Origin of the sequence: Aureimonas pseudogalii (genome assembly GCF_014196835.1) — a bacterium.
GTDB lineage: Bacteria > Pseudomonadota > Alphaproteobacteria > Rhizobiales > Rhizobiaceae > Aureimonas > Aureimonas pseudogalii.
Genome location: NZ_JACIEK010000004.1, coordinates 57331 through 261563 on the forward strand (window position 1 = coordinate 57331; position 204233 = coordinate 261563).

The following is a 204233-nucleotide window of genomic DNA, read 5'->3' on the forward strand; positions in this document are numbered from 1 at the left end:
CCTTCGGCGATCTCGCCGCGCTCACCGCCGTGGTGCGCTCCGATCCCGATGTCGGCGTCGTCGTGCTCGAGACGATCCAGGGCGGCGGCGGCATCATCGAGGCCTCCACCGAATACTGGCAGGGCGTGCGCGCGCTGTGCGACCAGCACAAGGTGATCTGGGTCGCCGACGAGGTGCAGTGCGGCTACGGGCGGTCGGGCAAGTTCTATGCCTTCGAGCACCACGGCGTGGTGCCCGACGTGACGGCGCTCGCCAAGAGCTTCGGCGGCGGCAAGGCGGCGATGGCCGCGATGGTGGCGCGCCGCGACGTCTACATGAAGGCCTACGGCACGCCGAAGACGGCGATGATCCACGCCCACGCGACGTTCGGTGGCATCGGCGAGGGCTGCGCCACCTCGATCGAGGCGCTGAACACGCTCTACGACGAGGATCTGATCGGCAACGCGGCGGTCGTCGGCGACTATCTGCTGGAGCGCCTGCGCGCCCTTCAGGAGAAGTACCCCTCGCTCATCAAGGAGGTGCGCGGTCGCGGCTTGATGGTGGGCCTCGAGTTCCACGACTTCTCGAAGACGCTGCCCTTCGCGCTGCGGCCGATGGTGGCGCTGCTCGACGAGAAGCTCAAGGGCTCGCTCTCGGGCTTCATCGGCGCGCTGATGCTGAAGGACTACGACTGCCTCGTCGCCTTCACCGAATACAACCGCAACGTCATCCGCCTCGAGCCGCCGCTGATCTGCTCCCACGACAATGTCGATCAGTTCTGCGACGCGCTGGACGACCTCCTCGGCCGCGGCATCGTCTCGATCGTCACGAGCTTCGTGAAGTCGCAAGTCGGCTGATCGCGTCCGCAAGGGGTTGGCGAAGGCCGGGCGGCGACGCCCGGCCTTCGCGCGTTTCAGTTCGCAGCGATCAGGCCCGGCCGCACGAGGCCGGTCCAGCAGGGCGAGAGTTCGACGCTCACGTGGTCGGCCAATGCGGGCGCGTAGATCTCGCGCAGGCGCATGTTGGCGGTGGTGATCGGGCAGCGCGGGTAGAGCACGAGATCGGTCGCCTCGACGGCCGCGAGCGTCGCCGCATTCGGCGGCGGCACGGCGCGGTAGGGATCGGCGCCGATCGCCACGCGCCGCGGCGCCTCACGCCGGAGGATCGTGGGGAACGGATTGACGAAGTTCAGGCTGAGGATCGTCCCGAAGTGCGTGCCGGTCCTCGCCTCGTAGGCCCGGATCGCCTCGACGCCATCCTGCGTCGCCAGAAGCCAGGCGACCTGGAACTCGATGTCCGCATAGAGGAAGTAACCCGGCAGCCGATGGCCGTCGGCAAAGGACTGGTACATTTCGGGAAACTGACGATACGACGCCATGAGCGCCTGCGCGCCGTCGATGATCTCCGGCTTTTGGTTCGCCGATCCCAGCCGCCCGAGCGATGCGACGGGAACCGGAACGGTCTTCAGTTCGCCGACGGCGGCGCGCATCGTCCGGTGCAGCACGTTGACGAGCGGAGGAAGCGCGGTGGCGGCCGCGAGCCCGACGACCACGATCATCGGCAGGGCGGGCAGGCGCGGCGCGCGGGCGACGATCACGAACAGCACCGGCCAGAGGAAGATGAACGCCTGACCGCCGGTGTTCTGGCTCTCGAAGAACAGGCCGATCGCGAGAAACGCCGCCAGCCAGACGACGTCGCGGTCGATCAGCGCGGCGATCGCCGGCAGCCCGGGCCGGTCGAGCACCCGCGCGGCGTCCTCGCGCAGCAGGCGGGCGTCGACGGTCGCGAGCGCCGCGACGAGCAGCAGACCGGACCCGAGAATGCCGAAATGCATCGAGGCGGCCTGCAGGAAGCGCGGCAGGAGCAGCCCTTCGTTCATCCCGAGAAGCGAGAGAATGTCGGTGACGTACGCCCGCACGAAGCCGGTGGTGAGTTCGAGCCCTGCGAGGACGCCTGCGAGCACGGCGAGGGCGGCGAGGGCCACACCGAGGCGCACGCGGCCGGCAGCGAAGGCAAAGGCGCAGAGGAGGCCGGCCGCCGCGAAGCCGGTGATCTTGAGAAGGAAGAGCGCCGTGCAGGACCACGCGATCACGAAGAGCAGCACCGACTGGCGGCGCTCGAAGACCAGCGCGGCCGCGAGCACGTAGAGGAGTTCGGTGACCTGACGGTTGTAGATGCCGTAGCCGTCGACGCCGGGAAAGTTGGCGTATTGCTCGACGTTGATCGGCACGAGCTGGAACACGAGGAAGGGCAGGAGCAGCCCGACCGCCCGTGCCCGCGACTGCCGCTCGATCGCCGCGATGACCGGCAGGAGCGGGGGCAACGTGACGAGCAGGAACATCCACTGGACGAGGAGCAGCGGCTGCCCACGCGGAAAGATCAGCTCGCCCAAGGCCATCAGCCAGTAGCCGATGGGTCCGACCGGCGCGAAGAAGTCCACCGACGGGATCTGCCCGGCCAGCACGCGCTGCGCTCCGTCGAGATAGACCACGACGTCCCAGTACATCGGCCCGACCGGCAGATGCAGCGGCAGCGACAGGAGGATCGCGACGATGGCACAGGCGAGCGCGATCAGCCCCCATGTCACCGGAAGGCGCGCGACGATCGCGGGGGTGGAGTGGGGCGAAGCTCGCCCTTGTACGTCGATACTCATGCGCGTCCCGGTCTTCCGATGGCTCCGCCCGTTTTAGCGCTCGAAAGTTGTACCGGGCTGACACGCACTCAGTGAGACGATCGTTACGATTTCGTGAATTGCCACCGCACCGATCGCGGCGGACGATACGCGATGCGAACCGTTCCAGCCCTGCTCGCTGCCTGTCTCGCCTTCTGGCTCCCGCCTTCGGTCGGCAAGGCCCAAGCGGCAGAGATGCCGGTCGATGTCGAACTGGTGCTGGCGGTCGACGTGTCCTGGTCGATGGACCGGGCCGAGCAGGAGATCCAGCGCGACGGCTACATCGCGGCGCTGCGCAGCCCCGAGGTGCAGAAGGCCATCGCCGACGGCATCCACGGCAAGGTCGCGCTGACCTATGTCGAATGGGCCGGCGAACTCTCGCAGGCCGTGGTCATTCCCTGGACGCTCGTGGACGGCAAGGAGGCCGCGGAATCCTTCGCCTATCGCCTCTCGAACGCCGAGCCGGACCGGCTGCGGCGCACGTCGATCGCAGCGGCGATCGATTTCGTCGCGCCGATGTTCGAGAACAACGGCTTCGAAGGTATTCGCCGCGTCATCGACATTTCCGGCGATGGCCCGAACAACCAGGGCCGGCCGGTGACGCAGGCCCGCGACGCGGCTGTGGCGCGCGGCATCGTCATCAACGGTTTGCCGCTGATGACACGCGGCGGCTACGACGCGGGATGGGGCTCGATCGAGCATCTCGACCGCTACTACACCGACTGCGTGATCGGCGGTCCCGGCGCCTTCATGATCCCCGTCAACGAGTGGGGGCAGTTTCCCGATGCCGTGCGTCGCAAGTTGGTGATCGAACTCGCCGGTCTCTGGCCGGAGCCGCCGCGGCGCGAGGCGATGCGCCCGCCCGCCGTCCCCGCCGCCGCCGGGCCGCAGACCAATTGCCGCGTCGGCGAAGAGATGTGGCAGCGGCGCCAGGACCGGTGAGGTCAGGGTCTGGCGGGGCGGGGCGTCGTCCGCCTGCCGACGAGTCGGTCAACCGGGCTTTCGCGCCGCTGCCTGTTCGCCCTTTCGCCGCCACATCGCGTTCTGCTCGAACACCAGCACGAAGACGATCGCCACCGCGAACGGCACGAGCAGGTAGAGGATGCGGAAGACCAGGAGGGCAGCGAGCACGTCGGTCTCGGGAACGTCGGAGAGGCCGGCGAGGAAGGTGACCTCGAGCACGCCGAGGCCCCCCGGCGCGTGCGAGACGAGCGCCAGCGAAAACGACACCACGAAGATCGCGAGCACCACCACGAAGCCGGGGTTCGACGCTTCGGGCAGGGCGAAGTAGATGATGCCGGCGGCGGCGACGATCTCCAGCGGCGCTGCGAGAAGCTGCCGGACCACCACGTCGCGACGGGGATAGCGCAGCACGAACTTGCCGATCTGCAGCGGCTTGAACCCCTTCAGGCTGCCGAGCACGTAGAGCGCGATGCCGATGAGGATCGCGACGGCGAGAAGGGTCGGAATGACCGGCGAGACATCGAAGTAGCGCTGGACGATGGTGGGATGAATGACCAGCGTGACCGAGGTGACGAGCAGCACGCCCAGCCCGAAGGTGAACGAACAGAACGCGATGAGGAGCGCGATCTCCGAGGGCGTCAGCCCGCGCGAACTGTAGGCGCGATAGCGCACCACGGCGCCGGAAAAGACGGACGCGCCGATGTTGTGCGACAGCGCATAGGTGGTGAAGGACGTCGCCGCCACGAAGGGAAACGGCACGCTGCGTCCGACATGGCGAAGCGCCAGCCGATCGTAATAGGCGAGCATCACGTAGGCCAGCGCCGCGGCGGCAATCGACCCGGCCCAGGCCATGGGGTGGATGGCGACGAAGCTCGCCCAGATGTCGTCGAGAGAGAGACCGCGCACTTCGCGGTAGAGCAGCCAGCACGAGAAGACCACTGCCAGGATGCCGATGGCCGGCCAGACGGCGTCTTTCCACTTCATTCACAGTCCTTCCTGGCATCGGACCGGGCAGCCGCGTTCCCGAACGAGCGCATGGCCGATGCCCATGGGTACCGAGACATAGGTGCTGATCGCGACAGATGAAAGAAAACTCGGGCGGGAACGTGCCCGCGTCGATCGAAATTCGGTGATGGTCCCGGAAGGAGCGGCGACGATGCCGCAGGCGGGGGCGTCCGGCCGCCCTTGCGTTCACCCCGTTTGCGACATTCGACGAGCGGACTCGCTCACCGATCCACCTCGTCCCCCAGGATTCTTTCACATACGAGGGAACGGCCGCACGCCGATGCCGTTTTGCTGCCGTATTCAGGACCCCGAGGAGCCAGGTTCATGTCGCGTAAGCTTTCTGCCGTCACCGCCGTCCTTGCCACGGTCATGATCCTCTCCGGTTGCGCGAACACGGTGCGCGGCGTGGGTCGCGACGTGGGCGGCACGGTCGATGCGACGGGCGCAGCCGTGCGAGACGTCACGCGCTGACGTCGCCACCCGAACGATCGAGGGCCGCTCTCGAGCGGCCCTTTTTTTGTGGGGAGCGCCGACTGGCTGGCGTCTTCGGCCGTTAGGCGATTGATAACCAAGTTGAGCTAGCGTCTGTCCATCGGCTGATGACGTCGATGCAGTGCGCCGGATCAAGGTATTGCGTACCGGCTGCGCTGTCTCCCGGTCGATCCCGTGGGGCAGGAACGGCTCAGTCCGGCGGCCGATGCCCGGCAGTCGGGGTCGGAGCGGCCGACGCCGATGTCGGAGCCAGCACCTTCCGAAACGCGCGATCACAGCGCCGCCAGATCACCCTTCGCCGTCCGGTTGCTCGCCGCTCCTATGAGCGGCCGAAGGCGTTTTGCTGCAGCATTGACCACACAATCGCTAGGCCGCGGCCAACATCCGGCGCACCGCTTCGGCGGTGAAGGGCTTCGAAAGACGCGGGACCGAGCGAAACTGTGCGGGAAGCTCGCCCACGCTCGCCGAGACGAAGCAGAACGGAACGTCGCGAGACAGAAGCAGGCGCGCCACCGGTGTCGATGTGCCGCCCGCGATGTTGTAGTCGAGCAGTGCGAAATCGAGATCGGACAAAGCTTTCTCGAGGCCATCACTGACCGTTCTCGCCCAGACGCAGGTTGCGTCCGAGGTCTCGGCGACGATGTCCTCGAGGTCCATGGCGATCAACGGTTCATCTTCGACGATCAATACACGCATCGGCCGATCCCCTTCGTAGGAGGTAACGTCGGCGGTTCGAACTCGTTCGGCGGTATTTGAATCGATTTGGCCGAACTTAGAGCCTTTCGGCGAATACGGTTTACGAAGCGTTACCGCGGCACGGCGACCAACTGCGACTGCGGGTCGGCGTCTTTCCGTCGCGACGCCGGGGCGTCAGAGAGCGGCGCGCAGTGGCTCTGGCGATACGGGATCGACCGCGTCGACCAGAACCCGTCGCGACGTCTGCTGCAACATCTCGGAGGCGATGCGATCGATCGGCATCGGTCGTCCGAAATAGTAGCCCTGCAACTGGTCACATCCCATGAGGGAGAGGGCGCTGACCTGCTCGAACGTCTCGACGCCCTCGACCGTGACCTTCATGTTCATGTGGTGGCCGAGCGAGATGATCGTCTCGATGATCTGCGAGACGTTCGCCTCGCCCTCGCCGAAGGCGAGCATGAAGGACTGGTCGATCTTCAGCTTGTCGAACGGGAACCGCCAGAGGTAGCCGAGCGACGAATAGCCCGTGCCGAAATCGTCCATCGCGATGGAGACGCCGAGACCCTTCAGCTGCGAGAGCTGGTCGAGAATGGCGTCCGAGCGCTCGAGCAGCAGCGACTCGACGACCTCGATCTCCAGCCGCCGGCCGTCGATTCCCGCCTGCTCGATGGCGCCGCGCACGATGTCGACGAGATCGCCGTCGCGGAACTGCACGGCCGAGAGATTGACCGAGATGAAGAGGTCTTCCGGCAGGTCGGCCAGTTGGCGCGCGGCCTGCCGGATCACCCAGCTGCCGATCGCCTTGATGTAGCCTCGTGCTTCGGCGAAAGGAATGAAGTCGCCGGGCGAGATGTAGTTGCCCTTGCCGTCGGGAAGCCGGATCAGGGCCTCGAAGCCGATGGGGCGCCGGGACTTGCCGCAGACGATCGGCTGATAGAAAAGCTCGAAACCATCGCAGTCGATCGCCGTGCGAATCAGGCCTTCGATCATCCGGCGACGATGCGCCTCCTCGTCCATCGACGGATCGTAGGCCGTGTAGGCGCCCTGGCGCGAACTCTTGTGGACCATTAGCGCCAGTTCGGCGTGGCGCGCGATGTCGTTGAAGACCCGGCCATGCTCGGGCATGTTCACGACGCCCATGCATAGATGCGGCGTGACCACCCGCCCGTCGAACTCGACGGGAAGTTCCACCGACTGGCGGATCCGTTGCGCCAGCGCCTCGATGTCGTCGGAGTCGGCGACCCGTCGTTGCAGGATCAGGAAATCGTCGGCGCCGAGGCGCGCCACGAGATCGCTTGGATCGGCGACCGTCAGCAGACGTTTCGCCACCACCCGCAGCAGTTCGTCGCCGAAGGGCTGACCCTGCGCACTGTTGATGTCGGCGAGACCGGCGATGTCGAGGCTCCAGAACGCCATCTGCTCGCGCGTCGCGCGCGACGTCGCCAGAACCTTCTCGCACTCCTCCTGCATCCGGTGGCGGTTGAGCAGATGGGTCAGCGAGTCATAGTTGGCGAGAAACTGGATCTGTTCGTCGGCCTGCTCGATCCGCCAGCGGCGCTGGAGATAGATCAGTCCAGGGAGCCCGGTGCTGACGAAGACGACGAGGAAGAGAACGCCGACCGAAGTGGCGATGACCGAGGTGTAGACGGCGCGGATGGAAGCGGTGCTGGTCTGCACGGAGAGGAAGCCGAACCGCTGACCGTCGCGATCGAGCGGCACGATCACCACCGGCATATCGGTTTCGAGATCCTTGACCTCCGTCCAGTCCCCCGCGCGCTCGACGAGGGCCGCGCCCAGCTTGTCCTGCGAGATCGTGCCGCCGGGACGCTCGCGCATCAGCCAGGTGTAGCGGTCAGAGCGCGAGGCGAAGACCTGCTCGCCCTCGAGATCGAAGATGGCAAAGCTCGATATGCCCGAAGCGTCCGCGACGTTGCGCACCCGGGCCTCCTCGTCGGGGCTGCGGGAGATCTGCGTCAGCAAGGTACCAAGGGCATCAGGATCGGCGACGACGAAGGATGCGAAATGCCGGCCGATCTCCTGGACGTTGCCGTCGATGAGCTCGTCGATGGCCACCCGTCCGAGATAGACGCCCGAACCCGCGATCGTTGCCAGCACAGCGCCGGCACCGAGCATCGTCAGACCGTATCTGCGTAGAAGCTTCAGAAGCATCGTCAGGCCACCCTTCGGCGTCACGATGCCGGGAAGGTCTGAAAAAAAAGAAAATTGGGCGTCGCGATGTCGTTGTGCTGGAACCAAGCGGCGGGCGGCGTCAGCTGAACTGCCACCGACGGTGGAACCACATCCACTGCTCCGGCGTGTCGCGGACCCAGCGCTCCACCACGTCGTTGAGCGCCTGGCAGGAGGCGCGGATGTCGATTTCCCCGTTGGCGCCGCGCGGCAGGTCGAGCTTCGGCTCGAGAATCAGCCGGTAGCGGCCGCCCGGCAGGCGCACGGCCCGGGCCGGATAGACGTCGCAGTCGAACTGCCGAGCGAGCTTGGGCAGAAGCGGGTTGGTGCGGCAGGGCCGGCCGAAGAAGGTCGTCGGTTCGCCCTTGGCGAACTTCTGGTCCACCAGCATGCCGACATTGCCGCCGGCCTGCAGCTTGCCGGCCAGAGCCCAGGCCGCACCCGCCTTCGAGGGCACGAGGTGGCCGCCGCGCGTGCGTCGGGCGGCCAGCACCTCGCGGGCGATGACGCGGTTGTTGGGCGGGCGGAAGAGGGCGGTCACATCGAGACCAAAAGTCGCAGCACAGATCGGCAGAAGCTCGAAGCAGCCGAGATGCCCGGTGAAGAAGATGATCGGGCGCGGATCGTCGCGAAGGGCGACGAAGCGCTCCATGCCTTCGACTTCGACAAGACCCTCACCCGGGGGACGTTCGGGATCGTAGTCGAAGATCGCGTCCAGGAAGACGTACTCGGCGGCGATGCGCCCCATCTGCCCCCAGTTGGCGCGCGCCGTCGCCTCGATCCAGGCCGCGTCCTTCTCGGGGTAGGCGAGACGCAGGTTTTCGAGCGCCAGCCGGTGGCGCGGCGTGAAGGGGCCGATCAGTCGGGCCATGCGGTCGGCGACCCGCAGCCCCGTCTGCGGCGGCAGACGGCGCAGCACCCGGAGGATCGCGAACAGCGCCTGCGCGGCGACGACGTCGCGCGCCTTTTTCTGGATCTTCCAAGCCTTGGCGAGTCTGGGGTTCATGCCGCGGCGGACCGGCTTTCCCCGTCCATGCGCAGCACGATCTTGCCGAAGACCTTGCGGCCCTCCATCCGCTCCAGTGCCACGGCGATGTCGTCCAGGCCGATCTCGGTGTCGATCACCGGCGAGACGAGGCCCCGCGCCATCTTCTGCATGGCGTCGGCCATGTTCTCCATGCGGCAGCCGAAGGAGCCGATCAGGCGTAGCTGCTGCTGGAACAGCATCATCAGGTTGATCTCGGCCGAGACGCCCGAGGTCGAGCCGCAGGTGACGAGCCGCCCGCCGCGCTTCAGGCAGAACATCGAGGCCGCCATCGTGTCCTTGCCGACATGCTCGAAGACGACGTCGACGCCCTTCTTCTTCGTCAGCTTGCGCACCACGCCCTCGAACCGGTCGGTGCGGTAGTTGATGACGTGATCGGCGCCGAGCCGCTTGGCGCCCTCGATCTTGTCGTCGGACCCGACGGTCGTGATCACGGTCGCGCCCTGACGCTTGGCGAGCTGGATGGCGGCGGTGCCGATGCCGGAGCCGCCGGCATGAATGAGGATGGTCTCGCCGGGCTCAAGCTTGGCGTTGTCGAAGAGCATGTGCTCGACCGTGCCGAAAGTGACGGGCGCGAGCGCCGCGCCCACCGCGTCACAGCCGGGCGGCGCGGGCACGAGAAGGCGGGCGGGCAGGTTGATGCGCTCCTGCGCGAAACCGTCGAGATGGAAGCCGTGGACGCCCTCGACATGCTCGCAGAGATTGTCGCGCTTGGCGCAGCAGTGCCGGCAGAGACCGCAGGTGCGCGCGCCGTAGATCGAGACGAGCTGGCCGGGAACCAGCCCCGACGTGCCCGGACCCAGCGCCTCGACGACGCCCGACGCCTCCGCGCCGATCGTCAGCGGCATCTTGCGCTTGGCGAAGGCCATGCCGCGCCAGCCCCAGACGTCGATATGGTTGAGCGCCACCACCTGGATGCGAAGGGTCACCTCGCCCGGACCGGGAGCGCCGGGCTCGGCGATGTCGACACGGCGCAGATCGCGGTCGCCGACGAGTTGAAGGGCACGCATGGATGATCGTCCTCGAAGAAGGGTCGCGCCGTCAGCGCGGTTCGCGCCCGATGACGAGCGAGACGTTCTGGCCGCCGAAGCCGAAGGAATTGGACAGGACCGCCGAGACGTCGGCCCGGCGGGCGACATTCGGCACGAGGTCGAGCGCGATAGCGGGGTCGGGCTGATCGTGGTTGATCGTCGGGGGCAGGGTGCCCTCGCGCATCGAGAGGATCGAGAACACCGCCTCGATCGCGCCCGCCGCCGTCAGCGTGTGGCCGATCATCGACTTGTTCGACGAGACCGGCGTCGAGCCGATGGCCTCGCCGAACACGGCGGTGAGGCCCGTGGCCTCCATTCGGTCGTTCTCGGGCGTCGAGGTGCCGTGCGCGTTGACGTAGCCGATGTCGGCGGGCGTCAGGCCGGCATCGTCGAGCCCTGCGCGGATCGTCGCGATGATCGGCGAGCCGTCGGGCTTCGAGCGGGTGCGGTGGAAATCGTCCGCCTTCTCGCCGACGCCGAGGAGGACGCCGAGCACCTCGGCGCCGCGCGCCCGCGCCGAGGCCAGCGATTCGAGCACGAGCGCACCGGCGCCTTCGGCCATCACGAACCCGTCGCGGTCTTTCGAGAAAGGCTTCGACGCCCGCTCCGGCACCTCGTTCTGGGTGGAGAGGGCGGAGAGGAGCGAGAAGCGAATGAGGGCTTCGGCGCCCACCGAGCCGTCGGTGCCGATGGCGATGCAGCGCTCGGCATCGCCGCGCCGGATGGCTTCGACGCCGAGCTGGATGGCGCTCGCGCCCGAAGCGCAGGCGGTGGAGAGTGTCACCGGCAGGCCGCGCGTTCCCAGGCGGTCGGCGAGCCGCTCGGAGATGCCGCCGAAGAGCGTCAGGTCGTAGATGCGCTTCGAGCGGTTGGAGCGGGCGAGCTCCATCAGCCTGTCGTAGCCCGCCTCTTCGCGCGCTTCGCCCGTCAGCTTGTCGAGCGCGAGGCGCTGCGACCATTCCAGCTCGATGGGGGGTGCCGCGAGAAATAGCGGCGCGTCGAAGGCGCGAGGATCGAGCCCGGCGCGCTCGATCGCCTCCAGCCCCGCGGCCTCGGCCAAGGCGTAGGAGAGGTCGATGCCGCTCCAGGGCTCGACGTCCATGAAATCGACGGTGCCGGCGATCGTGGTGCGAAGGTTGTCGGTGGCGAAGCGCGTGATGCGGTGGATGCCCGACCGCCCGGCCGTCAACGCGGCCCAATTGTCGTCGACGCCGCGCCCGAGCGACGAGACGACGCCGATGCCGGTGACCGCGACGACGGGCCGGCCGAGGAAATCGAGGTCGCTCTGCGTCATGGTGTCTTCGATCCGCCGTTGCGCGCGGGCGCCGCGCCCGCCTTGTCCATCGATATGTCGGTCGTCGAGCGCCCCGGCATCAGGACGCCCCCACCGGCTCCAGAAGGCAGACGCCTTCGCCGCGAACGTGACCGACGCCGGTCACGAGCACCTGCTTCGGCGCGAAACCGGCGGCGCGTTCCTCGCCGCCCGCGGCCGGTGCGGGGATCGCGGACGCCGAGAGGAGAGCGGCGCCGAGCGCCACGCCGGCCGGGAACTGCGCCTCGAACCCGTGGCCGGTCATCGTGCCGTAGGCGCGCTGCGCGGCGCGGGGGAAGCGCCGCAAAACGGTCTCGCGCTCGACCGCGGTTTCCGCGCCGAGGCCCGTTGCGCCCGACAGCACGAGAAGGTCGTCGTCCGCCGCGCCGCTCTCGCCGAGCAGTCGGTCGAGGCGTCCGGCGAAGCGTTCGGGCTCGCGCGATCCGCGATCGCCGGCCACGAAGCGAAGGCGCGCATAGCCGGTGGCGCCGCGCTCGCTCGCGTGCTCTGCGTCCTCCAGCACGAGAAAGGCGCCGATGCTGCCCGGCACCAGCCCGGCCCGTTCGTCCGTTCGCGCCGAGACCGGCCGCCATTCGTCGCGCAGCAGGAAGCCGCCGAGCTCGTAGTTGAGCAGCAGATCCTTGCGCTCCGACGAGAAGGCGCCGCCGACGAGGCAGATGCGGCTCTGGCCGGACCGGATGCGCGCCGAGGCGATCTGGACGGCCGACATACCCGCGCTCTCCTCGCCCATGAAGGTACGCGACGATCCCGTCACCTTATGGACGATCGAGATGTTGCCGGCCATCAGGTTGGAGAGCTGCGCGAGGAAGAGCGTCGGGCGCAGCTCGCTGGACAGAAGCTCGTTCATCAGCGGCTGCGGATCGTCCGCTCCGCGCGCACGCGCCATCACGAGCGCATCGACGTCCGGGTCGCGCTCCCCGCCACCCGCCGAGACGATCATGTCGATCTGCGACCGCGTGGCCTCGTCCGGCGCGATCTCGGCATCCTCGAGCGCCAGGCCGGCGGCATAGACACCGAGCTTCTGCCAGGTCTCCATCTGCCGCTGGTCGCCCTTCTTCGGGATCTGGCGGGACCAGTCGATCGCGGGCAGGGGATGCACGAAATGCGGCGCGAAGCGCTCGGCCTCGATCGTCGGCTGCGAGCCTGCGCCGGTGAGACGGGCGAGATGCGCATCCACGCCCTCGCCGAGCGAGGAGACGAGTCCGAGGCCGGTTATCAGCACGTCGCGCGGCGCTTGGGTCATCGTCCGTTCCATCGTCTCGGCCGAAACGCCGATGCGAGGGGGCGGCTCCGGCGGTCGGTCTCGTCTCGTGTCCCGGCGCGCGGGGCGCTGGGCGTCCTCATCGCTGCGGCTCAGGCGCCCTTGGCAGCCCGTAGCTCGTCGATGCGCGCGCAGAGGTTCTTCATGACGAAGTATTCCTCGGTGTTGGCATCGCCCTCGTTGACGCGCTGCGTCCACTTCTCGAGCGGGATCTTGATGCCGAACTCCTTGTCGATCGCAAAGACGATGTCGAGGAAGTCGAGGGAGTCGATGCCGAGATCGTCGATCGTGTGGCTTTCGGGGGTGATCTGAGACCGATCGATCTCGCTCGTCTCGGCGATGATGTCGGCGACTCGGTCGAACGTGGAAGACAAGGCAATTTCCTCGCGGAGGCGCTGGGCGCGTTCAAGCGGCGAACCTATAGGCAATCCCTCCGAATTTGCAAAGCGGGTGCCGGTCCCTCCCCAAACCCTTCGCGCGGGCACGACAGGCTCGGCGGTTGCGGATGGTCGAGCGAACGGGCAGAGAAAGATCCATGACCTCCGAAGCTCTCGAAACCCCGGCGGCAAGGCGCCTCTACGGCCAAGGCCCGATCTTCGCCGTGGCGCCGATGATCGATTGGACCGATCGTCACTGCCGGTTCTTCCACCGCCTGCTGAGCGCCGACGCCCTTCTTTATACCGAGATGGTGGTGGCCGACGCGATCCTCCACGGCGACCGCGAACGCCTGCTCGGCTTCGACGCCGCCGAGCAGCCCGTCGCCCTCCAGATCGGCGGGTCGGACCCGGGGAAGCTCGCAGAGGCTGCCCGCATCGGTGCCGGCTTCGGCTACCGCGAGATCAACCTCAATGTCGGCTGCCCGTCCGATCGCGTCCAGTCCGGGGCCTTCGGCGCCTGCCTGATGCGTGAGCCCGAGCTCGTCGGCCGGTGTCTCGCCGCGATGCGAGAGGCCGTCGACGTGCCCGTCACCGTCAAATGCCGGATCGGCGTCGACGAGCAGGACCCGGAACCCGCGCTGGACGCCTTGGCCGATTGCTCGGTCGATGCCGGCGTCTCCGCCATCTGGGTGCACGCGCGCAAGGCCTGGCTGCAGGGGCTGAGCCCGAAGGAGAATCGAGACATCCCGCCGCTCGACTACGAGCGCGTCTTCCGCCTGAAGCAACGCCTGCCCTCGATGTTCGTCGGGCTCAACGGCGGCCTCGCGACCGTCGCCGACGCTGCGTCGCATCTCGGCCGCGTCGACGGCGTGATGATGGGCCGCGGCATCTATGCCGATCCCGCCGGTCTCGCCGAGGTCGGTCCGTTCGTGCACGGACGGGCGAGAGAGGCGATCGACTATCCCGCCGTGCTCGGATCGATGGTGGACTATTCCGGGCGTCACGTGGCGCGAGGCGGGCGGCTGGGTCAGGTGACCCGTCACATGCTCGGCCTGTTCACGGGGCTGCCGGGAGCGCGGCGCTGGCGGCAGGTCCTTTCGGAGGGCGCGCCGCGCGCGGATGCCCGGCCGGAGCTGATCCTTGAGGCCTTCGCCGAGGTCGAGTTGCCGACGGGGCAGAGCGCGGCCGCCTGAGGTGTCGGGTCGTCAATCCGTCAGGATCAGCCGGTCGCCGCGAAAGTCGAAGGACGAGAGCGTGCCGAGGAAGCTCATGCCGAGCAGGCCGAGCCCGAGGCCCGGCCCGTCCGTCACCACGGCCCGCACGTTGCGCCGCTCGATCGCGCCGACACGAAGGCTGTCGATGACGATCGGCGCAGCGGCGGCGATGCCGTTGGCGGTCTGGATGCGCGCATCGTAGCGAAGCGACGCCGTGTCGATGCCGATGGTCTCGGCGACGTCGCGCCCGAGTGCCACGACGCTGGCGCCGGTGTCGACGAGGAACGAGACGGGGCGCCCGTTCGCGGTGGCATCGACATGGAAATGTGCGTCGCCGGCGCGCGCCACGAGAACCCGGCTGCCATCCGCACCGGTGGTCGAGACGGCGCGTCCGGGCAGGAGCACGGCCAGCATCCGGTCACCGACGCCGCGGACCTCGTCGGCGAAGGCATAGGCGCCGATAAGGGCCGCGAAGGCGACGATCCAGATCGCCGCGCTGCGCAGAGCTTCGCGGGCCCGGCCGCGGAACGCCGTCACGAGACCGGCGCCGAGAACGCAGCACCAGATGCCGGTATAGACGAGCGAGGCGAAGCGGTCTTCGCCGAGCCCCGTCGCGGTGCCGACGTCGCCGAGCATCAGCCAGACGACGGCCGCCGCGATGACGACCAGGATCGCAAGGAGAGCCCAGCGCCGCCCCATCGTCAGAGCGCCGATCCGCCGAGCGGTCTCGGCGCCGCGAGGCGAGCGGGCAAGTCGGCCAGAATTTCGGCCTTCCGTATGTCGGACGCGCCGCCCCAGGCCATGATCTCCTCGATCGTGCGCCCGCAGCCACGGCACCAACCGGTGGCCGTATCGAGAACGCAGAGGGCGATGCAGGGCGACGGGACGGCGGCGGCAGAGAGGGCGGTCATCACGGCGACATAGGCGGGTGCTCTGCCGGGCGCAACGACGCGGCGATCACCTTCAGGCGAATTCCGGCATGGCCGGCATCACTTCGAGCACGCGGGCGTGCGGGAAGATGGCGATGGCCTCGGTGCCCTGCCGCAGCTTGGAGTGCAGCTCGAACTCGCCGTCGTGCAGCTTCACCAGCGCCTGCACGATGGGCAGTCCGAGGCCCGTTCCCTGCTCGGCGCTCTTGATGGCGCTCGATCCCTGCCCGAACGATGACAGGACGATCGGAATCTCGTCGGCGGGAATGCCGGGGCCGTTGTCGCGCACCGAGACATACTGTCCGCCGCCGGCCGTCCAGCCGACCCGGAGCACGATCTGTCCGCGTTCCGGCGTGAACTTCACGGCGTTCGACAGGAGGTTCAGCACCACCTGCCGGAGCGAGCGCGGATCGCCCCACAGCTGGGGCAGGCCGGGCTCGTATTTCTCGACGATGGTGATCGCCTTCGCATCCGCCTTCATCTGCACGAAATGGCGCGAGTCGCGGGCGATCGAGACGAGATCGACCGCCTCCTCGTTCAGCGTGTAGCGGCCGGCCTCCACGCGCGAGAGGTCGAGGATCTCGTTGATGAGATCGAGCAGGTGCTGGCCCGACGTGTGGATGTCGTCGACATATTCCTTGTAGGTCGCGTTGCCGACGGGCCCGAGGATCTCGTTGGAGATCACTTCCGAGAAGCCGAGGATCGCGTTGAGGGGCGTGCGCAGCTCGTGGCTCATCGTGGCCAGGAACTGCGACTTGGCGAGATTGGCCTCTTCGGCCCGCCGCCGCGCGTCGTCCGAATAGAGACGGGCGGTCTCGATCTCCGCGACGAACTGGTCGCGCTCCGCCCGGTGCCGAAACCGCTCGACGAGGCCGGCCCGGAGCCGGATCGACACCACGGCGAAAAACGGGATGGCGACGAAGAGCAGCGCGTCGAGAACCGACGCCAGCGTTCCCGGCGTCGCGGCCAGCCGGTAGGCGAGGGCGACCGCCAACGGCGAGAAGGTCAGGAGCACGACGCCGCCGAGCGCGAAGGTGCAGAGCGACGTCGCGGCGATGGCGGCCATCGGCAGGGCGAAGCGCGCGACGTCGGAGGCGATCGGGCCGCAGGCCTCGTCGCAGCCGGGAAGAAGCACGTAGAGGGCCCAGGGCAGCCCCACCGCCACGGCGCCGGCCTGAACCTTCGTCTGCCAGCGGCGAACTTCGAAGACGCGGCGCGGCGCGCGCTCGAAACGCATCGCGAGGATCGCGGCCACGGCCGAGCCGGCAAGTGCGAGCAGGAACCAGCCTGCCCCCAGAAGCGGCGCGCCCGGCGCCAGAAGACCGGCGCCGATCGCCGCCAGCGCTGCGAGCGCCGGAAGGAAACGTCGTCCCTGAGCGGCGTGGTGATCGAGAAGTTCGAACTCGATGCGCGGCGGCAAGCCGCTCGCCGACGTCAGCTGGTCGCGCGCGGCCTTCAGCGTGCGCGCCAGCTCCACGTCGCGAGCGGGCCGCTTCGAGCGAGCCGGCGTCGTATCGTAGGAGGGCGGGGCGACGATCGACATGAAGGATTCGGGGACTCTACGCGGACGTCATCGGGCACCCTCAGCATGTTGCGGAAAGCTTAAGAAATTGGCTTAAGGAACCGCGAAAAGGCAAGGGATCGCCGCTCGCCCGCACCCCGCCGCCGCACCCCGCCGCCGCACCCCGCCGGCCGCGGATCGCCGCCCGGCGGAGTGGGGTTTGCGCGGCATCGCGCCGAGATGTGAAGGACGGGCCGCGGCACTTCCGGTAGAGAAGGGGGCTCGGACGCTGGACGGAGAATCGCGAATGGATCGGCTCGACAAGAAAATCCTGAGACTGCTTCAGGAAGATTCGACGCTGGCGGTCGCGGACGTCGCCAAGCGGGTGGGACTGTCGACGACGCCCTGCTGGCGCCGGATCCAGAAGCTCGAGGAGGAGGGGGTGATCGTGCGGCGCGTGGCGGTGCTCGATCCCGTCAAGGTGAACACGAGGGTCACCGTCTTCGTCTCGGTCCGCACGAGTTCGCACACCACGGAATGGCTGAAGCGCTTCTCGGAGGTGGTGAACGAATTCCCGGAAGTCGTTGAATTCTATCGCATGAGTGGCGACGTCGACTATCTCCTGCGGGTCGTCGTGCCCGACATCGCGGCCTACGACGCCTTCTACAAGCGGCTGATCGCCCGCATCGAGATCCGCGACGTCTCCTCCGCCTTCGCCATGGAGCGCATCAAATACACGACCGAGTTGCCGCTCGACTACATGATCCTGGAGAAGGACCAGCGCGAGAGCTGACCCTTCCCATAGCCGGGCTCTCGCGGGGGCGATCCCGCGAGCCGAGCGTCAGCGATCGAGCCGCGCCAGCAGCGACGACGTATCCCAGCGCTTGCCGCCCATCGCCTCGATCTCGGCGTAGAACTGGTCGACGAGTGCCGTGACCGGCAGCGAGGCGCCGTTGCGGCGGGCCTCGGCGAGGCAGATGCCGAGATCTTTGCGCATCCACTCCACCGCGAAGCCGAAATCGTACCGACCGGCCTCCATCGTCTTGTGCCGGTTCTCCATCTGCCACGACCCGGCGGCGCCTTTGGAAATGACCTCGACCACCTTGGAAATGTCGAGCCCGGCCTTCTGACCGAAATGGATGGCTTCCGACAGACCCTCGACCAGCCCCGCGATGCAGATCTGGTTCATCATCTTGGTCAGCTGCCCGGCGCCGACCGGGCCCATCAGACCCACCATGCGCGAGTAGCTGTCGAGGACCGGACGCGCGGTCTCGAAATCGGCGGGATCGCCGCCCACCATCACGGTCAGCACCCCGTTCTCGGCGCCGGCCTGTCCGCCGGAGACGGGCGCATCGAGAAAGCGAGCGCCGGCCTTCGACGCGGCGAGGCCGAGCTCACGCGCGAGTTCGGCGGAAGCGGTCGTGTGATCGACGAGGAGGGCACCGTGGGCCAAGCCGGCGAGAACACCATCGTCGCCATAGAAGACCGAGCGGACGTCGTCGTCGTTGCCGACGCACATGAAAACGATCTCGGCGCCGTCCGCAGCCGTACGCGGTGTCGGCGCCGCGCGCCCGCCGAACTCCGCGGCCCAGAGATCGGCGCGACTCTGCGTCCGGTTGTAGACGGCGACCTCGTGTTGGCCCTTGCGTACGAGGTGGCCCGCCATGGGAAACCCCATCGTTCCCAAGCCGATGAACGCTACTTTCATTTGTTTGACGTCTTCTATTGGAGGATCTGGAGTCCAATCGGCATCGAAAGAGTCTGCACGCGTGAAACGAAATTGACGCGACGGCATTTCGAGCGGAGTGGAATGTTCAATTGCACAAGACAGACTATCTGGAATTTGCAAAGTCAGTATTACGATTTTTCGATACTGACAGCAGGCTTTTCGTCGGGGGATCGTGGACATGCAGGGTAAGGACAGGTCGGAACACGGTAGACCGTCCGCGTTGTGCGTGGAACCCGACGAAAAACTCGTCGACGTGCCGGCGCGTCGGCGTGGCCGGCCCCTGAAGGGCCAGTCGGAGACCTTGACGCAATCGATCATCGACGTGGCGACCGATCTGTTCCTGACCGACGGTTTCCGCGCCACCAGCATGGACGCGATCGCCGCGCGAACCGGAAGTTCGAAACGCACGCTCTATGCCCGCTTCCCTTCGAAGCTTCATCTCTTCGACGAAGTGGCGGCACGCTTCGCGCATCGGCGTCAGGCGGTGTTCGAGCGGGCCGAGGGGTCCGGGGAACCGCTCGTTCATTTGCTTCAGAAGGTCGCGCGCGATTTGCTGGAGGATGCGGTCAGTATCGACAGCATCGCGATGTTCCGGCTGCTCGTGGCCGAGGGCTACCGTCTGCCCGAACTCAAGCTCATCGGCCATGAGCGCCTGTTCGAGCCGATGATCCGCACCGTCTCGACGATCCTCGCCGAAGCGGTGCAGCGAGGCGAAGTGGTGGATCTCGATCCCGTGCTCATCGCCGAGCAGTTCATCGAAGCGGTGAGCGGACGGGAGGTCCGGCGGATCGCCTTCGGATATGAACCCGCGGGAATGACTCCTGAGCGACTGGCCCGTCTGTCCACGGTGGTCAGTCTCTTCCTCGACGGCATTTCTGCGCCCCGACGGGGATCACTGGAACAGTCGGGCGTCTCTGCCGGCCTGCATCGCGAGGCGGGTGGCCGGATCGAAAGCTAGTCACCCCGCATCGTTGATGCCGGCCCACCCGCGTTGCGTTCAGCGGATGAGATGGCGGGCGAGGCGCTTCTCGGCGAGGGCGGTAAGGTTGCGGACGACTTCGACGATGACGAGGTAGAAGATGGCTGCCCAGACATAGGTCTGGAAGTCGAACGTCTTGGAGAAGGCGCGCCGCGTTTCGCCGAAGAGGTCGAACACGGTGATAATCGCGACGATCGCCGAGGCCTTCACCATCAGGATGAATTCGTTGGCGTAGGGTCGCAGCGCCACCATCAGCGCCTGCGGCGTGATGATGCGCCAGAGTGTCACGAAGCGGGGAAGCGCGAGGGAGCGGGCGCCTTCCCACTGCCCGCGCCCGACACTCTCGACGGCACCACGCAGGATCTCGGTCTGGTAGGCCGCCGTGTTGAGCGCCAGCGCGAAGATCGCGCAGTACCAGGCCTCGCGGAAGAACCACCAGAGACCGACGCTTTCGAAGGCGCCGCGAAAGCTGCCGAAGCCGTAATAGACGAGGAAGATCTGCGCAATTGCCGGCGTGCCGCGGAAGAAGGAGACGTAGCCGAAGCTCGCACCCCGCGCCCATCGGTTCGACGACATCCGCCCCATGACGAGGGGAACGGACAGAAGCGCGCCGATCCCATACGACCACGCCACGAGCGACAACGTCGTGCCGAGGCCCCGGAGGTAGACGGGGCCGTAGGTCTCGACCAGCTGCGGATCCCACACCCGCACGAGGTAGAGAACCAGCAGCACGATGCCGACCGCCCAGAGGGCAAGGGTCACCATGCCGAGCGGACCGATCTGGCGGCGGGCAAGCGCGGTCGGCATCATCGGATCACCTCTCCGCGGCGCGTCCAGATCTCAACCCGGCGCAGGACGATCGATGACAGCAGCGTCAGAACGAGGAAGAGGACGCAGGCGAGCCCGTAGAAGAAGAACTGCTCACGCGTCACGCGGGCCGCCACACCCGTCTGGCGCAGGATGTCGGCCAGCCCGATCACCGAAACGAGGGCGGTGTCCTTCAAGAGATTGAGCCAGACGTTCGAGAGCCCGGGCAGGCTGATCCGCAGCAGCTGCGGAAAGATCACCAGCCGCAGAATGCGCCCCCCCGACAAGCCGAGCGCGCGTCCGGCCTCCCACTGGCCGGTGGGGATCGCCTTGAACGCCGAGAGGAACACCTCGCTCGAATAGGCCGAGAAGACGAAGCCGAGCGCGATCATGCCGGCGAGGAAGCTGGAGACTTCCACGGGGCCGCCGCCGAGCGAGGCGCTCAGCGCGTTGATGGCGTTCTGTCCGCCGTAATAGACGAGGAAGAGGGTCAGCAGCTCCGGAAGGCCCCGGAAGATCGTCGTGTAGATGTTGGCCGACAGCCGCAGGGCGGGATCGCTGCCACGCTTGGCCATGGCGAGCGCCAGCCCGGCGATGAGGCCGAACGGCAATGTCGATAGCGCGAGGGAGACCGTCACGAGAACGCCGAACGCGATCTCGTCGCCCCAGCCGGTCTCGCCGAACTGCAGGAGCGAGAAAAGCGCGCTCACGTCGCAGCCGCCGTTTCGCCGCCGCGGTCCCGGCGAGGGAAGGCGGCATGGGACCGCGGGACGGCAAGAGCCGAGAGAAGGGGTTCGTGCATCCGGATGGGGTGCCTGCGCTCGGGGCCCGACCCCGGAGGGTCATGGGCCGGGCGGGACGAAGGACCGGACGCGGCGCTCGCCACATCCGGCCGGGCGGCTCACTTTCCGTAGACGTCGAACTTGAAGTACTTGTCCTGCACGCTCTTGTAGACGCCGTTCGCCCGGATCGCGACGATCGCGTCGTCGAACATTTTCTTCAGCTTCTCGCTGCCGGGACGAAGCGCGACGCCCGCACCCTTGCCGTAGATGGATTCGTCGTCCGGCATCGTTCCGAGGATCTTGCAGCAGGCGCCCGCTGGGCTGTCGATCCACTGCGAGAGGACGACGATGTCATCCATGACCGCGTCGACGCGGCCGTTCTCCACGTCGAGCTTGTATTCCTCGGCCGAGGGATAGATCCGCACGTCCGCGTCGGGGAAGAACTTCTCGGCGGCCTGTGCATGGGTCGTCGAACCCTGGGCGCCGATGCTCTTGCCCTTCAGCGAGGCCGGGCTCGCGTCGGCGAGCGGGCTGTCCTTCGGCACCGCGATGGCGCCCGGCGTGTTGTAGTACTTGTTGGTGAAGAGCACCTGCTTCTCACGCTCCGGCGTGATCGACATGGAGGCGATGATCGCGTCGAAGCGCTGGTTCTGCAGGGCGGGAATGATGCCGTCCCAATCCTGCGCGACGAAGGTGCAGGTGACCTTCATCTGGTCGCAGAGGGCCTGCGCGATGTCGATGTCGAACCCGACGAGCTTGCCCGACGTATCCAGATAGTTGAACGGGGGATAGGCGCCCTCGGTGCCGATGCGCACCTCCGTCCACGTCTTGTCGGCATCGCTCTCCTGGGCGCTGGCGAGCGAGGAGGCCGCGACGAGCGACGCTGTGGCGAGCAGGAGAGTCTTGAATGCGGTCATCGAGAACCTTCAGCCGGTGTTTTCAAGCGTTCATCGGTCGATCGCTTGAAGTGTGAGCATGCCTATTATCCAAGCGATACGTCCGACGGGCCGACCTGACAAGGGCGGTCGCGAGCCCCGAACCGACTATCCTGTGATTTCTACCCAGCGGCGTGCCAGCGCCAGATCGACCGGTGTGTTGACGTTGAAGAAAGGATCCCCGCCGGGCGCGCGAGCGTCGGCGGCGAAATCGACGATGCGGCAGGCATGCGCCTCCTGGATCGCGCGAAGCGATCGGTCGCGGCGCGGGGCGGCAGGGTCGATGGAAAGGTCGCAGACGATGTCGGACGACCAGAGCGCAACGATCGGATGGACGTGTCCGGCCTGCGCGGCGACGGCGACGGCGTCGTCCTCTGCGCCGTCCGCAAGCCGGGCGACCAGATCGGCGGGAAGAAACGGCGTGTCGCCGGCCACCGACAGAAGGTGGAAGGGACGCTCCTCGCGTGCTGCGAACCAACGCGCGGCCGCCACAAGTCCAGCGAGCGGACCGGCGAAGTCCGGCTCCTCGTCGGCGATCGCGGGAAGGCCGAGATGGGCGAAGCTTTCGGGCGCGTTGGTCGAGATCACCGTTCCGTCTGCCCGCAGGCGAACGACGTCGAGGACGCGCTCGATCAGCGGACGGCCGCCGATCTCGATCAAGGGCTTCGGAATCGCCGAGCCCATGCGCGAGCCGCGTCCGCCCGCGAGCACCACGGCGAAGAGGGGTCGGCGGTCAGCCATGCGCCATCGTCCTCATCGCGCGCTGGGCGGCACGGTCAGCGGCCGCCGGCGCCTGGCCTCGCGGTGGATCATGTAGGCGCCGCTCGCCACCACGATGCACGACCCGACGATCTCCTGCCAGTCCGGCCGCTCGCCGAGAACGAGGACGCCGAGCGCGAAGGCGAACAGAAGAACCGTGTAGCGGAACGGCGCGACGAAACCCATGTCGCCGGTTCGCATCGAGGCGACGATCATCACGTAGCCCGCGCCGATGGCAACCGACGCCACGGCGAGCCACATCCAGAGATCCGCCGTCATCGGGCTCCATCCGACCACCGGCAACATGACGAAACCGGTGAGGCTGACGGCGACCGACGTGATGCCCGCGACCAGCAGCGACGGCAGGGCCGTGGGCAGGCGCCTCGTCGCGAGATCGCGCAGGGCCGCGAAGGCGACCGAGACGAGAACCCAGATCGCATAGACGCCGAACCCGTCGCCCGTCGGCCGCAGGATCACGAGCACGCCGAAGAAGCCGACGACGATCGCGAGCCAGCGTCGCCAACCCACGGGCTCGCCGAGAAACACAGCCGCCGCGAGCGTGATCGTCAGCGGAAGCGCCTGAAAGATCGCCGAGGCGTTGGCGAGCGGAAGATGGCGAAGCGCCGAGATGTAGGAGATCGTGGTTCCGACGTCGGCGACGGTTCGCAGGAGAAGAACCGGCGTGAACGCCGTTCTCCAGGGTCGCAGGGCTCCCCGCCCATAGGCGAGCGCGAACAGCAGAGCGGAGGTCATCACCCCGCGCAGGGCCATGATCTGCATCGGCTCGATCGAGGCGGAGGAGAGTTTCACGAGGAGATCGTTGACGGCAAAGCACGCCATCGCCCCCGTCATCAGCAGGCTGGCCCGCAGGTTGTCGCCAGGGGCGGGGCCGGCGGAAGGGGGAAGAGGCGGTGGCACGACGGGGGAACCATGCGGGGAGGGGCGACCGCACGCCGCGATCCGGCGCCGTCATGATCTCGACGGGAAAGCACGATCTGCATCGATCTCGCAAGTCGCTCAAATGCGATCGATCATCTCAACGTTTCCAGACGAAGCGAGGGTCTATGACGGTCGAAGAGCCAGCCAAGAAAGGCGAACGGCATGTCCCTGTTGCAGCAGAGTGGAAGTTCCGGCGTCGAGCGACAGGCCAAGCTCGAAGAGTGGCGCCGAATCTGGGCGCCGACTCCATCGGCGGTGGCGACGACTGCCGCGGTGGACAGATCGCCTGCCACCGTCGGGGTCGCGGCTTCGGCAGCGCTGGTCGAACGCTCGGCCTGGACGGTTGTCCAGATGCCGTTCCTCGCCCCTCCCAATTCTGCCGATGATGCGGATGGGTCGATCAACCGTGTCTCGGCGATGAAGGCCTACGAGGAAACGAACGGATAAAGAAAAGGCTCTCGCTGCCGTTTGCCGCGAGAGCCCTCTTCATTCGACCACAGAGCGGGTACCTGCGGGATCAGTAATATCCACGGCGGCCCGAATTGCGACCGATGACGGCACCGGCCGTGCCTCCGGCTAGGCCGCCGATCACCGCGCCCCCCGATCCGCCGATGGCATCGCCGACCACCGCGCCACCAACGCCGCCGATCGCCGCGCCGCCCACCGTTCGCTCCGTCGTGGTGCAGCCCGTCGAGGCCATGAGCACGGCACCGAGTGCCAGAGCGGGTTTCCAGAGAGCGATCATCGGAGTCCTCACGCGAGACGTTTTCGTTGTCTCGGGAATGATCTGAGCGCCTTACGGTTCCGCAGCCGACCCGTCGCTATCCTCCGGTCACGCTCATGTGACGTGCCACCGCGGGCCGGCTCGTGGTCCGGTCGATGATGAAATCATGCCCCTTCGGCTTGCGCGCGATGGCCTCGTCGATGGCGCGGTGAAGCGCCGCGTCGCTATCGGACGAGCGCATGACGCCGCGCAGATCCGCCGCATCCTCCTGGCCCAGGCACATATAGAGGGTGCCGGTGCAGGTGACGCGGACGCGGTTGCAGCTCTCGCAGAAATTGTGGCTCATCGGCGTGATGAAGCCGAGCCGCCCGCCCGTCTCCGCGACCTCGACATAGCGCGCCGGCCCGCCGGTCTTGTAGGGAATGTCGCGCAGGGTGAACTCGCGCTCCAGCCGCGAGCGGACCAATTTGAGCGAGAGATAACGATCGGTCCGGTCCTCGTCGATCTCGCCGAGCGGCATGGTCTCGATGAAGGTCAGGTCCATCCCCTCGCCATGGGCCCAGCGGAGCATGAAGGGGAGCTCGCCCTCGTTGAAATCCTTCAGTGCGACGGCGTTGAGCTTGACCTTGATGCCGGCGGCCTGCGCGGCGTGGATGCCCTCGAGCACCCGGCCGAGATCGCCCCACCGGGTGATGTGGCGGAACTTGTCGGGATCGAGCGTGTCCAGCGACACGTTCAGCCGCTTGACGCCGCAATCGGCCAGTTCCGCGGCATGGCGCGCGAGCTGCGAGCCATTGGTGGTCAGCGTGAGTTCGTCCAGCGCGCCGCTGACGAGATGGCGCGACAACGAGCGGACGAGATGCATGATGTTCTTGCGCACCAGCGGCTCGCCACCGGTGAGGCGCAGGCGCCGCACGCCGCGATCGACGAAGGCGCTCGACAGCCTGTCCAATTCCTCCAGCGTCAGCAGGTCGCGCTTGGGCAGGAACGTCATGTCCTCGGCCATGCAGTAGACGCAGCGAAAATCGCAGCGGTCGGTCACCGAAACCCGGAGGTAGGTGACGGATCGTCCGAAGGGATCGATCAGTTCCGGCGTGGCGGACAGGCGGATGGGCTCATGAAGGTTCATCGTCAGGCGACCGCGACGCCGCCGTCCTTTCTTTCGCACTTGAGACGAATGTGGAAGCGGTGCACCACAGGGTCAAGCGTCCCGCCGCCCGAACCGCAGGAAAGACCCGTCATGGAGCCGATCGCCGAGCGCCCGCCGACCGAGATCCGCGTCTCGCCCGACCGACGTCTGCTCAAGCTCAGCTGGACGGAAGGGGGGCAGGCCGAACTGACGGCGGAATTGTTGCGCGTTCGCTCGCCCTCGGCCGAGGTGCAGGGGCACTCGCACGATCAGCGCCGCACCGTCGGCGGCAAGCGGGACGTCGCGATCTCCGACATCCGCCCGGTCGGGCACTACGCGATCCGCATCGTGTTCGACGACGGCCACGATTCCGGTCTCTTCACGTGGCGCTTCCTCGCCCAGCTCTCGCGCGAACGCGAGGCGTCGTGGAGCGCCTATCTGCAGGAACTCTCGGAGAAGGGTCTGTCGCGCGATCCGGGCTGACGGCGAGGCGGTCGCCTCGCCAGACCAGCCTCGTCAGGCGGCATCCGGCACGAAGGGGGGCAGGCGGTCGAACGCCGTCTTCAGGCTGTCGGACCAGCCCTCCGAAATCTGCCGGTAATAGGGATGGCGTTCGTCGAAGCGCTGCCGATAGCCGGCGACGAGCGAATCCGTCTCGTAGACCTGGAGATCGATCGGCAGGCCGACCGAAAGGTTGGACTTGATCGTCGAGTCGAAGGAGACGAGGAGCAGCTTCGCGGCATCCTCGAGGCTCATGTTCGGCCCGTAGGTCCGCACCAGGATCGGGCGCCCGTACTTGTGCTCGCCGATCTGGAAGAACGGATTGTCGGGCCCGGCCTCGATGAAGTTGCCCTCCGGGTAGATCATGAACAGGCGCGGCCGCCCGCCCTTGATCTGGCCCCCGAGAATGAAGGACCCGGAAAACCGGCTTGAGGCTTCCTGCCCGGCTTCGGCCGTGTAGGAGATGACCTCCTTCAGCGTCTCGCCGATGAGCTTGGCGGTCTGGAACATCGAGGGCTGCGAGAGGAGGCTGGGCTTTCGCTCCGCCGGCGCCAGACCCCGCTCCTCGAGAAGCGAGACGGTGGATTGGGTGGTGGCGAGATTTCCCGCCGACATCAGGCAGAGGAAGCGGTCGCCGGGCACGCTCCACGTGCGCAGCTTGGTGACCACCGAGATGTTGTCGATGCCCGCGTTCGTCCGCGTGTCCGACATGAACACGAGGCCTCGATCGAGCAGCAGACCCACGCAGTAGGTCATCGTCGCATTCCTTCCCCCGCGCACCCCGGCGCTTTCCCCAAGCGCGAACCTATCGCGTCAAGCCGGCCGCGGCGCAAGCGCAAACGGGTGCCGGGTGTGGCCACGGTCAGGAGTAAAAGCTGTAGTTGCGCGCGATCTCGTTCGACAGGCGGTTGTTGTCGGTGATGAAGGCTTCGAGGAATTCGTGCAGCCCGCCGTCGATGATCTCCGTCACCGACTTCTCCTCCAGCCGCGCCACGATCGCGCGGGCCGTGCCGAGACACGGATGGTCGGTGCCGTAGGCCTTCGCCAGATAGTCGAGGCTGTCGCCGATGCAGCGGTAGGAATAGGCGAGCGAGCGCGGCATCCGCCGGTTCAGCATCAGGAAGTGGATGATGTCGGTGGCGCGAAGGTCGGCGTCGTATTCCCAGGCGTAGGAGCGAAGCGCCGAGACCGAGCGCAGGATCGAGCCCCACTGGTAGTTGTCGAGCGAGGAGCCCACCGACGAATGGGTGGGCAGCAGCACCCAGTATTTCACGTCGAGGATGCGGGCCGTGTTGTCGGCGCGCTCGACGAAGGTGCCGAGGTTGCAGAAGTCGAAGATCTCGTTGCGCAGCATCGTGCCGTAGAACGAGCCGCGGATGAGCGCCGTGCGCGACTTGACGAGATCGAGCACGGCGGGGAGGTCGTCAACCGGGCGCGACAGGCGCTGCTTGAGCACCATCCAGCTCTCGTTCAGCGCCTCCCAGGTCTCGCGGGTCAGCGCGGTGCGCACCATGCGCCCGTTGGTGCGCGCCGTGCCCATCGAGGAAAGGACGCTCGACCCGTTGTCGAGGTCGCGCAGCATGTAGTCGATGATGTGGGCGGGCTCGAAGGCGGCGTATTTTTCGAGATAGCCGATCTCGACGCCGGCCGAGACGAGGATCGACTGCCATTCGTCCGGCTCGGCCGAGAGGTTGGTCAGGGAAAGGCGCAGGCCGGCATCGAGCAGCCGGGCCATGTTCTCGGCCCGTTCGATGTAGCGTTGCATCCAGAAGAGCCCGTTGGCGGTGCGTCCGAGAAGCGGCATGGGTGTTTACGTTCGTCCTGTCCGAATGAAGGGTGGGGTCGGGTTCGCTTGGCCGGGGGGCCGGCCTGCGATCGCGCCGGGCACGCAGCCCTGCGGCGCGTCAGTCTTCGAGAACCCAGGTGTCCTTCGTTCCCCCTCCCTGGCTGGAATTGACCACGAGCGAGCCCTCCTTCAGCGCGACGCGCGTCAGCCCGCCGGGAATGATCTTCACCTGGTCCGACACGAGCACGAAGGGGCGCAGATCGACATGCCGGGGCGCCAGCCCGCTTTCTGTCAGGATCGGCACGGTGGAGAGCGCCAGCGTCGGCTGCGCGATGTAGTTGCCCGGACGCTCGCGCAGCTTGGCCGCGAAGGCCTCGCACTCGCTTTTCGACGACGCGGGGCCGACCAGCATGCCGTAGCCGCCGGACCCGTGCACCTCCTTCACCACGAGTTCGTGGAGGTGCTCCAGCACGTAGGCGAGGCTGTCGGCTTCCGCGCACCGCCAGGTCGGCACGTTTTCGAGGAGCGCCGGCTTGCCGGTGTAGAACTCGACGATGGCCGGCATGTAGGAATAGATCGCCTTGTCGTCGGCGATGCCGGTTCCCGGTGCGTTGGCGATGGTGATGCCGCCGTTGCGGTAGACGTCCATGATGCCGGGCACGCCGAGCACCGAATCCGGGCGGAAGCTCAACGGATCGAGATAGGCGTCGTCGACGCGTCGGTAGAGCACGTCGATCGGCAGATAGCCCTCGGTCGTGCGCATGGCGATGCGGTCGTCGATCAGCTTGAGGTCGGACCCCTCCACGAGCTCGACGCCCATCTGGTCGGCGAGGAAGGCGTGCTCGTAATAGGCGGAATTGTGGATTCCGGGCGTCAGGACCGCGACGCGCGGCGTGCCCTTGCAGGCGGGCGGCGCCACGGCCTGCAGCGAGCGGCGCAGGTGCCGCGGGTAGGTCTCGACTGGGCGCACGCGGTTCTGCGCGAAGAGCTCGGGAAACATCTGCATCATCGTCTCGCGGTTCTCGATCATGTACGAGACGCCGGAGGGGGTGCGGGCATTGTCTTCGAGAACGAAGAACTGGTTCTCGGCGGTGCGTACGATGTCGACGCCGATGATGTGCGTGTAGACGCCGCCGGGCGGGCGGAAGCCCACCATCTGCGGGATGAAGGCCTCGTTGCCCTCGATCAGGCGCTTGGGCACGATGCCGGCCTTCACGATCTCCTGGTCGTGGTAGATGTCGTCGAGGAAGGCGTTGAGCCCGCGCACGCGCTGCTCGATGCCTTCGGCCAGATGCGCCCACTCGCGGCCCGAGATGATCCGCGGCACGAGATCGAAGGGGATCAGCCGCTCGGCGGCCTCGTCCTGCCCGTAGACGTTGAAGGTGATGCCCGTGCGGCGGAAGAAACCCTCCGCCTCGCCGGCCTTCGCCGCCAGCGTCTGGGGAACCTGCTGCTCGTACCAGGCGTGAAACCGCCGATAGGGGTGACGGACGTCGCCGCCCTCCGCCTGCATCTCGTCAAAAACGGCCAAACGCTGCCCCTGTGATTTTCCCGCTGCGATACAATGCGCGAAACCCCGCGGATTCCAAGTCTTCACTGCTCGCTCATGCAATAATCCGCGTCGGACCGAGGTCTGGTCCGGGCACCCCGGGCGCGGTAGCGATGGCGCGGGGGATTCGATCGCTCCGTCGGCGAGGGTATCGGCGGCGACGTTCGGGACACGAAGTCCCGGCGAATGGACGAGCATGGGCCGCGCCGGCCGGGAGGATGGACATGGGCAAGACGAGGGAAGAGCCGGTCAGCCGACTCGACGACGCGGCGCGAGCCGGGTGGCTCTACTATGTCGCCGGCAACACGCAGGAGGAGATCGCCGCCAAGCTCGGCATCTCGCGGCAGGGCGCCCAGCGGCTGGTGTCGCTCTCGGTGAGTTCGGGTCTCGTCAAGGTGCGCATCGATCACCCGATCGGCGCCTGCCTCGATCTCGCCCGGCGGCTGGAGGAGCGGTTCGAACTGATCGACGCCGAGGTCGTCCCCTCCGATCCCGCCTCGTCGTCGACGACGCAAGGGGTGGCCGACGCCTGCGCACGCCGGCTCGAGCGTGAACTCTCCCGTCTGCAGCCCCGCATCGTCGGCATCGGCACGGGGCGCACGCTGCGCGCCGCGGTGGAGCGGCTTCCGCTCTTGTCCTGCCCGCAGCACCGCATCGTCTCGTTGACCGGCAACATCGCGCCCGACGGATCGGCCTCGGTCTTCAACGTGATCTTCTCGCTCGCCGACAAGGTGGAGGCGCCGCACTATCCCATGCCGCTTCCCGTGGTGGCCTCCTCGGCCGAGGAGCGCGCGATGCTGCACCAGCAGCGGGTGGTGCAGATCTCGCTGCGGCTGGCCGAACAGGCCGATCTCGCCTTCGTCGGCATCGGCGAGATCGGTCCGGCAGCGCCGCTCGTGCAGGACCGCTTCATCTCGTCGGTGGAGCGCGAGGAGATCGTCTCCGCCGGCGCGGTGGGCGAGATCATCGGCTGGATCTTCGACGAGACCGGCACGATCATCGACTGCGACTTCAACCGTAGGGTCGTCAGCCCGCCGATCCCGAAGACACCCCGCAGCCACGTCATCGGTGTGGCGATGGGACGCGCCAAACGCGGCGGCATCCTCGCCGCGATGCGCGGCCGGCTGATCGATGGGCTGATCACGGACGAGGAGACGGCGAAGGCGCTTCTGGATGCGGCGACGAGCGCGACCAACGCGAACCAGACCGCGAGCCAGTCGCGTTGAGGGTGACACTCGGAAGGACGAGTTTGCCGCGTGCGCTGCGGCATGGGAATCGTTTGACAGCCTTTCGGTTCGATGGGATTTTGCCCACGCATTGAATTTTTGCTCATGTGTGGGCAACGGGAGGTTACGTCATGACTTATCGCGCTTGGATGGCGGGAGCGATGTCGCTCGCCGCCTTGTCGTCGGGAACCGCGTTGGCGCAGACGACGCTGACGATCGGCACGGTCAACAACAGCGACATGATCCGCATGCAGGGTCTGACGGGCGAATTCACGAAGGCTCATCCCGACATCGCGCTGAACTGGGTGACGCTGGAAGAGAACATTCTGCGTCAACGCGTCACCACCGACATCGCCACGAAGGGCGGCCAGTTCGACGTGATGACCATCGGCACCTACGAGGTTCCGATCTGGTCGAAGAACCAGTGGCTGGTGCCGCTCGAGAATCTCGGCGCCGACTACGACGCCGACGACCTGCTGCCGCCGATCCGGCAGGCGCTGTCGACCGACGGCAAGATGTTCGCGGCGCCTTTCTACGCCGAGAGCACGATGACGCTCTACCGCAAGGATCTGTTCGAGAAGGCCGGCATCACCATGCCGGAGAAGCCGACCTGGGAGTTCATCGCCGACGCCGCCGCCAAGATCACCGACAAGGAGGCCGGCGTCTACGGCATCTGCCTGCGTGGCAAGCCGGGCTGGGGCGAGAACATGGCCTTCCTCGGCAACATGGCCCGCGATTTCGGCGCCAACTATTTCGACGCCAACTGGAAGCCGCAGTTCGAGAGCGAAGGCTGGAAGAAGGCCGTCACGCTCTACGTCGACATGATGACGAAGTCCGGACCTCCGGGCGCTGCCTCCAACGGCTTCAACGAGACGCTGTCGCTCTTCGGCCAGGGCAAGTGCGGCATGTGGATGGACGCCACCGTCGCCGCCTCCTTCGTGACCGACACCAAGCAGAGCCAGGTCGCCGACAAGGTCGGCTTCGCACCGGCGCCCTGCGGTATCGCTAGCTGCCCGAACGACGGCGCGAACTGGCTCTGGGCCTGGTCGCTCGCCATCCCCGCGGGCTCGCAGAAGACCGAGGCGGCCGAGACCTTCATCGGCTGGGCGACGTCGAAGGCCTATGCCGAGCTCGTGGCCTCCAAGGAAGGCTGGGCGAACGTTCCTCCGGGCACGCGCACCTCGCTCTACAAGAACGAGAACTACGTGAAGGCCGCGCCCTTCGCCGAGCAGACGCTCGCCGCGATCAACAAGGCGGACCCGTCGATCGGCGCCGACAAGCCCTATGTCGGTCTGCAGTTCGCGGCGATCCCCGAGTTCCAGGGTCTCGGCACGGCGGTCGGCCAGCAGATGGCTGCGGCGCTCTCGGGCTCCTCGACGGTCGAGCAGGCCTTGGCCGCCGCGCAGGCCCAGGCGACTCGCGAGCTGACCCGCGCCGGCTACATCAAGTAGCCTGAACGGACGATCCCGGTCGGCGATGTGCCGGCCGGGATTTTACGTCGCCTCAGCCCGGCCGATCGACCGGGATAGACGAGTGGCGTTCCCTTCGATGCCAAACCCCGTGCCGGCGCCCAATCGGGGCGATGCGGCCCTTTCGGATCGAGCCATGGCGACGACGAACACGAAATCCACCGCTCGACTGATGATGGCACCATCGGTGATCGTCCTGTTCATCTGGATGCTCGTGCCGCTGGCATTGACGCTCTGGTTCTCGACGCTCCGCTACACGTTCTACGATCCGGCGACGCCGTTCGTCGGCATCGAGAACTACACCTACTTCCTCACCGATCCACGCTTCATCAGCGCCTTCCAGAACACGCTGATCCTCGTCGCCGGCGTCCTCGCCATCACCGTGATCGGCGGCACGTTCGTCGCGTTGCTGCTCGACCAGGAGTTCTTCGGCCAGTCGCAGGTCCGCCTTCTCGTGCTGGCGCCGTTCTTCGTCATGCCCACGGTGGCCGCGCTGGTCTGGAAGAACATGATGATGAACCCGGTCTACGGCGTGATCGGGTGGCTGCTGCAATCGGTCGGGCTGCAGCCGATCAACTGGCTGACCGACTATCCGCTGTTCTCGATCATCGTCATCGTCGCCTGGATGTGGCTGCCCTTCGCAACCCTCATCTTCCTCACCTCGTTGCAGTCGCTGGCCGAGGATCAGAAGGAGGCGGCCGAGATGGACGGGGCGGGGATCCTGTCGATCTTCTTCTACATCACGCTCCCGCACATGAAGCGGGCGATCACCGTGGTGATCCTGATCCAGACGATCTTCCTCCTTTCCGTCTATGCCGAGATCTTCGTCACCACCGGCGGAGGCGTCGCGTCCTCCAACCTGCCGTTCCTGATCGCCTCGATCATCTCGCTGGAGGGCGACGTCGGCACCGCGTCGGCCGGCGGCATCGTGGCCGTGGTGGTCGCCAACATCGTGTCGATCTTCCTGGTCCGCCTCGTCGGCAAGAATCTGGAGGCCTGATCCATGGCTCGACGCATTTCCACCCGCCGGAAGGCCCTGATGACGGTGCTGGCCTGGTTCGTGGGCTTCCTGATCTTCTTTCCGATCCTCTGGACGATCCTGACCTCGTTCAAGAGCGAACTCGACGCCATCGCCATTCCGCCGAAATTCCTGTTCTTCGACTGGACGACAGAGAATTACGTCGCGATCCAGGAGCAGCGGAACTATTTCGCGTTCCTGCTGAACTCCGTCTATCTCTCGCTCGGCTCGACGCTGCTCGGCCTCGTCTTCGCCATTCCCGCGGCCTGGGCCATGGCATTTTCGCCGACGCCGCGCACCAAGAGCGTCCTTCTCTGGATGCTCTCCACCAAGATGATGCCGGCGGTCGGCGCGCTCGTGCCGGTCACGATCGTCTTCCGCAGCCTCGGCCTGCTCGACAGCCGCTTCGGATTGATCATCATCCTGTTCCTGATCAACCTGCCGATCATGGTCTGGATGCTCTACACCTACTTCAAGGAGATCCCCGGCGAGATCCTGGAGGCGTCGCGAATGGACGGCGCGAGTCTGCGCCAGGAGCTGTTCCAGGTGCTCGCGCCGATGGCGGTGCCGGGCATCGCCTCGACGATCCTCCTCACGGTGATTCTCGCCTGGAACGAGGCGTTTTGGACGCTGCTGCTGACCACCACCAACGCGGCGCCGCTGACGGCCTTCATCGCATCCTTCTCCAGCCCGCAGGGCAACTTCTACGCCAAGCTCTCGGCCGCCTCGACGCTCGCCATCGCTCCCATCCTGATCATCGGCTGGTTCTCGCAGAAGCAGCTCGTTCGCGGCCTCACCTTCGGCGCCGTGAAGTGACCGCTCCCATCCAGAGGAATTGCGCATGAGTGCGATCACGCTCCAGAACGTCAGCAAGCGCTTCGGCGACGCCGTCATCATTCCCGGCCTCGACCTGCAGATCGAGGATGGCGAGTTCGTCGTCTTCGTCGGCCCCTCGGGCTGCGGCAAGTCGACCCTTCTGCGCCTCATCGCCGGCCTGGAGGACACGTCCGGCGGCAAGGTGGTGATCGACGGACGCGACGTCACCGACGCGCCTCCGGCAAAGCGCGAGCTGGCGATGGTGTTCCAGTCCTACGCGCTCTATCCGCACATGAGCGTCGCCTCCAACATCGGCTTCCCGCTGAAGATGGCGGGCATGTCGAAGGACCAGATCGACGCCAAGGTGAAGGGCGCGGCTGCGACGCTCAACCTCACCGACTATCTCCACCGCAAGCCGCGCGAACTCTCGGGCGGCCAGCGCCAGCGCGTCGCCATCGGCCGCGCCATCGTGCGCGAGCCCAAGGGCTTCCTCTTCGACGAGCCGCTGTCCAATCTCGACGCGGCGCTGCGCGTCAACATGCGGCTGGAGCTCTCGGAGCTGCATCAGCAGCTGAAGACCACGATGATCTACGTCACGCACGACCAGGTCGAGGCGATGACCATGGCCGACAAGATCGTGGTGCTGAACAAGGGCAACATCGAGCAGGTGGGCTCGCCGCTCGACCTCTACGCCCACCCGCACAACCTCTTCGTCGCCGGCTTCATCGGTTCGCCGAAGATGAACGTCCTCAAGGGCGCGTTCGCGGCCAAGCACGGCGCAGCCACGGTCGGCTTCCGGCCCGAGCATACCAGCCTCTCGACCACGAGCGGCGAGCTGCGCGGCATCGCCGGCGTCTCCGAGCATCTGGGCTCCGACACGTTCGTCCACGTCAAGCTCGACAATGGCGAGCAGGTGACGGCGCGTTCGCCCGGCGACTTCCGCGTCGGCCATGGCGACGCGGTCTGGCTGACGCCCGAGGCGGGCCGGCTGCATCGCTTCGACGAGGGTGGCTTGGCGGTCTGACCCGGCGGGACGAGGGGCGGGGGCGTTTCTGCCGGCGAGGGAACCGTCGCCGGTCGGCCCTCTGCCGGACGCCGGATCAGAGGTGTCCGGTTCGTCGGCTGCGCGGTTTCAGGTTTTCTCGGGCAACCGCCAGGGTTTCGAGGTCGAATGCTCGAAATCCAGCCGGAAATCGATGTGTCCGCGCTCGAAATTGATGTTGTAGAACGGATCGGCGCGAAGAGCCTCGCCCCATCGTTCCTGCATGACACGGCTTTCCGCCTCGAACCGCGCGCGGTTGGGGCCCTGCATGTCGCTACCGCGCGACTGTGATTCCAGGTGGTAGAGTTCGGCGAAGGGCGTCCAGACGATCCGCCAGCCCTTCTGCCGGATGCGCAGACACAGATCGACGTCGTTGAAGGCGACCTTGAGCGAGGTCTCGTCGAACCCGCCGACCGCTTCGAAGACCTCGCGTCGAAGGGCGAGGCAGGCGGCCGTCACGGCCGAAAGCTCTCGTGCCAACGCCAGCTGGCCGCCATAGCCGACATCGTCGCGCGGCGCGAGATGGCCGAAATGGCCGGCGACGCCGGTGCTGCCGTCGAACGCTTCGCCGGCGCCGAGCGCGACGCCCGCATGCTGAACCCGCTCGTCGGCATAGAGGAGCTTGGCGCCGACCGCGCCGACATCCGGCCGGATCGCGTGCGACACCATCTCCTCGAGCCAGTCCGGCGCGATCACGTCGATGTCGTTGTTGAGGAGGACGACGACGTCGGATCGGATCGGGGCGATGGCTTCGTTGTTGAGGCGTGCGTAGTTGAAGTCGCCGGGGCTCTCGACCACGCGGACGCGGGGGTCGCCGGCCAGACGGACCAGTAGGTCCAGGGTCTCCGGTTCGACGCTGCCATTGTCGACGATGACGATCTCGAACGTCTCGTAGCGCGTGCGCTCCAGCAGGCCAGCGACGCAGCGTTCCAGAAGATCGGCGCGATCACGCGTCGGGATGACGATCGAGACGCTGGGCTGGGGATCGGGAAGCGGCCAGTGCACCTGCGTCCACTGATCGCGGCCGGGTAGCGACGAGATGCGTGCGCCGTCGGCGCCTGGATGGGTCGCCAGAAAGTCGCCGATGGCGCGTCGCGCGGCATCGATGCAACGATCGAGTTGCGACTGCGAGAACGAGCCCTCGTCGAGCCGCCGCCAATGGTAGAGCACTGCCGGGATGTGGCGGATCGTACCCGGTGCGGAAGCTGCGACCGAGCGCAGCGCGAGATCGTAGTCCTGGCTGCCCTCGTAGCCGACGCGAAAGCCGCCGATCTCGCGCAGCAACGACGTCCGGTAGACGCCGAGATGGCTGACCACGTTGTGTCCGAGCAGCAGGTCGAGGTTCCAGGCCGGCTTGAAGTAGGGACCGTGGCGCCGCCCCGCGGCGTCGATCTGGTCCTCGTCGCTGTAGAGGACGTTGAGATCCGGCGACGACTGAAGCTCGCGCGCGACGCGGTAGAGTGCGTGCTCCGGCACGAGGTCGTCATGGTCCATCAGCGCCGTGAACTCGCCGGCCGCCAGCGACAGGGCCGTGTTCGAGGCCTGCGAAATGTTGCCGTTGGTCTCGCGCACCACCCACTTGATGCGCGGCTCGGCGCTTGCGAGCTCGCGGATCGTCTCGGCGACGCGCGGATCGGGCGAGCAGTCGTCGGCGATGCAGAGTTCCCAGTGCGGGTAGAGCTGCGCCTGCACCGAGGCGATTGCATCGCGCAGCAGCCGATCGTCCGTGTCGTAGGTCGGCATGATCACCGAGATCAGCGGACGGTAAGCGAAACCCTCGATCTCGGCTCGGATCAGCGCCCGGTCGCGCGCGTCGATCGTGTCGCAGCGCGCGACCCAGCGATCATAGGCCGCCGCCAGTTCCACGCGGTTCTGCCAAGCCTTCCACAGGCGATAGCGGTGCAGCAGCTGACCGGTCGCCGTCCAGTGGACCAGCTTGAAGGCTTGAACGGCGCGGGCTCTGATCTGCGCGATCACGCGGAGCGCTCGAACGCCGGACGGCACGAAGCCTGCGCCATCACCGGTCTCAGGCCGCCGTCAGGGAGTCGTGATAGGCGTCGAGCACCTCGTCGATGCCGGCATGCATGCGCATGCGCCCGTGCTCCATCCAGATCGCCGTGGTGCACCACTGGCGTAGCAGGTCGTCGGCATGCGAGGCGAGGACGAGGAGGCCGGCCTCGCTGACGAAGGCGCGCATCCGCTCCTTGGCCTGCTGCAGGAAGGCCGCGTCGCCGGCGCCGATGCCCTCGTCGATCAAGAGGATCTCCGGCCGGATCGAGGTCGACACCGCGAAGGCGAGGCGCGTCGCCATGCCGGTGGAGTAGGTGCGCAGCGGCATGTCGAGGAACTCGCCGAGATCGCTGATCGCGCCGATCTCGTCGGCCCGCCGCTGGATCTCCTGCTTGGAATAGCCGAGCAGCATGCCGCGTAGGATGATGTTGTCCCAACCCGTGGCGTCCGGATCCATGCCGAAGGCAAGATCGAACATCGAGGCGACGTCGCCGCTGACGCTGACGCGCCCGGCGGTCGGCGCGTAGATCCCGGCCATGATGCGCAGGATCGTCGACTTGCCTGCACCATTGTGGCCGACGAGGCCGACGCGCGTGCCATGCTCGAGCGAAAGCGACAGCTGGTCCACCGCGCGCACCGAAAGCCGCCCGCTGTCGCGCGGCTGGATCTGCCCACCGGTGGCGGCCGAGATGACGTTGTTCTTCAGCGAGCGGTTGCTGGCGTTGAAGATGGGAATGTCGACCGAGACGGCGTCGAAACGAATGGATGCCATGTCGCGATCAGGCCCAATAGGCGATGCGGCTGCGGTAGCGCGCGAAGAAGAAGAAGGCGACGGTGCCGGTGACGATCGTGATGCCGATGCAGGCCAGCCAGTTCTGCAGGAGGCCGGTGCCGCCGAGCAGCGGATCGCGGGTGATCTCGATGAAATGGTAGAACGGGTTCGCCGCGAGGAAGAAGGCGCGGTTAGGCACCATCGACGCGTTCCAGAGGATCGGCGTCATGAAGAAGATCACCTGGATGACGCTCGCCACGATCATCGGAATGTCGCGGAAGCGCGCGCAGAGCGGCCCGAGGATCATCGCCACGAACAGGCCGTTCAGCGTCACCAGCGCCAGCGCGGGAATGAAGAGCAGGCCATTGAGGCCGGGCCAGATGCCGAAGACCATCGCGACCACGATGTAGATGATGAAGTTGTGGCCGAAGGTGATGAGCTGCTTCCACATGAACTGGAACAGGTAGACGCTCATGGGCATGCGGATCTGGCGCACCGCGGTCGCCGCTCCCGAAAAGATGTCGCAGCTGCCGGTGATCGTGGTGCCGATGAGACCCCACATGATGAAGCCGATGGCGAGGAAGGGCAGGTAGTCGTGGATGTCCTGCCCGAAGATCTCGGAATAGAGCACGCCGAGGCCGCCGACCATCACGCCCATCGACAGGGTGAGCCAGAAGGGCCCGAGGATCGAGCGGCTGTAGTGCTTGCGCACGTCACGCCAGCCGAGGAACAGCCAGAGCTCGCGCTTGGCGAGGCCTTCGGAGAAGTCGGCGATGCAGTCGCGGACCCGGCTGGCGCGATCCTGCTCGCCCGTCGCGATCCAGGCCCGCATGGGTTTGTCGAGGGTCGCGCTCATGGGTTCTCCCGGCTCCGGTCCGCAACGCGCACCGGCCTGATCGTCTGTCCGGCGCGGGGCGGCGACGCGAAGGTTGCGTCGCGCCGACCCCGCCCCGGAGGTGCCTGATACCGCAGCCTCACGCAGCGCACAAGCAAAGGCCAGATCCCGCTTCGGCCCTCAGAGGGTGCCGCGGGCGAGGCGCTGGAGATAGAGCCCATACTGGCTCTTGCCGAGTTCGCGCCCGAGCGTCATCAGCTGGTCGGCGTCGATGAAGCCAAGGTTGAAGGCGATCTCCTCGGGGCACGAGATCTTGAAGCCCTGGCGGTGCTCCAGCGTGCGCACGAACTCGGCGGCCTCCAGCAGCGAGTCGGGCGTGCCGGTGTCGAGCCAGGCGAAGCCGCGCCCCATGCTCTCGACGGACAGCGTGCCTTCTTCGAGGTAGATCCGGTTGAGGTCGGTGATCTCCAGCTCGCCGCGCGGCGAGGGCTTCAGCGTGCGCGCCAGTTCCGAGGCGCGTCCGTCGTAGAAGTAGAGGCCCGTCACCGCCCAGTTCGAGGTCGGGTTCGCGGGCTTTTCTTCAATCGTCGTCGCGCGGCCGTCCGCCCCGAAGGAGACGACGCCGTAACGCTCGGGATCGTTGACATGGTAGGCGAAGACGCTGGCGCCGCGGTCGCGCGTCACGGCCCGGCCGAGAAGCTCCGGCAGGCCGTGGCCGTAGAACAGGTTGTCGCCGAGCACGAGCGCCGAGGTCTCGCCGCCGATGAACTCCTCGCCGATGAGATAGGCCTGCGCCAGCCCGTCCGGGCTCGGCTGCTCGGCATAGGTGAACTTGACGCCCCAGCGCTCGCCGGTGCCCAGCAGCGCGCGGAAGCGCGGCAGGTCGTGCGGGGTGGAGATGATCAGGATGTCGCGGATGCCCGTGAGCATCAGCGTCGACAACGGATAGTAGATCATCGGCTTGTCGTAGACGGGCAGCAGCTGCTTCGAAGCCGTCAACGTCATCGGGTGCAGCCGCGTGCCGCTTCCCCCTGCCAGAATGATGCCCTTCATGGTCGGATGCCTCGCCTCGTCCTGTCGCAAATCCGTCGTCTCAGAAGTCGGTCTTTAGCCGGATGCACAGGGACTGACCAGCGGCAGGGCACGATCCGCTCGTCTGACGTGCGCTTTTCCTTGCGAGCGGCCGACCTTTGTCGCAAAACCCGCCGCGACAGAGTTCACGGAAAGCGACCCCATGCTCGACATTCGCGCCCTGGAAATCCCGGACGTGCTGGAGATCACGCCGCGGAAGTTCGGCGACGACCGCGGCTTCTTCTCCGAGACGTTCCAGCGCGACCGGCTGAAGGCGGGCGGCGTCGCGGCGGACTGGATGCAGGACAACCAGTCCTATTCCGCAGAGGCCTTCACGCTGCGCGGCCTGCACTACCAGGAGCCGCCCTTCGCGCAGGACAAGCTGGTGCGCGTGCTGCGTGGCGCGATCCTCGACGTCGCGGTCGACATCCGCCGGGGTTCGCCGACCTATGGCCAATGGGTCTCGCTCGAAGTCACGGCCGACAAGTTCAACCAGATCCTCGTGCCCGCCGGCTTCGCGCACGGCTTCCTGACGCTCGTGCCGGACACGGAAGTCTTCTACAAGGTGTCGGCGCCCTATAGCGGTGCGCACGACCGCTCGATCCGCTTCGACGATCCCGCGCTCGGCATCGACTGGCCGCTCGGCGGGCGCACGCCCGTTCTCTCGGCGAAGGACGAAGCCGCGCCTCTGCTAGCCGACGTCGCCAACCCGTTCGTGTTCGAAGGAGCCGCCCGATGAAGATCCTCGTCACCGGCGGCGCCGGTTTCATCGGTTCGGCGGTCTGCCGCCATCTCATCGGCGACACCGAGCATTCGGTGGTCAATCTCGACAAGCTCACCTATGCTGCGAGCCTCGGCTCCGTCGCCTCGATCGAGGCCGACCCGCGCTATCGCTTCGTGCGCGGCGACATTCTCGACCGCGCCTTCGTGACCGCGCTTCTGCGCGAGGAGCAGCCGGACGCCATCATGCATCTGGCCGCCGAGAGCCATGTCGACCGCTCGATCGACGGACCCGGCGACTTCATCCAGACCAACATCGTCGGGACCTACGAGCTGCTGGAGGCGGCGCGGGCCTACTGGTCTGGTCTCGACGGCGAAAAGAAGGCGGGCTTCCGCTTCCACCATATCTCGACCGACGAGGTCTATGGCGACCTGCCGCTCGACGACAGCCTGTTCACCGAGGAGACGCCCTACGCGCCGTCCTCGCCCTATTCGGCCTCGAAGGCGGCGTCCGACCATCTGGTGATGGCGTGGCACCACACCTATCACATGCCGGTGGTGCTCTCGAACTGCTCGAACAACTACGGCCCCTACCATTTCCCCGAGAAGCTCATTCCGCTGATGATCCTCAACGGGCTGGAGGGCAAGAAACTGCCGGTCTACGGCCGCGGCGAGAACGTGCGCGACTGGCTCTATGTCGACGACCACGCGCGGGCGCTTGCGCTGGTGGCGACGAAGGGCGAGGCCGGGCGCTCCTACAATATCGGTGGACGCAACGAGCGCTCGAACCTCGCGGTGGTCGAGACGATCTGCGACACGCTTGACCGGCTGTCGCCGCTGGCGGACGGCTCTTCGCGCCGCGACCTGATCTCGTTCGTCACCGACCGGCCGGGCCACGACCTGCGCTATGCGATCGACGCCTCGCGCATCGAGAGCGAACTCGGCTGGCAGGCACGGGAGACCTTCGAGACCGGCCTGGAAAAGACCATTCGCTGGTATCTCGACAACCGCGACTGGTGGCAGCCGATCCGCGAGGGTCGCTACTCCGGCGAGCGCCTCGGCGCCGCGGCCTCGAAGGGCTGAGCGGATGCGGTTGCTCGTCACCGGCCGCGAGGGCCAGGTCGCGCAGGCCTTGCTGGCGCTGGCATCGGACGAACTCGACGTGGTGGCGCTCGGACGTCCCGAGCTCGACCTCACCGACCGCGCGACGATCGAGCGCGCGATCGCGGCGCACCGGCCCGACGTCGTCGTGAACGCCGCGGCCTACACGGCGGTGGACAAGGCCGAAAGCGATGAGGCGGCGGCCTTCGCGGTCAACCGCGACGGTGCCGGCCATGCTGCGGCGGCCGCGGCGGCAGCCGGGCTGCCGATCGTCCACCTTTCCACCGACTACGTGTTTCCCGGCGACAAGGACGGCCGGTACCGCGAGGACGACGCCACCGGTCCGCAAGGCGTCTACGGCCGCTCCAAGCTCGCGGGCGAGGCGGCAGTGGCGAGCGCCAACCCGCGCCATGCGATCCTGCGGACGGCTTGGGTCTACGGCGCCTACGGCAACAACTTTCTGAAGACGATGCTGCGGCTTGCCGAGACGCGCGACGTGCTGCGCGTCGTCGCCGACCAATTGGGCACGCCGACCTACGCCCCCGACATCGCCGAGGGCGTGGTGCGCGTCGCCCGCCGACTGCGCGAGCCCGGCGCGAGCGATGCCACGGGCGTCTTCCACATGGTCTGCGAGGGCGAGACCAACTGGGCAGGCTTCGCGGGAGAGATCTTCGCTGTGTCGGCCCTCGACGGCGGCCCCAGCGCGCTGGTGGAGCCGATCACCACTGCGGAATACCCGACGCCGGCGAAGCGGCCCGCCAACTCGCGGCTGGATACGACGCTGTTCGGCGACCGGTTCGGCGCGTTGCCGGACTGGCGCAGCGGCGTCGTGCGCTGCCTCGCCGCGCTGAAGGCGAACGCGCCGGCATGAGACCCGATGTTCCCGTCGTCTTCGTCCACGTCCACTATCCCGACGTCTGGGCCGAGATGGCGTTGGAGCTCGCAGCGGCCTTCGACCGGCCCTTCGGGCTGGTGCTCACCTGCCGCGACGCCGCCATGTCACTCGCGGCCGTCGAGAGCCCGCATCTGGCCTTCCAGCGACGGCTGACGGTGGAGAACCGTGGGCGCGACGTGCTGCCCTTCACCGCGGCCCTCCGCGATCTCGGGCCGTCCTTCACGATCGGCCTGAAGCTCCACACCAAGCGCTCGGTTCACCGCGAGGACGGCGAGGGCTGGCGTCGCTACCTGACCGGCTCTCTGCTGGAGCGCGGCGACGGGACGGGGCCGAAGGCGCTGGACCTGATGGAGCGCGAGCCCGCGATCGGACTGATCGCCCCGCGCGCCCATCTCCTGCCGCTGCAAGGGCGGATCGTCCTCAACGCCTGGATCATCCGGCGCATGATCCGGCTGATGGGCATGCCCCTGACGATGCCCGACCTCGAAACCCGGCGCTTCGCGGCCGGCTCGATGTTCTGGTTTCGGCGCGAGGCGCTGACGCATTTCGAGAACCCGGATCTGCCCGGCCTCTTCGCGCCCGAGAAGGGCCAACTCGACGGCACGGCCGCGCACGGCGCCGAACGCCTCTTCGCGGCGGTTGTGGAGCTCGAAGGCTTCGCGGCGACGGCGGCCGAAGCGGTGGATTCCATCGCGAAGGCCGCAGGCGAGGGCTCGCTCTCCAAGGCCGAGATCGACGCCGTGTCGGATGCCACGATCGACGACGCGGCGAACCCGTTCATCCTGCCGATGGCGCGCTTCTGGCGGCGCCACCCCTATGCGCTCATCGCCGCGCATCAGCTCTATACGCGCTCGCCCAAGCCCGTCTGGCGGCTGGCGCGCCGCCTGCTCAAGCACTTCACGGTGGACCGCGAGCCCGCCGGCCGCGGCTGACGCCCGATCACGCCGTGTGGCTGATCGCGTCCAGCGACTCGGCCACCGCCGCGACGATGCGATCCTGCGTCGGCTCGTCGAGATAGGCGTGCATCGGCAGGCTGACGACCTCGGTGCAGAGCTGCTCGGTTACTGGCAGTCCGTTGCCGCCGACGGGCCAGTGGCGATAGGCGGTCTGCTGGTGGAGGCCCTTTCCGTAATAGATCACGGTGGGTACGCCGCGTTCCTTCATCTGCGCCATGAAGGCGTCTCGCCGCCCGCCGGGCACGCGGATCGTGTATTGCGCCCAGGTCGACACGATGTCGTCGGAGATCGCCTGCGGCGTCACGGCTGCCGGCAGCAACTCGCCGTAGCGCCGGGCGACGCGCATGCGGGCCTCGATCTCCTCGGGGAAGAGCGCCAGCTTCTCCGCGAGCACCGCCGCCTGGAACGTGTCGAGCCGGGCGGTGAGGCCGAGGCGCACGTTGTCGTACTTGTCCGATCCCATGCCGTGGATGCGGATCGACTTCAGCACCGCCGCCAGTTCTTCGTCGTCGGTCTGGATCGCGCCGCCGTCGCCGTAGCAGCCCAAGGGCTTCGCCGGATAGAAGCTGGTGGCGACGACGTCGGACCAGCGGCCGGACATCTCGCCCGACAGCGTCGAGCCGTAGCCCTGCGCGGCGTCGGAGATGATTTTGATTCCGAACTCGTCGGCGACGGCGCGGATGGCGGGATAGTCGGCGATCTGCCCGAAGAGATCGACCGCGATGATGGCGCGGGGGGTGAGGTCGCCGCGCGACGCGATCTCGGCGACGGTGCGTCGCAGATGGGCGGGATCGAGGTTGAACGTGTCGGGCAGCACCTCGACGAAGACCGGCGAGGCGCCGACGAGGCCGACGACCTCGGCCGTGGCGGCGAAGGTGAAGCTCGGGCAGAACACCGCGTCGCCGGGGCCGATGCCCCAGGCCATCAGCGGCATCAGCAGCGCGTCGGTGCCCGAGCCGCAGGTGACGGTGTGCTGCATCCCCCCGAAGGCCGAGAGCCCGGCTTCGAGCTCCGTGACGTCCGGCCCCATGATGAAGGACCCCTCGTCCATGATGCGCGCCAGCCGGGCCTCGATCCGCGGCCGGATCCGGTCGCGCTGGGTGGCGAGATCGATGAACGGGATCGGCTGGCTCATGGCGGGTCCTTTTCGCGGTGCGAGCGGCGACGGCAGACGACAGGCCGTCGCCGCGGTCGAGGGCTAGCCTGTTCGCCCGTTCGTTTCAAACCCTTGGTGTGTCGTCCCGCCATCACGTTTGGCGTGCGGCGCGCCATCGCCGTGAGGGCACGCCGCGATGCTCAGGCGTCCAGCAGCCGTCGATAGAGCCGGCTCACCGCCGCCGCGACGTCGGCCTCGGTATAGCCGTCGCGCACCCGCGCCGCCGCCGCCGCGCCCATCCGGTCGACGAGCCCGCGATCCCCCGCCAGTTGCACGAGACGCCCGGCCAGCGCCGCCGCGTCGTCCACCGGCACCACGAAGCCGTCGAGGCCGTCGCGCACGAAGGAGCGGCATCCCGGCACGTCCGTCGTCAGCGAGAGACGACCGCAGGCGGCCGATTCGAGAAGCGTGCGCGGCAGGCCTTCGCCGCCACGCGAGGCGAGCGCTGCGACGTGATGCTCGCGCCAGACGCCGGCGACGTCGCGCGTCGGGCCATGCCAGACGATGCCGGGACGGTGCGACCAGTCCTCCAGCGTGGCGCGCGGAATGGCGCGTGGATTGGACGGATCGGGCTTGCCATAGAGCGAAAGCTCCACCGCGGCGCCGTCGCGGCGCGCCTGCTCCACCGCCTCGACCATCGTGTCGATGCCCTTCGACCAGAGCATGCGGGCCACCACGGCGACACGCAGCGTCGGGCCGGCCGGCGGCGGGGTCTCCGGATAGGCGGCCGGGTCGATGCCGGCGCCGCCGAGGATCGCCACGTCCGGGGCGTCGGCGTCGAGCCCGAGGAGGGCGGGATCGTCGCGGTTCTCGAAGACGAAGCGCGTTGCCGTCGAGCGCAGCGGGCCGGTCGTGACGGCCCGCACGAAGCCGCGGGCGAGACTCGCGCGACGGTCGGAGCGCGCGCCGAGGAAGCCGAGGCCGGTCAAGGCATAGACGCGCCGCCGCACGCCGGCGAGCACGCTGGCCGCGCCGCCCACGAGGATCGGCTTCAGCGAGATGCAATGGACGATGTCCGGCCGCTCCGCACGCAGGATCGCGGCGAGACGCCCCACCGTGCCGGCGGCCTGCAGCGGATTGACGCTCCGTCGCTCCGCCTCGAGCGGAACGACGCGCGCGCCCGTCGTGCGAATCGCTTCCGCATGGTCGCGGACCCGCGCGATCACCACGACATCGAGTCCCATCGCCACCGCCGCCCGCGCCATCGGCAGGAAATGCGAGGCGAAGAACCAGTCCTCGGTGACGACGAAGGCGAGCTTGGGCAAGACGATCCTGGGTGCTGACGAAGACGCGCCAGCGCTTAGCCCGGTCACGCGGGAAGGGGAAGGGCAGGCCGCCGCACGCCTGCCCACCCGCTCGATCAGCCGACGAAATTCTCCTTCAGCAGCGTCAGCACGTCCTTGCCCCGGCCGCCGATCATCGCCTTGGCCGAATAGAGAGCGGTGCCGAAGACCTGCGCGGCCTGGACGGTGGGCGGCATCACCAGTTCCATCCGGTCGGTGAGCACGTCGAGCAGCGCCGGCCCGGGCTCGGCCAGCCAGGCGCGCACGGCCTCGTCGAGATCCTCGGCCCGCTCGACGCGCCGACCCGACCAGCCCATCGCCGTCGCGACGGCCGCGAAGTCGGGGTTCTTGAGGTCGGTATAGGTGTCGAGCAGCCCGTCGACCTTCTGCTCCAGTTCCACGAAGCCGAGCGAGCCGTTGTTGAACACCGCGACCTTGATCGGGATGTGCTCCTGCACGGCGGTGATCATGTCGCCCATCAGCATGGTCAGCCCGCCGTCGCCCGACAGCGAGATCACCTGCCGCTCGGGCGCGGCCTTCTTGGCACCGAGCGCCTGCGGCATGGCGTTGGCCATCGTGCCATGCGTCAGGCTCACGATCGTGCGGCGCCGCGCGGTGGCGCTGAGATGGCGCAGCGCCCAGACCATCGGCGAGCCGCAATCGGCCGTGAAGACGGCATCGTCGTCGGCGTGCCGGTCGATCAGCCGGGTGAGATATTGCGGGTGGATCGCGCCGCCCCGGCCGATCTCGGCGCGTTCGTCGAGCTTCGCTGTGGCGCTCTCGTGCCGTTCGAGGCAGGCATCGAGAAAGCGGCGGTCGTCGCGTGGGGTAAGCCCCGGCAGAAGCGCGTCGAGCGTCGTGCGAATGTCGCCGACGGCGCCGATCTCGATGGGATGGCGCCGGCCGAGATGGGTCGGGTCGATGTCGATCTGGATGATCCGCGCCTTGTCCGGGTAAAACTGGCGCCAGGCGAAGTCGCAGCCGAGCAGCAACAGCGTGTCGCAGTCGGTCAGCGCCCGATAGCCCGATTCGACGCCGAACACCCCGGTCATCCCGACGTTGAACGGGTTGTCGAATTCGAGGAAGTCCTTGGCGCGCGAGGTGTGCGCCACCGGCGCCTTCAGCCGGTCGGCGAGATCGACGATCTGGCGATGCGCGCCCTCGCAGCCCGAACCGCCGTAGATCGCGATCCGCTCGCCGAGATTGAGCAGCGCGGCGATCCGGTCGAGTTCGCCGTCGCTCGGCCGCGTTTGGGGTTGCGAGAGGTGCACGGCGAAGGGGGCGTCGTCCGTCAGCGCCTCCTTCGAGACGTCCACGGGGACGATGAGAACGGCGACGCCGCGCTTCGAGAGGGCGGCCTGTGCCGCCATCGCGGTGAGGCGCCTTGCCTGCGCGGCCGTGCGGATCTCCTCGCAGAACACCGAGCAGGCACCGAAGATCGGCCGGTAGTCGACCTCCTGGGGAAAGTCGAAACCGAGTTCGTCGCGGGCGATCTGGCTGGCGATCAGCACCACGGGTGCGCGGTTGCGATGGCTCTCGAAGAGACCGTTGACGAAGTGCAGGCTGCCGGGACCGCAGGAGCCCGCGCAGGCCGTGAGGTTGCCCGTCAGCATCGCCTCAGCGCCCGCCGCGAAGCCGCCGACCTCTTCGTGCCGCACATGAACCCATTCGATGTCGCTGCGCCGGATCGAATCGGTGACGTAGTTCAACGAGTCGCCGGGGACGCCCCAGCAATGCTTCACGCCGGCGGCCTGAAGGGTTTCGACGATCGCGTCGGCAACGGTCTTGGCCATGAGAGAAAGGTTCCTTCGAGGATGAGCTCCCGACCCCTCAACGCGTTCGGCCGAACCGGGTTCGCCGTCACCGGCCGACATGAACGCGTTTTCACGAAACGCGGTCACGGGGTGCGGCGGCGCGTCCGAGGTCCGGCTCTGGCGGGGCTGCGGGAGCGGGGCTAGATTGGCGGCGGCGGCCTCGGCATCAACTGTCCGCCCGCCCATCCGATTTCCCCCGCGAGTGGTTTGCCCATGACCGTCCCGTCGCTCCTCGCCCTCGGCGGCTTCCTGCTTCTCTCCGCGCTGGTCGCCACCAGCGGCATCCTGTTCAAGCCGGGCGCGTGGTATCGGGGCCTCAGAAAGCCGGCCTGGACGCCGCCGAACCTCGCCTTTCCGATCGTCTGGGGCATCCTCTACGTGCTCATCGCGGTGAGCGGCTGGCGGGTCTGGCGCGAGGTCGGGCTGGCGACCATTCCGTTCGGGCTCTTCGCCGTGCAGATGGTGCTGAACTTCCTGTGGTCCTGGCTGTTCTTCGGTCGGCGCCGGCCGGATCTCGCCTTTCTCGACGTCGTGGTGCTGGCGCTCACCGTGGCGGCCACCCTCCTCGCCTTCTGGCCGATCGACCGGACCGCGGGCCTCCTGCTCGTGCCCTACCTCGCGTGGCTCGGCCTCGCGGCCGCGCTCAATCTCTCGGTCTGGCGACGCAACCGGGATCGCGGCGTCTTCGCCTGATCCTCGCCAGCCAGCTCTCGGCGCGAATTGTCGGAGGAATGAACGCATCGGCTTGACCCTGTCCGGCCGGCGCGCCAATGCGAGGCCTCGCGCGGGCTGCCCGCGACCAGACCCAGGAGACCTCCATGACCTTCGCCACCTATCCCAGCCTTCGCGACAAGCCCGTGTTCGTCACCGGCGGCGCCTCCGGCATCGGCGCCGACTGCGTTCGCGCCTTTGCGGCGCAGGGCTCGAAGGTCGGCTTCGTCGACATCGACGAGGGGCGAGGCGTGGCGCTTGCCGAAGAGCTGAAGGGCAGCGAGGGGCAGGTGGCCTTCGAGCCCTGCGACCTGCGCGACATCGACGCGCTGAAGGCCGCGTTCCAGCGCCTGGAATCGCAGGTCGGTGCTGCCGAGGTGCTGGTCAACAACGCCGCGCGCGACGACCGGCACGGCTGGCAGGACGTGACGCCCGACTATTACGACGAGCGCATCGCCACGAACCTGCGGCACATGTTCTTCGCCACGCAGGCCGTGGCGCCCGGCATGATCGCGGCCGGCGGCGGCTCGATCATCAATTTCGGCTCCAATTCCTGGTGGCAGGCCTCCGGCAACATGCCCGTCTACACCAGCGCCAAGGCCGCGGTGCATGGCATGACGCGCTCCTTCGCGAGGGATCTCGGACCCCACCGCATCCGCGTCAACACCGTGGTGCCCGGCTGGGTGATGACGGATCGCCAGAAGGAGCTTTGGGTGACCGAGGAATCGCTGAAGGCCAACCTCGAGCGCCAGTGCATCCCGGTCCCTCTGGAGCCGGTGTATCTGGCGCGCATGGTGCTGTTCCTCGCCTCCGACGATGCTGCCATGTGCACGGCGAACAACTACATGGTCGAGGCCGGCTCCATCTGATCCGCGCACTTGAAAGGGAGGGGCGGAGCGCTTGTCGCGTTCCACCCCGCGCGGCGTCGGCTGCGTCGCTATCGAAGGCGTCGCGTATGGGTTATTCGCTCGATCAGAATTGAGCGACGGAGAATCCCATCGTGCCCGCCGAAGACTTCATCCTCTCCCTGTCCTGCCCCAACCGTCCCGGCATCGTGGCGGCCGTCTCGCGTCACCTCTTCGACAACGGCGCCGACATTCGCGAGGCGCACCAGTTCGACGATCCCGAGACCGGCACGTTCTTCATGCGCGTGCGCTTCTCGATCGTCGAGCCGGTGGTGACGATCGGCAGCCTGTCCGCGGGGTTCGGCGTCATCGCCGAACGCTTCGCGATGGACTGGCGCATCGTCGACACCGCGGCGCGCCAGAAGGTGCTCATCCTCGTCTCGCGATTCGACCATTGCCTCGCCGACCTTCTCTACCGCTGGCGGATCGGCGAGCTGCGTATGGACATCGTCGGCATCGTCGCCAACTACCCGCGCGAAACCTACGCCCATCACGATTTCGACGGGGTGCCGTTCCACCATCTGCCGGTGACGCGCGACACCAAGCGGGAGCAGGAATCACGCATCCTCGAGATCGTCGAGGAGACGGGGTGCGAGCTCGTGGTGCTCGCTCGCTACATGCAGATCCTGTCGGACGAGATGTCGGCGGCGCTGTCGGGGCGCTGCATCAACATCCACCATTCCTTCCTGCCGGGCTTCAAGGGCGCCAAGCCCTATCATCAGGCGCACAAGCGCGGCGTCAAGCTGATCGGCGCCACCGCGCACTACGTGACGGCCGATCTCGACGAGGGGCCGATCATCGAGCAGGACGTCGAGCGCATCTCGCATCAGGATTCGCCGGACGATCTCGTGCGCAAGGGCCGCGACATCGAGCGGCGCGTCCTGTCGCGCGCCATCGCCTGGCATCTCGACAACCGCGTCCTTCTTAACGCCGACAAGACGGTCACCTTCCGGGACTGAGGAGACGGCCGCACGGGCGCGACAGATTGTCTGAGTATTCAGCCAAGCGTCATCCGATCGTTGAAACCTGTAAAGATCGCGCAGGAAATAGTCGCAATCCTGCCACACGCGGCGCTCGGCGAGAGCCGACGCTGCAAGCGATGGTAGACTTCGGCTGCCCGCAGGGTGAGACTGTCGAACGAGTGTTCAACGGGTCGGTGGCCGAAGGGGAGACATGGAGCGGCTGCGCCACCGGACGATGGAGCAATTCGCCAAGGCGAGTGGCATTTCGCGTCCCACCCTGTCGAAATACTTCGAGGATCCCGGGAGCGTGCGGCCGAGCATGCGGGAGCGGATCGAGGCGGCCCTGCTCCAATCGGACTATCAGCCGAACATCTACGCGCGAAATCTCAACCGCAAGCGCACGAAGAACATCGGCATCGTCGTGCCGCACACGACGGATCCGTTCTATTCCGAACTCGTCAACCGCCTCGACCAGCACTGCCGTGCCGCGAACTACTGGCCCATCATCGTGTCGGCGCACGGCACCAGCAACGGCGAGGTGGAGGCCTACGACCTGATGTTCGCGGTGAAGGCCGCGGGCGTCATCGTCACGCCGCTGGAAAACCGAGCGAGCGAGAAGCTCGGCGCGTTGATCGAGACCGACGTGCCGCTGGTCTATTGCGATCTCGCCCCCGACGATCGGGCTCCGGCCGTCCGCAACGACAACGTCCAGAGCATCGAGACGATGGTCTCCTATCTCTGCCGAACGGGATCCGCTCCCGCCTATCTCGACGGGCCGGTCGTCTCCTCGAACACGATCGAGCGACGGGAAACCTACGCCCGAGCCATGGAGGCGCTGGGCCATGAGCCCGTCTTCCTCGGGCGCTCGCGTGCAGGCTCGACCACGCACGAAGCCTTCGCCTACGACACGATGCTCGATATCTTGGATTCCGGCCCGCTGCCGGCGACGACGATCCTGTTCAGCAGCGACCGCGCCGCCCTCGGCGCGCTGGCGGCAAGCTTCGCGCGGCGCGTCAGTGTCGGCAAGCGCAAGTCGGCGACCCTTCGGATCGCCGGGCACGACGACATTCCCATCAGCCGCTACGCGACGCCGCCGCTGACCACGATGGCGCAGGACATCGACGGCATCGCCGCCTCCAGCGTCTCGCTGCTTCTCGACCTCATCGCCGGCAACGCGTCGCCGAACGCCACAGGCGGCATCGACCTGCCGGCCAAGCTGATGATCCGCCAGTCGGCTTGATCCCGGCGGCCTTCTCTTCCCTCCGTCGATGAATTAACCCTCGGTTAAGCCTGAGGGCGTTAGATCGCCGTGAAACGAAGCGTTAACGAAGATGACCGAAGCCTTACCCAGCTGCAAAGCGGTCCGCCTGCGCGGACGATCCTTCCTGGCCCTGGTGCTGTCGCCCGAACTGCCGTTCGGCGAGTGGCTGAGTCAGCTCGATGACCTCGCCAAGCGCTCCACCGGCTTCTTTCTCGGCCGTCCGATCGTGCTCGACGTGGCCGGGCTGCCGATCACCCGCGAGCAGCTGGCCGATCTCCTGGCCGAACTCGGCAAGCGCAACGTCCGCGTGATGGGCATCGAGGGGGCGCTACCCTCGATCATGTCGCCCGGCATGCCGCCCGAGATGCGCGGCGGTCGCAACGCCGCCGATATCGAGGCGCCCGATGCGCAGCCGGCGAGCGAAGCCGCAGCCGGGCAGCCGAACGCCCAGCCTGCAGCGCCGGTGCCGACGCGGTTCACGCCGCCGCCGGCGACGCCCTCGCTCCTCATCGACCAGCCGGTGCGCTCCGGCCAGTCGATCATCTTTCCCGAGGGCGACGTCACCGTCCTCGGGTCTGTGGCCTCCGGCGCCGAAGTCATCGCCGGCGGATCGATCCACGTCTACGGCGCTCTGCGGGGGCGAGCGCTGGCCGGCTCGGCGGGAAATGCGAACGCGCGCATCTTCTGCCGCAAGCTGGAAGCCGAGCTGATCGCGATCGACGGCCTCTACAAGACGGCCGAGGATCTCGATCCCAAGATGCTGGGCCAGCCGGTCCATGTCTGGCTCGACGACACCGTACTGAAGACCGTGGTCCTCGCTGGTTGATCTCGTCATGACGACGAGGATGCGGGCACCGACGGGTTGAAACGAGAGAGGAAGGCCGGACATGGCTGAGGTGATGGTCGTAACATCGGGCAAGGGAGGCGTCGGCAAGACGACGTCGACGGCAGCGCTCGGAGCCGCCCTGGCCCAGAACGGCCAGAAGGTCGTGGTCATCGACTTCGACGTCGGCCTGCGCAACCTCGATCTCGTGATGGGCGCCGAGCGCCGCGTCGTCTACGACCTGATCAACGTCGTGCAGGGCGATGCGAACCTCAACCAGGCGCTCATCCGCGACAAGCGCGTGGACACGCTTTGCCTGCTGCCGGCCTCGCAGACCCGCGACAAGGACAACCTCACCGAGGCCGGCGTCGACCGGGTGATGGACCAGCTTCGCGGTATGTTCGACTGGATCATCTGCGACAGCCCGGCGGGCATCGAGCGCGGCGCGACGCTGGCGATGCGCCATGCCAACGTGGCCGTCGTCGTCACCAACCCGGAAGTTTCATCGGTTCGCGACAGCGACCGAATCATCGGCCTGCTCGACTCCAAGACGCTGCGGGCCGAGGCCGGCGGGCGCATCGACAAGCACCTCCTGCTCACCCGCTACGACGTGGCGCGGGCCGAGCGCGGCGACATGCTGAAGGTCGAGGACGTGCTCGAGATCCTGTCGATCCCGCTGCTCGGCATCGTTCCCGAGAGCCCCGAGGTTCTCAAGGCCTCGAACCTCGGCACGCCTGTGACGCTGTGCGACGCCCAGAGCGCGCCGGCCCGCGCCTATATGGATGCCGCGCGTCGCCTTCTCGGCCAGACCATCCCGATGACCGTTCCCGTCGACAAGAAGGGTCTCCTCGGAAAGTTCTTCGGTCGGAGGGCGGCATGAGCCTCTTCAACTTCTTCAACAAGCGAGTCGTCGGCAACACCGCGCCGGCCGCCCGCGAGCGCCTGCAGGTGCTGCTGGCGCACGAACGCGCGGAGATCGGCCAGTCCGATCTCGTCGCCGTGCTCCGCGAGGAGATCCTCGCGGTCATCGCCCGTCACGTTCCCATCAACCGCGACAAGGTCAAGGTGAAGATGGGACGCGGCGAGCAGATCTCGACGCTCGAGGTGGATATCGAGCTGCCGCAGCCGGCCGGGCTGGCGACGGCCCACTGACGAGTGCATCGGCCGTCCCGCCGCGACATGGCGTCGGGCCGGCCGACATCCTGGACAGGAGACAAGCCATGAGCCGAGCCGAACTTCTCGTGCGCCTTCAGCGCGTGCAGGGCCTGCCCCAGATGCAGGGGCGCAACATCCGCAGCATCGCCTCCATCCTCTCGACCGAGGCATTGGCCAAGCATGTCGAAGTCTGCGAAGCGCAGGCGGAGAAGGCTGCGCCGAAGCAGTAGCGCCGGCGCAGCCGGCAAGACTAGGCGCCATCGCCGACATCATCAGCCGAGGCCGGCCCACACGGGTCGGCCTTCGTCGTTTCTGGATGACACGTCAGGCCGCCAGATGTGCCGCCGTGTCTGTGAGCGCGCGCTCGAACCGTGCCACCATCTCGACCACCTCGTCCGGGCGGATGATCATCGGGGGACAGAAGGCGATCTGGTCGCCGATCGCGCGCACGATGACGCCGTGCTCGTGCCCGAAGCCGAACAGCGGCGCGCCTGCCTTGCCGACGGGATCGAACCGGGCCTTCGTCGCCTTGTCGGCCACGAGTTCCACCGCCGCGATGAGGCCGACGCCGCGGACCTCGCCCACCAGCGGATGGCTCCGGAACCGGGCGAGCTCGCGCTGCAACACCTCGCCGGACGCCTTCGCGTTGGCGACGAGACCGTTCTCCTCGATGATCGCGAGGTTCTCGAGCCCGACCGCGCAGGCGACGGGATGGGCCGAGGCTGTGAACCCGTGCCCAAAGGTGCCGATCTTCGCCGTGTTGTCGGCGATGCCCTGATAGATCTCGTCGGAAAACAGGATCGCCGCGAGCGGCTGATAGGAGGAGGTGATCTGCTTCGACACCACCATGACGTCGGGATCGATGCCGTAATAATCGGACGCGAACATCGTACCGAGGCGGCCGAAGCCGTTGATGACCTCGTCGGCGACGATGAGGATGTCGTGGCGGCGACAGATCTCCTGCACCCGGACCCAGTAGCCTTCCGGTGGCGGCATGACCCCGCCCGCGCCCATCAGCGGCTCGCCGATGAAAGCGGCGATCGTGTCGGCTCCGGCCTCGGCGATCACGTCTTCCAGTTCCTGCGCCAGCCGGTCCACGAAGTCCGCCTCGCTTTCGCCCTCGCGGCCCTGGCGCCAGTAGTGCGGACAGGTGAGATGTTTCACCGGGATGGCGGGCAGATCGAAGTCGCGATGGTTGGTCGGCAGGCCCGTGAGCGAACCGGAGGCGATCGTGATCCCGTGATAGGCGCCGAGCCGCGACAGGAACGTCTTCTTCTGCGGCTTGCCGCGGGCGTTGTTCAGATACCAGATCATCTTGACCACGGTATCGTTGGCCTCGGAACCGGAATTGGTGAAGAAGACCCGCTGCAGGCGCTCGTGGCTGATCTCGACGAGCTTCTCCGCCAGAAGGATGGCGGGCTCGTTCGATTTGGACGAGAAAGAATGGTAGAAGGGCAGCTTCAGCATCTGCCGATGCGCGGCATCCGCCAGCCGCTTTTCGCCGAACCCGACTCCGACGCTCCAGAGGCCCGCCATGGCCTCGATATATTGGCGACCGTCCGAGTCGGTGACGTAGATCCCGTCGCCGCTCTCGATGACGATCGGTCCCGTCTCTTCGTGCCGACGGGCGTTCGTGACGGGATGCAGCAGGTAGCGCACGTCGCGCGCCTGGATGGAATTCGGGAGAGCGGACATCGGGAGACCTTTCCGTTCGGCTAGCTGCACGCGCCCGCCGAGGCGAGTCGCAGTGCCCTCAGAAGGCTAACAGACTTCCCGGTGTCCGGTGAGCGATACGCCTGCAACGATTGCGGGTCGGGCGCCTCAACCCGCACCCGACCCGTCGTTCTGGATAGCGAAACGCTCTCGCTCAGCGCACGAAGCCGTTGGTCTTGAGGAAGTCCTCGGCGACGGTCTTGGCAGGTTCACCGCCGACCTGCACGCGCCCGTTGAGATCCTGCAGCGTGGCAAGGTCCAACTTTTCGAAGATCGGCTTGAGGATCTCGGCGATCTTCGGGTTCGCCGCGAGCACGGCTTCTCGTACGATCGGGGCCGGCTGATAGACGGGCTGCACGCCCTTGTCGTCGTCCATGACCACGAGACCCGAGGGGGCAATGCCGCCGTCCGTGCCGTAGACCATGGCGGCATTCACGCCGTTGGTCTGCTGGGCCGCCGCCGCGATGGTCGCGGCCGTGTCGCCGCCCGAAAGCGTCAGCAACTGGTCGGGCTTCAGGGTGAAGCCGTAGGTCGTCTGGAACTGGGGCAGGGCGGACGCGGAGTTCACGAATTCCGACGAGGCCGCCAGCTTGACGGCGCCACCACCCGCTACCCATTGTCCGAACTCGGACAGGTTCGTGAGCTTGGCGCCGTCTGCGACGTCCTTGCGAACGGCGATGCCCCAAGTGTTGTTGGCCGGCGAGGGCGTCAGCCAGACGATCTTGTTGGCGGCCACGTCGAGGGTCTTGGCCGTCTCGTAGGCCTTCGTCGCCTCCTTCCAGGCAGGATCCTCGGCCTTCTCGAAGAAGAACGCGGCGTTGCCCGTATATTCGGGATAGATGTCGATCTCGCCGGCCGTGATCGCCTTGCGCACCACCGGCGTTCCGCCGAGCTGGATGCGGTCGGTCACCTCGATGCCCTCGTTCTGCAAGGCGAGGAGGATGACGTTTCCGAGGACGCCGCCTTCGGTGTCGATCTTGGAGGAGACGACCACCGGCGCCGCCTGGGCGAGCGATCCAAGAACCACGGACACCGTGGCCGCCAGAAGAGTTGTGCGCACGCGGAAAACTCCAACGATAGATTCGCCGGGACGGCGACGGGTTGTCAGAGCAATGTGGACAGGTCCGCATGGAAGGCAACGTCCCGCCGGGCGATGTTCAGTTCCATCCGGCGTCGTCCTTTTCATAAAATCTTTACCATCGCGGAACCGACCGCGCTCGGCAGTGCTTTCGAGCTTGGAGTCGAGAAAGAAAGGGGGACTCATGAGCGCGTCAGAGATCGTCAGGGCCTACGAGGCCGGCTTGATCACCGAACAGGAAGCAGCGGAGCAGGGTATGGTGGAACGCCTGTCCGATCTCTATGCAGACCTTTCGCCTTACACCCGTCGGCACGCGTCGTCCGCACATCGCATGCCCGCGCGCGCCCATCGTTAACGGTCTTCCCGGCTGCCGGTGCTAACGGTGGCTTATCGCCCCGCTTCCGGCTAGAAATGCGGCAAGGCATGACGAACGGTCGTGTCGGTTCGTTCCATGGGCTCACGTCGATGGGCCTGGACCGGGTTCCAGCGTGCGGTCCATCTTTGTCGAATCTCAATTCCGTCGATGCGATATCGGTCCAGTCCCGTATACAGGCATTAAGACGTGCCGGGCTTTTGAACCAATCCGGTCGCGAGCAATTCCAGCGGCTGGTCGAACTGGTGCGCTCGACGCTCGGTGTGCCCGTGGCGGTGATCAGCCTCATCGAGGAAGACCATCAGTTCTTCGCGGGACACGAGGGACTGCCGGAGCCTTGGTCGACCTTCGGCCGCACGCCGCTCTCTCATTCGTTCTGCCAGCATGTGGTCGCCCGCACGACACCGGTCACCGTGATCGATGCTCGCACCGACATGTTCTTCTGCGGCAACCCTGCGATCGAGGAGATCGGCGTCGTCGCCTATGCCGGTGTTCCGCTTGCGCTCGACGGCGGCGAGGTGATCGGCGCTCTGGCCGCAATCGACACCGCGCCGAAGCTGTGGACCGAAACGGACATGGCACAGTTGCAGCGCATCGCCGAGATCGTGATGCACGAGTTCGCGGTGCGGAAGTCCGAGATCAAGTGGCGAACCGCTTTCGAGGAGATGCAGGAGGCGTTCGGCATCGGCTCCGCAATGCGCGACGGCGAACACCGACTGCTTGACGTTGTGTTCGAGGACGTCAATCCCGCCTTCGCCACGCTGTCGAGGGATCGTCCGGCTTCTGCCGGTCAAGGCGAGATGACCCATCTGTTCGGCGACGCCGGCCCGGCGATCCTCGCGAGGCTTGACGACGTGTTGCGCGAAGGAACCGCAAAGACCTTCGACGTCGAGCTTCCGCATCACCCCGGCGAATGGTTCGAACTGCGCGTCCGTCGTCTGGAAGGCGACCGCGTCGCTCTGCTCCTCATGCGGGTGACCGAGCGTCACCGAGCGGCGATCGACCTCGCCCATGCCGAAGAGCGTCGGAGGTTGGCGATCGAAACCGGCGATGTCGGGCTTTGGGAAATCGATCTCGAAGCCAAGCGCCTACGCGGCGACCAGCGGGCGCTCTCGGTGCTGGGCCTGCCCGATGACGAGGAGGTTCCCCTCGACCGGGCCTTCGCCTCTCTTCACGACGACGACCGCGCCGCCTTCGGACGCGACCTCGCCGAGATCGCCCGCAGCAGCGAAGATCGGTTGGAACTGCAATATCGCGTCGCCGCCGACGGCCGCGAGCGCTGGCTTCTGGCGAAGGGCCGGATCCTGCGCGATGCGATGGGAACGCCGGTGAGCGTCGTGGGCGCGGTTCGCGACGTGACGGATCGGATCGAGGCGGACCTCAGTCGTCAGATGGTGGCCTCGGAACTCTCGCACCGCCTGAAGAACAATCTCGCCGTGGTTCAGTCGATCGTCACGCAGACGCTTCGCACCTCGCCCGATCTCGAAACCGCGCGCAAATCCCTGTCGGGCCGCATCCAGGCGCTGTCGAAGGCCCACGACATCCTCCTGACCGGAACCGTCGAGACGGCGTCGATCCGTCAGATCGTCGAGAGCGCTCTGCTGCTGCACGACGAACGGCTGGTGCGCTGCCGGATCGTCGGCGAGGATTTCCACATCGACGACAAGACGACGCTGAGTCTGGCGCTGATTCTCAACGAGTTGGCGACGAATGCCGGCAAGTACGGGGCGTTCCGGGCCGAGGACGGCCTGGTGCATCTCGAATGGGAGCGTATCGGCGCGGGCGATGCGCAGGAACTGCGGATGGAATGGCGCGAGGAGGGCGGACCGCCGGTCGTCCCGCCGAGCCGCACCGGTTTCGGCTCGCGCCTGATCCGAATGGGACTGTCCAGCGCCGTCGGCAGCCTCGCCACGCTCGACTACGAACCGACGGGCCTGCGCTGCGTTCTGGTGACGCCGCTGTCTCGCGAGGCGGCGATCGGCGAGGACGGCTGAACGGGGTCGACGCCGCGCTCCCCACTCCTTATGAGGGCCGGATCGAGCCAGCGCCAACAGGAGCCTGTCATGAGCATTCGCCGAATCGAACCGGGCCGCCGCATGAGCGCCGCCGTGGTGCATGGAAACACCGTCTATCTCGCCGGCCAGGTCGGCGAGCCTGGCCAGGACGTCGCGGCCCAGACGAAGACGGTGCTGTCGGAGATCGATCGTCTGCTGGCCGAGGCCGGAACGGACAAGTCGAAGATCCTGCAGGCCACCATCTGGCTGGCGGACATGGCCGATTTCGGCGCCATGAACGCGGTGTGGGACGCCTGGGTCGATCCCGCGAACCCGCCTGCGCGCGCCACCGGCGAGTCGAAGCTGGCGACGCCCGACTATCGCGTCGAGATCATCGTGATCGCCGCCCTCTGAGGGCGATCGGGTTTTCGGCCGGCGCTTCATGCGCCGGCCGCATCGCCTTCGAGCGGTCACTCCGCGACCGCCCGGCCTGTCGATCAGATCAAGCCGTATTGCCTGGCCTTGTTGCGCAGGAACGGCAGGCCCTGGCCGAGCACCTCCTCGCGCGCCGGCGCTACCGGGCGCCAGACCGAGAGCGCCGAGGCGATCTGCGGCGGCACGGTGATGAAGCTTTCCATCGCCATGCCGCCCTTGAAGCCGATCGCGGCGAGCGCGCCGAACACCTCGTCCCAGGCCACCGTGTCGGCGCCGGGCGTGCCCCGGTCGCTGGCGGAGAGGTGGATGTATTTGAGGTGCTCGCGCGCGGTGAGGATGCCGTTCGCGATGCCCTTCTCCTCGATGTTCATGTGATACGTGTCGAGATGGACGAAGACGTTGGGCGCGCCGACGCGCTCGACCATGTCCACCGCCTGGCGCGCCGTGTTGAGAATGTGGTTCTCGTAGCGGTTCACCGCTTCCAGCCCGTAGTCCATGCCGAGGGATTGGGCGTAGGCCGCGGCCTTCTGCACCACGCGCGCGGTGGACGAGATCTCCGCCTCGGTCGGCGCCACGCCGGTGCGCTGGCCGATCGCGCCGTAGATCACGCCGCTCATCGCCTTGGCGCCGATCGCATGCGAGGTGTCGAGCGCCATCTTCAGGAAGTCGAGCGCCCCGTCCGGGTTGTCGGTCGGCAGCTTGTCGAGCGGCAGGCCGAGCGAGCAGACGCAGTCGATCTCGTGCTTTTCGAGGAGGGCGCGGGTGTGCGCGGCATCGACGCCGGCTGGGTCGAGCATGGTGATCTCGAGGAAGTCGATGTCGTGCTTCACCGCCTCGGGGATCGCGAACTCGGCCGCCTCGCGGTTCCACTCCATCGCCCACATAGCCGTGTGCACGCCGAACCCGCTCACATTCGTCATCGATCGTCCTCCCGTTCATTTCGCTGACTGCGAATTGACGAAACCATAGCGTGCGGGTCTCGTCCCGCCACACGGTTTCGACGCCTTTCAGTTTGAAACAAATCGGCGACTTCGCGGTTTGCTGGATTGAATGTTCCATTGAGCGGCGCTACGGAAAGCCGAAACGAGGCGAGGGGGATTGCGATGATCAGGTTTGGTTTGCTCGGCGCGGGACGCATCGGCCAGATTCACGGGCGCAACATCGCGGCTTCGCCCGCGGCCAAGCTCGTCCTCATCGCCGATCCGATCGCCGACGCGGCGGGGCGTCTGGCCTCCGCCACGCATGCGCGCATCGGCGAGATCGACGAGATCGTCGGCTCGGACGAGATCGACGCCGTGGTGATCTGCACGCCCACCGACACCCATGCCGAACTGATCGAGCGGGCGGCCGCCGCAGGCAAGGCGATCTTCTGCGAGAAGCCGGTCGATCTGTCGTCGGACCGGATCCGCGCGACGCTCGCGAGGATCGGCGACGCACCCCTGATGATCGGTTTCAACCGCCGCTTCGACCCGAACTTCGCCTCGCTCAAACATCGCATCGAGGGCGGCGACGTCGGCGACGTGGAACTCGTCACCATCCTGTCGCGCGATCCCGCGCCGCCGCCGGTCTCCTACATCGAACGGTCCGGCGGCCTGTTCCGCGACATGATGATCCATGATTTCGACATGGCGCGCTTCCTCGTCGGTGAGGATTTCGTCGAGGTTCAGGCCGTGGGATCGGCGCTCGTCGATCCCGCCATCGGTGCGGCCGGCGACGTCGACACGGCGGCAGTGCTCATGAAGACCGCGAGCGGCAAGATCTGCCAGATCTCCTGCTCGCGCCGCGCCACCTACGGCTACGACCAGCGCATCGAGGTGCATGGCTCTAAGGGTCTGCTGAAGGCCGAGAACGTGCCACAGACGACAGTGGTGCTGGCCGACGCCCGCGGCGTCTCGGCCGACCCCGTGCAGAACTTCTTCCTCGAGCGCTACGCCCGCGCCTACGAGCACGAGCTGAACTACTTCATCGACCGCCTATCGAAGGGCGAGCCGATGCGCCCGAGCGGGACCGACGGCCTGCAGGCCGGCATTCTCGCCGACGCAGCCACCACGAGCGCCACCGAGGGACGGCTCGTCCGGGTTTAATAGGCGCCCTCGCTCTTCAGCAGGCTGCGGGGCGTCCTGATCAAAATCAGGATGTCGAGCAGCAGCGACCAGTTCTCGATATAGTAGAGGTCGTGCTCGAAGCGCTTCTGCAGTTTCATGTCGTGGTCGATCTCGCCGCGCCATCCCTTGATCTGCGCCCAGCCGGTAATGCCCGGCTTCACCTTGTGCCGCCCGAAATAGCCTTCCACGATGTCGGTGAAGGTCTCGTCGGCGCTCGAGCGTGCGTGGACGGCATGGGGGCGGGGGCCGACGAGAGAGAGCTCGCCGGTCATGACGTTGAAGAGCTGCGGCAACTCGTCGATCGAGGTGCGGCGAATGAACCTGCCGATCCGCGTCACGCGTGGATCGTCCTTCGTCACCAGCTTTCGCGCGGTGGGGTCGGCCATCTCGTGGCGCAGCGATCGGAACTTCCAGACGTTGATGATCTGGTTGTTGTAGCCGTGGCGCTTCTGGCGGAAGAAGACGGGGCCGGGCGAGTCCAGCTTGATGGCGAGGGCGGTCGCCAGCATCATCGGCGAGAGCAGGATCAGCGCCAGACTCCCGACCGCGAGGTCGAGCATGCGCTTGGCCACGAGATCCCAGTCGGCCAGCGGACGGTGGAGCACGTCGAGGAGCGGCACCTCGCCTTCGTAGGACACCGTGCGCGGACGAAAGCGCATGTCGGCGGACAGCGCGGAGACGCGGATGTCGAGCGGCAGTACCCAGAGATCCTTGAGAATCGTCAGGATGCGCTTCTCGGCGGAGAGCGGCAGCGTCACGATCAGCATCTCGATGCGGGCGAGACGCGCGAACTCCGTGAGTTCGGCGATGCTGCCGAGCTTGGGGTAGCCGGCGACGATCGGGGGGGAGCGGCGATCGTCGCGGTCGTCGAAGATGCCGCAGATGCGGATGTCGCTGTCGCGCTGGCTTTCGAGGCGCCGGATGAAGGTTTCGGCCGCCGTACCGCCGCCGACCAGCACCGCGCGGCGCTCCATCGTGCCGTTGCGCGCCCACAGGCGGATGCGCGAGCCGAGCACCATTCGGGCCGACCCCAGCACCGGCGCAGCAATCGCGAACCAGAGCGCCAAGCGCAACGCAAAGGCGGCGTTCGGACCGAGGATCCACAGGCTCGCCAGCCCGGTCGCGAGTGCTGCGAATGCCACGCAGGCGACGAGGCGCCCGAGCTGGCGAGCGCGCGAGTGCAGCATCGCGATATCGTAGCCGTGGACGAGTTGGAGGCCGGCGATCGTCGTGGCGGACAGAAGGAGCACGCCGGCGAGGGCCGCACCGGTTCCGGCTTCGACCAGAAGTGGCCGATACAGGACCGCCGACGCGATCGTCGCGAGAGCCGCGAACTCCCAGAGGCGGCACAGTCCGGCGAGGAGATGCGGCGAAAGGGCGCTCGCCCGCAGCTGCTCGGCGGCGCGGCGCGCATGCGCGTTGAGTTCGACGGGCTCGCTTCGACGCACCTCGTCGGTCACGAAGGTGCGGATCGTTTCCCGACCAAGGGCAGGGAGGTCCTGATGCAGCGTCGCCATGTCCCCATCCTGTCGGCGCCATCCCCACGGCCGCCCGGAGCGGGGCCGTCGAAGGGCTTCGACGTCGAGACATACGACGGAAGAGCTAAGGACTGTTGAGGACGATCGACATCATTTGAAGGACGGCGTTCACTTGGGCTTCTAGAAGAGGCGCTCGTGGATGGTGACGGTGTCGCCCGGCAGTACGGGATCGGAGATCAGCACGCGGCCGGTGATGACCTGCCCGTTCACCTGCCGGGTGATGTCCACGGTGCGGTGATCGGCCCGCGAGGTGAAGCCACCGGCAATGGCGACGGCGTTCTGCGCGGTCATGCCGGGCACGTAGGAATATTGGCCGCCGGTGGTGACCTCGCCCATCACGAAGAACGGCCGGTACTGCTCGACCTGCACCGACACATCGGGATCGCGCAGGTAGCCATCGCGCAGCGAGGCGGCGATGGCCGTCTGGATCGCTTCGGTGGTCTTGCCGCGCGCCGGCACCGAGCCGATGAGCGGCAGCGCGAGATAGCCGGCTTTGTCCACCGAATAGGTGTTGGTGAGGCTTTCCTGCTCGAACACCGTGACGCGGACTCGGTCGCCGGCGTCCAGGCGGTAGGGCTGGTTGAGCGCGGCGTGGAAGGCGGGCGAGGGCGGCGGCGCGCTGACGCAGGCCGACAGACACGCGGTGCAAAGGCCTGCAATGATGAGCATGCTCGCACGCATGGGTGTTCTCCCCGAACGACTGGGCTTCCCCTGGGGAGCACCAAGCCCGAATGATCAAGCTTATCGCGAGTTAGGGTTAACCGCTGGTAAATGGTCTGCCGTCTTGTGGCCGCACGCGTGGCATCTATCCTGCAGCGAGGAGGCGGGCTCGCCGCGACTCCGCTCGTGGCCTTGAGGAGTCGATCGCGAATGAGGGGACCGGCCCACGGCTCTGCAGCGCCGAGCGCAACGAGTGGGCGTGGAAGCACGAGCCGCGCGCTTTGGCTCGTCCCTCCCGTCTGCCTCGCCGGTCTCGCCTTCGTCGCCGTCTCGTGGCTCCCCTCGACCTACCGGGCCTCGCTGCTGCTGACCGGGCCGACCGACTTCGCGCGATCTGCCTGCGTCGACGGCCTAGCTGCGTCCAGGGGCCGCGACGCCGGTCTCGGCTTCCGCCGGCTCGTCGGTTGGTTCGAAGGCGGCCATTCCCTGGCGATGCTGGGAATGCGCGAGACGGGCGTTCGCACGGTCGGAGACCGGTCTGTCGAGTTGTGGGTGCAGGACGGCGAAGCGGCAGTTTCTCAGCGGTTGGTGGGCGAACTTGCCGGCTCGATCGTGCAATGCGTCGCGACGTCGTCGCCCTCCACCATGGTCAGATCCGAGGCGGCGGAGCCGGTGGCGCAGAGCCCAGCCCCGATCGCATCGGATCGGGCTGGGGGAGCCGCGACGCTTCTGCGTACGCAACTCGAGGAGGCGAAAGCGCAGCGCGATGCCGCGCGTTCGCGGCTGGCCGCGCTCGAACCGGCCGAGGCGGCGGCCGATGCCGAGGGCGACGACCCGGCGGCCGTCGCGGCTGAGGCCCGCGCTCTCGAAAATCGGGCGCGCTCGCTGCAACGTGCCATCGCCGACCTGGAGGCGGGCCGGCCCCCGCGCGAAGGCGAGACCGACATCGCCGCCGGCGACGGATGGGGTCGTTACGCAGCCGCGTTGTCGCGGCGCGACGATCTGCAGGCCGGCATTCGGACGATGGCGGAAACGCTTCTCGACGGTCATCCGCGCATGACGATCGCACGTCTGCGCCTCGCGGAGCTTCAGGCCGACGTCCAGACCGCATCCCGCGACCTCCTGCGCGATCTCGGCACCGAACTGAACCGGCAACGCGCGGCGGTGGGCGCCGTGCGGAAGCGGGAAGCGGCGCTGGCTGCGGATCGCGAACGAGCGGCGACGCAAGATGCCGAGCGCGCGGCGATGCAGCGCGACGAGGACGTCGCCGCGGCTCTCGTGTCGCGTCTCGAGGCCGCCGTCATCGATGCCGAGCGGCAGGCTTCGAGCGATGTCGCCTCCAAGGATGCGCCTGCCGATCGAGCCGCCGCCCCGGGGCCGTCCGCGCAACTCGAAACGATGCCCACGCCTGTTCTGCCACAAGCGGGCGCCGTGTCCCTCGAAACGCTGCGGCCGCCGATCTGGCCGGCGGTGATCGGCGCGGGGTCGGTGGGGTTGGCGCTTTCGCTCTTCGGGCTGGCGACCGTCGGCCGGCGGCGCGAGGGCGGCGGGCTGGCGTCCCGCCTCGCCGAACGTCGCGCACGCGGTGCCGGCGAAACGGCTGCACCGAACGACGGCGACGCCGGCGGCGATGCGCTGGAGGTCGCCACGATCGACGAGGTGATCGAGGCCCTGATGACCAGCGGGATCTCGCGGGCGTTGCTCGTGCAGGGCGCTCCGGCTTCGCGCCCTCTTGGCGTCGACATCATCCGGCGGCTGGCGTTGCGCGGTCAGTCGGCCGCGATCGTCGATCTGTCGGACGATCAGGCGACCGCGCGCGCCATGGGCGCGGGCTCGGATGCGCCGGGCATGAGCGATCTCATCGAGGGCGACGCGACTTTCGCGACGATCGCCCGACGCGACTTCGCGACCCGGGCCGACATCATTCCCGGCGGCCGCCGCGCAGCGTCCGTGCGCCTCGACACCCTGGCGGAACGACGCAACGTGCTCGACTTCATCGAGCGGAGCTACGAGACCCTGCTCGTCGACTGCGGCGCGATGGAGCCGACCGGCGTCCGCGATCTCGTCGACAACGACGCGGCGCTGCTCCTCGCCGTGCAGGGCGCAACGCGCGCGGCAATCCGGGCGACCGTCGAGGCATTGCGCGAGGCCGGTCTCGACGAGGTGATTCTCGTCGGCGACGCCGGCTGATCGTTCAGCGGCGGTCGGGCTCGCGCTCCATCCAGCGGATCACGAACATAGCCGGCACGATCCAGAACAGCCCCGTCACGAGGAAGTACAGGAGATGCACGTAGCCCGGCGCGTCGCCGAGATAGAGCGAGGCGTAGGCGGTGGCGAACACGGCATAGACGACGACCAGCGCCAGAAGGATGACGACGCCGAGGAGCTTCTTCAGTCGGACGGGCATAGGGTCGTTTCCGCAGGTCGCTCGTGGGCTTGTCGCCTTGGTATGGTCGCTCGGGTCGGCGAGATCAACCTGCGACCCGATCGCCCGTCCGCAGATCGGCCTTGCCAATCGCCGGCGTCGCATCCAAACCACGGTCGAACCAGCCTGCCGGCGCCGCGCCGGCCCGCCGAAATCCGCGCCGTCCGTTCCGAAGGCGGTGCCACAGCAGGAGGATGGACGGGGATCTTCGTCGAGGGTCTTCGTCTCGCGCCGCCATGAGTTCGATGTCTCTCTCCCGCCCGTCCGAGGTCTCGCGGCTTCCCGCCAGGATCGCCCGCGACCGGACCGCCATCCGCTTGTGGCTCTACGCGATCGCCGCGCTCATCCTGGCGCTGGTTGTGGTCGGCGGCGCGACCCGCCTGACCGAATCGGGCCTGTCGATCACCGAGTGGAAGCCGATCCACGGCATCGTCCCGCCGCTCTCGGAGGCGGAATGGCTGGAGGAGTTCCAGCTCTACCAGCGCATTCCCCAATATCAGGAGCTCAATCAGGGCATGAGCCTCTCGGGGTTCAAGACCATCTTCTGGTGGGAATGGGCGCATCGCTTCCTCGCCCGCAGCGTCGGCTTCGCCTTCGCTCTGCCGCTCGCCTTCTTTTGGGCGACCGGCCGGGTCGAAGGCTGGCTGAAGCCGCGGCTTCTGGCGCTTCTGGCGCTCGGCGGGCTGCAGGGCGGCATCGGCTGGTGGATGGTCGCGTCGGGCCTCGTGGAGCGCACGGACGTCAGCCAGTACCGGCTGGCAGTGCATCTGACGATGGCCTGCATCATCTTCGCCGCGATCCTTTGGATCGCGCGCGGCCTCGTGACGCGGCCGAGCGAACCGCCGCCAACCGGCCATTCGCGCCATGTCGGCCTGCTGATCGTGGCGCTGGCGCTCGTCCAGATCTATCTCGGCGGCCTCGTCGCCGGCCTCAACGCGGGGCTTGCCTTCAACACCTGGCCGCTGATGGACGGCCGCCTCGTGCCCGGCAATCTCTTTGCGATGACACCGGTTTGGCGCAATTTCTTCGAGAGCGTGATGACCGTGCAGTTCGTGCACCGCTGCGGTGCCTACCTGCTGTTCGCCGTGGTGGTGATCCATGCGGTGGCGGCGCTGCGCATCGCCGGCCGGTCGCGCCATGCGCAGGGCGCCGTGTGGCTGGCGCTGGCCGTGACGATGCAGGCGGCGCTCGGCATCACCACGCTGCTGCTGCAGGTGCCGATCGGCTGGGCGTTGATGCACCAAGCCGGCGCGCTCGTCGTGCTGGCGGGATCGGTGATCCATGCGCGGGGGTTGACGGGCCGCTACCCCGCGCCCGTTCATGCATAACGGACGCGCCGCCGGCGGGCGCCGCGCCCGTCGGTGGCCGAGCGCGATCTAGCCGCGCAGCATCAGGTCCATGTTCTGGACCGCCGCGCCGGATGCGCCCTTGCCGAGATTGTCGAGCAGGGCGACGAGATTGGCGCGGCGTCCATCCTTCGAGCCGAACACGAAGAGCTTCATCGTGTCCTGCCCGGCGAGTTCCGTCGGATCGATGCGCTTCAGCGCCTGCGCCTCGGCGCCGGGAACAACGGTCACGATGTCCTGGCCCGCATAATGGTCGGCCAACGCCGTTTCGAGCTGCTCCGGCGTCACGCCGTCGCGAAGGTGCAGTGGCACCTGCACGATCATCCCCTGCGCGAACCGGCCGACCGAAGGCGCGAAGATCGGCTCGCGGTCGAGAAGGCCGAAGGTCCGCATTTCCGGCAGGTGTTTGTGGGCGAGGTCGAGCCCGTAGAGGAAATGCGGCGCGACGATATGGTCCTCTCGTGTGGCGTCCTCCATCTGCGCGATCATCTGCTTGCCGCCGCCGGAGTAGCCCGACACCGCGTTGACCGTGACCGGATGATCCGCCGCGACGAGCCCCCCCTGACGAAGCGGCCGCAGGAGGGCGATCGCCCCGGTCGGATAGCATCCGGGGTTCGCCACGAGGCGCGCGCCGGCGATCCTGGCGCGCTGCGCGCCGTCCATCTCGGCGAAGCCGTAGGCCCAGGCGGGATCGACGCGATGCGCCGTCGAGGTGTCGATGATGCGGGTCGAGGCGTTGCCGGCGAGAAAGGCCACCGCCTCGCGCGAGGCGTCGTCGGGCAGGCAGAGAATGGCGATGTCGGCTTCGTTCAGCCGGTCCTCGCGCATCGCGGCATTGCGACGTTCGGCCTCGGGGATCGACAGAAGCTCGACGTCGGTGCGCTCCGCCATGCGCGCGCGGATCTGCAGCCCGGTCGTGCCGTGTTCGCCGTCGATGAAGATCCGCGGTTTCATGATCGTCCGTTCCTGTCCGGGACGGAAGATTCGCTCGTCCGCCCGTCTCCTTTGCCGCAAGGCCGCGTCGCATTCAACCGCCGCGCTGGGCGGCCCTGGCCTTCTTGTCGGCGAGGATGCCGAGGACGTAGAGCGCCACGGTGGCCCCCGCGATGGCCGTGATGTCGGCGTGATCGTAGGGCGGCGACACCTCGACCACGTCGGCGCCGACGATCTGCAGGTTCTTCAGATGGTGGAGCACGGCCAGCATCTTGGCGCTGGAGGGGCCGCCGGAAACCGGCGTGCCCGTGCCCGGCGCGAAGGCGACGTCGAGGCAGTCGATGTCGAAGGAGAGGTAGCAGTGCGTGCCGCCCGTGCGCTCGTAGATCCGCTCGGCGATCTCGACCGAGGTGAGATCTTCGACCTCGTTGCCATGCAGGATCTCGATCCCGCCGGTCTCGGGCGCGTGGGTGCGGATGCCGATCTGGATGGAGGTTGCAGGGTCGATCAACCCTTCGTGCAAGGCGGCGGTGACGAAGGAGCCGTGATCGGCCCGCGGGGTGCCGTCGGCGGCCTCGGCCAGCGGCCACGTGTCCTGATGGGCGTCGAAATGCACGAGGCTGAGCTTGCCGTGGCGCGCGGCATGCGCCTGGAGCAGCGGGAAGGTGATCGAATGGTCGCCGCCGAGCGTCAGCAGAAAGCCCGTGCGCTCGAGAAGCGCGGCGGCCTCGGCCCGCATGCGCTCGTGCGCCGTCTCCGGCAGCCGATAGTCGAGGAGGCAATCGCCGTAGTCCACCACCGAAAGCGCTTCGAAGAGGTCGGCGTGGAAGGGATATTGCGGATCGTTGTCGAAGATCATCGAGGCGCGCCGCAGCGCCTGCGGCCCGAAGCGCGTGCCCGGCCGGTTGGAGACGGAGGCGTCGAACGGAATGCCCCAGACCGTGACGTCGGCGCCGGCCGGGTCCTTGGCGAAGCGCCGCCGCATGAAGGAGGGCACGCCCGCATAGGTCGGGTCGGACGCGGCGCCGAGCGTCTGCGTCGCCGTGAAGGCGTGGTCGATCGACTGGCCGGCCATGGTGTCTCCTGGTCTGGCGCACCCGCCTCGGGATCGGGCGGCGAGGACGCCGTGCGACGTATGGCACGGCGATGTGACGAACGAAAAAGGCCGCGGCATGTGCCGCGGCCTTCCCATCGAACCGATGTTTCGAAGCGCTTAGCGCTTCGAGAACTGGAACGAGCGGCGGGCCTTGGCCTTGCCGTACTTCTTGCGCTCCACGGTGCGCGAGTCGCGCGTCAGGAAGCCGCCCTTCTTGAGCACGCCGCGAAGGCCCGGCTCGTAGTAGGTGAGGGCGCGCGAGATGCCGTGACGAACCGCACCGGCCTGGCCGGAGAGACCGCCGCCGGCGACCGTCACGTGGATGTCGAACTGGTCGGCGCGCGACGCCGCGAGGATCGGCTGACGCAGCACCATCTGCAGCACGGGACGCGCGAAATACTCAGCGAAGTCCTTGTTGTTGACGGTGATCTTGCCGGTGCCGGGCTTCATCCAGACGCGGGCGACCGCGTCCTTGCGCTTGCCCGTGGCGTAGGCGCGGCCGAGCGAGTCGAGCTTCTGGACGTGGACGGGCGCTGCAACGGTCTCGGACGCGGCGACCGAGCCGAGGCTCTGCAGGGAGTTCATGTCGGCCATTATGCAGCCCTCGCATTCTTGGAGTTCAGCGCCTTGACGTCGAACGTCTCGGGGGACTGCGCCTCGTGCGGATGCGCCGCGCCGGCGTAGACGCGCAGGTTCTTCAGCTGGCGACGACCGAGCGGGCCCTCGGGCAGCATACGCTCCACGGCCTTCTCGACCACGCGCTCGGGGAAGCGGCCCTCAAGGATCTCGCGCGCCTTGCGCTGCTTGATGCCGCCGGCATAGCCGGTGTGCCAGTAGTAGGTCTTGTCCTGGAACTTCTTGCCCGTGAACACGACCTTGTCGGCGTTCACGATGATGACGTTGTCGCCATCGTCGACATGCGGGGTGAAGGTCGGCTTATGCTTGCCGCGAAGGCGAAGCGCGACGAGGGAGGCGAGGCGACCGACAACGAGCCCTTCGGCGTCGATGACGATCCATTTCTTCACCACCGTCTCGGTCTTCTGCGAGAAGGTCTTCATACGGGTATCCTTGGGGTCTGTCGTGCGTCGACCGCGGACGAAAACCCCGGCCATACGAAAAAGGCGGCAGTTGCCGCGCTTGATGACGGTTCCATAACGGTATGTGCCCATCGGCGCAAGGGCCGACGGTCGGTATGTTGGATGACGCTTCGAGGCAATGACCAGCAAAAACAGTTGCTTGACGATTGTGGTACCTACATACCCGCTTATTCTGTCGTCTCGGGTGGGATCGCGTAGGTCCCGACGGCATGGGCGGAGGGGAGATCGTCCCCCGCGCCGCGGATCGAAACCTCCACCACCGCGAGGCGGCGACCGAGCTTGAGAAGGCTCGCCTCCGCCCGCAGCAGGCCCGGCGGCGGCTTCTGAAGGAAGTTGATCGACATGTTGGTGGTGACGACATGCAGCAGCGGCCCGAGATGGGCGAGGATGCAGAGATAGGCCGCGACGTCGGCGAGGGCGAAGAGGCTCGGGCCCGAAACGGTGCCGCCGGGGCGCAGGTGTCGCTCCTCGGCCGCCAGCGACAGGGTCAGGCGACCGGCCTCCAGGGTGTCGAGCCGGAAGCCCAGGCCCGCCGCGCCCGCCTGCGGAAACTCGCGGTCGAGAAACTCGGCCACCTCGTCGATGCTCATGGCCAGGTTCATCGATCTTTCTCCCATCTGACCGGTCGCGACACGGCATGCCCGTCCGCCGAGTTCTGCTAGAGGGACGCGACGCAACCGACAACGCCGGAGACCCGCATGCTGCTTCTGCCCATCGAAACCGCGTCCCTCGAACCCGAGACCAGCCGCCCGTCGCCGGAGAAGGTTCTGGCCGGCGATCCCGTCCATCGCACCTGGAACTGCGAGGACGACGGGGCCGGCCTCTATGCGGGGATCTGGGAATCGACCCCCGGCGAGTGGCGGATCGCCTACGATGAATGGGAGTATTGCGAGATTCTGTCCGGCATCGGCGTGCTCGCCGACGAAAGCGGCGAGGCGCGGCGCTACGCGGCGGGCGACGCGTTCGTCATCCGGCGCGGCTTTCGCGGGACGTGGCGCGTCGAGGAGACGACGCGCAAGCGCTACGTGATCAAGCTCTGACGGGATCGAAGCGGAGATCCAGCCTCTCCACGCCTCGGAAATGATATCTGTCGCCGTAGCGTGGCGGCTGCGCGAGACGCAGGTTCGGCAGGCGCGCCAGCGCTTCGAAGGCGAGCCGCAGCTCCAGCCGCGCGAGCGGCGCGCCGATGCAGAAATGCACGCCGCCGCCGAAGGCGACATGCGCGCGAGCCTCGCGCTCGGGATCGAACCGCTCGGGCGCGGCGAAGATCGCGGGATCGCGGTTCGCCGCCGCCAGCAGCAGCGCCACCTCGTCGCCGGGCCGGAGCCGACGCCCGGCGATCTCGGTCTCCGTGAGCGCGAAGCGGCGGAAGAGGTGCAGCGGCGTGTCGAAGCGCAGCGCTTCCTCCACCAGTCGGTCCGCTGTCTCCGGCGTGCTCGTCGCGGCCGCGAGATCGATGCCGGCGGTGAAGGCGGCCGCCAATCCGTTGCCGATCTGGTGCACGGTCGCCTCGTGGCCGGCATTGAGCAGCAGCGCGACCAGCGACACGAGTTCGTCGTCGCGCAACCGACCGTCCGGCGTCTCGGCCGCCGCCAGAGCCGAGACGAGGTCGTCCGCCGGGCGGGCGCGCTTCTGCGTGACGAGCCGGTGGAGATAGTCGGAGAACTCCGCCGACTCGGCATCGGCTCGCTGCTCCACCGCCTCGTCGCGGCCGAACTGATACATGGCGACCATCGCGTGCGACCAGCGCAGGAGATCGCCCGCGTCGCTCGCGGGAACGCCGATGAGCTCCGCGATGACGACGACCGGCAGCGGTTCGGCGAAGTGGGACACGAGCTCCACCTCGCCCGCCCCGGCGAAACCGGCGATGAGGTCTTCGGCGACGGCCACGATGCGCGGCGCCAGCGCCTCGATCCGCCGCGCCACGAAGGCGCGGGTGAGGAGACTGCGCAGCCGCGTGTGCGCGGGGGCCTCGAGGTCCAGCAGCGAATGGTCTTCCAGCGCCTGGAAGTTGCGGAGATGCGCCGGCACTTCGCCGCGATCCGGCCGTCCGCTGCCGTCCGGCGACAGGACCCGGCCGAACGTCCGGCTGCGCAGGATCCGCGAGACGTCCTCGTGCCGCGACAGCGCCAGACAGCCCGCCTCGATCCAGGTCGCCGCCGGCGCTTCTGTCCGCAAGGCAGCGTAGGTCGGGTAGGGATCGGCGAAGAAGACGGGGTCGCGCGGATCGAGCCGAAACGACAGGCCGTCCTCGGCAATGGCGAGGCTCGGCGGAAGGGCGGAAGCGGGAGCGAGGGTCATGTGGTCGTTCTGCCGGGCGGTCTTGCGGCGAGCAAGCCTCTCCAAACGAAAGCGCCCGCTCTTTCGAGCGGGCGCTGCAACTCGGTTCCGCGTCGGTGGCCTATCAGCGCTCGACTTCGATCAGGATCTCGTTGCGGCGCATGAAGCCGGGGGTCCAGGGCGCGTCGTAGAAGGCGTAGATCGGGTCGCCCTTCTGCTTCAGGTTCTCGTCGGCGACGTAGTTGTAGAGCGCCATCAGCTTCTTCGAGGCGAGCGAGGCCGAGAAGTTGCCGCTGAAGCGGATGGCGACCAGCCGCTTGGCCGGCACTTCTTGGATCGTCACCTCGTTCGAGTTCGGCGTCGGCAGGCTCGCCTTGGTGAACTTCTTCGGCATCACGAAGCGAACCGCCCAGCCCTTGGTGCGGCCTTCGCTCTCGGAGAGCTGCTGCAGCACCGGCACCGTCATCGCGATCTTCTTGCCGGACCGGTTGTTCGCAGCGATGAAGTCGTAGAGCGTCTCGAAGCCGCGGCGGCGGGCCTTCTCGTGGTAGCCGGTCTTCACGGTCTCCGCGACGATCATCGCGTCGTAGTCGCGGATCTCGATCTCGCCGCCACGGCGCACGACGTCGTATTCGGGCTCCTCGGCATGTTCGGCGATCTTTTTGGTGACGTAGAAGGCCGCGCCGACCGCGAGAATGGCGCCGCCGGCGATGAGCGCCGTGGAGACGTTCGGGCGATCGCGCAGATAATCGACGCTGCGCTGGTAGCCGCGCCCGCCCTTGAAGCTCGTGCGATGGCCGAGCGAGCCCAGCGAGAAGGAAGAGAGCGACGGCAGGTTGCCGCGCAGGTCATGGGCGCTGTCGGCGAGAGAAGAGCGCGCCTTCTCCAACGTCGATTTCGCCTCGTAGAGCGAGGACTTGGCATCGTCGGCGGACGGCACCGAAAGGCCGGTGAGGAAGCTCGGGAGATAGCGCGCGTAGCCGCGATCGGTCGCGCCATACAGGCGTCCCACCTCCTGCTCGACGGTGCGGCGCAGGCGCTCGGCTCGGGACGGACGCCGATTGAACCGCTCCACGACGCGCGACTCCAGGTCCGAAATCCGTTCGCCGATATCGCTGATGGTGTCCGTCAAACGGTCGTAGGCCGAAGGCTTGTCGCGAAACATCTCGTTCTCCTCAATTGGGGTCTCAGACGAAACGCGCGGAGACGATCGCCATACACAACAGATGCGACCGGGAGGTTCGGGTCGCGGGCCCTAAACGGGCCGCGCCAATCTTGGTTGCGCGCACACGGCAATTCCCGGCGCGCAGATCGTGAAGATTTCGTAAGGCTCGTGGCAACCTTTCGCGAGGCTGACCAATTAGAGGGCATCGGGTTTCATGGCCTGATACTCCAGCCAAACTTGGGCGGCCTCAGTGCCGCCCTTTTTTGTCCGGCAACGCGAAGGCGTTCGCGTCGGTGCCTGCGTGCCGGTCCGCCACGGTGCCGAGACCCCGATCGACGTGTACCGGAAGCGTCGGCTCGACCTTGCCTCGCGGCCCGGTCGCCCAGAACCGCATGGTGGCATCGAGCACGTCGAGCTCGACCATCGTGAGCACCGATCGAAACACCGCGCCGGTATCGAGCGAGATGCGGTTCTCGGTGACGTGCGGTCGCGCCGGCTTCTGGATCGTATGGCCGTGGACGACGATGGCACCGAGGGGCCCGACATGGTCGAGGAACGGCCGGCGGATCGAGAGGGCGTCCTCCATGCGCTGGTGATCGAGGGGCACGCCCGGCTCGATGCCGGCATGGGCGAAGACGAAATCCCGCCAGGTCACGAGGAGCGACGCGCCATCGAGAAGGGCGCGGTGGCCGGGTCGATCGCGCAGGATCGCCGTGCGGATCTCGCCCAGGCGTTCGTGGCCCGTCGCGTAGGATTCCAGCGTTTCGGCGCCGCGCTGCTCCAGCCACGACTCGGCATCGTCGATCATCGGCGGGGCGCCCGAGAGGAAGTGCCGCATCCAGTCGTCGTGGTTGCCGAGGCAAAGACGCGAGTCCGGCCACCTGGCCAACGCGTCGATCGCGAGATCGAGCACGCCGGCGCTGGACGGCCCGCGATCGACGAGATCGCCGAGAAGCACGACCGCGATACGGCGTGGCCCCGCGCGCGTTCGCGCCTCGATGAAGTCGAGCAGCAAGGCCAGGAGATCGGCCCGTCCATGCACGTCGCCGATCGCGTAGACCCGCTCCACCGCGTCGGGAAGATGGCTGATCCGCGTCACGACCGCAGGCATCGCCATGCAAGACGGCATGCGATCGTCACGATGCGCCGTCCACGCGGTTCAGGAGGGTCACCGCGGCGTTCAGCCGCTCGGCCGTGCCCTTCGTCTCTATGGGATAGACCAGCTTGCGGTCGCACCAGCGCCAGTCCGTCGGCACCGGCCGGCGCGTGGCCGCCTTCGCGCCTTCGTTGGTTCGGAACGTCGCGGCGATGCCCTTCGGACCGGCCGCCAGTTTCTGAATGCCGAGTTCGAAGCAGCGGATGCGCAGTTCCGCGAGCTTCAGCAGCACCTTGGCGGCGCGCGGTAGGGCGCCGAAGCGATCGACGATGTCGAGCTTCAGCATGTCGAGCGAGGCGCGATCCCGGACGTGGTCGATCTCGGCGTAGAGATTGATCCGCGTTTCGTCGTCGGGAACGTAGGCCTGCGGAATGCGGCCGGCGACGCCGAGCGCGATCTCCGGCACCCAGTCGTCGGGCACCGGCTTGCCTTCGGCGACGAGGAGCGCGCGCGTCAAGAAATGGCGGTAGAGCGTGAGCCCGACGAGTTGCAGATGGCCCGCCTGTTCCTCGCCGAGCAGATCGCCGGCCCCGCGCAGATCGAGATCCCGGGCACTGATCTGGAAGCCGGCGCCCAGTCGGTTCATCGCCTCCAGCGTGCGAAGCCGACGCTCCGTCTCTGGGGGAAGCCGCACGTCCTTTTCGGTCATCAGATAAGCGACGCCCCGCCGCGAGCCGCGACCGACGCGTCCGCGCAGCTGGTGCAACTGCGCGAGACCGAACCGGTCCGGCCGCCAGACGATCATCGTGTTGGCAGCGGGCACGTCGAGCCCGCTCTCGATGATGTTCGTCGCGAGAAGGATGTCGCCATCGCCCTCGGTGAAGCGCAGCATGGTCTCGTCCACCTCGTCGGCAGCCAGCTGGCCGTGGACGATGGCGACGTCGAGTTCGGGAACGAGCGCGCGCAGGCGATCGGCCATCGGCTGGATGTCCTCGACGCGCGGGCAGACCACGAAGCTCTGGCCGCCGCGGCGACGCTCGCGCTCCAGTGCTTCCTTGACGAGATCCCCGTCGAACTCGCTTAGCACGGTCTGGATGGGCTGGCGCAGCACCGGGGGCGTCGCGATGACCGAGAGCTCGTTCAGCCCGACGAAGCTCGCCTGCAGGGTCTGGGGGATCGGCGTCGCCGTCAGCGTCAGGCTGTGCGCGCCCTCCACGAGGTTGCGCAGCGCCGTCTTCTGCGCCGCGCCGAAGCGCTGCTCCTCGTCGATGGCCACCAGCCCGAGATCGTCGAAGGCGATGCCCTTGCCGCAAAGCGAATGCGTGCCGACCACGATCTGGATCTCGCCGGACCGCAGCCGCTCGCGGATCTGCTGGGCCTCCTTGGCCCCGCTTTGGCGCGAGAGATAGGCGACCTCCAGCCCGAACCCGGCGAAGCGCTTGGCGAAGGAGCGCGCATGCTGCTGGGCTAGGACGGTGGTGGGCGCCACGATCGCCACCTGACGCCCGGAAAAGGCGACGGCGGCGGCGGCGCGCAGCGCCACTTCGGTCTTGCCGAAGCCGACGTCGCCGCAGACCAGACGGTTCATCGGCCGGCCCGAGGTGAGGTCGCTCAGCACGTCGTCCACGGCCTTGGCTTGATCGGGCGAGAGCTCGTAGGGAAAGCGGGCGCAGAAGCGCTCGTAGCGGCGCCTGTCGAGCTTCACGGGCTTGCAGCGCGCCGCGTGGCGCTGCGTCATGCGCTCGGTGATCCGCTCGGCGGTGCCGCGCACGCGCTGGAGGATCGCGTTGCGGCGCTCCACCCAGTTGCCGCCCTTCAGCTTGTCGAGCGTCACGCCGCCGTCGCCGCCGGAATAGCGCCAGAGCGCGCCGATCTCCTCGACCGGCACCATCAGACGGCCGTCGTCGGCATAGCGCATGCGGATAACGTCGCGATGCGCCTTGCCATGTTCGAGCCGATCGAGGCCTTCGAGAATGCCGACGCCATGGTCGATATGAACCACGGCATCGCCGATCGAGAACGTCGCGTCGGCCACCGCGAAGGGTGTCGCCTCGGTGGTCGCGCGCACCGCGCCGGCCGTCTGGCCCGCGAGATCCTGCACCGCGACGACGACGACGCCGGCGTCGGGCACGCGGAAGCCTTCCGCGATCGGCAGCACGAGCCCGAAGCCGCCGCCCTCCGCAGCGAGGATCGCGTCCCAGCCGGTTCCGAGTTCGATCTTTCGGCCAAGCTGACGGCGGGCCCGGCGAACCCAGTCGTCGAGGAGAGCCTTCGTCGGCGCCGCCAGCACGAAGCTCTGGCCTGCTGGCTCGCCGTCGAGGAAGGCTGCAAGCGAGCCCCAGGGCGCGCGGTCTTCGGCGAAGCGAGGCACGAAGAAGTCGGCCGAGGCATGCGGGTCGTCGTCCACCACGGCGCCAAGATGCGCGGCCACGGCGGTTTCCCACTCGCGCGGCTCAAGGAACATGCGATGCGGTGCGACGGCACGGCGCCCGCCCGAGCGGGGTGCCTCTCGATGCGCCTCGTCGATGCCTTCGAGGAAGGCCTGCGCCCGGCGCGCGACGCCGTCCTCGATCAGGATGGCGGCATCGCCGAGATAGTCGAAGACGGTGTCGAGCGCGTCGTAGTGCGTGGAGAGCGCATGCTCGCGGCCGACCGCCGCGCCGAGATCGGTCGGCGCCGAACCTGGAATCTCGCTCGCTGGGTCGACGATCAGCATCTCGCATTCCGAGATCGTGCGTTGGCTCGCTGCATCGTAGGAGCGGATGGCGACGACGATGCCATCATGGTGCTCGACGCGGCAAGGCGAGCTGGCCGCGGCAGGAAAGAAGTCGATGACCCGGCCGCGGATCGCGGCTTCGCCCGGCTCGTCCACCCGGTCGTCGAACACGTAGCCGATGCGGCGAAGATGCGCCTCGACCTCGGTGACGTCGATCGCGTCGCCGACGCGGAACTCGCGGTGAAGGTCGGTCCAGATCGCGCGGGGCGGAACGCGCCGTAGAAGCGCCTCGGCCGTGGTCACCACGATCGCCGGGCGGTTCTCGGCGTTGGTCAGCCAGCGTAGCACGCCCATGCGCTGCCCCATCACGGAGCGGGACGGCGAGCAACCGTCGTAGGGCAGACAATCCCACGGCGGCAGATAGGCCAGCGGGCGCTCTGGATCGAAGGCCGAGAGCACCGCCATGATGTCGCGCGCCCGGCGCGCCGTCTGCGCCACGTAGACGAGCGTTCGTCCCCTCTCGCGAGCCGCCTGCCGATGGATGACCGCCGCGCTCGCACCGATCGGATGGAGCGGCGCGAGTTTTTCGGCCGACAGGGACTGGCTCTCGAGAGTGACGGACTGAAGCATGAACGCGTGAACCTTCGGCAGACGATCGGGTCTTCCTTACGAAACGTCGGCCCGTCGGCAACGATCCGGAGCGGACGCGTCGTCCACCGGAATCTTCCGGTCGCGGAACCCGTCTTTCCGGGGGATGGACGCGCCTGCCGGGTGCGGCATTTAAGCATCGACGAAACCGAAGGACACAATTCATGACCGGCGAGACCAAGCATTCCAAGGCGCGGGACCATCGCCCTCTGTCGCGACTCGACATGGGCGCGACGATCGACAAGCACGAATACGAGACGCGGCTCGAGACCATCCAGACGACGTTCCAGAAGATCCAGCAGGCCTATCTGCACACCGGCGACAGCGCGGTGGTAGTTTTCGAGGGCTGGGACGCGGCGGGCAAGGGCGGCACCATCCGGCGCATGTCGTCGGTCATGGATCCGCGCGGCTTCAAGGTCTGGCCGATCGCCGCGCCGACGGAGCAGGACCTGAAGCATCACTATCTCTCGCGCTTCTGGCAGCGCCTGCCGGGCCAGGGAGAGATCTGCGTCTTCGACCGATCCTGGTACGGCCGCGTGCTGGTGGAACGGGTCGAGGGCTTCGCCACCCCCGCGCAGTGGGGCCGAGCCTACGAGGAGATCAACGATTTCGAGCGCCTGTTGACGGATGCCGGCACCCGCATCGTCAAGCTGTTCCTCTACATCACCCCGGACGAGCAGCTGCAGCGCTTCGAGGACCGGATGAAGGATCCGCTGAAGCGCTGGAAGCTTTCCTACGAGGATTTCCGCAACCGCGAGCGCTGGGACGACTATCTCGATGCCGCCAACGAGATGATCGAGCGCACCTCCAGCCGGTCCGCACCCTGGATCGCGCTGCCGGCCAACGACAAGAAATATGCGCGCATCGAGGCGCTCGGTGCGATCGCGGACCGGCTGTCGGAGGGTGTCGACCTGAACCCGCTGCCGATCGACGACAAGCTCGAACGCCAGTACGAGCGCATGCTGGAGGCCGACCGAAAGGCGTCGAAAAAAGACTGATCGCGAAGCTTGCGTCAGCCCTCGGCGAAGCGCGTTTCGAGCAGGTCCACCTCGCGGATGAGACGCGCCAGAAGCGCGTCGGGGATGGTGTGGCGGCGGCGCAGGTCGAACAGGGCGTCCCGCTCCGCCCGCAGGCCCGCCAGTCGCAGCCGGCGCTCCGCCTGAACCATCTCCCGGCCCCGAGATGTGCCGCTGGCCTCGGCGCCGTCGTCGTATCGTTGGTATCGCTGGAGGGCACGCACCGCAGCTTCGTCGTAGAGCCCGGGATCGCTGGCCGTGCGCGAGAGCGAGGCGCGCAACGTCTGGATTGCGTCGCGCGCGGCCTCGCCGGCCTTTGCGCGCACCATGCGTTCGTGATCGACCGCTTCCGGCGCCGGCGGCAGCTGAATGCGACGCAACACGATCGGCAGCACCAGCGTCGCGGCGAGGAGCGAGACGAGAATCACCGTCATCGCCAGGAAGATCGCGAGATCGCGCGCTGGAAAGGGCGAGCCGTCGGCGAGGGCGAAGGGCAGTGTCAGGATGCCGGCCAGCGTGACTGCGCCCTTCACGCCCGCCAGCGAGGTGGCGAGCGCCAGGCCGAAGGGGAAGGGTCCCCTAGGCAGGCCGCTGCGGCGCCCCCTGCGCAGGGTCAGCGCGATCGACACGCAGACCCAGACGAAGCGCAGGAACGCGAGCGCTGCGGTGATCGTGACCGCGAGCAGCACCAGACGGAGCGGCCCGCCTTCGAGCAACGCGCCGCCCGACGCGCGTTCGAGGATCACCGGAAGCTGCTCGCCGAGGAGCACGAAGATCGCGCCGTTGGCGGCAAGTTGCACCGTATCCCACACCGCGCTGCGCCGCATGCGCGTCAGCGCCAGCGCGCGGCCCTGGTTCTCGACATAGCTCATGGTGATGCCGGCGGAGACCGCCGCCAGGATCCCGGATGCGTGGACCTTCTCGGCGACGAGATAGACGGCGAAGGGAATGAGAAGGCTGAGCAGAGTCTGCGTGCCCGGATCTTCGCCGACGCGCGACAGGATGCGCTCCTGCAGGCGGGTGACCGCGAGCGTCACGAGAACGCCGAGCGCCACGCCGACGAGCGACAGCCAGACGAAGGTCGCGAAGGCGTCGGTCGGGGAGAAACTCCCGGTGAGCGCGGCCGCAACGGCGAAACGCAGGCAGACGAGGCCCGAGGCGTCGTTCAAGAGCGATTCACCTTCGAGAATGTGCATCAGGCGCTGGGGCACCGGCGCCTGCTTGGCGATGGCCGAGACGGCGATCGGATCGGTCGGCGCGAGCACCGCCGCCAGCGCGAAGGCGACAGCGACCGGCATGGACGGGATCAGCGCGTGGATCAGCAGACCGATGCCGACCACCGTGAACACCACGAGGCCGAGGGCGAGCGCCAGGATGAGCCGACCGTCCTGCCGCAGGGCCGCCTTCGGAATGCGCCAGCCGTCGAGGAAGAGCAGCGGCGGCAGAAGCAGCAGAAAGAAGATCTCGGGGTTCAGCACCGCGCTCGGCAGCGGCGACAGTGCGAGCCCCACGCCGAATGCGATCTGAATCAGCGGCAGCGGGATCGGGAGAATGCGCTCCGCCGTGCCGCTCACGGTGACGGCGACGAGGAGCGCCAGGATGACGAAGACGATTTCCATGCGAGATCCCGCGGCCGGCGTTGCGCCGGGTTAAGCGCGAATGCCGGATTCGGACAACGGGAAAGTCGTCGGAGGCCCGAGGCGGGCCTTATCGCATCTCGCTTCGGCGCATCGGCATCGCGTCGATCGTGTCGAAGACGGCACCGATGGGGAACGGTGCCGCCGCGCGCCATTTGATGCCGCCGTCCTTCCCGATGAGAACGGCGGAGACTTCGGCTTTGTCCTTCGGCCGAAGCCGTGCCGCGAGCGAGGCGGACGTCTCGCCGGAGGGCGGGCTGCCTTGCACCGCGAGGATGCGTGAGCCCGCAGCGGCGAAGACGACGAGGTCGCGCTCGCCGAGGCCAGCCGCTGCGCCGCGCAACGCCTCGATCTGACGAACGAGAACGGGATCGTCTGCCGCCGGCGCGAAAAGCACGAGCACGCGGCTGTTCCAGCGCAGATCCTCGAGCGTCGCGGAGGCTGCCGGGAGAACCGACACCCCGGCGAGAAGGGTCGCCGCTGCGATGAAGAACTTCGACATGGCGCCATCCATTTCGACAACCGGTCCAGCTCGGTCAACAACGAAGCGGCAGCCGCGTTCCGCCTCAGGTTTCCCGTGGCGCTGCGGCGAGGCCGATCGTAGCGTGCGCATATCCGAAGCCGGGAGCCGCGAGTCGCCATGTCCTTCGAACCAAGTCCAAGCGACGCGCTGATCGTCGTCGATGTCCAGAACGATTTCTGCCCCGGCGGGGCGCTTGCGGTTGCGGGCGGCGATGCCGTGGTGCCGGTCGTCAACGCGCTGGCCGCGCGCTTCGCCAACGTGGTGCTGACGCAGGACTGGCATCCCGCCGGCCATGTCTCCTTCGCCGAGACGCACGGACGCGCGCCCTTCGAGACCGTCGAACTCGCCTACGGGACACAGGTGCTCTGGCCGACCCATTGCGTGCAGGGCTCGTCCGGCGCCGAATTCCATCCCGGCCTGTGCGTGCCCCATGCGCAGGCGATCGTGCGCAAGGGGTTCAACGCGGCCGTGGACAGCTATTCCGGCTTCCGAGAGGCCGACCGCACGACGCCGACGGGGCTTCGCGGCTACCTCGGGGATCGCGGGATCCGGCGGGTCTTCGTCTGCGGTCTGGCGATGGATTTCTGTGTCGCGTGGACGGCCTTCGACGCGCGCGACGCCGGGCTCGAAGTCGTGGTCGTCGAGGACGCCTGTCGCGGCATCGACCTCGACGGATCGATGGCGCGCTCCTTCGGCGAGATGGCGGAGCGCGGCATCGCGCGGCAGACGGCCGCCACGCTAGGGTAGAGTGGCGGCCGGTGTATCGTTAGCCGGCGTCGGCCTGCGCGGTGGTCTTGGGCTCGGAGGTGCGCTCGATCCACTTCGCGAAGCGGTCGAGATAACCGCCGAGGAAGCGCGCGGTCGCCGCGTCGCTGACCGTGCCGTCCTCCGCGAAGAGCTCCGGCTTGTACTGGAAATAGACCTCCGGCTGGCCCATCAGCACGACATCGACGACGGTGAGCACGCTCTTCAGATGGTTCTGGCCGGCTGCCGTGCCGGTCGCGCCCGGCGTGGTGCCGACGATGCCGCCGGGCTTGGCCGCGAAGGAGTTGCGCCCGTAGGGGCGGGTGCCCCAGTCGATCGCGTTCTTGAGGACGGCGGGGAACGAGCGGTTGTACTCGGGCACCACGAAGAGCACGGCGTCCGCGCCCTCGATCTCGCGCTTCATCCGGGCCACCGGCTCGGGCGGCTGGCCTTCGACGAAGAGATCCTCGTTGTACATCGGTACGTCGCCGAGTTCGACGAAGTTGAATTCGAGGCGCTCCGCCGCCAGATGGCCGAGCGCCTCGGCGAACTTGCGGTTGATGGAATCGCGACGCAGCGACCCGACGAGGACGGCAACCTGTTTCATGAGACAGAAACCTTGTATGGAAAAGTGACCAAGGGCATTTGAGCGACTGTCGGCCGCGCCGCAAGACGGCACCTTTTTCTCCGTAGGTCACCGCCATGGAACCGACCCATCTTCATCCGCCCGTCCGCTGCCGGATGATCGACGAGGTGCTCTCGTTGATCGGCGACAAGTGGACGATCTACGTCGTGGTGATGCTCGGGCAGGGCAAGCGTCGCTTCTCGGAGCTCAAGCGCGAGGTCGACGGCATCTCGCAGAAGATGCTGACGGTGACGCTGCGCGGACTGGAACGCGACGGCTATGTGACGCGCACCGTCCATCCGACGATCCCGCCTCGTGTCGACTACGAACTGACCGAGCTCGGACGCGACCTCCTGGTGCCGGTGCGCGCGCTCGGCGATTGGGCCAGCCGCCATGAGGCGCGCGTTGTGGACGCGCGCATCCGCTATGACACGCGGCTGGCACAGGCCGCCGAATAGCGCTTCAGCGGTGCGATTGGAGGAAGCGTTCGGTGAAGAGCGGCGCGGCTTCGGCCACCGCCGCCAGCGAATAGCCTCCCTCCTGCACGATCACCGTCGGCAGATCGAGCGCGGCGATGCGCTCGCCGATTTTGCCATAGGCCGCCGTGGTGACGGCGAGGCGCGAAAGCGGATCGGCGCCGTGGGCGTCCCAGCCGGCGGAGACGACGAGCGCCTCGGCGCCGAAGGCGGCGATGGCCTCGCAGAGCGCGCCGACGGCACCGGTAAATTCCGCATCGCCCGCACCGAAGGCGAGCGGAAGGTTGAGATTGAAGCCCTCGCCCTCGCCTTCGCCGCGCTCGTCGGCATAGCCGAAGAAATGCGGATAGTAGGCGCTGGGGTCGGTGTGGACCGAACAGACGAAGACGTCCGGCCGCGCGGAGAAGATCGCCTGCGTCCCGTCGCCGTGATGGGTGTCGAAGTCGAGAATGGCGACCTTGGCGAAGCGCGCCCGCAGCGCTTGCGCCGCGATCGCGGCATTGTTCAGGAAGCAGAAGCCGGAGGCCCGGTCATGATAGGCGTGGTGTCCGGGCGGGCGGCAGAGCGCGAAGCTTCGCCGTGCGCCACCGGCCACGTCACGGGCCGCCGAGGTGGCGGTCTGCGCCGAGGCATAGGCGGCGTCGTAGGTGCCTTCGGTCATCGCGCAGGACAGGTCGCCGACGTACCAGCCCGTGCGGCCGAGAATGCCGGTTGTGCGCGGGCGCCCTCGCGCGCCGAGGCCCGCCGTACCGGCCGAGTAGGGGTGAACGTTCGGAAACACTTCCGGTCCCGCGTTCGGCAGGGCTGCGAATTCGGCATAAGCCGTCCGCAGGTAGTCGACGTAGTGATCGGCATGGACGGCGAGGATCGGCGCCAGCCCATGGTCGTCCGGCTCGAAAGCCTCGACTCCGAGCGTCTGCAGCGCCGCCTTCAGCGTCTCGGCGCGATCGGGGTTTTCGAGCGGCCGGACGATCCGGCCGTGCACCAGATACTGCGTCGGCCGATGGCGAAGCTGGGTGGGCGAAAAGTAGAGCTTCACCGGCAGGGCTCCCGTAAGGGTTAGACAGAGACGAGTTCGCGCGTTTCCTCGAAGCGGATGTCGGGATTGCGCTCCCGTGCGTAGCGCAGCTCCCAGTCGCTCTTCGGCAGGTAGACCGGCCGCTCGTCGCGGTCCTGCGCCACCTGCATGACGTTGTCCTTCATGAAGTCGCGAAGCTTCTTCTCGTCGTCCGAGGTGATCCAGCGCGCCGTGGAATAGGGCACCGGCTCGAATCCGATCTCGGTCTTGTATTCGCCGCGGATGCGCGAGGCGAGAACGTCAAGCTGCAGAGGGCCGACGACGCCCACGATCCAGTTGGAGCCGATCATCGGCTTGAACACCTGCACGAGGCCCTCTTCCGCGAGGTCTTCCAGCGCCCGGCGCAACTGCTTCATGCGCATCGTGTCTTCCAGACGCACGCGGCGCATCACTTCGGGCGCGAAGGAGGGCAGGCCGGTAAAACGGAAGGGCTCGGCCTCGGTCAGCGTGTCGCCGACGCGCAGCGTGCCGTGGTTGGGAATGCCGATCACGTCGCCCGCGAAGGCTTCCTCGGTCAGCGCGCGCTCCTGCGCGAAGAAGTAGATGGGGTTGTTGATCGCCAGCGGCTTGCCGGAGCGCACGTGGTTGAGCTTCATGCCGCGCTTGAAATGGCCCGAGCAGAAGCGCACGAAGGCCACGCGGTCGCGGTGGTTCGGGTCCATGTTGGCCTGGACCTTGAAGACGAAGGCCGAGACGTCCTTCGTCTCGGGCGAGACGGCACCCTTGTCGGAGGGCTGGGGGCGCGGCGGCGGCGCATAGCGCGCCACGAGCTTCAGAAGCTGGTCCACCGAGAAGTCGCGCAACGCCGAGCCGAAGATCACCGGCGTCAGGTGGCCCTGGCGGTAGGCGTCGGTGTCGAACTCAGCATAGCCGTCCCGCGCCAGCTCGGCCTCCTCGTGGAAGCGCTCGGCGACATGGGCCGGCAGCATCTTCGTCAACTCGGGATCGTCGATCCCCGACATCGGCTTGACGCTGTCGAAAGTGCCATTGGCACGCGTCTTCGAATAGAGGAACTCGTTCGAAGCGAAATCGTAGCAGCCCTGGAAATCGGTGCCCATGCCCACCGGCCAGACCTGCGGCGAGACCGAGAGGGCGAGCGCCTCCTCGAGTTCGTCCAGCACCTCGAACGGGCTGCGGCCCTCGCGGTCCACCTTGTTGACGAAGGTGATGATGGGAATGTCGCGGAGGCGACAGATCTCGAACAGCTTGCGCGTCTGCGCCTCGATGCCCTTGGCCGCGTCCACCACCATGATGGCGCTGTCGACGGCGGTGAGCGTGCGGTAGGTGTCTTCCGAGAAGTCGCTGTGGCCGGGCGTGTCGAGAAGGTTGAAGGTGATGCCCTCGCGCTCGAACGTCATCACCGAGGAGGTGACGGAGATGCCGCGCGACTGCTCGATCTCCATCCAGTCGGAGCGGGCCCGCCGGTTCTCGCCGCGTGCCTTCACGGCGCCCGCCATGTTGATGGCGCCGCCGGCGAGCAGCAGCTTCTCGGTGAGCGTCGTCTTGCCGGCGTCCGGGTGCGAGATGATGGCGAACGTCCGGCGGGTGGCAAAGCCGTTCGCGGCGGCCTTGCCGGACGCGGGCGTCGGCGTCATGTCCGTCGCGGCGCTCATGGGTCTTACCTTCGTCGATGGTCGAAACGGGAGGCGCGCCGGTCGTGGGCTCGACGGCGCGGGGTTGCGCCTACATGACGCCTCGCTCGCGCGACCGCAAGTCGGGCTCGCCGGGCTGCCGGCATCGGCGGCCGAAGAGGCAGGGCCCGGCAGCCCCACAAAAACCGTGTTGCAGGCCACACCTTCAACCGGGGACGCTGGGAGCATGAACATGATCCACTTGCATCGGTCGGAAGGCGAAGTGGCCTTTACCCAAGGCATTCCACGCAGCCGCAACCCACACGCCGTCGAGACGCCCGAATGGAACGAATGGATGGACGGGTTCGACGCCGCCGCGAGCCAGGCCGAGAACCCCCACGGGGTCTCGCCGCCCGGCGACCACGTCCGGGTTCTCTAGGCGCTCGCGCTGTCGCCGACCGCGAAGAAGAAGCGCACCATCTCCGCACTCGCATCCGGCCCCGCCGGATCGGTGTAGGTGCCGGCGGCGCTGCCGCCGGACCAGGCGTGGCCGGCACCGTGCAGGATCCACTGCTCGCAGAAGCTCCGGCCCGCGTCGTCGCGATAGACGCTGCGCTCGAAGCCGACGCCGCCGTCGGAGCGGCCGTTACGAACCTCGACCGACGACGCCTTCGTGCCGCCGGCCTGGGTGACGATCCGGTCGCCGTTGGTGGAATGCACGGTGGCGTCGCGGTCGCCATGGAAGACGATCGTGGGCACGCGGATGCGATCCGCCGTCACGGGCGCGCCCCCCTGGCGCATCGCTGAGAAGGCGGAGGGCATGTCCGAGGCCGCACCGGCGGGAAGGCCGGAATGCACGCCGGCGGCGGCGAAGACCTCGGGATATTCGGCGGCGAGGAGGGCGGCGGTCGCCCCGCCCGCCGAGAGGCCGGCCACGAAGATGCGCGCGCGGTCCACCGACTGCGCCTCGCAGATTTCGGCGACGATGCCGGCGAGGATCGCCAGTTCGCCGCTGCCGCGGCGCTGGTCGGCCGGCTGGAACCAGTTCCAGCAGCCATTGGTGTTGGCGCCGCGATCCTGGGCGGGATACGCGACGATGAGCCCATGACGCTCTGCCAGCGCGTTCATGCCGGTGCCCACCGCGAAATCGTCGGGCGACTGGGTGCAGCCGTGCAGCATCACGAGGAGCGGCCGCGGTCCGTCCTTGCTCCTGCCGGGGACGTAGAGCCTGTAGGATCGGCTTCCGGCAGCGTCCGCATGGCGGAACTCGGCGAAGCTCGCACCCGGCGCGATCTCGGGCACGGGCGTCTGCGTCCCACCGAGGCTGCCGAGGTTCAGCCCCTTCAGGCCGGTCTTGAGGGTCGAGGCGAGATCGTTCAGCCGGTCTTTGCTCATCATGCCGTCGCCCTTGCGGGCCGGAGGGGCGCTCGCCGTCAGGTCGATCGTCGGCCCGTGGTGTGACGGCGCGGCTTGCCCGTCCGGCGTCGGCCCCGCACCTTGCAGCAGCGCCATCGCCTCCGACAGGCGGCCTTCGCGGGTGAGGCGCGTCGCCTCTCGCATCGCGTCGAGATTCATGGGCTTCATCGGAAAGGTCCTTGGGGTTCGGGGAGCCGAAGAATTCGGGCGGGATGCCGTTAGCGAATGCGCCCGGCGAGCGCCGCCTTCACTGCGGGGCTCGCTTGGAGCGCGCCCAGCACGTGGATCGAGGCAATGGTCTCGCGCGCCAGTTCCGGCGTTACGTCGCCCTCGATTACCGCGAGGCCCAGCACCTGGATCGTCAGGCGCTCTCCTGCCGCCTGTGCGGCTTCGAGGGTGCGGCGGTCGTAGCGGCGAAGGCCGAGGTCGAGATCGTGACGCTCCACCGACCGGCGCAGCACGTCGTCGTGGCGCCCGATCTGGTTGCGGATCGCCGTGCGGATGAAGTCGGAGCGGTTGGAGTAGAAGCCGTCGGCGACGAGCAGGTCGATCTGGCCGAGATCGACATGGCCGAGGTTGATCGTGATCTTCTCGCTGTCGGGGATCTTCGCCAATCGCTCGTCTTTCGCCATCCGTGTGGATGGTATTTGGATGGCCTCGGATGTTTCTGCAAGGGGCGTCGATCCCGGCATTTGACTCCCGGCGATTTGCCGGCCCCATGGGTGCCGAGGTGAGACGGGAACGCGAGGACGCCCCATGAGTATCGGATTGATCGCGCTGCTCGACGACGTGGCGGCGCTCGCCAAGGTCGCGGCCGCCTCGCTCGACGACGTCGCGGGGCAGGCGGCGCGCGCCGGGGTGAAGGCGGCCGGCGTCGTGATCGACGATGCCGCCGTAACGCCGCGCTACGTGGTGGGCTTCTCGCCGGCGCGAGAGATCCCGATCGTCTGGCGCATCGCGCGCGGGTCGCTGCGCAACAAGCTTATCTTCCTGCTGCCGGCCGCCCTGGCGCTCGGCGCCTTCGCGCCCTGGGCGATCACGCCGCTGCTGATGCTCGGCGGCGCCTATCTGAGCTACGAGGGCACCGAGAAGGTGGCCGAATGGCTGTTTCCGCATGCCGCGCATGCGGCCTCGGAGGTGGCAACGGACACGTCCGTCGTCGATGCGAAGGCGCTGGAAGACCAGCGCGTCGCCAGCGCGATCAAGACCGACTTCATCCTGTCCGCCGAGATCATGGCGATCACGCTCGCGGCGGTGCCGGACGGCGGCTTCTGGACCGAGGCCTTCGTGCTGGCGGTGGTCGCGATCGGCATCACGGCGGTGGTCTATGGCGGCGTCGCGCTCATCGTGAAGGCTGACGACATCGGCCTGTCGATGGCGTCCGGCCGCTGGTCCGCGACGGTCGGGTCGCTCGGCCGGGCCTTCGGGCGCGGGCTGGTGGTGGGCATGCCGGTTTTCCTCAAGGTCCTGGCGGTGATCGGCACGGCCGCGATGATCTGGGTCGGCGGCGGCATCCTGCTGCATGGCCTGGAGGGCTACGGCATCGCGGCGCCCGCCCATCTCCTGCACGACGCTTCGCTCGCCGTGGCCGGTGCCGTCCCGTTCGGCGGGGGATTGTTCGGCTGGCTCGTCACCGCCGCGGGGTCGGGGATCGTCGGTCTCGCGGTCGGTGCGATCCTCATTCCGCTCGTCGGCCGGGTGTTCGCTCCGCTCTGGGCGCGCCTGCGGGGCAGGGAGGCCGTCGCGCACTGACGAGCGGTCGGCGGGGCGGGGGAGGCAACCGCGGCCTTCGGCGCGGCCGGCGGCCTTGACAGGCTCCGGCGTATCGGCAGAATGAACTGGTCTGCCGGGCAAACCAGGTGGGCCCCTGGCTTCTGGTCTTCTATGTCGCTCACCCATTTCGTTCTCGAACACGCGTCCGAACTGCAGGGCGGCATCGTCCGTCGCAACATTCGCGACGTCGTGGCCGGCAAGATTGCGATCCTCATCGCCTCCGGCATCTTCAAGATCGGCGACGACCTGCCGAGCGAGCGCGATCTCGCCTCCGCGCTCCAGGTCAGCCGCGAATCGGTGCGCGGCGGGATCCAGATCCTGGCGGCGCGCGGTCTTCTCTCGGTGGTGCACGGATCGCGCACGCGCGTCGTGTCCGACGAGGTCGGCGCCGAGTTCACGCGAATGCGCGAGCCTCGTCTCATCAACGGCTACGGGTTGGACGACATTCACGCCGCGCGCCTTCTGGTGGAGCGCCCGGTGGTCGGCGACGCCGCCGAGCGCATCGATGACGAGACGATCCGGTTCCTGCGCGAAGCCGTCAAGACCCAGCGCGCGGCGACCGAGGACCCCGTCCGCTTCCTCATCAGCGACCGCGAGTTTCACCTTGCCGTCTACCGGGCCTGCGCAAACCCGGCGCTCGCCGATTTCGTCGGCGATCTCTACGCCTACATGATGGAGCATCGCTGCCGCGCCGTGGCCGAGCCCGGCGCCATCGCGCGCAGCGTCGGCGACCACGAGGCGATCCTTGCGGCTTTGGAGGCAAGGGACCGCGCGCGCACCGTCGCCGCCTTCGACACCCATCTCGAACGCATCTACCGCACCACGCAGGACGTGCTCGGGCCCGGCGATCCGTCCGCCGCCTGACCGACAAGGATCGACGCGCCGGAACCGCAACAGCGGCCGGCGCAAGAGGGAGGAACGACATGAAGATTCTCATCATCGGCGCCGCCGGCATGATCGGGCGCAAGCTCGCCGAGCGCATCGCCGCGGAGGGTGGCATCGGCGAGCGGCCGGTGGACGAACTCGTGCTGGTCGACGTCGTGGAGCCCGCGAAGCCGACGGGCCGCGTCGGCGCGATCCGCACGGCGGCGGTCGATATTTCCGTTCCCGGCGCCTCCGCGCCGCTCGCGGCCGAGCGACCCGACGTGATCTTCCACCTCGCCGCCATCGTCTCGGGCGAGGCCGAGGCCGACTTCGAGAAGGGCTACCGCATCAATCTCGACGGGACGCGCGATCTCTTCGAGGCGATCCGGCGCGAGCACGAGGCGAGCGGTCACACGCCGCGTCTCGTCTTCGCCTCCTCGATCGCCGTGTTCGGCGCGCCCTTCCCCGATCGCATTCCCGACGATTTCGCACTGACGCCGCTGACGAGCTACGGCACGCAGAAGGCGATCTGCGAGCTGCTTCTCGCCGACTATTCGCGGCGTGGCTTCTTCGACGGGCTCGGGCTGCGGTTGCCGACGATCTGCGTGCGCCCCGGCCTGCCCAACAAGGCGGCCTCCGGCTTTTTCTCCAACATCCTGCGCGAGCCGATGGTGGGGCAGGAGGCGGTGCTGCCGGTGGGCGACGAGGTCCGGCATTATTTCGCCAGCCCTCGCGCCGCGATCGGCTTCTTTCTGCATGCCGCGATGCTCGACACGGCGGCGGTCGGCCCGCGGCGCAACCTCAGTCTGCCCGGCCTGTCGGCGACGGTGGGGGACGAGATCGAGGCGCTCGGGCGCATCGTCGGCGAGCGGGCGGTGAAGCTCATCCGCCGCGAGCCGGACGCGGCGATCATCCGCATCGTCTGCGGCTGGGCGCCCGACATCGAGGCGCGGCGCGCCCGAGATCTCGGTTTCCAGGCGGAAGCCTCGTTCGACGAGATCGTCCGCGCCCATCTCGAAGACGAACTCGGCGGCACCGCCCGCGTCTGAGCGCGACAGGAGAGACCCATGCTGCTCGGCTGCATCGGAGACGACTTCACGGGATCGTCGGATCTCGGCAACACGCTCCGCAAGGCCGGCATGCGCGTGACGCAATATGTCGGCGTGCCCAAAGAGCCCGCCGCGCCCGAGGTCGAAGTCGGGATCGTGGCGTTGAAATCGCGCACCGTTCCCGTGGCGAAGGCCGTGCGCCTGTCGCTCGATGCCGCCGACTGGCTGCTGGCGCAGGGCTGCCGGCAGTTTTTCTTCAAATATTGCTCGACCTTCGATTCGACGCCGGAGGGCAATATCGGGCCGGTGATCGACGCGCTGACGGAGCGGCTCGGCGCCGACCGCGCGATCGTCTGCCCGGCCTTTCCCGCGGCCGGGCGCACCGTCTATGCCGGGCATCTCTTCGTCGGCGACCGGCTGCTCAGCGAAAGCGGCATGGAGAACCATCCGCTCACCCCCATGCGCGACCCCGACCTGCGCCGTTGGCTCGCGCCGCAGACGCGTCACCCTGTCGGCCACGTCGCGGCGCGCGAGGTCTTCGCAGGCGCCGAGGCGATCGCGGCGGGCGTCTCTCGCGAGGTCGCGGCCGGGCGCCCTCTGGTGGTGGTGGATGCGATCCGCGACGAGGACCTCCTTGCCATCGGGCGCGCCGCCCGCGACCATCGGCTGCTCACCGGCGGATCGGGCATCGCCCTCGGGCTGCCCGCAAACTTTCGCGACGAAGGGCTGCTGGCCGGCGTCGCCGACGACTGGTCGGCGGCCGGCGCGGGGCCGGCGGTCGTGCTGTCGGGATCCTGCTCGACGATGACGCGCAGCCAGGTGGCTCGCTACGTCGCCGGTCATCCCGCGCTCGAGATCGATCCCGACGACCTCGCGGACGGGCGCATGACCGCAGCTCTCGCCGCCGGCTGGGTGCGCGCGCACCTCGCCGATGCCCCGCTCGTCTACACCTCGGCCGATCCCGACGCCGTTCGCGCCGCGCAGGAGCGCCATGGGCGCGACGCCATCGCCGCGCGGATCGAGGGCTTCTTCGCCGAGCTGGCGCGCGAAATGGTGGCGGCGGGCGTCACCGGGCTGGTCACGGCGGGCGGCGAGACCTCGGGAGCCGTGGTGGAGGGGCTGGCGTTGCAGGCGCTGGAGATCGGCCCGGAGATCGCGCCCGGCGTTCCGGCTGTGCGCGCCAGCGGGCGTCCGCTCTGGCTGGCGCTGAAGTCGGGCAATTTCGGCGATGCAGACTTCTTCGAGACCGCCCTCGTCGCTCTCCAGGGTGCCGGGCGATGACGGCCGAAACGCGTCAGCGCGAAGAGATCTGCCGGCTCGCGGCCTCGCTCTTCGATCGCGGGCTGACGCATGGCTCGACCGGCAACATTTCGGTGCGGCTGGAGGACGGCGGTCTGCTGGTGACGCCGACGGGCTCCTCCTTCGGACGGCTCGATCCGGCGCGGCTCAGCCGCTTCGATGCCGAGGGGCGGCTCGTCTCCGGCGACCGTCCGACGAAGGAGATGCCGCTGCATCAGGCCTTCTACGAGACGCGCTCCACGGCCGGCGCGGTGGTGCATCTCCATTCCTGCCACTCCGTCGCCTGGTCTATCCTGCCGGAGGTCGATCCCGACGACCTGCTGCCACCGCTCACCGCCTATTCGCTCATGCAGCTTGGCCGGGTGAAGCTGCTGCCATTCTTCGTGCCGGGCGACCCCGCCACCGCCGACGCCATCCGCGGGTTGGCCGGCCGCCGCTCGGCGGTCATGCTCGCCCATCACGGGCCGGTGGTGGCGGGCCGCGACCTGGAAGCCGCCGTCAACGCCATGGAGGAGCTGGAGGCGACGGCCCGGCTGGCGCTGCTGACGCGAGGGGCTCATCCCCGGCTCATGGACGAGAACGAGGTCGCCGCCGTGGTGCGCGCCTTCGACCTGGAGGGATTCGCATGATCCGCCTGTCCGCCAATCTCGGTTTCCTCTGGGCCGATCGGCCCTTGCCCGACGCCATCCACGCCGCGAAGGCCGCCGGTTTCGAGGCGGTGGAATGCCACTGGCCCTACGGCGAAGATGCCGCCGCCGTGGCGCGCGCGCTTCGCGACACCGGCCTGCCGATGCTCGGCCTCAACACCGCCAAGGGGCGACCCGGCGAATTCGGCCTCTCTGCGCTGCCGGGCCGCAAGAGCGAGGCGAGGGACGCCATCGAGCAGGCTTTCGACTACGGCGCCGCGATCGGCGCCGGGGCCGTCCACGTCATGGCGGGTGTGCCCGGCAAGGCGCCCGGCGCGATGGCGATCTTTCACGACAATCTGATCGCCGCGTGCGATCTCGCGGCCCGCCATGCAATGACGGTGCTGATCGAGCCGCTGAACGCGCGCGACGTGCCCGGCTACCTCCACGTGACGGTCGAGGCGGCGGCGGCGATCGTGCGCGCCGTCGCGCGGCCCGAACTGAAGATCATGTTCGACTGCTACCACCAGCAGATCATGGGCGGCGATCTGCTGCGCCGGTTCGAGGCGCATCTCGGCGCGATCGGCCACGTCCAGTTCGCGTCCGTGCCGTGGCGCCGCGAGCCCGACGAGGGGGAGGTGGCCTACGACCGGCTTCTGCCCCTCCTGCGCGAGGCCGGCTGGACCGGCTTCTTCGGCGCCGAATACAAGCCGCGCGGCGAAACCGACTTGGGGTTGGGCTGGATCGAGGACTTCCGCCGCCGTTGATCTCGACGTGCGACGCGAGCGTTGGCAAGCTGGTCTGCGTGCTGTACCAATTTTCCGATATGTCCCGAACGGGGCGATTCTTCGATCGAAGCCGCGCAGACGGCACGAAGAGGCGGGCGCAAACCCGCGAGCGTTCGACGAGATGTCCGCAAGGGGAGGAACGATGGCAGCCAGCGCCGTCGCCGATCGATCGGGAGGGGTGGCCGTGCTCGGGCTCGGCTCGATGGGCCATGGCATGGCGACGTCGATGATGCGCGCCGGGCTTTCCGTGGTCGGCTTCGATCCGTATCCGGCGTCCCTGCAGCGTTTCGTGAGCGATGGTGGCCGAGCGGCGCTCGATGCCGAGACCGCGGCGCGGGACGCGAACGCGGTGGTCAGCGTGGTGGTGAACGCTTCGCAGACGGAAGCGCTGCTGTTCGGTGCGGGCGGGGTGGCCGAGGCCATGCCGGAAGGCGCCGTCTTCGTCTCCTGCGCCACGATGGATCCCGAGATCGTGCGGCACCTCTCGGCCCGGCTCGAAGCCGCCGGCCGGCATTATCTCGACGCGCCGATGAGCGGGGGTCCCGTGAAGGCCGCCTCCGGCGAACTGACGGTGATGGCCTCCGGCTCGAAGGCCGCCTTCGCCGCCGCACGGCCGGTTCTCGATGCGATCGCGGCGAAGGTCTACGAGCTCGGTGACGCGCCCGGCGCGGGCGCGGCCTTCAAGATGATCAACCAGCTGCTCGCCGGCGTCCACATCGCCGCGGCCTGCGAGGCCATCGCCTTCGCCGCCAGGCAGGGTCTCGATCTTCGACAGGTCTACGACGTGATCACCGCATCCGCCGGAAACAGCTGGATGTTCGAGAACCGCATTCCCCACGTACTCGACGGCGATTATGCGCCGAAGAGCGCGGTCGAGATCTTCGTCAAGGACCTCGGCATCGTGCAGGACATGGCGCGGGCGCAGCGCTTTCCCGTGCCCGTCTCGGCCGCCGCGCTGCAGATGTTCCTCGCCGCGTCCGGCGCCGGCATGGGGCATGACGACGACGCCTCGCTCGCGCGCCTTTACGCCCAGCTTTCCGGCGCCGTTCTTCCCGAGCCCGTGTCCCCGTCCGCTTGAAGGATTTTCCGTTTCCGATGTCGAATTCCGCCGCTTCCCCATCTCCGCGATACGCGCTCGTCACCGGCGGTGGCACGGGTATCGGCAAGGCGATCGCCTGCTCGCTGCTCGGTGCCGGCTGGACGGTGGCGATCACCGGTCGGCGGGCGGCCGTGCTGGCGGACGCTGCCGCTGAGCTCGGCGCGCTCGGGCGCATCGAGGTGGTGGAGGCCGACATCGGCGATCCCGCGTCGGTCGGTCGCCTGTTCGCCGAGGTCGAGCGTCGGTTCGGGCGGCTCGATCTTCTCGTCAACAATGCCGGCTCGAACGTCCCGCCGATCCCGCTGGAGGACGTCTCGTTCGAACAATGGTCCGGTGTCGTCGCCGCCAATCTCACCGGCGCCTTCCTCTGCACGCAAGGCGCCTTCCGGTTGATGAAGCGGCAGTCGCCGCGAGGCGGGCGCATCGTCAACAACGGCTCGATCTCGGCGACGACGCCGCGGCCGAACTCGGCGCCCTACACGGCGACGAAGCACGCCATTGCCGGGCTCACCAAGTCCACCGCCCTCGACGGTCGTCCGTTCGACATCGCCTGCGGCCAGATCGACATCGGCAACGCCGCCAGCGACATGACCGCCGCCATGTCCTCGGGCGTGCTGCAGGCCAATGGCGAGCTGCACCCCGAGCCGACGATGGACGTCGCGCTGGTGGGCGAGGCGGTCGTGCACATGGCGGGGCTGCCGCCCGAAGCCAACGTTCTGACCATGACGATCATGGCGACCAAGATGCCCTTCGTCGGACGCGGCTAGCCGCCGCGACCGTCGACCCGGCCGAGACGAGGCGCAAAGCCCACCGGTCTATTCCAGTTCAACGGGAGGAATCCTCAGCATGGCTTCTGTCGATATCGTCGACGTTCAAAAGTCCTTCGGCTCGCACCCGGTGATCAAGGGGGTGAACGTCCATATCGAGGACGGCGAGTTCGTCATCCTCGTCGGGCCGTCCGGCTGCGGGAAGTCCACGCTGCTGCGCATGCTGGCGGGCCTCGAGCATATTTCGGGCGGCGAGATCCGCATCGGCGACCGCGTCGTCAACGACCTGCCGCCGAAAGATCGCGACATCGCGATGGTGTTCCAGAACTACGCGCTCTATCCGCACATGAGCGTTGCCGACAACATGGCCTTCTCGCTCAAGTTGAAGGGCGCCGCCAAGTCGGAGATCGACGCCCGCGTGAAGCCGGCGGCCGAGATCCTCGGCCTCACCAACCTTCTCGACCGCTATCCGCGCCAGCTTTCCGGCGGCCAGCGCCAGCGCGTGGCGATGGGGCGCGCCATCGTGCGCGACCCGCAGGTCTTCCTGTTCGACGAGCCCCTGTCGAACCTCGACGCCAAGCTGCGCGTCTCCATGCGCACCGAGATCAAGAACCTGCACCAGCGGCTCACCACGACCACGGTCTACGTGACGCACGACCAGATCGAGGCCATGACCATGGCCGACAAGATCGTGGTGATGCAGGACGGGCGCATCGAGCAGGTCGGCGCCCCGCTCGACCTCTACGACAATCCGGTCAACCTCTTCGTCGCCGGCTTCATCGGCTCGCCCGCGATGAACATGCTGCACGGGCGGCTCGATCCGCAGGATTCCAGCCGCTTCGTCACGAATGACGGTCTCTCGCTGCCGCTGGGGCAGGCGCATCGGGGCGCGATCGGGCGCGATCTCGTCTATGGCGCGCGGCCGGAGGCGATCCATCTCGGCGGCGACATCGGGATCGAGGTCGTGGTGGTCGAGCCGACCGGTTTCGAGAGTCAGGTGCTCGGCAAGCTCGGCCAGACCGAGGTGACCTGCGTCTTCCGTGAGCGGGTGGACATCCGGCCGGGCCAGCGCCTCAACGTGTCGATCGACCCGAACGCAGTTCATCTCTTCGACGCCAAGAGCGGCGAGCGGCTCTAGCCGCCTCCTGCCGGCGGCAGCGCCGGCGGGCACCACGAGGCGGGCCCCGAATGCCCGCCCGAGACGGACGCAGTCTATCGGCCTTCGGGTCAAGCGGTCTTCTGGGAGGAAACCATCATGATCAACCGTCGCAATCTTCTAGCCGGTTCGGCCGGTCTCATCGCCGCCGGCGCGCTCGGCGGGCCGTTCGCGCCCGGCCGCGCCTTCGCGCAAAGCGCCGCCGCGCCCACCTTCACGCCCGAGGCCGGCGCCTCGCTGCGCCTGCTGCGCTGGGTGCCTTTCGTGCCGGCCGAGGAGGAGGCTTTCCTCGCCAACACCAAGAAGTTCACCGACGCCACCGGCGTCGCGGTGCGCATCGACAAGGAAAGCTGGGAGGACGTGCGCCCGAAGGCCGCCGTCGCCGCGAATGTCGGCTCCGGCCCCGACATGGTGATGAGCTGGTTCGACGATCCGCAGCAGTACCCGGACAAGCTGGTCGACGTCACCGACCTCGGCACCTCGATCGGCGCGGCCAACGGCGGCTGGTATCCCGGCCTCGAAGCCTACGCCAAACGCGACGACAAGTTCATCGCCCTGCCGCTCTGCGCCATCGGCAATGCCGTGGTCTATCGCGACAGCCACGTGAAGGCCGCCGGCTTCTCGGAGTTCCCGAAGGACACTGCAGGCTTCCTCGATCTCTGCAAGGCGATGCAGGCCAAGGGCACGCCGGCCGGCTTCCCGCACGGCAAGGCGGTGGGCGACGGCAACAACTACGCGCATTGGCTGCTCTGGAGCCATGGCGGCCAGATGGTCGACGAGAGCGGCAGGGTGGTGCTGAACAGCTCTGAGACGCTGGCGGCCGTGAAATACGCGCAGGAACTCTACAAGACCTTCATCCCCGGCACCGAGAGCTGGCAGGACGTCAACAACAACCGCGCCTTCATCGCCGGCCAGGTGTCGCTGACGGCCAACGGCGTGTCGGTCTACTACGCCGCCAAGAAGGACCCGGCGCTCGCCGAGATGGCGGCCGACATGCGCTCGACCAACTTCCCCGTCGGCCCGGTCGGCCAGCCCATCGAACTGCACCAGACCTCGACCATCTCGATCTTCCGGCACACGAAATTCCCCGAGGCTGCCAAGGCTTACCTGCAGTTCCTCTACCAACCCGACAACATGAACGCCTGGATCCAGGGCGCCAGCGCCTATTGCTGCCAGCCTCTGCGGGCCTTCGAGAACAACCCGGTCTGGACCTCGAACCCGATCCATGCGGCCTACGCCAAGGCCTCCTCGACGCTGCGGCCCAACGGCTATGCCGGTCCTCTCGGCGCGGCGTCCGCCGGCACGATGGCCGACTACGTGCTCGTCGACATGTTCGCTGAGGCTGTGACAGGACAGTCGACCCCGGAAGACGCCATCGCCAACGCCGAGCGTCGCGCCAACCGGTACTACCGGGTCTAGCAGCACCGCCGAAGATCAGCCGCCGTCTCGCGCATGCGGGATGGTGGCCGAGGGCCGGATGAAGCCGGGAGACCGGCCATCCTCGACCGCGTCGCTGCCCTTCATGATGGGCGGCGGCGCGGCCTTGCAGCACCATGCACACCCGAGGCGGAGGATCTTATTCCATGTCCAGCACCACGATACGCAGGGGGAGCGCGCCGCCTCGCGCGTCCTTCTTCGAGCGCCTGTCACAGAGCCGAAACGGGCTCGGCTTCCTGTTCATGCTGCCGGCGGCGATCTTCCTTCTCTGCTTCCTCACCTACCCGCTGGGGCTCGGCGTCTGGCTCGGCTTCACCGACGCCAAGATCGGCCGCTCCGGCATCTTCATCGGGCTGGAGAACTACGAGTACCTGATGCGCGACCGAGTGTTCTGGATGTCGGTCTTCAACACCGTCTTCTACACCGCCATCGCCTCGATCCTGAAGTTCGGGCTGGGGCTCTGGCTCGCGGTGATCCTCAACGAGAACCTGCCGTGCAAGTCGCTGTTCCGGGCCATTATTCTCTTGCCGTGGGTCGTGCCGACCGTGCTCTCGGCGCTCGCCTTCTGGTGGATCTACGACGCGCAGTTCTCGGTGATCTCCTACGTGCTGATGAAGTGGGGCTGGATCTCGGCGCCGATCAACTTCCTCGGCGACCCCTGGAACGCGCGCCTCTCGGTGATCGCCGCCAATGTCTGGCGCGGCATCCCCTTCGTCGCGATCTCGCTGCTGGCGGGCTTGCAGACCGTGCCGGCCTCGCTGCACGAGGCGGCGGCGCTCGACGGCGCCACCTCGTGGCAGCGCTTCCGGCGCATCACCCTGCCGCTGCTGACGCCGATCATCGCCGTCGTCATGACCTTCTCGGTGCTGTTCACCTTCACCGACTTTCAGCTGATCTACGTGCTGACGAAGGGTGGGCCGGTGAACGCGACGCACCTGATGGCGACGCTCTCCTTCCAGCGCGGCATTCCCGGCGGCGCGCTCGGCGAGGGCGCGGCCATCGCGGTTGCGATGGTGCCCTTCCTGCTCGCCGCCATCCTATTCAGCTTCTTCGGTCTGCAGCGCCGCAAATGGCAGCAGGGCGGCTCGGATTGAGGAAACAGCCATGACCGTTCAGACCGCCGAACCCGCCATCATGTCCGACGACATCGTCGGCATGTCCCAGCACGACACGATGGCGCGCAAGATCCTGGTGATCTACCTGCCGCTCGCCGTGTTCCTCTTCGTGCTGCTGTTCCCGTTCTACTGGATGGCGATCACCGCCATCAAACCGAACGACCAGTTGACCAACTACGCCGCGCACAGTCCGTTCTGGGTGGTGGGGCCGACTCTCGACCACATCAAGTATCTCTTGTTCGAGACCTCCTATCCCGGCTGGCTGTGGAACACGATCGTCGTCTCCACCTGCTCGACCGTGATCGCGCTGGCGGCGTCCGTCTTCGCCGCCTACGCGATCGAGCGCATCCGCTTCACGGGGGCGCGGGTGACGGGCCTCCTCGTCTTCCTCGCCTACCTGATCCCGCCCTCGATCCTCTTCATCCCGCTCGCCTTCATCGTCTTCCAGGTCGGCATGTTCGATTCGAAGCTGGCGCTGATCCTGACCTATCCGACCTTCCTCATCCCGTTCTGCACCTGGCTGCTGATGGGCTATTTCCGCTCGATCCCGTTCGAACTCGAGGAGTCGGCGCTGGTGGACGGCGCGACGCGCTGGCAGATTCTGACGAAGATCGTGCTGCCTCTGGCGGTGCCCGGCCTGATTTCGGCCGGTATCTTCGCCTTCACGCTGGCCTGGAACGAGTTCATCTACGCGCTCACCTTCATCCAGTCGTCGGAGAACAAGACGGTGCCGGTGGGTGTCCTCACCGAACTGGTGCGCGGCGACGTCTACGAGTGGGGATCGCTGATGGCCGGCGCGCTGCTCGGCTCGCTGCCGGTGGTGATCCTCTATTCCTTCTTCGTCGACTACTACGTCTCGTCGATGACGGGTGCGGTGAAGGAATAGCGCCGGAAGCGCCGAACGGAAAAAGGCCGGCCCCGCTGGGGACCGGCCTTTGTCGTCTTCGCAGGGCGCCCCGTCAGTTGACGGGCTTGGCCTTCGGCTCGAAGGTGATCCGCCAGAGCTCGGTCGGCAGGGCCGCCGGCGCGCCGGGCTTGAAGTAGGCGGAGTCCTGAATGTGCGAGGTCGTGACGTAGATCGCGCCGTCCGGCCCTTCGCCGAACGTGTCGGGCCAGCGCAGGCGCGCGTCCTTCACGAGGATGGTCGGCTCGCCGGTGGGCCCGGCTTCGAGGTCGCGGATCTTCACCGCATCCTCCTCCACCGCGCTCACATACATGTGCCCGCTCTCGCGCCCGATGAGGAGCCCGTCGGAGACACCGTTCTCGCTGAAGCGCTCGACCTTCGACGACACGTCCTCACCGTTCAGCCCAGCCGTCACCAACGTCTCGGTCGGAATGCGATAGAGCGTGCGACCCTTGATGGCCTGCCAGTAGAGCTGCGTCGCGTCCTTCGACAGCGCGATGCCGTCCGCCGAGAACTCGACGCCGCGCCCGTCCGGGCGACGCACCGGCTGACCGTCGGCGGTGACGACGACGCCCTTTTCGACCTGCGTCGAGGGGTGCCCGTCGAGCACGCGGCGTGCCTTGCCGCTTTCGAGATCCACCACGAGCAGCGCGCCCTTCGCGCCGGAATCGGTGATGAAGGCATGACGCCCGTCGGCCGAGAAGCGCACGTCGTTGAGATAGGAGCCCTGCGGCGCGGCGGTCTCGTCGAAGGCGATGGTCTGCGCCACCGCGTTGGTCTTCAGATCGATGCGCACGAGCTTGGGGCCTTGGGGCACGATGAAGGCCTGGGCCGGCGCAGCGGGATCGAGCACCCACAGATTGCCGCGCCCGTCCGCCACGACGCTCTGGACGCAGACGAAATGGTCGCCTGGGCTCATCTCGTCCTTGCGGGCGTTGCGCCACGCGTTCCACTCGGCATTCGGATAGGGCGTGATCGAGCCGTCCTTCGCGACCTCCGCGACCGACACGGGAGCATCCTCGGTCCAGCGCGGAAAGTTGACGAAGACGCGCCCGTCCTCGGCGACGGTGACGCCGGTCACCTGATGCGGGAAGGTGGCGACCTGTTCGAGCTTGGCACCGGGCGCGGCGGAGGATTGGGCGAGAGCGGCTTGCGGAAGCGCGAGGGCGGCGGCGCCGGCCAGAAGCAGGGCGGCGAGGGGAACTGTGACGGTCATGAACTTTAGTCCTGAAAGGTGTCCGGTGGGGATGGCGAGTGTGACGGGCTCAGGGGCCGACGGCCGGTGAACCTGGTTCGGCGCCATGCTCGTCGAGCGAGGCGTCCTCGCCGCCGCCGACCGCCTCGACGCCCCATTCGTCACGCGCCTGCGACGACGTGCGGGTGAGGCGAACCACGTCGTCTTCCACCGCTGCGATCATGTCGCGATGCAGGAAATGGTGCTCGCCGCCGGCCGCGGGATCGGAGCGCGAGAGCTTGATGCGATCGCCTTCGACGGCGTGTACGGTGCCGACATGCCCATCGTCGGATCCGCGGACGTCCATGCCGTCGCGGACGGAATTCAAATCGGCCATGATGGCGCTCCCAGTGTGCGGACGCCGGAAGAGGGCCAAGCGTCGCGACCTCCGGCATGGAGGCTTCCCGCGACCAACTGCCGATGTCGAAGCCGCGTTCCCCGGCAGGGTCAGGCCATTGCGAAGGCGGGAAACGACATCGGAAGCGCGGAACGATAGGGTCGCCGAATCGATGAAGGGAAGGCGCCCGGCCGGCCGCCCTCCCTTCGCTACGCCGATTGCGTCGCCGGCCCGAGGGCGGGCAGGCTTTCCCGTCAGTCGATGAGTTCGTAGGAGACGACGTCGAACTGGACGAGATGGGCGGTGCCGAAATTGGTCGAGAGCGCGACGTCCGTCGCGTCGCGGCCCGTCGCCATCAGCACGCGGCCGACGCGGGGGAAGTTGTGCCGGGCGTCGCAGGTGTACCAGTTGCCGCCGAGATAGACTTGGAACCAGGCGCTGAAATCCATCGGGCCCGGCACCGGTGGAATGCGGATGTCGCCGAGATAGCCGGTGCAGTAGCGCGCGGGCACGTTCATGCAGCGGCAGAGCGTTACGGCCAGATGCGCGAAGTCTCGGCAGACGCCGGTGCGATCGTTGTAGCCGCCGAAGGCGGAGCGGGTGGAGTCGGCGTTTTGGTAGTTGAAGGTGATGTGGTTGTGCACGAAGTCGCAGATCGCCTGCACGCGGCCCCAGCCCGGCGCCGTATGGCCGAACATCGACCAGGCGAAGCTCGCCAGCTTGTCGGTGTCGCAGTAGCGGCTGCCGAGGAGGTAGACGAGCACCTCGTCGGGCAGGTCCTGCACTTCGTGCTGCACCGCGTCCCAGGCGACGACATCCGGTTGGCCGCTGTCGTAGATGTCGAACGAGGTGGAGACGTGGGTGACGCCGGGAGGCGCCACGATACGCGTGCAGACGTTGCCGAACCCGTCGACATACTCGCGCGCGTTCACCGGCTGGTCGAACGAGATCACCTGCTCGGTCAACAGATCGCCCCGCCGGGAGGGATGGATGTTGAGGGCGAGGAGCATCGGCGTCGGCTGATAGCACTCGTAGCCCAGGGTGAAGCCCGCGCGAATTTTCATCGAATCTCCTAGTCCGTTCGAGGCGTCGAACACGCAGGTGCCGATGGGCACGAGAGGGGGGTCATGCGCCGGCCGTGCGGCGATGCGGTGTCGGGGTGTCGGCGCCCGGCGCGGTGTCGCCCGGCTGCGAGGACGTCTCCGTCGTGACGTTCACCTGGACGGTCATGCCCTTGGCGTCGCCAGCCTTGCCGGCATAGGTGCCCGACAGCGGCACCGCCTGGCGGGGATCGCGCACCACGGCGACGCGGATGAGGTCGCGGTTGCCGACGATGCCGTTGGTGGGGTCGAACTCGATCCAGCCGGCGCCGGGCAGGTAGACCTGGCACCAGGCGTGGGTCGAGCCGCCGCCGAGCACCTCCGATCCGTCGCGATCGGGCACGTAGATGTAGCCGGTGACGAAGCGGGCGGCGAAGCCGAGCGAGCGCACCGCCTCCATCATGAAGAGCGCGAAGTCGCGGCAGGTGCCGCGGGCCGACTGCAGCGTCACCAGCGGCTCCTGCGTGCCCTCTTCGTGGCGGCGCGAATAGTTGAAGCTCTCCTTGATCGCGAAGCACAGCGTCATCAGAAGCTTGCCGGTGTCGGTGCCGGCCGGACCCGCGGAGACGAAGCGGCGCGCCCATTTGCCGATCTCGTTCTGCGGGTCGGGATAATGCCGCTCCACGAGGCGTCCGAGATCGGCGGCATCGTCGCCGTCATAGGCGAAGGGATAGGTCTCGGCCCGCTTGTGGATCCGGAAATCGGGCGTCGACTGCGGCGAGTGATCGATGCGGATGCGCGATTCGAAGACCAGCTGGCGCGCGCGCTTGCCGAAGCTCACGACGGCGACGCAATTGCCGAACACGTCATGGAACCAGCGGACCTCGCGCGGGGTCGGCTCCACCGTCAGCGTGCTCTCGAGCAGGCGCTGGTCGTAGCTGTCGCGCGGGCGAAACAGGATGCGATGTTCGCCGAACCCCACGGGTCTGGCGTAGTCGAACACCGTCCTGTGCTTCACCGCGAAGACGGTCATTTTCGGTCCGCCCATCCTGTCCACGAGGCCGAAGCGCCATCGCTCACCTCAATAGAGGGCGGACGGCGCTGCACTGCAAGAATGCAAACCATCGGCTTGCCTCTTTTTCGACAGGTATGACGCGAGCAACACATCGGGAAACGATCCGGTTCGATTTCCTCCCGTGACGTGGATCCGGTCGGCTCGGCAAGCGCACCCGTGCTAGCCGGCCAGATCGAAGCGATGACCGGTGCGGCCGGCGAAATCCTGTACGAACTGGAAGGCGACGCGGCCGGATCGGCTGCCCCGCGTCGTCGCCCATTCCAGCGCGTCGTGGCGCATTGCCGCGTCGTCGAAGGGAATGGCGGCGGCCCGCAGGTAGCCCTCCACCATCGCGAGATACTCGTCCTGCGAACATTTGTGGAAACCGAGCCAGAGCCCGAACCGGTCGGACAGCGAGACCTTTTCCTCCACCGCCTCGCTCGGATTGATGGCGGTCGACTGCTCGTTCTCCATCATGGTGCGGGGCAGGAGATGGCGCCGGTTCGAGGTCGCGTAGAAGAGCACGTTCTCCGGCCGCCCCTCGACGCCGCCGTCGAGCGCTGCCTTCAGCGACTTGTAGGACGTGTCGTCGTGGTCGAACGACAGGTCGTCGCAGAAGAGGAGCACCGGACTCTGTGTCCTTCGGACGATCGCGAGCAGCGCGGGAAGGGCGTCGATGTCCTCGCGGTGGATCTCGATCAATTTCAGGGCAGGGCGGTCGGGATCGCGATCGGCGTTGACGCTTGCGTGAACGGATTTCACGAGCGACGACTTGCCCATGCCCCGCGCGCCCCAGAGGAGCGCGTTGTTGGCGGGAAGGCCGGCCGCGAAACGCCGCGTGTTGTCGAGCAGCGTGTCGCGCGAGCGGTCGATGCCCTGCAGCAGCGCGACCGGCACCCGGTTGACCCGGGCCACGGGCTGCAGGCCCCGCGGCGGCGCGAAGACGAAGCAATCGGCCGCCGCGAGATTCGGTTCGGTCTCGGCGGCGGGCGCCAGCCGCTCCAGCGCTTCGGCGATGCGGCGCAGGGTCGATGCGAGGTCGGCGTCGGGGGAGGGCGGCACGTGGGGGGGGACCCTTCGCATCCGTCCCGAGCGGGGCCCCGGAGGGCGGGGACGGATCATGTTGCATTCGCATCGACCGTTCGTATATTGCGCGCATCTTGCCAAGGCCGGTTGCGGCCGTTTGCGTCCCGTCAGGAGAATTTCATGTTCGTCACCCCGGCCTTCGCCCAGACCGCCGCTGCCGCCGGGGGGCCGGAAAGCATCCTCATTTCGATCCTGCCCTTCGTGGCGGTGTTCGCGATCATGTATTTCCTCATCATCCGCCCGCAGCGCACGGCGGCCAAGAAGCGTGGCGAGATGCTGACCAACATCCGGCGCGGTGACACGATCGTCACCGGCGGCGGCATCATCGCCAAGGTGACCAAGGTTCTCGAGAACGGCGAACTCGAGGTGCAGATCTCCGAGCAGACCAAGGTGCGCGTGCTGCAGGCGATGGTGACCGACGTGCGCGTGAAGGGCGAGCCCACCGCCGCCAACACGAAATAGCCGCGATCCGCGAGTCCTTCAGCAGGCCCGGTCGCGCGAGCGCACGGGTCTGATCGTTCTTTTCTGCCGCAAGGCATCGCGAAGCGCCTGATCCCGGCTCCGGGATCGGGGGCTTCGATCCACGTTCGGAACCGCCATGCTTCACTTCTCGCGCTGGAAGACCACCCTCATCTGGCTGGCGGTTCTGGCCGGCGTCCTCTTCGCGCTTCCGAACTTCCTGACCGAAAGCCAGCGCGCGTCGCTGCCCGGCTTCGTGCCCGCACGCCCGATGACGCTGGGTCTCGACCTGCAGGGCGGCTCCTACGTGCTGCTCGAGGTCGACCGCGCCTCTCTCGTCAACGACCGGCTTCTGGGCCTTCGCGAGGACGTGCAGCTGAGCCTGCGCAACGCCAATATCGGCTTCGCCAACCTCGCCGAGGTGAACGGCGGCATCCAGTTCAATCTTCGCGACCCCAGCCAGACCGCAGCGGCGCGCACCGCGCTGGAGCAGCTGACCTCGCCGATCTCGAGCGGGCTTCTCGCCGGGGGGTCGGTGGTCGAGGCCGAGTTGACCGAGACGCAGCCGGGCAGCTTCCGGCTGGCGCTGACCGAGGCCGGCGTGAACTATCGCCTCTCGACAGCCGTCGCCCAGTCGATCGAGGTGGTGCGCCGCCGCGTCGACGAGCTCGGCACCACCGAGCCGGTGATCCAGCGCCAGGGCCTCGACCGGATCATGGTGCAGGTGCCCGGCCTGCAGGATCCCGCCCGCCTCAAGAACCTCCTCAACCAGACGGCGCGACTGACCTTCCGTCTCGTCGACGTGTCGAACGTGGCGCAGGCCGTGGCCGCCAAGCAGCAGCCGCTTCCCGCCGGCGACGAACTGCTGATGACCACCGACGAGCCGGCGCAGCCGATCCTTGTGCAGCGGCAGGTGATGATCTCGGGCGAGAGCCTCACCGACGCGCAGGCCGGCTTCGACCAGCAGAACAGCCAGCCGGTGGTCAACATTCGGTTCGATTCGCGCGGTGCCCAGCGCTTCGGCGCGGTGACGCAGGAAAACGTCGGCCGGCCCTTCGCGATCGTCCTCGACGACAAGGTGCTCTCGGCGCCTAGCATCCGCGAACCGATCCTCGGCGGTCAGGCGCAGATCTCCGGCAACTTCACCGTGCAGACGGCCAACGATCTCGCCGTGCTGCTGCGCGCCGGCGCCTTGCCCGCGACTCTCGACATCATCGAGGAGCGCACGGTCGGCCCGGGCCTCGGCGCCGATTCGGTGGCCGCGGGCCAGAACGCCGGCATCATCGGCGGCGTCTTCGTCATCGTCTTCATGCTCGTCGCCTACGGGTTCCTCGGGCTCATCGCCAACGTCGCGCTGCTCGTGAACGTCATCCTCCTGGTGGCGCTTCTCTCGGTGCTCGGCTCCACGCTGACGCTGCCGGGCATCGCCGGCATCGTGCTGACGATGGGCATGGCGGTGGATTCCAACGTCCTCATCTACGAGCGCATTCTCGAAGAACGGCGAAACGGGCGATCGGTCGTCCAGTCGATCGACGCGGGCTTCCACAAGGCGCTCGGCACGATCATGGACGCCAACGTCACGACACTGATCGCCGCCGTGATCCTGTTCTTCCTCGGATCGGGTCCGGTGCGTGGCTTCGCCGTAACGCTGGCGCTCGGCATCTTCACGACGATCTTCACCGCGCTGACGCTGACGCGCTGGCTCGTGTCCTACTGGGTTCGTCGCCAGCGCCCGAAGGAAGTGCCGAAGGGCTGGATCTCCTTCGTGCCGCACGGCACGCGCATCCCCTTCATGGCGGTACGCCGCGCCGCCTTCACGATCACCATCGCGCTGTCGCTCGCATCCGTCGCCAGCCTCTTCGTCGGCGGCCTGAACTTCGGCATCGACTTCACCGGCGGCACCGTGATGGAGCTGCGCTCGAAGGCCGAGAGCGCCGATGTCGCGCAGATCCGCGACGATCTCGCCACGATCGTCGAGGGCGACCTGCAGGTGCAGGAGTTCGGCTCGCCGCGCGACGTGCTGATCCGCTTCGGCACGCAGCCGCAGGATGCCGAGACGCCGCAGGCGAGTGTCAACGCCGTGCGCGGCGCGCTACAGGCGGACTACGACTTCCAGCGCGTGGAGGTGGTCGGGCCGACGGTCTCGGGCGAACTCGCCTGGGCGGCCGTCTTCGGCGTCGGCGCTTCGCTGCTCGCGATCGCCTTCTACGTCTGGGTGCGGTTCGAGTGGCAGTTCGCGATCGGCGCGCTGCTGGCCACGGCGCACGACGTCGCAATGACCATCGGCTTCCTCGTGGTGTCGCAACTCGAGTTCAACCTGTCGTCGATCGCCGCATTGCTGACGATCGTCGGCTACTCGCTGAACGACACTGTCGTGGTGTTCGACCGCATCCGTGAGAATCTTAGAAAATACAAGAAGATGCCGATCGGCGAGATCATCGATCTCTCGCTGAACGAGACGCTGTCGCGCACCATGCTGACGGCGGTGACGCTGGTGCTGGCGCTCGTGGCGCTCTACGGCTTCGGCGGTGACGTCATCCGCGTCTTCGTGGCGCCGATGCTGGCCGGCGTTCTCGTGGGCGTCTACTCGTCCATCTTCATCGCGGCGCCGGTTCTTATCTACTTCAAGCTGCGGCCGGAAACGATTCGCGGCGGCGACAAGGAAGCGGACGAGGCCAAGCCCGTCGTCGGAACGTCGCCGAGCCGCCCGACGCCATCCGGCACGGTCTGAGCGGGATGGCGTCCGACACCTCGCCTGGCGTGCTGCGGGACGCGCACTACCCGCGCCGCGCTCCGGTGGATGCCTATGGCAATGGCGGCTTCCGCTTTGCCGACATGTCGCATCGCGGCTCCATCCTCTGCCTGCCCTCGGGCATCTATGGCTGGACGGGAACCGCTGAGGCGCCCTTCTCGGGCGAACGGCTGCTGAAGGTCTTCGAGGAGATGGAGGGCATCCGCTTCCTGCTGTTCGGCACGGGGCCGGACATTCGCCGCATCCCGCCGGCTCTCGCGGACCGGCTGAAGAAGGCCGGCATCTCCTGCGATCCCATGTCCACCGGCGCGGCGGTGCGGACCTATAACATCATGCTCTCCGAAGGCCGGCCGGTCGCCGCCGCGCTCGTCGCCGTCGATTGATCGCGATGGCCGAACCCGGCGCCGCGCGGCTCGATGCGGCCTATGCCGAATGCGAGCGCATCGTTCGCGACGGCGATCCCGACCGGGCGGTGTCGGTGGGCTTCGCGCCCGCGGATCTGCAGCGACACCTCAACGCGCTCTATGCCTTCAACGTCGAGACCGCTCGCATCCGCGACCTCGTCTCGCAGCCGTTGCCGGGCGAGATCCGGCTGCAATGGTGGCGGGACAGGATCGAGGCGGGGGTGGCCAGTGACGCCCGCGAAGGCGACGGCTCGCCCGTGGCCGAAGCGCTGCTCGATACGATCCGCCGCTTCGATCTGCCCGCCGCCGCCTTCGAGGGCTGGCTGGAGGCGCGGATCTTCGATCTCTACGACGATCCCATGCCGTCGCGCGCGGATTTCGAAGCCTATGCCGGTGAGACCGCCTCGGCGCTGATCGTGCTGGCGGCGATGGTGCTGGATCGCGCCGCCGCGTCCGGGATCACCGAGCGCGCCGGACATGCCGGCGTCGCGCAGGCGGCGACAGGTGCTCTTCGATCCGCTGCGCTGCACCGCTCCCGCAACCAGGTCTTCCTGCCGACCGATCTACTCGCCGCCACCGGTCTCGACGCCGGGGCCTGGCTGCGCGGAGGACCGGAGACCGCACCGGCGGAGGCGGCCATGCGTGCCTTTGCGGCGGAGCATCTCGCCCGTGCCGAAGCGGAGTGGCACCTCGTGCCCCGTGCGTTGCGTCCCGCGCTTCTGCCAGCGCGCCTGACGCGCCGCTATCTCACGGCGCTGGAGGCCGGGAAGGGGGCGTCGACCCTTTCGCCCTTGATCCGGCTCTGGGCGTATTGGCGCTGGATGCGGGGCTGAGGGTTCGCCCGCAGTCGCATTCGTGGGTGTTCAAGAATTGGGGCAGCGATCGCGGCCGCGTGAGGGTATCGGGCGGGAAGGAGATCGGCATGGGCTTTCGAGCGCGGATCGAACGAGGGGCGGGGGCACTGCGTCGCGGCTTGCTGCAAGCGACTTCCCGCTTTCCCGTCACCGCGCTCCTCGTACTGGCGTTCGGCATCGTCTCCACCCTGACGCTTCATGGCCGGTTTGCCGACGAGATGGACCCGGTCCGTCTTCTCGCCGTGCTCGCAGGTGCCGCTGCCGTGTCGCTGGCGGTCAGCCTCGCCTTCGAAGGCCGACTGCGGACGCGCCTCGCTCCCGTGGCCATGGAAGTTCTTGCTGCCGCCGCGGTCGGCGCGGCGATCTGGTTCGGGCGACCGTTCGCCATTCACGCACCAGCCCTCGTTATCTCGGCGCTCTGTGCCGTGCCGCTGGCCGCGACGCTCGGGCGCGGCAGTCCCCTGCGGTTCTGGAGCTTCACGCTCTGGGCCTGCGTCGGCGTCGCGCTCGCGTTCCTCTCGGTGCTGCTCTTCGTGTTCGGGCTTTACCTCCTTCTCGAAATGATCCGCTACCTGTTCCGGACAGATCTTTTCGCGGACGCAGACGGCTACATCCTCACCGTCGGCGTCACGTTGGTGGGTCCGCTCTTCGCGCTCGGACGCCTGCCGGCCACGGGCGAGGACGCGCCGAGCTTCGACGTGGACGACCGGCTGGTGCGCACGGTGCGACCACTGTTCGACTGGGTGCTGGCGCCGCTGGTGCTGGCGACGGCGCTCGTGCTGCACGTCTATGTAGGCCGGATCGCGCTGACCGGCGAAGTCCCGCGCGGCCAGATCGGCTGGATCGTCGCCAGCTTCTCGATGCTCGTGCTGCTCCTTCGGATCGCCGCCGATCCGTTCCGCGACGGCCCGAGCTCGCCGCTGCGATGGACCTTTCGCGGGTGGCCGTTTCTCCTCGCTCTGCCGCTGGCGCTTCTCGCCTATGCGCTGACGCAGAGGATCAGCGCGGAAGGTTTCACGGCGGAGCGCTACTACCTCGCGCTCTGGAGCCTTGCGGTGTTCTGCATCCTGCTGGCGCAACTCGCCAAACGCCTGCGCGGCGACATCCGCGTCGTGGCGGCGGTACCTGTCGTGTTGCTGGCGCTTTCCACCGTCGGCCCCTGGGGCGTCGCGGACACGGTAGGCCGCAGCCAGTCGGCGCGAATCGAGACGGCGTTTGGCGAGGTGCTCGCTCGAAAGCCTGCCGATCGTGTGCCGATGGCACCTAACGCCGCGCAAGTCCTACGCTCGCGTCTTGTCGCGCTCGACGAGGTGGCCGAACTCTGGCGCGTGCGATCGCTGCTTTCGGCAGAGGAGGCCAGCGATCCGCTCTGGGCAGACCGCGACGCCGGCCTTGATGAGGTCGTGGCGCTTCTCGAGATTCGCGAGGGCCCGGACCCGAACGTGATGACGCAGATCTTCGAGGGCTGGTCGGACGATGCGCTCGACACCAGCGGGTTCGACCGAGCTTATCTCTCGCGTCCCGTCAACCGGAGTTACGAGCCCGACCCGCGCGGCCTGTCGCTCTGGTTCGATGGCGCTCGCCTCGTGATCGATCTGCACGGTACCCGCGATCCGCTCGATCTCGGCCCCTTCGTCTCGGGGCTGCCGCCCGTGGGCGGCGAACGGCCAGCCGCCGCGTCGGATTTCGACGGCGTCACCGTGGGCGGGCGGACGGTCCGCGTGCGTGTGGAGCGGCTCTGGAAGGACGGCCGGAACCGGCTCGACGCCGGCGCCGTCACTCTGCTTCTGCGATCGGCGGAATGGCCGGCCGCCGCTACTCTGCCGCGATAGCGCGGGGGGCCTCGAGGCCGAGCCAGGCGCCAAAATCGGCCAGCGCCCGTGCCGCCATCGCCTGTTTCTTGGCGGTCGTCTTCTCCTTGCCCCGCAGGCGCTTGCCTTCCATCTTCGGAGCCTCGATCGGCGGAAAGAGGCCGAAATTGACGTTCATCGGCTGAAAGGAGCGCTTGCCCGGCTCGTCGTCGGCCGTGAGGTGGCCGCCCGTGATGTGGCCGAGCAGAGCCCCCATCGCGGTGGTGGGCGGCAACGGGGCCAGCGTCTCGCCGCGCGCTTCGGCTGCGGCGAAGCGCCCGGCAAGAAGGCCGATCGAGGCCGATTCGACATAGCCCTCGCAGCCGGTGATCTGCCCGGCGAAGCGCAGTTGCGGCCGGGAACGCAGCCGCAACGTGTCGTCGAGCAGCGTCGGCGAGTTCAAGTAGGTGTTGCGGTGCAGTCCGCCGAGCCGCGCGAACTCGGCCGTCTCGAGCCCAGGAATGGTGCGGAAGAGGCGGACCTGCTCGGCGTATTTCAGCTTCGTCTGGAAGCCGACCATGTTGTAGAGCGTGCCCAGCGCGTTGTCCTGGCGCAGCTGGACGACGGCATAGGCCTTGATGTCGGGCTGGTGCGAGTTGGTCAGGCCCATCGGCTTCATCGGGCCGTGGCGCAGGGTTTCCGGTCCGCGCTCGGCCATGACTTCGATCGGCAGGCAGCCGTCGAAATAGGGCGTGCCCTCCCACTCGTGGAACTCGGTCTTGCTCCCGGCCACGAGCCCCGCCACGAAGGCCTCGTACTGCGCCTTGTCCAGCGGACAGTTGACGTAGTCCTTGCCGGTGCCCCCCGGCCCGACCTTGTCGTAGCGCGACTGGAACCAGGCCTTGCCGAGATCGATCGTCTCGAAATGGACGATCGGCGCGATGGCGTCGAAGAAAGCGAGGGCGTCGGCGCCGGTCTCCGCGCGGATGGCCTCGGCCAGAGCCGGCGCGGTCAGTGGGCCGGTGGCGATGATCGTCTGGCCCCATTCGCGCGGCGGCAGGCCCACGATCTCCTCGCGGCGCAACTCGATCAGCGGATGGGCTTCGATCCGGGCGGTGACGGCCGCGGCGAATCCGTTGCGGTCGACGGCCAGCGCACCGCCGGCGGGCACCTGATGGGCGTCGGCGCAGCGCATGATGAGCGAGCCCGCCAGCCGCATTTCCGCATGGATCACGCCCACCGCGTTGGCGGTGGCGTCGTCGGAGCGGAAGGAGTTGGAGCAGACGAGTTCGGCGAGCGAATCCGTGTGGTGGGCGTCGGTCGGGCGCACGCCGCGCATCTCGTGCAGCACCACGGGAAGACCGGCTTCGGCGATCTGCCAGGCGGCTTCCGATCCGGCGAGGCCGCCGCCGACGATATGGATGGGGGACTGGGTCATCCGCGGTTTCTAACACCGCGCCGGGGCGGGATAAAGCCGATCCCGGAAACGACAACACCCGCCGGGGGAGGACCGGCGGGTGTCGTGTGGTCGCCTGCGGTGGGAGGAACCGCCGGCGCTGATCCGCTCGGGTCCGTTGGGAGGAGGATGGGCCCTCGCGAAATTCTAGGGTGTCAGCGCGTCGCCTGGCGGGCGATCGTCGTGATGTCGGTGCGCGAGATGCCGAGGTCGGCGAGCTCGCGGTGCGACAGGCGGTTCAACTCGTTGCGGGTCTCGCGAAACCGGCGCCAGTTGTTGTAGGAGCGAACGATGTTCATGGGAGGATCCGATCGTCTCGAAGGTCTAGGAGGAAACGGCCGGTGTTTCTCCGTCGTTCCGATGTTTGAGATCTAATCGGTTCGCAGGACTGCCACTAGACCGGATGTTGCATGGCAGCCTTGCGACTTGTGCAATGCAACATGAAGAATTCCTTACCCTCCGAGCTCGGCGTCCCGTTCTCCGTCCCGTCACACGACGGTGGCCGCAGTCCGATGCACAGCGCATTAAATCTTTGACGGCGTTGGCGCGGGTGATATAGAGGCGCGCGCCGGCTGACGGGCTAGTCGACGGGCTGCGAGCGGGTGTGGCGGAATTGGTAGACGCACTAGATTTAGGTTCTAGCGCCTAAAAGCGTGGGGGTTCGAGTCCCTCCACCCGCACCAGGAACCGTCCTAAAACGAGATTGACAGCGACGACGGGCACTCCGCCCGCCGTCGCAGACCATAAAGGGTTGACGATGCAGGTTAAGGAAACCAAGGCCGAGGGCCTCCAGCGCGAGATCGAGGTCGTCGTGCCGGCTTCGGATCTTGAGGCACGGCTGCAGACCCGCCTGTTCGAGGTGAAGGATCAGGTCAAGCTGAAGGGTTTCCGGCCTGGCAAGATCCCGATGGCGCACATGCGCAAGACCTATGGTCGCTCGATCATGGCCGAGATCGTCAACCAGATCGTCAACGAGACGCCCCGCTCGGTGATCGCGGAGCGCAACGAGCGCTCGGCCATGCAGCCCGAGATCCAGATGACCGAGGACGAGGCGGAGGCCGAGAAGGTCCTGCGCGGCGAGAGCGACTTCCGCTTCACCGTCTCCTACGAGACGCTGCCGACCTTCGAATTGAAGGGCACGGACGCGATCAAGATCGAGCGTCCCGTGGTCGAGATCGCCGACGAGGAGGTCGAGGATCAGGTCAAGCGCATCGCCGAGAACGCGCGTACCTTCGAGCCCAAGGACGGCGCGGCCGAGACCGGCGACCGGGTGACGATGGACTTCGTCGGCAAGATCGACGGCGAGGCGTTCCAGGGCGGCTCGTCCGAAGATTCCAACCTCGTGATCGGCTCGGGCCAGTTCATTCCCGGCTTCGAGGACCAGCTCGTCGGCGTGAAGGCCGGCGAGGAGAAGAAGGTCGAGGTCTCCTTCCCCGAGGATTACGGCGCGGCGCATCTGGCCGGCAAGCAGGCCGTGTTCGACGTGACGGTGAAGGCGGTCGCCAAGCCGGACGCGCTCGAGCTGAACGACGAGATGGCCAAGAAGATGGGCCTCGAGTCCATTGATCGCCTGCGCGAGATCGTGCGCGGCCAGATCGAGAGCCAGTTCGGGCAGGCGACGCGCCAGAAGGTGAAGCGCCAGCTCCTCGACCAGCTCGACGGCGACTACGATTTCGCGCTGCCGCAGAAGCTCGTCGAGGCCGAGTACAACAACATCTGGACGCAGGTCACCCGCGAGCTGCAGCAGAGCGGCAAGTCCTTCGAGGACGAGGACACGACCGAGGAGAAGGCGCAGGCCGAGTACCGCAAGCTCGCCGAGCGCCGCGTGCGCCTCGGGCTCGTGCTCTCCGAGATCGGTGAGAAGGCCGGCGTCATTGTCACCGACGACGAGCTGCAGAAGGCCGTGATCGAGCAGGTCCGCCAGTATCCCGGCCAGGAGCAGCAGGTCTACGACTACTTCCGCAACACGCCGGAAGCCGTGCAGAGCCTGCGCGCCCCGATCTATGAGGAGAAGGTCGTCGACCACCTTCTCGCCACCGTCGACGTCACCGACAAGACGGTGACGAAGGAAGAATTGATGAAGGAAGACGAGGACGAGATCGCCGCCGCCTGAGCGGCTCCGACCTCCGAGACGAGAAAGGGCCGGTCCTCGACCGGCCCTTTTTGCGTTCGAGGCGGGGAAAACGGCCGACATCACAGGATCGCCCCAACCAGCGGCTAGGACGCCCTGGCCCGGCCCCCGCGCCGCCGACCTCGCCCCACCGCCTTCCGGTGCGTCCCATTCCAGACCTTCGTTGACGGACCCGTCCTTCATGCTCCGACACGCCGGCGTTCGCACGATCTTCCTCCTGGTCGCGGCGATCTTCTTCGCGCTTCCCGCCGCTCGGGCCCAGATCCCCGGCCTTCCCTCGCTGACCGGCACGTCCGCGTCTTCGCCGGCGAAGACGGAGACGCAGACCACCGCGGAAGGGGCCTCGCTCGACGATCTCATTCGCATTCTCGAAACCGAGGCGACGCGCAACCGGTTGATCGAGTCCCTCAAGGCCGCGGCCTACCAGCCAGGCGCCCAAGCGACCGCCGCCGCGCAGACGGCGGCACCGGGCGTCGACGATCTCGTGGAGTCCGTTCCCGAGCATCTCGCGGCCTACACGCGCTCCGGCGTCGAGGTTCTGCAGATGACGGCGCAGGAAGCTCTGGACCTCGCGCGCCAGGGCCTGAACTTTCTCTCCGGCGCGCGGGCCATCGATCTGCCGCGCGTGTGGCAGGCGGTGCAGCCGGTGACGATCGTCGCGCTCGCCGTCTTCGTGGCCTTGGCCGCGCTGGGCTTCCTCGACCGGCGGATCGGGCGTTGGCTGAACGCCCGCGCCAACCCCCGCGCGCCGCTGAAGCGCCTCCTTCTCGTCTGCCTCGCGACGCTTGCCGACGTCGCCAGCATCATCGTCTCGACAGGGGCCGGACACCTCACGGCGCTCGCGGTCTATGGCGGGCCGCCCAATCTCAATCAGGCGCTCTTCCTCAACGCCTTCGTGCTGACGGAGCTGGTGAAGATCGGCCTGTCGGCCTTCGCAATGCCCCACGACCCCGCGCTGCGCATGACGCCCTTCAGCGACGGGCAGGCGCGTTACTGGTATCGCCGGCTGGCGCTGGTCATCACGCTGCTCGGCTACACGTTCCTGTTCGTGGCGCCGGTGGTGCAGACGAACTCCTCGATCGCGGCGGGCAACGCCGTGCGGTTCATCACCGTGGCCATCGCCTTCGCGGCGATGGAAGGACTGATCCTCGCGAACCGAGTGCGCGTCGGGCGCCGCCTGCAGAAGTCCTACCGCGGGGGCTCGCGCACCATCCAGGCGCGCTTCTACCTGTTCCTCGGGACGATCTGGTGGGTTCTCGCGGGCGCCTTCGTCTTCGCGCTCTTCGCACTCTGGCTGAGCAGTCCGCGTAACGGCTTTCAGTTCATGCTCACGGCGTCGTTCAAGTCCGTCGCGGCGATGGCGATCGGCGGGCTCGTCGCCTCGGTCTTGAAGAAGGTCGTCACGCGAGGCGTGCGGGTTTCGTCGGGTACGAAGGACCGCTTCCCGCTGATCGAGCGCCGGCTCAACTCGTTCATTCCGAAGGTGCTCTTCGTGATCCGCACGCTCGTCGTGCTGATCGTTGTCGGCGTCATTCTCGACGCGTGGGGCCTGCTCGAGTTCGACGGCTGGCTGCAGACGGAGGTCGGCCAGCGCTTCACGCGCTCGCTGGTCGGCGCGCTGTTCATCCTCGTCGTGGCGTTCGGCATCTACCTCACGGTGTCGTCTTGGGTGGAGTACCGGCTCAACCCGAACTACGGCTCGGTGCCGACGGCGCGCGAGCGCACGCTCCTCTCTCTCTTCCGCAACGCCTTCACCATCGCGCTCGGCGTCATCGTGCTCATGCTCGTTCTCTCGCAGCTCGGCATCGACATCGCGCCGCTTCTGGCCGGTGCCGGCGTCGTCGGCCTCGCCGTCGGCTTCGGCGCGCAGAAGCTGGTGCAGGACATCATCACCGGCGCCTTCATCCAGATCGAGAACGCGCTGAACGAGGGCGACGTGGTGCAGCTCGGCGCCGTGTCCGGCGTGGTGGAGAAACTCACCATCCGCTCGGTGAGCCTCAGGGCGCTCGACGGCACCTACTATCTCATCCCGTTCTCTTCGGTGGATCAGGTCGCCAACATGACGAAGGACTTCTCCAACTTCGTCGCCGACGTGGCAGTGGCCTATCGAGAGGACGTGGAGGAGGTGAAGGCGGCCATGCAGGAGGCCTTCGACGAGGTGAGGGCGAGCGAGCAGGGGATCAACATCATCGCCGACTTCGAGATGCTCGGCGTCGAGCTTCTCGGCGACTATGCCGTGACGGTGCGGGCCCGCATCCGCACGCTGCCGGGCAAGCAATGGCCGATCGGCCGCCTCTACAAGCAGTCGATCAAGTCGATCCTCGACCGGCGCGGCATCGAGATCCCATTCCCGCAGACCACCGTCTGGTTCGGCGAGGGCAAGAACCACAACGCGCCGCCGCTGCATCTGGCCGGACTCGTCTCCGCCAACGCAGCCATACAGGGCGGGTCGGACGGTTCGCCCGCAGCAGCCAAGCCGCCGTTGCGCACGCCAGAGCGCAACCCCGACGGAACGCTGATCCCGCCTGCGGGCCGCGACCAGTTGCGGCATGACGGCGAAGGCGATGCCGACGAGGACGGAGAAGGGCGCTCGTAACCGTGCCGCAGGAGCGCGCCTTGCGCTGGTGCCGCCGCAAGCCCTATCTACGGTGCTCAGACAGACCGCCCCGATTCGGCACGTCGGGTTTCCATTCGACCTTCCACCCTTCCGCAGGATACACCGATGAAACACCCTCTCGAGACCGCGATGAATCTCGTGCCGATGGTCGTTGAGCAGACCAATCGCGGCGAGCGCGCCTACGACATCTTCTCGCGCCTTCTCAAGGAGCGCGTGATCTTCATCACGGGGCCGATCGAGGACGGCATGTCGACCCTCGTTTGCGCGCAGCTCCTCTTCCTCGAGGCCGAGAACCCGAAGAAGGAAATCTCGCTCTACATCAATTCGCCGGGCGGCGTGGTGACGTCGGGCATGGCGATCTACGACACGATGCAGTTCATCAAGCCGGCGGTATCGACGCTCTGCATGGGGCAGGCCGCGTCGATGGGCTCGCTGCTGCTCTGCGCCGGCCACAAGGACATGCGCTTCGCGACGCCCAACGCGCGCATCATGGTGCACCAGCCGTCCGGCGGCTTCTCCGGCCAGGCCTCGGACATCGAGCGCCACGCGCAGGACATCATCAAGCTGAAGCGCCGTCTCAACGAGGTCTATGTCGAGCACACTGGCCAGGACTACGAGACCATTGAACGCACGCTCGATCGTGACCACTTCATGACGTCGGACGAGGCCAAGGATTTCGGCCTCATCGACAAGGTCTATTCGTCGCGAGACGCACTCGAAGCGGTCGTCGCCAGCTGAGGCGAACTCCATCTTATCGCCACGAGCGGCCCGTATTCGAAGGGATCGCTCGTGGTGTTAAGCGTCGATCAAGGATGATTCGACTAGGTTGGTGGGTGCCGATCCCTGGTGATTCCCGGATTTGCGCAGTCGGATCCGGCGGTTGCTTTGTGCGCGTTGCAGCATAGGATCATGAAAGGGTCTCGCGACCTATCTCCGGACCTCTGAAGTCCGAGGTGCGGAACGGAAGGAAGAACGATGAGCAAAGTGAGCGGCGGCGATTCCAAGAACACGCTCTACTGCTCTTTCTGCGGGAAGAGCCAACACGAAGTCCGCAAGCTGATCGCCGGCCCGACGGTCTTCATCTGCGACGAGTGCGTCGAACTCTGCATGGACATCATTCGCGAGGAAAACAAATCCTCGATGGTGAAGTCGCGCGAGGGCGTGCCCACCCCGCAGGAGATCATCGCGGTTCTCGACGATTACGTCATCGGTCAGTCCTTCGCCAAGAAGGTCCTGTCGGTCGCGGTCCACAACCACTACAAGCGGCTCGCGCACGCGTCGAAGAACAACGATGTCGAGCTAGCGAAGTCGAACATCCTGCTGATGGGCCCGACGGGGTGCGGCAAGACGCTGCTCGCGCAAACGCTGGCCCGCATCCTCGACGTGCCGTTCACCATGTCGGACGCCACGACGCTGACCGAGGCCGGCTATGTCGGCGAGGACGTCGAGAACATCATCCTCAAGCTGCTCCAGTCGGCCGACTACAATGTCGAGCGGGCGCAGCGCGGCATCGTCTACATCGACGAGATCGACAAGATCAGCCGCAAGTCGGACAACCCCTCGATCACCCGCGACGTGTCGGGAGAGGGCGTGCAGCAGGCGCTTCTGAAGATCATGGAAGGCACGGTCGCGTCCGTTCCGCCGCAGGGCGGGCGCAAGCATCCCCAGCAGGAGTTCCTGCAGGTCGACACCGCCAACATCCTGTTCATCTGCGGCGGCGCCTTCGCCGGCCTCGACAAGATCATCTCGGATCGTGGCCGCAAGACCTCGATCGGCTTCGCGGCGACTGTCGAAAGCCCTGAAGATCGCCGCACCGGCGAGCTCTTCCGCAAGGTCGAGCCCGAGGATCTTCTGAAGTTCGGCCTGATCCCCGAGTTCGTGGGTCGTCTACCCGTCCTCGCGACGCTTGAGGACCTCGACGAGCCGGCCCTGGTGCAGATTCTGGTCGAGCCGAAGAACGCGCTGGTGAAGCAGTATCAGCGGCTGTTCGAGATGGAGAATGTCGAGCTGTCCTTCCACGAGGATGCGTTGAAGGCAATCGCCCGCAAGGCGATCGACCGGAAGACGGGTGCCCGCGGCCTGCGTTCGATCATGGAATCGATGCTGCTCGATACGATGTTCGATCTGCCGACGCTGGAAGGCGTTCAGGAGGTCGTGATCTCGGAAGAGGTGATCGACGGCAACGCACGCCCGCTCTACATTTATGCCGAGCGCAAGGACGAGAAGGAAACCGCCAGTGCCTGACGCACGTGCCGGCAACCGGACATGATCTGACGAAAGCCCGCTCCGGACCACCGGGGCGGGCTTTCGTCTTTCGATTGGGTGGGTTTTCCGCTCGGGTCCTTGCGACGGGATCGACGGTTCGGCCAGTTTCGAACGGCTTGAACCACGGGGTGCGAGAAACCACATTGCAGTAGCGAAGAAGGTCTTCGCGGCGGTGCCTTCGGGGCCGCCGCGCAAGGGCCTCCGGCGGCCCGAGGCCGCAGAAAGGACTCCCATGTCGAACCCGACACATTCCGGCGGCTCCGATGCCCGTCCGACCCTCTATCCCGTGCTGCCGCTACGCGACATCGTGGTCTTCCCACACATGATCGTGCCGCTGTTCGTCGGGCGCGAGAAGTCGATCAAGGCGCTCGAGGAGGTCATGGGCGCCGACAAGCAGATTCTGCTGGCGACGCAGAAGAACGCCAGCGACGAGGATCCGGCGCCGGACGCGATCTACGATCTCGGGACGCTTGCCAACGTCCTGCAGCTGCTGAAGCTTCCGGACGGCACCGTGAAGGTGCTGGTCGAGGGCGTCTCCCGTGCCCGCATCTCGCAGTTCACGGATCGCACCGAGTGGCACGAGGCGTCGGCTTCGGCGGTCGATGATGCCGAGGACGATCCCGTCGAGGTCGAGGCCCTGGCGCGGTCGGTGATTTCCGAGTTCGAGAACTACGTCAAGCTCAACAAGAAGATCTCGCCGGAAGTCGTTGGCGCTGCTGGGCAGATCGACGACTATTCCAAGCTCGCCGACACGGTGGCGTCGCATCTCGCGATCAAGATCACCGAGAAGCAGGAGATGCTCGGCATCGTCAGCGTTCGCGAGCGTCTCGAGCGCGCGCTCGGCTTCATGGAAGCCGAGATCTCGGTGCTGCAGGTGGAGAAGCGCATCCGCTCGCGCGTCAAGCGCCAGATGGAGAAGACGCAGCGGGAGTACTACCTCAACGAGCAGATGAAGGCGATCCAGAAGGAACTCGGCGACGGCGAGGAAGGCCGCGACGAGGTGGCCGAGATCGAGGACCGGATCAAGAAGACCAAGCTTTCCAAGGAGGCCAAGGAGAAGGTCGCCGGCGAGCTGAAGAAGCTTAAGCAGATGAGCCCGATGTCGGCCGAGGCCACCGTCGTGCGCAACTATCTGGATTGGCTGCTCGGCCTGCCCTGGGGCAAGCCGTCGAAGATCAAGATCGACCTGAAGCGGGCCGAGGCGATCCTCGACGAGGAGCACTACGGCCTCGATAAGGTGAAGGAGCGCATCGTCGAGTATCTCGCGGTGCAGAGCCGACAGTCCAAGTTGAAGGGCCCGATCCTCTGCCTCGTTGGACCTCCTGGCGTCGGCAAGACCTCGCTCGCCAAGTCGATCGCTCGGGCCACGGGTCGCGAATACGTTCGCATGGCGCTGGGCGGCGTGCGCGACGAGGCGGAGATCCGGGGTCACCGGCGGACCTATATCGGCTCGATGCCCGGCAAGGTCATCCAGTCTCTGAAGAAGGCGAAGCGGTCGAACCCGCTTTTCCTCCTCGACGAGATCGACAAGATGGGCCAGGATTTCCGCGGCGATCCGTCGTCGGCGCTGCTGGAGGTGCTCGATCCCGAGCAGAACGCGACGTTCATGGATCACTATCTCGAGGTCGAATACGATCTGTCCTCGACGATGTTCGTGACCACCGCCAACACGTTGAACATCCCCGGTCCGCTCATGGACCGGATGGAGATCATCCGGATCGCGGGTTATACCGAGGACGAGAAGATCGAGATCGCCAAGCGGCACCTGCTGCCGAAGACGATCCGCGACCATGCGCTGCGGCCCGAGGAGTTCTCGGTGTCCGAGGATGCTTTGCGAGAGATCGCTCGGCGCTACACCCGTGAAGCCGGCGTTCGCTCCTACGAGCGCGAGCTTATGAAGCTCGGGCGCAAGGCCGTGACGCAGATCCTCAAGGGCGAGGTGACGTCGGTCGCGGTGACGGCGGCGAACCTCGCCGACTATCTCGGCGTGTTCCGGTATCGCTACGGCGAGGCCGAGGCGGACGATCAGGTCGGTGTGGTCACGGGGCTCGCCTGGACCGAGGTCGGCGGCGAGTTGCTGACGATCGAAGGCGTCATGATGCCTGGCAAGGGCAAGATGACGGTGACAGGCAACCTGAAGGACGTGATGAAGGAGTCCATCTCCGCCGCCGCGTCCTACGTGCGCAGCCGCGCCATCGAATACGGCATCAAGCCGCCGCTGTTCGACAAGCGCGACATCCACGTTCACGTTCCCGAGGGGGCGACCCCGAAGGACGGACCGTCTGCCGGTGTGGCGATGGCGACGGCGATCATCTCGGTGATGACCGGCATTCCCGTGCGGCGCGACATCGCCATGACCGGCGAGATCACGCTGCGGGGCAGGGTGCTGCCCATCGGCGGCTTGAAGGAGAAGCTGCTGGCCGCGTTGCGCGGCGGAATGACCAAGGTTCTGATCCCGGAGGAGAACGCCAAGGATCTTGTCGAGATTCCCGATAACGTCAAGAATGCCCTCGAAATCGTGCCGGTGTCGCGGATGGCGGAAGTCCTCGTCCACGCCCTCATTCGGCAGCCCGAGCCGATCCACTGGACCGAATCGGACGACGTGGTTCCCGCCCGCGAGACCGCCGACGATCAGTCCGCGACGATCGCTCACTGATCGTCGAACGCTTTGAAAGGTCGAAATGCCGTCCCTTGGGGCGGCATTTTTCACGAGTAAGGCTTGTTTTCTCGACGTTTCGGCCATCTCCTGCTTGAACCGAGCCGATGATTTGATCATCGTGGCGACCCGAACGGGCATGAGCCCGAAGTCTGGAGAGAACGAATGAACAAGAACGAGCTGGTGTCGGCCGTGGCCGACAAGTCGAAGCTGTCCCGCCAGGACGCCACCACCGCCGTCGACGCGATCTTCGACGTTCTGCAGGAGACGATGGCGAACGGCGACGACGTTCGGCTCGTGGGCTTCGGGACGTTCTCGGTGTCGCATCGCGCCGCCTCGAAGGGCCGCAATCCGTCCACCGGCGCCGAGGTCGACATTCCCGCCCGCAACGTTCCGAAGTTCGCGCCAGGCAAGGGCCTGAAGGACGCCGTGAACACGAAGTAGCCTTCGGTTCTGAGCCACTGCGAGCGGGCGGGCCGATAGGGGCCCGGCCGCTTTTTGTTGCCGCCAGGCCGATGGGCGTCGGCAGACAAAAGCTTTCTAAACTTCCCGCCTGCGGGATCTCGGGATCGCCATGGACGACGCTCGTCTTTCCGTCTGGCTCGACACGATCTGGCAGGATCTTCACGAGGCCGCAGCCCGGCGCCGCGGCGATCTTCCGAACGCGACGATCGCGTCCGTGAACGAAGACGGTGCGCCTTCCCTCCGGGTCGTGGTCCTGCGTGCGGTCGATCGTGCGGCGGCAGAACTGAGCTTTCACACGGACGTTCGATCCGAGAAGGTCCTGCAGCTTCTCGCACGTCCCGCCAGCGAAGTGTTGTTCTGGCGCCCGGCGGACGGCTTGCAGCTTCGGTTCTTCGGGCAGGCTGACCTTTTCCTGCCGGGCACGCTGAAGGCCACAGCGGCCTACGAGGCGATTCCCGAGAAAGGGCGTCGCAAGTACCGGACCGCACCGGCGCCGGGAACGCCTCTGCCGGCGCCCGACGCGTTGGACTTCGCGGAAGCGGCGCCGGGCGCGGCGGATCCCGGTCTGGCCCGCTTCACCCTCATCACCTTTCGCGTTTCACGGATCGATGCCTTGCGGCTCGACGGCTCCGATCAGACACGCGCGTTTTTCCATCTCGATGGCGACCGGTTACGATCCGCCACGTGGATCGCTCCCTGACGCGTATTTCGAAGGGGTCGGCCGCGTCGACGAAGGGCAAGGCTGCGCCGCGGCCCGATCGACACGGCGCCCGCCCCCGGTTCTAGCCAAGAGCGGCTAGTCCGCCTTCGATGTCGCGTCGTAGGTCCGCCACGTCCTCCAGCCCGATCTGCAAGCGGATGACCGGCCCCTCTGTCGGCGCCTTGGCGACGACCCGGTCGCCGAGATGGGCTTCGAGCGCGAGGCTTTCGAAGCCGCCCCAGGAATAGCCGAGACCAAAGATGCGCAGGGCGTCGAGGAAGGCCGACGCCTCGCGTTCGCCGCCACCGGCAAGCACGATGGAGAAGAGCCCGCTCGCGCCCTTGAACTGTGATTTCCAGAGGTCGTGGCCGGGGAAGGAGGGGAGCGCGGGATGCAGCACGCGGGCGACCTCCGGGCGCGTCTCCAGCCAGCTCGCCAGCTCGAGGGCTGCGGCCTCGTGCGCCTTCAGGCGCACCGCCATCGTCTTGAGGCCCCGCAGCACGAGATAGGTGTCGTCGGGCGAGACGTTGACGCCGATCTGCATCTGCGCGTCGCGTAGCCGCGCGAAGGTCTCGCGATTGGCCGACACGCTGCCCATCATCACGTCGGAATGGCCGCCCGGATATTTCGTCAGCGCGTGGATCGACAGATCGACGCCGTGGTCGAGAGGACGGAAGAGCAGGGGAGTCGCCCAGGTGTTGTCCAGCATGGACACCGCGCCGCCGCGCCGCGCGACGTCGGCCATGCCAGCGACATGGAGCATCTCGAACGTGTTGGAGCCAGGCGCCTCGAGAAACACGACGCGGGTGTTGGCTCGCATGCGCTGCGCCAGTCCGGCGCCGCCGATCGCGGGATCGAAATACTCCGTCTCCACCCCCATGCGCCGAAGCAGCGTGTCACAGAACAGCCGCGTCGGACCATAGACGCTGTCGACCACGAGGCAGTGGTCGCCGCTCGACAGGAAGGCCAGTAGCGGAAAGCTGATCGCCGCGAGCCCCGAGGGCACGAGAATCGTGCCGTGCGAGCCTTCGAGATCGTCCAGCGCGTGTTCCAGCGCCTCGATCGTCGGGGTGCCACGTAGACCGTAGAGATATTTCTGGTCGCGGCGCCGCATGGATTCGGCGTCCGGAAACAGGACGGTCGAGGCGCGAACCGTCGGCGGGTTCACGAATCCATGATAGTCACTTGGGGCGTATCCAGCATGAAGTAGTCGCGTGGACGAGCCCATCGGGCTTTCGAGGTCTTTCGGGTTGCTCAAAACAGGTCCATTCTGCAGAAATTGCCGGCACATGCGACGCGATGCTAGCGCACGCTTTGGAAAAAAGCGCCAGAAGCTTGACCTGCAAATTTTTATGGCATGTGATCCCCGTCGAACAGTCTTCGTTCGTTTCGCTTGGCGCTGCTCTGACGAGCCGCCCATCCCCATTTCGTGCTGATCGAGGTTATCCTGATGAACTTGAAGCTCCTGACCGCCGCCCTCTGCCTCTCGGCCGTGGGGGTGGCTGCCGGAAGTGCCTCGGCGGCGACGCTCGGCGACACGAAGGCGCGCGGCACGGTCCGGTGCGGCGTGAACACCGGCCTGCCCGGATTCGGTTACCAGAACGACCAGGGCCAGTGGGCCGGTCTCGACGTCGACTATTGCAAGGCGATCGCCGCCGCGGTCTTCAACGACGCATCGAAGGTGGTCTACTCGCCGCTCTCCGCCGTGCAGCGCTTCCCGGCGCTCCAGAACAGCGAAGTCGATGTCCTGGCGCGCAACACGACCTGGACGATGAGCCGCGACACGGCCCTCGGCCTCGCCTTCGTGGGCGTCAACTTCTACGACGGCCAGGGCTTCATGGTGAAGAAGGCGCTCGGGGTGAATTCCGCCCTGCAGCTCTCGGGCGCCACGGTCTGCGTGCAGAGCGGCACCACGACGGAGCTCAACCTCGCGGACTATTTCGCCGCGAACAACATGCAGTACAACCCGGTCGTCATCGAGGCGCAGTCGGACGTCAACAGCGCCTATGACAGCGGGCGCTGCGACGTGCTGACCACCGACCAGTCCGGCCTCTACGCCTCGCGCCTCGAGCTCGGCACGCCCGACGACCACATCGTTCTCCCCGAGATCATCTCGAAGGAGCCGCTCGGCCCGGCCGTGCGCCAGGGTGACGACCAGTGGTTCAACGTGGTCAAGTGGACGCATTTCGCGCTGCTCAACGCCGAAGAGCTGGGTGTCACGCAGGCCAACGTCGAAGAGATGAAGGCCTCGACGAATCCCGAGATCCGTCGCCTTCTCGGCGTCGAGGGCACGTTCGGCGCCGATGCCGGCATGTCGTCGGACTTCGTGGTCAACGTCGTGAAGGCGGTCGGCAATTACGGCGAGATCTTCGAGCGCAACGTCGGAACCGGCTCGCAGCTGAAGATCGCCCGCGGGCAGAACGCGCTGTGGAGCAAGGGCGGCCTCCAGTACGCGCCGCCGATCCGCTGATCTCATTCGGCTGATACGATCCAGACCTGCCGCCGCCACGCGCGGCGGCAGGCTTCCTCCGCTTTCGACCGAAGGACATCCATGAGCGCAGAGACCGTACCGCTGACGAGGCCAGCCCGATCAGGCGGTTCGCTCCTGACCAACCCGACCGTGCGAAGCGCGGTGATTCAAGTGGTGCTGGTCGGAGGGCTCGCGCTCTTCGCCTGGTGGCTGGCGAGCAATACGGCGGAAAATCTCCGCAACGCCAACATCGCCTCCGGCTTCGGTTTCCTGCAGACCCGGTCCGGCTTCGACATCTCGCAGGTTCCGATTCCCTACTCGACCAACGAGACCTACGGGCGAGCCATCCTCGTCGGTCTGGCGAACACGCTCATCGTGGCGGGCACCGGCATCGTCTTTGCGACGATCCTGGGCTTTCTGGTCGGCATCGGGCGGCTGTCGCAGAACTTTCTCGTGCGCGGCATCTGCACTGTCTACGTCGAGACCTTCCGCAACATCCCGACCCTCCTCGTCATGTTGTTCTGGTACTTCGGCGTGCTGTCGGTGCTGCCAGGACCGCGACAGGCCATCGAGTTTCCCTTCGATTCCTTCCTGTCCAACCGCGGCCTGCAGACGCCGAGCGTCCTCTTCGGGGCGGGATCGCAGGCGACCTTCTATGCGCTGCTCGTCGGCATCGTCGCGACCTTCGTCCTGTCGCGCGTCTTCAAGCGGCGGCAACTCGCCACCGGCCAGCGCACCGGCCTGCTGCTGCCGGCCCTCGGATTGATCGTGTTCCTGCCGCTGGTCGTCTTCGCCGCGACGGGCTTTCCGGCGACGCTCGAAATCCCGCAGCGCGGCACGTTCAACCTCACCGGCGGCTTCCAGATCAAGCCCGAGTTCCTCTCGATCTTCCTGGCTCTCTCCGTCTACACGGCCTCCTTCATTGCCGAGATCGTGCGCGCCGGCATCCTGTCGGTGTCGAAGGGTCAGAACGAGGCGGCCGCCGCCCTCGGCCTTCGGCGCGGGCTCGCGCTGCGTCTCGTGGTGGTGCCGCAGGCGTTTCGCGTGATCATTCCCCCGCTCACGTCGCAATATCTGAACCTCACGAAGAACTCCTCGCTCGGGCTCGCCATCGGATATCCCGATCTCGTCGCGGTCGGCTCGACCGTCCTCAACCAGTCGGGTCAGTCGATCGAAGTCGTGGTGATCTGGATGACCGTCTATCTCGGCATCAGCATCACCGTCTCGCTGGCGATGAACCTGTTCAATCGCCGCATGAAACTCGTCGAGCGCTGAGGAGACCCACGATGGAAGAACAGGTCTCCACCTATGCCGGACGCGGCCAGTTGCAGCCGCTGCCCCCGCCCGTCGACACCTCGGGCTTCGCAGGAAGCGTGCGCCGCAACCTCTTCGCCACGCCGTTCGATTCGATTCTCTCCCTCGTCTGCCTGACGGTCGTCGCCTACGTCGTCTGGTCCCTCGTGCAATGGGGGATCGTGAACGCCGTCTTCGTCGGCGCCGACCGGTCGGTCTGCGTGCCGACGGAGGCGCGCGAGGTCGGCGCCTGCTGGGCCTTCGTCGGCGCCAAATTCCAGCAGTTCCTCTACGGCCTCTATCCGCTGGACCAGCGCTGGCGGGTGCAACTCGTGTTCGTGCTCCTCGTGGGGCTGACCGTGCCGCTCGCCATTCCGTCGCTGCCCTACAAACGGCTGAACGCGGTGCTGCTGTTTCTCGTGTTTCCGCTGGTAACGCTGGTGCTGCTGACGGGCGGCCAGTTCCAGCTTTCCAGCGCCGCGATGGCCTTCGTGCTGGCGCTGGGTGCCGTTGCCACATTGTTTCTCGGCGTGGCCCGCAGCAGCACGGTGGGCCGTGACCCGCTGATGAAGGTCGCCGTCTGGGCGGGCGTTCTCGCCGTCCTGGCGGCGGTCGCCTCCGCCTATGTGTCCAGTCGCCGCGTGATGATCTTCGACCTGCGCTTCGACATTCTCAGTACGATCGCTCTTGTGGCCGCACTCGCATCCATCGTGCTGGCGATCGTCGCGACCCGACGCACCGCGGGCGAGGCGGTGGGCCTGACGGGTCTCCTCGTGCCGCTGCTCGCCGCGCTGGGTTTCGTCGTCATCCTCACCTCGAATTTCGGGCTGGTGGACGTTCCCACCAACCTCTGGGGTGGGCTGCTCATCACGCTTACCGTGGCGCTCACGGGCATCGCGGCGTCGTTTCCGCTCGGCATTCTGCTGGCGCTCGGTCGCCAGTCGAAGATGCCGGCGGTTCGCCTCCTGTCGGTGGTCTTCATCGAGTTCTGGCGGGGCGTGCCGCTCATCACCGTGCTCTTCATGGCCAATTTCATGCTGCCTCTGCTTCTGCCGAGCGGCGTGAGCTTCAACCAGTTGTTGCGCGTCCTCGTCGGCGTCGCCCTGTTCTCGGCCGCCTACATGGCCGAGGTCATTCGCGGCGGCCTGCAGGCCATTCCGAAGGGACAGTACGAGGGCGCCGACGCCATGGCGCTGACCTACTGGCAGAAGATGCGCATGATCATCCTGCCGCAGGCGCTGACGCTGGTGATCCCGGGCATCGTCAACACGTTCATCGGCCTGTTCAAGGACACCAGCCTCGTCTCGATCATCGGGCTCGCCGATCTCCTCGGCGCCGTTCGCCGCGGCTTCAGCGATCCCGAATGGATCACCCCGGTGACGCCCGCCACGGGTCTCGTCTTCGCGGCCTTCTGCTTCTGGGTCTTCTGCTTCGGCATGTCGCGCTATTCCGTCTTCATGGAGCGTCGCCTGAAGAAGGGGCACCGCCATTGAGCCCGGCCATCGCCTTGGCGGCTTTCTTCGCCTTCTCGTCCTGCGCCCCGGCGGCGCGGACCTCTTCCCTCCTCTGATCGGGGCACCGAACTCCATGTCGATCGATAGCGTTTCTCCGGCTTCCGTCCCGACCTCGACCGGTCGCGCGGCTAGTCTCGGCCCGGTGGCGATCGAACTCGTCAACGTCAACAAGTGGTATGGCGAGTTCCACGTGCTGCGCGACATCAACCTTCGGGTGTCGAAGGGGGAGCGAATCGTCGTCTGCGGCCCGTCCGGCTCCGGAAAGTCGACGATGATCCGCTGCATCAACCGGCTGGAGGAGCACCAGAAGGGGTCGATCGTCGTCGATGGCGTCGAACTGACCAACGATCTCAAGAAGATCGACATCGTGCGCCGCGAGGTCGGCATGGTGTTCCAGCACTTCAACCTGTTCCCGCACCTCACTATCCTCGAGAACTGCACGCTCGCGCCGATCTGGGTTCGCAAGATGCCCAAGAAGAAGGCCGAGGAAATCGCGATGCATTTCCTCAAGCGGGTGCGCATTCCCGAGCAGGCCAACAAATATCCGGGTCAGCTTTCGGGCGGTCAGCAGCAGCGAGTCGCCATCGCGCGCTCGCTCTGCATGAACCCGAAGGTCATGCTCTTCGACGAACCGACCTCCGCCCTCGATCCCGAAATGATCAAGGAGGTGCTCGACGTCATGGTCGGGCTGGCGGAGGAGGGGATGACGATGATCTGCGTTACCCACGAGATGGGCTTCGCACGTCAGGTCGCCGACCGCGTCATCTTCATGGATGCCGGACAGATCGTCGAGGAGAACGAGCCGAAGGCCTTCTTCGAAAACCCGCAGCACGCGCGCACCCGGCTGTTCCTCTCGCAGATCCTTCATTGATCCCAAACGTGAATGGCGGGTGGCGTCGGTTGCTTCTCGCCGTCGTTCGTCAGGGCGTATCGGCCGGTGCTTGGTCGGCGTGCCCCCCACCGGCCGCCGAATGCCGTTCGCCTCCACCACATTCGCGGAACGCAGATCCAATCGTCACGTTCGCTTAGAAGTGCGTGGTGGGTGGTGGCGGATGCAGAACGATCGAGGCGATGTCGGTGAGCGGATGGAAGGCTCACCGCGGGGCTTGGATTCCGCCCCACGAGTCGTCACGCCTCGTTGGGCGGTCATCGGCATCTTTCTGATCCTTCTGTTCGGGGCGCTCTACCTATCGAAGAGCTTCGTGCTGCCGGTCGTGCTCTCGCTGCTGTTCATGCTGGTGCTCAGTCCCGTCGTGCGCTTCGCCCGCAGGCGCTTGCGGGTGTGGGAGCCGATCACCGCGGCAGTCCTGACGTTCGGCACGTTGCTGGTCCTCGTCGGCGGCTTCTACCTGACGAGCGGACCGCTCACGCAGATCGTCTCGAACGTGCCGTCCTATCTGGATTCCGTGAACGCGGAACTGGAAACGCTCCGCGAGCGCGTCCTGCGGTTCGAGACGGCGCGGAGCGAGGCGCGGGAGGCCGTCGAGTCGCAGCGTCCGGCGGCCCCGGCTGGAGACGACGGCGAACCGGTCGTCCTCAACGGACCCGGCTTCCTGACCAATGTCGCGTCGGCGGTGCCACAGATCGTCGCCAGCGTCGGCTTCTCGCTGATCTTCCTGTTCTTCCTGCTGTCGTCGGGAAACCTGTTCTACCAGAAGCTCATCGAGGCGATGCCGACCTTTTCGAACAAGCGCACGGCGCTGGCCATCGCACACGAGATCGAGCGCGAGCTCTCGCGCTACCTTCTGACGATCACCACGATCAATCTCGGGCTCGGGCTCGCCATCGGTTCCGCGATGTGGGTGGCGGGACTGCCGATGGCCGCAGTCTTCGGCGTGCTGGCCTTCGTTCTCAATTACATTCCCTATCTTGGCGCCATCGCCGGCATCGCGCTGGTCGGCGTCGTCGGACTGAGTTCGAGCGGGGAGCTGTCGGGAGCCATCCTGCCGATGGTGCTCTATCTCGGCATCACCTCGATCGAGGGCCAGCTCATCACGCCGGTGCTCGTGGGGCGCCGCCTGAAGATGAATGCCGCTGCCGTGTTCCTGTCGGTGGCCTTCTGGGGCTGGATCTGGGGCGTCGTCGGCATGTTCCTGGCGGTGCCGCTGATGGTCGGCGTCAAGGTCTTCGCCTCCCACATCCAGGCGCTGGCGCCGCTCGCCAACTTCATGTCCGCGGAGCGAGCGGAAGGGCCGAGCGACGAGACGATCGACCGGGGCGCTTGAGTGGCGAGTTGTGGCGCATCGGCCTTCGACGGCAGCGATCGGCGCAGATCGTCAAATTGACCCGAATTCATGGGGCAGATGATCGCAGCTAAGCTCGGCGTATGCGCGTCGAAGGTGTCAAGATCGAACATCACGCCGCACGGACGCCGTTCCAGACCTCGGCAGGGCAGGCACCCACATCGATCGCTGAATGAACGCCCTGCCGTCGCCACCGAGATGCTGCCGCAAGGCGCTCTCGCACGGCGCACGAGAAAAGGTTCGAGCCTTCTCGTCAATTCGTGAGACGAGGGCCGGCGAACGGATCGCCGGCCCCCCTTAGTCAATGAGCCTCACTTCGCTTGCGAGGTCACCACAGGCTTCACAAGCGACGTGATTCGCCGAAGCGTCACGCGCCGATTTTCCCGGTTTTCGCCCTGCGTATCCACCTTCAGGTCTTCCTCGCCATAGCCCTGCGTCACCAGGTTCTCGGCGGGAATCTCGAAATATTCGCTCAGAGCGGAGGCGACCGATTCGGCGCGCCGATCCGACAGCGCGAGATTGGCGACGTTGCTGCCGACCGCGTCGGTATGGCCTTCCAGCAGGAAAACCTCCGACGGGTTCTGATCGACCACGCGCTTCACCGCATCGGCGAGCGCCTGCAGGTTCTTGACCTGCGCCTGATCGATCTCCGCCGAACCGAAGCCGAAGGTGATCGTGTTGAGATCGATGCGACGCACCTTTTCGCGGATGCGAGGCGAACGGCGCACCTCGTCGAGCGAATAGATGCGCTCCACCGTCTCCACCGGCGGCGCGACGATCGTATCGTAGTAGAGTTCCTCGTCGGGCTCGGCGACGTCGACGATGTAGCGGTCGCGCGGAATGGTCAGTTCCAGCGGCGGCAGGTCGGCCCCGGCGTCGGTGTAATAATCCGGGCGCTGCGTGTCCTCGGCATAGGGATCGTAGAAGAGCACGTCCTCCCGGCCATCCGGTGAGATGCGCGAGCGCTGGATGACGTCGCCATATTCGTTTTCGATCGTCACCACCTCGACGCCGTTGGGGCGGCGAATGGTTTCACGCGTCAGCCCGCGGGGGAGCTGCTCGTAGCGGACGTCGCTGGAGCCGCGCGTCAGGCGATCATTGTCGTCGGACCGGATGAAATAGGCCGCCAGATCCCCGGCCGCGGCGCCCGCGACCGCGGCTGCGCCAAGCTGCAGGATCTGCCGGTTGCCGACGCGCTCCACCACCTGGACATTGGGCGGCAGGGTCGCCACGGGAGCTGCTTGAAGCCGCTCGCCCTGCGTCGCCGTGATCGGCTGGATCACGACAGGCTGCGCCAGTTGCTGCACGCGTGCGTCGCTGGCACCGACCTGCCCCTCCGGCACCGGCGCCGACTGGATGTCGGCCGCGACGGGACGGGGCTGCTCGGCTGGCTGAGGCGCTAGCGCCTGCGCCGGGGCCGCGGGGGCGGGAGCCGCTGCGCCGTTCGTGCCGGGCGCCGGCGCTACGGGCGCAGCCGCGCCGGGAGCCGCATCGGGGGCTGCGGGCGCCAAATCGGGAGCCGGCGTCGGAGGAGCCGGGGGCGTCCCCGGCACGACCGGCGCAGCGCCGCCCGGCGCCGGCGGTGCGGCGGGATCCACCGGCGCAGTCGGCGGCGCCGTCGGTGTGGCGGCGGCCGCGGGATCGCGGCTCGGCGTTGCCGGCTCGGCGCCTGGCGTCGGCGCACTCGGCGGAACGGGTGCCGCCGAGGACGGCGCGGCGGTTCCTGGCTCTGCCGCGGCGGGCGGCGTTGCGTCCGGCGCGGCCGCCGGGGCTCGGCGCGCGGGTGCGGGCGGCGCGTCCGTCACCGCTTCAGCGGGCGCCGGCGGCGTCGGAGTTGAATCCGCCGCGCTGCCGGCGGCTGGCGCCGGCGGGGTCGGCGCATCGATGGGGGCAGCCGGCGCATCCGCATTGCCGGCCGGAATGTCGTTCTGCGTTCCATCGTCCACGGGAAGCTGCGCAGGGTCACCCTGCGGCGCCGAGCGCGGCGGCGGGCCGGTATCCGGTGCGGACTGCACGGGGGCGGGGCGCTCGGCTGGCGCGGGATCGCCAGCCGGCTCGGGCGGTGCGGGCGCACGGCTCGGTTCGGGGGCGGGATCATCGGCCGGGGCCGGTGCGGGCTCCGGCGGGGCGGGAGCTTCGCGAGCCGGAGGCTCGGCAGTCTCCGGCGCCGGCGCGCGGTCGGGCTCGGGGGCGGACGGTTCGGATGGCGGCGGCGGCTCCGCGGCAGGGATCTCCGGCGGCGCGTCCTGGATCTGCGGCGGCGGCTGGTCGGAGGTCTGCGCCAGGGCTGCGATAGGCCCGCTCAGGGCGGTGGACGCCGCGAGGGCGGTGACGGACAGGAAGCGTCCCGTCGTCTTCAGGTTCAGCATCGGTCGACCTTTCAATCTGTCCCTTACAGATCCGGGGTCGGCGGTGGGCGGCGTTCGCTCGGCGATCTCTCCCAGCGCCGGTCCACTCGCGAGAGCGGCCACGGGCTTGATGTGAACCTAGGCGTGGGGCGCCGGAAGGGAATGACGGGCGGCAATGTCGCGTCCTGCCTTCAGTCGCGCAAAGGTGCGAGACGAGGGGGCATCCAATCGTAGAGCCAGGCGAGATCGGCGCGTAGCGAGGTTGGTGAGCGCTGCGCCAGAGCGAGATCGCGCGCGAGGGAGAGCGGCGTGGGCAGGTGGTAGACGAGGCGATGGAAGGCGACGCGCCGCATCACCCGGGCGATGCGCGGGCGTCGCAGGTCGGCAAAGCGCGACAGGGAGGCAGGAAGTGGGACGCCCGACGACACGCAGGCCGCCAGCACGACCGCGTCCTCCAGCGCCATCGCCGCGCCCTGTGCCGCATAGGGCGCCATCGCGTGCGCGGCGTCGCCGACGAACACCACGTGACGCCTCGGCATCATGCGCTCGCGCGCATCCACCGTCAGGATGGGCCACGTTCCGAGTGCCGTGCCGGCGTCGATCCCCGCGCGCAACTCGGCGTTCCAGTTCTGAAAGCCTTTGGCATCAGGCTGTGCCTCCGGCTGGATCAACACGAGATTGCAGCTCTCTCCGTCGCCGAGCGGGTAGGATACGGCATGGCGCCGCGGACCGAGCCAGGCCTCGATGCCGGGCGACGTTGGTTCCACAGGCCGGCGAACCAGATAGCGCAGAGCGGTCGCGCCGGTGTGCCGTGGTGGCTTTAGCCCGAGGCGAGAGGCGGCACGCGAATGCACGCCATCGGCCGCGACGAAGAGCGACGCCGTTTCCGGTTCGCCGCCGTCGAAGCGGAGATCCACCCCGCGTTCCGTCTCCGTGAGATCGACAAGCCCGGCGCCGAGACGCAGGTCGATCGTCTCCCGCGATCGGACTGCGCGCAGCAACATTGCCTGCAGCGCCGCGCGGTGCAGGGATCGGTAGCCGGTGCCGTCGGAGGCTTCCACGGGAATGCGGGCGAGCACCGCCCCGGTCCGGCCGGATCTCAGCGTGACGTCGCGGGCGGCGACGCCGACGCTCTGCAACTCGGCTGCGAGGCCAAGGGCTTCGAGCGCGCGGATCGCGTTGGGCGAAAGCTGGAGCCCGGCGCCGACTTCCTCGAGTTCGCGTGCCCGCTCGAAGACGGCGACCCGGTAGCCCACCTTGTCCAGCGCAAGTGCGGCGGCAAGGCCCGCGATGCCGGCACCGGCAATGAGCGCGCGCGGGCGCAGCGCGTCCGCCACCGTGGCGGCTCAGGCGGCCCGATCGTGATAGGCGCAGCCGGCGGGGATCGTCTCGTGCGCGGGAAGCGCGGTGTTCAGCTTGTAGAGCGTCGAGCAGTAGGGGCAGACCTTCTCGCCCTCGTCGCCCATGTCGAGATAGACATGCGGATGATCGTAGGGCGGGTTGGCGCCGACGCACATGAAGGCGTGCGCGCCGATCTGGATGACGTCGTGCCCGGCATCGTTCTGAAAGTGGGGCGTTCCGTGGCCGGCCATGCAGATCTCCGAAGTCCTATCGCGCGCGAATGGTGCGGACCATAGCGACGCCCCCGTGAAAAGAACAGGGTGGTTTCCGGCCCCGCCTTCGCGATAACCAGACCCATCGAAGGCTTGAGCGGGCGCACCATGGCGGACTTTCACAATGGCGGTTTCCGCCTCTCCTACATCGACGAGGGCGCGCGCGAGGGGCCGGCCGTGGTGCTCGTGCACGGCTTCGCCTCGAGCCTGCGGGTCAACTGGGTCGATCCCGGCTGGGTGGCGGCGCTGACGGCGGCCGGCTACCGCGTCGCGGCGTTCGACCATCGGGGCCATGGCGAGAGCGACAAGCCGCACGATCCCGCGGCCTACACGCCGGAGGCGATGGCTTCCGACGTGGCGGCGCTGGCCGATCACCTCGGCCTGCCGTGTGCGGCGCTGTTCGGCTATTCGATGGGCGCGCGCGTTTCGGCCTTCGCGGGGCTAGCCTACCGCGAGCGGTTTCCGCTGCTCGTCTTCGGTGGCCTGGGCCTGGGGCTGGTGGACGGCGTCGGCGACTGGGATCCAATCGCCGCGGCGCTGCGCGCGCCCTCTCTCGACGACGTGAGCGACGAGCGCGGGCGCATGTTCCGCGCCTTCGCCGATCGCACGCGCAGCGACCGCACGGCGCTCGCCGCCTGCATCGAGACCTCGCGCAAGGAGCCGACGCGGGCCGAGATCGCGACGCTGCGCCAGCCCGTGCTCGTCGGCGTCGGCACGCGCGACGACATCGCGGGTTCGGCCGCTGGGCTGGCAGACCTGCTGCCGAACGCGGAAGCCTTCGACGTCGCCAACCGCGACCACATGCTGGCGGTCGGCGACCGCACCTTCAAGAGCCGCGTCGTCGAGTTTCTCGATCGCCATCGCGCGATGATCGCGCGCTGACGGCGCGTCATTTTCATCCAGGCCGCAATCGGATAGGGATCTCGCTGGCGAGCCCTGCGGGCGAACCTATCTAGTGGCGATGAGACGTCCCGCGGCCGTGCGAGAGGGCAAGACGACGATGACTGCCTTGGGTCTGACCCATCCCGACCGCCTCGCGGCCCTCGACCCGATCTGGCTTCGCATCCAGGACGAGGCGCGTGCCGCGAGCGACAACGAGCCGGTGCTCTCGGCGCTCCTCTATTCGAGCGTCCTGAACCAGAAGTCGCTGGAGGCGGCGGTGGCGCACCGCATCTCGCAGCGCCTCGACCATGCCGACCTGCCGGCCTGCCACATCGAGCAGGCCTTCGACGAGATGGCGACCGCGTCGAGCGAGTGGGGCGGCATTCTGCGCACCGACCTGCAGGCCGTGTTCGACCGCGATCCGGCCTGCGAGCGGATGCTCGAGCCGCTGCTCTACTTCAAGGGCTTCCACGCGATCCAGACGCATCGGCTGGCGCACTGGCTTTGGCACGGTGGGCGGCGCGACTTCGCGCTCTACCTGCAGTCGCGCTCGTCGGCGGCCTTCCAGACCGACATCCATCCGGCCTCGCGCATGGGCCGCGGCATCTTCCTCGACCATGCCACCGGGCTCGTCGTCGGGTTCACCGCGGTGATCGGCAACAATGTCTCGATTCTGCAGAACGTGACGCTCGGCGGCACCGGCAAGGAGTTCGGCGACCGGCATCCCAAGATCGGCAACGGCGTGCTGATCGGGGCGGGCGCCAAGATCCTCGGCAACATCCGGGTCGGCGACTGCTCGAAGGTCGCCTCGGGTTCGGTGGTGCTGAAGGAGGTGCCGCCCAACTCCACGGTGGCCGGCATTCCCGCGAAGATCATCGGCACCTCCGGCTGCGCCGAACCGGCGCGTGCCATGAACCACGATTTCTCGCGAACCGAATGACGGGATCAGGCGTCCACCGATTCGTACGCTTCGGTCGGTATGCCTTTGCGATCGAGTGCGCTACTGAGCCCCACGAGGACGCCCAAGGAGTATGACGCCGTGAAGCCCGACGAAATCCGCAAGCTCGAAGCCTTTTTGAAGAAGACCTTCACGGGCACCGCCCTCAAGGTGAAGCCGCTTCCCCGCCGCAACGACACGGCCGAGGTCTATATCGGTGAGGACTTCGCCGGCCTCATCGCCAAGGACACCGAGGAGGGCGAACTCTCCTACCACTTCACGATGACGATCCTCGACATCGATCTCGAGTAGCATCCTCGAACCTCCATCGACGAAAAGGGCCGGCGTTTCGCCGGCCCTTTTCGTTTTCAGCGAACGCTGCCGACCAGCATGTCGCGGTCGTCGTCGATCGAGACCCATTTTGCCGAGTCCTGCTGCGACTGGCGTTTGAGATAGCGGTAGGGCGTCTGGCTCCAGTCGAGGGCCCGCCGGTCGAGATTGTCGAGGATGATGTCGCCGCGGTCGGTGGAGACCGTCAGCACGGCGTGGCCGTCGCCGTTGGGCTGGCGCACCACGGTGAGAAGCAGCGCCGAACGCGGCAGGCCCTCGCGTTCCAGCATGAACTGCTTGAGGAGAGCGAAGTCCTCGCAGTCGCCGACGGTGGTCGGGTAGGCCCAATATTCGGGAACGCCGTAGATCTCGTCGTCCGTCTTCGGCGTGATGCCGGCGTTCACCGCCGCGTTGATCTCGATGATCATGGCCCAGAGCCGGTCGGTCATCGCAACCGGGCCGACGGCGGCATTGGCGCCGCACTCGGCGCGATTGCGCTTGCAGAAGTCATAATGGCCCACCGGCTGCGACGTGGCCGTGCCCAGCAGCATGCCGGCCTCGCTGGCGGACGACGCGACGAGCCCCGTGAGAAGGACCGCCAGGGTCAGGATCGATCGAAGTACTGCCGGCAAAGTCTTGGCTCCCGTCGTGTTGAGGGAACCATGGCACGTGGGTTTTACTGGCTTTGGAAACGCGATAACGCGTTTGTCGGCAAATAGAGCGCCTCTCGTTTACCTGTCGTACTTGCGAAAGGCAGAAGATTTTCGGTAAATGAATATCGACCTTGCGTAAGACGTCGGTCACCATAGCGAGCCGCCGGTCATCTTCGTCAACGGGCGGGAGAGGCAGGGCGGTGTGCCGGCGGGGGCGGGCAACGCGGGCGTTAACCTGCGTCGCCGGGCGCGTTAACCGCCGGGCCGCGGAGGCAGCGAAGCGCCCGTTCACGGCTCGTCCACGAAGCTGAAGGAACCGTGATCGAAACGCTAAGAAGGCGCGCGGTTCGCACCGCGCGCCTTCAAAAAATATCCCCGTTATCCACAGGAGATTCGGTTGTTGGAAGGCCGAGCGGCTCAGCCGAGGCCGATGTCGAGGGTCTCGCGCGTCTGCAGCGTCGCGAACTCGATGGCCACGCCGTCTTCGAGCTGGCGCACGACGCGGCCCACCATGGTGCCGAGCACGAGGCGCGATCCGATCGCGGGTCGCACGGCGCAGGCGACGGCAGCGCCCGACAGCGACAGGTCCATGATCCGCACGTTGTAGCGGCGGCCGTCGTCGAGCACCATCTCGATGACCGGGTTGCGCGGCTGGATGCGCTCGTGGCGGCGATCTTCCGGCAGCGAGAGCTCGTGCCGGTTGGCCAGCCAGGTGAGCTGCGCCGCCAGCTTCTCGCGCTTGCGCTCGGTCGATTGCAGCACCATCGCGAAGCCGCCGGAATAGGAGCGCACCACCGTGCCCTCGAGCCGGCCGACATGATCGGCATAGAGGATGACGCGCTCGCCCGAGCCGGGCAGGATCGGGGTCGTCACCGCGCAATCGCCGGGCGACATGTCGCCGATGCGGCAGGGAAATTCGCTCTGGTTCGGCAGCATGAAACGGCCCAGCAGATCGACGGTGACGCGTTTGAAGCGACGCCGGTCTTCGACGACGAGCGGCGTCTGGGGCAGGGAGTTGAGCATGATGCGCCGTCGTCGGTATGGGTTCGTTCACCACGACACTAGCCGTTGAGGGTTAACGGGCCCTTCCGCGACCATCGGTCCGTAAAGGCGATTGCAAGGACGTTCCGCGGTTCGTGCGTTGCATTCGAAGGGAGCGACCATACGTTGGCGCCGAACAGGAGAGCCCGCCCGTGTCGCATCTGCCCGAACCACCCTTCGTGGACGAACCTCCCGTTCGCCGGCCCGCGATCAACGTGCCGGCGGTGATCCTCGTCCTCATCGCAAGCTTCGCTCTCGTTCACTGGGTGCGCACCAGCCTTTTGTCCAGTTTCGACGAGGCCTGGGTGCTGGTGAATTTCGCCTTCGTGCCGGGCTGCTACGGTACGACGGGAGATATCTGCGGTCTGCGGGAGGGCTGGGCGCCGTGGGTGTCGCCGATCTCGCATGCCTTTCTGCATGGCGACTGGACGCATTTCGGCACCAACGCCGTGTGGCTGCTCGCCTTCGGCACGCCGGTGGCGCGGCGTCTGGGAACGGGGCGGCTGCTTCTCTTCGCGGCGATCGGCGCGGTCGCCGGGGCCGGCCTCTTCTACCTCTTCAACCGCGACCTCATTCAGCCGATGATCGGCGCTTCCGGCGTCGTCTCCGCGCTGATGGGCGGCGCGGCGCGCTTCGCGCTCGGCGCCACCGGGCGCGGGGGCATGGCGGACGTCGCGAAGGCGCCGCTGCTCTCGATTCGCGACAGCCTGCGCGACCGGACCACGCTGTTCTTCATCGCCATCTTCTTCGTCACCAACGTCGCGCTCGGCTCCGGTGCCGCGCTTCTCTTCGGTGAGGGCGGAGCGATCGCCTGGGAGGCGCATCTCGGCGGTTTTCTCTTCGGGTTTCTCGCCTTCGCGGTCTTCGATCCGCGCAGCCCGGAGACGCTCGCGCTCGCGCCGCGACGTCTCTCCTCCTGATCGTATCGGTGCGGCGCGCCGTCGCAGCACGCTCGCCCATTGCCAGCGAGGCCGCGGGGCAGCACCATGCTCTTTCGACCAGCAAGGGAGGTTGCGATGACCGTTCGACTGATACTGGAAGCCAAGGGGCGGGACGTCGCCGTGATCGCGTCCTCCGAGAGTGTGGCGACGGCCGTTCGAGAGCTGGCGGAACGTCGGATCGGCGCTCTCGTCTCCGTCGGCGAGGACGGTTCGCTGCTCGGCATTCTCTCCGAGCGCGACGTCGTGCGCCTGATCGCCGAGAGGGGTGCGGATGCGTTGGCGTCCGACGTGGGCTCCATCATGACGCGCCAAGTGAAGACCGCGGGCGAGGAGACGACGGTGGACGAGGCGATGGAGATCATGACGCGCAATCGCTTCCGCCATCTGCCGGTGGTGGAGCGGGGGCGGCTCGTCGGCATCGTCTCGATCGGCGACGTCGTGAAGCGCCGCATCGAGGATGCCGAGCGCGAGGCTCAGGACATGCGCAGCTACATCACGGCCGGCTGAGAACTCGAGCGCGCGGCGTGCGGCTCGTCAGCGCGCACCGAGCGACTGGCAGAGCCGCTCGATCTCCGGCATGCCCCGCATCGTCTCCTCGTAGCCGAAGGCGATGCACTCGCGCGCGCGGAAGAACTCGGACAGGCCGATGTCGCGCACGCGCGGATGCACCGAATAATCCGGTGGGTCGCCTGCCAGGCGCGAGCGGGAGATGCGGTCCTGGATGATGTTGAACGCGTCCACCATGGAGCGCGCGATGCCCACCTTGTCGCGCCAGCTCTCGGCGAGGTTCTCCGAGCCGATCAGCGGATCGGAATGGTTGGCGCGCGCCGTCTGCGCCGGCGAGGTGCCGCTCGCGGTCATTCGCAGCACGGCCGCGCGGCCGAAGAGATCGTAGTGCAGGTTGACCGCCACCACGAGCGGCTCCTCGAAGGCCCGGCACACCGAAACGGGCACGGGATTGACGAGCGCGCCGTCGAAGAGGCGGCGCCCCGAGCATTCCACCGGCTGGAACACGCCGGGCAGGGCGTAGGAGGCGCGCATCGCCAACACGAGCGAGCCGGAATCCAGCCAGACCTCGTGGCCGCTGCGTGCTTCCGTCGCCACGCAGACGAGCGGCCGCCCGAGATCCTCGATCCGCACGTCCTGAAGCGTCGAGACCAGCCGGCGGTTGAGCCGTGCGCCGCCGATCAGCCCGGCGCCGCCGAGGCGAAGATCGAGAAAGCGCATCATGCCGCGGCGCGTCAGCGACAGCGCGAAGGCTTCCAGTTCGTCGAGCCGGCCGGCGAGGTAGCAGCCGCCGACGAGCGCCCCGATCGAGGTGCCGGCGATCATCGAGATGGGGATCTTGGCTTCGTCCAGCGCGCGGATCACGCCGATATGCGCCCAGCCGCGGGCCGCTCCGCCGCCCAGCGCCAGCGCGATGCCGCGCGCGGGCTTGCGTTCGGGCTGGGTCGTGTCGATGACGGGCACGTCGGCGGGCGTCGCCGAGAGATGCGCGGAGCGTCTGAAAACCCTGTCCAACATCGATCCGTCATCCCGCGGGCCACCAGCCCTCATCGGCGATGATGGACCGTCGGCCTTTCCGCACTCCTGCCGTTTATGGTGAAGGATTGCCTTCGGCGTGGTGCGGCGCCGAAGAGCCCTCCGGCTCGACGAAGACGAGCGCGCGATCCTCGCCGTCCCCCGCGACCCGCCGATAGAAACAGCTGGCGCGTCCGGTGTGGCAGGTGTCCTCGGGCTTGGCGACGTCGACCCGCAGCCAGATCGCGTCCTGATCGCAGTCGACGCGGATCTCGCGCACGCTCTGCAGGGCGCCGGACGTCTCGCCCTTCTTCCACAGCGTGCCGCGCGAGCGGCTGTGATAGTGGGCGATGCGGGTGCGGATCGTCAGGTCGAGCGCTTCGGCATCCATGTGCGCCACCATCAGGAGGTCGCCCGAGGTGGCGTCCGTCACCACGGCGGTGACGAGGCCGCTCTCATCGAAGCGCGGCCGCAGCGTGTGGCCGGCCTCGTCCTCCGCCTTCGTCCGCGGAGCTTCGAAGGGGAGAGCCGCGCCGCTCACTTCAGCATCGACAGGAAACGAGCCTGCTCGCTCCGGTCGTTCTTGAACGATCCGAAGAACGAACTCGTGACGGTGGAGGAGCCCTTGGTGCGGATACCCCGCATCGACATGCACATGTGCTCGGCCTCGATCATCACGGCGACGCCTTTCGGCGTCAGCGCGGCGTCGATCACGGCGGCGACCTGCTCGGTCATCGCTTCCTGCGTCTGCAGGCGGCGGGCGTAGATGTCGACGACGCGGGCGATCTTCGACAGGCCGAGCACGCGGCCGTCCGGCTGGTAGGCGACATGCGCCTTGCCGATGATCGGCACCATGTGGTGCTCGCAATGGGAGATGAAGTCGATGTCGCGCACCAGCACCATCTCGTCGTAGCCGGCCACCTCGTCGAAGGTCCGCGTCAGAATGTCGGCGGGCTCCTGACCGTAGCCGCCGAAGATTTCCTCATAGGCCTTCACCACGCGGCGCGGCGTGTCGATCAACCCCTCGCGCGTCGGATCCTCGCCGATCCAGCGCAGGAGCACGCCCACGGCGGCCTCGGCTTCGTCGCGGCTCGGCCGCTCGTAGCTCATCGACGCGGCGGCCTCCTCGACGATCTTCCTGACGGATGCGTCCATCTCAAACCCTGATCTTCGACGTCCGGCCACGCCCGTTCACGCTCGTGCCCGCTGTCGCGCACCGGCTCGGCCGTTGATGTTATGATATTACATCGGCGTCAACCCGGCGCCGCCCAAACGTGTTCCCGTTCGCTTCCGAAGCGGTTCCTGCCTTCCTATATACAGATCGCGGACGACGGTTTGTAGGTCGTGCCACATGAGACGGACCATCCACGGACACGACCATGATCGATGATCTCTACAACGCGCGCATTCTGGAGCTTGCCGGCCATATCGACCGCATCGGCCGCCTCGACCAACCGGACGGCACGGCCTCGGCGCATTCCAAGCTCTGCGGCTCGACGGTGACCGTGGATCTGAAGCTCGCGGACGGCATCGTCACCGACTTCGCGCACGAGGTGCGGGCTTGTGCACTTGGGCAGGCGTCGTCTTCGGTGATGGCGCGCCATGTGGTGGGCGCCAGCGTCGAAGAGCTGCGGGCGGTGCGCGAGGCGATGCGGGCGATGCTGAAGGAGAACGGCCCGCCGCCCGCCGGCCGCTTCGAGGAGTTGCGCTATCTCGAGCCGGTGCGCGAGCATAAGGCGCGGCACGCCTCCACCATGCTGACCTTCGATGCCGTGGTCGAGGCGATCGAGAAGGCGAGCGTGCGACAGGCCGCATGACTCCTCCGGCCGGACGCAACTACGCAGGCCCCTGGCGCCGGACGCCCGGCCGTCTTCTCGGGATCGGCTTCGTGCGCCTCTACCAGCTGACCCTCTCGCCGCTCGTCGGCAGCCATTGCCGCCATCTGCCGACCTGCTCGGAATATGCCTACGAGGCTGTCGCTCGCCACGGGCTCTGGCGCGGGGGCTGGCTGGGCGCGCGGCGCGTCGCGCGTTGCGGGCCGTTCGGCAAAGCCGGGCTCGATCCCGTGCCGCACGATCATTCCTGATGCATTCGGTCAGCCCCGCGCCGAGTTCGAGCACGTTTGACGCTTGCACCGCGCCGGTCGGCTGGTAGAAGTCGCCGCTTCGCGGGCGACGAGCCCCGCGCGATCTCGATCGAGACAGCTTTCCCGCAGGGTAGGCGGGGGTGAGCGCGAAAGGACATGACATGATCGACCTGACCTTCCCCGACCAATCCGTGCGGTCCACCGAGCCGACGACGACCGGCGCCGAGATCGCCGCGGGGATCTCCAAGTCGCTGGCCAAGAAGGCCGTCGCCTATGCGCTGGACGGCGAGATCCGCGACCTCTCGGACCCGGTCGGCCGCGCCGGCCTCGTCGAGATCGTGACGCGCGACGACCCGCGCGCCATCGAGCTCATCCGCCACGACGCCGCGCATGTGATGGCCGAGGCGGTGCAGGCGCTGTGGCCGGGCACGCAGGCGACGATCGGCCCGGTGATCGAGAACGGCTTCTACTACGACTTCGCCAAGGACACGCCCTTCACGCCCGACGACCTGCCGGTCATAGAGAAGAAGATGCTGGAGATCATCCGCCGCAACGCCGCCTTCACGAAGGAGGTCTGGTCGCGCGACGAGGCGCGCCGCGTCTTCGGCGAGAAGGGCGAGACCTACAAGGTCCAGCTCGTCGACGCGATCTCGGCCGATCAGGACGTCAAGATCTACCGCCAGGGCGAATGGTTCGATCTCTGCCGCGGGCCGCACATGGCCTCGACCGGCCAAATCGGCGAGGCGTTCAAGCTGATGAAGGTCGCCGGCGCCTACTGGCGCGGCGACTCGAACAACCCGATGCTGACGCGCATCTACGGCACGGCCTGGGCGACGCCCGACCAGCTGAAGTCCTACCTCACCATGCTGGAGGAGGCGGAGAAGCGCGACCATCGCCGGCTCGGCCGCGAGATGGATCTCTTCCACTTCCAGGAGGAGGGGCCGGGCGTCGTGTTCTGGCACCCGAAGGGCTGGTCACTGTTTCAGGATCTCACGGCCTACATGCGCCGCCGCCTGCTCGGCTCCTATCAGGAGGTGAACGCGCCGCAGGTGCTCGACAAGTCGCTCTGGGAGACCTCGGGCCACTGGGGCTGGTACCGCGAGAACATGTTCCAGGTGCAGTCGGCCGGCGACGAGACCGAGGACAAGCGCGTCTTCGCGCTGAAGCCGATGAACTGCCCCGGCCATGTGATGATCTTCAAGCACGGCTTGAAGTCCTACCGCGAACTGCCGATCCGCTTTGCCGAGTTCGGCCTCGTGCATCGCTACGAGCCGTCCGGCGCCATGCATGGGCTGATGCGCGTGCGCGGCTTCACGCAGGACGACGCGCACGTCTTCTGCACCGAAGACCAGATGGCCGACGAGTGCCTGAAGATCAACGACCTCATCCTCTCGGTCTACGAGGATTTCGGCTTCGAGGAGATCGTGGTCAAGCTCTCGACCCGGCCCGAGAAGCGCGTCGGATCGGACGAGCTGTGGGATCACGCCGAAGAGGTGATGACGCGCGTGCTCGGCCAGATCGAGGCGCAGTCGGGCGGACGCATCAAGACCGGCATCAATCCGGGCGAGGGCGCCTTCTACGGGCCGAAGTTCGAATACACCCTTCGCGACGCGATCGGCCGCGAGTGGCAGTGCGGCACGACGCAGGTGGACTTCAACCTGCCGGAGCGCTTCGGCGCCTTCTACATCGACGCCAACAGCGAGAAGAAGACGCCGGTGATGATCCACCGCGCCATCTGCGGCTCGATGGAGCGCTTCCTCGGCATTCTCATCGAGAATTTCGCCGGGCATTTCCCGCTCTGGATGTCGCCTGTGCAGGTGGTGGTCGCGACCATCACGTCCGAGGCCGACGAATATGCGGCGAAGGTGGTGGAGGAGCTGCGCGAGGCCGGCCTTCGCGTCGATCTCGACGTGCGCAACGAAAAGATCAACTACAAGGTGCGCGAGCACTCGATGGCCAAGGTGCCGGTGATCCTCGTCTGCGGCAAGCGCGAGGCCGAGGAGCGGTCGGTCAACGTGCGCCGCCTCGGCTCGCGCGACCAGGAGGCGATGAGCCTCGACGCCGCGATGGCGTTGCTGGTGGAGGAGGCGGTGGCGCCCGACCTCAAGCGCTCCCGAAAGGGGCGCCAGACGCTCGCGGCCTAATCGCACCCTGCGAGAATCGGTGAACAGACCCGGCCGAACGGTCGGGCCTGTTCGCATTCCGGCCTCAGTCGCCGGTGCCGGCCTCGGGACTGTTGGGATCGATGAGGTCGCTGGTCAGCACCTCGACCTCGGTCTTTTCGCCCGCCTTCACTTGGAACGGACGCTGGAAGATCCGGTCCTTGTTGCGCGCGACGATGATGTAGTCGCCCTCCTGCAGCACCATCGAGGCGAAGGCGCCGACGCTCTCGCGGATCATGTCGCCCTGGTCGGAGGTGATCGACCAGGCGGTGTCGGCAAGCGCCTCGCCGCCGCTCTCGCGGACCAGCTTCAGCGTCAGCTCCGCCGCGTGGTGTGCGAGCGTCGCATCCGTCACCTTGCCGGCCTCGACCCGGATGTCGGCGCGCACCACGGCGTTCACGTCGCCGAAATGCGAGACGACGTGGTAGTCGCCGGCGTTCAGCCGCACGACGACGTCGGGCTCGACGTCGGAGGCGATGAGCTGGCGGTCCTGGTCGTCGGTCGCCTGGCTGTAGATGTCGAAGGTCAGCTTGTCGGTGATCACATGGTCTTCCGACGAGGTCGCGTGCAGGCGAAGTCCACCGGCCTCGATCGTCACCGTGTGACGCGTCAGCCGCCCGTTGAAGTCGATCCGCTGCGTCATGCCCGCACGCCCGAACCCGACATGCAGCAGGTAGTCACCTGCAGGAACGTCGAACACAGCTTCGCCACCCTTGGCGACCGCGATGGCCGGCAGCTTGCCGTCGGGCCCGGCCTTCGGCGAAAACAGGCGCCAGACGAGGTGATCGGGGATCTCCGGGCCGTCCTTGCCGAGGCGCGCCTTGAGGACGAGGGCCTCCAGCGGGCGCACGAGCCCGGGGGCCGTCTCGGGCTGGGGCAGCAGCGCGGGCAGGCGGGGCAGCGACGCGTTGGGCGGCAAGTCGCCTTCGGTGTTGCGCGGCAGTTCGATCGGCTCCAGCCGCTTCAGGCCGCGGGCCGTGGGAATACCGAGATCGAGCGTCGCGGGATCGGCTGGAATGGCGGAGGGAGACGCGTAGGCGCCCGGCGGCTCGGCGCCCGGCGCGCCGACCCGCCCGCCATCCTGCGCGAAGGCCGGCACGGTCAGCCCGGCCAGGACGGCCCCCGCTACGATCGTCCAGTCTCGCCGACTCAAATTCGCATTCTCCCGATGGCGATGCCACTGAAGGACATCGCATGGACGATTTCATGGCGAAAGCGCGAAGCGGGCGATCCCTTGCACTCCCGCCCTTGGCAAATCCGTTCGGGCGATGATCTATCCTCGCGACCGACCAATCGAAGGACAAGACGACGCCGTGACCGACGCCAAGACGCTTCTCGCCACCCGACGCTCCGTTCCCATTCCCGCACTGCGCGATCCCGCGCCCTCCGAAGCCGAACTGACGGAGATCTTCACCGCCGCGACGCGCGTGCCCGACCACGGCAAGCTCGCCCCCTGGCGCTTCATCCTGTTTCGCGGCGAGGTCGGCGCCGAGCTTGGCCGCCGGCTCGCCGATCTCGCCGAACGGCACGAGGGCCAGCCGCTGGGCGAGGCGCGGCGGGCCTACGAAGAGCAGCGCTTCACCCGTGCGCCGCTCGTGGTCGGCGTCGTCTCCACCGCCAAGCCGCATTTCAAGATCCCCGAATGGGAGCAGGTGCTCTCCGTGGGCGCGGCCACGATGAACCTGATCCACGCCGTCCATGCGCGCGGCTACGGCGCCAACTGGATCACCGAATGGGTGGCCTACGACGAGGACGCCAAGGCGCTGATGGGCATTGCGTCGGACGAGAAGGTGGCAGGCTTCGTCTATGTCGGCACCCCCGGCGATGCGCCGTCCGACCGCCCCCGGCCCGATCTCGCCACCGTGGTCAGCGAGGCGACGCTGCCGCAGGACCGGGTCTAAAGATGTTCTGGAAGACCGCCACCAACGATCACGGCCTGCCGCACGACCCTTTCAAGGCCATCGTCAGCCCGCGCCCGATCGGCTGGATCTCGACGCGGGCGAGGGACGGGCGCGTCAACCTCGCGCCCTACAGCTTCTTCTCCGCCATTTCGGACCGCCCGAAGCTCGTGATGTTCTCGTCCGCCGGGATGAAGGACAGCGCCGCCTTCGCGATCGAAAGCGGTGAGTTCGTCGCCAATTTCGCGTGCGCCGATCTCGCCTCGGCCGTCAACCGTTCGTCGGCGGCGGCGCCGCGGGGCACCAGCGAGTTCGCGATCGCCGGGCTGACCGAGGCACCCTGCGAACTCGTGGCCGCGCCGCGCGTCGCGCAGTCGCCGGCGGCGCTCGAGTGCAAGCTGTCGCAATGGTTCACGCCGGTGGGCGTTGACGGCCGCCCGTCCGAGAACGTGATGCTGATCGGCGAGGTGGTGGGCATCCATCTGGACGAGCGGGTTCTGCGCGACGGCATGATCGCCACCGATCTCGCCGCGCCGCTCAGCCGCCTCGGCTATCTCGATTACGCCGTGACACGCGAGGTCTTCCAGATGGTGCGGCCGCGCCGGCCGGACGCCTCCGACGTGCCGTGACGCCGGCAAGGTGAACGAAAGCTTGGCAGGCATGGTCAAGGATTCGTAAAGGGTTGCGGGCGCAGGAATGATGCGAGAGTTCTCGCGTCGTTCCGAAGGCCCGCCCATGCTCGCTCAGCATTTCGTCACCTGGTGCGAAACCGCCAACGCGGCCGAGCGCTGCTCGGGCGTCGCCCTTCTCGCCGATGCGGTGGTGAACAAGAAATTTCTGGCCGCCGAGATCCGGCAGGCGGAAGCGGCGTTGCTCTTCGCGCTCGACGATCCCTCGCCGCGGGTGCGGCGCACGATCGCCGATCTCGTGCGCCACTCCGAACGGGTGTCGCGCCAGCTCGTGCGCACCCTCGCGGCCGACATCGACGAGATCGCCGTCGGAATCGTCGAGCATTCGCCGATTCTCACCGGCCCCGATCTCGTCGAGCTCGTGCGCGGCGGCTCCAACGCCATTCGCGTCGCCGCCGCCCGCCGCCGCGATCTCGATCCGCGTGCCGCGCTGGAGATCGCCGCCAGCGGAGACGCGCAGGCCTGTGGCGAACTCGCGGCCAACGCGGCGCTGCTGGCCCCGGCGTCCGTCCTGTGCCGACTCGTCGGCGACTGGGCCGACCATCCGCGCATCCGCGACGCGCTGCTGCGCCGCGACGATCTGCCGAGTGATCTGCGCCACGTTCTTCTCGTCTCGCTCGGCTCGGCGCTCTGCGCCTCGCCCTTCGTGCTAGCCGCGACCGGCCCTGCACGGGCCGCACGCCTGAAGGACGAACTCGCCGAGCAGGCGACCGCCTCGCTGATCGAAGTGCTGGAGCCCGCGGACCTCTCGCCCTTCGTGGAGCATCTGCGGGCCAGCGGCCTCCTCAACAGCGCCGTGCTGGTGCGGGCCGTCTGCTGCGGCCGGATCGATCTCTTCGCGTCTTCGCTCGCGCGGCTGGCCAAGGTTCCCGAAAAGCGCGTGCGCGCCATCGTGGCGGAAGCGCGCGAACCCGGCTTCGCCGCGCTGGCGGACTCCGCCGGCCTGCCGCGCGCCCTCGTGCCGCTGCTGCTCAGCGCGGTGCGGGTCTGGAAGGACGTCTCGGGGAGCGACGATCTCGATCCCGCGGACGTCGCGTCGATGGTGATGGAGCGGGTGGTCCGCTCCTATCGCCGCCAATACGATGAGACGGCCTTTGCCGAGATCGGCGCGCTGCTGCACCGACTCGCCGGCGACACGCAGCGCTTCGCCGCGAGGCGCCGCGCCGAGAACTATCTCGCGGCCTGAGCCGATCAGTAGCGGAACTGTTCCGCCAAAATGCGCTCGTCCCACGAGTGCTCGGGATCGAACAGCACGAGACTGCTGAGATCCTTCGATTCGCAGATGCGAATGTGCCGGACCGACTTCACCTCGCGATGGTCGGCCACCGCGTTCACCGGCCGCTTCTCGTCCTCCAGCACCTCGATGTCGACGGTCTGACGATTGGAGAGAAGAGCGCCGCGCCAGCGCCGAGGGCGGAAGGCGCTCACCGGCGTCAGCGCCAGAAGCGGCGCGTCGATCGGGATGATCGGCCCCTGCGCCGAAAGATTGTAGGCGGTCGATCCCGTGGGGGTCGCCACGAGAACGCCGTCGCAGACAAGCTCGTCCAGCCGCGTCTTGCCGTCGATCGAGATCTTCAGCCGCGCCGCCTGATACGACTGGCGGAAGAGCGCGACCTCGTTGATCGCGAGCGCCGAATGGCTCAGTCCTTCGGCGTCGATCGCCGTCATCGTCAGCGGGCGGATCTCGTTGCGGACGGCCCGTTCGAGGCGCGCCGGGAGATCGGCCTCGCGGTAGTCGTTCATCAGGAAGCCGATGGTGCCCTTGTTCATGCCGTAGATCGGCTTGCCCGTGTCCATGAAGCGGTGCAGCACCTGCAGCATGAATCCGTCGCCGCCGAGCGCCACGACGACGTCGGCCTCCGCGGCGTCCTGGTTGCCGTAGAGCGCGACGAGCGTGCGGAAGGCGTCCTGCGCCTCGTCGGTCTCGCTGGCCAGGAAGGCGACGCGGGGCGTTTGTCGGGGCATCGTCATCCTTCGTTGCGGTCGTCGCGCCTCGCGGAGCGGTTCGCCGCGCGCGACCGTAACCGCCGCGGCCGCGCGCGCAAGCGGGAACCCTCAGTTTCCAGTATCGATCTTCCGCGCCAGGCGACCAGTCGGCGTGAGCGCCGCCAGCACTTCGTCGGCCGCCCGAGCCCCGCTTTCCCAAGCCCCGTGCGCGGTCGAGAAGGCATGCGGAGACGTCGCCTCGCCGGCGAAGAAGATGCGGTTCTCGAAGGGTGCGGCGAGTTGCGCGCGGGCCGAGGCGGCGCCGGGCAGAGCGTGGGAATAGGAACCGAGGGCATGAGGGTCGCGGCCCCAGGCGGTCTCCGCGATCGCCGTCAGCTGCCGGCGGATGGAACTGCCGAAGAGGTTCGATAGCTCGTCGATGGCGAAGGCCCCGAGCGCCCCGTCGCCCTCGCGTTCCAGCGCCTCGGCGCAGCGACCGCCGACGAAGACCTCGATCTGCGGCCGGCCGAACGGGCGCAGGTGATAGCTCCCCGTCGCCGTGCGGTCGGTGTTCCCGAACAGGTGGCCCTCGGGATCGAAACGGTCGGGCTCGGCCAGCGAGAGCACGGCCTTGTTGGCGAGTCCCAACGGCAGGCTGGCGGCTGCGGCGCGCCAGGGCTCGAGGGCTGCCGGAAGCGACAGGCCGTCGCCCGCGAGGATCGCGGTCGGCAGGGTAAGCACGACGGCGCGGGCTCGCAGGGTGCCGTGCGGCGTTACGACGCGCAGGCTCCGGCCATCGAACTCGATGGCGCTGACGGGACAATCCGTCCGCGTTTCCAGGTATGAACCCAAGGCCGAGATCGCCGCACCGTAGCCTTCGAGCACCCGCCAGTTCACGCCGCTGTCGACATAGGCATCGTAGTCGAGCGTCGAGACCCGGTCGAACTCGGTGCCGTTGTAGTATGAGCTGACGGCGTTCATCAGCGCGTTCCAGCGCCCGCTCGGTTCGAAATCCTCGCTCGCGGCCCGGTCGATCCCGCGCCGGGTGGTCTCGTCGAGCCGCGCCTCGAAAGCGTCGAAGACTGCGTTGAAGGCCGCCTGATCCGGCCGGGAGAAGCCGATGTCGCCGGTCTGCCCCGTCCAGTCCGGGCGCTTCTCGACGATCGTGAAGCCGGCGGCGCGGATGGGCGCGACGAGCGGGTTTCGGTCGGCCGAATGAAGCCAGCCGCAGCCGCGGTCGAACGGGTGGCCATCGGATGCGACCACCGTCTCGGCACGGCCGCCGATCCGCGAGCGCGCTTCGAGGAGCCGCACCGACAGGCCACGCCCCCTCAGCGAGCGGGCCGCGGACAGGCCTGCGGCGCCCGCGCCGACGATGGCGACATCGATCTCATGGCTCATTCGACGCCATCCAGACTGAAGGGTGGAAGTTCGGGCAGTCGCCGCCGGACACTCTGGTCGAGGATTGATGAGCGGCAAGACGATGCCCTGTCATCCCACCAATCCCGACACTGAGATCCTCGATGCGGCTCGGCAGGGCGGGTCGGACGCCGGGCTGACCTCGCGGGTCGAGGAGGCCTGCATATGGGCACGGTTCGTATCAGGACAATGACGGATCGGCGAATACCGGCGAGGGGGCGCGCCGGTCAATCGCGCCATCGCCGCTCGCCAAGGGTTGGAATGGCTCTCCAACAGGTGTAATGCCGGGTACGCTTCCGCCAGCACGAGGTTTTCCGATGCCGCACTATCGTTCCCGCACGACCACCCACGGCCGCAACATGGCCGGCGCGCGCGGTCTCTGGCGCGCGACGGGCATGAAGGACGAGGATTTCGGCAAGCCCATCATCGCCGTCGTCAACTCGTTCACGCAGTTCGTGCCTGGCCACGTGCACCTCAAGGATCTCGGGCAGCTCGTCGCTCGCGAGATCGAGGCGGCCGGCGGCGTCGCCAAGGAGTTCAACACGATCGCCGTCGACGACGGCATCGCGATGGGCCATGACGGCATGCTCTACTCGCTGCCCTCGCGCGAGTTGATCGCCGACTCCGTCGAGTACATGGTCAACGCGCATTGCGCCGATGCCATGGTCTGCATCTCCAACTGCGACAAGATCACGCCGGGCATGCTGATGGCGTCGCTGCGCCTCAACATCCCCACGGTCTTCGTCTCGGGTGGGCCGATGGAGGCCGGCAAGGTCGTCTGGCCCGACAACACCGAGAAGAAGCTCGACCTCGTCGACGCCATGGTCGCGGCCGCCGACGACCGGATCTCCGACGAGGACGTGAAGATCATCGAGCGCTCGGCCTGCCCGACCTGCGGCTCGTGCTCGGGCATGTTCACCGCCAATTCGATGAACTGCCTGACCGAGGCGCTCGGCCTGTCGCTGCCCGGCAACGGCTCGACGCTCGCCACCCATGCCGAGCGGCGCCGCCTCTTCGTCGAGGCCGGCCACCTGATCGTCGATCTCGCCAAGCGCCACTACGAGCAGGACGATCCGAGCGTGCTGCCGCGCGCCATCGCGAGCTTCGCCGCCTTCGAGAACGCGATGACGCTCGACATCGCCATGGGCGGCTCGACCAACACCGTGCTGCATCTGCTGGCTGCCGCCCACGAAGGCGAGGTCGACTTCACCATGGCCGACATCGACCGGCTGTCGCGCCGGGTGCCCGTGCTCTGCAAGGTCGCGCCGTCGATCGCCAACGTCCATATGGAGGACGTGCACCGCGCCGGTGGCATCATGGGCATTCTCGGCGAGCTCGACCGCGCCGGGCTTCTCGACACCTCGGTCGGCTCCGTCCACGCCGAAAGCCTCGGCGCCGCGCTCGACCGCTGGGACGTGAAGCGCACCACGAGCCAGACCGTGCACGACTTCTTCCGCGCCGCGCCGGGCGGCGTGCCGACGCAGGTCGCCTTCTCGCAGAACCGGCATTTCGACAGCGTCGACACCGACCGCGAGGGCGGCGTCATCCGCAATCTCGAACATGCCTTCTCGAAGGACGGCGGCCTCGCGGTGCTCTACGGCAATCTCGCCGAGGACGGCTGCATCGTGAAGACGGCGGGCGTCGACGCCTCCATCCTCACCTTCAACGGCCGGGCCCGCATCTTCGAGAGCCAGGATTCGGCGGTGAAGTCGATCCTGTCCAACGAGGTCGTCGCGGGCGACGTCGTGCTCATCCGCTACGAGGGACCGCGCGGCGGGCCGGGCATGCAGGAAATGCTCTATCCGACGAGCTACCTGAAGTCGAAGGGCCTCGGAAAGGCCTGCGCCCTCGTCACCGACGGCCGCTTCTCGGGCGGCTCGTCCGGCCTGTCGATCGGCCACGTCTCGCCGGAGGCGGCGGAAGGCGGCATCATCGGGCTGGTGGAAGAGGGCGATCCCATCGAGATCGACATCCCGAACCGCCGCATCCAGCTGGCCGTTCCCGATGCCGAGATCGCCAAGCGCCGCGAGGCGATGATCGCCAAGGGCGCGGACGCCTGGAAGCCCGTCGAGACGCGCAAGCGCAAGGTCACGACGGCGTTGCGTGCCTACGCCTTGATGACGACGAGCGCGGCGCGCGGCGCCGTGCGCCAGCTCGACTGAGAGCGCAACGCGCGAGGGAGCGCTCTTCGATCCCTCGCAGACCGGTCGACGGCACCGCCCCCGGACGATGCCGTCGACCGTTCGGGTTTCATACGATTGTCATCCGGCCCGCGTAGTCGCCGCGCATCAAGTTTGTTTCGCCGGCGGGCAGGGGTCCGCGCGCGTCTTCACGGGATCGATCTCATGACCTTCAAGCTCGCCCTGGCCGGCGCGGCCGCCTTCGCCGCTCTCCTCGTCCACGCGCCCGCCATGGCCCAGGCCGGCAAGCTCGTGCTCTACACGAGCCAGCCGAACGAGGACGCGCAGGCGACGGTGGATGCGTTCGAAGCTGCCCATCCCGGCATCGATGTGGAATGGGTGCGCGAGGGCACCACGAAGGTCATGGCCAAGCTGCAGGCGGAGTTCGCCGCCGGCAGCCCGCAGCCCGACCTCCTGCTCATCGCCGACAGCGTGACGATGGAAGGCCTGAAGCGCGACGGTCGGCTGATGCCCTACGAGGGCGCCGACGTCGCAGGCTTCGAAGCCGGGCTGGTCGATCGCGACAAGACCTATTTCTCCACCAAGCTGATCACCACCGGCTTCATGACGAATGCGCGTGCGGAAGGCGCGCCGAAGTCCTGGCACGACCTGGTGAAGCCCGAATTCGCCTCGCAGGTCACCATGCCGAGCCCGCTGACCTCCGGCGCCGCGCTCGTCCACGTCGCCGCGCTGGCGCAGAACGCCGATTTCGGCTGGCCCTACATCGAGGCGCTCGCCAAGAACGGCACCACGGCCTCGGGCGGCAACGGCGCAGTGATGAAGTCGGTGGCGGGCGGCGAGAAGGCCTATGGCGTGATCGTCGACTACCTGCCGATCCGCGAGGCGGCGAAGGGCGCGCCGGTCGCCTTCGTCTTCCCGACCGAGGGCGTTTCAGCCGTCACCGAGCCGGTGGCGATTTTGAAGACCGCGAAGAACCCGGAGGCCGCCAAGCTCTTCGTGGACTTTCTTATGAGCGAGGAGGGACAGAAGCTCGCGGCCAAGCAGGGCTATCTCCCGGCCCGCGACGGCATCGAGGGCCCCGCCGGTTTTCCGGCCCGCTCCACGATCAAGCTGATGCCGCTCGACGCTGCCAAGGCGCTAGCCGACGAGACCGAGAACAAGAAGCGCTTCACCGAACTCTTCGGCGGCTGATCGGCTGCGGGCGAGCGACATGCGGATGATCGACGGCGAGCGGACGACGCTGATTCTCGTCGCCGGTTTCGTGGCGCTCGTCAGCGTCGTGCCGGTGGTGCGCCTCGCCATCGAGGCAGTGGCGCCGGGTGGCACGCCGGATCTCTCGGTGGCGGCCGAGGTGCTGACGGCACGCTCGACCTGGGTGGCGACGTGGCATTCGCTGGTCACCGCCGTGCTCGGGACGGCGATTTCGCTCGTGCTTGGCACCGTCTTTGCCATCCTCGTGGCGCTCACCGACATTCGCGGCAAGGCGCCGCTCGTCTTCTGCTTCCTGCTGCCGCTGATGATCCCGCCGCAGATCACGGCGCTGGCCTGGGCGCAGCTCTTCGGCCCGGCCAGCCCGCTCCTCAACACGCTCGGCCTCGCGCCGCGCCTCGGCTCGCCCAACCCGATCTACAGCGTCGAGGGCATCGTCCTGCTGCTCGGCATCCAGCATGCGCCGCTCGTCTTTCTCGCCCTGCGCGCCGGGCTTCGCGCCCTGCCGCGCGAACTCATCGAGGCCGGACGCTCCAGCGGCGCGGGGCGCACGCGCGTCCTCGCTACCATCGTGCTGCCGATGATGACGCCGCCGCTCGTGGCCGGCGCCGCGCTCGCCTTCGTCTCGGCCGTCGGCAATTTCGGCATTCCCGCGCTGCTCGGCATTCCCGCCGGCTACACCGTGCTGCCGACGCTGATCTACCAGCGGCTCGCGAGCTTTGGCCCGGCGATCATCGGCGAGACGGCGGTGCTCTCGCTGCTCGTCGGATTGGTGGCCTTCGCGGGCTTCGCGGTGCAGTCGGCGACCCTGCGCCGGCGCGACTACCGGGTGGTCGGAACGCCCTCGAAGACTCTGGGCTACGATCTCGGGCGCTGGCGCCCCGCCTACGAGACGCTGGCCTGGGCGACGATCGGCCTCATCGTGGTCGCGCCGCTCGCCGCCCTCGTCACCACTTCGCTCGTCAACGCCTACGGCGTGCCGCTCACCGGGCGGTCGGTGACGATCGAGAACTATCTCGAGGTGATGTTCCGGCAGGATGCCACGGTGCGGGCCTTCCGCAACTCGGCTGTCCTGGCCGGCGGCGCGGCCTTGGTGCTGATGGCGATCTGCATTCCCCTGGCCGTGCTGGTGGTCTGGCGCGGCGGGCGCGTGCTGCGCCTTCTCAACATGGCGGCGGAGGTGCCCTATGCGCTGCCCGGCATCGTCCTCGGCATCGCCTCGATCCTCCTCTTCCTCAAGCCGCTGCCGATCCTCGGCTTCTCGCTCTACAACACGATCTGGATCATCGCCTTCGCCTATCTCGCGCGCTTCCTGACGCTGGCGCTGCGCCCGGTGGTGAGCGGCGTGATGCAACTCGACCGGGCGCTGGACGAGGCCGCGCGGATGACCGGGGCGCGGTTCCTCTTCCGGCTGCGCACGGTGCTGCTGCCGATGCTCGCGCCGATGGCGGCGGCGGGCGGCATTCTCGTGTTCATGACCGCCTTCAACGAACTGACCGTCTCGGCGCTGCTCTGGTCGTCGGGCAACGAGACGCTCGGCGTCGTCGTGTTCAATCTCGACGATGCCGGCCGATCGACGCTGGCCGCGGCGCTTTCGGTGGTCAGCGTCTGCGTCATCGTCGCGATCATGCTGGCGACCACGGTCTTCGCGCGCCGGCTGCCGGCTGGTGTGCTGCCCTGGACGACTTAAGCGTCCGCCGACTCGGGGGTCGAGACGGGCACCGGCTGCCTGGCGGCTCCCGCCGAGGGGGGAAGGGGCAGGATCCAGCCATCGGTGATCGCGACCCTGACGATCGAGCCGATCACGCCGGGCGTCGGCGCATGAAGGGAAAGGGAAAGCGAGAGCGCGGGGGCGGCCAGCAGCTCGACCACGAGGAGACTGTAGGCGCCCTTGAACGTCGAGGCCAGGACGCGCGCCTCGAAGCCGCCGGTCTCGGCGAGCGCCAGCCCTTCGGCTCGCAGGCAGAGGCGCGCCGTCTCCGCCCGCGCCGGCGCATCGGGAGTGCTGCGGACCACAGCGCTCGTGCCGAGCACCTCGACCCGACGGCGGCCCTCGTCCACGCGCTCCGCGATCCGGCATTCGACGATGCGCCCGTTGCCGACGAAGCGGGCCACCGCCTCGGTGCGCGGCCGCGCGTAGAGCTCGGCCGGCGCGGCGACTTCGAGGAGCCGCCCCTTCTGCATCACGGCGATCCGGTCGGCCATCGCCATCGCCTCGGCCTGATCGTGCGTGACGTAGACCATCGTCGCGCCGGTGCGCCGATGAAACTGCCGGAAGGTCTCTTCCATCGAGGCGCGCAGATGGACGTCGAGATTGGCGAGCGGCTCGTCGAGAAGGACGATCGAGGGCTCCATCGCGAAGCAGCGGGCGAGCGCCACGCGCTGGCGCTGGCCGCCGGAGAGGTCGGCCGGTCGGCGCGCCTCGAAGCCTTCGAGGTCCACCGCCAGAAGCGCCTCGGCGATGCGGGCCTTCTGCTCGGCGCGTGGCAGGCCGCGCACCCGCAGGGGATAGCCGACATTCTCGCCGACGCTCATGTGCGGCCAGAGGGCATAGGATTGGAAGACGATGGCGACGCCGCGATCCTCCGGCGGCACGTGCGTGGCCGCGCCGGCCACCAGCCGGTCGCCGAAATGCAGCGTGCCCTCGCTCATCGTTTCGAACCCGGCGATCATGCGCAGCAGCGTCGTCTTACCGCAGCCGGAGGGGCCGAGGAGTGCGGTGAACTCGCCGGCGGGGATGTCGAGCGACACCGACGAGACGACCTCGGCGTCTGCGAAGCGCTTCGTGGCCGCGGTGAAGCGGATGGAGGCCGGACTGATCATCGAAAGCCATCGCCGTTCGGGAGCCGGCCCTCGCCGGTTCGCCCATGGGGGCCTGCCAGCCCAGCATGTCAATGCGATGACAGGCCGGGTCTTGCGTCGATCGCCTTCAGGGCGCCCGGCTGGCGGCCAGCGTGTCCGCGCGGAAGAGGTTGGAGCCCCAGGCCCGCGCGGAGATCATCGTCGGAAACGGATCGAAGGGCGCCGGGCTCGGTGCCACGCCGAGGATCGGCAGCACCCGCGCCATGATCGCGCCGGTGACGGGCACCGCGTTCCAGCCCGAGGTGCGAAAGCCGTAGGTCTCGGGCAGGGGCTTGGGCTCGTCCAACACGGTCATGAACAGGTAGCGCGGCGCATGCGCGGGCACGACACCCATGAAGGCCGTGAGCACGGTACCGCTGTCGTAGCGCCCGTTCACCACCTTTTCCGACGTGCCCGTCTTGCCGCCCATGAAGTAGCCGTCGATGTCGGCCTTGCCGGCCGAGCCGACGCGCGCGTTCAGCCGCATGAGAAAGCGCAGCGCCTCGCTGGTGCGCGCCGACACGACTTCGCGCGCGAGCGTGCGGGCTTCGGGGTCCGAACCCTTCACGAAGGTCGGGCGCAGCAGGTGGCCGCCATTGACCACGGCGGCGATGCCCATGCTCGCCTGCAGCGGGGTCACGGCGATGCCGTGCCCGAACGAGATGGTGGCGGTGTTCAGCTCGCCCCATTTGGCGGGAAACAGCGGCCGGGCGTTTTCCGGCAGTTCGGTCGTCAGCCGGTCGAGCTGCCCCAGCCGCCCGAGAAACGCACGATGCCGCTCGGGGCCCACCGCCATCGCCATCTTGCCCATGGCGATGTTGGAGGAGTGGATGAAGGATTCGGGAATGTTGAGCGCCCGGTTCTGGCCCCGGTAGTCGCGGATGGCGAAGCGTCCGAAGCGCAGCGGGCTGCTGGCGTCGAGCACCGAGCCGAGGTCGAACTGGCCGGAATCCAGCGCCATCGCGGTGGTCATCGCCTTAAAGGTCGAGCCCATCTCGTAGGTGCCGACCGCGACGCGGTTGATCCGGTCCGGCTTCAACGCGTCGGTCGGCACGTTCGGATCGAAATCCGGCAGCGAGGCCAGCGCCAGCACCTCGCCGTTGGTGACGTCGAGCACGAGGCCGGCTCCGGCGATCGCACTGAACTTCGTCACCGCCTTCTCGAGTTCGGAGGTCAGCGCGTGCTGCACCTTCAGGTCGAGGCTGAGGGCGATCGGCTCGAGGTCGTCGCTGTCCATGTCCATGCCGGCGCTGCGCAGGGCCTGCAGGCCTTGCCCGTCGATCCACTTCTCGATGCCGGAAATGCCGATGTTGTCGACGTTCACGGCGCCGAGCACGTGGGCCGCCGCGCGGCCGTTGGGGTAGAGCCGGCGCAACTCGTCGCGCAGGCCGACGCCGGGAATGCCCAGCGCCCAAAGGGCGTCGCGTTCCGCGCGCGTGGTGGTGCGCTGGATCCAGGCGAAGGCCGAGCGGCTGGACAGGCGCTTGCGCAGATCCACCGGATCGAGGTTCGGGAAGACCTGCATCAGCCCTTCCACCGCCTCGTCAACGTCGACCATCTTGCGCGGCTCGGCGAAGACCGAAGCCGTGGGCAGGTCCATCGCCAGCACCGCGCCGTTGCGATCGACGATGTCCGGCCGCGCCTTGGAGGGCGGTGACGGCCATGCGACGCGCGACGGTTCGGTCTCCATCGCCAGCATCGCCAGCCGGCCGCCGATCACGAGATAGCAGCCGAGGAAGAGAAAGCCCGCGAGCCGGAGGCGAGAGCGCGCGAAAGGCGGCTGGCGCAGGGGCCGGCGAGCAGGACGAGGATGGGGACGGAAGAGGCCGGGAAGGCGCATGGGAGGATTTCCGCGCGAAGGAATCTTCGACCCCGAGGGATCGACGAGCGACGGGAGCGGAAAACCGAAGCAAGGCGGGTCAGGCGCCTCGACGAGTCCCGCGTCCCGGATCGGCGGAAAGCGGGCGCGGCGGTCTGTCGAGATGGCTGGCGTCGAAGGACGCGAGCACATCGTCGGTGACGAGATGTCTCGCTCGCGAGGGAGAGGGGCCGACGAGCGCGGCCTCCGACGGCAGCAGGTCGAGCGGCGCCGGGTCGTCGGCCGTCAACGGGCTGGAAGCAAGGTCCGCGATCTCGTCGCCGACCGCTTCGATCGTCGTTTCGCTCGCCTCGACGAACGAGGCGGCGTCGGCATGACCCGCGAAGGGTCCGGTCGATACCACGAACGCCAGCAGCGCCATCGCGGCGAGGGCGCGCAGCAGCCAGGTCAGCAGCGAGGCGGGGGCGATCGACATCGCCGCAACCTCGCCAGGAATGGTTAAAACGGCATGAACGACGACGATCCGGGAGAAGCCGGACGCGGCCTCGCTAAGAGGTGCTGAGCGTCGCGTCGGTGCCGATCACCGAGCCGCCGCCGTCCGCGCGGGGTTCGATCGCCGTCACGGTGCCGAGGCCCGGCGCGAGCGAACCCGCCTTCACGCGCAGGAGATTGCTGCCCACGGCGAGAATCGCCTCGTCGCCGTAGATCGACACGATCTGGTAGTCCGCCGCTTTCGTCGGCGCGCGTTCCTCGAGCACCGCGACCGGCATCGGCACCGGGATGGCGGCGGCGACGACCGCGTCCGGCGTCTCGGCGCCCGCGCTGCCGAGGGCGAAATAGCCGCCGGTGGTCGCCGCGACGGCGGTCACGCCCGCGAGAGTCAATCCGATCATCAGCCGACGGGGCTTGCGCACCGGCTTCGCGGCGGTCTCGGTCGGGGTCTTCACATTCGCAGTCTTGGCCACCGGATCGCCCGTTCGCTGGTTCGAGGAAGCGGTAGAATGCGACGATCGGGTGGAGGGCCCGTGAGAAAAACCCTTAAATTGCGAAGCTTCGGCGAATGAGACGCCCTTCGTCTGCGACGATCGGGCCGCGCGGTCCCATGCAGAGCCGGCGGGGCGAAATCTGGAAACGTCCGCCGCCGCCACCATCTAGAACGAGGAAGGAGAACCCCATGCCAAACTACACCAAGACGAAGGAAGCCGTCGCCGCGCTGACGCCGGAACAGTACCGGGTCACGCAGGAGAGCGGCACCGAGCGGCCGGGAACGGGTGCGCTTCTGGGCAACAAGCAGCCCGGCATCTATGTCGACATCGTCTCCGGCGAGCCGCTCTTCGCCAGCGCCGACAAGTTCGAGTCCGGATGTGGCTGGCCGAGCTTCACCAAGCCGATCGAGAGCGCCAACGTCGCCGAGATCCAGGACCGGTCGCATGGCATGGTCCGCGTCGAGGTGCGCTCCAAGCACGCCGACAGCCATCTCGGCCATGTGTTCGACGACGGCCCGCGCGATCGCGGCGGCCTGCGCTACTGCATCAACTCGGCGTCGCTGCGCTTCGTGCATCGCGACGACATGACGAGTGAGGGATACGCCGACTATCTCGCCCAGGTGGAGGAAGTGGCATGACGACGCAACGCGCCGTTCTCGCAGGCGGATGCTTCTGGGGCATGCAGGATCTCATCCGCCGCATGCCCGGCGTCGTCTCGACCCGCGTCGGCTATTCCGGCGGCGAGGTTCCGAACGCCACCTACCGCAACCATGGCCGCCACGCCGAGGCGATCGAGATCGTCTACGATCCCGCCGCGACCGATTTCCGCACGCTGCTCGAGTTCTTCTTCCAGATCCACGATCCGACCACGGTGGACCGGCAGGGCAACGATCGCGGCCCGAGCTATCGCTCGGCCATCTTCTATGCCGACGCCGAGCAGAAGGCCGTGGCGGAAGACGTGATCGCCGACGTGAACGCCTCGGGTCTTTGGCCGGGCAAGGTGGTCACCCAAGTCTCCGCCCTCGGCGACTTCTGGGAGGCCGAGCCCGAGCACCAGGATTATCTGAAGCGGATTCCGAATGGCTACACCTGCCATTTCGTACGGCCGAACTGGAAGCTGCCGCGCCGGGCCAGCGCGGCGGCCTGACGCCATGATCGAGACCGGGGCGGGCGTATGAAGCGCCTGCTCCGGTCTGCCGATCCTCGCTTGTTTGCTCCTTCGAGCAAGTCCTTGTCCGCCAGCCTTTAGGGAGTGAGAAGCTGTCGGTGGTTCGGTTTGGCTCGTACAGTCACCGTCGCTGCAGCGTCGCGCGAAATGATCTTCTCAATCTAGCATCAGAATAGACAATCCTTCCTGTCGGTCCGTCGGCCCGTGCCATAGGGTCCTTCCAAGTGATCCGACCGAGGCGACCGATGACGATTCCCGTTCTGGACAGAACCAGCGATGTTCCGACCCTGTCCGCCAGGACGGTTCTTCGCCGGCTGCGCGATTCCACGCTGACATTCGCCGCCTTCGGCCTCGTGCTGGCGGTGGTGTTCGGGTTCGGCCCGTTCCACCAACCCAATGTCGGTGTTGCACCATTCGTCTTGGCCCATGAAGGCGATGGTGGGACGGCTCAAGGCGAGCATCTGGCCGGGCTGTCGCGGTGACCTCCGCCCGCCTCTTCGATGCTTCGTCCTGCGAGGCGGCGGCTTGAGCCGACCGGCGGATGATCCGGCGGCTTCGAACGGGGCGGCGTCGTCGGACCTGAACCCCCGGATCCTGATCGTCGGTGGCGGCGCCAGCGGCGCGATCCTTGCAGCAAATCTGCTTCGACACGATCCCCGTCGCGAGGTCGTTCTGATCGAGCGCTCCCCCGCGATCGGGGCGGGCATCGCCTACGCGACGGACGATCCGGCGCATCTTCTCAACACCCGCGCCGCCAACATGAGCGCCTTCCCGGACGACCCCGAGCATTTCTGGCGATGGCTCGCGGCGAGCGGTCATGCCGAGCGTCTCGGTTGCGCCGACGCCTTCTGCTTTCTTCCGCGCAAGGTCTACCGCGCCTATCTCGGGGATCTCTTGGCGCCCCATTGCGAGCCCGGCGGCGACGGGCGGCTTCGCGTGATCACCGGAACCTGCGTCGATCTCGCGGCCGGCCCCCAAGGCGTGGTCGCCACCCTCGCCGACGGGGAAACCATCCTCGCCGCGTCGGCCGTTCTCGCCACCGGCTACGATGGTCAGCGCGCCGCCGGCGGAACGCCCTATCTGGCGCAGGGCGCGATCATCGATGAACTGGGAATCGCCGGCGACCACGACGTGCTGATCGTCGGCACCGGTCTGTCGATGGTGGATAGGGTCGCGTCGCTGCGCCGTCGCGGTCATCAGGGCCGAATCTTGGCGCTGTCGCGTCGCGGCCTGCTGCCGCAGGTTCATGCGCCGGCTAAGACGTTCCGGCTCGATCCCGCCGATATTCCCTTCGGCACCGGCATGGCGTTTCTTCTGCGCTGGCTTCGCCGAACGATCGCTTGGGCGGAAACACGAGGCGGCAGCTGGCGCGACATCGTGGACGCGCTGCGCCCCCACACTCAGATGCTGTGGCGCTCGATGACGCCGGCGTCGCGCCGCCGATTCCTGCGACATGCGCGGGCGTTCTGGGACGTGCATCGCCACCGCATGGCCCCGGCTTCGTTCACCATGCTCGAAGCCGCGAGGGCGGACGGGCAACTTTCCATCCTTGCCGGGCGCATCGAGTCGACGCGCCAAGACGGGCCGAAGACCGTCGTGACGTTGCGCGAGCGAGGCGAAGGGCATCGTGACTTCGCTGTGGATCGCGTCGTCGACTGCACCGGCGTCCTGCGTGAGTTCGCTTACGAAGGGCTCGTGGCCACCATGGTAGCGGCGGGCACGGCACGTCTCGATCCTCTCGCGATCGGCATCGACGTGGACGAGGACGGCGCTCTCATCGGTGCCGATGGCGTCGCCTCGCCCGTGATCTTTGCGGTCGGCCCGCCGACGCGTGCCCGTTTCTGGGAGATCACGGCCGTGCCCGACATCCGCGTGCAGTGCGCGGCACTGTCGCGAACTCTCGCGAGCCGCGCTTCGGCCGGCTGATCGCGTCCGGTCGAGGTGTCGTCTCGGCGAAGGATGCTGGGGATCGCATCGTAGGGGGCGTCAGCCGTCACCTGTCGTGAGCGCCGACGTTCAGCCGGCAGGCTTCGACCTGTCGGGTGCCCGTTCGTTGGCGTTCCCGTCCACGCTGTAGCGGCACGATCACCAGGGATCGTCACCATGGTGCGGAGGCATCGACCTCTACCTCCGGCGCATCGGCACCGAAGGCATTTCGTCATTCGCAATTGCCGGAACGTCGCCGACTCACGCGTTTGTCGACCGCTACTCCTTGGCGCCCGGTGCCTGCGGCCCGCCGAGCGACAGCATCAGACGGTTGGCCCAATTGAAGAAGGCGGCGGCGAAGACGAGGTCGGCCACTTCGTCGTCCTGCAGCCCGACCGCGCGAAGCTCGCCTATGTCGTCGGTGCCGAACTGCGAGGGCGTGCGGGTCAAGCGCTCGGACGCCCGGGTGATCGCGTTCCATCTTGTGTCGAGATCGGCTGAAATGCCCTCGTCGAGCAGCCGGTCGACATCCGCGCCGCGGCCCGAGTGCCGGGTGGCGAAGCGGGCGTGGACGGAGGCGCAGAAGATGCAGCCGTTGACCCGCGAGACGGCGGTGGCGGCCAGTTCGCGCTCGGCGCGCGGCAGGCCGCCGTCGGAATTGTAGAAGATGTCCTTGTCGGTGCGCGTGCGGGCGCCGAGCACCTCCGGGTCGCGGACGAGGAGCCGGAAATAGGCCGACTGCGCGCGGCTGCGCTCGGTCAGGCCCTCGTAATGGCGGTTCGTCAGCGCCTCGACGGCGAGCGGGGCGAGCGCGGGGAGCCAGCCGAGCTCGCCCTGCGTGAACGCGTTCGGCTCGCGGTTCTCGGGATGGGCGAGGAGGATCGAGGCTTCGGGTGCGGCGACGGGGGCGTTCATGCGGCTTCTCCGGCTTGGGCGAGCGCGCGCAGGCCGATCGCCGCGCGGATCTGGAAGGCGAGGAACGAGACGAGCTGCGACAGGGTCACGATCCCGTCCGCGCTCCATCCGGCCTCGACGAGGCGGGCAAGTGCCTCGCCGGCGGCGTCGCGCGGGTGGAAGACGAGAAGATGGGCGTGCTCCAGCGCCGCGGCGAGCCGGGGACCGAGCGCCGCTCTCGCGTCGTCGCCCGCCCGGTAGATTGGTCCCGCCTCGTCCTCGGCGCTGAGCGGGCCGGGCGGATAGGCGCCGTAGGGCCCCTGCGCCGACGCCGCCTCGGCTTCCGCCGCGAGCCGGCGTTCGAGTTCGGGCACGGCGAGGAGGCGCGTGTAGTGCTCGGCCACCGCCGCATCACCATGCAGCAGCGCCACGAAGACGGCGACGGCGCGGCGCTCGTCGAGGCTCACGTCGCCGGGCTCGGCGGGATGGAGCAGAAGCTCGTAGCTGTGCTGTGCGTTGTCGCGCGCGAGGGAGCGCTTGGCACGGATGGCATCGAGCGCCGAGCCGGCGCGGATGCCCGCCAGCGCATCGATGAGGTCGGTGGATGGTTCGCTCATGGGGGTGCTCCGGGTTTGGGTGTCAAACGGCGCGCGCGAGCGCCGGGCGGGCGGGCTCGCGCCAGCCGAGCGCGGGCGCGACCTCCGCCGCGAAGAGCTCGATCGATCTGAGAATCGCGGCGTGCGGGGGGTCGATCGAGTGAACCTGCACGGAGATCTCGCTCGCATGCCTGAGCGTCGTGTCGCGCGACAGGCTCTCGGCCACCTCGTCGGGCGTGCCGACATGGCTGTCGAAGGTCTTGAGGAGATCGTCGAGGCTCTCGCCGAGGATGACGTGGCCCTGCGCCGCGAAATGGGCGGCCACCCGGCGCAGTCCCGCTTCGGCAAGGCGCCGCGCCTCGTCGCGCCGGTCGGCCACGAAGACGCTGCGCGAAGCGAGGATGCGGGGGCTCGCGCCCGGCGATAGGGCGGTGTGATAGGCCTCCACGATCGGCAGCTGGAGATCGGCGAGGGAGAGATCCGGGCGCCCTTCCGGCCGCGGCTGCGTGCGCGACAGGAGAAGCCCGTCGCCGGCCTCGCCGGCCCGCGCTCCGCCGGCGGCCGAGAAGGTCGCCTGCCAGATGCGCCGGTCGAGCGTGCCGGCATCCGGGTAGAGGCGGTTGCCTCCACCCAGCGGCTCGCCGCGCAGCGCCCGGCGCAGCGTCGCGACCTTCGCGCCGAAGATCGCGCCGCGCTCGGCGCTGTCGAGGTCGAAGGCGGCGAAGGAGGAGGCGGTGCCGCCGGAGCCGAGGCCGAGTTCCAGCCGCCCGCCCGAGAGATGGTCGAGGACCGCCGCGTCCTCGGCGACGCGCACCGGCTCGTCGAGCGGCAGCGTCACGATGCCGGTGCCGAGCCGTATGCGCGAGGTGACGGCTGCGACATTGGCGAGGAACACGAAGGGCGAGGGCTGGCCGCCCTCGTCGCGGTTGAAATGATGCTGCGCGATCCAGGCCGTGTCGAAGCCGAGGCGCTCGGCATGGACGATCTGCTCGCGTGCCAGCCGATAGCGGGTGGCGGGTTCCGCGTCGTCGAGGATGCGGGTGAAGAAGCCGATGCGTTTGGTCATGCGGGGGTGCCCTCGGACGAGAGGAAGGGCCTGGCGCGGCCCGGAATGGCGCCGACGAGTTCTCGCGTGTAGGCGGTGGTCGGCTGGCCGAAGACGTCCTCGACGCGGCCCGACTCGACGATCCGTCCCGCCTGGAAAACGCTGACGGTGTCGGCGACCGCGCGCACCACGGCGAGGTCGTGCGAGATGAAGAGGTAGGTGAGGCCAAGGTCGCGCTGGAGTTCGGCGAGCAGCCGCAGAATCTGCGCCTGCACGGTGACGTCGAGGGCCGAGACCGCCTCGTCGAGGACGAGGATGGGCGGCTCGAGGATCAGCGCACGGGCAATGGCGACGCGCTGGCGCTGCCCGCCCGACAGGGCTCGGGGCCGGCGCTCGGCGAGATCGGCGGGCAGCTGGACCCGCGCGAGGATCGCCTCGACACGGGCCCGTCGTTCCCCGCGGGCGATCGGCTCGAAGTTGAGAAGCGGTTCCTCGACGATATCCAACACGCTCTGGCGCGGATCCAGCGAAGCGAACGGGTTTTGGTAGACGAGCTGAATCGTGCGCCGGAAGCGCCGGAGATCCTCGCCCTTCAGCGCGGCGACGTCCTGGCCCGCGACGCGGACCCGGCCCGCCGTGGGCCGCAGCAGGCCGAGGACGGCGCGGCCCGTGGTGGTCTTGCCCGATCCCGATTCGCCGACCAGCGCGTGGGTGGTGCCGGGAGCGATGCGGAAGCTCGCCTCGTGCACCGCGCGGAACGTCCCCCGGTCGGTCGGGAAGTCTTGCACCAGCCCCTCGACCTCGACGAGATCAGGTGCAGTCGATGGCGCGGGCGGCCGCACCGCGGGCGCGGCGAAGGCGGGGGCGTCGTGCAGAAGGCGGCGCGTGTAGGCTTCGCGCGGCGCTTCAAGAAGCGAACGGGCGTCGCCTTGTTCCACGATTCGCCCGGCGCGCATCACAACGATGCGATCGGCGCGATCAGCGGCCACCGCGAGATCGTGAGTCACGAGGAGAACGGCGGTGCCGTGGTCGCGGCGCAAATCGTCGATGAGGTCGAGGATGCGGCGCTGCACCGTGACGTCGAGCGCCGAGGTCGGCTCGTCGGCGATGACGAGCTGCGGTTTCAACGCCAGCGCGATGGCGATGAGGACGCGCTGCTTCATGCCGCCCGAGAGTTCGTGCGGATATTGCCGTATGCGCAACCCGGGATCGGAGAGCCCGACACGCTCGAGAAGGGCGAGCACCCGCAAGCGGACCACGGCGCGGTCGCGCTCGCCGTGCAGGCGAAAGATCTCGGCCATCTGCGTGCCGATCGTCTGCACGGGGTCGAGCGATGAACCGGGATCCTGGGGAACGAGACTGACGACCCGTCCCCGGATGGCGGACAGACGTCGGTCGGACCAGCCTGCGATGTCCTGGCCATTCAGGAGGACGCGGCCGCTCTCGATGCGTCCGTTCTCTGGCAGCAAGCCGACGATCGCCTGCGCGGTCGTGGTCTTGCCCGATCCCGACTCGCCGACGAGCGCCACGACCTCGCCCGGTCGCACGGTGAAGTCGACGCTCTCGACCACGCTCCGGCCGTCATAGCCGATGGCGAGACCCTCGACATGAAGGAGGGGCGTATCCTGTGGCGTGGCGTTCATCGGCTTCCCCTTGCGAGCGCGCGCCCGACGCGGTTGGCGGCGAGGACGACGACGACCGTCGCCAGTCCCGGAAACACGGTCAGCCACCAGGCTCGGGCCATGTAGTTGCGCCCCTCCGCGATCATCAGGCCCCACTCGGGCGTCGGCGGCGGCGCGCCGTAACCCAGAAACCCGAGCGCCGAGATCTGCAGAATGGCCCAGCCGAGCTGCAGCGCGGCATAGGCGAGAACGGTGGTCATCGAGTTCGGCAGGACGTGGCGCCAGAGCACGGCGGCGAAGGTTCCGCCGGAGCCGAAGGCGGCTTCCACGTAGTCCGAACGCCGCACGCTCATCACCTCGGAGCGCACGAGACGCGCGAAGCTCGCGATGGAGGTGATGCCGACGGCGGCCGCGACCTGCGCATGGCCGAAGCCGAGGATGACGATGAAGGCGAGCGACAGCAGCAGCGTCGGGATCGCCAGCATGACGTCGACGAGGCGCATCAGCACGGCGTCGGTGCGCCCGCCCACCGCGCCGGCGAGAAGCCCGATCAGCGTGCCGAGGCCGAGGCCGATACCGACTGCGATCACGGCGCCCGAGAGCGAGTAGCGTGCGCCGTGGACGATGCGGGCGAAGACGTCGCGTCCGAGTTCGTCGGTGCCGAGCCAATGGACGAGCGAGGGCGCCTTCAACTGCTGGCCGGCGACCCCCGCCACCGCGCTGTGGCCGGTGAAGAGCGACGGGGCGACGGCGAGGAGCAGCGCGAGGACGAGCACGCCGACCGCCAGCGCCAGACCGATCGGCGGCAGCCGGCTGAGGGCGGCGCGAGGGTGCGCGCGGCGCGGTTGCGCGCGATGGATCGGCGCGAGGTTGGACACCGTGCTCATGCCGCCACCCCTCCGGACCGCCGCAACCGCGGATCCGCCAGCGGATAGAGAAGGTCCACCGCGAGATTGACGAGGACGAAACCGAGCGCTGCGATCACCACGATGGCTTGGAGCACCGCCGCGTCCTGGTTGCGCACGGAGCGTTCGGCCAGGCGCCCAATGCCGTTGAGGCCGAACACGGTCTCGGTCACCACGGCTCCCGCCAGAAGCTCGCCGAAGAGAAGGCCGGCGATGGTGAGGACGGGCAGGAGGGCGTTGCGCAGCGTGTGATGAAGCAGAACCTGCGGGCGGGTCGCGCCCTTGGCGCGGGCGACCGTGACGAAGCCCTGCACTGCGAGCGCGTCGAGATTGCGCAGGAGAATCTGCGCGATGGGCGCGGCGATCGGCACCGCGATGGCGGCGACCGGCAGAATCAGTCGCTCCCACGGGCCCGGGGCGATCACCGACACCAGCCCGAGGCAAAACGACACGATCTGGACGAGCACGATGGCGAGCCAGAAGACGGGGATCGAGACGAGGAGGCCCGGAAGTCCCGCGAAGGTCTCGCGCAGGAAGCGGAATGGCGTGAGCGTCGCCAGCAGCGTCACCGCGAGCGCGAGCGCCATCGCAGCGAGGAAGGCGAGACCCGACAGCCAGAGCGTCGACGGCAGGTTGGCGGCGATCTCGCCCGCGACCGAGGCGCCTGACGCGATCGAGAAGCCGAAATCGCCTCGCAGGAAGCCGCTGAGAGTCTGAAGATACTGCCGCCAGACCGGGTCGTCCGCGCCGTAGAAGGCGCGGATGCCCGCCACGGCCTCCGGGCTCAGACCCATGTCGCCGCCGACGAAGCGGATCAGCACCGCGTCGCCCGGCATCAGCTGGAGGAGGACGAAGGAGACCGTGAAGGCCGCCCAGAGCACGAAGGCCGCCTGAGCGAGGCGGCCCGTCAGGAGGCGGGCGGTCATCTGTCGAGCCAGACGCCGTAGAAGCTCGGCCGCCCGACCGCCTCGAAGGCGAGGCCCTTCACGTCGGCGGCGGCACCGTAGACCTGCGGCTCCTCGAAGATCGGGATCGCATAGGCTTCGTCCACCACGTAGCGCTGCACGTCGCCGGCGAGTTGGAGGCGCTTGGCCCCGTCCGTCTCGGCGGCGATCGCCTCCAGGAGACCGTTCAGCCTGTCGTCCCGAAAGCTCCTGACCTTGTCGCTGACGCCTCCGGTCTGCAGAAGCACGTTGCGGTTCTTCGTGTAGAATTGGCTCTTGAGGACGTCGGGGTCGGCGCGGCCGACCATGGCCGGCGACACCGCGGTCTTGGCAGGGTCGAGATTGTCGGCCACCGCGGAGCCCGCATCGCCGCCGAGCACGTTGAGCTCGACGCCGAGCGTGCTCCACTGCTGCGCGACGAGCTGCAGCGCCGCCCGGTTCTGCGGCTGGGGGAGCGACTCGTAGGCCGTGAACTCTAGCCGCTGGCCGTCCTTCTCGCGCAGGCCCGACGCCCCGATCGCCCATCCGGCCTCGTCGAGAAGGCGGGCCGCCTCGGCGGGGTCGAACCGAAGCCTGTCGGAGAGGTCGACATAGCCGAGCGCCGTCGAGGCGAGGACCGAGGTCGCCACAGGATAGTTCTTCGAGAACAGCGTCTGGACGATCGCCTGCCGATCGGTGCCGTGCAGGAGCGCCTGGCGCACCTTCACGTCGGCCACGAGCGGGTTGTCGGGGCGGAAGACGATCGAATTGTTGACCCCGCGCGTCGAGGGCGCGGCGATCGCGAAGCCCTCGGAGGTCAGCGCCTCCTCGTCGTAGGCCTGGATCTGGCGCACGACGTCGCCCTGGCCCGAAGTCAGCGCGCCGATCCGCACCCCGTCCTCCGGGACGATGACGTAGCGGATGGCGTCGAGATAGGCGCGGCCCTGATGAGTGAGCTTCGCGGGCCCCCAGTCGTAGTCCTCGCGGACCTTCAGCACGAGTTCGGTACCGAGCGTCTCGCTCTCGACGACGAAGGGGCCGGAGCCGACGATCAGTCGGGCGTCGCCGAGTTCGGCGAAGTTGCGCTTCAGCGTCGCCGGCGATACGAGGCCGGACCCGATCACCGAGGTGCCTTGGAGGAAGCCCGGGCTCGGCGCCTTGAAGTGGAAGCGGACGGTCAGCGGGTCGAGCATCTCGGAGCGCTCGTAATTGTTGACCACCTCCGAGACCGGAAGGTTGCGCTCCTTGTTGCCGAGCCCGAACGTGTCGAAGTTCAGCGCGACGGCGGCCGCGTCGAGCGGTGCGCCGTCCGAGAAGGTAACGCCCGGCCGCAGGTGGAACGTGTACTGCGTCGAGGTCTCGTTCACCTCCCATCGCTCGGCGATCCAGGGTTCGATCTCCAGCGTCTGCGGGTTCTGGTAGGTCAGCTTGTCGGTGATCTGGTTGAGGATGCCGCCGTTCGGATAGAAGCCTCCGGCCGGCGGATAGAGCACGGTGTGGGGCTGCTGCTCGAGATAGACCAACGTGCCGCCGGTCTTCGGAGACCCCTGCGCGGAGGCCGCCGACGAGGCGAGCGCGAGGGCCATCGCCATCATGCCGAAACCGCGTCGGGAGAGGGCGGGGAAAGGGCTTGGGCGCATGGGAATCCTCGTTCGCATCTCGGGCGGTTGCCTCGCCAGACGACCGGCGGCGGGCTACGAAGATAATGTCTACTATTTCACTAGAATGAAGACATGGTTGTGCTGTCTGGCCCTGAAAAGGGGGAAAGACATTCCGCATCGCGATGAGGCGGGGCAGGCGTCATCCGACGCGTTGCGGCCGTCCTCCCCGTGCAGCGACACCCACGGTTCAGCCGCCTCCCCGCGACACGAGATGCATCTGTCGGTGCAGGCCACGCACGCTTTCAGCGAGGTCTTCGACCGGACCATCCACTTTCAGATCGGGCACGATCTCATGGATCGATAGCGGACGAACCGACGCGGGAGCGACACCCATCTCGGCCTGCCACTGAGAAAGCTGCGCGGCCGACGAGGCGTAGACGATCCGGCCGAGGCCGACCCAACCATGGGCGGCCGAGCACATCGGGCAATGCTCCCCCGACGTGTAGACCGTCGCCGCGGCCCGCTCCTTCGGCGACATGCTCCCGGCCGCCCATCGCGCGATGGCGAACTCGGGATGCCGCGTGGCATCGCCGCCGCCGACTTCGTTCCGGGCTTCCAGCATCGCGACGCCGTTCTGCGAGACTAGAACGGATCCGAACGGTTCGTTGCCCGACCGCAAGGCCTCGGCCGCCAGTTCGATGCAACGTTCGAGGTGTCGGCGGTCCTGGTCGTCGATCATGATGGTTCTCCGGTGTGCGGCCGGCTCGCCGGCGGCGCCGTCGAGCCTCGCGGCGTGTTCCCTGCTCCAGATGGATCGACGCACGCCGACTGGAAGCCTCGGTCGCCCGCGCAGGCCTTGGGGGAGAGGCGTCATCCGAACCGCCGATCGGCCGTTCGTTCGAAGGATATCGGACGCCGTGAACCCTGTCGGCCGACGTCGCTGTTCGATCGCTCGAAGCGAGACGCCCGAACGCCGCGCGGGTTCGTCTCGATCGGCCATCGCGACAGCGACGAACGGAGAGGCGACGCGCTCGAAGCATCCTTCCGAGGACAGCCTCGCCAACGGTGAAGATGCCGCGCAAACCTGTTAAAGGTACTCGATGAACCTTGAAGCGGAAACGACCTCGTCCTCGGCCCAGCGGATGCCGCCTTGGGATGCCCAGCGGCTGCGGCGTGCCATCACGGCCGCGGGTGTCGCGTTGTGGTCGTGGAACGTGGACACCGACGAGCTCGATCTCGACGAGCACGCGACCGACCTCTGGGGCCTTCCGGCCGGCGATGCCGTCACGTTCGAGGATCTGTCGTCGCACGTCCACCCCGCAGACCGCGACCGCGTGCGGGCCGCGTTCTCCGCGACCCGGGCCATCATGGGGCCGTATGAAGTCGATTTCCGCATCATGATCGGCAACGAAGTGCGATGGGTCTCGGCGAGGGGGCAGGGCAGCGACGAGGGCATCATCAACCGGACCATGTTCGGTATCTTCCTCGACGTGACCGGGCGCAAGCAGGCGGAGGAGGCGAACGAACTCTTGGCCGGCGAGATGAGCCACCGGGTCAAGAACCTCCTCGCGATCGCCTCGGGTCTCACCAACATCACCTCGCGCTCGACGACGACCTCGGCCGAGATGGCTCGCGAACTGACCCAGCGTCTCGCCTCGCTCGGGCGTGCCCATGATCTCGTCCGGCCCCTTCCAGGCGGACAGGGCTCCGCCGCACTCCTCGGCGATCTGCTGACGGTCCTGCTGGCGCCCTACGACGATCTCGGCGCCTTCAGCGGTCGGATCCGCGTGTCGGTGCCGCGCATGGGCGTCGGCGAGGCCGCAGCCACGACGCTGGCGCTCGTGGTCCACGAACTCGCGACGAACTCGATGAACTACGGCGCCCTCTCGTGCGAGGAGGGCGCGTTGGACGTCGCCTGCGACTCGCCGGGCGAGGAGGTGGTGATCGTCTGGACCGAGCGTGGCGGCCCTGCCGTGAGAGGGCCGGAGGGAGCGCAGGGCTTCGGATCGAAGCTCGTGACGCGAAGCGTCTCCAGCCAGCTCGGCGGCTCCATCGACTACGACTGGCAGCCCACGGGTCTCGTCGCGACCCTGACGGTGCAGGCGAGTTCGCTCGCCGCGTAGAGGGCGGACCGTCCTCGTCCGGTTCGTGGCCGATCGGCCCACGACGCTTGTTCCGGTCTTCGCCTTGCCGGCAAACGTCGCTCGCTCCGTCAACTGCGGGGCGGCCGATACGGCCGTCTCAAGATGGCGCCGGTATCGAGTTCGAAGAAGCGGATCCTTCGGATCCATTTTATTCTTCAAACCATTCCTGCGCGCCGTGCGACGCGCAGGAACAGGTTGCCGATCCGCCTCATAGGTGGTGTCGCGATACCCAATGTTGTAAAACCACCTGCCCTCTACCCGTTGATATATATATGCTTTCAAGAACGGTGCGAATCGTCACCCCAAAGTTTTGTGGCGATCGGACGCAAAGTTGTAAACCCGCTCAAAGCCAGCCGATCACCGTTTAAGAATTTGGTCCTATTGATGCCGTCAGGCAATCCACGCGGGTTCGGTCAGGTGCAGTTTGCCGAAGCGTGGGGCGGCTTCGTTGACGAAAGGCATGCCACAGGGATGGGCTGCTAACGGCAGCAAGAAGCGCCAAGCGCCATGCAATGGCCGGTGCCAAGCGACACCATTAGAACCGGTCATCGGTCATCGCTCGGTGTCGTGCGGGACGCTGGGGTGCCTTCCGCGCGCTTCACCATGATTGAACCAGCGAAGCTTCCGTTAACGCCTCGTTGACCGCTTCACGGGGAACCGATCGCGGACCATTCCGGACCCTGGTAGGGAAGTCGGCATGCAGATCCGGTTCATATCTCAGCTCTGACTTCTTCGCCGCGGCCCATCCCGCGTGTCGTCGCCATTGCTCAGTGAGAACCTCGAACCGGAGCCCGTCATGAACATCGCCAAGCACATCGAAATCGCCGGTCGCGTCGTCCAGCCCTGGGTTCGGAGCTGTAAAATACCGCGAGCCTAGCAATCATAGCGTCGCGACCGCGGTCGCTCCAAGGGCGGAGCCTGCTTCAACCCGGACGCATGCCGAGCCGGCGCGAGAGCGGCTCGAAACCTTTCGTGCCCAAACGTTCCTCGCCACGAAGGCCTTCTGCCACTCGCCCCACGCGTGGTGCAACCGCAGCGCCGAGGCGGGTGTCACGGTCTGCGTGAAACTCGACGTTCCGCATCCGAAGCGGATCGCTTGCCGTTGGACGCCGCCGCAGATCCGCCGCGGCTCCATTGCCCCGTGCGTTCACCCAGACCAGCCGTTCAGCCAACCCGTCGCGAGAATGGCGACGTCGAGCTCGGTCCATGGCCGATCGGCGGTCGGCGATCCGAAACATGTCGCCGACAGCAGGGCTTGTCCCGGCTCGCGCGATGATCGGGCCGCCGGTCCAGTGCCACGGGGGAGCCGCACCGCGTCCGACGTGGTGACGGGCGACAAGGTGCAATTGCGCGCCAGGCGCCAGAAACCTCCGGACCGGCCTGTCGGTCCCGCACCTAGCGGGCGGACGCCGGTCGATCCGGCGGTCACCCTGGCAATCATCGTCAGCCAGACGTGCCACTCCAAAAGAGACCGAGGTCTCGCCGATGCTCTCTCCGATCAAGAGCATGTCATGCACAACATTCGGATTCTCCACCCCACGAACGGCACCTATGTCTACGGCCACGTCCCCGAGAAGAAGGCGAAGGGCCTCGTCATCCCGCCCGGGCCCGTCCTCCTCAAGCGCGGCCGGGACACGGCCTTCGGCGGTTTCGGAGCGTGTCACATCTGGGGTCGTCACGAGCGCGAACTGCGTCAGCGCGGCTGCACGGACGCGGCCGACATCCCGAAATTCGTGGCCAGCATCGTGTGTGCCGGATCACAGATCCATTGCGAGTTCGAGGAGATCGCGAGACTGAAGGTAACGGTCGTGCGCGAGCGGCTGGGCTCGGTCGTTCTCCAGTACAACGAACACGCCGAGACGCCGCATTACTCGGTCGTTACGGCATTTGCGAACCCTCGTCATTTCGGCAGCTACGTGGGTCAGATCCGCTCCACCCTTTGACGGGTCCACAACAGCAAGACGCCCGCGGAGCCGTTTCCAGCTTCGCGGGCGTCTTGCAACATGGCAGTAGAAGCAATCCCTTAGCTCAATGGGTCGGGATCCAACTCAATGTCCTGCCGGCAGGCCGCCTGTTCGACCTCATCGTCCTTTAGGAGGGCACTCAAACAGGGTGCGGTCTCCTAACACCTCTTTACGACACCGCCACCTTAGCAGGCGGACCTTCGGCGTCAATGCGATTGCCGGTTCATCCTTTCGCGATCACGATCGAGGCACGAAGAGATTTCTCAATCCCGAAACTCAGGACCGGCGTAAACGCGCCGCCCGGAGCGCAGAGGCCTTGTCGTAATCCCACAGCTCGTTATTCCGACCTTGTGCGACCTCTACGTCGGACCGGAAGTAAATGAAGCATCCAAACGTCTCTGAGTTCAACGCCTCCTGAACTCCGGCTCCACGAAGCAGCAGCATCACTCTCTTCCAATGGAGTCCGCTGCGCTGGCTAAGTTCGCCGAGGGTCACGTATCTCGAGCGAAACGCCTCCGCGCTTTCAGACGACACCACCTGCACCACGCGTCGGGCATCGGGATTGAACTGCTCAATTAAGGTGAGGTAGCCGTTCTCGATCAACGGCCCGATGGCTTCCCGGGCGAGGCCGGGCACGAACTCCAGCATTTTGAACTTGCCGATGCCGGTTCCCGCGGGTTCCGAACGGACCCGGGCGGTAATCTCATCCGCGTCTACAAGCAGCCTGTGGAAAGACATCGGACCCGGCAGGCGACCTTTCCAGGGTGGCTTGTCGCCAAGAACCAATTGAAGGATTCTTTCCTGCGAGGCAACTGCGCTGCGGCGCGCCTTCGCGAGGCTGACTTGACTCCCCGTGGCGCGAGGCACTTCGACCGCGCCTTCGAACATCCGCTCCATCATTCGGTTTACGGCTTCCGTCGTGAACTGATGCCTTCCTTTCCCGAGCTTGGTTTGCCCGGTCACGGTCTCAATCAATCCCGCTGCGGTCGCGGTCCTGAGGTATCCGATGGGGAACCCGGTCATAGCCGCGACGCCGCTGATCGAGATCGCACCCGTCAACGAGTAGATGGTCTCCGCGAATTCGTCGGGTGCGAGCGTCACTCGGTGGTCCGGCACCCCCGAGCGGATCCTGTCTGTCCAGTCTTCCTGCCGTTCGAGCAACTTGCGAACGGTCAGGGGATGGGCACCGGAAATCTTCGAAACGCTCCGAACCGTGTGGACGCGCTGCCGGTCGATGACGTGACCGAGCACGTTCGCTCCGACCTCGAGGGGAATCGCGCCGATGGCAAAATTCGCGACTAGGTCGCGCGGCTTCTCCCAGTCCGGCTCGTCAACGGTCCTAAGGAGTGTGTTGTACAGGTAGCCAAAGGTGTCTCGGAGACCCCAGACGCCTTTCGTGTTTGCCTGTGCCGAGTTGAGGAGCGCGAGAAGCTCGACGATCGAGCCTTCGCCGGAACTCGCCACCCTGAATCCCTCGTCCGCTGCGGCAGCCCACTGAAGTTCGGTGAAACCGCGCGTTTTCGTCTTGGGCGGGTGCATTGCCGAAATCCCGAGCGCCTCGCAGAACGTCATGCCGACGCGCAAGGGCATGCTGTCGAGCCAGTTGCCGGCGTTTCGCGTCCCGGACAGCCGAGAGATCGCCCAGTCCTGGAAAGGGGAAGGCGCCGCGTGCTCTTGCATTGCCTCGATGCCGGAAAGCTCGCGGTGAATTTCCGCCATCGTCCCGCAGAAGTCGGGGGCGTGATGGTGTTGCTGGACGGAACGCCCATCCGCCAGCAACTTACCATGCCGGCCGCACGAACGAAGGCTCAGCAGCAGCCACTCCGTGCGGAGCCACGGACGCCCAGCACGCGGTCCATCGAATGTCTCGATGTCTGCGAGGACACAACTTGGGCAATACCTGAAGAACGTACGCATAACCGACAGTCGGTACAGGGACTCTCCGGCAAGCTCCACATAGCGTTTGTCCACCCCGCGCCGCGGCGAAAACGCGACGAGGTCTTCTGCCGCAGCGCCGGCGAGTTCCGCGAGTTCTCGGACCGTCGCGTCGTCGCTTCTGCGGATGCCATCGCCGGGCAGCCCCATTTCCCGAAGGAAGCCGGACATGGGCCGGCCGTTCACGGCCGCCAAGCGGGAAGCGTACGACAACGCCCCCTGCATCGGTTGCAACGGGTGTTTCCATGACAGACGAGCGGGTGCGTGGAGTTCCCCGATCACTTCACCGTCTCGATCATGAAGAGGCCCTGGGGGAGGTTACGCCAGTCCGCACGGAGGAAGGGGTTCATGTCGTCCTGTCCCCGAGCCTGGGAATGGAGCAGGTACGCCTCGACGAAGTGGTTCCGTTCGAGGGCGACGGCACCTTTCGTAAGAGCGACATGGATGGCGGAGAGAACGACCTGTGCGATGCGGCCGTAGCGGTACCTTGCCGCGTGGGCGACCCTGTCCGGAACGTCCGACGCGGAGACTTCCGTGGCGTTGATCGACACGGAGCCCGCCAACTCGGAGATGATCTTGATGACGAGGTGACGCTCGTCGGGCATGTCGACGTCCTCCAGCGTGAAAAACCAGTTTCGCCGTTCGATTTGTTCGTCCTTGATCGCCAACTCATTCGTCTCGGGCATGCCGGACAGGATGAAGCTGACGGGCCAGTCCGGGTTGTTCATCACCCCCTTGAACGCCTTCGCCACGTTCTTTCGCTCCTGGTTGGCCTCGGTGTTGGTCAGGAGATGCTGCGGCTCGTCGATGTGGATGATCATCACGTTGCGGTGGTGAAGCTGCTGCGGGAGGATGTCCCACGTGTTGTGCTTCTCGAGGCCCTGCTTCACGGGGTATCCGGCCGCCCTCAGGATGTTCCAGCCAAGGGTCTTGAGGATGACCGGCCCCTGTAGCTTGATTGAGATCAGCGGTTGCACTGTGCCGTACGACATCTTTCGCTTCTGAAGCTTCGGATACTTGGCGATCAGGTTTTTCACGATCTCGGTTTTTCCCGCGCCGCTCTCGCCGGTCACGAAGAAGCACCGCCCTTCGTCGCGCTTTCCGTTGCGCCGCGCCGAAATCATCTGGAGGAACATGTCGAACTCCTTCTTCAGGAGCGTCTCCCTGCCGCACGGGACGTAGACGTCCTTCACCCGCTCCAGCGCCGCGACGATCCGCGGCGAATCTCCCGGGAGACCACTGACGAAGTCGGCGAGGAAGTCGTGGTCGTGGTCAGCCTCGGCCGACCGTTCCTCCGGCTCCGGCATCGGGTCGGTCGACGCGGCGGACTCCTGCGAGGGGCGGCGCGACTTCATTCGTCTTCTCCGTAGGTGTTGATCGATCCGCCGTACGACCGCGACCGCGGCTTCTTCCGGGTGCCCTTGTCTGGTGCCTTGGTCTCGGACGCGACGATCTCGCCGTAGCTCTCGGATTCGACCGTAGTGGGCGTCGCTGAGTGCTTCACCTTCCCGGTGGCCGCCAAGGACTTTCGGTCCTTGAGGTTCAGCATTGCGTCGAGCTGCCCCTGAGTGAACCCGTAGACGGGGATGTTGGCCCGACGCATCGCCTCGAGCCCCTTCTCGAAAAGCTCCGCTTCGCCCTTGAGCCGGATCTCGCGACCTTCCTTGCGCTCGGCTTCCACGAACTCCCGCACGTCCTCCCTGGCGGCGAGGATGTCGCCGAGCGTCTGGTCCTTGGCGACGTCGTCCACCGTGCGCAGGACCATGAAATCGCCGTCGGGCATGCGCGGGTCGCCGATCGCGCGCTTGGGAAGCTTCAGGAGGATGGAGGTCATGTCGAACGGGTCGACGACGATCTCCACCTTCGCGTTGCCGACGATCTTCAGGAGTTCGCCGTAGGCGTTTTTATCGCTAACGAGATAACGGAGGTCGAAGAGGCGGATGCCCTCGCGCGACATCGTCCTGTTCACGCGATAGCCGAACGCCACCTTGAGTTCCATGTCGGAGTGGGGCGGCTCGAGACCATCGGCCGCCAATCGCCGCCAGGTCGCATACGGGCTGGAACCCTCGAGGCCCCGGTGCTCGGCGTGATGGTAGACGTCGACGACATAGCGGATGAGAAGCGCGTAGAGTTCCTCTACCGTGAGCGACGCCGCCTTCTCGGCCTGGTAGTCGCCGCGCTCGACGACGTTTGCGAAGGCCTGACCGGAGAAGTTGCGGCAGAAGACCTTGAACCTCCTGAAGAACGACTCGACCGTTCCGCGCATCCGGGGATCCTGGTCGGGCACCGTATGGCCGGCACGGCTCCGCCGCACGGCCATCTGAAATTCTTCCCTGAATGCCGGTCCCCCGTCCGTGGCGAAGTACTCGCCACGACCGAACATCGGCCAGTCGCTCAGGCACCCGAGGTACTTCGCAAGCGGTGTCTGGTCGACGCAGGTGCTGCGAAGCACCGTCTTGGATGTCGCTCCCGAGGGTGAGCCCGTCGTGACGTTGAGGCCTACGACAGCGCGGGTGGCGACGTCGATCGCGACGGTCAACGTGCAGCGGACGCGGGGAACGGCCTTCCGTTTCGCCGGATCCATAGCGCGCCAAGCCTTCGACTTGACCACGAGGGCGTGAAGGTCGAACTCCCAGTCGTCCATCTCGATGCGCTCGAGCGGCCTCGTGACGGGAAGGCCGACGCCTGAGAGGGCGAAGGCCCTGAGCGCCCGGTCGAGCCCGTCCCGGCCGGCCATGACGAGGAAGGGGTCCAGCTCTCCGATGCGTCGGCGGAGCGCCTTGTCGCTGACCTTCAAGGGGTTGTCGCGACGGTCCCGGTTGACCGCCTCGAGTTCGCGCTCGATGAACTTCTGGAGATCCTTGATCTTGAGCTTGAGCGGGGTGCGATAGTAGTCCAGCGCCTTCTTGACGGCGTCGGACACCAGGGGGTGGAGCTGGTCCCTGTTGCCGCAGTTTTTGTATTTAGGGTTGAAAGCGTCGTCCCGTTCGTGCTCGGCGTGCCAGATCGCGAGCCACTTGTAGAGCGTAGACCAGCTCGGGTAGTCGAAGTCCTTCCGATCCCGGTCCTTGTAGATCCGCCCGGGGCGGCGGCGTTCGCCGAAGGTGTCGAGGAACCAGCGGTCCATCGAGTCACGCTCCTCGGCGATGAACTGCGTCAGTCCCTCCTCGGTGAGCTTGACCTGCTCCCTCGTGAGGTCCACGCGGCGCAACATGAACCTCCTGACCCACTGGAGCTTCCACTCGACCGTCTGAAGGGCGGCCTTGCCGAGTCCCTTGACGTTCGAGTTGTCGTGCCGAAGGCGCATCATGGCGAGGGAACTCGACCAGTACTCCCTGTCGACCCTCATCCGGACGTTGGGCCCGGCCATGAGGCCGGTGATCTCCGTGTCGGAGACGTCGACGTAGTGGTCCTCGATGGTGTAGCCGACGACGAGTTGCAGCACGTGGCGTCCCGCGTGCCTCTTCACGGCCCGGTAGTGCGCCCCGTCGATGACCAGCCGGTCGTGCCTTCCGAACTTGAACGCCCTCGAGGATCTCATGCCCGTGTTTCCCTGCCCCCTGTCGAATCCTTTGTTCTCCCCCGGGGTGACGCACTTACCGGGATGAAACCCTGAGATGTCGTGAACGGCTGATCACCCGTCCGTGTGGATGGTTACGAGGGTCTCCGGGTCGATCCTGACGCCCGGCTCGAGACGGACGGTGCCGCTCTGGATGAGGACGATCGCGGCCCGGTAGCCGCGACGGCCGAGACCCGCCCGCTCCGAGAGGTCGCGCATAGAGATGACGGTGCCGTGGGGAGGCAGGTCCGCCCGGAGCGCCGCGATGCCGACAGCGTCGTCGCCGCAGGCGACGTAGTTGATCTCCCGGGCGTTCTCGAGGGTGACCTCGTCGAAGTGGTTCTCGTGCAGGAGGCGCCAGTCGTCGGCGACGCGGGTCTGGCGCCCCTCGAAAATCCCCTCCAGCCTGCCGCGCGTGTCCTTGCGCAGCGCGTCCGCCGCATACTTGGTCTCGCACGCGGACGTGATGCCCGACGTCCAGTCGACCACGACGTCGAAGGTGTAGTGGCGCCCGCCGCCGTTCGCGTCGACGTAGCGGATCTTCTGTTGCTCGCGCACGGCCTTCACGAAAGGACTAGAGATCAAACACTGGAGCTGTTCGCGCTCGTTGCGGCTTTCGAAGCGGACCTCGACCCTGCGGAACGGGTCTGGAACGAAACCGACCTGCGATCCGCGCGACGCCGACATCAGCTTGCGCGAAGCCACGCTTTCCTCGTAGTCCGTCGCCCGCGGGATCTCGTCGCCCGGGAGGGTCAGGTGCTCGCTATTGTCCAGCTCCGCGGAACGGTCGCGCCGGCGCCGCCCCGGTTGGACGCGGGGGCGGAAAAGCCGAAACGGCGCTTGGCGAGGCTGGCGCGCAGCAGGGATTGACGGGTCGACATCGTCGAGGCTCCTCGTGACCGACCCCATGAGCGGGATCGGGCGGCACCGACAGGGATCCCGAGGACCCATGCCGCGTCGTGACGGGCGGACGGATGTCCGCGGTACGTCAGTCGGCTATGGCGAGGAGATTGGGGTGAGCGATCGCACCACGGGCGGAGTCGAGGGTGTCGTACATCATGACGTCGCCTTCCGTGGTTGGGACGCCGCTCGGGTCGTCCTTGGGTCTGCGTCTGACCGGGAGTGTTCCCCGTCGCTCTTCTTGGCGGGTGGCTGGCGCTTGGCGGGACCATGTCGATCCCGCGGGCGTTCAGATCCAGTGCCAAGTCCGCCACCTTGCTCAACTCCGCCCTTAAGGCGGGTTGCGGAGATCGTTAAGATTGTCGCCATCCTACGATTTAGCCGGTTCCGAACAGGCGGGGGCTCGCTCGATCCAGCTCTGCCGTCCCGCCGTTATCCGGTGAGTTCGGTGCGTTGTCGCGAAGAGTTCGGAAGAGCGCCGCAGACTTTTCGGGACGGCTGCGGAGCCGGACGGCGGCTGAACCGTCCATTCGCCGGTCGCCGGGTGCAGCACGCCCGGCAGCGTGAAATGGCCCGCGATCAACAGGAAGTCCTTGGAGTTCATCGTCACGATCACGGCGCCGACGGACATCGCAGTGGCGGCGATCGTGAGGTCCTCGCCGAAGCGGGGCTTGCGGGCGTCCGGCTTTGCGGCGAAGAAGCCGCGCAGTTCCGGGGTGGCAAACATTCTCGCGCGTTGCCTTGCGGCCTCGACGGTCGGCAGCAGCACCCGGAACCGGCGGTTTCGGAGGACGCCCAGCAGGTTGCGCTCGAACGTGTCCGCGTGAGGAGAGCCGCCGCGCCTGGCAAGCTCTACCCCGAACTGCAATTCAAAGACGGTGCTCCAGGAGACGGCGAGCGTCCCGGGCTCGGCGCGCGCGAACCATTCGGCGACCTGTGGATCTGGGTTCGGCCTCGACAACGTCGACACGACGTCGGTGTCGAGCAGATGAAGGCTGGTCAGCCTGGACATGGGTCAGCTCTTTCCGCTCGTGGACGGCGCGAGGTGGTGCGCCGACGACGCGGAGGGCAGGGTACCGCCTGCCTGATTGGCTGCGGCGTTCCTGGGTTTCCAGACGAGCATGCGCGTGACCGGGTCGACCTCCATGTCGCAGAGCAGGGCCATCGGGATCCCGGTCAACGAGCTGCGCGCGACCCAGCCCTGCCGTACGGCGCGGACGTCGGCCAAGCCGAGCCGAGCCGCAAGGTCCCCGACCAAGCTGGACGAGGGCGGCCCCGCCGACGGATGCGTCCGCAGCGACTCCGCGTATGCCGCCCGTTCCTCGGAGCTGGCCGGCCGCAGCACCTGGACGACGCCGAGGTTCTTCCGGAGCTCCTCCTCGGTCCAGATCTCGTAGGTCGCGCCTCGCGCCAGGCACTCGGCCTCGATGCGGCCCCGGACTCCGGCAAGCGTGGGGTCCGCCCGCAGCTTGGCCGCCGACGTGGCGTCGACGAACGTCTTGTGGCCGCAGGCCCAGACGACCGCGACGGCCGGCACATGCACGTGGGGCTTGCCGGTGAGCCCGTCGATCCATTCGAACGTCTCCGGCCTGCGGGTGACGGACCGGACGTCGTTCGCGCGGAGCATCACGTTCGCCAACTCTTCGGAGTGCCGGCGCCGAAGTGCCGGCAGGGGCGTCTTCGCCGATACCTTCGTCCGGTCCTTGGCGACCCGGGCCGTCCGTCGCTCGCGGCGGGATCGGCCTTCGGCGGGGGATGGCTTGTCCGTGTTCATGCGCATCGTGAGTCCTTTCCCGTTTCGGGCGAGCGAAGGCGGCCGCGGGCTTCGGGCGGCTACGCTTCGTGGGTGGTGGAGGAGGGGTCGCAGAGATTTCCGCCGCGGCCGGGTGGCCGCCGTGCATCGGGGAATGCGCCGCCGGCAAGGCAACGGTGCTCCACGCTCATCGGAGAGCTGCATTCGTCGAAGCAGTCCCGGATTCGTTGATGCGGGTTGTCGCCTAGAGACGCCCGATCAGGCTATATGAGGGACTTGAAAGTTCGGCGCCCGACAGGACTCACGGGCATACCGCGGCCGTTGCCGAGGCTGAGCGCCGACCGACCGACGGGACGGAGCGGGAGGAGGGGGAGCGTCGGAATGCGAGTTGCGGACATGCGGAAAGACCTACGCTGAACACAGGGGCCACCCTTCGCCGGACCGAAAAGCCCGAGCGTCAACTTGTCGAAAAGCTGCGAACTCCATTGACTAAAGTCAACATTTTGTAAGGTTTGAGTCAACAGTGATTCGATCGAGCACCCAAAAGGAAATCTCGCCTGCGCCAAGTCTGTCGCTTCTGGCGCCCCATCTGGCGATCGACGGCGCGGCATGCCGTGCGGCTCGGGCAATGCTCGGCATCTCCCAGACCCGTCTATGCGAACTCCTGGGCTTCAGCCGGAACCTGGTGAACGAGTTCGAGAGTGGTTCGCATATCCCCCGCGCGGGCAACGTCGCGCGCATCCGGGAGGTTCTTGAGGCCGAGGGGGTCGTTTTCGTCGATCTCGGGAACGGCTCGTCGGCGGTGGGGGTTCTGCGGGACGTGCGAAGCGGCGGCGGGAAGCCGGCTTGAAGCTCGCGGATTTCGCATCGCGAATCTTTTGACGGCAGGAAAGGATCGACAGCGTCCCGGGCTTGATCGGCCAAGCACCTGCGAAGTCAGGATCTGGAAAGCATTACCGCCGCCAACGGCCCACGGGGGGCGGCCGGAGGGGCGCGTACCCGGATGTCCGATCAACCTCGCTTCGGATCCGCGTGCCGCGACAGGCAATGGGTTGCTCGATCCGCCTTGCGTGTCGGTGCGTCGCTCGGGCCGCTCGACGGCGCACCATCGGTTCCGACGCCCCGAGCGGCGTCGACCCGGGCACGACGGTAGCCTCCGTTCCCTCCGGAGACGGAAAGCGCGGAAAGTCGTTTGCGCTTCGAGACCCCATGTCTCGTAAAGGGCTTTCGCCTGACGAAGGGCCGACGCTTGCCGTTGTCCCTTTCCTCGCTTGCCTCGAGGCTGTCTCGAAGGAGACCGTCATGGCACAGTCCGGCAATTTCGACGAGATCATCCGCTCCGCGGACCCGTCACCGCTGTTCGAGTCCACCGCCTTGGAGGACGAGGTGGAACGCCATGTCTTCGACGGGCACGAGGTGGCGATCCTCTCCGCTATCCTCCACGGCAAGCGGGGGCTGTTGGGCCCGGGCGGCGGACACGAGCTCGTCGTCATGAATGGCTGCCACTGGTACTCCGTTGACGTGCCCGGAGGCTTGGCCGCCGCAAGGGGCGCGGCGTCGAGGCTCGTCGCACCGACGTTCCTCTCGAACGGCTTGCGCATGATGCTGGACAAGCGGACGGTCCACCTCAGCGAGGATGTTGCGCTGGCGACAGCGGAGACGACGATGTCGTTCTACGTCCTGCACGTCTGGTCGGTCCCCCGTGACTCGGCGTTCGCCACGCAGACGAGCTACCGCCTTTCGCTCTGTCCCGGGATCATCGTTCCCCTCGGCGAAAAGGAGCGGAACGAGGACTGGACCAGGAAGGGCAAGACCGCTTGGCTGGCCAAGATCATCGACGAGCGGGAAAGGGCGTTCAGCGCCCTGGCTGCCGAACTCGGAGCGCCATCGGCCGACGGCGCTCCCTCGGTTCGGTAGTCGGAAGCCGCGAAAGAACGTGCCGCACAAGACCGCCGGGACGCCAGTACGACGCGGGCGGGCGAAGCTGCCGTGACGACGCCGGCGCCTTCGCTATCCCCGAGTGTTCGGGCCATCCTCGGACTGGGGCTTCCTGGGTTCCGCTCCGCGATGCCCCACCGTCCATGTCCCCGTGCTTGCGAGACACTCCGCCACCGCTTCAACCTCCGCACGTCGCTCGGCGACGATGGCGCGCGCCTGTCCGAGTGCTTCCTGGAGAACGGACTCGACCCTTGCTCGGGCGATGGGATCTGCCTCCAGCCTCCGTGCGATCGCCTCGGGGGAGGGCGTCTCGATGGTCAGGAGCGCGTTCCCAAGACCCAGTGCCAGCTCAAGCTTGCCGATGAGGCCAGCCGCTTGGGAGAGATCCGATCCAGCGGCTCCGCCGCAGGTGTCGCCGCACGCGCCAAGGACGACCTCTTCCGCTGCCATGCCCGCCAACATGGTCGTGGCAACCGCAAGATATGCGGGTCGTGTCCGGTCGAAGCCTTCCACCTGCGCGAAGTCCGTTCGGTTCGACACGTTGTTTCTGACTTCGCGGGTGACGCTTGCCCGCACCGGCACGCTTCCCGACGTGCCGGCCAGGAAGGCGCCCACGACGACGTGTCCGGCTTCGTGGACGCAGATCCTGCGGAACAGCGCGTCGCCCATCCGCACCGGCGGCGGCAGGCTGCCGAGCAGGTCGCCCTCGGCCAGCGCGCGGCGGGACGTCCGCGCCGCCCGGCGAGCGACGCGGACGAGCTGCTCGATGTCGGCGCCGGTCATGCCCTCGGTCAGACGCGGAACGTCGAGGAGATCGGCTTCCACAAGCTCGCCGCGAAGGTGGTGCAGGAGAATGTGCTTCCGGGCGCTCTCGTCCGGCATCGGGATGTGCAGGTGTCGGTCGAGGCGGCCGGCCCGTCGGATGGCGGGGTCGATGAGTTCGGGATGGTTCGTCGCGCCCACGACGACGACGCCGGTCCTTGCCTCGGCGCCGTCGAGGCATTCAGGGAACCCGTTGATCACCTCGCGGGTGTAATTCGCGTTGTGGTCGCTGGCGTTCGCGCGATCGCCGAAGGAATCGAGCTCGTCTACGAACAGGATGCTGGGCGCCTTCGCCTTCGCCTCCTCGAACGCGCCCCGCATCTGCTCGAGAAGCTTGTTGAGGTAGCCAGCGGCCTGCCAGCGCGCCAGCGAGTGGACGAACACGGGCACGCCGCATGTGCGGCCAAGGGCAAGCGCGAACGTCGTCTTTCCCGTCCCGGGTGCCCCGGAGAGCAATGCGCCGCGGTCGACGTCCGACCACGCGATGTGGCCGGCGGCATAGTCCGCGAGATCGACGGCGAGGGCCTTGCCCCAGTTCGACGCGTCGCCGAGACCGTGCAGCTCGTCGAGGGTCGGGCCGGGCGGGACGCCGTCGTTACGGACGACCTTCCGAACGGAAGACTTTTCCCTTGCGGTTGCCCTCTCGGCGGCTGTCGCGGCTTCGATCCGACCCGCGAGCGAGATCGCAGACCGCAGGGACCGGCCGCTCTCGAGGAGGAGTGTGAGGAGGGGCCACGGCACCGACGAGATGTCCTCGATGTCCTTTGCGGTGGGGTTGCGGCCTCCGGGCACCTGGAGCGCGACCGCGCGCAGGAGGTCGTCCTCGGGCCAGGGAAGCATGGCGACCCCGTCCACCAACTCGGCGACGTGCGGAGGCACCGCCTCGACCAAGTCGTAGAGGAAGCAGACGTGTTGCGAGGCATGCAAGGAGCGGATGAGGCTCGTCATGTCGGGCGTGCGGTCGGCACGGGCCCCGGTTCGGTCCTCGACCCGGATGCGGTTGCGCGGCGGCTTGGCCTCGCGGAACAATGCCTCGATGGCGTCCTCGAACAGGCCGGCCTCGCTTTCGCGAACGCCAGCCAGGGCGACGATGCAGGGCGCTCCCGAAAGGACATGTTGCAAGCCGGCCGCCCGGAACGCGCGCTTGACGAGAGCGGTGGCGAGGAAGGCGCTGGGGTCGAAGCGCTCGGCGTGCACCTCGACCAAGCCGATATCAATCGGCTGGTACCTGTCGAGCCGGGCCATCAGGATGCGCCTTTGACGACAGGAGCGTGTTCACCGAGTTGGTAGAGGCGCGAAAGGGTGCGCGCATACCCATGGGAGGGGGCGTGGATCCAGAGGTCGGACGTGAACCCCGCCCGACCCGACCGGATCTTCGGGTGGCCGAGGAACTGGCCCATGAGGCAGGGCGAGCGGCGGTAAGCGAGGGCCCACTCTTCGAGGAGGGGCGCCGACGAGATGGCGGAGCGGCCGGGATGCCGGCCGTCCGCCAGCGCCTCGACGTCGGCGACGAGGCGCCGGAGAAGGTCGAGGTGTTCGTGGAGCTGGAAGGGTTTGCCGGAGGGCGGGACGAGGATGGCCATGGACGGGTCTCCGATCGCCGGCCGCAGTGCGGACCGGTCGTCGCGGAAGGGAAGGGGCGAAGGGTCAGGCTTCGCGCCGTATCACCCTCGTGCGGGAGCCGATGGGTTCGTCGAGATCCACGTCGACGGCGGGGGCGAGCGCCAGCGCCGCGACGACGGCGACGGCGGCGGCGACGGGGCGGCTCATGTGGCGCAGGATGCCGAGGCACTCGGCGAGCGTGACCGACCCCTCTTCGTCAAGGACGGCGAGGAGGCGGATCCGGTCGTCGAGCGACACGCGCCAACGGGCGAAGGGCAGGATCAGCTTCGCGTTCTGGAGGCGGACCGGATCGATGTCGCCCGGCGTCACGATTCGGACGGCAGAGGGGATGGGTCTGGGACCGGGACTGGTCTCGGAGGCTGTCTGGAGGATCAGGTGCTGCTCGTCGAGGGCGCCGTACGTGACAAAGTTCGCGAGCCGGGCGCCGTCCTCGATCAGGACGTTGCAGCTCCAGTGATCGACTGTCGGGTCTACGTCGAGCGGCCGCGCCATGTCGATCGCCATCGCGGACGTGAAGACTGGCTCGCCCCGGCATCTCAGCAGGCGGTAGTTCTTCCCGTCGTCTTTCCCGAGCAAAGGTGAGCCATGCCACGTCGAGGCTCGTGCACTGAAGTCTGGGGATGTGTCGTCACGCATGGACGTGCTCCGCGTCGGACGGGGCATCGCCTCGCGTCCGTCAGCCTCGGTAGGGGCTCGCGGTCAACGTATCTCGTGCTGGCGGTCGACTCGGCGCGCCTCTGCTCGGCGCCGGGAGCGCAGGCAGGTCAGCGACGGAGCCGATCGATTTTGCATGGCGGAGAACGTACGTCCGGGCGGAGCGGGGAGTCAACACGCCCGCGCCATTGCGCATGTGCTTGGGACGGCACTTTGTTTGACGCCGCCTAGCGCCAAACGGTCCACGTCCCACGTCCTTCGGTCAGGATCGTTCCCCTCGCGAGACAGCCGATGGACAATCCCGCCGGATCTTGGCGAGAAGCCCGATCGTTCATTGTACGACCGGCAGCAACGGTAGACCCCGTTAGGAGTTTCCATGCTCGCGAATGGCGCGCTGGACGCCCGGACGAGCGAGCTGACGGCTTCGAGCGTCTTCACCTGCCGCCTGGCGTGCGCCACTGCTCGGGCGTGAGGGGCCAAGGCTGATCGATCTCCTGACGCCGATGATGCGCTGGGTCGAGGCGATGCAGGGAAGCGGATTCGGCCAGCCGTGCGGCATCTTGGTGTGGGAACCCGGTTCGACCAAAGGCGCCAAGTCGCCGTCCGGCGTCGCCCGTGCGCCGGCGAACTTGGAGGCGGGCGCTTCGACCGGACGGACACGGTCCATCTATCCGTATCCGCTCGTCGCACGATAGAACGGCTCGGGCAACTAGATGAGGTCACGAGTTGCGTCCGCGGCGACGCGTCCATGATTGTCGAGGTGCCGGACCGGACGGGATCCGGCTTTTGCGAACCCTCTGTTGCCCAACAACGGTGAAGCGGGGGACGGACAGCACCGCCCCCTTCAGATCCGCGCCTTTACGTCTAGGATGAGCCCTGCGAACGACACGTTGGCGGATCGGGGAGGTGCCGTGCTTCAGGAAATCAAGGTGGCGGGCCACGGAAGCTACCGCACCGAGGGACAGGTCCTTGCGCCGCTCAAGGCCGTGAACTTCCTGTTCGGCACGAACGGGGCGGGCAAGACGACTATCTCGCGGGTGATCCATGACCCGGACGCCCACGCCCCGTCCTCGCTGACGTGGAGAAGCGACCGGCCGCTACCATGCCTCGTCTACAACAGCGACTTCGTCGCGCGGAACTTCGCGGCCCAGATGCCGGGCATCTTCACCCTCGGAGAGGCGGCGCACGACACCCTGGAAAGGATCGAGCGGCAGAAAGGAGTGGTGGACGGCCTCGAGGCGGACATCGCCCAGATGCGCGGGACGCTCGGCCCCGGGGACTGCTCCTCCGGCAAGCGCGGCGACCGGAAGGCGCTGCGCGACGAGTTCGAACGCGAATGCTGGAAGATCAAGATCCGGCACGACGCCCATTTCAAGGAATCGCTCCAAGGCCTCCGGAACTCGGCCGCGAAGTTCTGCGACCGGGTCCTGGAGGAGGCGCGGGACAACACGGCCGACGCCGTCGACGTCGAGGAATTGAGGCGGGCGGCGGCGATCCTCTTCGGCAGGGCGGGCGAGCCGCACGTGTCCCTGCCGTTGGTCGATCTGGGAGACCTCCTGGCCGTCGAGGGGGAGGCGGTGCTCGCGCGCCGTGTCATAGGCAAGGAAGACGTCGACGTCGCCGCGCTCATCAGGCGGCTCGGCAACAGCGACTGGGTGAGGCAGGGCTTGCCCTACCTCGGGGAGGGGCGGACCTGCCCCTTCTGCCAGCAGGCGATGACCGCCGACCTGGTCGATAGGATCGAAGGCTACTTCGACGAGACCTACCTCAACGAGGTCGCCACCATCTCGAAGGCGCATGATACCTACGAGGTGCTCACCGGGTCCGCCTTGCGGCACCTCAATGACCTGCTGGCTTTGGAAAGCCCGCATATCGACGCCGATGCGCTCCGGGGGGAGATCGGTCGGCTGGGGGATAGGCTGGCGGTGAACCTGCGGCTACTCGCCAAAAAGAAGCGCGAGCCCAGCGCGCCCGTCGTCCTCGAGACGATCGAGGAACTGGCGCGGCCCATAGCAGCGCGTGTCGCAGCGGCGAACGATGTCGTGGCCGAGCATAACCGGATCGTGGCCAACATCGCCGAGGAACGGCGGATGCACACCCGCCGGGTCTGGCGATGCCTGCTGAACGAAAGTGCGGAGGCGATCCGGATGTACACGAAGAAATTCGGCGATCTCGACAGAGCGATCAATGGCCTCGCGAGCGGCATCGAAGCCAAGGGGCGTCGGCTCGCGGACGCGAGGGCGGAACTGCGCGAACTCGAAAGGCAGGTCACCAGCGTCCAGCCGACGGTAGCCGCCATCAACGGCCTCCTGGCGTCGTTCGGCTTCACAAACTTCGTCCTCCGGACGGCGGGCGACAGGGACCACCTATACGAGGTCGTCCGCGGCGACGGGCAGAGCGCCACCACGACGCTCAGCGAGGGCGAACGCAGCTTCGTCTCGTTCCTGTACTTCTACCACCTGATCCGCGGCGGGGTCTCCGAGGCGGACGTGACCTCCGACCGGATCGTCGTATTCGACGATCCGGTGTCCAGCCTCGACAGCGACGTGCTGTTCATCGTCAGCGCACTGATCAAGCGGGTGCTGAGAGAGGCGGAGGGCGGCACGGGCCAGGTCAAGCAGGTCTTCCTGCTGACTCACAACATCTACTTCCACAAGGAGGTGTCGTACGATCCCAGGCGCGGGACGGAGGCTCGCGCTACCGAAACTTTCTGGATCGTGAGGAAGCACGGCGACGCTTCCATAATCATCGGCTACCCCACGAATCCAATCAAGACTTCCTATGAGCTTCTCTGGGCGGAGGTCCGAAACCCGAACCGTTCGACGGCAACCATCCAGAACACCCTCCGCCGCATCGTGGAGAATTATTTCAAGATCCTCGGAAATGTCGACACCGATCAGATCGTCGCCCGCTTCGAGGGGCGGGACCAGCAGGTCTGCGCCTCCCTGTTCTCGTGGGTGAACGACGGGTCGCATGGCGTACACGACGACCTTTACGTCTCTGCCGACGAGACAGTCGTCGAGCGGTATCTCGACGTGTTCCGCAGGATCTTCATCGAGACCGACCACGTTGCCCACTATCGGATGATGATGGGGTCGGGTGTGCAAGCCGCGGCTTCACCCGCGGTGGCCGAGGCAGCCTTGTGAGAATTGGATTCGTTCGAGTGCAGCCGTGGACCGGGCTGACGTGCGGGCGCCCGCGCAACGAAGCCGTGCTCTGGAAGGACTAGCGTGAGCGATGACGCGCAATGCCTTGAGGGTGGGTTTGCGACGGGTACCCAATGCGGCGTGCCGACTGCGGCGTCTGCCCGCTCAGAAGGGTGGTCTCGGCACGTCGGCGGTGACCCGAGCATGCTACGGTCCATCGTCATTCCTGCGGCACATACATCGGCTCTGGATAGGGAAGTCGCCGAACGATCTCCCTCATGAGCGAGAGGTATCCGCGGATGGAGTTCTCAAGTTCGGCCGCGTCGCCTATGGGCCTGTCCTTAAATGCGTGGATCGCGTTCCGACGTTGCTGGACCAGCTCCATGAGTCCGAGCTGGTCTTGGTCGAGGATGCCGTTCGCGGCGCAGTATTTGCGCAGCGGCTCCAACGTCAGGCCGTCGGGACTATGTGCTTTCGCCTTCTTGTGGTCGTAGGCGTTGGCCTTCTTGAGGTTGTCCAGGTCGCTTCGGTACGTATCGTAGTAGACGGAGAGCAGCAGCTTCACCGACCCCTCGATCAGAGATCCCAAGTTCGCCCAGGCGAGGATCAGCTCGGCTGGGGAAAGGGTCGGTCGATCGATCCACATATGGAGGGTTTGCGACAGGGACACCTGCCAGTCGAGGCGCGACTTCCCGAGCAGCCCGGCGGCTTCCGCCGGAGCCCAGCCATCGCTTTTCGACCAGAAGTCGCCGATCTGGGAATTGAGGTCTTCGATCCTTGTCACCACCTCGGCGATCGGGAGTGAACCGATCGGCGCGGCCGACACGTCGTTCCCCCAGCGAATCGTCGTCTTGCTGGATATGATCCGAGCCATTTCTTGTCCTCGTGACGCGCTGAACCGTTGCACGGCCCGTCGCCCCGTCAGCAAGCGGGCTGGACGCAGGTTGCCGGGCGGGAAGAGGTGGCCCGAGCGCCCGCAAATTCTCGTAGCACGTGCGCGACGGTAACCGCGAACTCCGTTTGAGGCATGCGGCGAGGTCGAGCATCCGGAGGCCTTTCCTCGGTACCGACCGCAGGCGTCAGGACAGCAATGCCCAGCTTCATCGGACGGCCCGTGGTATCCCGAGGCTTCTGGAATAGGGGCAGGCAATTCCCCGACCGGAGTTGCGGCTCCGGGGAGGACATCCGCTCGCCGCCCGTCGGCCGTCGACGGGAGGCGACGCATCGAGAACCCCCGTGGGCGGCGGCCGCGACGCGGTGCCGCGCCGTTGATTGTGGTGTCGCGATGGCCCTGCTCATGTGGCGGTTGCGTGACTGGACTGAGTCGGGTCGCACAACGTGGTTCGGAAGAGCTGCGCCCGTCCATCTGTTCAGATGCCGGATACGTCTAGTTCATCGATCGTCCGGAGCCGCTTCGTGCATCCGCGGCACTGGCCGCACGCGTACGGCCCCGAGTGACAGGAGAACGTCAGGCCGAGCAGCTCCCGCGGCAGCGACGACCGCCGCAGCAGCTCGACCGGGTCCCTGTCGCGCGCGGGCGCCGATACGCGCACGCCGCCTTCCTGAACCGAAAGCGCTTGGTCGATGGCATGGAGGAACGGCGCCTTGCCGTCGGCGTGGGTGTCGGTCGCGACGGCGCCGATGACGATCTCCGACAGGCCGTCGGCAACGTACCGCATGGCGGCGAGGGTGATCAGCATCTGGTTGCGGCAGGGCCACCACTCCGGGCCGCTGGCGAGGTGCGAGGCGTCCCGCCCGGCCATGTCGCCGGACCCGAGTGCCGACAGTTCGACGCGCAGGACCTCGTGGCGAAGGTCGAGCGCTTCGGCGATGGCGGCTGAGGCGCTGATCTCGCCCGCCGATGGGCGTTGGCCGTAGTCGACTGTTAGGCAGATGTCGGGACGAAGGTCGGCAGCGAGGGCGGAGGAGTCCAGACCACCCGACAACAGGAGCAGGCGACTCAAGGTGCGAGCGACTTGGCGTTGGTTTGCCCGTCGTTCACCAGAATGGATGTGAGGTCTACGAGGGTGTTGCCCAGTGCAGCCTCTCGAATGCTTTCCGCGTGGGTCTCGATGTCATCCGCGCTTGCTTTCGCTACGAAAGACCGCAGGGCAAGTGGGGCGTTGCCCACCGTCACGAGCGCTTCCAATAGTTGTCGAAGCTGAATCAAACGGAGTTCTCGTTCGTGATGAGCCCTGAGTTCGTCGAAGAAGGGAATAAAGCTCTCGACTTCGCGAAGAAACGTCTCATCCATCATGATAATACCCCAAACCGTAGGCCACAGGTCGGCCTTGTTCATGCTCGCCGCGAGAACGGCCTTCTTCAGCTTGGCTTTGGCGTCCGCATCCGACACGTCGCGCTCCAGCAGATCGAGCGCGTCCTTGAATAGCTTGAAATCTTTCGCGTCCCGCAGGCTCAAGCGCAGGATCGCATCCGCAACTAGTCCCGTCGCGAACTGCTCACGCTCGATGCGTTCGATATCGACGACGGCATAGTCGATGTATCCGAGGTCCCGACGGCCGTGCAAGTTCTGATAGTGGCGCTTCTTCTTTGATCCTGAGTAGACGAGAACGTGATGCCAATTCTTATCAACGTGCTTCTTTTCCGTTGCCTCGAGAAACGCCTCCATGTACATCGCAAAACGCAAGCGCATGCCCGGATTGTGTGTCGACTGATACTCGATCGAAAGGATCGATTTGCCGTTCCGGACAATGAACAACCCGTCCGCGCGCAGATCCTTGTAGGGCGATGACCAGCCCAATGCGCTAGCCACCACCGTTGACGATATGTCGGTCTGAAGGGGCTGCTCGACTATCAGGTCTCCCTTCTCAAGCTCAAGAGCTGTCTCGGCGGTGCGCCTGATCGCGCTCGACCAGGGAACCAGACTTTTGAACAACGCGTCCCATTGCGGCTGCATCCTCTCGAACCTTGGGTTGCTCTGGCTCATGCCGCACCTCCGGGAAAGGGTGCCAGATACGACGCCCACACCGCCTTGTAAGCCGCCGTCGCCACGTCACCGACGACCTCGCACCCCGTCCCCGCGAACATCGTCAGGTCGCCCTCCATCACGTTCTCCGCCAACATGACGACGGGAATGCCGTTCGCCCTCGCGTGCCCGACCTCGAACAGCGTTCCCGGGTCCCGCCCGTCCATGACGGCGAGCACCGCGTCGCAGGACTCGAGCCCCGCCAAGTCCTCGGTCGCGATGCTGGACGACATCCCGCCCATGCCGACCTCGTGGAAGGGCGAGAACGGGGTCGCGCCTAGCGTGCCGATCGCGCGGACGAGCTGTTCGACCAGCCAGAGCTGTGCCGTCGTGAAGAAGGGGGCCGCGACGTAGATGCGCCCGGGGCGCCGATCCTTCGGAAGGGACACGCGCAGGCTCAGCTCTCGGCGGTTGCCCGGCGGGATGCCGCGCGTCTCGACGTAGACGGACACCGCGCGCGACGCGAGGTCCGCCGCCTCGACCGGGTCGGCGCCCTCGCGCATCCAAAGGTGCGAGAACACCCCGGTGAAGACGTCGCCGGAGCCGATCTTCATCACGCGCTCGGATCGGTAGGGCGGGACGCGGACGGGCGTGCCCCCGCGGCGGGCGACGAGCGCCCCGGCGGTGCCGCCCTTCACGACGACCGCGTCGGCGACCGCGAGCAGCGCCGCCGCCGCCTCGTCGGGCGATTCCTTGCCCGAGAGGTTCCGCGCCTCGCCCTCGTTCAGGACGAGCGCGAGGCTGTCCGCCGCCGAACCGTTCGCCGCGAACGGGACCGTCGCCCCGACGCCCTGGGGATCGTGCACGGCGCGTCGCGCGCGCACCCGCGCCTCGCACTCGAGCATGCCGAAGCGAACGACCTCGTCCCCGTCGACCACGAGCCCGCGGCACGCGGACGGCATGCCGTCCAGAAGGACGGGCGTCGCCATGGAGTGCGCGTAGACGAAGGCGACCTCGTCTTGGATGGCGGTGAGGTCGCAGTCCACTCCCATGGACGAGAAGGTCGCCCTCGCGTCCTCGATCCAGGTCTCGTGGGCGTACGACACGAGGCGGACGCCCTCCCGCCAGCGGCTTGCCGCGCAAGCCGCGCGGCCGCCCGACCCGAACACGCGGTCCCAGCGCTCCGAGTCGCAGATCTCGCGATAGGTTCCGCCGACGACGATCATGGCGTGGGCGTCCGGGCCACCCGAACCCGGCACGTGTTGGCGGTCTTCGCCGTGACGGTCGCCGAGTAGACGTTGCCGCCGCGGATGCAATCGATCAGGTTGGCGAGGCCCCGGAAGCCCGACAGGGTGCCCACGAACCCGCCGGACGGCGCGACGACCACGACCACGTCGTAACTGCCTTGCCGATGCAGGATCACGGTGCAGGCCGTTCCGACCGGGACCGTCGCCAGCACCGTGGGGTCGACGCTTTCAAGGTCCGCGTCGAACCGAAAGTCGCAGCGGTCCGCACCCGACGCGGCCGCTCCGCCGCTTCCCGCGCCCGGCCGCGGCGATCCTCGCGTCAGGCTGTCCAAGTTGCTGCTTCCACCCACGCTCGACCTCCGGCGAATCGCCCACGGACAACAGCCGTAGCACGCGCACGGGTTGCGACGCCAAGCGGCGGCGGGACTAACCTGAAGCCCGTGTGCCCGAGGACCGCATCTCCCGCCAGATCACGGCGTCGAGAAGCGAGGCGCGCACCCCAAGCGCGTCGGCAAACGCCAGGAAGCGGTCCTCCAGGGCGTCGTAGTCGCCGGGCAGTCGAGCGTCCGCGGGGAACAACTTCATCGCGACGCCTGCGCGAAGGACGTGGATGTCGAGGATGGCCACGTCGTCGGCGCCGAGCCAGTTGCGCGCGATCCACGAGGCCGTCTTCGGCCCGATGCCCGGTATCTCCATGAGAGCGGTCCTGAAGCCGCGCGACGTCGCGGCCGGCGGTGGCGAGTCATCGATCGAGCGCAGCGCGTCCGCAAGCCTGCGCGACCTCTGTCGCGGGAAGCGGTAGCGGAGGGTGCGACCCCCGACGTCGAGGGGGGTCGAGAGGACTGCCTCGACGTCTGCGGCGGATGGACGGCGACCGGGGTCCAGGAGCCCTTGCGAAAGGCACGCCGCGTGGGCCGCCTCGTTGACCTCCATTCGGATCCCGAAGCCACCGAGGATGCAGAAGGCGACCTCGTGGTGGAGCGGGCAGCCGTCCCTTCGGACGTAGTCGTCCGCCGGGTCCTCGGTCGCCGCCAACATCGACCAGTACGCCGGGCTGCCCAACCATCCGCTGCGGCCCCAGGCCACGCCCGGCAAGACCTCCGCGTCGGGCTGGGAAACGGCCGGAGCCGACGTCGGGCCGGCAGGGGCAGTCGGCTCATGCGTCGGCATGCCGAGAGGGTCGTCGAGCATGGCTTGTCCTCCGTCTTGGCCGCAGAAGGCACGCTGTCCCGGGTGCGGGGCTTGCGCGGCGCCGGGGGAGCCACATGGGCGATTCCCTGTGGACTGCCGCGGCCGGGAGGAACCGCGCGGCGGTCGCGCGATTGCCGCCGAGGGGTTTGCCCGGATAGGACTCGTGTCCCGTCGGAAGGAATCGCCATGGCCGCCCTCAACTGGACCAAGCTGCTTTCCGAAACGCGGCTGCCCTCGCCGAAGGTTGGTCCGGAAAGCGCGGAGGCGGGCCCCGGGAGCGAGGAGCGGCCGGCTGACGGTCCGTCGTCCGAACCGCCGGTCGTCCAACACCGCACCGCAGCCGAGCGCGACCACGACCGGATCCTCTTCGCGACTCCGACGCGCAGGCTTGGGGACAAGACCCAGGTTTTCCCACTCGAGCGCAACGAAAGTGTCTGCACCCGGCTGACCCACAGCCACGAGGTCTCGAACCTTGCCCGGTCATGCGGCACGAGCCTCGTCTATGGGCCGCTCTGGAGCCGCATCAAGGAGGACCTGCCGAACACGGACGCGGCTCACGACAACGCCCGGCGCTCGATTCCCGCGATGCTGGCCGCCGTAGGCCTCGCGCACGACATCGGCAACCCGCCGTTCGGGCATCAGGGCGAGAGCGCCATCCGGCAGTGGGTCTTCGACAACGAGTCCAGGATCTTCAAGGTCAGCAAGAAAGAGCGGAAGCGTCTCGGCGGCGAGGGGACGAAAGAGATCCAGAAGGACCTCGACCTCCTCGACTCCCGACACAAGACCGACTTCCGCAAGTTCGAGGGCAACGCCCAGAGCCTGAGGACGGTGTCGCGGCTCCAGGTCGTCAAGGACGGCCGCGGCCTGAACCTCAGCTTCGGCACGCTGGCCGCCCTCATGAAATACACGGTTGGATCGACCGATGCCGTGAAGAAGGACAAGAACGCCTCCCGGCGGAAGGTCGGCATCTACGCGTCGGAGGAGCGGCTCGCCAACGAGGTGCGGCAGGAGACAGGTCTGGCGGCCGGCGTGCGGCATCCGCTGACGTTCCTGATGGAGGCGTGCGACGACATCGCGTACTCGATCGTCGACGCCGAGGACGCGGTGAAGAAGGGGATCGTGTCGTTCGCGGACCTCATGGCTTGGATCAAAGCCCATGAATTCAGGTCGGACCGGGTCGTCGCCGAGCTGGTCGGGGACGTGGAGAAGGACTGCGTGTTTCCCGCGAAGCTAGCGTTGCCCCCGTCTGAACGCGACGACGTGAGCATGCAGATCTTCCGGACACGCGCGATGGGCGTCATGATCGGCGCAGTGTTGACGAGGTTCGAGGCCGGATACGATGAGATCATGGACGGCAAGTTCGAGGCACCGCTCGTCGACGCCAGCGACGCGTTCAAGCTTTGCGAGGTCCTCAAGGAGTTCGATCGCCTTTATGCCTACCGGAACCGCCAGGTGCTCGAGATCGAGTTGCGCGGCTTCAACACGCTGCACGGACTCATGACGCTCCTGTGGAGGGGCATCACGGAACGGGAAAAGTTTTTCGATCCCGCCTCCGAAAGGACGTCGCCCTTCGCGCGCTACGCCTACGGGCGCATCAGCGAGAACTACAAGCGGGTGTTCGAGGGACGGACGGGCGAGGGCGGGTGCAACGAGACGCTACCCATGCGGTACAGGGAACTTCAACTCCTGACCGACATGGTGGCGGGCATGACGGACCAGTACGCAATGGATATGTACAAGGAGTTGAGCGAGTTTCATGTCGGCGCATCCGCACACTGACGAGGCCCTGCTTAGGCGACGCGCCGCCTACTTCTTCAATACGGACCGCCGCGCGCGCGGCGAGGTGCGCGAGTTCGCGGCGCTGTTGTCCACGATGGGCGAGTGCGCGGTCGTCGGGGGCATGCTCCGCGACCTTTGCCTCGGCGGCCACGGCGCCTTCCGGTCGGACGTCGACTTCGTCGCGGACGTGGACGACATCGATGCGTTCGACCGCGCCATGGAGCGCATGGGCGCGACCGTGAACCGCTTCGGCGGCTACGGCGTGAAGCTCGCCGCGTGGCAGGTCGACGTATGGCCGCTCCAGCGCACGTGGGCCGCGCGGAAGCAGCACGCGGAGGTCCGGTGCCTCGACGACGTCCTCAAAACCACCTTCTTCGATTGGGACGCCGTCCTCTACTATCCCGCGACCGGCAGGGTCGCCGCGAAGGAGGGTTACTTCGGGCGACTGCGCGACCGGGTGATCGACGTGAACCTCCTGCCGAACCCGAACCCCGTCGGGAACGCGGTGCGGGCCCTTCGCTACGCATGCAGGTGGCAGGCGCGCTTGGCGCCGAAGCTCGCCGAGCATGTCGGGCGGCAGGTCAGGGACTGTGGCTGGGACGCGCTGCTCCTTGCGGAGGAGCGCTCCTTCCGCAAGAGGCACCTGCGCATGCTCGATGCCCGGGAGATCGAGCGGCGCCTCGCGGCGATCGCCGACGGCCGGGCGGTGGAGATCGTCGACGCCGGGCAGCCACGCCGCGAGCCGAAGGCCGCTTCCAAGCGGGCAGCCGCCGGCGGCGGAGCCTGTCGGCTCGCGATGGTGGGTTCCTGAGCCGAGCTTCCGGCAGGCGGCAGCGCGGCGACCCGGACGTGTCCCGGTCCGCCGCGCAGGCGGCGCTGGCTGAACGCCTTCACCCGACGGCATCCACCCGTCGTCTTTCGCGTCCGGGTTCTAGCGCTGCCTGACGGGTCTCCCCGGTCCGCCGGGACGGCGTGGAGCACGAAGACTTTTCCGATGCCCGTAGCCGATGGCCGGGCATCCGACCGCATCCGTCTGTTGCCAGCCATGCCTGTGCCAGCGTGATCCCACGGCTTCAACCGGACGGATACGTGGTCATTCGCCGGGGTCGGAAGCCCCCGGAACGCCGCTCCCCGCCGGAATGTCGTCCGGCGGTGCAGACGCTTCCTGGGGAGCGAGCGGAATCTTCGGGGCCGCGTGCAGCCTGACGAGCGCTGCGTCGTCCTTGGGCAAGGCGATGCAGAACGAGTTCTTGAACCGCCAGCGGAAGCCGTCGTCGTTCGGCCGCCCGTCGAAGGTGTGTTCCATCACTCGCTCTCCCGCGAGCGAGAGCACGACCGCATGCTGTCCCGGCGCGCAGTGGATCTCGCGCGCTGGCCCGCTGTCGTCCCGCCACAGCGCGACCGACCAGTTCGGTTTCCAGGGCTCGATGCCCTGGGCCATCTGCTGTTTCGGAATGGTCTTGTTCGCCCGTTCGATGAGCGCCCGCGAGGTAAAGGTCAGGACGGAGGATCCCGGGTCTTCCGCAAGCCCGGTGGCGTATCGGGCCGGCCACCGCAGCGGGACCTGCGCGGTGTCCATCAGCAGGCAGATGACGAGGTTCGGTCCGAGGCTGCGCAACGTGCCGTGGCAAGGATCCGACCGCGCCAGGTCCTCGCAGATGAGGACCGAGAACGAGGACCCCTGGCGGAAGGCGTTGGTGTGCAGTTGCCGCCGCTCGAGCTGGATGCCCTCCCACCAGAGCGTGTCGACGTCCAGTTGCCGTTCGAGCCCGTACGTCTCGATCTGGCTGCGGTCGAGGCGCCAGCGATGGTGCTTGGGCCGGGAGGTCGACTGAATCGCTGTTCCAGCCTCTTCCCAGTAGACCGAGCTTGTCAGCTCGAAGTTGCCTTCGTCGCCCTCGCAGTTGGAGAACGATCCCGAAACGAGGAACTCGATGCCAGGGAACGTCGTCGCGAGGCGCTCGATGACCGTGCGATGGTGTTCCCACCTCAAGGAGAATTCAGGGAACACGACGCCATGGATCGGTGCATGCGAGGCCCGGACTAGCGCGACCACGAAGTCGGCGAGGACATCCGGGTCGGCGGGCAGCCATCCCTGCTTGAGGTCGAACCAGCCCCAGGGAACGCCACCCGGCTCGACTGGCTCGCGGATGGCATGGAACCACTCCGGCTCGACCTCGTAGGGAAACGGCACGAGGAGCAGGTTGAGCCCCGCACCGACCTCGTTCCTGCTGTAGCCGGACATGCGGCGCCAGGATGTCGCGATCTGCGCAGCCGGATCGAGGAATGCCAGGTTGTGGGACAGGGTGCGGAAGGCCGAGCCCACCTGCGGCGTGCGCGATTTCGGCTGCACGGCCACCAGGTCGGGATTCGCCATGATGGTTATCGTCGTCGACAAGGTGTTGGTGAGCAGATGCTGCGTCACCTGCTGCGGGGTGGCCGTCGACGTCTGCTGGGGATCTGCGGAAGGCGGTTCTGAGCTCTCAAGCGCGAAGGCCTCGAAGGAAGTCATGACGTTCGCGACCAACGGAAGCCCGTTCTCGGACCCGGATGCCGTTAGGCGGCCCGCTCCGTAGCCCGCGCCGGCGGACGCCTCATCGGCCATGATGAGCAGGCCAAGGGCAGCCTCGAGCCAGTCCGGCGGGTTCTGGTTCCGCTTGGGTGTATAATGGAGTCCCCAGGTTTTGGCGGCGAGGAGGACGTCCCAGAGGTCTTGGGCGACTTGAGGCACCTTGCCGTAGAGCCACTCCGCGCTCGCCGCCACCCAGGCCTTGTGCGTCGCGTCGCTCACCGTGCGGAACGGCAGCTTCCACTGGGCCTGCCGCCCGGGCATCACGTACTGGAAGATGCCCGAGCTATCGAGAAGGTACGCGGCCGCGGCGAAGGCATCCGGTGGCCAGTCGGGAACGGTGTCGATCGACAGGGCGTGAACTGCGGGGGAGTCGGAATGCGCGGGTCCGGGGTTATCAGCCGCGTTCGCTCCCTCGTCCGACGGCTCCGCGTGAGCTTCTCCGCCCGCCGCCTCCGCGCCGCCGTCCGCCTCCTCCACCCGACGTGGGACGTTCGTGCCGTTCGGGAACAGCATTCGAATGGCATCGGGGACGGTGACGCGGTTGAAGCTCTGGCTCATGCGACCATTCGGGACTGGGGATGGGGCGCCCTATCGACACGCGGGCCGACCGGGCGTTGCCGTCACTTCGGCGTCATGGTCCCAAAAAGGCGTACAACCGTTTCGAGTCAAGTGTTCCAACCCGAGAGGGCGCGCTGCTGCGTGCCGGTGGCCAGCGACTCGAGCGGGTAGGCAAGGATGGCCCCCTTTCGGTACCCCTTCAAAACCGTCGGACGGCATACCATCTGCAAGTCATGGGCGAGCCCGACCGGCCGCCGCTCCCGGCATGGGCGCCACGTCACCGGAACAAGTCCGCACCCTATCCGTTTGCCTGCGGAGTGGTGTAGGGTGAGCCGTCGCGTGGCGAGCCTTGCGCTGGGCAGGGCGCGTATGCAATGTCGTCCCGTCGGACGACGATTGGTTCATGACTCGGTGATCTTCGTCTGTCATGCTGGAGGGCGTCACGACTCCCGTCCGGCAAGTTTGTTCTGGAAGGTATCTGAATCGATGAGTGCAACATACAACAGCGCGGTTCGTGAGGGTTGGCGTCGGGCCGCCGCCGAAATCCGTGAGCCGTTGCGCAGGCAGATGCAGGAAAACCTCGGTTCGGCCGGCATCCTCGACTCGTGGATGAGCCGCATGCTTGAGAACAACGTCGACCGATCGAGCCGCGATCCCGACGAACCAGCGCTCCGCCGCGTGGGCAGCGATCGCTGAGCTGCTTCGTTCCTGAGTATCGATGGAGTTCTGGGGCTGGTCGCCGTGGCGATCCGGCCCCTTTTCACGTCCGGGCTCCGCTGTAACGGAAGGCTGCGGGAAGCCATGCTTCGCGGACGCTCGGGATGCGGTTTCCCTATCGGGTCATCCACCTCCGTTTTTGCTTCGGGACGTTGAACCCGGATTTCCGGTCCCCTTGTCGTCTCAACCGCGGTATCGCAGGGCGTCGACGACGAGCGTGAAGGCAGCCGAGGGCTGCCGACGGCTGGGGAAGTAGAGGTAGTAACCCGGGAACGGGTCGCACCAGTCGCGGAGGACGCTGACGAGTTCGCCCGAGGCGACGAAGGGCTCGACGTAGTCCGCGGGAAGGTAGGCAAGCCCCAGGCATTCCAGCGCGCCGAGACGAGCAAGGGCGTTGGAGTTCACGAGAAGCTGGCCCTCGACGCGGACGTTCAGGCTGCGGCCCGCCTTCTCGAATTCCCAGACAGCCCAGCCGCTCGTCGCGGTGTAGCGCAGGTTGATGCAGTTGTGGTTGGCGAGGTCGTGCGGCGTCGCGGGCGGCGGATGGTCGTGGAAGTAGCCGTGCGAGCCGACGATCGCCATGCGCATGTCGGGTGAGATGCGCACCGCCACCATGTCCTGTGCCACCGTCTCGGCCCCTGGATCACGAGGGTGCCAAGGGTGACGGCGAAGGCGCAGAACAGGAGCATGCCACGCTCGGGGAAGTCACCCGGCAGGGCGAAGCGGATGGAGACGGGGCAGATGAGGGGGACGCGGACGCAGATGACGACGCCGCGGCGCCCTCCCAGTTGACCACCGTCCTCACCACGCACTCGCCGCACATCCCGTCGAACTCTCGATGGAGGTCGACCTGCGCTCCCAACGCCGGCCACCCCTGCAATGCTGGAATTGCGGCCTGGGACGTTTTGGGTACGCTCGTCGGAACCACCGTTCGGCACGTTCGAGAAAGCAAGCAGATGCTCTCCTCCCAGCCCGAGATCGGGACCGTCATAGCCATCAGCGGAATGGTAGTCGGCTTGGTCGGCGCCGGTTGCGCCCTCGTCGGCGGAGGCATCGCCTTCTACAACAGCCGCAAGGCGGTCCATTGGAAGCGCGCCGAGCTCGCTAACTCCTACCTGCGGGACTTCAACAACAACCCAGAACTCGTCTTCGCCTGTCGGTGCCTGGACTGGAATGGCGGACGCCTTCCGCTTCCGGAGAGTTTGCGGGCGATCAACGACGACGCCAAGTTCATCGAACACGACCGCGCCGTCTTTCGGGAGGCCCTGCGGCCCGACCTCCGGACCGACGAGTTCGAGCATGACCCCCGCATCCAGATATACCGGATGGCGATCGACTCGTTCCTGTCGTGGCTTGCGCTCGTGGCAGGTGCCCTCGAAAGGAACCTGTTCGTCGCCGAGGACATCGAGGAGGTCGGGTATTGGGTGGCGAAGCTCGAGAGCGAGCAGGTGATGCGCCCGTTCATCGTAGCCTACGGGTATCAGGCGAGCGTCGAAAAGTTGGTCCGGTGCTTTCGCGAGGGGAAGGGAGCCTACCAGAGATGGGTCTTTCCCCCGAATCCAGCCGGAACCGCCACACGGGAACGCCAGTCCTAGCGGCGGCGTCCCCGCGTGCGCGTCCGTCCATTGCCGATCGGCCCGATGGCGGGGATGGGTCACGAGGCTGTGTCAAAACTCGGTAGCTGATGGGCTCGATGAGGCGAACCGTATGCAGGTGTAAGACGACGGGGCAGCGTGCTCAGGTCCGGATGGCTTCGATGAGCTTTGCTGTGCCGAACAGGCGGGTCATACGCTTGATGTTGTAGGCCAGGATCGCAAGGCTCATCTCGGTTCGGACGTTTGAAAGGCCCTTCGTCAGGAAGGGTGTCGCGCCCATCCAGGCCTTCAGCGTGCCGAAGA

General features: G+C 67.4%; 189 protein-coding genes, 1 tRNA gene and 3 pseudogenes (1 of these 193 running past the window's edge). 92 read left to right on the top strand and 101 right to left on the bottom strand.

Features of this window, described 5'->3' with window-relative positions; translation table 11 throughout:
* On the top strand, positions 1 to 836 hold the 3' portion of the coding sequence (locus tag GGR04_RS09960) for an aspartate aminotransferase family protein (protein ID WP_246393104.1). The gene continues 547 nt to the left of window position 1, outside the view; only the last 836 of its 1383 coding nucleotides appear in the window; the start codon falls outside the window, past its left edge; its stop codon occupies positions 834 to 836.
* 56 nt (positions 837 to 892) lie between these two features.
* Here GGR04_RS09960 and GGR04_RS09965 read toward each other — a convergent pair whose 3' ends face one another.
* Positions 893 to 2632, bottom strand: coding sequence for a hypothetical protein (locus GGR04_RS09965; protein ID WP_246393093.1), 1740 nt, complete (start codon positions 2630 to 2632; stop codon positions 893 to 895).
* Between the two features lie 132 nt (positions 2633 to 2764).
* Here GGR04_RS09965 and GGR04_RS09970 point away from each other — a divergent pair, with 132 nt between their 5' ends.
* Positions 2765 to 3592, top strand: coding sequence for a DUF1194 domain-containing protein (locus GGR04_RS09970; RefSeq protein ID WP_183199725.1), 828 nt, complete (start codon positions 2765 to 2767; stop codon positions 3590 to 3592).
* A gap of 48 nt (positions 3593 to 3640) precedes the next feature.
* On the opposite strand, the gene GGR04_RS09975 is transcribed toward GGR04_RS09970, so the two are convergent.
* Positions 3641 to 4597, bottom strand: a complete 957-nt coding sequence (locus GGR04_RS09975) for a lysylphosphatidylglycerol synthase transmembrane domain-containing protein (protein WP_183199726.1) — start codon at positions 4595 to 4597, stop codon at positions 3641 to 3643.
* Between the two features lie 345 nt (positions 4598 to 4942).
* On the opposite strand from GGR04_RS09975, the gene GGR04_RS09980 reads away from it, so the two are divergent.
* The gene (locus GGR04_RS09980; RefSeq protein ID WP_183199727.1) at positions 4943 to 5089 is read left to right on the top strand and encodes an entericidin domain-containing protein; all 147 of its coding nucleotides are present in this window, start codon (positions 4943 to 4945) and stop codon (positions 5087 to 5089) included.
* A 387-nt stretch (positions 5090 to 5476) separates the two neighbouring features.
* On the opposite strand, the gene GGR04_RS09985 is transcribed toward GGR04_RS09980, so the two are convergent.
* From GGR04_RS09985 to GGR04_RS10015, 7 genes are all read right to left on the bottom strand, one after another.
* The gene (locus GGR04_RS09985; RefSeq protein WP_210291739.1) at positions 5477 to 5806 is read right to left on the bottom strand and encodes a response regulator; all 330 of its coding nucleotides are present in this window, start codon (positions 5804 to 5806) and stop codon (positions 5477 to 5479) included.
* Between the two features lie 174 nt (positions 5807 to 5980).
* Positions 5981 to 7975, bottom strand: coding sequence for a putative bifunctional diguanylate cyclase/phosphodiesterase (locus GGR04_RS09990; RefSeq protein ID WP_183199729.1), 1995 nt, complete (start codon positions 7973 to 7975; stop codon positions 5981 to 5983).
* Positions 7976 to 8075: 100 nt separating this feature from the next.
* Complete coding sequence (locus tag GGR04_RS09995) at positions 8076 to 8999, bottom strand: lipid A biosynthesis lauroyl acyltransferase (RefSeq protein WP_183199730.1); 924 nt, start codon at positions 8997 to 8999, stop codon at positions 8076 to 8078.
* The gene (locus GGR04_RS10000) at positions 8996 to 10048 is read right to left on the bottom strand and encodes a zinc-binding dehydrogenase (RefSeq protein WP_183199731.1); all 1053 of its coding nucleotides are present in this window, start codon (positions 10046 to 10048) and stop codon (positions 8996 to 8998) included. The genes GGR04_RS09995 and GGR04_RS10000 overlap by 4 nt, the downstream gene beginning before the upstream one ends.
* A gap of 31 nt (positions 10049 to 10079) precedes the next feature.
* Positions 10080 to 11363 (bottom strand): beta-ketoacyl-ACP synthase, encoded by a 1284-nt coding sequence (locus tag GGR04_RS10005; RefSeq protein ID WP_183199732.1) that lies wholly within the window; start codon positions 11361 to 11363, stop codon positions 10080 to 10082.
* A 79-nt stretch (positions 11364 to 11442) separates the two neighbouring features.
* A complete protein-coding gene (locus GGR04_RS10010) occupies positions 11443 to 12645 on the bottom strand; it encodes a beta-ketoacyl-ACP synthase (RefSeq protein WP_183199733.1) in 1203 nt (400 codons plus the stop codon).
* A gap of 110 nt (positions 12646 to 12755) precedes the next feature.
* Positions 12756 to 13037, bottom strand: coding sequence for an acyl carrier protein (locus GGR04_RS10015; protein ID WP_210291740.1), 282 nt, complete (start codon positions 13035 to 13037; stop codon positions 12756 to 12758).
* 161 nt (positions 13038 to 13198) lie between these two features.
* On the opposite strand from GGR04_RS10015, the gene dusA reads away from it, so the two are divergent.
* The gene (gene dusA, locus GGR04_RS10020) at positions 13199 to 14233 is read left to right on the top strand and encodes a tRNA dihydrouridine(20/20a) synthase DusA (RefSeq protein ID WP_183199734.1); all 1035 of its coding nucleotides are present in this window, start codon (positions 13199 to 13201) and stop codon (positions 14231 to 14233) included.
* A gap of 12 nt (positions 14234 to 14245) precedes the next feature.
* Here dusA and GGR04_RS10025 read toward each other — a convergent pair whose 3' ends face one another.
* The 3 genes from GGR04_RS10025 to GGR04_RS10035 are packed head-to-tail and all read right to left on the bottom strand — an operon-like array spanning position 14246 to position 16726.
* Positions 14246 to 14953 (bottom strand): retropepsin-like aspartic protease family protein, encoded by a 708-nt coding sequence (locus tag GGR04_RS10025; protein WP_183199735.1) that lies wholly within the window; start codon positions 14951 to 14953, stop codon positions 14246 to 14248.
* 2 nt (positions 14954 to 14955) lie between these two features.
* Positions 14956 to 15165, bottom strand: a complete 210-nt coding sequence (locus GGR04_RS10030) for a DUF1289 domain-containing protein (RefSeq protein ID WP_183199736.1) — start codon at positions 15163 to 15165, stop codon at positions 14956 to 14958.
* Positions 15166 to 15217: 52 nt separating this feature from the next.
* Positions 15218 to 16726, bottom strand: a complete 1509-nt coding sequence (locus GGR04_RS10035; protein WP_183199737.1) for a sensor histidine kinase — start codon at positions 16724 to 16726, stop codon at positions 15218 to 15220.
* A 265-nt stretch (positions 16727 to 16991) separates the two neighbouring features.
* Between GGR04_RS10035 and GGR04_RS10040 the strand changes: the two genes are divergently transcribed.
* Complete coding sequence (locus tag GGR04_RS10040; protein WP_183199738.1) at positions 16992 to 17477, top strand: Lrp/AsnC family transcriptional regulator; 486 nt, start codon at positions 16992 to 16994, stop codon at positions 17475 to 17477.
* A 48-nt stretch (positions 17478 to 17525) separates the two neighbouring features.
* Here the strand turns inward: GGR04_RS10040 and GGR04_RS10045 are convergent, their stop codons facing one another.
* The gene (locus GGR04_RS10045; RefSeq protein WP_312857435.1) at positions 17526 to 18593 is read right to left on the bottom strand and encodes an NAD(P)-dependent oxidoreductase; all 1068 of its coding nucleotides are present in this window, start codon (positions 18591 to 18593) and stop codon (positions 17526 to 17528) included.
* Here GGR04_RS10045 and GGR04_RS10050 point away from each other — a divergent pair.
* Complete coding sequence (locus GGR04_RS10050) at positions 18592 to 19371, top strand: TetR/AcrR family transcriptional regulator (RefSeq protein WP_210291741.1); 780 nt, start codon at positions 18592 to 18594, stop codon at positions 19369 to 19371. The genes GGR04_RS10045 and GGR04_RS10050 overlap by 2 nt on opposite strands.
* 39 nt (positions 19372 to 19410) lie before the next feature.
* Here GGR04_RS10050 and GGR04_RS10055 read toward each other — a convergent pair whose 3' ends face one another.
* From GGR04_RS10055 to GGR04_RS10075, 5 genes are all read right to left on the bottom strand, one after another.
* Positions 19411 to 20202: an ABC transporter permease gene (locus GGR04_RS10055; RefSeq protein WP_246393094.1), complete on the bottom strand. Its 792-nt coding sequence runs from the start codon at positions 20200 to 20202 to the stop codon at positions 19411 to 19413.
* On the bottom strand, positions 20199 to 20909 hold the full coding sequence (locus tag GGR04_RS10060; protein ID WP_183199741.1) for an ABC transporter permease: 711 nt from the start codon (positions 20907 to 20909) through the stop codon (positions 20199 to 20201). The genes GGR04_RS10055 and GGR04_RS10060 overlap by 4 nt, the downstream gene beginning before the upstream one ends.
* A gap of 191 nt (positions 20910 to 21100) precedes the next feature.
* Positions 21101 to 21898, bottom strand: a complete 798-nt coding sequence (locus tag GGR04_RS10065; protein WP_183199742.1) for an ABC transporter substrate-binding protein — start codon at positions 21896 to 21898, stop codon at positions 21101 to 21103.
* 126 nt (positions 21899 to 22024) lie between these two features.
* On the bottom strand, positions 22025 to 22657 hold the full coding sequence (mobA, locus tag GGR04_RS10070) for a molybdenum cofactor guanylyltransferase (protein WP_183199743.1): 633 nt from the start codon (positions 22655 to 22657) through the stop codon (positions 22025 to 22027).
* Between the two features lie 12 nt (positions 22658 to 22669).
* Positions 22670 to 23593, bottom strand: a complete 924-nt coding sequence (locus tag GGR04_RS10075) for a DMT family transporter (protein ID WP_312857436.1) — start codon at positions 23591 to 23593, stop codon at positions 22670 to 22672.
* A gap of 183 nt (positions 23594 to 23776) precedes the next feature.
* Between GGR04_RS10075 and GGR04_RS10080 the strand changes: the two genes are divergently transcribed.
* Positions 23777 to 24061, top strand: a complete 285-nt coding sequence (locus GGR04_RS10080; RefSeq protein ID WP_183199744.1) for a hypothetical protein — start codon at positions 23777 to 23779, stop codon at positions 24059 to 24061.
* Positions 24062 to 24131: 70 nt separating this feature from the next.
* Here GGR04_RS10080 and GGR04_RS10085 read toward each other — a convergent pair whose 3' ends face one another.
* Together GGR04_RS10085 and moaA are read right to left on the bottom strand one after the other, a co-directional pair.
* Complete coding sequence (locus GGR04_RS10085) at positions 24132 to 24359, bottom strand: YMGG-like glycine zipper-containing protein (RefSeq protein ID WP_183199745.1); 228 nt, start codon at positions 24357 to 24359, stop codon at positions 24132 to 24134.
* 76 nt (positions 24360 to 24435) lie between these two features.
* Positions 24436 to 25467 (bottom strand): GTP 3',8-cyclase MoaA, encoded by a 1032-nt coding sequence (gene moaA / locus GGR04_RS10090; protein ID WP_183199746.1) that lies wholly within the window; start codon positions 25465 to 25467, stop codon positions 24436 to 24438.
* Positions 25468 to 25578: 111 nt separating this feature from the next.
* Here moaA and GGR04_RS10095 point away from each other — a divergent pair, with 111 nt between their 5' ends.
* Positions 25579 to 25950 (top strand): gamma-butyrobetaine hydroxylase family protein, encoded by a 372-nt coding sequence (locus tag GGR04_RS10095; protein ID WP_183199747.1) that lies wholly within the window; start codon positions 25579 to 25581, stop codon positions 25948 to 25950.
* Between the two features lie 33 nt (positions 25951 to 25983).
* Here the strand turns inward: GGR04_RS10095 and GGR04_RS10100 are convergent, their stop codons facing one another.
* From GGR04_RS10100 to GGR04_RS10110, 3 genes are all read right to left on the bottom strand, one after another.
* Positions 25984 to 26724 carry a proteasome-type protease gene (locus GGR04_RS10100; RefSeq protein ID WP_183199748.1) on the bottom strand — a complete coding sequence of 247 codons (741 nt, stop codon included), beginning with the start codon at positions 26722 to 26724 and terminating at the stop codon, positions 25984 to 25986.
* A gap of 106 nt (positions 26725 to 26830) precedes the next feature.
* Entirely contained in the window at positions 26831 to 27772 is a 942-nt protein-coding gene (locus tag GGR04_RS10105) for an alpha-E domain-containing protein (protein WP_183199749.1), read from the bottom strand.
* A gap of 100 nt (positions 27773 to 27872) precedes the next feature.
* A complete protein-coding gene (locus GGR04_RS10110) occupies positions 27873 to 29285 on the bottom strand; it encodes a circularly permuted type 2 ATP-grasp protein (RefSeq protein ID WP_183199750.1) in 1413 nt (470 codons plus the stop codon).
* A 242-nt stretch (positions 29286 to 29527) separates the two neighbouring features.
* Between GGR04_RS10110 and GGR04_RS10115 the strand changes: the two genes are divergently transcribed.
* The 5 genes from GGR04_RS10115 (at position 29528) to GGR04_RS10135 (ending at position 34856) form a co-directional block, all read left to right on the top strand.
* A complete protein-coding gene (locus GGR04_RS10115; protein ID WP_183199751.1) occupies positions 29528 to 30529 on the top strand; it encodes a sugar-binding transcriptional regulator in 1002 nt (333 codons plus the stop codon).
* A gap of 149 nt (positions 30530 to 30678) precedes the next feature.
* A complete protein-coding gene (locus tag GGR04_RS10120) occupies positions 30679 to 31980 on the top strand; it encodes an ABC transporter substrate-binding protein (RefSeq protein WP_246393105.1) in 1302 nt (433 codons plus the stop codon).
* Between the two features lie 154 nt (positions 31981 to 32134).
* The gene (locus GGR04_RS10125) at positions 32135 to 32998 is read left to right on the top strand and encodes a carbohydrate ABC transporter permease (protein ID WP_183199753.1); all 864 of its coding nucleotides are present in this window, start codon (positions 32135 to 32137) and stop codon (positions 32996 to 32998) included.
* Positions 32999 to 33001: 3 nt separating this feature from the next.
* Complete coding sequence (locus GGR04_RS10130) at positions 33002 to 33832, top strand: carbohydrate ABC transporter permease (RefSeq protein ID WP_183199754.1); 831 nt, start codon at positions 33002 to 33004, stop codon at positions 33830 to 33832.
* Positions 33833 to 33857: 25 nt separating this feature from the next.
* Entirely contained in the window at positions 33858 to 34856 is a 999-nt protein-coding gene (locus GGR04_RS10135; RefSeq protein WP_183199755.1) for an ABC transporter ATP-binding protein, read from the top strand.
* Positions 34857 to 34964: 108 nt separating this feature from the next.
* Here GGR04_RS10135 and GGR04_RS10140 read toward each other — a convergent pair whose 3' ends face one another.
* The 4 genes from GGR04_RS10140 to rfbA form a co-directional block, all read right to left on the bottom strand.
* Entirely contained in the window at positions 34965 to 36851 is a 1887-nt protein-coding gene (locus tag GGR04_RS10140; protein ID WP_183199756.1) for a glycosyltransferase family 2 protein, read from the bottom strand.
* A 49-nt stretch (positions 36852 to 36900) separates the two neighbouring features.
* Positions 36901 to 37656, bottom strand: a complete 756-nt coding sequence (locus GGR04_RS10145) for an ABC transporter ATP-binding protein (protein ID WP_183199757.1) — start codon at positions 37654 to 37656, stop codon at positions 36901 to 36903.
* Between the two features lie 7 nt (positions 37657 to 37663).
* Entirely contained in the window at positions 37664 to 38512 is an 849-nt protein-coding gene (locus GGR04_RS10150) for an ABC transporter permease (RefSeq protein ID WP_183199758.1), read from the bottom strand.
* Positions 38513 to 38671: 159 nt separating this feature from the next.
* Positions 38672 to 39544, bottom strand: a complete 873-nt coding sequence (gene rfbA / locus GGR04_RS10155; RefSeq protein WP_183199759.1) for a glucose-1-phosphate thymidylyltransferase RfbA — start codon at positions 39542 to 39544, stop codon at positions 38672 to 38674.
* Between the two features lie 181 nt (positions 39545 to 39725).
* On the opposite strand from rfbA, the gene rfbC reads away from it, so the two are divergent.
* Genes rfbC through GGR04_RS10175 form a run of 4 tightly spaced genes read left to right on the top strand, consistent with a single transcriptional unit; the run spans position 39726 to position 43210 of the window.
* Positions 39726 to 40301, top strand: coding sequence for a dTDP-4-dehydrorhamnose 3,5-epimerase (gene rfbC, locus GGR04_RS10160; protein ID WP_183199760.1), 576 nt, complete (start codon positions 39726 to 39728; stop codon positions 40299 to 40301).
* Positions 40298 to 41365 (top strand): dTDP-glucose 4,6-dehydratase, encoded by a 1068-nt coding sequence (rfbB, locus tag GGR04_RS10165; protein ID WP_183199761.1) that lies wholly within the window; start codon positions 40298 to 40300, stop codon positions 41363 to 41365. The genes rfbC and rfbB overlap by 4 nt, the downstream gene beginning before the upstream one ends.
* A 4-nt stretch (positions 41366 to 41369) precedes the next feature.
* Complete coding sequence (gene rfbD / locus GGR04_RS10170; RefSeq protein WP_183199762.1) at positions 41370 to 42254, top strand: dTDP-4-dehydrorhamnose reductase; 885 nt, start codon at positions 41370 to 41372, stop codon at positions 42252 to 42254.
* The gene (locus tag GGR04_RS10175) at positions 42251 to 43210 is read left to right on the top strand and encodes a rhamnan synthesis F family protein (RefSeq protein ID WP_183199763.1); all 960 of its coding nucleotides are present in this window, start codon (positions 42251 to 42253) and stop codon (positions 43208 to 43210) included. Before rfbD ends, GGR04_RS10175 begins: the two co-directional genes overlap by 4 nt.
* A 7-nt stretch (positions 43211 to 43217) precedes the next feature.
* On the opposite strand, the gene GGR04_RS10180 is transcribed toward GGR04_RS10175, so the two are convergent.
* The 3 genes from GGR04_RS10180 to GGR04_RS10190 all read right to left on the bottom strand — a co-directional run bounded on the left by GGR04_RS10180 (position 43218) and on the right by GGR04_RS10190 (position 47466).
* Entirely contained in the window at positions 43218 to 44369 is a 1152-nt protein-coding gene (locus GGR04_RS10180; protein WP_183199764.1) for a DegT/DnrJ/EryC1/StrS family aminotransferase, read from the bottom strand.
* A 161-nt stretch (positions 44370 to 44530) separates the two neighbouring features.
* Positions 44531 to 45655, bottom strand: a complete 1125-nt coding sequence (locus tag GGR04_RS10185) for a glycosyltransferase family 4 protein (RefSeq protein WP_183199765.1) — start codon at positions 45653 to 45655, stop codon at positions 44531 to 44533.
* A gap of 95 nt (positions 45656 to 45750) precedes the next feature.
* Positions 45751 to 47466 carry a thiamine pyrophosphate-dependent enzyme gene (locus GGR04_RS10190; RefSeq protein WP_183199766.1) on the bottom strand — a complete coding sequence of 572 codons (1716 nt, stop codon included), beginning with the start codon at positions 47464 to 47466 and terminating at the stop codon, positions 45751 to 45753.
* Between the two features lie 234 nt (positions 47467 to 47700).
* On the opposite strand from GGR04_RS10190, the gene GGR04_RS10195 reads away from it, so the two are divergent.
* From GGR04_RS10195 to GGR04_RS10230, 8 genes are all read left to right on the top strand, one after another.
* The gene (locus GGR04_RS10195; protein WP_183199767.1) at positions 47701 to 48180 is read left to right on the top strand and encodes a TspO/MBR family protein; all 480 of its coding nucleotides are present in this window, start codon (positions 47701 to 47703) and stop codon (positions 48178 to 48180) included.
* Positions 48181 to 48305: 125 nt separating this feature from the next.
* A complete protein-coding gene (locus tag GGR04_RS10200; RefSeq protein WP_183199768.1) occupies positions 48306 to 49067 on the top strand; it encodes an SDR family NAD(P)-dependent oxidoreductase in 762 nt (253 codons plus the stop codon).
* Between the two features lie 131 nt (positions 49068 to 49198).
* Positions 49199 to 50062 carry a formyltetrahydrofolate deformylase gene (purU, locus tag GGR04_RS10205; RefSeq protein ID WP_183199769.1) on the top strand — a complete coding sequence of 288 codons (864 nt, stop codon included), beginning with the start codon at positions 49199 to 49201 and terminating at the stop codon, positions 50060 to 50062.
* 214 nt (positions 50063 to 50276) lie between these two features.
* A complete protein-coding gene (locus GGR04_RS10210; RefSeq protein WP_183199770.1) occupies positions 50277 to 51305 on the top strand; it encodes a LacI family DNA-binding transcriptional regulator in 1029 nt (342 codons plus the stop codon).
* 91 nt (positions 51306 to 51396) lie between these two features.
* Positions 51397 to 52152 (top strand): septum site-determining protein MinC, encoded by a 756-nt coding sequence (gene minC, locus GGR04_RS10215; protein ID WP_183199771.1) that lies wholly within the window; start codon positions 51397 to 51399, stop codon positions 52150 to 52152.
* Positions 52153 to 52213: 61 nt separating this feature from the next.
* The gene (minD, locus tag GGR04_RS10220; RefSeq protein ID WP_183199772.1) at positions 52214 to 53029 is read left to right on the top strand and encodes a septum site-determining protein MinD; all 816 of its coding nucleotides are present in this window, start codon (positions 52214 to 52216) and stop codon (positions 53027 to 53029) included.
* Entirely contained in the window at positions 53026 to 53301 is a 276-nt protein-coding gene (gene minE / locus GGR04_RS10225; protein WP_183199773.1) for a cell division topological specificity factor MinE, read from the top strand. The genes minD and minE overlap by 4 nt, the downstream gene beginning before the upstream one ends.
* A gap of 68 nt (positions 53302 to 53369) precedes the next feature.
* Positions 53370 to 53534 (top strand): hypothetical protein, encoded by a 165-nt coding sequence (locus GGR04_RS10230; RefSeq protein ID WP_183199774.1) that lies wholly within the window; start codon positions 53370 to 53372, stop codon positions 53532 to 53534.
* A 94-nt stretch (positions 53535 to 53628) separates the two neighbouring features.
* Here GGR04_RS10230 and GGR04_RS10235 read toward each other — a convergent pair whose 3' ends face one another.
* Positions 53629 to 54999, bottom strand: a complete 1371-nt coding sequence (locus GGR04_RS10235) for an aspartate aminotransferase family protein (RefSeq protein ID WP_183199775.1) — start codon at positions 54997 to 54999, stop codon at positions 53629 to 53631.
* Positions 55000 to 55171: 172 nt separating this feature from the next.
* A complete protein-coding gene (osmF, locus tag GGR04_RS10240) occupies positions 55172 to 56077 on the bottom strand; it encodes a glycine betaine ABC transporter substrate-binding protein OsmF (RefSeq protein WP_183199776.1) in 906 nt (301 codons plus the stop codon).
* 93 nt (positions 56078 to 56170) lie between these two features.
* Here osmF and GGR04_RS10250 point away from each other — a divergent pair, with 93 nt between their 5' ends.
* A complete protein-coding gene (locus tag GGR04_RS10250; protein ID WP_210291742.1) occupies positions 56171 to 58462 on the top strand; it encodes an HWE histidine kinase domain-containing protein in 2292 nt (763 codons plus the stop codon).
* A gap of 69 nt (positions 58463 to 58531) precedes the next feature.
* Positions 58532 to 58876, top strand: coding sequence for a RidA family protein (locus GGR04_RS10255; RefSeq protein ID WP_183199779.1), 345 nt, complete (start codon positions 58532 to 58534; stop codon positions 58874 to 58876).
* Positions 58877 to 58959: 83 nt separating this feature from the next.
* Here the strand turns inward: GGR04_RS10255 and GGR04_RS10260 are convergent, their stop codons facing one another.
* Positions 58960 to 59808: a sugar phosphate isomerase/epimerase family protein gene (locus GGR04_RS10260; protein ID WP_183199914.1), complete on the bottom strand. Its 849-nt coding sequence runs from the start codon at positions 59806 to 59808 to the stop codon at positions 58960 to 58962.
* Positions 59809 to 60000: 192 nt separating this feature from the next.
* Between GGR04_RS10260 and iolG the strand changes: the two genes are divergently transcribed.
* Positions 60001 to 60981 carry an inositol 2-dehydrogenase gene (gene iolG, locus GGR04_RS10265; protein WP_183199780.1) on the top strand — a complete coding sequence of 327 codons (981 nt, stop codon included), beginning with the start codon at positions 60001 to 60003 and terminating at the stop codon, positions 60979 to 60981.
* Here iolG and GGR04_RS10270 read toward each other — a convergent pair.
* Both GGR04_RS10270 and GGR04_RS10275 read right to left on the bottom strand, forming a co-directional pair.
* Positions 60978 to 62519, bottom strand: coding sequence for an undecaprenyl-phosphate glucose phosphotransferase (locus tag GGR04_RS10270; protein WP_183199781.1), 1542 nt, complete (start codon positions 62517 to 62519; stop codon positions 60978 to 60980). The genes iolG and GGR04_RS10270 overlap by 4 nt on opposite strands.
* A 141-nt stretch (positions 62520 to 62660) precedes the next feature.
* On the bottom strand, positions 62661 to 63209 hold the full coding sequence (locus GGR04_RS10275) for a polysaccharide biosynthesis/export family protein (protein ID WP_376769853.1): 549 nt from the start codon (positions 63207 to 63209) through the stop codon (positions 62661 to 62663).
* A 201-nt stretch (positions 63210 to 63410) separates the two neighbouring features.
* Here GGR04_RS10275 and GGR04_RS10280 point away from each other — a divergent pair, with 201 nt between their 5' ends.
* Positions 63411 to 65390, top strand: a complete 1980-nt coding sequence (locus tag GGR04_RS10280) for a GumC domain-containing protein (protein WP_183199783.1) — start codon at positions 63411 to 63413, stop codon at positions 65388 to 65390.
* A gap of 4 nt (positions 65391 to 65394) precedes the next feature.
* Here the strand turns inward: GGR04_RS10280 and GGR04_RS10285 are convergent, their stop codons facing one another.
* Complete coding sequence (locus GGR04_RS10285; protein ID WP_183199784.1) at positions 65395 to 65607, bottom strand: DUF2842 domain-containing protein; 213 nt, start codon at positions 65605 to 65607, stop codon at positions 65395 to 65397.
* A gap of 254 nt (positions 65608 to 65861) precedes the next feature.
* On the opposite strand from GGR04_RS10285, the gene GGR04_RS10290 reads away from it, so the two are divergent.
* The gene (locus GGR04_RS10290) at positions 65862 to 66953 is read left to right on the top strand and encodes a COX15/CtaA family protein (protein WP_183199785.1); all 1092 of its coding nucleotides are present in this window, start codon (positions 65862 to 65864) and stop codon (positions 66951 to 66953) included.
* A gap of 48 nt (positions 66954 to 67001) precedes the next feature.
* On the opposite strand, the gene argC is transcribed toward GGR04_RS10290, so the two are convergent.
* The 5 genes from argC to GGR04_RS10315 all read right to left on the bottom strand — a co-directional run bounded on the left by argC (position 67002) and on the right by GGR04_RS10315 (position 70714).
* On the bottom strand, positions 67002 to 67925 hold the full coding sequence (gene argC, locus GGR04_RS10295; protein WP_183199786.1) for an N-acetyl-gamma-glutamyl-phosphate reductase: 924 nt from the start codon (positions 67923 to 67925) through the stop codon (positions 67002 to 67004).
* A gap of 73 nt (positions 67926 to 67998) precedes the next feature.
* Positions 67999 to 68979 carry an agmatinase gene (gene speB / locus GGR04_RS10300; RefSeq protein ID WP_183199787.1) on the bottom strand — a complete coding sequence of 327 codons (981 nt, stop codon included), beginning with the start codon at positions 68977 to 68979 and terminating at the stop codon, positions 67999 to 68001.
* A gap of 138 nt (positions 68980 to 69117) precedes the next feature.
* On the bottom strand, positions 69118 to 69594 hold the full coding sequence (gene rpsI, locus GGR04_RS10305) for a 30S ribosomal protein S9 (protein ID WP_183199788.1): 477 nt from the start codon (positions 69592 to 69594) through the stop codon (positions 69118 to 69120).
* Positions 69594 to 70058: a 50S ribosomal protein L13 gene (gene rplM / locus GGR04_RS10310; protein WP_183199789.1), complete on the bottom strand. Its 465-nt coding sequence runs from the start codon at positions 70056 to 70058 to the stop codon at positions 69594 to 69596. Before rplM ends, rpsI begins: the two co-directional genes overlap by 1 nt.
* Positions 70059 to 70264: 206 nt before the next feature.
* On the bottom strand, positions 70265 to 70714 hold the full coding sequence (locus GGR04_RS10315) for a PaaI family thioesterase (protein WP_183199790.1): 450 nt from the start codon (positions 70712 to 70714) through the stop codon (positions 70265 to 70267).
* An 81-nt stretch (positions 70715 to 70795) separates the two neighbouring features.
* Between GGR04_RS10315 and GGR04_RS10320 the strand changes: the two genes are divergently transcribed.
* Positions 70796 to 71137 (top strand): cupin domain-containing protein, encoded by a 342-nt coding sequence (locus GGR04_RS10320; RefSeq protein ID WP_183199791.1) that lies wholly within the window; start codon positions 70796 to 70798, stop codon positions 71135 to 71137.
* On the opposite strand, the gene GGR04_RS10325 is transcribed toward GGR04_RS10320, so the two are convergent.
* From GGR04_RS10325 to GGR04_RS10340, 4 genes are all read right to left on the bottom strand, one after another.
* Positions 71127 to 72398 carry a cytochrome P450 gene (locus GGR04_RS10325; RefSeq protein ID WP_183199792.1) on the bottom strand — a complete coding sequence of 424 codons (1272 nt, stop codon included), beginning with the start codon at positions 72396 to 72398 and terminating at the stop codon, positions 71127 to 71129. The genes GGR04_RS10320 and GGR04_RS10325 overlap by 11 nt on opposite strands.
* 103 nt (positions 72399 to 72501) lie before the next feature.
* Complete coding sequence (locus tag GGR04_RS10330) at positions 72502 to 73542, bottom strand: SOUL family heme-binding protein (RefSeq protein WP_183199793.1); 1041 nt, start codon at positions 73540 to 73542, stop codon at positions 72502 to 72504.
* A gap of 247 nt (positions 73543 to 73789) precedes the next feature.
* The gene (locus tag GGR04_RS10335; protein ID WP_210291744.1) at positions 73790 to 74659 is read right to left on the bottom strand and encodes a metallophosphoesterase; all 870 of its coding nucleotides are present in this window, start codon (positions 74657 to 74659) and stop codon (positions 73790 to 73792) included.
* Between the two features lie 19 nt (positions 74660 to 74678).
* Positions 74679 to 77984: a DEAD/DEAH box helicase gene (locus GGR04_RS10340; RefSeq protein ID WP_183199795.1), complete on the bottom strand. Its 3306-nt coding sequence runs from the start codon at positions 77982 to 77984 to the stop codon at positions 74679 to 74681.
* Between the two features lie 182 nt (positions 77985 to 78166).
* Here GGR04_RS10340 and GGR04_RS10345 point away from each other — a divergent pair, with 182 nt between their 5' ends.
* Positions 78167 to 79000 (top strand): polyphosphate kinase 2 family protein, encoded by an 834-nt coding sequence (locus GGR04_RS10345; RefSeq protein WP_183199796.1) that lies wholly within the window; start codon positions 78167 to 78169, stop codon positions 78998 to 79000.
* Between the two features lie 14 nt (positions 79001 to 79014).
* On the opposite strand, the gene GGR04_RS10350 is transcribed toward GGR04_RS10345, so the two are convergent.
* Both GGR04_RS10350 and GGR04_RS10355 read right to left on the bottom strand, forming a co-directional pair.
* The gene (locus GGR04_RS10350; RefSeq protein ID WP_183199797.1) at positions 79015 to 80637 is read right to left on the bottom strand and encodes a Na+/H+ antiporter; all 1623 of its coding nucleotides are present in this window, start codon (positions 80635 to 80637) and stop codon (positions 79015 to 79017) included.
* 88 nt (positions 80638 to 80725) lie between these two features.
* Positions 80726 to 81157 carry a DUF4174 domain-containing protein gene (locus GGR04_RS10355; protein ID WP_183199798.1) on the bottom strand — a complete coding sequence of 144 codons (432 nt, stop codon included), beginning with the start codon at positions 81155 to 81157 and terminating at the stop codon, positions 80726 to 80728.
* Between the two features lie 138 nt (positions 81158 to 81295).
* Here GGR04_RS10355 and pncA point away from each other — a divergent pair, with 138 nt between their 5' ends.
* Positions 81296 to 81925: a bifunctional nicotinamidase/pyrazinamidase gene (pncA, locus tag GGR04_RS10360; RefSeq protein WP_183199799.1), complete on the top strand. Its 630-nt coding sequence runs from the start codon at positions 81296 to 81298 to the stop codon at positions 81923 to 81925.
* 19 nt (positions 81926 to 81944) lie between these two features.
* On the opposite strand, the gene GGR04_RS10365 is transcribed toward pncA, so the two are convergent.
* Positions 81945 to 82529, bottom strand: a complete 585-nt coding sequence (locus tag GGR04_RS10365) for an NADPH-dependent FMN reductase (RefSeq protein ID WP_183199800.1) — start codon at positions 82527 to 82529, stop codon at positions 81945 to 81947.
* Between the two features lie 95 nt (positions 82530 to 82624).
* Here GGR04_RS10365 and GGR04_RS10370 point away from each other — a divergent pair, with 95 nt between their 5' ends.
* On the top strand, positions 82625 to 83005 hold the full coding sequence (locus GGR04_RS10370) for a winged helix-turn-helix transcriptional regulator (protein WP_183199801.1): 381 nt from the start codon (positions 82625 to 82627) through the stop codon (positions 83003 to 83005).
* A gap of 4 nt (positions 83006 to 83009) precedes the next feature.
* Here the strand turns inward: GGR04_RS10370 and GGR04_RS10375 are convergent, their stop codons facing one another.
* Complete coding sequence (locus tag GGR04_RS10375; protein ID WP_183199802.1) at positions 83010 to 84062, bottom strand: histone deacetylase family protein; 1053 nt, start codon at positions 84060 to 84062, stop codon at positions 83010 to 83012.
* A gap of 20 nt (positions 84063 to 84082) precedes the next feature.
* Positions 84083 to 85714 (bottom strand): peptide chain release factor 3, encoded by a 1632-nt coding sequence (locus tag GGR04_RS10380; protein WP_183199803.1) that lies wholly within the window; start codon positions 85712 to 85714, stop codon positions 84083 to 84085.
* A gap of 205 nt (positions 85715 to 85919) precedes the next feature.
* On the opposite strand from GGR04_RS10380, the gene GGR04_RS10385 reads away from it, so the two are divergent.
* Positions 85920 to 86111: a hypothetical protein gene (locus tag GGR04_RS10385; RefSeq protein WP_210291745.1), complete on the top strand. Its 192-nt coding sequence runs from the start codon at positions 85920 to 85922 to the stop codon at positions 86109 to 86111.
* Here the strand turns inward: GGR04_RS10385 and GGR04_RS10390 are convergent.
* Together GGR04_RS10390 and GGR04_RS10395 are read right to left on the bottom strand one after the other, a co-directional pair.
* Positions 86108 to 87256, bottom strand: a complete 1149-nt coding sequence (locus tag GGR04_RS10390) for an extracellular catalytic domain type 1 short-chain-length polyhydroxyalkanoate depolymerase (protein WP_183199805.1) — start codon at positions 87254 to 87256, stop codon at positions 86108 to 86110. The two genes, GGR04_RS10385 and GGR04_RS10390, sit on opposite strands and share 4 nt — an antisense overlap.
* A gap of 50 nt (positions 87257 to 87306) precedes the next feature.
* On the bottom strand, positions 87307 to 87720 hold the full coding sequence (locus tag GGR04_RS10395) for a ribbon-helix-helix domain-containing protein (RefSeq protein ID WP_183199806.1): 414 nt from the start codon (positions 87718 to 87720) through the stop codon (positions 87307 to 87309).
* A gap of 124 nt (positions 87721 to 87844) precedes the next feature.
* Between GGR04_RS10395 and GGR04_RS10400 the strand changes: the two genes are divergently transcribed.
* From GGR04_RS10400 to GGR04_RS10455, 12 genes are all read left to right on the top strand, one after another.
* Positions 87845 to 88840 (top strand): DUF808 domain-containing protein, encoded by a 996-nt coding sequence (locus tag GGR04_RS10400; RefSeq protein ID WP_183199807.1) that lies wholly within the window; start codon positions 87845 to 87847, stop codon positions 88838 to 88840.
* 132 nt (positions 88841 to 88972) lie between these two features.
* Positions 88973 to 89725, top strand: a complete 753-nt coding sequence (locus GGR04_RS10405; RefSeq protein WP_183199808.1) for a FadR/GntR family transcriptional regulator — start codon at positions 88973 to 88975, stop codon at positions 89723 to 89725.
* 59 nt (positions 89726 to 89784) lie between these two features.
* Positions 89785 to 90774 carry a D-erythronate dehydrogenase gene (gene denD, locus GGR04_RS10410; protein WP_183199809.1) on the top strand — a complete coding sequence of 330 codons (990 nt, stop codon included), beginning with the start codon at positions 89785 to 89787 and terminating at the stop codon, positions 90772 to 90774.
* Between the two features lie 18 nt (positions 90775 to 90792).
* Positions 90793 to 92055 (top strand): 3-oxo-tetronate kinase, encoded by a 1263-nt coding sequence (gene otnK, locus GGR04_RS10415; protein WP_183199810.1) that lies wholly within the window; start codon positions 90793 to 90795, stop codon positions 92053 to 92055.
* A complete protein-coding gene (otnC, locus tag GGR04_RS10420) occupies positions 92052 to 92702 on the top strand; it encodes a 3-oxo-tetronate 4-phosphate decarboxylase (protein ID WP_183199811.1) in 651 nt (216 codons plus the stop codon). The genes otnK and otnC overlap by 4 nt, the downstream gene beginning before the upstream one ends.
* Positions 92699 to 93466, top strand: a complete 768-nt coding sequence (locus tag GGR04_RS10425) for a hydroxypyruvate isomerase family protein (protein WP_183199812.1) — start codon at positions 92699 to 92701, stop codon at positions 93464 to 93466. The genes otnC and GGR04_RS10425 overlap by 4 nt, the downstream gene beginning before the upstream one ends.
* Before the next feature lie 163 nt (positions 93467 to 93629).
* Positions 93630 to 94565 carry an L-threonate dehydrogenase gene (ltnD, locus tag GGR04_RS10430; protein ID WP_183199813.1) on the top strand — a complete coding sequence of 312 codons (936 nt, stop codon included), beginning with the start codon at positions 93630 to 93632 and terminating at the stop codon, positions 94563 to 94565.
* A gap of 17 nt (positions 94566 to 94582) precedes the next feature.
* Positions 94583 to 95353 (top strand): SDR family oxidoreductase, encoded by a 771-nt coding sequence (locus GGR04_RS10435; protein ID WP_183199814.1) that lies wholly within the window; start codon positions 94583 to 94585, stop codon positions 95351 to 95353.
* Positions 95354 to 95432: 79 nt separating this feature from the next.
* Complete coding sequence (locus tag GGR04_RS10440) at positions 95433 to 96491, top strand: ABC transporter ATP-binding protein (protein ID WP_183199815.1); 1059 nt, start codon at positions 95433 to 95435, stop codon at positions 96489 to 96491.
* Positions 96492 to 96605: 114 nt separating this feature from the next.
* Positions 96606 to 97928, top strand: a complete 1323-nt coding sequence (locus tag GGR04_RS10445) for an ABC transporter substrate-binding protein (RefSeq protein ID WP_183199915.1) — start codon at positions 96606 to 96608, stop codon at positions 97926 to 97928.
* Positions 97929 to 98092: 164 nt separating this feature from the next.
* Entirely contained in the window at positions 98093 to 99040 is a 948-nt protein-coding gene (locus GGR04_RS10450; protein ID WP_183199816.1) for a carbohydrate ABC transporter permease, read from the top strand.
* Positions 99041 to 99080: 40 nt separating this feature from the next.
* Positions 99081 to 99947, top strand: coding sequence for a carbohydrate ABC transporter permease (locus tag GGR04_RS10455; protein ID WP_376769854.1), 867 nt, complete (start codon positions 99081 to 99083; stop codon positions 99945 to 99947).
* Positions 99948 to 100020: 73 nt separating this feature from the next.
* Here GGR04_RS10455 and GGR04_RS10460 read toward each other — a convergent pair whose 3' ends face one another.
* The 5 genes from GGR04_RS10460 to GGR04_RS10480 all read right to left on the bottom strand — a co-directional run bounded on the left by GGR04_RS10460 (position 100021) and on the right by GGR04_RS10480 (position 104713).
* A complete protein-coding gene (locus GGR04_RS10460) occupies positions 100021 to 101181 on the bottom strand; it encodes an L-dopachrome tautomerase-related protein (RefSeq protein WP_183199818.1) in 1161 nt (386 codons plus the stop codon).
* Positions 101182 to 101230: 49 nt separating this feature from the next.
* Entirely contained in the window at positions 101231 to 101536 is a 306-nt protein-coding gene (locus GGR04_RS10465) for a DUF2171 domain-containing protein (protein WP_183199819.1), read from the bottom strand.
* A 254-nt stretch (positions 101537 to 101790) separates the two neighbouring features.
* Positions 101791 to 102600, bottom strand: coding sequence for a transglutaminase-like domain-containing protein (locus GGR04_RS10470; RefSeq protein WP_183199820.1), 810 nt, complete (start codon positions 102598 to 102600; stop codon positions 101791 to 101793).
* A 61-nt stretch (positions 102601 to 102661) separates the two neighbouring features.
* The gene (locus GGR04_RS10475; protein ID WP_183199821.1) at positions 102662 to 103609 is read right to left on the bottom strand and encodes a transglutaminase family protein; all 948 of its coding nucleotides are present in this window, start codon (positions 103607 to 103609) and stop codon (positions 102662 to 102664) included.
* A gap of 201 nt (positions 103610 to 103810) precedes the next feature.
* On the bottom strand, positions 103811 to 104713 hold the full coding sequence (locus tag GGR04_RS10480; protein ID WP_183199822.1) for an ATP-binding protein: 903 nt from the start codon (positions 104711 to 104713) through the stop codon (positions 103811 to 103813).
* A gap of 123 nt (positions 104714 to 104836) precedes the next feature.
* On the opposite strand from GGR04_RS10480, the gene yajC reads away from it, so the two are divergent.
* From yajC to GGR04_RS10505, 5 genes are all read left to right on the top strand, one after another.
* Positions 104837 to 105178 (top strand): preprotein translocase subunit YajC, encoded by a 342-nt coding sequence (gene yajC, locus GGR04_RS10485; protein ID WP_183199823.1) that lies wholly within the window; start codon positions 104837 to 104839, stop codon positions 105176 to 105178.
* A gap of 136 nt (positions 105179 to 105314) precedes the next feature.
* Positions 105315 to 107906 carry a protein translocase subunit SecD gene (gene secD / locus GGR04_RS10490; protein WP_183199824.1) on the top strand — a complete coding sequence of 864 codons (2592 nt, stop codon included), beginning with the start codon at positions 105315 to 105317 and terminating at the stop codon, positions 107904 to 107906.
* A 5-nt stretch (positions 107907 to 107911) separates the two neighbouring features.
* A complete protein-coding gene (locus tag GGR04_RS10495; protein ID WP_183199825.1) occupies positions 107912 to 108310 on the top strand; it encodes an Mth938-like domain-containing protein in 399 nt (132 codons plus the stop codon).
* 5 nt (positions 108311 to 108315) lie between these two features.
* The gene (locus tag GGR04_RS10500) at positions 108316 to 109164 is read left to right on the top strand and encodes a phytoene/squalene synthase family protein (protein WP_183199826.1); all 849 of its coding nucleotides are present in this window, start codon (positions 108316 to 108318) and stop codon (positions 109162 to 109164) included.
* Positions 109165 to 109253: 89 nt separating this feature from the next.
* Entirely contained in the window at positions 109254 to 111017 is a 1764-nt protein-coding gene (locus tag GGR04_RS10505; protein ID WP_183199827.1) for a DUF4153 domain-containing protein, read from the top strand.
* Here GGR04_RS10505 and trmFO read toward each other — a convergent pair.
* Complete coding sequence (trmFO, locus tag GGR04_RS10510; protein ID WP_183199828.1) at positions 111001 to 112413, bottom strand: methylenetetrahydrofolate--tRNA-(uracil(54)-C(5))-methyltransferase (FADH(2)-oxidizing) TrmFO; 1413 nt, start codon at positions 112411 to 112413, stop codon at positions 111001 to 111003. The genes GGR04_RS10505 and trmFO overlap by 17 nt on opposite strands.
* A 173-nt stretch (positions 112414 to 112586) precedes the next feature.
* Positions 112587 to 112730 (bottom strand): DUF1127 domain-containing protein, encoded by a 144-nt coding sequence (locus GGR04_RS10515; RefSeq protein ID WP_183199829.1) that lies wholly within the window; start codon positions 112728 to 112730, stop codon positions 112587 to 112589.
* Between the two features lie 299 nt (positions 112731 to 113029).
* Between GGR04_RS10515 and GGR04_RS10520 the strand changes: the two genes are divergently transcribed.
* The 8 genes from GGR04_RS10520 (at position 113030) to GGR04_RS10555 (ending at position 123265) form a co-directional block, all read left to right on the top strand.
* Positions 113030 to 113114, top strand: a tRNA-Leu gene (locus GGR04_RS10520).
* A 74-nt stretch (positions 113115 to 113188) separates the two neighbouring features.
* The gene (gene tig / locus GGR04_RS10525; RefSeq protein WP_183199830.1) at positions 113189 to 114544 is read left to right on the top strand and encodes a trigger factor; all 1356 of its coding nucleotides are present in this window, start codon (positions 113189 to 113191) and stop codon (positions 114542 to 114544) included.
* A 199-nt stretch (positions 114545 to 114743) separates the two neighbouring features.
* The gene (locus GGR04_RS10530) at positions 114744 to 117158 is read left to right on the top strand and encodes a mechanosensitive ion channel domain-containing protein (RefSeq protein WP_183199831.1); all 2415 of its coding nucleotides are present in this window, start codon (positions 114744 to 114746) and stop codon (positions 117156 to 117158) included.
* Positions 117159 to 117284: 126 nt separating this feature from the next.
* Complete coding sequence (locus GGR04_RS10535; RefSeq protein WP_183199832.1) at positions 117285 to 117917, top strand: ATP-dependent Clp protease proteolytic subunit; 633 nt, start codon at positions 117285 to 117287, stop codon at positions 117915 to 117917.
* Positions 117918 to 118154: 237 nt separating this feature from the next.
* Complete coding sequence (clpX, locus tag GGR04_RS10540) at positions 118155 to 119423, top strand: ATP-dependent Clp protease ATP-binding subunit ClpX (RefSeq protein WP_183199833.1); 1269 nt, start codon at positions 118155 to 118157, stop codon at positions 119421 to 119423.
* Positions 119424 to 119676: 253 nt separating this feature from the next.
* A complete protein-coding gene (lon, locus tag GGR04_RS10545) occupies positions 119677 to 122100 on the top strand; it encodes an endopeptidase La (protein WP_183199834.1) in 2424 nt (807 codons plus the stop codon).
* A gap of 165 nt (positions 122101 to 122265) precedes the next feature.
* The gene (hbs, locus tag GGR04_RS10550; protein ID WP_183199835.1) at positions 122266 to 122544 is read left to right on the top strand and encodes a non-specific DNA-binding protein Hbs; all 279 of its coding nucleotides are present in this window, start codon (positions 122266 to 122268) and stop codon (positions 122542 to 122544) included.
* A 130-nt stretch (positions 122545 to 122674) separates the two neighbouring features.
* Complete coding sequence (locus tag GGR04_RS10555) at positions 122675 to 123265, top strand: pyridoxamine 5'-phosphate oxidase family protein (protein ID WP_183199836.1); 591 nt, start codon at positions 122675 to 122677, stop codon at positions 123263 to 123265.
* A gap of 82 nt (positions 123266 to 123347) precedes the next feature.
* On the opposite strand, the gene metC is transcribed toward GGR04_RS10555, so the two are convergent.
* Positions 123348 to 124556: a cystathionine beta-lyase gene (metC, locus tag GGR04_RS10560; RefSeq protein WP_183199837.1), complete on the bottom strand. Its 1209-nt coding sequence runs from the start codon at positions 124554 to 124556 to the stop codon at positions 123348 to 123350.
* 159 nt (positions 124557 to 124715) lie between these two features.
* Between metC and GGR04_RS10565 the strand changes: the two genes are divergently transcribed.
* From GGR04_RS10565 to GGR04_RS10585, 5 genes are all read left to right on the top strand, one after another.
* Positions 124716 to 125735 carry an amino acid ABC transporter substrate-binding protein gene (locus tag GGR04_RS10565; protein WP_183199838.1) on the top strand — a complete coding sequence of 340 codons (1020 nt, stop codon included), beginning with the start codon at positions 124716 to 124718 and terminating at the stop codon, positions 125733 to 125735.
* Between the two features lie 81 nt (positions 125736 to 125816).
* A complete protein-coding gene (locus GGR04_RS10570) occupies positions 125817 to 127010 on the top strand; it encodes an amino acid ABC transporter permease (protein ID WP_183199839.1) in 1194 nt (397 codons plus the stop codon).
* Between the two features lie 11 nt (positions 127011 to 127021).
* On the top strand, positions 127022 to 128521 hold the full coding sequence (locus GGR04_RS10575) for an amino acid ABC transporter permease (RefSeq protein ID WP_183199840.1): 1500 nt from the start codon (positions 127022 to 127024) through the stop codon (positions 128519 to 128521).
* Between the two features lie 94 nt (positions 128522 to 128615).
* On the top strand, positions 128616 to 129413 hold the full coding sequence (locus tag GGR04_RS10580; RefSeq protein ID WP_183199841.1) for an amino acid ABC transporter ATP-binding protein: 798 nt from the start codon (positions 128616 to 128618) through the stop codon (positions 129411 to 129413).
* A 235-nt stretch (positions 129414 to 129648) separates the two neighbouring features.
* Entirely contained in the window at positions 129649 to 130767 is a 1119-nt protein-coding gene (locus GGR04_RS10585) for an AI-2E family transporter (protein WP_246393096.1), read from the top strand.
* A gap of 329 nt (positions 130768 to 131096) precedes the next feature.
* On the opposite strand, the gene GGR04_RS24290 is transcribed toward GGR04_RS10585, so the two are convergent.
* From GGR04_RS24290 to GGR04_RS10600, 3 genes are all read right to left on the bottom strand, one after another.
* Positions 131097 to 133154, bottom strand: coding sequence for an OmpA family protein (locus GGR04_RS24290; RefSeq protein WP_183199843.1), 2058 nt, complete (start codon positions 133152 to 133154; stop codon positions 131097 to 131099).
* A gap of 170 nt (positions 133155 to 133324) precedes the next feature.
* The gene (locus GGR04_RS10595; protein WP_183199844.1) at positions 133325 to 134470 is read right to left on the bottom strand and encodes an FAD-dependent monooxygenase; all 1146 of its coding nucleotides are present in this window, start codon (positions 134468 to 134470) and stop codon (positions 133325 to 133327) included.
* A gap of 9 nt (positions 134471 to 134479) precedes the next feature.
* Positions 134480 to 134725 (bottom strand): zinc-finger domain-containing protein, encoded by a 246-nt coding sequence (locus GGR04_RS10600; RefSeq protein ID WP_183199845.1) that lies wholly within the window; start codon positions 134723 to 134725, stop codon positions 134480 to 134482.
* Positions 134726 to 134854: 129 nt separating this feature from the next.
* On the opposite strand from GGR04_RS10600, the gene GGR04_RS10605 reads away from it, so the two are divergent.
* The 3 genes from GGR04_RS10605 to GGR04_RS10615 all read left to right on the top strand — a co-directional run bounded on the left by GGR04_RS10605 (position 134855) and on the right by GGR04_RS10615 (position 136877).
* Positions 134855 to 135628, top strand: coding sequence for an alpha/beta fold hydrolase (locus GGR04_RS10605; protein WP_183199846.1), 774 nt, complete (start codon positions 134855 to 134857; stop codon positions 135626 to 135628).
* 118 nt (positions 135629 to 135746) lie between these two features.
* Positions 135747 to 136568 carry a serine O-acetyltransferase gene (cysE, locus tag GGR04_RS10610; protein WP_183199847.1) on the top strand — a complete coding sequence of 274 codons (822 nt, stop codon included), beginning with the start codon at positions 135747 to 135749 and terminating at the stop codon, positions 136566 to 136568.
* A gap of 99 nt (positions 136569 to 136667) precedes the next feature.
* Positions 136668 to 136877, top strand: a complete 210-nt coding sequence (locus tag GGR04_RS10615; RefSeq protein ID WP_183199848.1) for a DUF3126 family protein — start codon at positions 136668 to 136670, stop codon at positions 136875 to 136877.
* Positions 136878 to 136933: 56 nt separating this feature from the next.
* On the opposite strand, the gene GGR04_RS10620 is transcribed toward GGR04_RS10615, so the two are convergent.
* Both GGR04_RS10620 and GGR04_RS10625 read right to left on the bottom strand, forming a co-directional pair.
* A complete protein-coding gene (locus GGR04_RS10620) occupies positions 136934 to 137527 on the bottom strand; it encodes a transglutaminase-like cysteine peptidase (RefSeq protein ID WP_246393097.1) in 594 nt (197 codons plus the stop codon).
* 438 nt (positions 137528 to 137965) lie between these two features.
* Entirely contained in the window at positions 137966 to 138571 is a 606-nt protein-coding gene (locus GGR04_RS10625; RefSeq protein ID WP_183199849.1) for a PilZ domain-containing protein, read from the bottom strand.
* 170 nt (positions 138572 to 138741) lie between these two features.
* Between GGR04_RS10625 and GGR04_RS10630 the strand changes: the two genes are divergently transcribed.
* Entirely contained in the window at positions 138742 to 139509 is a 768-nt protein-coding gene (locus GGR04_RS10630) for a rhomboid family intramembrane serine protease (protein ID WP_183199850.1), read from the top strand.
* Between the two features lie 96 nt (positions 139510 to 139605).
* Positions 139606 to 140037, top strand: a complete 432-nt coding sequence (locus GGR04_RS10635) for a CBS domain-containing protein (RefSeq protein ID WP_183199851.1) — start codon at positions 139606 to 139608, stop codon at positions 140035 to 140037.
* A 27-nt stretch (positions 140038 to 140064) separates the two neighbouring features.
* Here the strand turns inward: GGR04_RS10635 and GGR04_RS10640 are convergent, their stop codons facing one another.
* The 3 genes from GGR04_RS10640 to folE form a co-directional block, all read right to left on the bottom strand.
* The gene (locus GGR04_RS10640) at positions 140065 to 141054 is read right to left on the bottom strand and encodes a patatin-like phospholipase family protein (protein WP_183199852.1); all 990 of its coding nucleotides are present in this window, start codon (positions 141052 to 141054) and stop codon (positions 140065 to 140067) included.
* A gap of 73 nt (positions 141055 to 141127) precedes the next feature.
* The gene (hisI, locus tag GGR04_RS10645; protein WP_183199853.1) at positions 141128 to 141592 is read right to left on the bottom strand and encodes a phosphoribosyl-AMP cyclohydrolase; all 465 of its coding nucleotides are present in this window, start codon (positions 141590 to 141592) and stop codon (positions 141128 to 141130) included.
* Positions 141589 to 142206: a GTP cyclohydrolase I FolE gene (gene folE / locus GGR04_RS10650; protein WP_183199854.1), complete on the bottom strand. Its 618-nt coding sequence runs from the start codon at positions 142204 to 142206 to the stop codon at positions 141589 to 141591. The genes hisI and folE overlap by 4 nt, the downstream gene beginning before the upstream one ends.
* A gap of 224 nt (positions 142207 to 142430) precedes the next feature.
* Between folE and GGR04_RS10655 the strand changes: the two genes are divergently transcribed.
* The 3 genes and pseudogenes from GGR04_RS10655 (at position 142431) to thrS (ending at position 145281) form a co-directional block, all read left to right on the top strand.
* Positions 142431 to 142868: an iron-sulfur cluster assembly scaffold protein gene (locus GGR04_RS10655; protein WP_183199855.1), complete on the top strand. Its 438-nt coding sequence runs from the start codon at positions 142431 to 142433 to the stop codon at positions 142866 to 142868.
* Positions 142865 to 143134, top strand: a pseudogene (yidD, locus tag GGR04_RS10660) (membrane protein insertion efficiency factor YidD); the annotation flags it as partial. The gene GGR04_RS10655 and the pseudogene yidD, both read left to right, overlap by 4 nt.
* 164 nt (positions 143135 to 143298) lie before the next feature.
* Positions 143299 to 145281 carry a threonine--tRNA ligase gene (gene thrS / locus GGR04_RS10665; protein ID WP_183199857.1) on the top strand — a complete coding sequence of 661 codons (1983 nt, stop codon included), beginning with the start codon at positions 143299 to 143301 and terminating at the stop codon, positions 145279 to 145281.
* A gap of 64 nt (positions 145282 to 145345) precedes the next feature.
* Here thrS and GGR04_RS10670 read toward each other — a convergent pair whose 3' ends face one another.
* Entirely contained in the window at positions 145346 to 146452 is a 1107-nt protein-coding gene (locus GGR04_RS10670) for an RgsD C-terminal domain-containing protein (RefSeq protein WP_183199858.1), read from the bottom strand.
* Between the two features lie 160 nt (positions 146453 to 146612).
* On the opposite strand from GGR04_RS10670, the gene GGR04_RS10675 reads away from it, so the two are divergent.
* The 3 genes from GGR04_RS10675 to GGR04_RS10685 all read left to right on the top strand — a co-directional run bounded on the left by GGR04_RS10675 (position 146613) and on the right by GGR04_RS10685 (position 149072).
* Positions 146613 to 147200 (top strand): nitroreductase family protein, encoded by a 588-nt coding sequence (locus tag GGR04_RS10675; RefSeq protein ID WP_312857438.1) that lies wholly within the window; start codon positions 146613 to 146615, stop codon positions 147198 to 147200.
* A gap of 2 nt (positions 147201 to 147202) precedes the next feature.
* On the top strand, positions 147203 to 147826 hold the full coding sequence (locus GGR04_RS10680) for a flavin reductase family protein (protein ID WP_183199860.1): 624 nt from the start codon (positions 147203 to 147205) through the stop codon (positions 147824 to 147826).
* A gap of 106 nt (positions 147827 to 147932) precedes the next feature.
* Positions 147933 to 149072: a DUF2336 domain-containing protein gene (locus GGR04_RS10685; RefSeq protein ID WP_183199861.1), complete on the top strand. Its 1140-nt coding sequence runs from the start codon at positions 147933 to 147935 to the stop codon at positions 149070 to 149072.
* 5 nt (positions 149073 to 149077) lie between these two features.
* On the opposite strand, the gene GGR04_RS10690 is transcribed toward GGR04_RS10685, so the two are convergent.
* Positions 149078 to 149851, bottom strand: coding sequence for an NAD kinase (locus GGR04_RS10690; RefSeq protein WP_183199862.1), 774 nt, complete (start codon positions 149849 to 149851; stop codon positions 149078 to 149080).
* A 90-nt stretch (positions 149852 to 149941) separates the two neighbouring features.
* A complete protein-coding gene (locus GGR04_RS10695) occupies positions 149942 to 151213 on the bottom strand; it encodes a flavin monoamine oxidase family protein (protein ID WP_183199863.1) in 1272 nt (423 codons plus the stop codon).
* A gap of 335 nt (positions 151214 to 151548) precedes the next feature.
* On the opposite strand from GGR04_RS10695, the gene ilvD reads away from it, so the two are divergent.
* The 3 genes from ilvD (at position 151549) to GGR04_RS10710 (ending at position 156271) form a co-directional block, all read left to right on the top strand.
* Positions 151549 to 153393 carry a dihydroxy-acid dehydratase gene (ilvD, locus tag GGR04_RS10700; protein ID WP_183199864.1) on the top strand — a complete coding sequence of 615 codons (1845 nt, stop codon included), beginning with the start codon at positions 151549 to 151551 and terminating at the stop codon, positions 153391 to 153393.
* 183 nt (positions 153394 to 153576) lie between these two features.
* Positions 153577 to 154563 (top strand): ABC transporter substrate-binding protein, encoded by a 987-nt coding sequence (locus tag GGR04_RS10705; protein WP_183199865.1) that lies wholly within the window; start codon positions 153577 to 153579, stop codon positions 154561 to 154563.
* Positions 154564 to 154582: 19 nt separating this feature from the next.
* A complete protein-coding gene (locus GGR04_RS10710) occupies positions 154583 to 156271 on the top strand; it encodes an ABC transporter permease (RefSeq protein WP_183199866.1) in 1689 nt (562 codons plus the stop codon).
* Here GGR04_RS10710 and GGR04_RS10715 read toward each other — a convergent pair.
* The 4 genes from GGR04_RS10715 to GGR04_RS10730 all read right to left on the bottom strand — a co-directional run bounded on the left by GGR04_RS10715 (position 156268) and on the right by GGR04_RS10730 (position 160188).
* A complete protein-coding gene (locus GGR04_RS10715; protein ID WP_183199867.1) occupies positions 156268 to 157404 on the bottom strand; it encodes an ABC transporter ATP-binding protein in 1137 nt (378 codons plus the stop codon). The two genes, GGR04_RS10710 and GGR04_RS10715, sit on opposite strands and share 4 nt — an antisense overlap.
* Positions 157405 to 157510: 106 nt before the next feature.
* Positions 157511 to 159211 (bottom strand): peptidoglycan D,D-transpeptidase FtsI family protein, encoded by a 1701-nt coding sequence (locus GGR04_RS10720; RefSeq protein WP_376769855.1) that lies wholly within the window; start codon positions 159209 to 159211, stop codon positions 157511 to 157513.
* Positions 159212 to 159341: 130 nt separating this feature from the next.
* Positions 159342 to 159716 carry a hypothetical protein gene (locus GGR04_RS10725; RefSeq protein ID WP_183199868.1) on the bottom strand — a complete coding sequence of 125 codons (375 nt, stop codon included), beginning with the start codon at positions 159714 to 159716 and terminating at the stop codon, positions 159342 to 159344.
* 73 nt (positions 159717 to 159789) lie between these two features.
* Entirely contained in the window at positions 159790 to 160188 is a 399-nt protein-coding gene (locus tag GGR04_RS10730) for a flagellar basal body-associated FliL family protein (RefSeq protein ID WP_183199869.1), read from the bottom strand.
* 227 nt (positions 160189 to 160415) lie between these two features.
* Between GGR04_RS10730 and msrB the strand changes: the two genes are divergently transcribed.
* From msrB to GGR04_RS10750, 4 genes are all read left to right on the top strand, one after another.
* Complete coding sequence (gene msrB / locus GGR04_RS10735) at positions 160416 to 160865, top strand: peptide-methionine (R)-S-oxide reductase MsrB (RefSeq protein ID WP_183199870.1); 450 nt, start codon at positions 160416 to 160418, stop codon at positions 160863 to 160865.
* The gene (msrA, locus tag GGR04_RS10740) at positions 160862 to 161374 is read left to right on the top strand and encodes a peptide-methionine (S)-S-oxide reductase MsrA (protein ID WP_183199871.1); all 513 of its coding nucleotides are present in this window, start codon (positions 160862 to 160864) and stop codon (positions 161372 to 161374) included. The genes msrB and msrA overlap by 4 nt, the downstream gene beginning before the upstream one ends.
* A 266-nt stretch (positions 161375 to 161640) precedes the next feature.
* On the top strand, positions 161641 to 161877 hold the full coding sequence (locus GGR04_RS10745; protein ID WP_183199872.1) for a hypothetical protein: 237 nt from the start codon (positions 161641 to 161643) through the stop codon (positions 161875 to 161877).
* Between the two features lie 43 nt (positions 161878 to 161920).
* Positions 161921 to 163321: an FAD/NAD(P)-binding protein gene (locus GGR04_RS10750; RefSeq protein ID WP_183199873.1), complete on the top strand. Its 1401-nt coding sequence runs from the start codon at positions 161921 to 161923 to the stop codon at positions 163319 to 163321.
* Positions 163322 to 163600: 279 nt separating this feature from the next.
* Here GGR04_RS10750 and GGR04_RS10755 read toward each other — a convergent pair whose 3' ends face one another.
* The 8 genes from GGR04_RS10755 to GGR04_RS10790 all read right to left on the bottom strand — a co-directional run bounded on the left by GGR04_RS10755 (position 163601) and on the right by GGR04_RS10790 (position 171646).
* Positions 163601 to 164236 carry an alkylhydroperoxidase domain protein gene (locus GGR04_RS10755; protein ID WP_183199874.1) on the bottom strand — a complete coding sequence of 212 codons (636 nt, stop codon included), beginning with the start codon at positions 164234 to 164236 and terminating at the stop codon, positions 163601 to 163603.
* Positions 164233 to 164832: a CMD domain protein gene (locus GGR04_RS10760; protein ID WP_183199875.1), complete on the bottom strand. Its 600-nt coding sequence runs from the start codon at positions 164830 to 164832 to the stop codon at positions 164233 to 164235. Before GGR04_RS10760 ends, GGR04_RS10755 begins: the two co-directional genes overlap by 4 nt.
* Positions 164833 to 164854: 22 nt before the next feature.
* Entirely contained in the window at positions 164855 to 165877 is a 1023-nt protein-coding gene (locus tag GGR04_RS10765; RefSeq protein WP_183199876.1) for a putative FMN-dependent luciferase-like monooxygenase, read from the bottom strand.
* Positions 165874 to 167499: a dipeptide ABC transporter ATP-binding protein gene (locus tag GGR04_RS10770; protein WP_183199877.1), complete on the bottom strand. Its 1626-nt coding sequence runs from the start codon at positions 167497 to 167499 to the stop codon at positions 165874 to 165876. The genes GGR04_RS10765 and GGR04_RS10770 overlap by 4 nt, the downstream gene beginning before the upstream one ends.
* Complete coding sequence (locus GGR04_RS10775; RefSeq protein WP_183199878.1) at positions 167496 to 168365, bottom strand: ABC transporter permease; 870 nt, start codon at positions 168363 to 168365, stop codon at positions 167496 to 167498. The genes GGR04_RS10770 and GGR04_RS10775 overlap by 4 nt, the downstream gene beginning before the upstream one ends.
* The gene (locus tag GGR04_RS10780; RefSeq protein WP_183199879.1) at positions 168362 to 169309 is read right to left on the bottom strand and encodes an ABC transporter permease; all 948 of its coding nucleotides are present in this window, start codon (positions 169307 to 169309) and stop codon (positions 168362 to 168364) included. Before GGR04_RS10780 ends, GGR04_RS10775 begins: the two co-directional genes overlap by 4 nt.
* Positions 169306 to 170901, bottom strand: a complete 1596-nt coding sequence (locus GGR04_RS10785; protein ID WP_210291760.1) for a TIGR04028 family ABC transporter substrate-binding protein — start codon at positions 170899 to 170901, stop codon at positions 169306 to 169308. The genes GGR04_RS10780 and GGR04_RS10785 overlap by 4 nt, the downstream gene beginning before the upstream one ends.
* A 253-nt stretch (positions 170902 to 171154) precedes the next feature.
* Complete coding sequence (locus GGR04_RS10790) at positions 171155 to 171646, bottom strand: nucleoside deaminase (protein WP_183199881.1); 492 nt, start codon at positions 171644 to 171646, stop codon at positions 171155 to 171157.
* Positions 171647 to 172007: 361 nt separating this feature from the next.
* On the opposite strand from GGR04_RS10790, the gene GGR04_RS10795 reads away from it, so the two are divergent.
* Positions 172008 to 173030, top strand: a complete 1023-nt coding sequence (locus GGR04_RS10795; protein WP_246393099.1) for a sensor histidine kinase — start codon at positions 172008 to 172010, stop codon at positions 173028 to 173030.
* A 1082-nt stretch (positions 173031 to 174112) separates the two neighbouring features.
* A complete protein-coding gene (locus GGR04_RS10800; RefSeq protein WP_183199882.1) occupies positions 174113 to 174994 on the top strand; it encodes a hypothetical protein in 882 nt (293 codons plus the stop codon).
* A gap of 297 nt (positions 174995 to 175291) precedes the next feature.
* Here the strand turns inward: GGR04_RS10800 and GGR04_RS10805 are convergent, their stop codons facing one another.
* From GGR04_RS10805 to GGR04_RS10830, 6 genes are all read right to left on the bottom strand, one after another.
* Positions 175292 to 177175 carry a TniQ family protein gene (locus GGR04_RS10805; protein ID WP_281383083.1) on the bottom strand — a complete coding sequence of 628 codons (1884 nt, stop codon included), beginning with the start codon at positions 177173 to 177175 and terminating at the stop codon, positions 175292 to 175294.
* A 53-nt stretch (positions 177176 to 177228) separates the two neighbouring features.
* The gene (locus tag GGR04_RS10810) at positions 177229 to 178305 is read right to left on the bottom strand and encodes an ATP-binding protein (RefSeq protein ID WP_183199884.1); all 1077 of its coding nucleotides are present in this window, start codon (positions 178303 to 178305) and stop codon (positions 177229 to 177231) included.
* Complete coding sequence (locus GGR04_RS10815) at positions 178302 to 180320, bottom strand: TnsB C-terminal domain-containing protein (protein ID WP_183199885.1); 2019 nt, start codon at positions 180318 to 180320, stop codon at positions 178302 to 178304. Before GGR04_RS10815 ends, GGR04_RS10810 begins: the two co-directional genes overlap by 4 nt.
* A 264-nt stretch (positions 180321 to 180584) precedes the next feature.
* A complete protein-coding gene (locus GGR04_RS10820) occupies positions 180585 to 181418 on the bottom strand; it encodes a hypothetical protein (protein ID WP_183199886.1) in 834 nt (277 codons plus the stop codon).
* A gap of 361 nt (positions 181419 to 181779) precedes the next feature.
* Positions 181780 to 182421 (bottom strand): PIN domain-containing protein, encoded by a 642-nt coding sequence (locus GGR04_RS10825; RefSeq protein ID WP_183199887.1) that lies wholly within the window; start codon positions 182419 to 182421, stop codon positions 181780 to 181782.
* A 3-nt stretch (positions 182422 to 182424) separates the two neighbouring features.
* Complete coding sequence (locus tag GGR04_RS10830; RefSeq protein WP_210291748.1) at positions 182425 to 183183, bottom strand: hypothetical protein; 759 nt, start codon at positions 183181 to 183183, stop codon at positions 182425 to 182427.
* Positions 183184 to 183685: 502 nt separating this feature from the next.
* On the opposite strand from GGR04_RS10830, the gene GGR04_RS10835 reads away from it, so the two are divergent.
* Both GGR04_RS10835 and GGR04_RS10840 read left to right on the top strand, forming a co-directional pair.
* Positions 183686 to 184012: a helix-turn-helix domain-containing protein gene (locus GGR04_RS10835; protein WP_312857439.1), complete on the top strand. Its 327-nt coding sequence runs from the start codon at positions 183686 to 183688 to the stop codon at positions 184010 to 184012.
* A 452-nt stretch (positions 184013 to 184464) separates the two neighbouring features.
* On the top strand, positions 184465 to 185079 hold the full coding sequence (locus GGR04_RS10840) for a hypothetical protein (RefSeq protein ID WP_183199890.1): 615 nt from the start codon (positions 184465 to 184467) through the stop codon (positions 185077 to 185079).
* Positions 185080 to 185172: 93 nt separating this feature from the next.
* Here the strand turns inward: GGR04_RS10840 and GGR04_RS10845 are convergent, their stop codons facing one another.
* The 3 genes from GGR04_RS10845 to GGR04_RS10855 all read right to left on the bottom strand — a co-directional run bounded on the left by GGR04_RS10845 (position 185173) and on the right by GGR04_RS10855 (position 188049).
* Positions 185173 to 187167 (bottom strand): AAA family ATPase, encoded by a 1995-nt coding sequence (locus GGR04_RS10845; RefSeq protein WP_183199891.1) that lies wholly within the window; start codon positions 187165 to 187167, stop codon positions 185173 to 185175.
* The gene (locus GGR04_RS10850; protein ID WP_183199892.1) at positions 187167 to 187505 is read right to left on the bottom strand and encodes a hypothetical protein; all 339 of its coding nucleotides are present in this window, start codon (positions 187503 to 187505) and stop codon (positions 187167 to 187169) included. The genes GGR04_RS10845 and GGR04_RS10850 overlap by 1 nt, the downstream gene beginning before the upstream one ends.
* A gap of 64 nt (positions 187506 to 187569) precedes the next feature.
* A complete protein-coding gene (locus tag GGR04_RS10855) occupies positions 187570 to 188049 on the bottom strand; it encodes a hypothetical protein (RefSeq protein WP_183199893.1) in 480 nt (159 codons plus the stop codon).
* Positions 188050 to 189110: 1061 nt separating this feature from the next.
* On the opposite strand from GGR04_RS10855, the gene GGR04_RS10860 reads away from it, so the two are divergent.
* The gene (locus tag GGR04_RS10860) at positions 189111 to 191345 is read left to right on the top strand and encodes an AAA family ATPase (RefSeq protein ID WP_183199894.1); all 2235 of its coding nucleotides are present in this window, start codon (positions 189111 to 189113) and stop codon (positions 191343 to 191345) included.
* A gap of 220 nt (positions 191346 to 191565) precedes the next feature.
* Here GGR04_RS10860 and GGR04_RS10865 read toward each other — a convergent pair whose 3' ends face one another.
* From GGR04_RS10865 to GGR04_RS10890, 6 genes are all read right to left on the bottom strand, one after another.
* The gene (locus GGR04_RS10865; RefSeq protein ID WP_210291749.1) at positions 191566 to 192219 is read right to left on the bottom strand and encodes a hypothetical protein; all 654 of its coding nucleotides are present in this window, start codon (positions 192217 to 192219) and stop codon (positions 191566 to 191568) included.
* Positions 192220 to 192715: 496 nt separating this feature from the next.
* A complete protein-coding gene (locus GGR04_RS10870) occupies positions 192716 to 193309 on the bottom strand; it encodes a 7-cyano-7-deazaguanine synthase (protein WP_183199895.1) in 594 nt (197 codons plus the stop codon).
* A complete protein-coding gene (locus GGR04_RS10875) occupies positions 193306 to 194292 on the bottom strand; it encodes a hypothetical protein (RefSeq protein WP_183199896.1) in 987 nt (328 codons plus the stop codon). The genes GGR04_RS10870 and GGR04_RS10875 overlap by 4 nt, the downstream gene beginning before the upstream one ends.
* Complete coding sequence (locus tag GGR04_RS10880; RefSeq protein WP_183199897.1) at positions 194289 to 195497, bottom strand: PfkB family carbohydrate kinase; 1209 nt, start codon at positions 195495 to 195497, stop codon at positions 194289 to 194291. The genes GGR04_RS10875 and GGR04_RS10880 overlap by 4 nt, the downstream gene beginning before the upstream one ends.
* The gene (locus tag GGR04_RS10885) at positions 195494 to 195850 is read right to left on the bottom strand and encodes a hypothetical protein (protein ID WP_183199898.1); all 357 of its coding nucleotides are present in this window, start codon (positions 195848 to 195850) and stop codon (positions 195494 to 195496) included. The genes GGR04_RS10880 and GGR04_RS10885 overlap by 4 nt, the downstream gene beginning before the upstream one ends.
* Before the next feature lie 94 nt (positions 195851 to 195944).
* On the bottom strand, positions 195945 to 196688 hold the full coding sequence (locus tag GGR04_RS10890) for an 8-oxoguanine DNA glycosylase (RefSeq protein WP_183199899.1): 744 nt from the start codon (positions 196686 to 196688) through the stop codon (positions 195945 to 195947).
* A 207-nt stretch (positions 196689 to 196895) separates the two neighbouring features.
* On the opposite strand from GGR04_RS10890, the gene dgt reads away from it, so the two are divergent.
* Together dgt and GGR04_RS10900 are read left to right on the top strand one after the other, a co-directional pair.
* Positions 196896 to 198488 carry a dGTP triphosphohydrolase gene (gene dgt, locus GGR04_RS10895; RefSeq protein WP_183199900.1) on the top strand — a complete coding sequence of 531 codons (1593 nt, stop codon included), beginning with the start codon at positions 196896 to 196898 and terminating at the stop codon, positions 198486 to 198488.
* Positions 198466 to 199299 (top strand): hypothetical protein, encoded by an 834-nt coding sequence (locus GGR04_RS10900; RefSeq protein ID WP_183199901.1) that lies wholly within the window; start codon positions 198466 to 198468, stop codon positions 199297 to 199299. Before dgt ends, GGR04_RS10900 begins: the two co-directional genes overlap by 23 nt.
* A 282-nt stretch (positions 199300 to 199581) precedes the next feature.
* Here the strand turns inward: GGR04_RS10900 and GGR04_RS10905 are convergent, their stop codons facing one another.
* Positions 199582 to 201618 (bottom strand): hypothetical protein, encoded by a 2037-nt coding sequence (locus tag GGR04_RS10905; protein ID WP_183199902.1) that lies wholly within the window; start codon positions 201616 to 201618, stop codon positions 199582 to 199584.
* 486 nt (positions 201619 to 202104) lie between these two features.
* Here GGR04_RS10905 and GGR04_RS10910 point away from each other — a divergent pair, with 486 nt between their 5' ends.
* Positions 202105 to 202314 carry a hypothetical protein gene (locus tag GGR04_RS10910; protein WP_183199903.1) on the top strand — a complete coding sequence of 70 codons (210 nt, stop codon included), beginning with the start codon at positions 202105 to 202107 and terminating at the stop codon, positions 202312 to 202314.
* Positions 202315 to 202518: 204 nt separating this feature from the next.
* On the opposite strand, the pseudogene GGR04_RS10915 reads toward GGR04_RS10910, so the two are convergent.
* Positions 202519 to 202968: pseudogene (locus GGR04_RS10915) on the bottom strand (LysR substrate-binding domain-containing protein); the annotation flags it as partial.
* A gap of 323 nt (positions 202969 to 203291) precedes the next feature.
* Between GGR04_RS10915 and GGR04_RS10920 the strand changes: the two are divergent.
* Entirely contained in the window at positions 203292 to 203930 is a 639-nt protein-coding gene (locus GGR04_RS10920) for a hypothetical protein (protein WP_183199904.1), read from the top strand.
* 142 nt (positions 203931 to 204072) lie between these two features.
* Here GGR04_RS10920 and GGR04_RS10925 read toward each other — a convergent pair.
* A pseudogene (locus GGR04_RS10925) lies at positions 204073 to 204233 on the bottom strand (IS5/IS1182 family transposase); the annotation flags it as partial.

What these genes read in the sequence shown, in the direction of transcription:
- GGR04_RS09965 (WP_246393093.1), bottom strand. Translation starts at nt 2,632, where the DNA reads ATGAGTATCGACGTACAAGGGCGAGCTTCGCCCCACTCCACCCCCGCG.
- GGR04_RS09970 (WP_183199725.1), top strand. Translation starts at nt 2,765, where the DNA reads ATGCGAACCGTTCCAGCCCTGCTCGCTGCCTGTCTCGCCTTCTGGCTC.
- GGR04_RS09975 (WP_183199726.1), bottom strand. Translation starts at nt 4,597, where the DNA reads ATGAAGTGGAAAGACGCCGTCTGGCCGGCCATCGGCATCCTGGCAGTG.
- GGR04_RS09980 (WP_183199727.1), top strand. Translation starts at nt 4,943, where the DNA reads ATGTCGCGTAAGCTTTCTGCCGTCACCGCCGTCCTTGCCACGGTCATG.
- GGR04_RS09985 (WP_210291739.1), bottom strand. Translation starts at nt 5,806, where the DNA reads ATGCGTGTATTGATCGTCGAAGATGAACCGTTGATCGCCATGGACCTC.
- GGR04_RS09990 (WP_183199729.1), bottom strand. Translation starts at nt 7,975, where the DNA reads ATGCTTCTGAAGCTTCTACGCAGATACGGTCTGACGATGCTCGGTGCC.
- GGR04_RS09995 (WP_183199730.1), bottom strand. Translation starts at nt 8,999, where the DNA reads ATGAACCCCAGACTCGCCAAGGCTTGGAAGATCCAGAAAAAGGCGCGC.
- GGR04_RS10000 (WP_183199731.1), bottom strand. Translation starts at nt 10,048, where the DNA reads ATGCGTGCCCTTCAACTCGTCGGCGACCGCGATCTGCGCCGTGTCGAC.
- GGR04_RS10005 (WP_183199732.1), bottom strand. Translation starts at nt 11,363, where the DNA reads ATGACGCAGAGCGACCTCGATTTCCTCGGCCGGCCCGTCGTCGCGGTC.
- GGR04_RS10010 (WP_183199733.1), bottom strand. Translation starts at nt 12,645, where the DNA reads ATGACCCAAGCGCCGCGCGACGTGCTGATAACCGGCCTCGGACTCGTC.
- dusA (WP_183199734.1), top strand. Translation starts at nt 13,199, where the DNA reads ATGACCTCCGAAGCTCTCGAAACCCCGGCGGCAAGGCGCCTCTACGGC.
- GGR04_RS10025 (WP_183199735.1), bottom strand. Translation starts at nt 14,953, where the DNA reads ATGGGGCGGCGCTGGGCTCTCCTTGCGATCCTGGTCGTCATCGCGGCG.
- GGR04_RS10030 (WP_183199736.1), bottom strand. Translation starts at nt 15,165, where the DNA reads ATGACCGCCCTCTCTGCCGCCGCCGTCCCGTCGCCCTGCATCGCCCTC.
- GGR04_RS10035 (WP_183199737.1), bottom strand. Translation starts at nt 16,726, where the DNA reads ATGTCGATCGTCGCCCCGCCCTCCTACGATACGACGCCGGCTCGCTCG.
- GGR04_RS10040 (WP_183199738.1), top strand. Translation starts at nt 16,992, where the DNA reads ATGGATCGGCTCGACAAGAAAATCCTGAGACTGCTTCAGGAAGATTCG.
- GGR04_RS10050 (WP_210291741.1), top strand. Translation starts at nt 18,592, where the DNA reads ATGCAGGGTAAGGACAGGTCGGAACACGGTAGACCGTCCGCGTTGTGC.
- GGR04_RS10045 (WP_312857435.1), bottom strand. Translation starts at nt 18,593, where the DNA reads ATGTCCACGATCCCCCGACGAAAAGCCTGCTGTCAGTATCGAAAAATC.
- GGR04_RS10055 (WP_246393094.1), bottom strand. Translation starts at nt 20,202, where the DNA reads ATGATGCCGACCGCGCTTGCCCGCCGCCAGATCGGTCCGCTCGGCATG.
- GGR04_RS10065 (WP_183199742.1), bottom strand. Translation starts at nt 21,898, where the DNA reads ATGACCGCATTCAAGACTCTCCTGCTCGCCACAGCGTCGCTCGTCGCG.
- mobA (WP_183199743.1), bottom strand. Translation starts at nt 22,657, where the DNA reads ATGGCTGACCGCCGACCCCTCTTCGCCGTGGTGCTCGCGGGCGGACGC.
- GGR04_RS10080 (WP_183199744.1), top strand. Translation starts at nt 23,777, where the DNA reads ATGTCCCTGTTGCAGCAGAGTGGAAGTTCCGGCGTCGAGCGACAGGCC.
- GGR04_RS10085 (WP_183199745.1), bottom strand. Translation starts at nt 24,359, where the DNA reads ATGATCGCTCTCTGGAAACCCGCTCTGGCACTCGGTGCCGTGCTCATG.
- moaA (WP_183199746.1), bottom strand. Translation starts at nt 25,467, where the DNA reads ATGAACCTTCATGAGCCCATCCGCCTGTCCGCCACGCCGGAACTGATC.
- GGR04_RS10095 (WP_183199747.1), top strand. Translation starts at nt 25,579, where the DNA reads ATGGAGCCGATCGCCGAGCGCCCGCCGACCGAGATCCGCGTCTCGCCC.
- GGR04_RS10100 (WP_183199748.1), bottom strand. Translation starts at nt 26,724, where the DNA reads ATGACCTACTGCGTGGGTCTGCTGCTCGATCGAGGCCTCGTGTTCATG.
- GGR04_RS10105 (WP_183199749.1), bottom strand. Translation starts at nt 27,772, where the DNA reads ATGCCGCTTCTCGGACGCACCGCCAACGGGCTCTTCTGGATGCAACGC.
- GGR04_RS10115 (WP_183199751.1), top strand. Translation starts at nt 29,528, where the DNA reads ATGGGCAAGACGAGGGAAGAGCCGGTCAGCCGACTCGACGACGCGGCG.
- GGR04_RS10120 (WP_246393105.1), top strand. Translation starts at nt 30,679, where the DNA reads ATGGCGGGAGCGATGTCGCTCGCCGCCTTGTCGTCGGGAACCGCGTTG.
- GGR04_RS10125 (WP_183199753.1), top strand. Translation starts at nt 32,135, where the DNA reads ATGGCGACGACGAACACGAAATCCACCGCTCGACTGATGATGGCACCA.
- GGR04_RS10130 (WP_183199754.1), top strand. Translation starts at nt 33,002, where the DNA reads ATGGCTCGACGCATTTCCACCCGCCGGAAGGCCCTGATGACGGTGCTG.
- GGR04_RS10135 (WP_183199755.1), top strand. Translation starts at nt 33,858, where the DNA reads ATGAGTGCGATCACGCTCCAGAACGTCAGCAAGCGCTTCGGCGACGCC.
- GGR04_RS10145 (WP_183199757.1), bottom strand. Translation starts at nt 37,656, where the DNA reads ATGGCATCCATTCGTTTCGACGCCGTCTCGGTCGACATTCCCATCTTC.
- GGR04_RS10150 (WP_183199758.1), bottom strand. Translation starts at nt 38,512, where the DNA reads ATGAGCGCGACCCTCGACAAACCCATGCGGGCCTGGATCGCGACGGGC.
- rfbA (WP_183199759.1), bottom strand. Translation starts at nt 39,544, where the DNA reads ATGAAGGGCATCATTCTGGCAGGGGGAAGCGGCACGCGGCTGCACCCG.
- rfbC (WP_183199760.1), top strand. Translation starts at nt 39,726, where the DNA reads ATGCTCGACATTCGCGCCCTGGAAATCCCGGACGTGCTGGAGATCACG.
- rfbB (WP_183199761.1), top strand. Translation starts at nt 40,298, where the DNA reads ATGAAGATCCTCGTCACCGGCGGCGCCGGTTTCATCGGTTCGGCGGTC.
- rfbD (WP_183199762.1), top strand. Translation starts at nt 41,370, where the DNA reads ATGCGGTTGCTCGTCACCGGCCGCGAGGGCCAGGTCGCGCAGGCCTTG.
- GGR04_RS10175 (WP_183199763.1), top strand. Translation starts at nt 42,251, where the DNA reads ATGAGACCCGATGTTCCCGTCGTCTTCGTCCACGTCCACTATCCCGAC.
- GGR04_RS10180 (WP_183199764.1), bottom strand. Translation starts at nt 44,369, where the DNA reads ATGAGCCAGCCGATCCCGTTCATCGATCTCGCCACCCAGCGCGACCGG.
- GGR04_RS10190 (WP_183199766.1), bottom strand. Translation starts at nt 47,466, where the DNA reads ATGGCCAAGACCGTTGCCGACGCGATCGTCGAAACCCTTCAGGCCGCC.
- GGR04_RS10195 (WP_183199767.1), top strand. Translation starts at nt 47,701, where the DNA reads ATGACCGTCCCGTCGCTCCTCGCCCTCGGCGGCTTCCTGCTTCTCTCC.
- GGR04_RS10200 (WP_183199768.1), top strand. Translation starts at nt 48,306, where the DNA reads ATGACCTTCGCCACCTATCCCAGCCTTCGCGACAAGCCCGTGTTCGTC.
- GGR04_RS10210 (WP_183199770.1), top strand. Translation starts at nt 50,277, where the DNA reads ATGGAGCGGCTGCGCCACCGGACGATGGAGCAATTCGCCAAGGCGAGT.
- minC (WP_183199771.1), top strand. Translation starts at nt 51,397, where the DNA reads ATGACCGAAGCCTTACCCAGCTGCAAAGCGGTCCGCCTGCGCGGACGA.
- minD (WP_183199772.1), top strand. Translation starts at nt 52,214, where the DNA reads ATGGCTGAGGTGATGGTCGTAACATCGGGCAAGGGAGGCGTCGGCAAG.
- minE (WP_183199773.1), top strand. Translation starts at nt 53,026, where the DNA reads ATGAGCCTCTTCAACTTCTTCAACAAGCGAGTCGTCGGCAACACCGCG.
- GGR04_RS10230 (WP_183199774.1), top strand. Translation starts at nt 53,370, where the DNA reads ATGAGCCGAGCCGAACTTCTCGTGCGCCTTCAGCGCGTGCAGGGCCTG.
- GGR04_RS10235 (WP_183199775.1), bottom strand. Translation starts at nt 54,999, where the DNA reads ATGTCCGCTCTCCCGAATTCCATCCAGGCGCGCGACGTGCGCTACCTG.
- GGR04_RS10250 (WP_210291742.1), top strand. Translation starts at nt 56,171, where the DNA reads ATGTTCAGTTCCATCCGGCGTCGTCCTTTTCATAAAATCTTTACCATC.
- GGR04_RS10255 (WP_183199779.1), top strand. Translation starts at nt 58,532, where the DNA reads ATGAGCATTCGCCGAATCGAACCGGGCCGCCGCATGAGCGCCGCCGTG.
- iolG (WP_183199780.1), top strand. Translation starts at nt 60,001, where the DNA reads ATGATCAGGTTTGGTTTGCTCGGCGCGGGACGCATCGGCCAGATTCAC.
- GGR04_RS10270 (WP_183199781.1), bottom strand. Translation starts at nt 62,519, where the DNA reads ATGGCGACGCTGCATCAGGACCTCCCTGCCCTTGGTCGGGAAACGATC.
- GGR04_RS10275 (WP_376769853.1), bottom strand. Translation starts at nt 63,209, where the DNA reads ATGCTCATCATTGCAGGCCTTTGCACCGCGTGTCTGTCGGCCTGCGTC.
- GGR04_RS10280 (WP_183199783.1), top strand. Translation starts at nt 63,411, where the DNA reads ATGAGGGGACCGGCCCACGGCTCTGCAGCGCCGAGCGCAACGAGTGGG.
- GGR04_RS10285 (WP_183199784.1), bottom strand. Translation starts at nt 65,607, where the DNA reads ATGCCCGTCCGACTGAAGAAGCTCCTCGGCGTCGTCATCCTTCTGGCG.
- GGR04_RS10290 (WP_183199785.1), top strand. Translation starts at nt 65,862, where the DNA reads ATGAGTTCGATGTCTCTCTCCCGCCCGTCCGAGGTCTCGCGGCTTCCC.
- argC (WP_183199786.1), bottom strand. Translation starts at nt 67,925, where the DNA reads ATGAAACCGCGGATCTTCATCGACGGCGAACACGGCACGACCGGGCTG.
- speB (WP_183199787.1), bottom strand. Translation starts at nt 68,979, where the DNA reads ATGGCCGGCCAGTCGATCGACCACGCCTTCACGGCGACGCAGACGCTC.
- rpsI (WP_183199788.1), bottom strand. Translation starts at nt 69,594, where the DNA reads ATGGCCGACATGAACTCCCTGCAGAGCCTCGGCTCGGTCGCCGCGTCC.
- rplM (WP_183199789.1), bottom strand. Translation starts at nt 70,058, where the DNA reads ATGAAGACCTTCTCGCAGAAGACCGAGACGGTGGTGAAGAAATGGATC.
- GGR04_RS10315 (WP_183199790.1), bottom strand. Translation starts at nt 70,714, where the DNA reads ATGGGAGAAAGATCGATGAACCTGGCCATGAGCATCGACGAGGTGGCC.
- GGR04_RS10320 (WP_183199791.1), top strand. Translation starts at nt 70,796, where the DNA reads ATGCTGCTTCTGCCCATCGAAACCGCGTCCCTCGAACCCGAGACCAGC.
- GGR04_RS10325 (WP_183199792.1), bottom strand. Translation starts at nt 72,398, where the DNA reads ATGACCCTCGCTCCCGCTTCCGCCCTTCCGCCGAGCCTCGCCATTGCC.
- GGR04_RS10330 (WP_183199793.1), bottom strand. Translation starts at nt 73,542, where the DNA reads ATGTTTCGCGACAAGCCTTCGGCCTACGACCGTTTGACGGACACCATC.
- GGR04_RS10335 (WP_210291744.1), bottom strand. Translation starts at nt 74,659, where the DNA reads ATGGCGATGCCTGCGGTCGTGACGCGGATCAGCCATCTTCCCGACGCG.
- GGR04_RS10340 (WP_183199795.1), bottom strand. Translation starts at nt 77,984, where the DNA reads ATGCTTCAGTCCGTCACTCTCGAGAGCCAGTCCCTGTCGGCCGAAAAA.
- GGR04_RS10345 (WP_183199796.1), top strand. Translation starts at nt 78,167, where the DNA reads ATGACCGGCGAGACCAAGCATTCCAAGGCGCGGGACCATCGCCCTCTG.
- GGR04_RS10350 (WP_183199797.1), bottom strand. Translation starts at nt 80,637, where the DNA reads ATGGAAATCGTCTTCGTCATCCTGGCGCTCCTCGTCGCCGTCACCGTG.
- GGR04_RS10355 (WP_183199798.1), bottom strand. Translation starts at nt 81,157, where the DNA reads ATGTCGAAGTTCTTCATCGCAGCGGCGACCCTTCTCGCCGGGGTGTCG.
- pncA (WP_183199799.1), top strand. Translation starts at nt 81,296, where the DNA reads ATGTCCTTCGAACCAAGTCCAAGCGACGCGCTGATCGTCGTCGATGTC.
- GGR04_RS10365 (WP_183199800.1), bottom strand. Translation starts at nt 82,529, where the DNA reads ATGAAACAGGTTGCCGTCCTCGTCGGGTCGCTGCGTCGCGATTCCATC.
- GGR04_RS10370 (WP_183199801.1), top strand. Translation starts at nt 82,625, where the DNA reads ATGGAACCGACCCATCTTCATCCGCCCGTCCGCTGCCGGATGATCGAC.
- GGR04_RS10380 (WP_183199803.1), bottom strand. Translation starts at nt 85,714, where the DNA reads ATGAGCGCCGCGACGGACATGACGCCGACGCCCGCGTCCGGCAAGGCC.
- GGR04_RS10385 (WP_210291745.1), top strand. Translation starts at nt 85,920, where the DNA reads ATGAACATGATCCACTTGCATCGGTCGGAAGGCGAAGTGGCCTTTACC.
- GGR04_RS10390 (WP_183199805.1), bottom strand. Translation starts at nt 87,256, where the DNA reads ATGAAGCCCATGAATCTCGACGCGATGCGAGAGGCGACGCGCCTCACC.
- GGR04_RS10395 (WP_183199806.1), bottom strand. Translation starts at nt 87,720, where the DNA reads ATGGCGAAAGACGAGCGATTGGCGAAGATCCCCGACAGCGAGAAGATC.
- GGR04_RS10400 (WP_183199807.1), top strand. Translation starts at nt 87,845, where the DNA reads ATGAGTATCGGATTGATCGCGCTGCTCGACGACGTGGCGGCGCTCGCC.
- GGR04_RS10405 (WP_183199808.1), top strand. Translation starts at nt 88,973, where the DNA reads ATGTCGCTCACCCATTTCGTTCTCGAACACGCGTCCGAACTGCAGGGC.
- denD (WP_183199809.1), top strand. Translation starts at nt 89,785, where the DNA reads ATGAAGATTCTCATCATCGGCGCCGCCGGCATGATCGGGCGCAAGCTC.
- otnK (WP_183199810.1), top strand. Translation starts at nt 90,793, where the DNA reads ATGCTGCTCGGCTGCATCGGAGACGACTTCACGGGATCGTCGGATCTC.
- otnC (WP_183199811.1), top strand. Translation starts at nt 92,052, where the DNA reads ATGACGGCCGAAACGCGTCAGCGCGAAGAGATCTGCCGGCTCGCGGCC.
- GGR04_RS10425 (WP_183199812.1), top strand. Translation starts at nt 92,699, where the DNA reads ATGATCCGCCTGTCCGCCAATCTCGGTTTCCTCTGGGCCGATCGGCCC.
- ltnD (WP_183199813.1), top strand. Translation starts at nt 93,630, where the DNA reads ATGGCAGCCAGCGCCGTCGCCGATCGATCGGGAGGGGTGGCCGTGCTC.
- GGR04_RS10435 (WP_183199814.1), top strand. Translation starts at nt 94,583, where the DNA reads ATGTCGAATTCCGCCGCTTCCCCATCTCCGCGATACGCGCTCGTCACC.
- GGR04_RS10440 (WP_183199815.1), top strand. Translation starts at nt 95,433, where the DNA reads ATGGCTTCTGTCGATATCGTCGACGTTCAAAAGTCCTTCGGCTCGCAC.
- GGR04_RS10450 (WP_183199816.1), top strand. Translation starts at nt 98,093, where the DNA reads ATGTCCAGCACCACGATACGCAGGGGGAGCGCGCCGCCTCGCGCGTCC.
- GGR04_RS10455 (WP_376769854.1), top strand. Translation starts at nt 99,081, where the DNA reads ATGTCCGACGACATCGTCGGCATGTCCCAGCACGACACGATGGCGCGC.
- GGR04_RS10460 (WP_183199818.1), bottom strand. Translation starts at nt 101,181, where the DNA reads ATGACCGTCACAGTTCCCCTCGCCGCCCTGCTTCTGGCCGGCGCCGCC.
- GGR04_RS10465 (WP_183199819.1), bottom strand. Translation starts at nt 101,536, where the DNA reads ATGGCCGATTTGAATTCCGTCCGCGACGGCATGGACGTCCGCGGATCC.
- GGR04_RS10470 (WP_183199820.1), bottom strand. Translation starts at nt 102,600, where the DNA reads ATGAAAATTCGCGCGGGCTTCACCCTGGGCTACGAGTGCTATCAGCCG.
- GGR04_RS10475 (WP_183199821.1), bottom strand. Translation starts at nt 103,609, where the DNA reads ATGACCGTCTTCGCGGTGAAGCACAGGACGGTGTTCGACTACGCCAGA.
- GGR04_RS10480 (WP_183199822.1), bottom strand. Translation starts at nt 104,713, where the DNA reads ATGCGAAGGGTCCCCCCCCACGTGCCGCCCTCCCCCGACGCCGACCTC.
- yajC (WP_183199823.1), top strand. Translation starts at nt 104,837, where the DNA reads ATGTTCGTCACCCCGGCCTTCGCCCAGACCGCCGCTGCCGCCGGGGGG.
- secD (WP_183199824.1), top strand. Translation starts at nt 105,315, where the DNA reads ATGCTTCACTTCTCGCGCTGGAAGACCACCCTCATCTGGCTGGCGGTT.
- GGR04_RS10495 (WP_183199825.1), top strand. Translation starts at nt 107,912, where the DNA reads ATGGCGTCCGACACCTCGCCTGGCGTGCTGCGGGACGCGCACTACCCG.
- GGR04_RS10500 (WP_183199826.1), top strand. Translation starts at nt 108,316, where the DNA reads ATGGCCGAACCCGGCGCCGCGCGGCTCGATGCGGCCTATGCCGAATGC.
- GGR04_RS10505 (WP_183199827.1), top strand. Translation starts at nt 109,254, where the DNA reads ATGGGCTTTCGAGCGCGGATCGAACGAGGGGCGGGGGCACTGCGTCGC.
- trmFO (WP_183199828.1), bottom strand. Translation starts at nt 112,413, where the DNA reads ATGACCCAGTCCCCCATCCATATCGTCGGCGGCGGCCTCGCCGGATCG.
- GGR04_RS10515 (WP_183199829.1), bottom strand. Translation starts at nt 112,730, where the DNA reads ATGAACATCGTTCGCTCCTACAACAACTGGCGCCGGTTTCGCGAGACC.
- tig (WP_183199830.1), top strand. Translation starts at nt 113,189, where the DNA reads ATGCAGGTTAAGGAAACCAAGGCCGAGGGCCTCCAGCGCGAGATCGAG.
- GGR04_RS10530 (WP_183199831.1), top strand. Translation starts at nt 114,744, where the DNA reads ATGCTCCGACACGCCGGCGTTCGCACGATCTTCCTCCTGGTCGCGGCG.
- GGR04_RS10535 (WP_183199832.1), top strand. Translation starts at nt 117,285, where the DNA reads ATGAAACACCCTCTCGAGACCGCGATGAATCTCGTGCCGATGGTCGTT.
- clpX (WP_183199833.1), top strand. Translation starts at nt 118,155, where the DNA reads ATGAGCAAAGTGAGCGGCGGCGATTCCAAGAACACGCTCTACTGCTCT.
- lon (WP_183199834.1), top strand. Translation starts at nt 119,677, where the DNA reads ATGTCGAACCCGACACATTCCGGCGGCTCCGATGCCCGTCCGACCCTC.
- hbs (WP_183199835.1), top strand. Translation starts at nt 122,266, where the DNA reads ATGAACAAGAACGAGCTGGTGTCGGCCGTGGCCGACAAGTCGAAGCTG.
- GGR04_RS10555 (WP_183199836.1), top strand. Translation starts at nt 122,675, where the DNA reads ATGGACGACGCTCGTCTTTCCGTCTGGCTCGACACGATCTGGCAGGAT.
- metC (WP_183199837.1), bottom strand. Translation starts at nt 124,556, where the DNA reads ATGTGCCGGCAATTTCTGCAGAATGGACCTGTTTTGAGCAACCCGAAA.
- GGR04_RS10565 (WP_183199838.1), top strand. Translation starts at nt 124,716, where the DNA reads ATGAACTTGAAGCTCCTGACCGCCGCCCTCTGCCTCTCGGCCGTGGGG.
- GGR04_RS10570 (WP_183199839.1), top strand. Translation starts at nt 125,817, where the DNA reads ATGAGCGCAGAGACCGTACCGCTGACGAGGCCAGCCCGATCAGGCGGT.
- GGR04_RS10575 (WP_183199840.1), top strand. Translation starts at nt 127,022, where the DNA reads ATGGAAGAACAGGTCTCCACCTATGCCGGACGCGGCCAGTTGCAGCCG.
- GGR04_RS10580 (WP_183199841.1), top strand. Translation starts at nt 128,616, where the DNA reads ATGTCGATCGATAGCGTTTCTCCGGCTTCCGTCCCGACCTCGACCGGT.
- GGR04_RS24290 (WP_183199843.1), bottom strand. Translation starts at nt 133,154, where the DNA reads ATGCTGAACCTGAAGACGACGGGACGCTTCCTGTCCGTCACCGCCCTC.
- GGR04_RS10600 (WP_183199845.1), bottom strand. Translation starts at nt 134,725, where the DNA reads ATGGCCGGCCACGGAACGCCCCACTTTCAGAACGATGCCGGGCACGAC.
- GGR04_RS10605 (WP_183199846.1), top strand. Translation starts at nt 134,855, where the DNA reads ATGGCGGACTTTCACAATGGCGGTTTCCGCCTCTCCTACATCGACGAG.
- cysE (WP_183199847.1), top strand. Translation starts at nt 135,747, where the DNA reads ATGACTGCCTTGGGTCTGACCCATCCCGACCGCCTCGCGGCCCTCGAC.
- GGR04_RS10625 (WP_183199849.1), bottom strand. Translation starts at nt 138,571, where the DNA reads ATGCTCAACTCCCTGCCCCAGACGCCGCTCGTCGTCGAAGACCGGCGT.
- GGR04_RS10635 (WP_183199851.1), top strand. Translation starts at nt 139,606, where the DNA reads ATGACCGTTCGACTGATACTGGAAGCCAAGGGGCGGGACGTCGCCGTG.
- GGR04_RS10640 (WP_183199852.1), bottom strand. Translation starts at nt 141,054, where the DNA reads ATGTTGGACAGGGTTTTCAGACGCTCCGCGCATCTCTCGGCGACGCCC.
- folE (WP_183199854.1), bottom strand. Translation starts at nt 142,206, where the DNA reads ATGGACGCATCCGTCAGGAAGATCGTCGAGGAGGCCGCCGCGTCGATG.
- GGR04_RS10655 (WP_183199855.1), top strand. Translation starts at nt 142,431, where the DNA reads ATGATCGATGATCTCTACAACGCGCGCATTCTGGAGCTTGCCGGCCAT.
- thrS (WP_183199857.1), top strand. Translation starts at nt 143,299, where the DNA reads ATGATCGACCTGACCTTCCCCGACCAATCCGTGCGGTCCACCGAGCCG.
- GGR04_RS10680 (WP_183199860.1), top strand. Translation starts at nt 147,203, where the DNA reads ATGTTCTGGAAGACCGCCACCAACGATCACGGCCTGCCGCACGACCCT.
- GGR04_RS10685 (WP_183199861.1), top strand. Translation starts at nt 147,933, where the DNA reads ATGCTCGCTCAGCATTTCGTCACCTGGTGCGAAACCGCCAACGCGGCC.
- GGR04_RS10690 (WP_183199862.1), bottom strand. Translation starts at nt 149,851, where the DNA reads ATGCCCCGACAAACGCCCCGCGTCGCCTTCCTGGCCAGCGAGACCGAC.
- GGR04_RS10695 (WP_183199863.1), bottom strand. Translation starts at nt 151,213, where the DNA reads ATGAGCCATGAGATCGATGTCGCCATCGTCGGCGCGGGCGCCGCAGGC.
- ilvD (WP_183199864.1), top strand. Translation starts at nt 151,549, where the DNA reads ATGCCGCACTATCGTTCCCGCACGACCACCCACGGCCGCAACATGGCC.
- GGR04_RS10705 (WP_183199865.1), top strand. Translation starts at nt 153,577, where the DNA reads ATGACCTTCAAGCTCGCCCTGGCCGGCGCGGCCGCCTTCGCCGCTCTC.
- GGR04_RS10710 (WP_183199866.1), top strand. Translation starts at nt 154,583, where the DNA reads ATGCGGATGATCGACGGCGAGCGGACGACGCTGATTCTCGTCGCCGGT.
- GGR04_RS10715 (WP_183199867.1), bottom strand. Translation starts at nt 157,404, where the DNA reads ATGATCAGTCCGGCCTCCATCCGCTTCACCGCGGCCACGAAGCGCTTC.
- GGR04_RS10725 (WP_183199868.1), bottom strand. Translation starts at nt 159,716, where the DNA reads ATGTCGATCGCCCCCGCCTCGCTGCTGACCTGGCTGCTGCGCGCCCTC.
- msrB (WP_183199870.1), top strand. Translation starts at nt 160,416, where the DNA reads ATGCCAAACTACACCAAGACGAAGGAAGCCGTCGCCGCGCTGACGCCG.
- msrA (WP_183199871.1), top strand. Translation starts at nt 160,862, where the DNA reads ATGACGACGCAACGCGCCGTTCTCGCAGGCGGATGCTTCTGGGGCATG.
- GGR04_RS10745 (WP_183199872.1), top strand. Translation starts at nt 161,641, where the DNA reads ATGACGATTCCCGTTCTGGACAGAACCAGCGATGTTCCGACCCTGTCC.
- GGR04_RS10755 (WP_183199874.1), bottom strand. Translation starts at nt 164,236, where the DNA reads ATGAACGCCCCCGTCGCCGCACCCGAAGCCTCGATCCTCCTCGCCCAT.
- GGR04_RS10760 (WP_183199875.1), bottom strand. Translation starts at nt 164,832, where the DNA reads ATGAGCGAACCATCCACCGACCTCATCGATGCGCTGGCGGGCATCCGC.
- GGR04_RS10765 (WP_183199876.1), bottom strand. Translation starts at nt 165,877, where the DNA reads ATGACCAAACGCATCGGCTTCTTCACCCGCATCCTCGACGACGCGGAA.
- GGR04_RS10770 (WP_183199877.1), bottom strand. Translation starts at nt 167,499, where the DNA reads ATGAACGCCACGCCACAGGATACGCCCCTCCTTCATGTCGAGGGTCTC.
- GGR04_RS10775 (WP_183199878.1), bottom strand. Translation starts at nt 168,365, where the DNA reads ATGAGCACGGTGTCCAACCTCGCGCCGATCCATCGCGCGCAACCGCGC.
- GGR04_RS10780 (WP_183199879.1), bottom strand. Translation starts at nt 169,309, where the DNA reads ATGACCGCCCGCCTCCTGACGGGCCGCCTCGCTCAGGCGGCCTTCGTG.
- GGR04_RS10785 (WP_210291760.1), bottom strand. Translation starts at nt 170,901, where the DNA reads ATGATGGCGATGGCCCTCGCGCTCGCCTCGTCGGCGGCCTCCGCGCAG.
- GGR04_RS10790 (WP_183199881.1), bottom strand. Translation starts at nt 171,646, where the DNA reads ATGATCGACGACCAGGACCGCCGACACCTCGAACGTTGCATCGAACTG.
- GGR04_RS10795 (WP_246393099.1), top strand. Translation starts at nt 172,008, where the DNA reads ATGAACCTTGAAGCGGAAACGACCTCGTCCTCGGCCCAGCGGATGCCG.
- GGR04_RS10805 (WP_281383083.1), bottom strand. Translation starts at nt 177,175, where the DNA reads ATGCAGGGGGCGTTGTCGTACGCTTCCCGCTTGGCGGCCGTGAACGGC.
- GGR04_RS10810 (WP_183199884.1), bottom strand. Translation starts at nt 178,305, where the DNA reads ATGAAGTCGCGCCGCCCCTCGCAGGAGTCCGCCGCGTCGACCGACCCG.
- GGR04_RS10815 (WP_183199885.1), bottom strand. Translation starts at nt 180,320, where the DNA reads ATGGCCGGGCCCAACGTCCGGATGAGGGTCGACAGGGAGTACTGGTCG.
- GGR04_RS10820 (WP_183199886.1), bottom strand. Translation starts at nt 181,418, where the DNA reads ATGGGGTCGGTCACGAGGAGCCTCGACGATGTCGACCCGTCAATCCCT.
- GGR04_RS10825 (WP_183199887.1), bottom strand. Translation starts at nt 182,421, where the DNA reads ATGTCCAGGCTGACCAGCCTTCATCTGCTCGACACCGACGTCGTGTCG.
- GGR04_RS10830 (WP_210291748.1), bottom strand. Translation starts at nt 183,183, where the DNA reads ATGAACACGGACAAGCCATCCCCCGCCGAAGGCCGATCCCGCCGCGAG.
- GGR04_RS10840 (WP_183199890.1), top strand. Translation starts at nt 184,465, where the DNA reads ATGGCACAGTCCGGCAATTTCGACGAGATCATCCGCTCCGCGGACCCG.
- GGR04_RS10845 (WP_183199891.1), bottom strand. Translation starts at nt 187,167, where the DNA reads ATGGCCCGGCTCGACAGGTACCAGCCGATTGATATCGGCTTGGTCGAG.
- GGR04_RS10850 (WP_183199892.1), bottom strand. Translation starts at nt 187,505, where the DNA reads ATGGCCATCCTCGTCCCGCCCTCCGGCAAACCCTTCCAGCTCCACGAA.
- GGR04_RS10855 (WP_183199893.1), bottom strand. Translation starts at nt 188,049, where the DNA reads ATGGCGATCGACATGGCGCGGCCGCTCGACGTAGACCCGACAGTCGAT.
- GGR04_RS10865 (WP_210291749.1), bottom strand. Translation starts at nt 192,219, where the DNA reads ATGGCTCGGATCATATCCAGCAAGACGACGATTCGCTGGGGGAACGAC.
- GGR04_RS10875 (WP_183199896.1), bottom strand. Translation starts at nt 194,292, where the DNA reads ATGAGCCAGAGCAACCCAAGGTTCGAGAGGATGCAGCCGCAATGGGAC.
- GGR04_RS10880 (WP_183199897.1), bottom strand. Translation starts at nt 195,497, where the DNA reads ATGATCGTCGTCGGCGGAACCTATCGCGAGATCTGCGACTCGGAGCGC.
- GGR04_RS10890 (WP_183199899.1), bottom strand. Translation starts at nt 196,688, where the DNA reads ATGCCGACGCATGAGCCGACTGCCCCTGCCGGCCCGACGTCGGCTCCG.
- dgt (WP_183199900.1), top strand. Translation starts at nt 196,896, where the DNA reads ATGGCCGCCCTCAACTGGACCAAGCTGCTTTCCGAAACGCGGCTGCCC.
- GGR04_RS10900 (WP_183199901.1), top strand. Translation starts at nt 198,466, where the DNA reads ATGTCGGCGCATCCGCACACTGACGAGGCCCTGCTTAGGCGACGCGCC.
- GGR04_RS10905 (WP_183199902.1), bottom strand. Translation starts at nt 201,618, where the DNA reads ATGAGCCAGAGCTTCAACCGCGTCACCGTCCCCGATGCCATTCGAATG.
- GGR04_RS10910 (WP_183199903.1), top strand. Translation starts at nt 202,105, where the DNA reads ATGAGTGCAACATACAACAGCGCGGTTCGTGAGGGTTGGCGTCGGGCC.
- GGR04_RS10920 (WP_183199904.1), top strand. Translation starts at nt 203,292, where the DNA reads ATGCTCTCCTCCCAGCCCGAGATCGGGACCGTCATAGCCATCAGCGGA.